Consider the following 204,698-nt stretch of genomic DNA (forward strand, 5'->3'; position numbering starts at 1 on the left):
CGATCCGCCGCCCGCTCGGTCACGGCGACCTGATCGTGATGGGCGGCTCCTGCCAGCGCACCTGGGAACACGCGATCCCCAAGTCCACCCGCGCCGCCTAAATGACAAGCGAAAGCAACAGCACCAGACCGCCCGCGACGACGGAGATGATCGTCTCCATCACGGACCAGGTCTTGATGGTCTGCCCCACGCTCATCCCGAAGTACTCCTTCACCAGCCAGAATCCCGCGTCGTTCACGTGCGAGAAGAAGAGCGATCCCGCTCCGATGGCCAGCACGAGCAGCGCCGTGTGCGTGGTGGACATGTCCGCGGCCAGCGGTGCCACCAGGCCCGCGGCCGAGATGGTGGCCACCGTCGCCGACCCCGTGGCGAGCCGGATCACCACGGCGATCAGCCAGGCGAGCAGCAGCGCCGGAATCGACCAGTCCTTGGAGATGTCGAGGACCATCTCGCCGACACCCGAGGCGATGAGGGTCTGCTTGAAGCCACCACCCGCACCGACGATCATCAGCACACCGGCGATCGGCGCGAGCGACTTCTCGACGGTGGTGGAGAGCCGGTCCTTCGTGAACCCGGCCGCACGGCCCAGGGTGAACATGCCCACGATGACCGCCGCGAGCAGCGCGATGAGCGGCGACCCGATGACGTCGAAGACCCGCTGCACGGTGTGCTCGGGGTTGTCCACGACGATGTCGACCAGGGCCTTGGCCAGCATCATCACGACGGGCAGCAGTACCGTCGCGACCGTCACGCCGAATCCGGGACGCTTCTCCAGGTCCTCCGAGGGACGCTGCGGCATCATCTTCTCGGGAGCGGGGATGTCCACCCACTTCGCCGCGTACTTCGAGAAGACGGGCCCGGCGATGATCACCGTAGGAATGGCGACGAGCACGCCGAGGGCCAGGGTGATGCCCAGGTTCGCGTCCACCGCGTCGATCGCGACCAGCGGACCGGGGTGCGGCGGGATCAGACCGTGCATCACGGAGAGACCCGCGAGGGCCGGGATGCCGATCCGCATCAGGGAGTAGTTGCCGCGCTTGGCGACCATCAGGACGACCGGGATCAGCAGCACGATGCCGACCTCGAAGAAGAGCGGAAGCCCGATCACCGAGGCGATCAGGACCATCGCCCACGGCATCGAACGCCCGCCCGCCTTGGCGAGGATCGTGTCGACGATCTGGTCCGCGCCGCCGGAGTCGGCGAGCAGCTTGCCCAGGATCGCGCCGAGAGCGATCAGCACACCCACGCCCGCGACGGTCGCGCCGAGACCCTCGGTGAAGCTGGCGATCGCCTTGTCGAGCGGGGCGCCCGCGAAGGCGCCGAGGGCGAGCGACCCGATGGTCAGGGCCAGGAACGCGTGCAGCTTGAACTTCGTGATGAGCAGGACGATGACGGCGATGCCCGCGAGGACGGCGATACCCAGCTGGGCATGGCCAGCGGAGGTGATCGGCTCGGCGGCGTCCGCTGCCAGCATCTCAACGCTGAGACTGGTCACGGTGTCTTCCTTGTACGTCAGGGGAGGGGGTGCGGGGTACTGGGGGTTACTGGTCGAGCTCGTTACTGGTCGAGCTCGCCGAGATCACCGAGCGCCTCGAAGGCACGCTCGCTGATCTCCTCCGGACCGCCGGTGACGTCGACCGCGACGCCCGCCTCGTCCGCGCCGAGCGGCTGGAGCGTGGCGAACTGCGAGTCGAGCAGGGCCGTCGGCATGAAGTGGCCCTCGCGGTGGGACATCCGGTCCTCGATGAGGGCCCGGTCGCCGGTGAGGTGGACGAAGACGATGCCGGGAGCCTCGGCCCGCAACCGGTCGCGATAGCTGCGCTTGAGCGCCGAGCTGCTGACCACACCGCCGAGCCCGGCCCTGCCGTGGGCCCAGGCGCCGATGGCGTCGAGCCACGGCCAGCGGTCTTCGTCGGTCAGCGGGGTCCCGGCCGACATCTTGGCGATGTTCGCCGGGGGGTGGAAGTCGTCGCCCTCGGCGTAGGGAACGCCGAGCCGATCCGCGAGCAGGGGACCGATCGTTGTCTTGCCGGTTCCTGCCACGCCCATCACTACGACGACGTGGGGGGTGCTCATCGCTGTCCTGCCTCGCTGTCTTCTTCGACATCGGTCCGGAAACGAGCCACGGGACGGGGGAGACCCGTGGCTCGTTCACGTCACTGAAACCCATTAGGTCTGACAAATTCAAGAGTCTGTGACACAAAAGTCTGACTTTTTGTTCCCGACGGCCGCCGCATACCCTGACGTCATGACCGCACAGGCCCGTGGGCTGCACGCTCGTGTACTGGAAAGCCTCGGGCCCGCCATCACCGGCGGTGAGTACCCGCCGGGCAGCGTGTTGCGCACCGACGAACTGGCCCAGCGGTTCGAGGTCTCACGCTCGGTCGTACGGGAAGCGGTGCGCGTCCTGGAGTCGATGCACCTCGTCGAGTCCCGGCGCCGGGTCGGTGTGACCGTACTGCCCACGGCGGAGTGGAACGTGTACGACCCGCAGGTCATCCGGTGGCGCCTGGCCGGCGCCGACCGGCCGCGCCAGCTGCGCTCCCTCACGGTCCTGCGCTCGGCGATCGAACCCGCGGCCGCGGGGCTCGCCGCCCAGCACGCCACCCCCGAGCAGTGCGCGGCCCTCACCGAGTGCGCGCTCGGCATGGTCGCCACCTCGCGGGGCCAGCAGCTCGAGGGCTACCTCTTCCACGACATCAACTTCCACCGCATCGTCCTGAACGCGTCGGGCAACGAGATGTTCGCCCGCCTCGGAGACGTCGTCGCGGAGGTCCTCGCGGGCCGCACTCACCATCAGGTCATGTTCGAGGACCCGGACCCGGCGGCCGTCACCCTGCACGTCCGCCTCGCGGAAGCGGTGCGCGAGGGGGATGCGGCCGGCGCGGAGGCCATCACGCGGGAGATCGCCGTGGGGGCGCTGCACGAGCTGGACATCCTTGCCCCGTAACCGGGGGACAATGGCCCGCATGTCCCGACGCACCCCCCGCCCCCAGACCACCTCGTGCCCCTGCGGCCACCCCCAGCCGTACGAGAAGTGCTGTGGGCGGCTGCACCGGGGTGAGGCCGTGGCCGCCGTGCCCGAGGAGCTGATGCGCTCCCGCTACTGCGCCTTCGCCGTCCAGGACGAGGCGTACCTCCTGCGCACCTGGCACCCGCGCACCCGGCCGCCGCGCGTGGAGTTCGACCCGGGGCTCCGCTGGGTCGGCCTGGAGATCCTGGACACCGCCGACGGCACCGCGTTCCACACCACCGGCACGGTCGAGTTCCGGGCCCGCTACACCGACGGGGGCCGCAAGGAGTCCCTGCACGAGCGCAGCCGCTTCGAGCGGCTCGACGGGGCCTGGGTGTACGTCGACGGCGCCTTCATCGACTAGCCCGCCCGGCGGGCGTCAGCGGATGTCCCCGTACTCGCTCATGACCCCCGGCGGAGCCAGCGCGTTCACGTAGTGCCCCGGCCCGTGGTCCTCGAAGGAGTACGCGAACGGCACGCCCCGGGTCAGCGCGAGCCGGGCGGCGAAGAACGCGAGCGGCGCCACCACCGCGAGCCCCGCCAGGCTGTCCATCTGCGGATAGCGCGGCGCCGGATCGCGCACCTCCACCCAGCCCGGCTTACGTCCCGGCCCCCGCACCAGATCGGCCAGGGCCCGCCCCACCCCCTTCGCCCGGCGCCCGGCCGTGGCCCGCAGCCGCCCGCCGAGCAGATCGCCCGGCAGTGAAAGCGCCTCGATCAGCGCGTCGGCCGCGAGCGTGAGCGCCCCGTCGACGATGCCCCGGTCCCGCCGGTAGTGGAACTCGCGGCCGAAGGGCGCGTAAGGACCCACCGGGCGCGGCGGCAGCGACGGCACGACGTCACGGTCGTAGATGTAGCGGATGAGCCGGTCGCGCAGCACGTGCACGCCCCGCGCGTCGCAGGCCCGCTGGCAGGCGGCGGCGAACTCCGGACCGCCGAGCATGGGCTGGCCGAAGGTGTAGACGGCCTTCAGGCGTTCCGCGACGGCCGCATAGCGCGGCTCGTGGGTCAGCACGACGCCCATCAGCGCCGCCATCGCACCGCCGAGGCTGTGCCCCGTGATGTAGAGCGCCTCCATCCCCTCGCCCACGGTGCCCTGCTCGTCGGGGTTGACCGACTCGCCGCGCAGCGCACGCTCCAGGGCCTGCATGACGAGGTACCGCGACGCCCGCATGTTCCGGTAGAAGCCCGCGTGCACGTCGTACCGCTCGCCCCCGAGGTCGACACGGAGCGTCTCGGGCCGTACGTCGGCGTCGGTGAGGATGCTGATGATGTCCTCGGGCTGCGTGCCGCGGTAGCAGAGGATCACCACCCGCCGGTCCTTGTCCTGGAGGAGATACGCCGCCGACGCGATGTAGAGCGCGCTCACCCGCTGCTCGAAGACCCGGCAGCGGTTCTCCTCGAGGCCGAGCCGCGCCATGATCATGGCGAGCGTCTGCGGGTCGGCGTTCTCGGGAGTACCGGCGTACGCGTACGCCGCGCAGGTCGCCAGGGCGTGCGGGACGACACCCTCCGGATCGGGCTGGGTCTTGTTCGCGAGCAGCCGCTCCACCAGGTCCGGATAGACGGGGAAGCCCACCGCGGGGCCGGTTGTGGTGACGTCCTTGTAGGGGCGCAGATCGGTGAAGGACGGTGCCTTGGCGTGCAGGTCCCGCATGGCTTCCCCCGGAACGGGCGGTGGCGGCGACGGAGTTGCGAGCACACCACCGGCCCGGCCCGCAGTCAACTCACGCGCGCCGGGTCCCGGCCCACCCGTCACGGACCGGCCACCGGCGCGCTCGGCCCCCCGGGGTTGCTGTGAGAGGAGACCCCGGGAGGGACACCGGAACGATCAGCCGACCGGCGCCGCTCGAACGCCCGGGTACGCCCGACGGGCCCAAATACCCCGCCTTGCCTGCCTGTTCGACGTACGGACCGCCCCCCGCACATAGGCGAGAACCCACGCTGCGGCCACCCCTCACCGCCACTAGCGTCCTAGGGCCTATCCGTCCCGTACGCCTGCGCGCGAAGGAAGAGCCTGATGGCCGACACCGGAGAGTACGAGCAGACCTACGAGCGCTACGCGGGCGGCAGCCCCGAGGCGGAGCACCGCCTCTTCGAGCGCCTGGCCCGCGAGATCATGAAGGTCCAGGAGCGGAACCGGCGCGCGGGAGGCGCCGGTTCCCTCGCGCGCACCCAGCACGCGAAACCCGCGCTCGGCGTGGAGAACGCCCGCCTCACCTTCAACGACGACCTGCCCGAGGCCCTGCGCTGCGGCTTCGCCCAGCCCGGCGCCGAATATCCGGCGACCGTCCGGCTCTCCAACGCGAGCGGCACCCGGCAGCCCGACGCCGCGGCCGACCTGCGCGGCGTCGCCGTGCGCGTGGCGGTGTCGGACGAGGAGAGCCACGACCTGCTCGCCACCAACTTCCCGGTGTCGCACGCCCGTGACGCCCGTGAGTTCGTCGCCTTCGCCAAGGCCATGGCGGGCGCCACGAGCCCGGTGCAGAAGGCGTTCGGCCTGTTCGTGAAGCTCCCGCTGGCCGTCGGCCTCTCCACCGCGACCCGGATGCGGCGCAACATCCAGTCCGCGACCCGGCACACGGTCAACAGCCTCGCCAGGGAGACGTACTGGAGCCGCGGCGCCATCCTCTGGGGCCAGGCAGGCCCGGTGCGCTACCTCCTGCGCCCCGTCGTGGGCAGTGCGCCCGAGCCGAAGCCCGAGCGTCGCGACCCCGGCTTCCTCCACCGCGAACTCGCGCACCGGCTCGTCACCGCGGACGTCGCCTTCGACCTGTGCGTCCAGCGGTACGTCGACGAGAAGCGCACGCCCGTCGAGGACGGCTCCGTGGAGTGGAAGGACAACATCACGCCCGCCGTGCCCGTCGCGCGCCTCACCGTGCCGCGCCAGGACCTGGCGACCGTCGAGGCCATGGCGGCGGCCGGGCGGGTCGAGGAGCTCGCCTTCAACCCCTGGTACACGACCGGGGAGTTCCGCCCCCTCGGCAATCTCAACCGCGCCCGCAAGGCCGCGTACGAAGCGAGCGCCGCCCACCGCAAGGGCCTGCGCTTCACCACCGCGGAGCCGCTGCGCAACACCGTCCTCGGCATCCCGGTCGGCCGGTTCTTCGGCGCCCTCAACCGCTATGTGCCGTGGTACAGGCTGCCGTTGGAGGCGAGCCTGCTGAACCTGGTCTTCCTGCGCAAGGTGCTCAGGCGCCTCAACCTCATCGACACCGATCTGCCCGAGGCACCGCCGAAGGCCGTGCCCGTACCGGCGCCGGTCGACGAGCGGCTGCGCACCTCCCGGTCGTACGACGGGTCGTACAACGACCTCTCCGCGCCTTCCATGGGCGCCGTGGGCGCGGCCTTCGGACGCAACCTCAAGCCGGACTACCGGCCCGACCTCTTCGACACCCCGAACCCGGTCACCGTCAGCCGCACGCTCCTGCAGCGCGAGACCTTCGTGCCCGCGACCTCGCTGAACATCCTGGCCGCGGCCTGGATCCAGTTCCAGGTCCACGACTGGGTCAACCACCGCCGCTATCCCGTCGGCGGCAAGGCCGTCGAGGTTCCGCTGCCGCCCGGCAGCACCTGGTACAACACCCCCGGCGGGCCCGCCGAGAACGTGATGCGCTTCGCCGAGAACAAGGGCATCGAGGTCCCCGGCAACCAGCCGCCGATCCTCTTCGCCAACTCCGCGTCGCACTGGTGGGACGGCTCGGAGGTGTACGGCGCGGACGAGGGCACCGCGAGGTTCCTGCGCGAGGCCGGCGGCAGCGCCGACCTGCGCCTGGAGGACGGGCACCTGCCCGTCGGCCAGAACGGCATCCCGCTCACCGGCTTCAGCGAGAGCTGGTGGCTCGGCCTCAGCGCGATGCACACCCTCTTCGCCCGCGAGCACAACGCGGTCTGCGCGGCGCTGCGGCACGAGTACCCCGCGATGAGCGAGGACAGCATCTACCACACGGCACGTCTGGTCGTCTCCGCCCTCATCGCCAAGATCCACACGGTGGAGTGGACCCCGGCGATCCTCGCCACCAAGGCCATCGACCTCGGTCTGCACACCAACTGGGAGGGCCCGCCGGACAATTGGCTGAACAAGCTCGGCCTGTGGCTCCTGGAGTCCCACGCGCTGACCGGCATCTCCAAGACGCTGCCGGACCACCACGCGGTGCCGTACTCCCTCACCGAGGACTTCGTCACCGTCTACCGGATGCACCCGCTGATCCCCGACGACTACGTGATGCGCGAGCACCACTTCGGGCAGCCCCTGGAGACCCTCGGCTTCCTCGACATCCAGGGCGGCGCCGCCGAGGCCGCCATCCGCAAGACGGGCCTGGCCGACACCCTCTACTCGTTCGGCATCGCCCACCCCGGCGCGATCACCCTGAACAACTTCCCGCGCGCGCTCCAGCGCTTCGAGCGCGACGGCGAGATCATCGACCTGTCGGTGGTCGACCTCGTGCGCACCCGCAGGCGGGGCGTGCCGCGTTACAACGACTTCCGCGCGGGCCTGCACAAGCCGCGCATCAGCCGCTTCGAGGACCTGAGCCAGGACCCCGAGACCGTCGCGCGCCTGAGGGACGTCTACGACTCGGTCGACGAGATCGACACCGTGGTCGGCCTGTTCGCCGAGAACCCGCCGACCGGCTTCGGCTTCAGCGACACGGCCTTCCGCGTCTTCATCCTGATGGCCACGCGGCGCCTGCAGAGCGACCGCTTCCTGACCGTCGACTACCGCCCCGAGATCTACACCCCGCTCGGCATCGACTGGGTGGAGAGGGGCGGCATGAAGTCCGTGATCCAGCGGCACGCCCCGGACCTCGCGGGTCTGCTGCCGCGCGGCGCGAGCGCCTTCGCACCGTGGAGGCAGGTGCAGCCGATGCGGAACGGAGGCACGGATGCCGCGGACTGACGGCGGCGGCCCCGGCGGCCCCGGCGGCCCCGGCGGGCCCGACGACCGGGCGGACGGGCACCACCCCGGCCTCGCCGACCTCTTCGTACGACCGCTCCTGGAGACGGTCTGGCGCCGCCGCACCCACCGGGTGAGCCGCGGCGCCGGCGTCCCCGCCGGATCGATGAGTTACGTGTCCAAGGAGGAGCCGCTGCCGCTCTCGGAGCTGGAGGAGGCGGTCCTGATCGCCCTCACCGGCTGCACGGGGCTCACGATGCCGGACCGCCCCTTCGACGACCCGCGCAACGGCAAACCGATCATGGCGAAGCCGAACCTGACCATGGCCGGACGCACGGCGGGCAGCCCCGACAACGCCCAGGGCACGCACTTCTTCCTGATCAACGACACCGGCACGTACTACCTGAGGAAACTGCCCCCTGCGCCGGAGGAGCCCTTCGACGGCCCGACCCTGACCGCCCGCGCACGGGAGGCCAAGGTCAAGGTCCTGGACCACCGTCTCGACGTGGCGCAGGGGCTGCGGGACTTCCCCGCCTACCTGGACTCGAACCGCTTCCTGTCCAACCTGCCGGGCACGACGGTCCTCTTCCCGGTGGTGGACCTGTCCCACCAGTACATCAACGCCCTGATGTACCTGCTCACGCAGCCGGACGGGGCGCGGCCCACGCTGGTGGACGACCGGAACTTCTACCGTCCGGCGGGCGTGCGCAAGTGGGTCAAGAACGGCTTCCTGAACGGGAAACTGAAGCTGCCGCTGGGTTCGCTCGGCCCGCTGCGCACCCAGATCGAGGCGGACCTGCTGCTCCAGAACCTGATGCTGGTGGCCGAGGCGATGGGCCTGGGCGCCTGGATCCATGCGTCCGTCAACCCGCAGATCGCCCTGGGCGACCCGAAGTTCTCCCGCGTCTACGGCAGGATGCTCGGCTTCACCTTCGTCACCCCGCGCTGGCGCCCGGCCGACATCTGGCGCTGGCACATCCCGCTGCCCAAGTACGCGAATGTGCGCTCGCACCCGGTGGGCCTGCGGGGACCGGACGGCGAACCGCTGATCTCGGCGACCTGTCCGCCCGCGTTCGCGTCGATGTCGGACGCGGTGGACGCGGTGATCCGCGAGAAGTTCGGCCCCGGCGGCGTCTACGGAGACAAGGACGTCTTCAGCCGCATCTACCGCGAGGACTACGGCAGGCGCTACCTGGCCGAGGCGAGCGAGTACGAGGAGCGGGTGGTCGAGTGCGCCCGCGACATCTGCGCGTACATCCTGCGGACGCACCGCCGCTTCCCCGCGCACACGGACGCGATCCACGTCCCCGGAGTCTGGCTCCAGGCGCACCACGTGGAGAACGAGTACTACGACAGGTTCTTCGTCCGCGGTCTGACGCCGGCGCATCGCCGGCACGAGGATCTGTGGGACGGGTAGGGGGGACAGCCAGGGGCACGGGTGGCGGCGCAGGGAAAGGAACCACTGGTTCCGGCCACCTTCCGTGCTCCTGGCTGAAGATCATCCACCGCCCGCCTCCCGTGACCTGCCGGGTTGATCAACAACCCTCCGCACCAGATAAGCTCCGCTGCAGCGCCGCGAGTTGACGCGATCTCAGTCTGTCGCGCACCACGGCGCTGTCGCGCTGTCGTACGGGGGATCACGCAGGTGATCGAGGGGGGTGCCGCCGTCTGAGGCGGTACCGAGATGCGATGGGTGCGGCCCCTTGGTTGGGTTGTCCACTCTTCGATCGCGTTGGTTTGAGGATGCAGATGGAACTTGCCACTCCGCCGTCGGCGGCAGCCCGGGCACCCGCGGCCTGGCACAGCTGGTGGCTGTTGCCGGTCGGTCTCGGCGGCGGCAGCGTCGCCACCCTGGCCGCCGGCTCCGACCCGGCCCGAATACCCACAGCGGTCGCGGGCCTCGCGGCCACGGCGGCCGCCACCGCGTGTGTCCGCTTCCTGCTGCGCGCACGGCAGGAACTGCGCCGCACGGCCGCTGAGGCGCACACCGCACAGCTGAACCACTCCCAGCAGTGGCAGCAGCATGTCGCCGCCCTCGAGCGGCGGTTCGAGGACGAGCGCACCGCCTTCGAGGCCCACCAGATCGACGAGGCCAAGGCCTGGCAGTGGCGCCTCGACCGGCAGCAGGCCCTGGTGGCCCGCCTGGCGGACGAGTTCCTGCCGCAGGCCTTCGAGGGCCTGCGCGGCGGCGAGGCGATCGAGGACCTCCTGCCGCTCGCCCTCGAGGAGGAGACCGAGATCACACCGGAGTTCAGGCTCGAAGTGCGCAGGGCCCTGCGCACCGCCCTGATCGCCGTCGAGGAGGAGTTCAACCGCAGCACGTCGGCCGAGCACGCCGTGATCAGCATCGGCAGCCGCATCCACGTGCTCACCGGAAAGATCCGCGGGCGGCTGCACGAGATGCAGGGCGAGCACGGCAGGACCCCGGCCGTCGCCAGGGGCCTGATGGAGCTCGACCAGGCGATCGGCCCCGCCGACTGTCTGGCCGCGAGCATCGGCGTGCTCGGCGGCACGGACCGTCCGGGACGCCAGTGGCAGGAGCCGCAGCGCCTGCTCAGCGTCGTGCGCGGCGGCATCGGCCGCATCAAGGACTTCGACCGCATCCAGGTGCGCCAGCTGCCCGAACTCGGCGTCGACGGCGGTCTGGTGGACCACCTCACGCTGGTCTTCGCCCACCTCCTGGATAACGCGGCACGCTACTCGCCGCCCACCGAGCCGGTCGTCGTGTCCGGCAAGGAGGTGCCCAACGGCGTCGGCATCGAGATCCAGGACGCCGGCAAGGGCCTGACCGAAGAGAAGAAGCAGCAGGCCTTGCAGTCGCTCGAAGGTGTCGCCGCGGGCCCCGGCCTCGGCGGACTCTCGGAGGACGCACACCTGGGCCTGCGCGTGGTCGGCACCCTCGCCCGCAAGTACGGCATCAGGGTCACCTTCGCCGACTCGCCCTGGCTCGGCACCTCGGTGGTCGTCGTCGTACCGCACAAATACTTCAGCCAGCTGCCCGCCGCCCCCGTGACGGCACCGGACCGAGCGGCACGGACGGAGACCCCCGCGGTGGAAGCGGCCCCTCGCACGGAGCCGCCCGCAGCCCCGGCGGCCCCGGCACCTGCCGACGACGTCACGCCCGGCGGCCTGCCCCGGCGCAGGAGCAAGCGCACCGAGTCCCCGACAGGGGCCGACACCGAGCCGGCGGCCACCACGGGCACGCACGCGGCGCCCGTCGTGCCGCCGGACGCGTCCTTCACCGGCATGGCGGCCTTCGCCACCGCCGGACGAGAGACCGACGAGCCCCGCACCGAAGAGAGCGACTAGCCACATGACGCAACACGAAACCGACGTGAGCTGGGCGCTCCGTGACCTGACCGAGAGCATCAAGGAGATCCGCTTCGCCCTCGTCGCGTCGAGCGACGGCAAGGCCATCACCTCGTACGGAGCCGACGACCCGGACGACGTGGACCGCTTCGCCGCGGTGGTCGCGGGCCTCCAGGCGCTCGCCCAGCCCGTGGCGGCCCAATTCCCCAAGTACGGCGGCCAGTTGCGCCTGGCGATGATCGAGGTCGACGGCGGGCACCTGTTCGTGGTGCGGGCCGGAGTGGAGACGTACCTCGGGGTCCTCGCCAGGGAAGGGCTCGACCAGGGGCTGCTCGGACACCAGATGAGAGATCTGTCCCGCAGGATGGGTGAGCTCCTTGGCACCACTGCGCGGCAGGAGGAGCAGCCTGGATGAGCGGCCCCCACCGGTCCGGCCCCCCACGGCCCACGGACCCGTCCGGTCTCGAGCGCTACTACGTGCTCACCGGCGGTCGCAGTGGTCCCGGCGGGCCGGCCGCCGGCCTCGACGTGGCGACCCTCATCGTCTCCCGCTCGGCCCCCGCTCCCGGCATGCAGCACGAGCACGAGGAAATCGTGCGCCGGTGCCGCGATCCGCTGTCGGTCGCCGAGCTCGGCGCCCATCTCGGACTGCCGTTCAACATCATCGCGGTGCTCCTCGCCGACCTGCTGGAAGCAGGCCAGGTGGACGCCCGCGATCCCATCCCGGCTTCCACACCCGGCCATGGGGCGGACCTCGCGCTCCTTGAGGAGGTACTCAGTGGACTACAAAGGCTTTGACCGTCCGGACCAGCCGACCTCAGCGGGCTCCCTGCCCGCCGAGAGCCGCTCGGTCAAGGTGATGATCGCCGGGGGCTTCGGCACCGGCAAGACCACCATGGTCCGCTCCGTGAGCGACATCAAGCCGCTCACCACCGAGGAGACCCTCACCCAGGCGAGCATCGACGTCGACCACCTCATCGGGGTCGCCGACAAGAACGAGACCACCGTCAGCCTCGACTTCGGGCGGATCGGCCTCAACGAACAGCTCGTGCTCTACCTGTTCGGCACACCGGGCCAGGAGCGCTTCTGGTTCCTGTGGAACGGCCTGTTCAAGGGCGCCCTGGGAGCCGTGGTCCTGGTGGACACGCGGCGTCTGGCGTCCAGCTTCCGGGCGATCGAGGAGATGGAACGCCAGGGCGTGCCCTTCGTCATCGCCCTCAACGTCTTCCCGGACTCGCAGAACCACCCCGTCGAGGAGATACGGGACGCCCTGGACATCCCCGAGCACACCCCGGTCGTCGCCTGCGACGCCAGGGACCGGGAGTCGAGCCGCGACGTGCTCATCGCCCTGATCCGTCATCTGAAGGAACGCTCCACCGCCGCCCTGGAGGCCGCCCGATGACCACTCCCGCGCCGCAGGCCTCCGGAGGCTGCCCGGTCGGGCACGGCGGACCGGACGGGGCCGCACGGCTGTACGGGCAGGACGTGGCCAGGGAGCAGCGGGGCATCTACGACCGGCTGCGCAAGCAGCACGGCACGGTGGCCCCCGTACTCCTCGAAGGCGACGTACCGGCCTGGCTGATCCTCGGCTACCGCGAGAACCGGCGGGTCCTGGAGAACCCGCGTCAGTTCGCCCGCGACTCGCGGATCTGGCGGGACTGGAAGGAGGGCCGCGTCGAGGACGCCTCGCCCCTGATCCCGATGCTCGGCTGGCGCCCCGACTGCGTCTCCCAGGACGGGGAGCCGCACCGGCGGCTGCGCGGCGCGGTCACGGACAACCTCCAGGCCCTGGCGGACCGCGGCGTCAAACGGCACGTCACGCACTTCGCCAACAAGCAGATCGACGCCTTCGCCGAAGAGGGCAGCGCGGACCTCGTCGGGCAGTACGCCGAGTACCTTCCGATGCTGGTCCTGACCCGCCTCTTCGGCCTGCCCGAGCGGGAGGGGCGCCGGCTCGCCGAGTCCTGCGCACAGGTCCTCAAGGGCGGCGCGGACGCCGTGGCGCACAACGACCGCATCATGCAGATCCTCCAGGCGCTCGCCGAGCGCAAGCACACCGAGCCGGGCGCCGACTTCACGACCGGGCTCCTGGGGCACGGGGCCGGTCTCGACGACGACGAGGTCCTGAACCATCTGCGCCTGGTCCTGATCACGGCCCACACCACCACCAGCAACCTGCTGGCCCGGGTCCTGCAGTCCGTGCTCACGCACCCCTCGCACATGGCGGGCCTGGTGAGCGGCCAGCTCAACATGTCCGCCGTGGTGGGCGAGGTCATGTGGAACACCCCGCCGCTCGCCGTCCTGCCGGGACGGTTCGCCACGGCCGACCTGGAGCTCGGCGGGCGGCAGATCAAGGAGGGCGACCTGATCGTCCCCGGTCTCGCCGCGGGCAACCTCGACCCGGAGATCAGGCCGGACGCCTCCACCGACCTGCACGGCAACCAGGCGCACCTCGCCTTCAGCGGCGGCGCGCACGAATGCCCGGGGCAGGGGATCGGCCAGGGCATCATCGAGACGTCCGTCAGCGTCCTGCTGCACCGGCTCTCCGGGCTGCGCCTCGCGGTCGCGCCCGAGGAGCTGACGTCCACCGCGTCCACGTGGGAAGCGCGCCTGGACCGGCTTCCGGTGGAGTTCACGCCGCAGAGCGCGGCGGCCTGACCCGCGGGCCGGAGCGCATCGCGCGCTCCGGCCCGCAGGACCGCCTCAGACGGACAGCAGATCGTCGAGCGAGCCGCGCCCCTGCTCCTCGGCCGCGGCCGCCGGGCTGTCCTTCACCGCCGCGTACCGGCCGGTGACCAGCGCCCACTCGTAGTTCCCGTTGATCCAGTGCCGCGCGGCCTCCACACCCATCCGCACCAGATCGCGCTCCTGCTCCGAGAGGCCGAGCTCGTCGCACATGGCGGGCACCCGGCCCTCGAACTCCAGATAGTCCCGCAGCCGCTCCGTGGTCATCCTGATCGCCTCGGCGGCGGCCTCCTCCCAGGAGCAGCCGCGTTCGTGGCGCAGCACGGTGATGAGGTTGTGCCCGTCCCCGCGGCGCTTCTCGCGCTCGAAGGAGTGGATGTCGTTCATGAAGCCGATGGTGTCCGCCGCGGCGTCCCGCAGCCCGATCATCACCGGATGCGCCTGAACCTGCGCGGGCACCTCGAAGCGGCGGCTGCGCTCACCGGCGTCGATGCTGTGATGGATGCCGACGGTACGGCGCCGGAACTCGGTGTACGCGTCGAGGCCCAGGGCGGTGCCCCGCGCGGCCAGGTCGACCTCCTCGGAGTGCGCGACCAGGAACCGTCCCCAGGACGCGGCGAACCGTGAGCGCCAGGCGAGCGACATGCCGTCGGCCAGCTGCGCCCACACCTGCGCCCAGGCCACGGTGATGGGGCAGATGACGCGGGGCTCGCTCCCGGCGGGACGCAGCGGCGTCGCGATGAGCTCGCGGGCGACCTCCGCGATGCGGTCGGCGCGGTCGGGCCGCCCGGTGTCGAACTGGTCGTCGAAGAGGAAGGCCAGGGAGAACCAGTTCATCAGGACGACCATGTCGTCGGCCGACGCGTGCGGATACGTGCGTATGGCGGCCTGCGGCAGATCCCAACTCTCGTATTCGTCGAACCCGGCCTGACTTCGTACCAGACCCATGTCCTTCACCCAGCGCAGATGCTGCTCGCGGGCGTAGTCGAGATGCTCGCTGACGGGGGTGGTGAAGGGGAGGTCGAACCGGACGTCCTGCGGCATGCGCGTTCTCCTAGAAAGACGCACGGGGTCCCCCCTGCACCCAGCGTGCGAGCGTATGTTCGGTTGATCGATCAACTGCGCTAGCAGGCTGCCCGGGGCCTAAACGATCTACGCTGTGATAGAGATCATTCCGCTTCTCAACAGTGTTCTGTGGCACGGGGGTTGCGCTATCGGGAAGTGGACGCTCCGCATCCGAGGGGTGCCCGTTCGGCGGTAAGCCGGACTGCCTCCGCGTCGATTGCGGGTAGGCGATCCGACATGCCCCAAGGACCCGGTACGCCGCACTCGGTCGTGAGTCTCGCCTGGAGCCGCGGCCGCGAGATGGAACTGATGCACCGCGCCATGGGCTTCGCCGCGCTCAGCTTCCTCACGCTCGTGCCCCTCCTCGTGGTCGTCGCCGCGGCCGACCTCGCGAGGGGAGAGGGCTTCGCCCGCTGGCTGGTGCAGGGGCTCGGCGTCTCCGAGGTTCCCGAGGAGGAGATCGAGCGACTCTTCGGGGAGCCGGGCCAGGCCTTGCGGCAGACGACGGCACTGGGCCTGGCCGCGCTCGCCGCGTTCGGAGTGACCTTCGGCTCCGCCGTGCAGACCGGCTACGAACGCGTGTGGGACCTGCCCGCGGCACGCTGGCACACGATGTGGCGGCACGTGGTCTGGCTGGCGGCCCTCGTCTTCTTCCTGCTGCTCTTCGTCACCGCGCCCTCACCGGAGGAGTCATCGGCCGCGGAGACCGCCCTGGTCACCACCGGCGACACCATCGGCGTCTTCCTCTTCTTCTGGTGGTCGCAACGCTGGCTCCTCTGCGGCCGCCTCCGCTGGCGGGCCCTGGCCCCCGGGGCCGCGGCGACCGCCCTGGGCATGCTCGGCCTGCGGGTCTTCTCCCAGTACGTCTTCTCGCCGCTGATCGCGTCGAACGCGGTGACGTACGGCCCGTTCGGCACCGTACTGATCCTGCAGTCCTGGCTGGTGGGCGTGGGCTTCGTCGTCTACGGCGGCGCACTGGTGGGCCGCCTGGCCCACGAACAACGGCTACGACGCAGACTCCCGGACCCCGAAACCAAGTGACGCCCAAAGCAAAACGCCGGCCGGGATCACTCCCGACCGGCGCTTCGCCGATCAATCTCTGGTGTCCGAGGAGGGTCTGTCCCAGTACGCCAGTGCGCTGACCAGGCATTCTCGGTTCCCAATTGGGTGACCGATCCTATTTCCGTTCTTCCTGCCGTTCCGCATACCCGCTAGAGCGGTACCCCCTGCGCGGGGTCTTGTCGCTGGCGGGAGCGAGGTGGCCCCTTCCTGCGGTTCCTGCAACTCGTACACACGTAGATGTATGTACGAAGTCCCACTGCCCGGCGGGGACGATCCGGGGGCCTCGCTAGCCACGCGAACTGAGCGTGCTCCGTGCGGCGTTGATGATGCTGTGTGCGTCGGCGCCGTACGCCGCGGACTCGCGCAGCGTCTTCCAGATCTTCGTGTACAGGGCGATGTTGCTGGCGTCGTCCAGCCAGAGCTCTGCGTGCCAGTCCTCCGTCATGACGAGGCGGTCGTCCAGGATCCAGAAGCCGTTGGCCGGGACGATCTTGACCGGGGCGGTGAACGGCACGATGCCGAGTTCGCAGGTGTCCATGCCGATGATCCCGGCCAGCCGGTCGAGCTGCGAGGCCAGGACGGAGGGCGGGCAGATCAGGGAGCGCAGGGCTGCTTCCCAGATGAGGACGTGGAAGCGGTGCCCCGCCCGGAACAGCCATTCCTGCCGCTGGGCCCGGGCGCGGACGGCCTCTTCGATGTCGCGAGGGGAGTCGTGCAGGGTCGCGTAGCGGGCGAAGACGTGTCGGGCGTAGTCCGCGTTCTGGATCATGCCGGGGACGACGGACTCTTCCCAGGCGTGGATGATGGTGGTGCGGTCGATCTCCGCGTTGCAGCGTTCCTGGACGGGGCGGTGTCCGCTGCTCAGCTGCCGTCGCCATGAGCGGATCTGGGTCTCGAATCCGGCGAGGCGGGCGGCGAGTTCGTCGAAGGCGTCCGGTTGGCCGATGGCCGCCGTCCATGCCCGCAGATCTTCGCGCGATGCGGTCTGCTTGCCGCCCTCCAGCTTGTAGATCTTGGAGTGCGGCCAGCCGAGCAGGCCGGCGAGTTGGGGACCGGTGAGTTTGCCTCCCGGGCGCATGAGGCGGAGTTCCCGCAGCCGTGCTCCGAGCGATTCACGCGCCTGCTGGTAGTCGGTGCTCACCGGTCGCCTGTGCTGTTACTCGGTCGCGGACAGCTGGGCCGCGAAGGACTCGTACGGAGTTGCGTGGTGCACGGCTGCGTCACGTGCCATGCAGTACCGCACCACCTCGGCGGGCTGTGTGGTGACTTCGATGCCGGTCAGTTCGTCGCTGTCGTCGAAGCGCAGGACCGTGACGAGGCGCGAATCGAAGATCCAGAAGTCCTCTTCGAGCAGGTCGATCCGTTGAGCTTCGGCGCGCCACAGGCAGCCGACGTCTTCGCCCGAAGCCGCGTTGCATGCGGCATAGCCGAGCAGGAAGCGCTGGCCTTCGGTGGGCGGGTCGTCGACGACACGGACCCGTCCCACGCGCTTGCCCGCGTCGGTCTGGCGACGGATGTTCTGGTTCCACTGACTGTCGAGGTCGCAGGTCGCCCGGCCGGTCCTGAGGAACGTCTCGAAGTCGGGGTCTTTGCGGTCCGAGGCGTAACCGCGACGGGTCTCCAGGTGCCATGCCGTGTGTTCGAACGTCTCGAAGAGTCGGCTGAAGTCATCCGGGCTGATCAGCTCGGGCACGCAGTCCATCTCCTTCGGAGCCCAGTGGACGAGCAGTTGGCGTGGCACGACCACGGCGACGTCCTGCGCGCCGAAGTGTTTCAGCTGCGTCAGGTCGGCGGAGTCGGTGAGTGGCCTGCCCTGAATGATGATCTCGCGAGTGTCCAGATCTTCGTGCAGGGCCGGGCATTGTCCGTTCTTGCTGTCGGTGCCGGTGAAGCGTAGTCGCCTCATGATCATGTCCTTCCAGGGACGTTGATCAATCCAGAATGGCTGCGGTGCAGGCCCTCCACCACAGCGTCTCGCCGCCTCTCCGAGAACACCAGAGAACATCTGGGCGGAGCGCGAGAACATCCGAGAACATTCGCTACACCCGCGAACACCCTGTCTCTAGCGTCCCGTTCATGGCTACTACGCATGAGCCCCCTGAACTCGACCCGCACACGGCGGACGAGGAGCGGCGGCCAGGGGTGGTGGGTGACGTGTCCTCGCATCCAGTCGGCACTTTGGTAGTCGACACCGACAGGCGCAGGATCGGCCGCGTGATGGGCCATGAGGGCCCTTATGTTCAGCTGCGTCCCCCGGGCGGCGGTCGCGAGTGGGATGCCAGGCCCGGGAGCGTGCGGCCTGCGGACGCGGACGACCGCCTGCGCGCCAGCATCTTCGAGGTGCGGCTGAAGCCGCGAGGACCCGAAGCATGAGCGCGGACGACACGACACCAGGGCTGCCGGATCCGGCCGCGCTGAGCGGCCTTCAGCTCACCGAGCAGGCCTGCGCCCTGTGCGGCAAACGCCTGTTCCGGGACCGCTTCCTCGGTACGGTGACGTACATCGAGCGCGACCGGCCGGTTACGGCACAGCTGTGGGCCTGCGCCCCTGACTGCGGCGCCCGCGACGGTGCCACCGCGCCGAGGACCCCAACTCGTACCTAAAGGTCTGCTAACGCTGTCGAAAATCCGTCCGAAATCCGGCCTCTTCCAGTGTGGCCCTCCGAAGCCGAGCAACACCCCGCGAGCGCTGTCGGCCACACGGCTTGCGGGGCCGGAGGCTTGCCGTGGACCGGGCGCAGGACGATCCTCGAACCATCCAGCAGCAACTACCCGCCGGACGCACGACCGTGACGGTGATCGTGCCCGGGGAGCCGCCGCAGCTCACCTCGCCAGCGGCCGCAGCGTTATGGCGGTTGATCCGCAACGTTCAGTACGCCGCACTCCCTGAGCGCAAGGATGACAGGAGGGCGCCCTGATGCCCCGCTTCGCCTTCTACGGCCGGGTCTCCACCGAGGACCAGCAGGACCCTGCCGCCTCCCGGACCTGGCAGCTGGCCCGCGCAACGGCGCTCACCGCCGCGCACGGGCCGGTGGTGGCCGAGTACTTCGACATCGGCCAGTCCCGCGCGATCCCCTGGAAACGCCGTCCTCGCGCCGCCGCCTTGCTGGCCGCTCTCGCCGCTCCGGACCGGGTCTTCGACGCGGTGGTCATCGGGGAGCCGCAGCGTGCCTTCTACGGCACCCAGTACGGCCTGACCTTCCCCCTCCTCGTCCACTACGGTGTGCAGCTGTGGGTGCCCGAGGTAGGCGGTCCCATCGATCCCGAATCCGAGGCGCACGACCTGGTGATGTCGGTGTTCGGCGGCATGAGCAAGGCCGAACGCAGCCGCATCAAGATCCGGGTCCGCACCGCCATGGCCGCCCAGGCCCGGCTGGAGGGCCGCTACCTGGGCGGACGCCCGCCCTACGGCTACCGGCTGGCCGACGCGGGCCCCCACCCCCACCCGGCCAAGGCCGCTCAGGGCATCCGCGCCCACCGCCTGGCGGTCGACCCGGCCACCGCCCCTGTCGTGCAGCGGATCTTCACCGACTACCTGGCCGGGTACGGGATCTTCGCGCTCGCCCAGCGCCTGACCGCCGACGACATCCCCTGCCCCTCGGCGGCCGACCCGGCCCGCAATCCGCACCGCTGCGCCACCGCCTGGTCCAAGAGCGCGGTCCGGGCCATCCTCACCAACCCCCGCTACACCGGCCACCAGGTCTGGAACCGCCAGCACAAACAAGAGACGCTGATCGACGTAGACGACGTCGGCCTGGGTCATCAGACCGCCCTGCGGTGGAACCCCAAGGACCAGTGGATCTACTCCGAACGCCCCGCCCACCCCGCGCTGGTCAGCCGCGAGCTCTTCGACGCCGTCCAGGACCGCCTGGCCTCACGCGGCCCGGCATCCACCGGCCGCGAAGTCCGCACCCGCCACCCCTACGCCCTCAAGGGACGCATCTTCCACGCCCAGTGCGAGCGGCGCATGCAGGGCAACTGGACCCACGGCCAGGCCCACTACCGCTGCCGCTTCCCCGCCGAGTACGCCCTCGCCAACTGCCTGGACCACCCGTTGAACGTCCACCTGCGCGAGGATGCCGTCCTGCCGCCCCTCGACAGCTGGCTCGCCCGGGCCTTCGACCCCCAGCACCTGGCCGCCTCGCTGGACGTGCTGGCGCAGACCCAGCCCGCGACCGACCCGCACACCGAGGCGGCACGCCGCGAGATCGCCGCCTGCGACCGCAAGCTCGCCCAGCACCGTGCCGCGCTGGAAGCCGGAGCCGATCCCACCCTGATCGCGAGCTGGACCCGCGACGTCCAGAACCGGCACATGGCGGCCCGGGCCCGTCTCGATCGGCCCAGCACGGCATCGAGGCCGCAGCGGCTGAGCCGCGAAGAGATCAAGAACTTGGTCGACGCACTCGGCGGCCTGCTCGCCGTCCTGGAAAAGGCCGACCCGGCCGACAAGGCCGAGGTCTACCGCCAGCTCGGGCTGCGCCTGACCTACGACCACACAACGCAAACGGTGCTGGCCGAGAGTCGGCCAGCACCGGTTGGTGTACTGATTGTGTCCGAGGGGGGACTTGAACCCCCACGCCCGATAAAGGGCACTAGCACCTCAAGCTAGCGCGTCTGCCATTCCGCCACCCGGACCGGTGGTCTGTCGCGGTTTCCCGCGGCGACGTGGAAAACCATAGCAAACATTCGGGGGCCTTCGTTCACACAGGTCAGGTGCGTGAACGGGGTATGTCGGCGGGTGCCCGGCCTTGGGTGTCGGGGGGTGGGCGCGGGAGGATGAAGGGGACCACCAGCAGCGATAGCGGGAGGAACCATCGTGAGCGAGTCGAGCAGGGCCGACAGGGCGGGCGAGGCGGACCGGTCGCGGCCCGTCACCGGTGAGGACGAGGTCGTCGACCTCTGCCGCGACCTGATCCGCATCGACACCAGCAACTACGGCGATCACTCCGGCCCGGGAGAGCGCAAGGCCGCCGAGTACGTCGCGGAGAAGCTCGCCGAGGTGGGGCTCGAACCGCAGATCTTCGAATCGCACCCCGGCCGGGCCTCCACGGTCGCCCGCATCGAGGGCGAGGACCGCTCCCGGCCCGCGCTGCTCATCCACGGCCACACCGACGTCGTACCGGCCAACGCCCAGGACTGGACGCACCACCCCTTCTCCGGGGAGATCGCGGACGGCTGTGTGTGGGGCCGCGGCGCCGTCGACATGAAGGACATGGACGCGATGACCCTCGCGGTCGTGCGCGAGCGCATGCGCACCGGGCGCAAGCCCCCGCGCGACATCGTGCTGTCCTTCATGGCCGACGAGGAGGCCGGTGGTACGTACGGCGCGCGCTACCTCGTGGACAACCACCCCGAGCTCTTCGAGGGCGTCACGGAGGCCATCAGCGAGGTCGGCGGCTTCTCCTTCCAGGTGAACGAGGACCTGCGGCTCTACCTCATCGAGACGGCCCAGAAGGGCATGCACTGGATGAAGCTGACCGTGGACGGCACCGCGGGCCACGGATCGATGATCCACAAGGACAACGCCATCACCGAACTGTCCGAGGCCGTGGGCCGGTTGGGGCGGCACAAGTTCCCGGTGCGGGTGACCAAGACGCTGCGGCACTTCCTGGACGAGCTCGGCGACGCCCTCGGCACCGAGCTCGACCCCGAGAACATGGACGAGACGCTCGCCAAGCTCGGCGGCATCGCCAAGCTCATCGGCGCCTCGCTGCAGAACACCGCCAACCCGACCCAGCTGGGCGCCGGCTACAAGGTCAACGTCATTCCGGGGCAGGCGACCGCGCACGTCGACGGCCGCTTCCTGCCGGGGTACGAGCAGGAGTTCCTGGCCGACCTGGACCGGCTCCTCGGCCCGCACGTCAAGCGCACGGACGTGCACGCGGACAAGGCCCTGGAGACGTCCTTCGACGGCGCGCTCGTCGACGCCATGCAGACGGCGCTGCAGGCCGAGGACCCGATCGCCAAGGCCGTGCCGTACATGCTCTCCGCGGGCACCGACGCCAAGTCCTTCGACGACCTCGGCATCCGCGGCTTCGGCTTCGCGCCGCTGAAGCTGCCGCCGGAGCTGGACTTCGCGGGCATGTTCCACGGCGTGGACGAGCGCGTGCCCGTGGACGGTCTCAAGTTCGGCGTGCGCGTGCTCGACCGGTTCATCGACGCATCCTGAATGAAACTCCAATAATCGTCAGCGCGTGCGTACTTGACTGAAAAGAGTGAAAGGGACCATAGGCTCGTAGCCCCATTAACTCCTCCTCGTTACAGGTGGTGCGGTCCGCGGCTGGGACCGCATTGCCAACAAGGAGGAATAATGATCAAGAAGATCGTCGCCGCTGTGGCTGCCACTGGTGGCCTCGTACTCGCGGGTGCGGGTATCGCTGCTGCCGACGCCGGTGCTCAGGGTGCCGCCGTGAACTCCCCCGGTGTGCTCTCGGGCAACGTCGTGCAGGCGCCGGTGCACGTGCCGGTGAACGTCTGCGGCAACACGGTCTCCGTGATCGGGCTGCTGAACCCCACCTTCGGCAACACCTGCGTCAACGCCTGACGTTGTCGTGCCTCACCCCATGAGGGTCTGAGTCTGTCGGTCCCGGAGTGCGTTCCATGCATTCCGGGGCCTTCCGGCATTCCGCGTACGTGTCCCAAGGCGCGTGCGCATTCGTGAAGGTCACAAGGCAGGGAAAACCTATGCGACAGGTCACTCGTAAGGGCCTGATCACGGTGGCGGCCGCTACGGGCGTGCTCGCCATCAGTGGTGGATACGCACAAGCGGACTCGGGCGCCGCCGGAAGTGCGTCGAATTCTCCGGGCGTACTGTCCGGCAATTCGGTCCAGCTCCCGGTGCACGTGCCGGTGAATGTCTGCGGCAACAGCGTCAACGTCGTCGGGGTGCTCAACCCCGCGGTGGGCAACAACTGCGCCAACACCTCCGACGACGGTGGCAGCGGCAGCGGTAGTGACGGTAGTAACAAGCCCTCGGGCGGTGGATCCTCCGCGCACGGCCACAGCAGTGACTCGCCCGGCGTCGGCTCGGGCAACGACGTCCAGCTGCCGGTCGACGTGCCGGTGAACGTCTGCGGCAACAGCGTCACCCTCGTCGGTCTCGGCAACGCGACCGCGGGCGACGACTGCGTCAATGACTCGGGTGAAGCACCGCCGCCCGGCAGTGAGAACCCGCCGACGAAGCCCGAGCAGCCGCCGGGCGGCCCGGAGCAGCCCGGACACCCCGAGAAGCCCGACCAGCCGGGGAAGCCCGGCACGCCGGGTGAGAAGCCCTCGGACGACCGGGCGATGCCGCCCGGATCGCCCGAGCAGCCGGGGTCGCCGAACCAGCCGGGTGCGCAGACCGTCGCGCAGCCGAAGGGCTCGGAGACGCTCGCTCACACGGGCAGCGACCTGCCGATGGGCGTCGTGCTGCCGGTGGGCGCGGGCATGCTGCTCGCGGGAACGGTGCTGTACCGCAGGACGCGGTCGGCCGCCTGATCAGGGCGTACACCGCCGCTTGATCCGGTATGCGTGACGGAGGGTGTCCCGACTGGTCGGGGCGCCCTCCGTTCCGCTGTGTCACTCGTTGTCCCATGTCACCAGGTGGCCCGCAGCTGGCGGATGATCCGCCGCTTCAGCCGCACCCTGCGACTGCCGTCCGCGTGCAGGCTCAGGCGGTCCAACTCCCAGTGTCCGTACTCCGCATGGTCCGTCAGCAGGCGCGTCGCTTCCTTGCGGGTGACCCCGCGCGGCACATACACGTCGACAAATTCGTATTCCGGCATCGCATCTATTGTGCAAGTACGGGCCCGCTACGGATAGCGTCTGCACTATGTCTGATGCTGCGCAGCCAACCGCTGCCGAGGTACGCGCCGCCGCCGAGGCGGTCAAGACCGCGCTCGACCGTCACCTTGCCGCGGTCGAACGCAGGTCGGGTGAGGACGACCCGGCCGTCTACGAGGCGTTCAACGAGCTGGCCGCGGCGGCCGAGGAGTACGACGAGCTCCTCTACGACCGCTACGACGAGGTCACCCCCTTCGAGATCCCCGGCTCCGACAGCGACGTGCTGCCGCCGTACCAGGGCCCGGAGGAGGCGAACGCGCTGAGCGTGCTGATCCGCAGGGACTATGCCGTGGCGGAGCCGCAGCGGCTCCTCGCGCAGGCCCAGCGGGTCGCGGACCTCGACGCGGACGCGGCGGGCGGCAGTCCGGCGGCCGAGGCGGCGGGCAGCAGCGTGCATGCCGCGCTCGGAGTCCTCTTCGGGGAGTTCGAACCGGACGAAATCGCCTCCCGGCACAAGGAGTTCGGTCTGGAGGAGGGCGACTCCACGCTCTGGGTCACCGCGGCGGACGAGCCCGCGGAGCCGGGGGAGTGGCTCGACGCCCCCTTCGACGCGGCGGACCCGCACCGGGTCGTGTGCCGCTTCGACGTCAGTGCCGTCTTCGACGACGAACAGGACGACGAAGACCGCGCCGATCGCGCCGACCGGGTGGGTGCCGACGGCCGTGTCCGCGTCGGCCCCGCTTCCGCGGCGGTCCTCGGGGAACTCGATGACGTCGACGATGCCGACGACATCGACGAGACCGACGAGGTGGACGTCGTCGACGTGGACGACGACAGGAGCCCTCTGGACGCGGATCGCTGATCCCTCGGGCGGCGGGCGCGGCCATCCCGGCCGTGCCCGCCGCCTCCGGGCGCCCGCTGAACGCGGCGGGCACCCGGAAGCGCGGGACGGTCCTGTCGGCCCGCGTCAGGCCGTGGTGGGGACCTGGGGGCGCAGGAGGGTCTGGAGGCGCGTCGTGCGGGCCTTCGGGGGGATCTCCGCCACCGCGCGCGGCAGCGCCTGCTCCGCGCCCTGGACCACCGAAAGGTGCCGCTCGCCGCGGCTGAACGCGGTGTAGACCCAGGGCCTGCTCAGGGCCGCGGTCGCGTCGCCCGGCAGCACCACGACCACCGCGGGCCAGCTCAGGCCCGCGGCCTGGTGGGCGGTGAGGGCCCAGGCGTGCCGCACCGTGTGCTCCACCTGCTCCTTCCGTACGACGACGGGGGCGCCGTCGCACTCCAGGTGCAGCCCCTCCGCGTCGGCCCGCAGGATCCGGCCCGGCGTCGTGCGCCCGGGTGCGGGGACGTGGACGACGCGGTCGCCGGGGTCGAAGCCGCCGAACCGGCCGGGGCCGGGGTTCAGCCGCTCCTTGAGCGCGGTGTTCAGGGCGCGTGTGCCCGCTGCGCCGGCGTGTCCGGGCGTGATGACCTGGGTGTCCTGCGGGGGCACTCCGATCGCGCGGGGCACCGAGTCCGCCACGAGCTGCACCGTGCGGTGGACCGCCTCGCCCGCGTCGCGCACGGGGACGATCACGACCTCCTTGCCCGGCGCCTCGACCTGGTTCAGCTCGCCGATGCCGATGCCCGAGACCAGTTCCCCGATGGGGCCGGGGTCGGGGACGCGCGAGACGACCTGCGGGCAGCAGCGCGCCGCGAGGAGGTCCGCGAAGACCCGTCCGGGGCCCGCCGACCACAGCAGCCCCGGATCGCCGCTCAGCACCAGTCGGGCGCCGTCCGGCAGGGACTCGACGAGCATCGCGGCGCTCTCCACGTCCAGCTGCGGCGCGTCCAGGACCACCAGGAGGTCGAGGGCGAGGGCTCCGTCCCTGTCGAGACCGGGGCCCTCGGCGCCGGAGAGCAGCCCCGCCACGGTCGCGGCGCCCGCCTCGTCGGAGCCGGTGAGCCGCGCGACGCGCTCGCGCCCCGCGGAGCTGTGCGTGGCCGCCCACACGCGCAGGCCGAGGCCCGCCGCGGCAGCCGCCAGCGCGGCGGGCTCGGCGCGTGCCGCGTCGCCGCCGGTGTGCAGGACGAGTCCGTGGCCGGCGACCGCGCGGATGAGCTCGGCGGTGGAGCCGGACGCCTCGCCCGCGGCGGACTCCCAGGCGTCGGCCTGCGGGCCGGAACCCTCTTCCTTGGACAGGGAGTTGATCACCCTGGCGAGGCCGTCGGCGAGGCTCTCCTCGGCCAGTGCGTACTGTTCGAGGCCGACCAGGACACGGACCGGCTGCTCGGCCTCCTCGCCCTCTTCGTCGCCCTCTTCCCGTACGGGTGCCGGGGCGCCCGGTGTCTCGACGGCGTCCTGGAAGACGAGGATGTCGCCCTCCGCGATGGCGCTCTGGACCGCCGCGTCCGGATCGGGCACGGCGCGCTGTCCGAGCGCCGCGGTGAGCGCCGCCGCGTCCAGGGCGGTGTGCCCCGCGACGGCGGCCTGTTCGAGGAGCCACGCGGTGATGGCGCGGCCCCTGCGCTCGTCGTCGGGCCCGCACTCCGCGCCGAGCAGTGCCCGCGCGAAGCCGTCGGCCTGTTCCGTGCGCACGCCGGTGACCCGCAGCAACTGCCAGGGGTCCTCCCGCAGCAGGGCGTCGGCGCCTTCGCCGAGCGCCGCCGCCGTCCGCTCGGCGAGGGCGGCGGGCGCCCCGCCTTCGGCGAGCACGGCACGGACCGCGGCCACGGCTTCGTCGCCGGGTCCGGAGGCTGCCGGGGTGACGGGCTGCGGACGCCGCACGGGCTCGGGCGCGGCCTTGCGCGGCGCGGGCCCGGGCTCGCTGAAAGCGCTGACGACCGGCTTCTCGCCGCTCTCCACCGCGCGCACGGCGGCAAGGAGGTCGGCTGCCGTGCCGCTGAGCTTGGCCCCGGCGTCCACCGGCCCCTGCTTGGCGGCCTTCCGCTCGGCGATCCGCTCCTGGAGCTCCCGCTGGGCGGCGATCTCGGCCTCGGTCTCCGAAAGCTCCTCGCTCGCGGCGGCTTCGCTTCCGGCGGCTTCGCTCGTGTCGCCTTCGCTCGCGGCGGCTTCGCTCGTGTCGCCCTCGCTTGCGGCGGCGGCTTCGGTTCCTTCCGCTCCTTCCGCGGCAGCGGTGTCCTCGGCCTCCGGCGCCCCCGCCCCGGTCTCCTGTGCGGCAGCGGCAGCGGCCTCCGCTTCCTGCGCGGCAGCGGTTTCCGGCTCCGTACTCACAGCGTGCTCCAGTCCTGATCGGGGTAGCGGTGCACGGGCGCCGACACATCGTCGAGCGCCTGGCAGATCTCGTCAGGAAGACTAAGGGTCTCCACTGACAATGCGGCCGTGAGCTGCTGCGCGTTGCGCGCGCCGACGATCGGCGCGGTCACTCCGGGGCGGTCGCGCACCCAGGCGAGGGCGACCTGGAGGGGCGTGGCCGCGAGGCCGTCCGCGGCGGTGGCGAGCGCGTCGACGATGCGGCTCGCGGCATCGTCGAGGTAGGGCGCGACGAACGGCGCCATGTGCTCGGAGCCGCCGCGCGAGTCGGCCGGGGTGGAGTGGCGGTACTTCCCGGTGAGCACGCCGCGTCCGAGCGGCGACGAGGGCAGCAGGCCCACGCCCAGGTCCATCGCCGCGGGCAGCAGCTCCCGCTCGACGCCGCGCTGCAGCAGGGAGTACTCCATCTGCGTGCTGGCCAGGCGGGTCCGCGCGCCCGGCGCCGCGAGCTGCCACGTCGCCGCCTTGGCGAGCTGCCAGCCGGAGAAGTTCGAGATGCCCGCATAGCGCGCCCGGCCGCTGCTGACGGCGATGTCCAGGGCCTGGAGCGTCTCGTCCAGGGGCGTGCAGTGATCGAAGGCGTGCAGCTGCCACAGGTCCACGTAATCCGTGCCGAGGCGGGCCAGGGACGCGTCGAGCGCGGAGAGGAGATGGCCCCGCGAGCCGTCGAAGCGGCGGTCGGGGTCGGGCACGCTGCCCGCCTTGGTCGCGATGACCAGGTCGCGGCGCGGCACGAGCCGTTCTATGAGACGGCCGAGCAGATACTCCGCCTCCCCGTCGCCGTACACATCGGCCGTGTCGACGAGGCTGCCACCGGCTTCCCAGAACACCTTCAGCAGATCGGCGGCGTCGCTCTCCTGGGTGTGCCCCCAGGTGAGGGTGCCGAGTCCGATCCGGGACACGCGAAGGCCGGTACGGCCGAGATGCCTCTGCTCCATGGGCGCTGAGATTACTGGCCGTGCTCCAGAGACGTGAGGGGCTGTGGACAAACCCGTGACTGTGGAGAACCCGGGAACCCCCGGGCCATCCGCACGCCCGCCGCTGACGGCGCGCGGAGCCACGCGCTACAGTCCCCGGCACAGGTACGTTACTGCTCAGTAAGGGGATTCGGCCATGCAGCTCGGGATCAACCTCGGCTACTGGGGCGCGGGGATGGACGCGGACAACCTCGCCGTCGCCAAGGAGGCCGACAAGCTCGGCTACGCGGTCTGCTGGGCCGCCGAGGCGTACGGCTCGGACGCCGCGACGGTGCTGTCCTGGGTGGCCGCGCAGACCGAACGCATCGACATCGGATCCGCGATCTTCCAGATCCCGGCCAGGCAGCCCGCGATGACCGCCATGACGGCCGCCACGCTCGACTCGCTCTCCGGCGGCCGCTTCCGCCTGGGCCTCGGCGTCTCCGGACCGCAGGTCTCCGAGGGCTGGTACGGCGTCAAGTTCGACAAGCCGCTCGCCCGCACCCGCGAGTACGTCGAGATCGTGCGCAAGGCGATGACGCGCGAGCGCCTCAGCTACGAGGGCGAGCACTGGACGCTTCCGCTGCCGGACGGACCGGGCAAGCCCATCAAGCTCACCGTCCACCCGCAGCGCGAGCACATCCCGCTGTACGTCGCCGCGATCGGCCCCAAGAACCTGGAGCAGACCGGCGAGATCGCCGACGGCGCCCTGCTGATCTTCCCCGCGGCCGAGCACCTGGAGGAGACCGCGATCCGCCATCTGCGCGCGGGGCGCGAGAAGGCGGGCAAGACGATGGAGGGCTTCGACGTCGTCCCGACGGTGCCGCTCGCGGTCGGCGACGACGTCAGCGCCCTCGCGGACATGTTCCGCCCGTACACCGCCCTCTACGTCGGCGGCATGGGCAGCCGCAAGCAGAACTTCTACAACCAGCTCGCCCAGCGCATGGGGTACGAGAAGGAAGCCGCCGAGATCCAGGACAAGTACCTGTCCGGCGACAAGGACGGTGCGGCGGCCGCCGTGCCGCGCGAGCTGATCGACTCGACCACGCTGCTCGGCTCCGTGGACCGCATCGCCGAGCGGATGCAGGCCTACGCGGCCGCCGGGGTCACCACGCTGACGCTGGCGCCGGCCGGCTTCACGCTCGAGGAGCGGATCACGGCCCTGCGCGCGGGTACGCAGGCGCTGGAGCGCGCCGGACTGGCGTAACCCGGAGGGGAGAAGTTCTGCGGCCGTGGTGGGGGCTCGGGGGTCTTCCCCGCCACGGCCGTCACGGAGCACAACGCGTCGTGCGGCCCCTCGGTTACGGCCTGGTCCGTGGGCGGCCGTCCTTCGTTTGGCGGAGCTGTACCTGACACCTGTTGCCACACGCGCGCCTTTCGCATTTGACTTGTTCTTTGCGGAGTTCGCGCGGAGTTCTCGCGGAGGGCATGGAGGTGCCAGCGATGCTTTCGGCCAGGAGTGTCTTCGAGGAGATCCTCGACAACGACGAGTCGTTCCGGCTCTTCTGTTCCATTGCGGCCAGCGGGGAGTCGCAGGGCGGATGGGAGAACGGGCGCATCGCCGCGCTTCTCCCCGACAGCCAGCGCGCGCTCGGCCCCAAGGTCGCCCGGCACGGCGCCGACGAGGACAAGCACGGACGCATCTTCAACGCCCTTCTCAAGAAGCGGGGCCTCGAACCCGCCCCGGTCCCGCCGGACACGGACTACACGATGCTCCTGGAGCGGCAGGGCATCGGTCTCGCGCACGAGAAGCTGCGCCGCGAGGAGCCGCTGACCGAGCGGGACGTCGTGGTCTACCTCTCGCACAGCCGCGTCACCGAGCAGCGTGCCGCCGACCAGATGGACATGCTCGTCACGTTCTTCGGCGACCACCCCGAGGTCGGCAAGGCCATCCGGATGATCTGCCACGACGAGGACAACCACCTGGCGTACTGCCACGAGGAGTTGCTGCGGCTCGCGGCAGCGGGACACGGGCGGATGATCCTGGACACCCTGCACGAGTGCGCGCGCGCCGAGACGCGTGTGTACCGGGACGTGAGCCTCGCCGTGATGGGCCACATGGGACGCATCCTGAACTGGCCGAAGCCCAAGTCCGCGGCGCTCGCCTCGGGCGTCCGCGCCATCTCCGCCTACGAACGCCTCGGAGGCTGGCGGCGCATGGTCTCCCTGAAGATGCCCGAGCGGCGCGACGCGCTCGGCGGGCCCGCCACCCCGGCACCCGGGTTCGCCTGACCGGGGAGCCCGCCCGCTAGAGCCAGCCGCGGCGCTTGAACAGCCGGTAGAGGAAGACCTCGAGGACGGCCATCAGCAGGATCACGGCGGGGTAGGACCACACCCAGTGCAGCTCGGGCATGTGGTCGAAGTTCATGCCGTAGACCCCCGCGATCATCGTGGGGACCGCCGCCATGGCGGCCCACGCCGAGATCTTCCGCATGTCGTCGTTCTGCCGCACGCTCATCTGCGCCAGATGCGCGGAGAGGATGTCGGACACCAGGCGGTCGAGGCTGTCCACCCAGTCGTTCACGCGCGTCAGATGGTCGCTGACGTCCCGGAAGAACGGCTTGGCCGTTTCCTTCACGAAGGGCACCCGGGGCGCGAACGGGCCCGTTCCGGAGAGGCGCATCATGGGCATCGCCAACGGTCCCGTGGCGCGCCGGAACTCGACGATCTGGCGCTTGAACCGGTAGATCCGCGACGCCGTGTTGCGGCTGCCCCCGTTGTCGGGCGAGAACACCTCCGCCTCGAGCTCCTCCAGGTCGGTCTGCAGCTCGGCCGCGACTTCGAGGTAGTGGTCGACCGTGGCGTCGGCGACCGCGTACAGGACGGACGTCGGGCCGTGCCGCAGCATGCCCGGCTCCGCCTCCAGACGATGGCGCACGGCACCGAGAGGCGAGCCCTCGCCGTGTCTGACCGTCACCACGAAGGCGTCGCCGATGAAGACCATGACCTCGCCCGACGAGACGGAGTCGCTGTCCGGCTCGTACACGACCGGTTTCAGGACCACGAAAAGGGAGTTGTCGAACACTTCGAGCTTGGGCCGCTGGTGGGCCTTCAGGGCGTCCTCCACCGCCAGTGGATGCAGCCCGAACTCCCTGCTGACCTCCTCGAACTCCTCTGCCGTCGGTTCGTGAAGGCCCACCCAGACGAAGGCGTCACCCGCCGTACGTGCCTCGTCGACGGCGTCCGAGAAGTCCTCCCCGCACTCGGTCCGGCGCCCGCTGCGGTACATCGCGCAGTCCACGATCACGGAGCGCATTCTTCCTGAGCTCGGCTCGGGGCGCACCCCGTCGGCGGCTTAGGCTGGCCCGCATGCCCACGCTGATCCTCGTCCGGCACGGACGATCCACCGCCAACACCGCGGGTCTGCTCGCCGGGTGGACCCCCGGCGTGGCCCTGGACGAGCGCGGCGCCGCACAGGCCGCGGCGCTCCCCGGACGCCTCGCGGACCTGCCCCTCGCCGAAGTCGTCGCCAGCCCCCTCCAGCGCTGCCAGGAGACCGTCGCGCCGCTGCTCGCGGCCCGCCCCGGCCTGCGGGCGCACAGCGACGACCGCATCGGGGAGTGCCACTACGGCGACTGGTCGGGCCGCAAGCTGGCCGAGCTGTCCGACGAACCGCTCATGGAGGTCGTACAGCAGCATCCGTCGGCCGCCGCCTTCCCCGGCGGCGAGTCCATGCGGGCCATGCAGACGCGGGCGGCCGAGGCGGTACGCGAGTGGAACGCGCGCGTGGAGCGCGACCACGGCCCCGACGCCGTGTACCTGATGTGTTCGCACGGCGACATCATCAAGTCTCTTGTCGCGGACGCCATCGGGCTGCACCTGGACCTCTTCCAGCGCATCTCCGTGGAGCCCTGTTCCGTCACCGCCATCCGGTTCACGCGGCTGCGGCCCTTCCTCGTACGCCTGGGGGACACCGGAGACTTCGGGTCGCTCGCTCCCCGTGCGGAGCCCTCCGGCAGCGACGCGGCGGTGGGTGGCGATGCGGGAGCACCGTGATCGTCACCCGCAGTAGGGTGCAGTCGTCGCGTCGAACAAGCGCAAACGATCAATCGCAGTCGATCCCAATGGAGACAGGACGTGTCGCGTCAGGTGTTCCTCTACGACCCGCCGGAACGCTTCGTGGCCGGAACGGTCGGGCTCCCCGGCCGGCGTACCTTCTTCCTCCAGGCCTCCGCCGGAGTCCGGGTGACCAGTGTCGCCCTGGAGAAGACCCAGGTGGCCGCGCTCGCCGAACGCATGGAAGAGCTGCTCGACGAGGTGGTGCGCCGCAGTGGCGGCAACGCCCCCGTGCCCGCCGTCGCCTCCTCCGAGGTCACTGACAGCGCGCCTCTCGACTCGCCCGTCGAGGAGGAGTTCCGCGTCGGCACGATGGCCCTTGCCTGGGACGGCGACGAGGAACGGATGATCGTCGAGGCGCAGGCCCTGGTGGAGCTCGACGCCGAGACCGACGAGGACCTCGCGGAAGCCGAGGAAAGGCTTCTGCAGGACGACGAGAACGGGCCGCCGATGCTGCGCGTCCGGCTCACCGGGGCGCAGGCGCGTGCCTTCGCCAAGCGTGCCCTCGACGTCGTGAACGCGGGACGGCCGCCGTGCCCGCTGTGCAGCCTCCCGCTCGACCCGGAAGGACACGTATGCCCGCGGCAGAACGGATACCGGCGGGGCGCGTGAGCGTGGCCTCCGGCACCGACGCCATGGAGTTGCTCGCCCGGGGCGAGCTGACCGTGCTCGGGCGGATCCGCGAGGCCTCGAACGCGGTGCTCTACTGCTCCGTCTCGTACGAGGGCCGGGAAGCCGCCTGTGTCTACAAGCCGGTCGCCGGGGAGCGTCCCCTGTGGGATTTCCCCGACGGGACGCTCGCGCAGCGGGAGGTGGCCGCGTACGAGGTCTCCGAGGCGACGGGGTGGGGCCTCGTGCCGCCGACCGTGCTGCGGGACGGGCCGCACGGCGAGGGCATGTGCCAGCTGTGGATCGAGGGGCCCGACCCTGAAGCCGACTCCGACTCCGAATCCGACTCCGACTCCGAATCCGACACCGCTGAGGGTGGCGGGGACGAGTTGCTTGCCCTGGTCGAGGGCACGGAGCCCGGTGAGGGCTGGAAGGCGATCGGCTTCGCCGAGGTGGGGGAGGGGCGGACGGCGCTGCTCGTGCACGCCGACGACGAGCGGCTGCGGCGGCTCGCCGTGCTCGACGCGGTGATCAACAACGCGGACCGCAAGGGCGGGCATCTGCTGACCGACGCGGGGCGGCTGTACGGGATCGACCACGGGGTCACGTTCAACGCCGAGGACAAGCTCCGGACGCTGCTGTGGGGGTGGGCGGGGGAGCCGCTGACCGCCGAGGCGCTGGGGGTCCTGGAGTCCCTGCGGGACGGACTCACCGGCGATGCGCCGCTCGGCCTGCGGCTGGCGGAGCTGATCACCCCGTCCGAGGTGGAGGCCGTCCGAGCGCGGGTGGCCGCCCTGCTGGCCTCCGGAAAGCACCCCGTACCCGGCGGGGAATGGCCGGCCATCCCGTGGCCCCCGGTGTAGCCAAGGCCTCCGCCGGTCGCTCGTCGCCGCTCGATGCGGGGTGAACGGGTCCATGGAACAGCTGCCCACCACGGCGGGCGGCGGCTGGTCCTTGCCGCTCGATGCGGGGTAAACGGGTGGGCGGGTGGGAGAAATTTGCCGCGCAGCGGCGTAGTAATCCCAGGTCCAAGGCGCCCACGCCCGGATAAACCTTGATCCCCCGCTCGTATGCGGACGCTCCGTCCGGTTAGGCTCATGGCATGCATGCCTGGCCCGCTTCTGAGGTCCCCGCCCTGCCCGGCAAGGGCCGCGACCTCCGGATCCACGACACCGCGACCGGTGGTCTGGTGACCCTTGACCCCGGTCCCGTCGCCCGTATCTACGTCTGCGGCATCACTCCGTACGACGCGACCCACATGGGTCACGCGGCGACCTACAACGCGTTCGACCTCGTGCAGCGCGTGTGGCTCGACACCAAGCGGCAGGTTCATTACGTCCAGAACGTGACCGACGTGGACGACCCGCTCCTTGAACGTGCCATCCGCGACGGAAAGGACTGGGTCGAGCTCGCCGAGGGCGAGACCGCCCTGTTCCGCGAGGACATGACCGCCCTGCGGCTGCTTCCGCCGCAGCACTACATCGGAGCCGTCGAGGCGATACCCGGCATCGTGCCGCTCGTCGAACGCCTCCGGGACATGGGCGCCGCCTATGACCTGGAGGGTGACGTCTACTTCTCCGTCGAGTCCGACCCGCACTTCGGCGAGGTCTCCGGTCTCGACGCCGCGGCCATGAAGCTGCTCTCCGCCGAGCGCGGCGGCGACCCGGAGCGTCCGGGCAAGAAGGACCCGCTCGACCCGATGCTCTGGATGGCCGCCCGCGAGGGCGAGCCGAGCTGGGACGGCGCCTCGCTCGGCCGTGGCCGCCCCGGCTGGCACATCGAGTGCGTGGCCATCGCCCTCGACCACCTGGGCATGGGCTTCGACGTGCAGGGCGGTGGTTCCGACCTCGCGTTCCCGCACCACGAGATGGGCGCGTCGCACGCCCAGGCCCTCACCGGCGAGCACCCGTTCGCCAAGGCGTACGTCCACGCGGGCATGGTCGGCCTTGACGGCGAGAAGATGTCCAAGTCCAAGGGCAACCTCGTCTTCGTGTCGAAGCTGCGGCGGGACGGGACCGACCCGGCCGCCATCCGCCTCGCGCTCCTGGCGAACCACTACCGCGCCGACTGGGAGTGGACCGACTCCGTCCTGACCGAGGCCGAGGAGCGGCTCGCCCGGTGGCGTGCCGCCGTCTCGCGCCCCGACGGGCCCGGCGCCGAGGACATGGTCGAGGAGATGCGCGAAGCCCTCGCGAACGACCTGGACTCGCCGGCCGCGCTCGCCGCGGTGGACCGCTGGGCCGCCCGCCAGGACGCCGAGGGAGGCACGGACGAGGGCGCCCCCGGCGTCGTATCGCGTGCGGTCGACGCGCTGCTGGGCGTGGCCCTGTAGCCACCGGCTCCCCGTAGCTACCGGCTCCCCAGTCACCGGCTCTCCGCAGCCACCGCCACCCTCTGGCCACCACTTCACCGAATGGGCCGCTCCGGAAATCCAGGAGCGGCCCATCAAAGTCCATGGCCCCCGCACCGGTCGGCGCGCTAGACCACCGCCATGAGACCACCCACTCGCTCCAGACGCGCGGCCGTCGCCGCCGCCCTGCTCGGCCTCCTCGCGGTGTTCGCCGGTCCCGGCGGTGCCGCGCAGGCCGCCGACGATCCCGCGACCACCGTCGGGGACGTCACGGACTTCGCCGCCGAAGGCTCCGTCTACCGGCTCACCGCGGGCAAGGCCGAGGCCCGCGTCAGTTTCGTGTCGCAGGAGTCCTTCCGCCTGGAACTCGCCCCCGAGGGGGACTTCACCGACCCCACCGGCAAGGACATAGTCCTTCCGCAGGGCGACCCGCCGCGCACCACGTGGTCCGACAAGGGCGACCGCTACGAACTGCGCACCTCGAAGGTGACGCTGCGCGCCTACAAGTCCCCGCTCCGCTTCGCCCTGTACCGCGCCGACGGCAGCCGGATCTGGGCCGAGTCCAAGGGCCTGAGCTGGACCAAGGACGCCACCACGCAGAGCCTGGCCCGCGGCGCCGACGAGCAGTACTACGGCGCCGGGATGCAGAACGGGCGCGGCAACACCTCGCACCGCGGCAAGAAGGTCGAGGTGAGCGTCGACTACAACTGGGACGACGGCGGCCACCCCAACTCCGTGCCCTTCTACCTGTCCTCGAAGGGCTACGGAGTCTTCCGGAACACCTACGCGCCCAACACCTATGACTTCGCCGAGCCGGTGACGGCCACGGCGAAAGAGCGGCGCTTCGACGCCTACTACTTCGCGGGACGCGCCGACAAGGACGTCAAGGGCGTCATAGGGCAGTACACGAAGCTCACCGGCAAACCCTTCCTGCCGCCCGTCTACGGCATGGAGATCGGGGATGCGGACTGCTATCTCCACAACGCCAACCAGGGCGAACGCCACACCCTCGATGCCCTGAAGATCGCCGACGCGTACAAGAAGCACGACATGCCGAACGGCTGGATGCTCGTCAACGACGGCTACGGCTGCGGCTACGAAGACCTCGCCGAGACGGCCAAGGGACTCCAGGACCGCGACATGCAGCTCGGGCTCTGGACCGAGGACGGCATCGACAAGATCGCCGACCAGGTCAAGGCGGGGCAGCGCGTCGCCAAGCTCGACGTGGCCTGGGTCGGCGACGGCTACAAGAAGGCGCTGGACGGCTGCAAGGACGCGTACAAGGGCATCGAGGACAACAGCGACGCCCGCGGCTTCACCTGGGCCCCCGAGAGCTGGTCGGGCGCCCAGCGCTGCGGGGTGCAGTGGTCGGGGGACCAGAGCGGCAGCTGGGAGTACATCCGCTGGCAGATCCCCACGTACGCGGGCGCGACCATGTCCGGCCTCGCCTACACGACCGGTGACGTGGACGGCATCTTCGGCGGCAGCGCCAAGACGTACGTACGTGATCTGCAGTGGAAGTCCTTCCTGCCGGTCACGATGACGATGGACGGCTGGGCGGCCGAGGACAAGCAGCCCTTCCGGCAGGGCGAGCCCTACACCTCCGTCAACCGCAAGTACCTCAAGCTGCACGAGGCGCTGCTGCCCTACCTCTACTCGTACGGCCATGAGGCGACGGAGACGGGCGTGGGTGCCGTGCGCCCGCTGGCCCTCGAATATCCCGACGACCCGAAGGCGGCCACGGACGCGGCCAAGTACGAGTTCCTGACGGGCGAGGACTTCCTCGTCGCGCCCGTCTACAAGGACACGACGGTCCGCGACGGCATCTATCTGCCCGAGGGCACCTGGACCGACTACTGGAGCGGCCGTACGTACGAGGGACCGACGACCGTCGACGGCTACAGCGCGCCCCTCGACACCCTGCCCCTCTTCGTCAGGGCGGGCGCCACCGTACCGATGTGGCCCGGCGGCATCAGGTCCTACAAGGACCGCACCGCCGACTCGCCCCTCGCCTGGGACATCTACCCGCAGGGCAAGTCCTCCTTCGAGCTGTACGAGGACGACGGCGTCACCCGGCAGCACCGCGACGGCGAGTACGCCACCCAGCGCGCCGACGTCGACGCGCCCCGGTCCGGAGCGGGCGACGTGCGGGTGCGGATCGGCGCGAGCAAGGGGGAGTTCGGCGGCAAGCAGACCAAGCGGCCGTACGCGTTCACGCTGCACACCGGCGACGCGCCGAGCCGTGTGGAGCTCGGCGGCGACAAGCTGCCCCGGCTCGCGTCGAAGGCGGCGTACGAGAAGGCCGCGCGGGGCTGGTTCTACGACCGCGACGACCGGGGCGGTGTCGTGCGGGTGAAGACGGCGGCGCTGCGCACGGACCGGGCGTTCGAGCTCCGACTCGACGACACCAGCGCGGTCGGTGGTGCCGTGCCCGGCGCGAGCGCCACGCTGAGCGCCCCCGCCGGACAGGAACTCGGCGCGGGAGCCGCGGGCAAGGTCGCCGTCGACGTCACGGCGGGGACGCGGGACGCCACCGGCGTCGACGTCACCCTGGACGTCCCGGAAGGCTGGACCGCGGGCACCGTCCACGCGGGCCGCGTCGAGGCGGGCAGCACGCGCCGCGTCGAGGTCGCCGTCACCCCGCCCGGGGACGCCGGCCACGGCGAGAAGACACTGACGGCGCGGGCCCGGCACCGCTCGGCGGGCCAGGACCGCACCGCGACCCAGCGGATCGCGGTCGACGTCATGCCTCCGGCGCCGACGGCGGACACCTGGGCGAGCGACATGGAGTGGCTCACGTCGGCCAACGGCTACGGCCCCGCCGAACGCGACCGCAGCAACGGGGAGTCCGGCGCCGCGGACGGCCACCCGCTGACCCTGGCCGGGAAGACGTACGAGAAGGGGATCGGCACCCACGCCGACTCCGCGATCGAGGTCTACACGGGCGGGCAGTGCTCCAGGCTGACCGCCGACGTGGGCATCGACGACGAGATCAACGGCTACGGAGAGGTGGCCTTCTCGGTCGAGGCCGACGGCAAGGTGCTGTGGACCTCTCCCCGGGTGACGGGCGCGTCGGCGACCGTGCCGGTGGACGTCGACGTGAGCGGGGCCCGGCACGTGGAGCTGAAGGCGACCGACACCAACGGCTCCAAGAGCGGGGACCACGCGGACTGGGCGGCGGCGAGGTTCAGCTGCGCCTAGGCAGGCATCGGCAGGCAGCGGCTGGCAGGCATTGAGGGAGGCAGGCAGGGAGCGGCGCCGGGCGGGAAAGGTCTCCGCCCGGCGCCGCCGTCTCTTCACGCGACGGCGGTGACCGTCACCGGGTGACCACGATGGCCAGGAGGTACGCGGGGTTGTTGGTGTCGTAGTAGCCGATCACCTTCTGCCCGAAGGCGAACGCTTCCTGGACCTCGTCGTGGGCCTGCGGGCTCGGGTTGACGAACACGCGCCAGTCGTTGTCGACGAACAGATAGAGGGGCGATGCCTGGCCGGGGAGGGGCTGAACGACGTCCCAGAACGACGTCGCGACGTTCGAGGCCAGAGCCTGCGTGGAGATCTGGGGTGCCTGGGCCTGCGGGACCTGCTCCTGGCCGAACTGCTGGAGCAGCTGCTGGAACGGCTGCTGCTGGCCGAGCTGCTGAAGCTGCTGTTGCAGGTGCGGCGGGATGTGCTGCGTGCCCTGCTGCCCCTGGATGCCCTGCTGCCCCTGGATGCCCTGCTGCCCTTGGATGCCCTGCATCCCCTGCTGGCCCTGCATACCCGGCCCCTGCATGCCCGGCCCCTGCATCCCCTGCTGGCCCTGCATGCCGGACATGCCCTGGCGGCCGAACTGCCGCTGGCCGAAGGGCTGCTGCTGATACTGCTGCTGGTCGCCGGACTGCTGACCGAACTGCTGCTGCCCCAACTGCTGGGGCGGCGCGGTGCTCGGGCCCTGCTGCTGGCCCTGCTGGGGGCCGAACTGCTGCTGACCCGGCTGCTGCTGGCCGAACTGCTGCTGAGGTCCGTACTGCTGGCCTTGCTGCTGCATGGGACTCATGTACGGGGTGGTGCTCATGCGGGTGCCACCTTCCCTCAATGGTTGTGGTGCTTCAGGGATGCGCCCGGCGCTCCGGCATCGCGCGGATGCCTCAGCCCGTGACGACCAGGCCGACGACCTCGTCGTCCGAGAACCAGACGCGTACGTCGGGATGCCCGCCCGCGAAGGCGGCGTGCACCGCCTGGCGGATGCCGTCGGACGGGTTGTTCAGGTTGCGCCACTCGCCGGCGACGAAGAGCCGCAGGCGCGGCGGGAGTTCGGGGGGATAGGGGATCAGCTCGTCCCAGTAGCGCTCGGCCTGCCCCGAGCCCACCGCCGACGGCAGCAGGTTCGTGACCGCCGACCTGATGTCGGGGCGGTTGCCGATCCGCTGGGACGCCGGGCGGCCCGGCGCGTCCTGCTGCGGTGAGCCCGTCGAGCGCAGCATCGCACGCGCGCGGTCCGGCGACATCAGCTGCTGGCCCGCGGCCTTCAGCATGCCCTGGAGGCAGGCGAGCGCGCCGACGACGATCGGCGAGGCGGACGAGGTGCCGGAGAACGTGTCCGTGTACCAGGCGATCTCCTCGGCGCCGCCCTGCAGATCGCCCGGCTGGTTCCAGGAACCGCCGGTCGTGGTGGTCTCGCGGCCCCAGCCCTGCGCGTCCACGCGGGAGCCGTAGTTGGAGAAGGCCAGGCGGGAGCGGTCGGGGCCGTGATCGCGGCCGTGCGTGCCGGGCGGCGGCGCGCCCGCGCCGACCAGGACGGCGCGCGAGGGCCGGTTGGAGGGGTTGAAGGGGTTGCGCCACGACTCGGGGAACTCGTCGGGCCTGCGTTCGTACACCGCGTCGTCCAGGGACTCCGCGCCGTTGCCCGCCGCGCCGACGACGATGATGCCCTTCGCGGTGGCGTGGCGGATCGCCGCGTAGTCGTCGGGCCACCACTCCAGGGCGATGTAGCCCCGCTGGTCGTCGCGCGGTTCGAAGTCGAAGCGCGGGCCGGGGCGGTGCAGTTCGATCAGGACGATGTCGCCGGGGGCGAGCCGCTCCGCCGCCGCGTGGATCGTGGCCGCGGTGCCCAGGGGCTGGAAGGAGGCCGCCGCGGTCGTGGCCTCGGGGGCGATGCCGTTGACGCCCACGTAGTTGCGGTCGCCGCCGATCACGCCGATCACCGCGGTGCCGTGGTTGCGCCAGGCCAGGTCCTGGATCGGGGTGCCGATGACCACGCCGGAGAGTTTGCCGGTCAGGTCCTCGTGTCCCAGCTGCCAGGCGCCCTCGATGTCGATGACCGTGACGCCCTCGCCCGAGCCGCCGAGCCGCTGCCACGCCCAGAGCGCGTCCACGCCTTCGGGCGCCGGGCGCAGATAGCCCTGGCGGCCGGTGAAGTCGGGGGTGACGGGGGCGCCTTCCTTGCGGCGCCCCGACTCGCCGACGTCGGGCGAATCGATCGTGGCCGGTACCGCGCCCGGTTTGACGTACGCCGTGTCGATCTCCGGCAGCGCCGCGATCCGTGAGCGCAGCTCCTGCGCCCTGCTCTCGCCGCCGCGCACCCGGTAGAAGAGCGACAGGTCCGGCACGTCGTCGCCCTCGTCCGTGCCGGTGCGCTCACGGGCTGCGGCGCGCAGCCGCTCCTCGCTGCCGAACAGCGGCTCCATGGCGAGCTGTTCGTCGCTGAGGAACATGTTCAGGGCCGACACGTCGGAGCCCGCCGCCGAGCGGACGCCCTCGATCCCGGCGCGCAGCCGGGCCTCGGGCCGTGCGACGACGATCAGCTCCTGCTCGGACGCCCGGTAGGTGAATCCCGCACCGTCGGGCCCCGGGCCGCTGGCTCCCGGTCCCCCTGCCGGCTCTGTCTGGTCGGTCATCGCTTCACCGCTCCCTTCGGTCCTGCGGGGTGCCGTGCTGTGCGCTGTGGCCGCGCATCCGGGGCACACCTTGCTACCGCCGGGCGGACTCGTCCACCCCCTTTGCCCCAACTACGTTTGAAATCAAGGTGTTAAGGGAACCTCGCGCAATTCGTCCTGAAGGCGATGTCACGCCTCATTCCGGCCAGACGTCACCGGGCGCAACGCGGTGGCGGGCGCGCAACGCAGTGGGGCGGCATCCTTTCGGATGCCGCCCCACTGGGTGTGCCCGTTCGCGTCAGTCCTCGCGGACTCGCGGCGCTCAGTCCTCGCGGTCCTCGGAGGAATCAGAGGGTCCGGATTCGCCGCCGGTCTTCTCGTCCCGCTCCTGCTCCGGCTCGGGCTCCGGTCCCGGGTCCGTGCGCGGCTGCGGCTTCGGCGGCCGGGTGCGCTCACCGCCGTCCGTGGCGTGCCCGCCGGCCTGCGGCGGACCGCCGCCGTCGCGCCGCCGCAGATAGCGCTCGAACTCGCGGGCGATCGCCTCGCCGCTCGCCTCGGGCAGCTCGGCCGTGTCCCGCGCCTCTTCGAGCGACTGGACGTACTCGGCGACCTCGCTGTCCTCGGCCGCGAGCTGGTCCACGCCCACCTGCCAGGCGCGCGCGTCCTCGGCGAGGTCGCCGAGCGGGATGCGCAGGCCGATGAGGTCTTCGAGGCGGTTCAGGAGGGCGAGCGTGGCCTTCGGGTTCGGCGGCTGCGACACGTAGTGCGGGACGGCCGCCCACAGGCTCACCGCGGGGACGCCCGCGTGCGTGCACGCCTCCTGGAGGATGCCGACGATGCCCGTCGGGCCTTCGTACTTCGTCTCCTCCAAGTCCATGGTGCGGGCCAGGTCCGGGTCGGAGGTGACGCCGCTGACGGGGACGGGACGGGTGTGGGGGGTGTCGCCGAGCAGCGCACCCATGATCACCACCAGCTCCACGCCCAGCTCGTGGGCGAAGCCCAGGATCTCGTTGCAGAACGAACGCCAGCGCATCGACGGCTCGATCCCGCGGACCAGTACGAGGTCGCGCGGCTTGTCGCCGCCCACGCGGACCACCGAGAGCCGGGTCGTCGGCCAGGTGATCTTGCGGACGCCGCCTTCCAGGAAGACCGTGGGGCGGTTGACCTGGAAGTCGTAGTAGTCCTCGGCGTCCAGCGCCGCGAAGACCTCGCCCTTCCACTCCTTGTCGAGATGCGCGACCGCGGTGGAGGCGGCGTCGCCGGCGTCGTTCCAGCCCTCGAACGCGGCCACCATGACCGGGTCGACCAGCTCGGGAACTCCCTCGAGCTCGATCACCCAGGCCTCCTTCCGATGTCCTTTACGTACGCCCCAACCTTACGGCGTCCGGCAGGTCCCTCCGCAGCCCCCTTGCGCGGGCCGCGATGAACGGATCACTGCCCCGCCGGAGGTCCGCGCACTCCCTCCGCGGCCCTGCTTCACAGCGTGGAGCGCAGCCACTGCTCCACGCTCGCGATGTGCACCGTCGCCCATGACCTGGCCGCTTCGGCGTCGCGGTCGCGCAGCGCGGCGAGGATCGCCCGGTGCTCGTGCAGGGTCCGGCTGACGGCATCCTCCTGGGTGAGGCCGCGCCAGACGCGGGCCCGGGTGGTGGGCCCGGAGAGGCCGTCCAGGAGCGAACAGAGCACGGAGTTGCCAGACGACTGCACGATGCCGCGGTGGAACTCCAGGTCGCAGGCGACCAGTTCCTCCACCGAGGGTGCCTCCCCCAGGGCGTCCAGCTGCGCGGTGAGCACGTCGAGTTCGGCCTCGGTGATGCGGACGCTCGCCATGGCCGTGGCCGCCGGTTCCAGGATGCGGCGCACCGCGAGGAACTCGAGGACCGTGTCGTCGCGGTGGAAGTCGACGACGAAGCTCAGGGCTTCGAGCAGCAACTGCGGGTCCAGGCTCGTGACGTACGTACCGTCGCCCTGGCGTACGTCGAGGATGCGGATCAGGGAGAGGGCGCGCACCGCCTCGCGCAGCGAGTTGCGTGAAAGGCCCAGGTCGGCGGCGAGTTCACTCTCTTTGGGCAGCCGGTCGCCGGGGCGCAGGGCACCGGAGACGATCATGCCCTTGATCTTTTCGATGGCCTCGTCGGTGACAGCCATGGGGACCTCGCCTCGCAAGACAGAAGACATCCGATGTATCGGACGAGTATGGCGTGTCCCGGCGCGGTCGTGCAGGCCTATCCTGCGAATACGTACTTCTCTCAGGGCTAAGATTTCCGTACTGCCCGCGGAACGGCACTGATCGCGGGACGCACTGACCGCGGGACGGGCGAGAGGGAGGCTACGGCACATGGCCGGGAAGAAGTCGGCGGGGGCCCAGCGGGACGCGGTCGCATCGATCATCGAGGACTGGGCCAGGGAGCGGCCGGAGCTCGACACCTCGCCCCTGGAGGTACTGGCGCGGCTGCACCGCACCTTCCTGCGCTACAACACCCGGCTGACCACGGCCATCGAGCGGCACGGCCTCGCGGTCGCCGGGTTCGACGTGCTGACCGCGCTGCGCAGGGCTGGGGCGCCCTACCGGCTCACGGCGGGCCAGCTCGCCGACTCCGGACTCGTCTCGTCGGCCGGGGTGACACTGCGCATCGACCGCCTGGAGAAGGACGGCCTGATCGTGCGCGAGCGCGACGCTCAGGACCGCCGCGTCGTCTACTCACGGCTCACCGACGCGGGCCTCGCCAAGATCGACGAGGTGTTCGCCGAGCATCTCGACAACGAACGCCGGATGCTCGACGGACTCTCCCCGGCCGAGTGCCGTCAGCTGGCCCGTCTGATGTCCAAGCTGGAGCGGTCCATCACCGACTCCGACGAACCTCACGAGGCCGAATCCTGAGCCGTTACGGAGCAGAGGCCTGAGCTGTTACGGAGCAGAGGCCTGAGCCGCTACGAGGCGGCCGCCTGGGCCTCGGCCTCCGCGCGGTACATCCGGCGCAGCCTGACCACGCCCAGGTCGTGCTGGTAGAGGTTCTCGCGCTGGTCGGCGTCGGCGGGCATCGCCTCCAGCATCACCCGGTCCTGTTCCAGGACCTGCCAGTGGCGCTCCTCGATGAGGGTCTTGTAGAGGAAGCGCCAGGTGTCGCGCTGCCAGCCCTGGACGCGGCGGTAGCGCCAGAAGAAGACGCCGGTGCGGTTCTCGTCGACCGGGCAGACCATGCCGACGATCCCGAACGGGCCACCGGGGCCTGCGGACGGCGGGTAGGGAATGGTCAGGTCCACCCAGTCCACGCCGGTGCGGCACAGCTCGACCCAGTCGAAGTTGACGCCCCGCTGGTCGGTCTTCTCGAAGAAGTAGCCGCGGTCGGTCTCCCGGATGCGGAACTTGGCGGTGGTGTCGCCGTCGTACATCGTGTGCGACTCATGGTGGAGGAAGGCGCCGTGCATCGGGTCGAGGAGGTTCTCCACCGCGAACCGCCACGGGCCGTTCCACTCCGCGTAGCAGAGGATCGCGTCGACGTCGGGGTCGGTGAGCGGCTCGGGCAGCGTTAGTTCGGCGGGCTCCGGGTGTTTCTCGTCGCCGAAGTACGCCAGGATCGCGCCGCCGATCTCCCGCACCGGCAGGGACGCGACGAGTTTCTTGCCCTCCAGATTGCAGCCGGGCAGGCCCGGTACGGAGGAGACGGTGCCGTCGGTCTCGATCTCCACGCCGTGGTACCAGCAGGCCACCCGGTCGCCGAGGTGTTTGCCCAGGGAGAGCGGTGCGCCGCGGTGCGGACAGCGGTCGGCGAGCATCGACAGGGCGCCGTCGGAGCGGCGGAAGAGCAGCCACTGCTCGCCGAGCGCGGTGACCTTGCGCATGGCGCCGGGCGCGACGAAGTCCGAGGGGACGACGGGGTGCCACTGGTTGCGCAGGCCCGTGGCGTAGATGTGGTCGGCGGCAGCGGTCAGGCCGGTCGGGGCGGTCAGGGGGGTCATCGGGGTCACGCTCCCAGTCGGTTCATCTCGGCGCGGAAGGACTCTTCGGTCCAGGGGGCGCCGTCGGGCGCGTGGACCTGGCGGCTGTTCAAGCCGCGTACGACGTCGGAGAGTTCATGACCCTCCTTGGTGAAGACCTCTTCGAGGGTGGCGGCGAGCTTGTACTCGTAGGGGGTGGGCTCGTGCGTACGGGACTGGTGGACGTCCAGGTACGGCCAGGTGGTGGTCACGGTCGCCTCCGGCGGGAAACACGGATCGGGAAATCAGGGATCGGGGGATCACAGGTCGGGGAATCACAGGTCGAGGACGAGACGGCCGGACGCGCAGCGCGAGACGCAGATCATCATCGAGGTGTTCGCGGCGTGCTCGGCCTCGCTGAGCAGGAAGTCGCGGTGGTCGGGCGTGCCGTCCAGCACGCGGGTCTCGCAGCTGCCGCAGATGCCTTCTTGGCAGGAGCTCGTCACGTTCAGGCCCGCGGCCTCGGCCGCCCGGAGCACCGAGGTGTCCTCGCCGACCGAGAGGGTCACGCCGGAGCGGCGGCACTCCACCTCGAACGCGGACTCGTCCCCGGTCCGCTCCGCGACGGGCGCGGCGAACCGCTCCACGTGCAGCCGGTCCGCCGGGGCGACGGCCTCCACGGCGGCGAGCAGGGGCTCGGGGCCGCAGCAGTACACGAGCGTGTCATCGGGCAGGCCGCCGAGCGCCGCGGCGAGGTCGATGTGGCCGAGCTCGTCCTGCGGTACGAGGGTCACGTCCGCGTCCAGGGCGGCCAGTTCCCCGGTGAACGCCATCGACCCCCGGGTGCGTCCGCCGTAGACCATGCGCCAGCCGGCTCCGCGCCGCGCGGCCTCGCGGGCCATGGCGAGGAGCGGGGTGACGCCGATGCCGCCCGCGACGAAGAGGTAGCCGGGCGCGTCTTCGAGCGCGAAGTGGTTGCGCGGCTCGGAGGCGGTGACCGTCTGGCCGGGCCGCAGCTTGGTGTGCACGTGCCGCGAACCGCCGCGCGAGGAAGCCTCGTTGAGGACTCCGATGCGGTACGTGGCCGTGTCGTGCGGGTCGCCGCAGAGGCTGTACTGGCGTACGTGGCCTCCGGTATGGAGGTCGAGATGCGCGCCCGGCGTCCAGGCGGGCAGCGGCTTGCCCTCCGGGTGGGCGAGTTCGACGGAGAGGACTCCGTCCGCCTCCCAGGTCATACGGCGTACGAGCAGGGTGAGTTCGCGGTCGTTCATGGTGGGGTCCTCCTCACTGGCCAGGGATCTTGACGGGCGGGGTGAACGGCTTCTTCATCGGGCCGAGGCGCGCCAGGTCGACCTCGACGAGGGTCGGTCCGTCGCAGGCGACGGCATGGCTGATCACGGGCTGTGCGTGTTCCTCGGCGGCGATCCGCGCGTAGTCCAGGCCGCAGGCCCGGGCGAGGAGTTCGAAGTCGGGCGTGGCGAGGTCGACTCCGGAGCGGCGCTCGCTGTAGCGGTCCTGCATGTTGCGGAGCACGCCGTAGCCGCCGTCGTTGAAGACGACGAGGGTCAGCCGGGGCCGCTCCTGGGCGAGGGTGAGCAGTTCGCCCAGGTGGACGGCGAGGCCGCCGTCACCCGCGAGGACGACGGTGGGCGCGTCGGGCCGGGCGAGCGCCGCGCCGATGCCCATGCCGAGGCCCTGCCCGATGCCGCCGCCGCGCGGGAAGACGTTGTCGCGGGGGTCGTACATCTCCAGGAGCCGGTTGCCCCAACTGCTGGACGGGATCGTCACGTCGCGGGCCACGACCGCCTCGCGGGGCAGCGCGGCCCGGATGGCGTCGCAGATCGCGGCCTGGGGGCCGATGTTGTCGTGCAGCGTGGCGCGGACGTCCCTGCGGACGGCGGCGACGCGGTGCGTCCAGCTCTCCTCGGCCCGGCGCGTGTGCGGCAGCAGGGCGGCGAGCACGTCGGGGGCGTGACCGTGCAGGGCGTGCCGGGCCGGGTACACACGGCCGAGGGCGTCGGCGTCGATGTCGATCTGGATGTGCGCCTCGGGGAGCGCGAGCCCGTAGTCGGCGGTCTCGTTGGACCGGAAGTGCGTGCCGACGGTGAGCAGCAGGTCGGCGTCCGCGAGGAGGGCGCGGGCCGCCGGGGCGGTGGCGAAGTTGCCGATGACCTGCGGGTGGTCCTCGGGCACGGAACCCCGCCCCGAGTTGGAGCTGAGCAGCCCGGCACCGGTGGCGTGCAGCAGCCCGGCGAGCTCGGCGCGGGCCCGGGTGGCTCCGCCGCCGGCCCAGACGAGGGGGCGCCTGGCGGCGGCGAGGAGGGCCCGGGCCCCGGCGAGTTCGCCTTCGGCGGGAAGCGGGCGGGCGGAGAGAGGTGCCCCGACCGCAGCGCCGGACCCGCTGTCCGCGGACGCCGCGAGGAGCGACCCCTGCGCCCCGGTCGCCGCGACCGAGCCGGTGTGCCCGCAGCCCGCACTCGCCGAGCTCCCCGTATCCCTCTGTTCCGCGTACTGGAGGTCCACCGGCCACTCCACGCTCGCCGGGCCGCCGGGGTCCGTCAGTGCGGCGCGGGCCGCCTCGCGGAGGATGTGGCCCGCGGAGTCAGTGGACGTCACCGTCTCCGCGTACGTGGAGACCGCCCGGAGCATGCCCAGCTGGTCCTTGGTCTCGTGGATGAAGCCGCGGCCGCTGCCCAGGAACTCGGCCTCCACCTGGCCCGTGACGTGCAGGACGGAGGTGCCCGCGCTCAGCGCCTCGACGAGGGAACCGGCCGCGTTGCCCGCGCCCGTCCCCGTCGAGGTGAGCGCGCAGCCGAGGGAGCCGCGGGCCCGGCCGTAGGCGTCGGCTGCGTTCACGGCGGTCGCCTCGTGCCGCACCGGGACGAAGCGCAGCTCCCGGTCGACCGCCTCGACCAGCGGCAGATTGTGCACGCTGACGATTCCGAAGACCGTGTCGACGCCGAGTTCCCGCAGGACGGCGACGAGGAGATCGCCGCCGGTGGCGTACCGCGCGGGCGGCACGGGTGAGGTGGGTGGCATGGGGTGAGCTCCTCAGAGGATGCCGCGGCCGACGCCGCCGCAGACGTCGATGCTGGTACCGGTGGTGTACGAGGCGCGGGGCGAGAGCAGCGTGACGATCGCGTACGCGACCTCCTCCGCCCGGCCGAGCCGCCCGAGCGCGATGCCGCGGTCGGCCGCAAGCTCGGCCTGCCACTCCTCGTAGCCGAGCCCCGATGCGGCGGCCGCGTGACGGCGCGTCCACTGGCCGGTGTCGATCAGGCCCAGGCAGACGGAGTTGACGCGGATGCCGTCCGGTGCGAGCTCCGTGGCCAGGGATTTGGAGAGGTTGAGGATGCCCGCGCGGGCCGCGCTGGTGGTGATGAGGCGGGGCTCGGGCTGCTTGGCGAGCACCGCGTTGACGTTGACGACGCTCGCCGCGTCCGACGCCGCCAGGTGCGGGCGCGCGGCGTGCAGGGGATGGAGGACACCGGCGAACTTCAGCTCCAGCTCGTCGCGCCAGTCGTCGGCGGTCGAGTCGTCGAGGCCCTTCATGCGGGACTGCCCCGCGTTGTTGACGAGCCCGTCGAGCGAGCCGAAAGTGCCTGCCGCGCGCTCGGTGAACTCCCGTACGGCGTCCGCGTCGCGTACGTCGCACACCCCCGTCAGGAGGCGGTCGCCGCCGCCGAGTCCTGCCGCCGCCTTCGCCAGGCGGTCGGCGTCACGCCCGCAGGTCGCGACGCGCGCGCCCTCGTCGAGCAGGGCGCGGACCGTGGCCAGGCCGACACCCGAGCTGCCGCCGGTGACCAGGACGGTCCGGTCGGAGAGGCCCAGATCCATAACTAGAGGCTCCGTTACGTCAGTTCATGGTGAAGCCGCCGTTGACGGCGATCACCTGTCCGGTCAGATAGCGGGACTCCTCGGAGAGGAGGAAGGAGACGAGCCCGACAAGGTCGTCCGGCTGCTGCGGGCGCGAGATCGCCCGGTTGCCCCGGTACAGCGCATGCCGCTCGGCAGGCACCGCCTCGGTGGCCTCGACCTCGGTGAGTCCGGGCGCCACCGCGTTCGCGGTGATCCCCTTGTCGCCGAGCTCCCGCGCCATCGCCCTGGTCAGGGCGATGACCGCGCCCTTGGACGCGATGTAGTGGGCCAGGCGCGGCGACCCGTACAGGGCCGCGTCCGACGCGATGTTCACGATCCGGCCGGGGGAGCCGAAGAGCGGGTGGAGGGCCTTGGCGACCAGCCACGGGCTGCGGGCGTTGACCGCCATCAGGCGGTCCCACACCGCGACGTCGATGTCCTGGAACTCCTTGCCGCCGACGCCGTCGGCGAGCGCGGCATTGTTGACAAGGCCGTAGAGCGGTCCCAAGTCGCGCACGGACAGGGCGAGTTCGTGCACGGACTCCGGGTCCGCGACATCGCACCGTACGAAGTGCGCGTCCAGGCCCTGCGCACGCAGCTCCGCGGCCGCCTCGCCGCCCCGCACCGCGTCCACCTCGGCGACGACGACCCGGAAGCCGTCCTCGCCCGCCCGGCGGGCCATGGACAGTCCCAGGCCACGGCCCGCGCCGGTGACGACGACGGTGCGGCCGTCGGTCACGGGTGAGGTCTCAGTCACGGGTGACGCCGTGCATCGGCGAGTGCTCGGGGTAGGTCGGGACCTGCGGCTTCTGCGTGCCGATGACGACGCAGAACAGCGCGTCGGTGTCGCCCTCGTTCTTCAGGGAGCGCGCCACGCCTGCCGGGACGACGATCATGTCGCGGTAGCCGAGCGTGCGGTACTCCGCCTCGTCGGCGCCCCGGTGGATGCCGACCTTGACCTGCCCCTCCAGGACGAAGAAGGCCTCCTCGACGTCGTGGTGGGTGTGCTCGGGGCCCTCGGCGCCGGGCGGGAGCAGCATGTTGGAGAAGGTGAAGCCGCCGGAGGGCAGGATGCGGCTGTCGTTCTCGTGGTTGCCGGTCGCGCCGGAGCCGACGTAGCGGATCTGGCCGCGGCGGTACTGCGGGCCCGCCTTCTCCTGGAAGGACAGCGTGCTGAAGTCCGCGACACGGGACTCCTTGGTGGCGATCAGCGAGTCGGTGTACGTGCCGAGGTCGCCGCCGTTGTCGTACTCGGTGGTGGTCAGAGGCATGAGGAAGCTCCTGTTCAGGGGTGTTCAGGGGTGTTCGGGGCCGTTGGGGTGTTCGGGGATGCGGGCGGTGATGCGGAGGTGGGAGAGGACCCAGGCGTTGAAGGCCCCGGGCCGCTCCTGGTTGGCCAGGTGACCGGCGTCCTTGACGATCACGTAGGCGGTCTTGTGCAGGGCGCCGGCGATGGCCTGGGAGGCCTCGACGCCGGTGACCCGGTCCTGGTCGCCGCAGAGGACGAGGGCGGGGGCCGTGATGCCGGGGATCTCGGGGCGCAGATCGGCGGCGGCCATGGACTCGGCGGCGTACGCGTATCCGGGCAGGCGCACGGACGCGGCCATGGTGTCGACGACCCGCCGGACGACCTCAGGGGGCGCGTCCGGCGAGACGAGCCGGGGCCCGCGCCGCTCGGCGAACGCCCGCGGCCCCAGTTCCGCGAGCTCGGCGGCCCGCTGCCGCATGGCGTCGGCCTTGGCGGGGTCGGTGCCGGAGCCGGTGCTGGAGTCCGCGACAATCAGCGAGTCGACGAGTCCGGGGTGCCGTGCCGCGAGCCGCAGGGCGATCACCCCGCCCCACGAGACGCCGAGGACGTGGGCGCTCGTGCCGCGCTCGCGGATGAGACCGGCCGCCGCGTCCGCGAAGCCGTCCAGGTCGAGAGGCCCCTCGGGGTCGGCGGACTTGGCGTACCCGGGTGCGTCCCAGGCCACGACCCTTGCGTACGCGGACAGCTCGGCCAGCTGCGGTGCGAAGGCGGCCGACGAGGAGCCGATGCCGTGCAGGCAGAGCAGCAGCGGCCCGGCGGATCCCGCTTCCTCGACGTGGATGGCGGCGCCGGTCACAGGATCTGCCCTGTCCGGCCCGCGAGCGCCGCGAGGCTGCGCAGGACCGCGTACGGCACGACCTGGCTGGTCGCCGGGTTGACCGGGTCCGGCAGATGCGCGACCTCGAAGCGGTACGAGCCGTGCGCGCCGGACGCCTCGACGACGTGCCGCGTGTGACGGGCGCCGGGATCGGCGACGACCCGGACCCGCACGGCGTCCAGGTCGCCGACGGCGAGGGCGACCGAGGCCGCGACGTTCGTCGACTTGGGGAACTTCACGGGAACGTCGCGGGCGGTCCCGGACATCACCTCGACCGGGCCGGTGGCCGTCCGCATCCGGGACAGCAACTCCTCGCCCATCCAAGGCTGTTCGAGCGTGGAGGGCAGTTTCGTGGTGGTGAGCCGCACCTCGTCCAGCGGCCCGAGCGAACGCACCGCCTGGAGCAGATCGAGCCCGCCGACCGCGCCCCCGGTGAAGTACACCCGGCCGGGTCCCGCGGCCAGGAGCCGTTTGGAGAGCTCCTCGTCGGTGAGGGCGCCGGTCGAGGCGATCAGCAGATCGGTCCCGGAGGCGAGGACGCGCTCGCCCCATTCCCGTACGACTCCCTGTCCCGCCGCCTCCACGATGAGATCGCAGCGCTCCATGGCCTCGTCGAAGGAGACCTGCGGGGCGGGGGCGCTCTCGCCGAGCGGACGGTTGTCGACGAGGCAGGTCAACTCGGCGCCGGTGACGCGGTGTTCGGCGAGCGCGGCGCCGACGACGCGCCCGATGGCACCCCAGCCGACGAGGCCGACCTTGCGTACGGCGCTCATGCCTGGACCTCCGGGGTTGTCGGGCGGGGGCGGGACAGCGGGCCGGGGTCGGGCGTCCCCGCCATGTGGCAGCGGATCTCCTTCGACGGCGGCCCGGCCGTCCCCCACAGGTCGGACAGCTCGGGCACCCGCCGCCAGACGCGCGCGATCCACGCGTCCTCGACGATCTGCGCCACCTCGGAGGTGTATTCGCAGACCAGCCCGGAGGGGTCGGTGAAGTAGGAGAAGGTGTTGTTGCCGGGCCCGTGCCGTCCCGGACCCCACTGCGGGTCGACGCCGTGATGCCGCAGCCGGCCGAGGCCCCGCATGAAGTGGTCGATCGAACTCATCTCGTACGCCACGTGGTTGAGCGAGGCCCACTCGGCCTGATTGAAGGCGATGCAGTGGTGGTCGGCGTTGCAGCGCAGGAACGCCATCTGGTGCTCGGACCAGTCGGAGACGCGAAGGCCGAGTACGTCGCGGTAGAAGGCCACGGAGGCGTCGATGTCCGCCGTGTTGAGCACCGCGTGCGTCACGCCGACCGGTATGGCGCCGTCCCTGCCGCGCGGCGCGACCGCGTGGACCTCCGCGCTGATCTCGATCAGGCGGTGCTCGGGGTCGGTGAAGCGCAGCCCGTAGCCGCCCCCGACCTGGTCGAGCGGTCCTGGCCCGGCCACCGGTGTGATGCCGTGCGCGAGGAGCCTGCGGGCGGCCTCGTCGACCTCGGCGGGCGTGCCCACCGCGAAGGAGATCCTGCCGAGGCCGATCCGGTCGGCACGGGTGAGCTGGAGGGCGTGGTGCTCGGCGCCGGTACCGCGCAGCCAGGCGGCGGCGCCGCGCTCGGACTCGACGGTCTCCAGGCCCCAGACCTCCTGGTAGAAGTCGGCGGCCTCGGTGAAGGAGGGGGTCAGGAGTTCGACGGAGCGCAGGGCGCGAAGCCGGGCGATCGGGGGAGAGGAGGTGCGGTTTCGGGCGGCAGAGGGTGGGGACATGACCTGCTCCAGAGGTACGGGGGTTCAGTTGGCCCAGGGGAGAGGCGCGTCGGAGACGCCCCAGTACAGGGACTTCTGGCGCTGATAGGCGCGGATGCCGTCGCGGCCCTTCTCGCGGCCGAGACCGCTCTCCTTCATGCCGCCGAAGGGCGTGGCGATGCTGAACTGCTTGTAGGTGTTGATCCAGACCGTGCCCGCCTCCACGCGCCGCGCGATCCGCCAGGCGGCCCGGTGGTCGCGGGTCCAGATGCCGCAGGCGAGGCCGTAGACACTGTCGTCGGCCTGCCGTACGAGGTCGTCCTCGTCGTCGAAGGGCAGCGCGACCAGGACGGGACCGAAGATCTCCTCCTGGCAGGTCCGCGAGGAGTTGGGGAGCCCGTCGAGGACGGTGGGCAGGTAGTACGCCCCGTCCTCGTACTCCGCGCCCTGCGGCACGCTCCCGCCGCACCGCACCCGCGCGCCTTCCTCGCGGGCGAGATCGACGTACGCGGCGACGGAGTCCCGGTGCTTGTGGTGGACGAGGGGCGCTACGCGGGTGTCCGGCGATGTGCCGGGCCCGACGCGCAACTTCGCTGTCCGGAGCGCCAGTTCGCCGACGAACTCCTCGTACAGCTCGCGGGCGACGAAGAGCCGTGATCCCGCGATGCAGGACTGTCCGCTGGAGGAGAAGACGCCGAACATCACGCCGGCCAGGGCCTGCTCGACATCGGCGTCGGCGAGGACGACCGTCGGGGACTTGCCGCCCAGTTCGAGCGAGAGGGGCATCAGCTTCTCGGCGGCCGCGTGCGCGAGCGTCCGGCCCGTGCTCGTGCCGCCGGTGAAGGTGACCTTCCCGACGCGCGGATCGCGGACGATCGCGTCGCCGACGATGCTGCCGCGCCCGGTGAGCACGGACAACAGCCCGGTGGGCAGGCCGTGTTCGGCCAGGGCGCGGGTGATGAGGCGGCCGAGTGCGAGCGACACGAGCGGGGTCCACTCGGCGGGCTTGAGCAGGACCGCGTTGCCGCCCGCGAGCGCCGGGGCGATCTTCTGGGCGTCGCTGGCCACGGGGGAGTTCCAGGGGTTGATCGCGCCGACGACGCCGATCGGTTCGTACACGCTCATCGTCACGTAGTCGCCGCGCGAGGGCGTGATCGCTTCCTCGGCGGTCTCCAGGGCGGCGGCCGTGTATCGGAAGGTGGCCGCCGCGCTGCCCACCAGGGCGCGGGTCTCGGCGAGCGCCTTGCCCGTGTCGGCTGTCTGCAGGTCCGCGAGGTCGTCCGCGGACTCCTCGATCAGCTCGGCGACGCGGTGCAGGAGCAGGGCGCGCCGGTGGGGCAGGAGGCCGCGCCAGCGCGGGTCGGCGGCCGCTTTCGCCGCTCCCCGTGCCGCTTCGGCGACCTCGTCGGGGGAGACCGCGTGGACGGAGGCGAGGACGCGGCCCGTGGCCGGGTCGACGGTGTCGGCCGGGGCGCCCGCGCCGCGTCGCCACTCACCCGCGATGAGTGCTTCGTCGGCTGGGATGCGGAGCATGGGGGCCTCCTGGCGGAACGGGGCGGGGTCGAACAGAACCTGACCGCACGGGACTTGAAGGGCTTGACGCACGGCGGACGCTGAACGTTCTTCGGTAAGCGCTAGAAATCTAAGGGCTTAAATATCTGGAGCGCAAGACCCACCCGTCGACGGACTTCGAGGATTTCCCCTGTGCAGGCTCTTGACGTGCTCCGGTGTCGGGGCGGTACAACTTAAGCGCTTAGAAACTTTGCGCTTACTCGCTTCTTGGCTTGAGTTTCCCCAGACTCCGTGGCCGTCGCGTTCCCCCGCTCACCCCGCCCCCTCAGCAGCGGAGTTCCCGCATGACGATCGACGCATCCCCGGACCGAGCGGTCCGGGCCGCCATTGCCGCCCGCTTCGAACGGCTCCCCTTGTGCCGCTGGCACGTCACCGTCCGGCTCATCGTGGGCGCGGTCACCTTCTTCGAGGCCTTCGACCAGCTCCTGATCGCCTACGCCCTGCCCGAACTGCGCCACGAATGGGACCTCAGCACCTCCGCCGCGACGCTGCTTTTGACCGTCGGCTCGATCGGCATGCTGATCGGTGCGCTGCTCTCCGGGCGCCTCGCGGACCGGATCGGCCGGGTCAAGGTCATCGCCCTGTGCGTGGCGCTGTCCAGCGTCGCCAACCTCGCCCTGTCCGTCTCCACGTCCCCCGACGCCTTCATGGCCCTGCGGTTCGTCCAGGGCCTCGCGATCGGGGGCGAGGTGCCGGTGGCGGCGACCTTCATCGCCGAGATCACCCGCAGCCACCAGCGCGGCCGGTTCGTCCTCCTGTACGAGCTGGTGTTCCCGGCGGGCCTCACGGTGGGCGCGCTTGTCGCGGCCTGGGTGGTGCCGATCCTGGGCTGGCGCTGGATGTACGCACTCGCCGCGCTGCCCGGGCTGCTCTGCATCCTCGTGCAGCGCAAGGTGCCCGAGTCGCCTCGGTGGCTCGCGGATCACGGCAGGGCCGAGGAGGCGGGCGTGGTGATGGACGGGATCGAGAGGGAGGTCGAGCGGATCACGGGGAAGCCGTTGCCGCCTGTTTCCGCGGTGCCTTCAGAGGCGGTGCCCGTTGTCGCTCCGGGGGAGGCCGCTCTAGGGGAGGCCGTTCCCGAGGAGGCCGCCTCCGGGCTGCGCGGCTTGTTCGCCGGGCGCTATCGGCGTCGGACGCTGGTGATCGGCGTGCTCTGGTTCACCGGCTACTTCGTCAACTACGGCATCACGTCCTGGCTCCCGACGATCTACCAGAACCGCTACGACCTCTCCCTCTCCGACGCCCTTCTCTACTCCACGGTCACGTCCTGCGCGGGGCTCATCGGCTGCCTCGTGGCCGCGCTCACGGTCGACGGGCTCGGGCGGCGGAAGGTCATCGCGGGATGCCTGGGGGGTGCGGCGCTGATGCTGGTGGCGCTTGCGGCCGTCGGCGCGGATACGCCGGTTCAGGTCCTGGTGTGGACCTCGCTGGCTGCGGTCTTCTTCTTCGGCTCCAACATCTGCCTGTACCTCTACACGCCGGAGCTCTTTCCCACGCGGATGCGGGCGCTGGGGAGCAGCCTCGGGGGTGCGATGAACCGGCTCGGGGTGATTCTCGGGCCGATCGTGGTGGGGGTCGTCTATGCGGGCGGGAACGTCTCTACCGTGTTCGTGATGTTGGGGGCGGTTGCGCTGGTGGGGTGTGTGGTGGCCGCGGTGGGCGCGGAGGAGACTGCCGGGCGGCGGCTGGAGGAGGTCTCGCCGTAGGAGCTTTCTCCCCAACCCCGCCCCTTCCCGAAAACCCGCTCGGCGCAGGGGCCTTATACGTGCCGTTATCACCGGCTTCGCCGAGTTCGTCCTCAAACGCCGGACGGGCTGGAAGCATCCGGCCGGGCTGGATACTTCCAGCCCGGCCGGCGTTCGTGGCCTTTTGGCCGGGCTACCCGAACCGCTCGATGCGGATGCGATCCACAGGCTGGCCCCCGGCCACCAGCAGGCGCGACGCGTGCTCGGCGAAGCCGTTCGAGCCGCAGATGTACGCCTCCCAGCCCCCCTCGGGCTGCCCGGCGCCGAGGAACGGCGCCAGGTGCTCGGCGCTGAGCCGGCCCTCCGTGCGGGTGAGGACGACCGTGGTCTCGTCCCCGTACTCACCCGCGTAGATCAGATCCTCCGGCGTCCGCGCCGAGACGAGAAGCCGCAACGGCACCGGCCGCCCCGCCCCCCGCCAGTGCCGGAGCATCGACATCAGCGGAACCACGCCGGAGCCCGCCCCGAGGAGCAGCGCGGGGCGGTCGCCGGGCCACGCGAAGAACCCGGACAGCGGCCCCCGCACCTCCACCACGTCACCGACGCGGGCGACCGTGTGCAGATGCCCGGAGACCTCGCCGCCCGGCACATGGTCCAGGGTCAGCTCGATCTCGCCGCGCTCGGCGGCATCGACCGGGGCGGAGGCGAGCGAGTAGTGGCGCTGGGCCACATACCCGTCCGGCGCCGTGAGGCGCAGCATCACGTGCTGGCCCGGCAGATGTCCCTGCCAGTCGGACACCCTCAGACGGAACGTGGAGACGGTTCCGGCGGCGTTGTCCCGGCGGACCTCCACCACGGTCGCCCGCTGCCAGACGGAAGCCGCGCGATTGCTCACCGCGATCCGCCCCGGCACGGCGAACCGCGTCGGGGGCACAAAGGTGTCCGCGGAGGTGTCTGCGAAGGTGTCGGTCACGGACTCAGTCACCGGAGTAACGCTCCTCACGCCAGGGGTTTCCCCGGTGGTGATAGCCGTTCTGCTCCCAGAAGCCGGGCTCGTCGTGGTCAAGGAGCCGCAGCCCCGCCACCCACTTCGCGCTCTTCCAGAAGTAGAGGTGGGGGACGATCAGGCGGGCCGGGCCGCCGTGCTCGGGGGGAAGCGGCCCGTCCCCGTACTCCCAGACGATCCACGCCTTCCCGTCCGTCACGTCGGACAGCGGGAGGCTCGTGGTGTACCCCGTGTGCGAGTACGCGACGACGTGCGTGGCCTGCGGACGCGGCCCGGCCGCGGCCAGGAACGCGTCCAGGCTCGCCCCGCCGAAGCGCACCCCGAACTTGGACCAGCTGGTCACGCAGTGGATGTCGCCGCGGTACTCCGACGCGGGCAGCGCGTGCGCCTCGTCCCACGTCCAGGTGTGCGGCGACGTGACGAGGCCGTCCACGCGGAACGTCCACTCCGCCGCCGTGAGCTCGGGCGTCACCTCGGCGGACAGGACGGGCCAGCCGTCCGCCGCGTCGTACTGCCCGGGAGGCAGCCGGGGGTCGCGGTCGGCGGCGCGGGCGCGGCCGGTGAAGCCGCGGGTGGGTTCGATGGTCACTTCGTGCTCGGTGGTCATACGGTGCTTGCCACTTCGGAGGTGCTGTCGGTGCTGTCGGTGCTTGAGGTGCTTGCGGTGTCTGGTTCCGCTTCCGCTGCGCGGGCGCTCGGCGCCGCGGAGGCCGCCGCGTCCCGCAGGGCTCGCAGCGCTCGCTGCTCGTCCAGTGTCTCCAGCGTACGGTCCCGCATCAGGACCCGGCCGTCGACGACCGTGTCCCTGACGTCGGACGCCGCCGCCGCGTACGCCAGCATCGACCAGGGGTCGTGCCGCGGCGTGAGGTGGGGGCGCGAGAGGTCGAGGACGATCAGGTCGGCGCGCTTGCCGGGCTCCAGGGAGCCCAGCTGGTCGCCGAGGCCCAGCGCCCGCGCGGATTCGATGGTCGCCATCCGCACGGCCTGCTCGGCGCCGACCGCCGTCGGATCGCCGCCCGCCTTGTGCACGAGGGCGGCGAGCTTCACCGCGCCGAGGAGGTCCAGAGTGTTGGAACTCACCGCGCCGTCCGTGCCCAGACCCACCGTGACGCCCGCCTCCAGGAGGTCGGGGACGCGGGCTATGCCGCAGCCCAGCTTCAGGTTCGACACCGGGCAGTGCGCGATCGCCGTGCCGGTGCGGGCGACGGCCTCGATCTCCGCGTCCGTGAGATCGACCGCGTGCGCGAGCAGCGTGTCCGGGCCGAGCATGCCCAGCGAGTCCAGCAGCTCCACGGGGCGCATGCCGTGCTGCTCGGTGACCATCTCCACCTCGCCCGCGTTCTCGGCGGCGTGGATGTGCAGCAGGGCGCCGTGCTCGCGGGCGAGCGCGCTGATCGCCGTCAGCTGCTCGGGACCCAGGGTGTACGCCGAGTGCGCGAAGATCACCGGGCGGGTGCCCGGCGCCGGGGTGCGGGCGGCCAGATCCGCCGCCGCCCAGCCGAGCCGGTCGGCGTAGGGGCGGCCGTCCGGCGGGCCCGGTACGTCCATGAACGTGGGGCCCGTCAGGAGGCGCCACCCCGCGTCGCGGGCCACCGCCTCGGCCGCCTCGTGGAACCAGTACATGTCGAGCGCCGCCGTGACCCCGCCCCGTACGGACTCGGCGATCGCGCCCTGGATGCCCGCCGTCACCGTCCGGGGCGAGAGCCCCTGCGCCTCCGCCGGGATCACCCTGGCCAGGAAGCCCTGGAGCGTGACGTCGTCGGCGATCCCGCGGAACAGGGTCATCGCCAGGTGCGTGTGCGTGTTGATCAGGCCGGGCAGGACCAGACAGCCGCGCGCGTCCAGCTCGTCGGCGGCGGTGTAGACGGCGCGCAGCCGCTCGGCCGGGCCGACCTCGACGATCCGGCCGTCGCGTACGGCGACGGCACCGCCGGTCACGACCGTGCCCGACGCGTCGACGGTGAGGACGTCGCCGCCGTGGACCAGGAGGTCTATGGAGCCGCCCCGGTCCTGGGCGGGCAGGTCAGTGGGGTGCATCGGTTCGGTTCTCCGTCGGTTCGGGGTGCGGCTCAGTGCTCCGTGGCGGCCAGCAGGCGCAGGGCGTCCAAGGCTATCCGGGCGCCCCGGTCGACTCCCTCGGCGACCACGTCGCGGTGGGGGTTGTAGCCTCCGGTGGCTTCCTCGTCGACGAGTTCGTCCGCGTTGGCGCCGTCGACGACCAGGGCGCCGCCCGCCGTGAGGCCGTGCGTGGACGCGAAGACGTACAGCGCCGACAGCTCCATCTCGATGGCCGCGATCCCGGCGGCCGCGTACGCCTCGCCGGGCAGCGGCAGGAAGCCCGGCTGGAACGCGGCCCGCGTCCACACCACACCGCGGTGGTACGGGGCGTCGGCCGCGCGCGCCGCACGCTGGAGCGCGATGACCGCCTCCGGGGTCGCGAACGCCGGGTACTCGGCGGGGATCAGCTGCTGGGTCACGCCGTCGTCGCGTACCGCCGCGTCCGCGATGACCAGGTCGCCGTCGCGGATGCCGGGGCGGATCGCGCCCGCCGTGCCGAGCCGCACGATGGTCGTGACGCCCGCCTCGGCGAGCTCCTGGAAGAGGAGGATCGCGCCGGGGGCGCCGACGCCGTGCGAGGCGACGACCACGGGGGTGCCCTGCCAGGTGCCGGTGAAGGTGCGGTACTCGCGGTGGTACGACACCTCCTTCGCGTCGTCGAGCAGATCGGCGAGGGCGGTGGCGCGCGCCGGGTCGCCGACGACCACCGCGCGGGTGGGCAGGCCGGTGCGGGGGACGCGGGTGATGGGCAGCGCGTCGGAGAGCGTCTCGATGGTGCTTGGGTCGGTCGTCATGAAGGTGTTCCTACCAGGGGCTGCTTGCGGCGGCGCCTGCGCGCCGTGGACAGGAAGAGGGCGGCCAGGGTCACCACGTACGGGGCGGCGTCGGTCGCCTGCTGCGGCATGCCGAGCCCCTGGAGGCGGAAGCCGACGGCCTCCGCGATGCCGAAGAGCAGCCCGGCGAGCAGGACGCCGAGCGGCAGGGCACGGCCCAGCATCACGGCCACCACGGCGATCCAACCACGCCCGGCGGTCATGTTCTCGGAGAACAACGTGACGTTGCCGAGCGCGAGTTGGGCCCCCGCGAGACCGCACAGGACGCCGGAGGCGAGGACGGCGGCGTACTGGTACTTGGCCGGGCTCACGCCCAACGTCGCCGCCGCGTCGGGTGCTTCGCCCACGCCGCGCAGCCGAAGGCCCCACGGGTGGCGGGCCAGGAACACCGCCGCCACGGCGACCGCGGCCCACGAGAGATAGACGAGAGCAGAGTGCCCGGACAGCGCCGCTCCGACGAACGGCACGTCGATGCCGTCGAGCCCCGCCAACTCCGGGTCGGAGAAGGTCCCCTGCACGCCGAAGACCGTACGGAGAAGGAACCCCGTCAGGCCGACCGCGAGGAGGTTGAGCGCGACGCCGAGCACGACGGCGTCGCCGCGCAGCGAGATCGTCCCGACGGCCAGGATCATCGAGTACGCAGCCGACGCGAGGGCGGCGAAGACCACACCGAGCCAGGCGCTCCCGGTGAACCAGCTGCCCGCGACGCCGCTGAAGCAGCCGATCAGCATCATGCCTTCGAGGCCGATGTTGAAGACGCCCGCACGCTCGCAGATCGCGCCGCCGAGCGCGGCGAGGAGGATCGGGGTGAGGGCGAGGAGCGCGGAGTGGAACAGCGCGGAGTCGATGCTCATCGCACGCTCACTTCCTTCGTGTCGGCGGGCGACTCGGCGGGCGATGCGGCGGCCTTCTTCTTCGCCCGCCGCCATGTCAGGTCGAGCCGGGCCGCGAGGAAGACGATGACCACGGCCTGGAGGACCTGCGTCAGCTCGCGCGGCACCTCGGTGGTCCGCTCCATGGCGAGCCCGCCCACTTCGAGCGCCGCGAAGAACAGGGCGGCCAGGGCCGTCCCGATCGGTGCGGCGGCGGCCAGGAGCGCGGCCGTCAGGCCGGTCCAGGTGTGCCCGGCCGCGGTGAGCGAACCGTCGATGAAGCGGTAGGGGAAGCTGAGGACGCCGATGGCGCCGACCAGGCCCGCGACGGCCCCGGAGAGTGCCATGAGCCGCAGCGTGAGCCGCGGCCTGTCGACACCCGCGTAGGCGGCGAAGCGCGGATTGAGACCCGTCATGCGGATCTCGTAGCCGGTGGCGGTACGGGCGTCGGCGAAGACGAAGATGGCAGCCGCGACGGCCACCAGGAGCAGCCCGACGGTGACGGTCGACGAGCCGAACGCGGGCAGCTCGACGCCGTCCGGCAGCCGCTCGGTCTGCGGCAGGCTCGACCCTTCCTCCTTGAGCGGGAAGCGCGCGAGGTAGGAGGCGAAGGACATCGCCGGATAGCCGAGCAGCAGGCTGCTGACCAGCAGCGGCACACCGAACCGGTTCTGGCAGACGGCGGCGAGCGCGGCATAGGCGGCGCCGGCCGCCATCCCCGCGAGCAGCGCGGCCACGACGGTCAGCGGCGCGGGCAGCGGAGAGTAGAGGCCGGTGGCGGCCGCGGCGATCCCGCCCAGCACCAGCTGCCCGTCCCCGCCGAGGTTGAGCAGCCCCGCCCGCATGGGGATCGCGAGCGCGACGGCGAGGCCGATGATGCCGGTCCCCGTGGTGAGCGTGGACCCGATGCCGTCGGGCCCGAGCGCACCGCTGACCACGGACCCGTACGCCCCGACGGGATCGGCGCCGGTCCCGAGGAGGAAGAGCGCACCGACGAGGACGGCGGCGACAACGGAATGCAGCGCGGGCGCACGCAGCACACGCGCGCCGATCGACCCCGCTGAGCCGGGGATACCAGGAGCCATCAGGGGGCCTCCTTCACGGGGGAGGGCTGATCGCTCACGGCGGCGGGGGCGACGTCGTCGTCGGGCGTGGCGCCCGCCATGGCGAGGCCGAGGGTGCGTTCGTCCGCGGACTCGCGAGTGAGCTCAGCGGCCACGCGGCCCTCGTACATCACGAGGACACGGTCCGAGAGGCCGCGGATCTCGCTCAGTTCGGCGGAGACCATGAGGATCGCGTGGCCCGCGTCGCGGTGGGCGATCAGCTGGTCGTGGATCGTCTGGATGGCGCCGATGTCGACGCCACGGGTGGGCTGCTCGACGATCAGCAGGGGTGATTCATGGGCGAGTTCGCGGCCGATCACCAGCTTCTGGAGGTTGCCGCCCGACAGCGAGCCCGCCGTGTGGCGGGACGAGGCCGCCTTGATCCCGAAGCGTTCGATCAGGCCGCGCGCGTGCTCGCGCAGCCAGGACGGACGCAGCAGTCCGTGCCCCCGGTGATGGCCCATCGCCAGGTTCTCGGCGATCGTCGCCGCCGGGGCCGTACCGACCGCCACGCGGTCCTCGGGGACGTACGCGAGACCCGCCGCGCGGCGCCCCGCGGCTGACGCGTCCGTGATGTCCTGCCCGGTGAGCGTGACCCGCCCGGATGAGATCGGACGCAACCCGGCGATCGCCTCGACGAGTTCGCTCTGGCCGTTGCCCGCCACTCCCGCGATGCCGACGATCTCGCCCGCCCGGACGGAGAGCGAGACCTCGCGCACCGCGTCCGTCGACAGGGAATCGACCGTGAGGACATCGCCGCCCGGCGTGCCCGGCGGATGCACGCGGTCCAGCTCCACCGCACGCCCCGTCATCGCCGCGGCGATCCCGTCCGCGCTGGTCTCCGCCGTCCGCATCCGCGCCGCGACCCGGCCGTCCCGCAGGACCGTCACCGCGTCGCTGCCCTCCATCACCTCACGCAGCTTGTGGGTGACGAGCAGGACCGTACGGCCGTCGTCCGCGAGGGAGCGCAGGACGCCGAACAGGCCGTCGGCCTCCGCCGGGGTCAGGACGGCCGTCGGCTCGTCGAGGATCAGCGTACGAGCGCCGCGGTAGAGGAGCTTGAGGATCTCCACGCGCTGGCGCACGCCCACCGGCAGGTCCCCGACCTTCGCCGCCGGGTCCACGGCGAGCCCGTGCTCCTTTGCGAGCGCGCCCACCCGCCGCAGGGCCTCGCGCCGGTCCGTCAGACCGAAGCGCCGGGGCTCGGCGGCGTACACGACGTTCTCGGCGACCGTGAACGACGGGAAGAGCTTGAAGCTCTGGTGCACCATGCCGAGTCCGGCCGCGATCGCCTCGCTCGGGTTCGCGAACACCACCTCGCGCCCGTCTAGCAGGATCTGCCCGGCGTCGGGCCGCTGGAGCCCGTAGAGCACGGACATCAGGGTCGACTTGCCCGCGCCGTTCTCGCCCATCAGGGCGTGGATCTCACCGCGCGCGACGGTCAGATCGACGCGGTCGTTGGCGAGGGTGCCGGGAAACTCCTTGGTGATGCCGCGCAGTTCGACGGCGGGGGAGCCGGCGCCGGAGCCCGTGCCGGAACCGGAGCCGGTGCCGGGATCAGGCCGCGGGGTCATTGACCTTCAGCTTCCCGGCGACGATGTCGTCCCGCAGCTCCTCGACGCGCTTCAGCACGTCCTTGTGGTCCGCGATCAGGCACTTGGAGTCCGCGACGCCGGGTTCGAGGCCGGTCAGCGACATGCCGCCCTCCTTGAGGCCGTACGACACCGTGGTGCCGCCCTTGCCCTTCAGGATCTGCGCGATGCCCTTCTCCACGGCGACATCGGTCTTCTTCAGCACGTTGTCGACGACGACGCCCGGGCTGCCGACGCACTGGTTCGCGTCGACGCCGTACGCCTGGAAGCCCTTGGCCTTCGCGGCCTGGAAGACACCGGTGTTGCCGCCCGCGGCGGCCGCCATCACCTGGTCGGCCCCGCCGGAACCGAGCGTCGCCGCCTGGTCCTTGGCGCGGGCCGCGTCATTGAACGGGGACTGCCCGCCGACGAAGAGCGTGCGGGACTTGACCCCCGCCTCCACCTTCCTCGCACCGGCCGCGAACGGCTCGCTGTAGCGGCGGAACTGCGGGGTGTCGAGGACGTCGACGGCGCCCACCTTCTTGCTCTTGGTGAGCAGCCCGGCCTCCGCGCCCGCGAGGTACACCGCCTCGTGCTCGCGGAAGACCGCACAGGTCACGTTCTCGTACGTCTTCTTCGTGCACGCGTCGACGAGCAGGAACTGCTGCTCGGGGTGCGCCTCGGCCTGCTGGGCCGCGATGTCGGCGAACTCGAAACCGACGAGCGCGATGACATCGGGCGCGGAGTCCACGGCCGACTGCACGTTCTGCTGCCGCGACGACGTGTCGCTGCTCTGGAAGACCTTCGGGGCCCCGGCGCCCTGCGCCTTCGCGGCCGACTTCACCCCGCTGACGGCCAGCTTGAGGAACTCGTTCTGGGCGACCGGATCGGGCGTGACGAGCGTGAACGCCTTGTCGCCCCCGCCCCCGGCGCCGTCCGAACCGTCCTTCTTCGCGGCGGCGTTGCAGCCGGTGGCGAGAAGCGCGGCGCCGACGGCGAGCGAGGACAGCCGAAGGGACGTACGACGGGACACACGAAGAGACCTGTACGGGGACATGGACATACGGGAGCGCCTTCTCGAAGGAGCCTGGGAGCCCAGGCGGTGGCAGGGAGATCGGTCGGACGTGCGGAGCAAAACCGCTCAGCGACAACAGCGACAGCTACGGAGACAGCGGCAGCTACGCAGACAGCGGCACATTCGGCGGCCGTCGGTCACGGCGCGGGTCACGGCGTCGGTCCCGCTGTCGGTCACGGCGGGGCAGCTCATGGAGCCAGCGGTCCGCTGGGATTTCATGGCCGTCCTCCTCGTCCCGTGGGTCGATCCGTCCCGGGTGGCGGTGAGGGTAACACCGGATTTCGGACAGCCGCACGAACGTCTCGAAATATGGTTCGAGCACGTCAGGTACGGTGTCGACACCCCTCCCCGCATGGCCACAAACGCCCTATTTCCCCGGAGTTGAGCACATGAGCAGCCAGGACCTGCGCGCGGTCACCTGGACGGCGGCCACGGAGGGCGACGGCACGCCGTCCCTCTCCCTCATCGACCAGACCGCGCTCCCGCACGCTCTGGAGCGCCTCGACGTCACCACCGTCGACCAGCTGATCGACGCGATCGTGCGTCTGGTGGTCCGCGGCGCACCGGCCATCGGCGCGGCGGGCGGTTACGGCGTCGCGCTCGCCATGTCGCAGGGCGCGCGCGAGGGCTGGGGCCGGGCACGCCTCGACGCGGAGGTCGCCAGGGTGCGTGCGGCGCGGCCCACCGCCGTGAACCTGATGGTGTGCGTGGACCGGGTCGCCCTGCTCATCGACGCGGGTCCCGCCGCGGTGCTCGCGGAGGCGGACGCGATCGTGCGCGAGGACCTGGAGGCGAACCACGCGATGGGCGCGTTCGGTGCCGACTGGCTCCAGAAGCGGATCGCCGTCTCCGGCTCCGGGGACCGCCCGCTGCGGATCCTCACCCACTGCAACACGGGTGCGCTCGCCACGGCGGGGTGGGGGACGGCGCTCGGCGTCATCCGTGAACTGCACGGCCGGGGCCGTCTGGAGACGGTCTACGCCGACGAGACCCGCCCGCTGCTCCAGGGCGCGCGGCTCACGGCGTGGGAGCTGGCGCAGGAGGGGATACCGCACTTCGTCCAGGCGGACGGGGCGGCAGCGGGCACGATCCTGCGGGGCGAGGTGGACGCGGCGATCGTCGGGGCCGACCGGATCGCGGCGAACGGCGACACGGCGAACAAGGTGGGGACGGTGGGGATAGCGCTGGCGTGCGCGTACGCGGGCATCCCGTTCATGGTCGCCGCCCCCACGACGACGGTCGACCTCGCCACGGCGACGGGCGCCGACATCCACATCGAACTGCGGGGCGAGGCGGAGATCCTGGAATGGGCAGGCGTCCGCACCGCTCCGGCGGCCTCGCGGGGCCACAACCCCGCCTTCGACGTAACACCGGCTTCCCTGGTGACGGCACTGGTGACGGAGCGGGGCGTGCTTGAGGTGGGGGCGGGGGAGACGCCGGCGGACGGGCTGAGCTGAGGGCGGGGCTCCGCCCGCTTAAGGGATTCAGCCCGTCCGGCGTTTGAGGACGAACTCGGCGGAGCCGGTGATTGCGGCACGCACCAGGCCCTCGCGCCGAGCGAGTTTTCGGGAAGGGGCGGGGTTGGGGACAAGCCCCGCAGAGTCAGATCAACCCCGCGTCAGCTCAAGCTCCAGCAACCACTCCACCACCTCGGTGCGATGCCGCGCCTCGCGAGGATCCGCACCCCACACATAAAGCCCGTGCCCCGCAACGACAACCGCCGGCATCCCCGGCGAAAGCGCAGCCTCAAGACGATCCCCCAGGACAGCCATGTCCTGGCTGTTGGCAATCACCGGCAGCGTCACGGCAACCTCATGCGTCCCGTGCCCAAGCCCCTTCAGCATCTCCAGATCCCGGAAGGAAATCCCGCCGGGCTTCCGATGCCCCATGGCCACCGACGCCACGGTGTGCACGTGCACCACGGCCCCGGCCCCGGTAAGCGCAGCGACCCGCGCATGCAGCGCCGCCTCCGCCGAGGGCCGCCCCGCGCCGAGCGCGGCGCCCGACGCATCCGTCAACACCACGTCCGCAGCGGTCAGTTCACCCTTGTCCCGCCCACTCGCCGTCACGGCGAGCTGAAGCGGCGTACGCGAAAGGACCACGGACAGGTTCCCGGACGTACCCCGCATCCACCCGAACGACGCGAACCGCGCGGCCTCGGCGGCGAGGACAGCCCCTGCCTCCTCCAGATCCACAACAACATTGGTCTCGGCAGTGGTCTCAGCCGCACTCATCGAACGCTCCTCACAACACTGATCTCATCGAAGGCCGAAACCTCCGCATGCCCGCCGACCCCGGCGGCGAAGTAGGGCTCCCCGGCCCGGCGCACGCCCACGACGTGCCACCCCGCCTCCCGCGCCGCGTCCAGCTCCCCGAGCCGGTCGGAGAGGAAGAGCGTGCGGCCGGGGTCCGCCCCGACGGCCGCCGAGATCGCGCGGTAGGACCCGGCCTCCTGCTTGGGGCCCGCGTTCTCGGTGTCGTAGAAGCCGCTCACGAGATCCATCAGGGACCCCTCGGGCGAGTACGTGAACCACGCCCGCTGCGCCGCGACGGACCCGGACGAGTAGACGTAGAGCCGCACCCCGTCCGCCGCCCAGGCCCGCAGCACGTCGATCACCTCGGGGTAGAAGTGCGAGACGAGCTCGCCCCGCGCGAAGCCTTCCGCCCAGAGGATGCCCTGGAGCGTCTTCAGGGGCGTCGCCTTGCGGTCGGCGTCGACCCACTCGCCCAGGATCTTCTCCACCCGCGCGGCATCCGCGTCGGGCTCACCGGCAAGCTCCCGCACCTGCGCGAGGGCCCGCGCCACCTCCGGCTCGTCGCCCCGCGCGGCGAGAAGCGCACCGAAGCGCTCGCGCGCGTAGGGATACAGCACGTCCACCACGAACCCCGTGGCGCTCGTGGTGCCCTCGATGTCGAGCACCACGGCGTCCACGGAACCCGCGTCGAAAGAGACACTCACGCGGCGTATCCGGCGTGGATCGCGTCGAAGTCCGGGAAGCGGTCCGCGATCGGGCTGCCCGTGAACGTGCCGATCCAGCCGTCCTCCTCGTGGAAGAAGCGGATGGCCGTGAACGCGGGGGACGTGCCCATGTCGAACCAGTGCGTCGTGCCGCGCGGCACCCCGAGCAGATCGCCCTTCTCGCAGTAGACCGCGTGCACTTCGCCGCCCACGTGCAGATAGAAGATCCCGGCGCCCGCGACGAAGAACCGCACCTCGTCATCGTCGTCGTGCGTGTGCTCGGCGAGGAACTTCTGCCGGGCGGCCTTCGCCTTCTCGGGCCAGCCGGGGTCGTCGCTGGGGTGCAGCGCGACCACGTCGACCGTCTGGAAGCCCTCTTCGGCGTTGAGCTTGTCGATCTCCGTGCGGTACGCGGCGAAGACGGTGTCGCTGTCCGCGTCGGCCGGCACGTCCTCGCGCACCGGCCACTGCTCGTAGCGCACGCCGACCGGGGCGAGCGCGGCGGCGATCTCGACCGGGTCCGCGGTGCGGCGTATGACGGTCTCGGGGCCGGACTCCGGCCAGGTCGTCAGGAGGGTCATGGCTCGCTCCAGAAGGGGACACAGTGGGTACGGGGGATGGTAACTCGCAGGTCAGCCGACGTCAGCCGTGCTCACGCGGTGTCCCACAGCGTGGACGGCGCGGCCCTGCGGACCACCGGCGCGACCTCCTCGGCGAACCGCTGGAGCGTCTCGATCTGCTCGCCGCGCTCCAGGCCGAAGCCGTCCACGGTGATGGACTGGAGGTCGTGCCCGTACACCTCGTGGTAGCCGAGGATCTTGTCGATGATCTGCTGCGGGGAGCCGATGAGCTGCGGCCCGTCCGCGATCGCGTCCTCGATGGTGCGAAACGGCGTGTTGTAGCCCGCCTTGCCCTCCAGGTGCGGCTTGAAGGTCTGGCGCACCTTCGCCTCGTACAGCTCGCGGTAGCGCGAGACCGCCTGCTCCGCCGAGTCCGCGATGAGCAGCCCGCCCGAGCCCGCCGCAACGCGGGCGTTCGCCGGGTCGTGCCCGTACTCCTCGAACCGTTCGCGGTAGTGCGCGATGAGCTTCGCGTACGCGGCGCGCGGCTGGATGGCGTTGGCGGTGAAGAGCGGATCGCCGTGCTTGGCCGCGAGGTCGGGGGAGTTGAGGGAGGTGGCCGAGCCGTGCCAGATGCGCGGCACACCCGCGTAGGGGCGCGGCACCGTCGTCACGTCCTTCAGCGCGGGCCTGAACTCGCCCTCCCAGTCGACGTTCTCCTCGCTCCACAGGCGGCGGAGGAGTTCGTACTTCTCCTTCTGCAGGTCCCACTGCCGTTCCTCGTCGAGGCCGAAGAGGTCGAAGTGGCCTGCCTCCGCGCCCTTGCCGATCACCAACTCGATGCGTCCGCGCGAGATCTGATCGAGCGTCGCGTAGTCCTCGGCGACCCGCACCGGGTCGAGGATCGCCACGACGGTGACGCCGGTGAGCAGTTTGATCCGGGTGGTCCGCGCGGCGAGCGCGCCGAGCACCACGGTGGGGCTCGACGAGAGGAAGGCGCCCGCGTGCCGCTCGCCCACGGCGTACGCGTCGTAGCCGAGCCGCTCGGCGGCCACCCCGACCTCGATCACGTCCGCCAACCGGTCCGCTGAGGTCGGGAGTTGGCCGGTCAGGGGGTGCGGGGCATGGCCGATGATCGACAGGACCTGGAATCTCATGGTGGCCTCTCCGTGGTACGACCTTCCACTCTCCCCGCGCCGTATTGCACGCGTATGTACGCGCTGTGGCGGCCCGCCCGGATACGCCGAAGGCCGGGTACGGCGAAGGGGCGGCCCCCGGTGGGAGCCGCCCCTCGTACAGCCGGTGCCTACTTGTTGTCGAGCACGTCCTGGACCTTGGCGCGGACGTCGTCCGTGGCCAGGCCGCGGATCGTCAGCGTCGTACGGCGGCGCAGGACGTCGTCCGCCGTCTCGGCCCACTCGTGGTCACGGGCGTAGACGACCTGGGCCCAGATCTCCGGGGCGTCCGGCGAGACGCGCTCGGCGAGCTCCGGGTTCTCGTTCGCCAGGCGGGCGATGTCGAAGGAGAGCGAGCCGTAGTGCGTCGCCAGGTGCTTGGCCGTGTCGGCGGCCATGCGCGGGCCGGGTGCCGGGCCGTCGACCAGGAGACGGTGCGCGACCGCGCGCGGGTTGGCGATGCCGGGCAGCGGCAGACGCTTCTGGAGCTGCGAGATCGGCTCGTAGTCGTCGCCGAGCGGGTGGCCGGGCAGCGACTCCAGCTTCTTCATGACCGTACGGCCGATGTGGCGGAAGGTCGTCCACTTGCCGCCCGCGACGGAGAGCATGCCGGCCGCGCCCTCGGTGACGACCGTCTCGCGCTTGGCCTTCGAGGTGTCGCCGGGCCCGCCGGGCAGCACGCGCAGACCCGCGAAGGAGTACGTGATCAGGTCACGGGACAGCTGCTGGTCGCGGATGGAGAACGCGGCCTCGTCCAGGATCTGCGCGGTGTCGGCCTCGGTGACGCTCACGTCCGCAGGGTCGCCCTCGAACTCCTCGTCCGTCGTGCCGAGAAGCAGCATGTCCTCCCACGGCAGGGCGAACGTGATGCGGTACTTGTCGATCGGCGTGGCAAGCGCGGCCTTCCAGGGGGCGGTGCGCTTGAGGACCAGGTGCGCGCCCTTGGAGAGGCGGATGGAGGGGGCCGCGTCGGGGTTCTCCATCTTGCGCAGGTGGTCGACCCACGGGCCCGTCGCGTTCAGCACGAGGCGGGCGTTGACGCCGAACTCGGTGCCGTCCATGCGGTCCTTGAGCTCTGCGCCCGTGACCCGGCCCTTGGTGAAGCGCAGGCCGGTGACCTCGGCGTGGTTGAGGACGGCGGCGCCGGCCTCGACGGCCGCGCGGACCGTCATCAGGGCCATGCGGGAGTCGTTCATCTGGTCGTCGCCGTAGACGGCGACGGCCTTGAGGTTGTCCGTGCGCAGTTCCGGCACGTCCTGCGCGGCCTTCGAGGGCGAGAGCAGGTGGCCGACGCCGTCGCCGAAGGCGGAAAGCGCGCTGTACGCGAAGACGCCCGCGCCCAGCTTGGCGGCGCCGTGCGGGCCGCCCTTGTAGACGGGCAGGTAGAAGGTGAGCGGGTTCGCCAGGTGGGGGGCCACCTGACGGGACACCGCGCGACGCTCGAAGTGGTTCTCCGCGACCAGCTTCACCGCGCCGGTCTGCAGGTAGCGCAGACCGCCGTGGAGAAGCTTGGAGGAGGCGGAGGAGGTGGCGCCGGCGAAGTCACCGGCGTCCACCAGGGCCACCCGCAGGCCCGACTGCGCGGCATGCCAGGCGGTGGAGATGCCCAGAATTCCGCCACCGATCACCAGGAGGTCGTACGTCGCCTTGGAAAGCTGCTCCCGGGTCTCGGCGCGGCTCGGGTTGGAACCGGCAGCCGGATGCGTCCCGAGGGCAGGGACGCTCTGCAGGGTGGTCATGTTGATTTACTCCTCGCCACTTTCGTCGAGCCAGCCCATGGAACGCTCTACGGCCTTGAGCCAGCTCTTGTACTCACGGGCGCGGGTGTCCGCGTCCATGCGGGGTGTCCACTCCGCCGCCCGGCGCCAGTTGGCGCGCAGCTCGTCGGTGCCGGACCAGAAGCCGACGGCGAGACCGGCGGCGTAGGCGGCGCCGAGGCAGGTCGTCTCGGCCACCATCGGGCGCACCACCGGCGCGTCGAGGAAGTTCGAGAGCGTCTGCATCAGCAGGTTGTTGGAGGTCATGCCGCCGTCGACCTTGAGGGCCGTGAGCTCGACGCCGGAGTCCTTCGTCATGGCGTCGGTGATCTCACGGGTCTGCCAGGCCGTGGCCTCCAGGACGGCGCGCGCGATGTGCGCCTTGGTGACGTACCGGGTGAGACCGGCGATCACACCGCGGGCGTCGGAACGCCAGTACGGGGCGAAGAGGCCGGAGAAGGCCGGTACGAAGTAGGCGCCGCCGTTGTCCTCGACCGACGACGCGAGCGTCTCGATCTCGGCGGCGGAGTTGATCAGGCCCATCTGGTCGCGCATCCACTGCACGAGCGAACCGGTGACGGCGATGGAACCCTCGAGGGCGTAGACCGGCTTCTGGTCGCCGATCTGGTAGCCGACGGTGGTCAGCAGGCCCGAGTAGGAGTTGATGGCCGACTCACCGGTGTTCATCAGCATGAAGGTGCCGGTGCCGTACGTCGACTTGGCCTCGCCCTTGGCGAAACAGGTCTGGCCGAAGAGCGCCGCCTGCTGGTCGCCGAGCGCGGAGGCGACGGGGATGCCGGGCAGGATGTCGCCGAGCTTGCCGCCGCTGACCTCGCCGTAGACCTCGGCGGAGGAGCGGATCTCGGGGAGCATCGCCATCGGGACGCCGATGGACTCGGCGATCTTCTCGTCCCAGCGCATGGTGTGCAGGTTCATCAGCATGGTGCGCGAGGCGTTGGTGACGTCGGTGACGTGGTGGCCGCCGTTGACACCGCCCGTCAGGTTCCAGATGACCCAGGAGTCCATGGTGCCGAAGAGGATGTCGCCCGCCTCGGCGCGCTCGCGCAGGCCGTCGACGTTGTCGAGCAGCCAGCGGGCCTTGGGCCCGGCGAAGTAGCTGGCGAGCGGCAGGCCCGTCTCCCGGCGGAAGCGGTCCTGGCCGACGTTGCGGCCGAGCTCCTTGCACAGGGCGTCGGTACGGGTGTCCTGCCAGACGATGGCGTTGTGCACCGGCTCGCCGGTGTTCTTGTCCCAGAGCAGCGTGGTCTCACGCTGGTTGGTGATGCCGATCGCCTTGATGTCCTCGTGGGTGATGCCGGCCTTGGAGATGGCGCCGGCGACGACCTCCTGGACGTTCGTCCAGATCTCGCTCGCGTCGTGCTCGACCCAGCCCGGCTTCGGGAAGATCTGCTCGTGCTCCTTCTGGTCGACCGAGACGATCCGGCCGTCCTTGTCGAAGACGATGCAGCGGCTCGAAGTGGTGCCCTGGTCGATGGCCGCGATGAAGGGGCCTGCGGTGTGTGCGTCGGTGCTCACGGTGTACTCCTGCTCTTCTTTGCTCTCGGCGGTCTGTCTCGGGCGGTCGTCGGCAGCGCTCGCGGTCCTACTTGAACGCGAGGTTGTAGAGGCCACCGGCGATGGCACCGCCGATCAGCGGGCCGGCGATCGGCACCCATGCGTACGCCCAGTCGGAGCTGCCCTTGTTCGGCAGCGGGAGCAGGGAGTGCACGATGCGCGGACCCAGGTCACGGACCGGGTTGATCGCGTAGCCCGTGGGGCCACCGAGGGAGAGGCCGATGCCCACCACGACGAGGGCGGTGATCAGCGCGCCGAGCGTGCCGATGCCGTTGCCGCCGTCGTTCAGGCCCTGGGTGAGGATCGCGAGGACGAGGACGGCCGTCGCGATGATCTCGGTGAGCACGTTCTGCGCGTAGTTGCGGATCTCGGGGCCGGTGGAGAACACGCCGAGCACCGGACCGGCCTTGGGGGCGGCCTTCTGGTCGACGAGGCCCTCCTCCATCGGCTGCGCCGCGAGTATCGCCGGGTCGGTCAGGTGGGCCTTGAACTGGCCCAGGTAGGCGAGCCAGACCAGGACGGCGCCGATGATCGCGCCGAGCAGCTGCGAGGCGAGGTAGAGCGGAACATCGCTCCACTTCGTGCCGCCCTCGATGGCGAGGCCGATGGTGACCGCCGGGTTGAGGTGGGCGCCGGAGACGCCACCCGCCAGGTACGCGCCGGTCAGTACCGCAAAGCCCCACCCGAAGGTGATCGCCAGCCAGCCGGCGTCCTTGGCCTTGGAGGCCTTGAGCGTGACGGCGGCGCAGACACCGCCGCCGAGCAGAATGAGAATGGCGGTACCGATGGTCTCGCCGATGAAGATGTCGGAGCTGGACACCCGCGACTCCTTTGTCCTTCGTCCAGGGGAAGGCGAACCCCGGGTCCCTCCGGTGGTCCGCGACCTCAGGTGAGGTCGTTGCCGGCCCTGGCCTTGTCACACTCTAACGCGTAATGCCGGTAGGTGTTCGACAATGCCGACCGATGGACGCGAGTCTCACCCCGTGGTTACTTGCCCGTCAAGACTTCTGTTATTGAAAACACGATCGTTATTGATCGTTCCGGCTTATCGGTCGAGGCGGGGGTCCCGCCGGGTGAAACGCGGTCCAATGATCGTCGCGCAGAAGAGTGCCCCCTGCATGTTGAGCAGGGGGCAGCAGGCGGGGCGGCCGGGGGGTGAGCGGGGTCAGAAGCGCCCGGCGCCCAGGTCCCGCGACACGGCGCGGGCGCAGTCCCGTACGGCTGCGATCAGGTCGGGGCGCAGCTCCCCTTCCTTGCGGACGCGCTCCACCGCACCGGTGATGCCGACCGCGCCGACCGGCATGCGGCGCCGGTCGTGGATGGGCGCGGCCACGGAGGCGATGCCCTCCCAGGTCTCCTCGACGTCGGAGGCGTACCCGCGCGCGCGGGTGAGGTCCAGGACGCCCTCGAAGGCCCCGGGGTCCACGACGGTGCGCGAGGTGAAGGCCTGCCAGTCGGACTCGGCGGCCTCGCTGTGCGCCACCGGGTCGTAGGCGGCGAGCACCTTGCCCAGGGCCGTGGAGTGCAGCGGCTGCATCGCGCCCACCTCCAGGACTTGGCGGCTGTCGTCGGGCCGGAAGACGTGGTGCACGATCAAAACGCCCTGCTGGTGCAGGACGCCGAGGTAGACGCTCTCGCCGCTGGACCGGGCCAGGTCGTCGGTCCACACCAGGGCGCGGGCCCGCAGCTCGTGCACGTCCAGGTAGCTGTTGCCCAGGCGCAGCAGTTCGGCGCCGAGCTGATAGCGGCCCGACGCGGAGTCCTGCTCGACGAAGCCCTCCGCCTGCAGGGTGCGCAGAATGCCGTGGGCCGTGCCCTTGGCCAGGCCAAGGGCGGACGCGATCTCCGAGAGGCCGAGCCTTCGCTCTCCTCCCGCGAGCAGCCGCAGCATCGCGGCGGCCCGCTCGAGCGACTGGATGTTCCGTGCCATCGCAGCCCCTTCCTCCGTCCCCTCTGACTCCAACGTTCGACAATGCTGAACACTATCGGTCGTTGTCGACCTCCCGCGACAGAGCGGGCAGCGGTGTTTCTCGCCGTTTCCCGCCCTGCACCGAACCACACCCCCGAGGAGGGGGGCGCGGACAGGGCGCGGTGTCCGCCCCGTGAACACTCACGCGCTGTGGACCTTCGTCCCGCTACCCTGACCGAGTGCGCCTTCCACCGAAGCGCAAAGCCGACAGCCGTCGCACCTCTGGGAGCTCTTTCATGGCCTCGTTGCCGACCCCCTCGTCCGGTTCCGCGAACACCCCGGATTCCTCGGGCACCTCGAACGGAACCCGAGCCGATGCCCTCCGCGAAGCCCTCGCCACCCGCGTGGTGGTGGCCGACGGCGCGATGGGCACCATGCTCCAGGCCCAGGACCCCACCCTCGAGGACTTCCAGAACCTCGAGGGCTGTAACGAGATCCTGAACGTGACACGCCCGGACATCGTCCGCTCGGTCCACTCGGAATACTTCGCTGTCGGCGTCGACTGCGTCGAGACGAACACGTTCGGCACGAACTTCGCCGCCCTGAGCGAGTACGACATCCCCGAACGCAACTTCGAGCTCTCCGAGGCGGGCGCCCGCATCGCCCGCGAGGTCGCCGACGAGTTCACCGCCTCGACCGGACAGCAGCGCTGGGTCCTCGGCTCCATGGGCCCCGGCACCAAGCTGCCGACCCTGGGCCACGCCCCGTACACCGTCCTGCGCGACGCTTATCAGACCAACGCCGAAGGCATGATCGCGGGCGGCGCGGACGCCCTCCTGGTGGAGACCACCCAGGACCTCCTGCAGACCAAGTCCGCGATCCTCGGCGCCCGCCGCGCCCTGGACGCCACCGGCGTCAACCTCCCGCTGATCTGCTCGGTCACCGTCGAGACCACCGGCACGATGCTGCTCGGCTCCGAGATCGGCGCCGCGCTCACCGCCCTGGAGCCGCTCGGCATCGACATGATCGGCCTGAACTGCGCCACGGGCCCGGCCGAGATGAGCGAGCACCTGCGCTACCTCGCCCGCCACTCGCGCGTGCCGATCTCCTGCATGCCCAACGCGGGCCTGCCGGTCCTGGGCAAGGACGGCGCCCACTACCCCCTGACGGAGGCCGAGCTGGCCGACGCCCAGGAGACCTTCGTACGCGAGTACGGCCTCTCCCTGGTCGGCGGCTGCTGCGGAACCACCCCCGAGCACCTGCGCCAGGTCGTCGAGCGCGTCCGCGGCGTGGAGACGACCCGCCGCGAGCCGCGCCCCGAGCCCGGCGCCGCCTCGCTCTACCAGACCGTGCCCTTCCGCCAGGACACCTCGTACCTGGCCATCGGCGAGCGCACGAACGCCAACGGCTCGAAGAAGTTCCGCGAGGCCATGCTGGAGGGCCGCTGGGACGACTGCGTGGAGATGGCCCGCGACCAGATCCGCGAGGGCGCCCACATGCTCGACCTCTGCGTCGACTACGTCGGCCGGGACGGCGTCAAGGACATGGAGGAGCTCGCGGGCCGCTTCGCCACCGCCTCCACCCTGCCCATCGTCCTGGACTCCACCGAGCTGCCCGTCATCCAGGCCGGTCTGGAGAAGCTGGGCGGCCGCGCCGTCATCAACTCCGTCAACTACGAGGACGGCGACGGCCCCGAGTCCCGCTTCGCGAAGGTCACCGCGCTCGCCAAGGAGCACGGCGCCGCGCTGATCGCGCTGACCATCGACGAGGAGGGCCAGGCCCGCACCGCCGAGCACAAGGTCGCCATCGCCGAGCGCCTCATCGACGACCTGACAGGCAACTGGGGCATCCACGAGTCGGACATCCTCATCGACTGCCTGACCTTCACCATCTGCACCGGTCAGGAGGAGTCCCGCGGCGACGGCATCGCCACCATCGAGGCGATCCGCGAGCTCAAGCGCCGCCACCCGGACGTGCAGACCACGCTGGGTCTGTCGAACATCTCCTTCGGCCTCAACCCGGCCGCCCGCGTCGTCCTGAACTCCGTCTTCCTCGACGAGTGCGTCAAGGCGGGCCTGGACTCGGCGATCGTGCACGCCTCCAAGATCCTGCCCATCGCGCGCCTGGACGAGGAGCAGGTCAAGGTCGCCCACGACCTGATCTACGACCGCCGCGCGGAGGGCTACGACCCCCTCCAGAAGCTCATGGAGCTCTTCGAGGGCGTCAACATGAAGTCGATGAAGGCGGGCAAGGCCGAGGAACTCCTTGCCCTGCCGCTGGACGAGCGCCTCCAGCGCCGCATCATCGACGGCGAGAAGAATGGCCTGGACGCCGACCTCGACGAGGCCCTGCTGACCCGCCCGGCGCTCGACATCGTCAACGACACCCTCCTGGAGGGCATGAAGGTCGTCGGCGAGCTCTTCGGGTCCGGCCAGATGCAGCTGCCCTTCGTGCTCCAGTCCGCCGAGGTCATGAAGACCGCGGTCGCCCACCTCGAACCGCACATGGAGAAGTCGGACTCCGAGGGCAAGGGCACCATCGTCCTGGCCACCGTCCGCGGCGACGTCCACGACATCGGCAAGAACCTCGTCGACATCATCCTGTCCAACAACGGCTACAACGTCGTCAACCTCGGCATCAAGCAGCCGGTCGCCGCGATCCTGGACGCCGCGGCAGAGCACCGCGCCGACGTGATCGGCATGTCCGGCCTCCTGGTGAAGTCGACCGTGATCATGAAGGAGAACCTGGAGGAGCTCAACCAGCGCAACATGGCCGCCGACTTCCCGGTGATCCTCGGCGGCGCCGCGCTGACCCGTGCCTACGTCGAGCAGGACCTCCACGAGATCTACGAGGGCGAGGTCCGCTACGCCCGCGACGCCTTCGAGGGCCTGCGCCTGATGGACGCCCTCATCGCGGTCAAGCGCGGCGTCCCCGGCGCCACGCTGCCCGAGCTGAAGCAGCGCCGCGTGGCCAAGCGGGACACCCCCGTCGCGGAGGTCTCCGAGGACGAGGGGCCCGCCCGCTCGGACGTCTCCACCGACAACCCCGTCCCCACCCCGCCGTTCTGGGGCACCCGCGTCGTCAAGGGCATCCAGCTCAAGGAGTACGCGTCCTGGCTGGACGAGGGCGCCCTGTTCAAGGGCCAGTGGGGCCTCAAGCAGGCCCGAACGGGTGACGGGCCCTCGTACGAGGAGCTGGTGGAGAGCGAGGGCCGCCCGCGGCTGCGCGGCTGGCTGGACGAGCTGCACACCAAGAACATGCTGGAGGCGGCCGTCGTGCACGGCTACTTCCCCTGTGTCTCCAAGGGCGACGACCTGATCATCCTGGACGACGAGGGCAACGAGCGCACCCGCTTCTCCTTCCCGCGCCAGCGCCGCGGCCGGCGCCTGTGCCTGGCGGACTACTTCCGCCCGGAGGAGTCCGGCGAGACCGATGTGGTCGGCCTCCAGGTCGTCACCGTCGGCTCGAAGATCGGCGAGGCCACCGCCGAGCTGTTCGCCGCCGACTCCTACCGCGACTACCTCGAACTGCACGGCCTGTCCGTGCAGTTGGCCGAGGCGCTCGCCGAGTACTGGCACGCGCGCGTGCGCGCCGAGCTCGGCTTCGGCGGCGAGGACCCCGCCGACGTCGAGGACATGTTCGCCCTGAAGTACCGCGGCGCGCGCTTCTCGCTGGGCTACGGCGCCTGCCCCGACCTGGAGGACCGAGCCAAGATCGCCGAGCTCCTGGAGCCGGAGCGGATCGGCGTGCAGCTCTCCGAGGAGTTCCAGCTGCACCCGGAGCAGTCCACGGACGCGATCGTCATCCATCACCCGGAGGCGAAATACTTCAACGCGCGCTGAGCGGGCAAGTCGTACACTTGTCGGTCCAGTGCAGGCCGGTTGCCCACCCGTCAGAAGGGGGCAACCGGCCTTTCCGTCCCTCATGGAGGTGTGCCCGGATGACCAGTACGGTTCCCGCGCTCGATACCCGAACGGCCGAAGGCAGCGACCTGCAGGCGGTACTCCTCGACATGGACGGAACCCTCGTGGACACCGAGGGCTTCTGGTGGGACGCGGAGGTCGCGGTGTTCGCGGCACTCGGACACACGCTCGACGAGGCCTGGCGTGACGTGGTGGTCGGCGGACCCATGACGCGCAGCGCCGGGTTCCTGATCGAGTCCACCGGCGCCGACATCACGGTCCCCGAGCTGACGGTGCTGCTCAACGAAGGCTTCGAGGACCGCATCGGCCGCGCCCTGCCGCTGATGCCGGGGGCCGCGAGGCTCCTCGCCGAGCTCGCCGCGCACGAGGTGCCCATGGCCCTGGTCTCCGCGTCGCACCGGCGCATCATCGACCGGGTGCTCGAATCGATCGGCTCCCACCACTTCGCGCTGACCATCGCGGGCGACGAGGTGTCCCGGACCAAGCCGCACCCCGACCCGTACCTCCTCGCGGCGGCCGGCGTTGGCGCGGAACCGGCCAGATGTGCCGTCATCGAGGACACCGCGACCGGCGTCGCGGCGGCCGAGGCCGCGGGCTGCCGCGTGGTGGCGGTGCCGTCCGTGGCGCCCATCGCCCCGGCATCGGGCAGGACCATCGTGCCGACCCTCGAACACGTCAACCTGCCTTTCCTGCAAGGCTTGATGGCCGGAAAGTGCTGAACGGTTGAAGATGTGACCTTTCCCACTCCGTGGGGGGTCGACAGCTGATCGGGGCTGTGCCGGGGCGTCGATTTGCGCGTCTTGTTCAGTGGCGTTGTGTCCCGATTAAGGGGAACCTCACGAAACCTTCCCGTGTCGGGGTATCGGTGTGTCCGCGCCCGGTTTCGCTGTGTGATTGAGGGTCAACTCCGGTGCCTTCCGGCCCGCGTGGCGGTGCGGACTAATGTCTTCGCGAGAACATCGCCACACCCTGCGGACCGAACTGACCCCACCCCTCGTTGTCGGTCCGGACGGGATCAACAGCTCTGGAGAACGTCGAGCATGAACCGTAAGACTTTGGTGCTGCCGGCCGTCGTAGGTCTGCTCGCTTCCGCGCTCGCGGCCTGCGGAGGGGCGGGCGACGGCGGGGACGACGACGCGATCACCGTCGGCACCACGGACCGGTTCGCCACCTCACCCGAGATACCGGCGCCCTTCGACCCCGCGTACGCCTATGACGCGGGCTCCTGGAACGTCGTGCGCCAGACGGTCCAGACGCTGATGGCCGCTCCGCGCGGCGGCGGAGAGCCGGAGCCCGACGCCGCCGAGAAGTGCGGCTTCACCGACACCGGCAACGAGCGCTACGAGTGCACGCTGCGCAAGGACCTCAAGTTCGCCGACGGCGAGCCGCTGACCGCCGCCGACGTGAAGTTCTCCATCGAGCGGGTGCGGGACATCAAGATCAAGGACCCCAGCGGTTCCGCGGGCATGGTGTCCAACGTCGACGCGATCGAGACCGAGGGCGACCGCAGCGTCGTCTTCCACCTCAAGAGCCCCGACGCGACGTTCCCGTACAAGCTGGCCACGCCCATCGCGGGCATCGTCAGCTCCGAGCACTACGCCAAGAACAAGCTGCGCGACGGCTTCGACCTGGACGGCTCGGGCCCCTACACCGCCAAGCAGGAGGTGAAGGGCAACACGCTCGTCAAGACCACGTTCTCCAAGAACCCCAACTACAAGGGCGTTCTCAAGCCCAAGAACGACAAAGTCGAGATGCGCACCTACGAGTCCGCCGACGCCATGGGCAAGGCACTCAAGAGCGGCGACCTCGACATGATGACGCGCACCATGTCGCCCGAGCAGATCAAGCAGCTCGACGAGGACCCGGGCAGCAACATCGAGCTGGTCGAGACGCCCGGCCTGGAGATCCGCTACCTCGGCTTCAACACGGACGCCACCACCGTCAAGTCCAAGGCGGTCCGCCAGGCCGTCGCGCAGATCGTCGACCGCGGCGCCATCGCCGCCGGCGTCTACGGCAACGCGGCCGAGCCGCTCTACTCCACGGTGCCGGCCACCATCACGGGCCACACCAACTCGTTCTTCAACAAGTACGGCAACCCGAGCCCGGCCAAGGCCCGCAGCCTGCTGCAGAAGGCCGACATCAGCACGCCGGTGAAGGTCACCCTGCACTACACGACGGACCACTACGGCCCGGGCACCAAGAAGGAGTTCCAGCTCCTGCAGAAGCAGCTCAACGCGAGCGGCCTGTTCGACGTGTCAATCAAGGGCACGGAGTGGAACACCTTCCGCCCCGCCGAGCAGAAGGGCGCGTACGACATCTACGGGATGGGCTGGTTCCCCGACTTCCCGGACGCCGACAACTTCCTGACGCCGTTCCTCGACAAGGACAACATCCTCGGCTCGCCGTACGTGAACCCCACCATCAACGACGAACTGCTCCCGCACTCGCGCCGCGAGGCGGACCGGCTCACCGCCTCCAAGAGCATCAAGAAGGTCCAGGACATCGTCGCCGAGGACGTGCCGGTGCTTCCCCTCTGGCAGGGCAAGCAGTACATCGCCGCCCGGGACGACATCACGGGCGTCGAGTGGGCGCTCAACTCCTCCTCGAACCTCCAGCTGTGGGAGCTCGGCCGAGGTGTGAGCGGCTGACCTCCGCGCACACCCGTACAAGCCTGGCCGGGCTTCGCTCCACCGATACACACCAACGACAAGGCACTTCGTGAATTTGCGTAACCAGTGGCTGGCCCTCCCCCTCACGGGAGGGCTGGCCGCCGTTCTGCTCACCGGCTGCGGCACGGAAACGGGCGGTGCGGGGGAGAACGAGGACGCGGTGGTGATGGGGATGTCGGACGACGTCCTGGCCACCGACCCGGCATCCGGCTACGACCCCGGATCATGGCTCCTGTTCAACAACGTCTTCCAGTCCCTGATGAGCTTCCCGAACGGGGCCACGGAGCCGCAGCCCGAGGCCGCCAAGGAGTGCGGCTTCACCGACTCCAAGACCAGGGTCTTCGAGTGCACGCTGCGCGACGGCCTGAAGTTCAGCAACGGCAACGCGCTGACCTCGAAGGACGTCAAGTACTCCTTCGACCGCATGATGAAGATCAACGACGACGCCGGCCCGGCGATCATGTTCCCGATGCTCGACCGCGTCGAGACGCCGAGCGCCAAGAAGGTCGTCTTCAGGCTCAAGTACGCCGACGCCACCTTCCCCAGCAAGATCGCGTCCGGCGCGGGATCCATCGTCGACCAGGCGTCGTACGACATGGACGGGCTGCGCGAGGACGGCCAGGCCACCGGCTCGGGGCCGTACAAGCTCGACTCCTTCGACGACGGGCAGGCCGTGTTCTCGGTCAACCCCGACTACAAGGGCACCGCCAAGGTGAAGAACAAGGGCGTCACGCTCAAGTTCTTCCACGACGACCAGAAGGGCCTGAAGAAGGCGCTCCTGGACGACAAGATCGACATCGCGTACCGCGGGCTCGCCGCCGACGACATCGCGGACATCGAGCAGGACACCTCCGACGCCAGCCAGAACATCGACGTCGTCGAGGGCACGAGCGCTGAGGTCCAGCACCTGGTCTTCAACATGAAGGACCCCGTCGCGGGCAAGCTCGGTGTCCGCAAGGCCATGGCGTACCTCCTCGACCGCGACGCCCTGGTCCAGGACGTCTACCGGGACACGGCCACGCCGCTGTACTCGATCGTCCCGGCCGGGATCGGCGGCCACAGCACCGCCTTCTTCGACACCTACGGCGCCCGCCCGCAGCGCTCCAAGGCCGCTGCCGCCCTGCGCGCGGAGGGCCTGACCGGCAAGGTCAAGCTCACGCTCTGGTCCACGCCCTCGCGCTACGGCCCCGCGACCGATCAGGAGATGAAGACGATCGCCAAGCAGCTCAACGCGAGCGGTCTCTTCGACGCCGAGGTGAAGTCGGTCGCGTTCGGCCAGTACGAGCAGGACATCAAGTCCGGCAAGTACGGCGTGTACGTCAAGGGCTGGGTGCCGGACTACCCGGACCCGGACAACTTCACGCAGCCCTTCTTCGGCAAGGGCAACGTCCTGGACAACGGCTACCGGAACAGCGACATCACCGGGAAGATCATCCCCGGCACCGCCGCCGAGACGGACCGCACCAGGACCGACCAGGACTACTCGAAGCTCCAGGACATCGTCGCCGACGAGCTGCCGATCCTGCCGGTCTGGCAGGCCAAGCAGTACGCGGTCATCAGCGACGACGTCTACGGCGTGGAGTCCTGCCTCGACGCGTCGACGGTGTTCCGCTTCTGGGAGCTCAGCAAGGCCTGACCCCGCGGACACACATGAAGGCGGCCCCCTCCCGGAGGGGGCCGCCTTCACGCGTTCTGCTTCATGCCTTCTGCTGCACGCGTCCTGCCGTGCGGGCCGTCACTGGGCGCCGGGGCGCACCAGACCGCTCTCGTACGCGTACACCGCGGCCTGCACCCGGTCGCGAAGCCCGAGTTTCGTCAGGACATGGCCCACATGCGTCTTGACGGTCGTCTCGCTCACGAACAGGTCCGCCGCGATCTCCGCGTTCGACAGGCCGCGCGCCACCAGCTTGAGGACCTCGACCTCCCGCTCGGTGAGCGTGTGCAGTGTGTCCGGCACCGGCTCGTCGCCCGAGGGGAGATGCCCGGCGTACTTGTCCAGGAGCCTGCGCGTGATGCTCGGCGCGAGCATCGCCTCGCCCGACGCGACCACGCGGATCGCCTGCACCAGTTCGTTCGCGGGCGCGTCCTTGAGCAGGAAGCCGCTGGCCCCCGCGCGCAGCGCCTCCACCACGTACTCGTCGAGGTCGAAGGTGGTCAGGACCAGGACCTTCGCCGGTCCGTCCCGGCCCGGCCCGGTGATCTGCCGGGTCGCCTCGACACCGTCCATCCTCGGCATACGGATGTCCATCAGGACCACGTCCGGCTGCAGTGCCCGCACCTGGTCGAGAGCCTGCAGGCCGTCTCCGGCCTCCCCGACGACCGCGACGTCCTGCTCGGCCTCCAGGATCATCCGGAATCCCGTGCGCAGCAGTGGCTGGTCGTCGACCAGTAGGACACGGATCGCCACGTAACTCTCCTTCGCTAGCCCGGGCCCATTCTGCCCTGCGCGCCCTCTTCGGACTCGGGCACCCTCACCGCAAGGGGGTACGGCGGGGGAGTCCCGCCGAATTCCGGACATACGGCCTGGTGATCGCACCAGCCGCAGAGTTTCGTCGGCCGCGGCCGCCAGTCGCCCGTCTCGGTGGCGAGCGTGATCGCCTCCCACAGCGCGTGCAGCTTGCGCTCGACCTGCTCCAGATCCTCGGTCCTGGGGTCGTACGTGATGACGTCGCCGCTGCCCAGATAGACGAGCTGGAGACGGCGCGGGACCACGCCCTTCAGCCGCCAGACCACCAGGGCGTAGAACTTCATCTGGAAGAGGGCGCCCTCGGAGTACTCGGGGCGGGGGGCCTTGCCCGTCTTGTAGTCGACGATGCGCACCTCGCCGGTGGGCGCCACGTCCACGCGGTCGATGATGCCGCGCAGCTTCAGGCCCGACTCCAGCTCCGCCTGCACGAACAGCTCACGCTCGGCGGGCTCCAGGCGGGTGGGGTCCTCCAGGGTGAACCAGCGCTCGACGAGCTTCTCCGCGTCCGCCAGCCAGCGCGCGAGCCGCTCACCCTGTTCGTCGCCCGCGAACAGCTCCGTCAGCTCCGGCCTCGCCTCGCGCAGGCGGTCCCACTGGCCGGGGATCAGGCCCTTGGCGCGCGGCGCGGTCCGCTCGACCGCGGGCGCGTCGAAAAGCCGCTCCAGGACGGCGTGCACCAGCGTGCCGCGGGTCGCCGCCTCGCTCGGCTTCTCGGGCAGCTTGTCGATCACCCGGAACCGGTAGAGCAGCGGACACTGCATGAAGTCGCTGGCGCGCGAGGGCGACAGGGACGCCGGACGCACGGCCGTCACGGCACCGTCGGTGCTGGTTTCCATGAGGTAAGACCCTACGACCCGCCACCGACAACGGCCGCATACCATCGACGACAGACCCTCTCGCCCTGCATGATCGTGCGTGTACCGCGCCGGACAGGGGCGAGGGACGCTTCGAACAAGGGGACATCGTGGACGAGAGCGCCGGGAGCGGCAGGCCGCAGCCCGACGGGACGGACGGTCGGCGGCCGGATGCCGCGGACGGCTCCGGCCATTCCGAAACGCCACGTCCGGTGGACACGGACGGCTCCGGGAGCGGCGCGGCCACCGGCGGCACCACCGGCGCCGACAGCGCCGAGCCCCAGGCCCCCGCGCGGGAGACGCGCGCCGCGGACGAACCGGCGCGGAACGCGGACCCCCTGGCGAAGACCCCGCAGGCTCCGCAGGACACGCAGGACACGCAGGACACGCAGGCTCCGCAGACCCCGCAGGGCGCGTCCGGAGAGACCACGCGCGACACCCACCCCGAGTACGCGCACGCCACCGGAGGCCCCGCCCACAAGACGCCCCCGCCGGGCGGCAAGAAGGGCCCCGGGGGAGGGCTGCTCATGGGGCGGCCCTTCGGCGTGCCCGTGTACGTGGCGCCCAGCTGGTTCCTCGTCGCCGCCCTGATCACCTGGGTCTTCGGCGGCCAGCTCGACCGCGTCCTGCCCGAACTCGGCGCCGCCCGCTATCTCGTCTCCCTCTTCTTCGCCGTCGCCTTCTACGCCTCCGTGCTCGTCCACGAACTGGCGCACACCGTCGTCGCCCTGCGCTACAAGCTGCCGGTGCGCCGGATCCAGCTGCAGTTCTTCGGCGGGGTCTCGGAGATCGAGAAGGAGTCCGAGACGCCGGGCCGCGAGTTCGTCCTCGCCTTCGTGGGCCCGCTGCTCTCCCTCGTGCTCTCGGGTGTCTTCTACGGGGCCATGCGCCTCGTCGAGCCCGGCACCGTGCCCGGCGTCCTGCTCGCGGGCCTGATGATCTCGAACCTCATCGTCGCCGTCTTCAACCTTCTGCCCGGCCTGCCCCTGGACGGCGGCCGCATGCTGCGCGCCGTCGTCTGGAAGATCACCGGCAAGCCCATGAGCGGTACCGTCGCCGCCGCCTGGGTCGGCCGCGCGCTCGCCATCTCCGTCCTGATCGGCCTGCCCCTGCTCAACCAGTCCGGCGCGCTGGGCGGCGAGACGCAGGAGATCGGGGGCATGGACACCGTCACGGACGCCCTGCTCGCCGCGATCCTCGCCGCGATCATCTGGACCGGCGCCGGCAACAGCCTCCGCATGGCCCGCCTGCGCGAACACCTGCCCGAGCTGCGCGCCAGGGCCCTGACCCGGCGCGCCGTGCCCGTCGAGTCCGCGACCCCGCTCTCCGAAGCGCTGCGCCGCGCCAACGACGCGGGGGCCCGCGCCCTCGTCGTGGTCGACGCCGACGGCGACCCGATGTCCGTGGTCCGCGAGGCGGCCATCGTCGGCGTGCCCGAGCACCGCCGCCCCTGGGTCACCGTCAGCGGCCTGGCCCAGGACATCACCGAGGGCATGCGGATCTCCGCCGAGCTCGCGGGCGAGGAGCTCCTGGACACCCTCCGGGCGACGCCCGCCACGGAGTACCTCGTCGTCGAGGCCTCCGGCGAGATCTACGGCGTGCTCTCCGCCACCGACGTGGAGCGCGCCTTCGTCAAGGCGATGGCCCGCCCCAGCTGACGCCGCCACCGTGGTCCGCGGCCCCCGGACGGGCCGGTAGGCTGGTCACATGTCCGAACCGACCGGTGCCGCCCGCCGACGCGGGCCCTTCAAGGTCGGGGACCAGGTTCAGCTGACCGACCCCAAGGGCCGCCACTACACGTTCACGCTCGAGGACGGGAAGAACTTCCACACCCACAAGGGTTCCTTCCCCCACGACGAGCTGATCGGTGCTCCCGAGGGCAGCGTTGTCCGCACCACGGGAAACGTCGCCTACCTCGCGCTGCGCCCCCTGCTCCCCGACTATGTCCTGTCCATGCCCCGCGGCGCCGCCGTGGTCTACCCCAAGGACGCGGGGCAGATCCTGGCCTTCGCCGACATCTTCCCCGGCGCCCGCGTCGTCGAGGCGGGGGTGGGCTCCGGCTCGCTGAGCAGCTTCCTCCTGCGCGCCATCGGCGACGAGGGAATGCTGCACTCGTACGAGCGCCGCGAGGACTTCGCCGACATCGCCCGGCAGAACGTGGAGCGCTACTTCGGCGCCCCGCACCCCGCCTGGCAGCTCACTGTCGGTGACCTCCAGGACAACCTCAGCGACAGCGACGTCGACCGCGTCATCCTCGACATGCTGGCCCCCTGGGAGTGCCTGGACGTCGTCTCCAAGGCGCTCGTGCCCGGCGGCATCCTCTGCTGCTACGTCGCGACCACCACCCAGCTCGCGAGGACCGTCGAGTCCATCCGCGAGCTCGGCGGCTTCAACGAGCCGACCGCCTGGGAATCGATGATCCGCAACTGGCACGTCGAGGGCCTCGCCGTCCGCCCCGATCACCGCATGATCGGCCACACCGGCTTCCTGCTCACCGCCCGCCGCCTCGCGGACGGCGTCGAGCCGCCCATGCGCCGCCGCCGCCCCTCCAAGGGCGCCTACGGCGACGACTACACGGGCCCGAACGCCGACGGCGGCACCCCCCGCGCGGAGCGCTGACGGCGCCGCGGACGCCGGCATCCGCGTACAACCGCTGAACGTACGGGCGCCGCCGCCGAGTTCCCCCCTTCGACCGGGGAACTCGGCGGCGGCGCCTTTTCGTTCACCGCCCTCCCCGGGGCGTCCACGGGCCCGGTCCGATCAACGCCCCCGGTGTTCCGCCCCACTGTGAGGTATGGCACGATGCTGGCCACCTCCCCCACCGGCACAGCCCTCACAGGAGACACTCCTAGTGCAGCACCCCGCCGTCCCGGAACTGGCACACAACACCACCCGCCCCATCCACTGGCTGGCCACAGCGGCCGCGCTCGCCGCCGTCATCGCGGGCTCGTCCTTCCTGCAGCCCGACCCGGCGAACGCCGCTCAGCCGGGCTCCAGACCCTCCGGCAAGACCGCCGCGGCGGCCCCTGCTCCGGCTCCGGACGCGGCCGCCGTCACGTACCCCATCGTCTGCGGCAGCGTGGAACCGGTGGTCAAGAAGAAGGCCTCCGGGGACCTCGACGGGGACGGCGCCCCCGAGACCGTCGCCGTGGTGCACTGCGCCGCCGGATCCGGCACACCGCCCGACGGCGTGTACGTCGTCACGCGTGCCACCGGAGGCAAGCCCCGGGTCGTCGCCACCCTCGTCGACCCCAAGGACCGCCAGAACGTCAGCGACTTCGCCGTGCGGGCCGGCGTGATCACCGCCACACTCCACGGCTACTCGTCACCGGACGTGCCCAGCTGCTGCCCGGACCTCAAGGACGAGGCCAAGTGGCAATGGAAGGACGGCACGTTCGCGCGGTCCACGCCGGCCGGGGCGCACAGCGTGTGACACACGGAGCATGAACAAGGGCCTGTATCCGCCGGTCGACCGGCGGATACAGGCCCTTGTTCATGGTGTGCGCGGCCGGGCCGGCGGCCTCATGCCGCGTCGGGGCCGTAGACCTCCACGCTGTCCGAAATGCGGCGCACATGGATGCAGTCCCCGGGGCACTCCTTGGCCGAGTCCGCCACGTCACGCAGAAGCGTCGGCGGTACGGGCGTTGTGGCGCCGGGCGCCTGCAGGAGCTCGTCGTCGCCGCTCTTCACATAGGCCAGACCGTCGATGTCGAGCTCGAAGACCTCGGGCGCGTACTGCGCGCAGATGCCGTCGCCGGTACAGAGGTCCTGGTCGATCCAGACCTCCAGGAGTTCGCGGCCCTCAGGGCCGGTCCCAGCCTCGTTCTGCACGGTCATCTCTCCTGCCGATCGCTGCGTCGAGCGAGCCGACTCGGGGGCAAGTCGGGCCAACCCTGACGGGTGTTGAACGCTTCGACGATACAACCGCCCGCTTTCCGATGTTGTTGGGTGGGTATCCACCTGGTGTGAGGGAGAGCGCAAGGGTGAAGATCGGACACACCTCGACCGTCTTTGTGATCTAGGGGTTTCAATCGACACCCACCCAGGTAGGGTCTGGAAGCGTCCAGCTCCCCTTGGAGGAGGTGAGGACCGTGGCAGCCCACGACGACGACATCAACCGCGGCATCCGGCCGGGACGAGGGTCTGAAGACCCCGCCGGTCAGGTTGCCTATCTCGAGCAGGAAATCGCCGTCCTGCGACGCAAGCTCGCCGACTCTCCGCGGCATACGAGAATTCTCGAAGAGCGGATCGTCGAGCTGCAGACAAATCTGGCCGGCGTATCCGCACAGAACGAGCGGCTCGCCAACACGCTCCGTGAGGCCCGCGACCAGATCGTGGCCCTCAAGGAGGAAGTCGACCGGCTCGCGCAGCCGCCGGCCGGCTTCGGTGTCTTCCTCGTGGCGAACGAGGACGGCACGGCTGACATCTTCACCGGGGGCCGCAAGCTCCGGGTGAACGTCAGTCCCAGCGTGGAGCTCGAAGAGCTCAGGCGCGGCCAGGAAGTAATGCTCAACGAAGCGCTCAACGTGGTCGAGGCCATGGAGTACGAGAGCGTGGGCGACATCGTCACCCTCAAGGAGATCCTCGAGGACGGCGAGCGCGCCCTGGTGGTCGGGCACACCGACGAGGAGCGGGTGGTGCGGCTCGCCGAACCACTCCTCGACGTCACCATCCGTCCCGGCGACGCACTCCTGCTCGAACCCCGCTCCGGCTACGTCTACGAAGTGGTTCCCAAGAGCGAGGTCGAAGAGCTCGTCCTCGAAGAGGTCCCGGACATCGGCTACGAGCAGATCGGCGGTCTGGGCAACCAGATCGAGCTGATCCGCGACGCGGTCGAACTGCCCTACCTCTACCCGGACCTCTTCAGGGAGCACGAACTGCGGCCGCCCAAGGGCGTCCTGCTGTACGGGCCTCCCGGCTGCGGCAAGACACTCATCGCCAAGGCCGTCGCCAACTCCCTTGCCAAGAAGGTCGCCGAGGTGACCGGGGCGGCCCAGGGGAAGAGCTTCTTCCTCAACATCAAGGGCCCCGAGCTCCTCAACAAGTACGTCGGCGAGACCGAGCGTCACATCCGCCTGGTCTTCCAGCGTGCGAGGGAGAAGGCGAGCGAGGGCACCCCCGTCATCGTCTTCTTCGACGAGATGGAATCCCTCTTCCGCACCCGCGGATCCGGAGTCAGCTCGGACGTGGAGAACACCATCGTCCCCCAGCTGCTCGCCGAGATCGACGGCGTGGAAGGCCTGGAGAACGTCATCGTCATCGGCGCCTCCAACCGCGAGGACATGATCGACCCGGCGATCCTGCGGCCGGGACGTCTCGACGTCAAGATCAAGATCGAGCGCCCCGACGCGCAGGCGGCGAAGGACATCTTCGCCAAGTACCTCACCGAGCGGCTCCCGCTGCACGCGGACGACCTCGCCGAACACAGCGCCGACCGGCGCACCACCGTGGACGGCATGATCCAGTCCGTCGTGGAGCAGATGTACGCGGAATCCGAGGAGAACCGCTTCCTCGAGGTGACGTACGCCAACGGCGACAAGGAAGTCCTGTACTTCAAGGACTTCAACTCCGGCGCCATGATCGAGAACATCGTCGGACGCGCCAAGAAGATGGCCATCAAGGCCTTCCTCGACGCCGACCAGAAGGGCATCAGGGTCTCTCACCTCCTCCAGGCTTGCATCGACGAGTTCAAGGAGAACGAGGACCTGCCCAACACCACCAACCCGGACGACTGGGCCCGCATCTCCGGCAAGAAGGGCGAACGGATCGTCTACATCCGTACGCTCGTCACCGGAAAGCAGGGCGCGGACACCGGACGCTCCATCGACACGGTGGCCAACACCGGTCAGTACCTGTAGAAGACAGGGCGGCTGCGGGTGTCCTTCACGGGTACCCGCAGCTGTCTGTTTTTCAATGAAGGCAATGATCTCCCCACCAGCGCAAAGGCGCTCTAGGCTCTTCGGTACCGCCGAGTCGCGCAGTGCGGGGACGGGCACCGCACACGCACCGGAGAACCAGCGGTACTTGAGCGCCGCACCCGAACGGGAGCGCCGCCGGGCAAGGAGGGCCGCATGACCGTACGGCGAGTAATGGGCATCGAGACGGAGTACGGCATCTCCGTCCCCGGCCACCCGAACGCCAATGCCATGCTCACCTCGTCCCAGATCGTCAACGCCTACGCCGCGGCGATGCACCGGGCGCGACGCGCCCGCTGGGACTTCGAGGAGGAGAATCCCCTGCGGGACGCACGGGGCTTCGACCTCGCACGTGAGACCGCCGATGCCAGTCAGCTCACGGACGAGGACATCGGTCTCGCCAATGTGATCCTCACCAATGGGGCGCGCCTCTACGTGGACCACGCGCACCCCGAGTACAGCTCACCCGAGGTCACCAATCCCTGGGACGCCGTCCTGTGGGACAAGGCCGGCGAACGCATCATGGCGGAGGCGGCCGAGCGGGCCGCGCAGCTGCCGGGCGCCCAGCCGATCCACCTCTACAAAAACAACACCGACAACAAGGGCGCGTCGTACGGCACGCACGAGAACTATCTGATGAAGAGGGAAACCCCCTTTTCGGACATCGTGCGCCACCTGACGCCGTTCTTCGTCTCCCGGCAGGTCGTCACGGGCGCGGGCCGGGTCGGCATCGGCCAGGACGGCCACGAGCACGGCTTCCAGCTCAGCCAGCGCTCCGACTACTTCGAGGTCGAGGTGGGCCTGGAGACCACACTCAAGCGGCCCATCATCAACACCCGGGACGAGCCGCACTCCGACGCGGAGAAGTACCGCCGCCTGCACGTCATCATCGGCGACGCGAACCTCTCCGAGATCTCGACCTATCTCAAGCTCGGCACCACGTCCCTGGTCCTCGCCATGATCGAGGACGGCTTCATCGCGGTGGACCTGGCCGTCGACCAGCCCGTGCGCACCCTGCACCAGGTCTCCCACGACCCGACGCTGCAGCGCCTCATCACGCTCCGCAGCGGCCGCACGCTCACCGCCGTACAGCTCCAGATGGAGTACTTCGAGCTGGCCCGCAAATATGTCGAGGAGCGGTACGGCTCCGACGCCGACGAGCAGACCAAGGACATTCTCAGCCGCTGGGAGGACGTCCTCGGCCGTCTGGAGAGCGACCCGATGAGCCTCTCCGGAGAGCTCGACTGGGTGGCGAAGCGGGAGCTCATGGAGGGCTACCGCCGCCGTGACAGCCTCGACTGGGACGCGGCCCGGCTGCACCTGGTCGACCTGCAGTACGCGGACGTACGGCCCGACAAGGGCCTGTACAACCGTCTGGTGGCCCGCGGCAAGATGAAGCGGCTCCTGGAGGAGCCTCAGGTCGAGCGCGCCCAGACGAAGCCTCCTGAGGACACCCGCGCCTATTTCCGCGGCCGCTGCCTGGAGCAGTACGCGGACGACGTGGCCGCGGCCTCCTGGGATTCGGTCATCTTCGACCTGCCGGGACGCGACTCGCTCCAGCGTGTGCCCACACTGGAGCCGCTGCGCGGGACGCGGAACCACGTCAAGGAGCTCCTGGACCGCTGCCGCACGGCAGAGGATCTGGTACGGGTGCTCTCCGGAGGCTGAAAGACCCGGCGTGTGGGAATCATCGAGGTGGTCCCCGGACGTTGCAGTAACTACGGGGCCGATGTCAGACCTGGCTTATAGGGTCTGATCAAGTGCATCGAACCGAACGAGCGGGGTGAGGTAGATGGCGACCAAGGACACCGGCGGCGGACAGCAGAAGGCGACGCGTTCCACCGAGGAGGCCGAGGAGCAGACTGCGGAAGCGCAGGGCTCCGAGGACCTCAAGGAACGCCAGGAGAAGCTGAGCGACGACGTGGACTCCGTCCTCGACGAAATCGACGACGTCCTCGAGGAGAACGCGGAGGACTTCGTGCGGTCCTTCGTGCAAAAGGGCGGGCAATAACGACCATGTCGGTCGAGGGCGCGTGCGGTACCGGCAATGCATGGCGGATTGCCGGGCCGCGCATCACCGGAGGCGCCGACGCGAGTCGACGTGATCCCTCCGGACGCCCTGGCCGCACATGTGGATCACCGCCGATCGGCGGGTAGGGTCCCTGACGTACTGTGCTTCAACTGCAATCCGGCCATCGGCAAGTTGGGGGACCATCCCGACACCGTCCGCCGTGCGGCCGCATATCTGGAAGGAAACGCGTGGAAGCCAACACTCGTAGCACCGGGCGTCTACCGGCTGCCTTCCTGACGCCCGGGTCCTCGTCCTTCATGGACTTCCTGTCCGAGCACCAGCCCGAGATCCTGCCCGGCAACCGGCAGTTGCCGCCCACGCAGGGCGTGATCGAGGCGCCGCACGGCACGACGATCGTCGCGGTGACGTTCCCCGGTGGCGTGGTGCTCGCCGGTGACCGGCGGGCGACCATGGGCAATGTCATCGCGCAGCGCGACATCGAGAAGGTCTTCCCGGCCGACGAGTACTCCGCGGTCGGCATCGCCGGCACCGCCGGTCTCGCCGTGGAGATGGTCAAGCTCTTCCAGCTGGAGCTCGAGCACTTCGAGAAGGTCGAGGGTGCCACGCTCTCCCTGGAGGGCAAGGCCAACCGGCTCTCCACGATGATCCGGTCGAATCTGGCAATGGCCATGCAGGGCCTGGCCGTTGTCCCGCTCTTCGCCGGGTATGACGTGGACCGCGAGAAGGGACGCATCTTCTCGTACGACGTCACGGGCGGCCGTTCCGAGGAGCACGGCTTCGCGGCCACCGGCTCCGGTTCGGTCTTCGCGCGTGGTGCGATGAAGAAGCTCTATCGCACCGATCTGACGGAGGAGCAGGCGACGACGCTCGTCGTCCAGGCGTTGTACGACGCCGCGGACGACGACTCGGCGACGGGTGGTCCGGATGTGGCTCGCCGGATCTATCCGATCGTGACCGTGATCTCCGACGAGGGATTCCGCAGGCTCACGGACGACGAGTCCTCCGAGATCGCCCGCTCGATCCTCGAGCGGCGCTTGGAGCAGCCCGACGGCCCGCGGGCCTCGCTGCTCTGATCGATCCGTATTCGCCACTGACTGAGTCACTGACAGAAAGGGACGGATAGCCGGTGTCGACGCCGTTCTATGTCTCACCCCAGCAGGCCATGGCCGACCGGGCGGAATACGCCCGCAAGGGCATCGCCCGTGGTCGCAGCCTTGTTGTGCTGCAGTTCGCCGATGGCATCGTGTTCGTCGGCGAGAACCCGTCCCGTGCGCTGCACAAGTTCAGCGAGATCTATGACCGGATCGGCTTCGCGGCCGCCGGCAAGTACAACGAGTACGAGAACCTGCGCATCGGCGGCGTGCGCTACGCCGACCTGCGGGGATACACCTACGACCGTGACGATGTGACGGCCCGCGGTCTCGCGAACGTCTATGCGCAGACGCTTGGCACGATCTTCTCCAGCCAGGCCGAGAAGCCGTACGAGGTCGAGCTCGTCGTCGCCGAGGTGGGTGCCACGGCGGACGCCGATCAGATCTACCGCCTGCCGCACGACGGTTCGATCGTGGACGAGCACGGCTCGGTCGCGGTCGGCGGCAATGCCGAGCAGATCAGTACCTATCTCGACCAGCGGCACCGTGACGGGATGTCGCTGGCCGAGGCGCTGAAGCTTGCCGTGCAGTCGCTGTCGCGCGACAACAACGGCACCGAGCGGGAGATCCCCGCGGAGCGGCTCGAGGTGGCGGTCCTGGACCGTACGCGTCCGCAGCAGCGCAAGTTCAAGCGGATCGTCGGACGTCAGCTCGCGCGGCTGCTCGAAGGGGGCGCTTCGGCGCCCACGGACGCCGCGTCCGACGACGAAGACCCGGACACCGGCTCCGAGTCCGGTTCTGCCGAGGAGTAGTCCGTTTCGTCGTACGCCCCGTGTCCCGGCCCTGTGGCCGGGGCGCGGGGCGTACGCATGCGTGGCGGGCTAGCGGGCGGCGGGGGCCGTGGAGTCGCGGATCACCAGTTCGACGGGCAGGGTGTCGGTCCGGGGCGTGCGTCCGTCCAGGACCGCGAGCAGGGACGTCATGCCGCGTTCGCCGAACTGTTCGGCCGGCAGCCGCACCGTGGTGAGTTCGGGCTCCACGGCGGTCGCGAGGGTGAGGTCGTCGAAGCCGGTCACCGAGAGGTCCTCGGGCACGCGCAGGCCGAGGCGGCGGGCCGCTTTGCAGGCGCCCGCGGCGAGGATGTCGTCGTCGCAGACGAGCGCGGTGGGGCGGGGCCCCGGAGCGCGGAGGGCGGCCTCAGCGGCCGTGCGGGCATCGTCGACGGTGAGGAGTGCCCGGACGGTGCGTACGGTCGCGTCGGTGCCCCTCAGCGCCGTTGCGAGGGCCTCGGAGCGCACGTCGAAGGTCCAGGAGTCGACGCCCGCGGCGAAGTGCAGGAAGTCGCGGTGGCCCAGGGCGAGCAGATGCTCGGCCACCCGGCGCATGCCGTCGCCGATGTCGAGGTTGACGGTGGCCGCGCCGAGGCTGTCGGCGGGGTCGCTGTCGAGCATGACCAGGGGGAGTTCGTCGCCCTGGATGGTGGCGAGGGCGTCGGACGCGATGGAGGAGGCGAGGATGCCGTCGAGGGCGGCGCGGCTGGAGTCGAAGGGGTCGCGGGCGGGGCCGACGCCGTCGGGGGAGGGGTAGAGGACGACGCCGAAGCCGTGCTCGGCGGCCACGCGGGCGGCCCCCGTGTAGACGCGGGCGAAGAACTCGTTGGTGAGGGCGGGGACGACCAGGAGCGCCGTCCTGGTGCGCCCGAGCCGGAGGTTGCGGGCCGCGAGGTTGGGGCGGTAGCCCAGTTCGCGGGCGGTGTCCCGGACGCGCTCGGCGGTGCGCTCGGCGACCCGGCCGCGCCACTTCCCGCCGAACACGAGGGAGACGGTGGCCTGGGACACCCCGGCGGCGCGTGCGACGTCGCGGCTCGTGGGGCGTGGCCCCGCGGCCTCCTGCTGTGGCCCGGCCACTCCTGGTACCTCCCTGATCACTCCCGCGGGACGCTTTCCGGATGGACCCGCGGTGAGCGCTCATGGTACGTATGACCCTCGACGTTATACGTAAAACCTCGGCGCGTCGGTGCACGGGGAAGGGGCGGGAAGCATGGCTGCCGGATACGCGGAGATCCTCCGGACGAGATATGCGGGACGGCTGCTCGCGGGCACGCTGGTGGGCCGCCTGCCGAACGCGACCGCCCCGATCGCCATCGTGCTGTTCATCCGCGCCGAGGGCGGGACGTACAGCCTGGCCGGCGCGCTCGCCGCGGTGTACGGAGTGGCCAACGCGGTGGGCCAGCCGCTGCTCGGCCGCCTGGTGGACCTCTACGGCCAGCCCCGCATCCAGCTCCCGGCCGCGCTCGTCTCCGCCCTCGCCATGGCCGCCTTCGCCTTCACCGGGCCGGACGCGCTGGCCCTCGCGTACGTGTCGGTGGGCGTGGCGGGCCTCTTCACGCCGCCCCTCGAAGGCGGTCTGCGCGCCCTGTGGCCCAGCGTCCTGGGCAAGGAGGAGCAGGTGCACACGGCGTACGCCATGGACGCCATCGCCCAGGAGGTCATGTTCACCGTCGGACCGCTGCTCGTCACGGGCTGCGTCGCGCTCTGGTCGGAGCAGGCCGCGCTGCTCGTCGTGAACGCCGTCGGCGTGCTCGGCGCCCTCTCCGTAGTGGTGTCGCAGCCCTCGCGCGCGTGGCGCTCGGCTCCCCGTGAGGCGCACTGGCTCGGCGCGCTGCGCTCACCGGGCCTCATCGCGCTGCTCGGCGCGTTCCTTTTCATCGGCATGGCCCTCGGCTCCATCACCGTCGCCGGTGTGTCGTACGCCGACGAGCACGGCGGCGACGCGGTGTACGGCTGGATGATGGCGGCGCTCGGCCTTGGCGCCCTCGTCGGCGGATCGGTGTACGGGGCGCGGCAGTGGGCCGGCGTTCCGGAGAAGCGCCTGACGGTCCTGGTGGCCCTGCTGGCGCTCTGCTACTGGCCGTTGACGCTGACGCCGGGCGCGGTCGCCATGACGGCGCTCGCCGCCGTCGCCGGGGTCTTCCTCGCGCCGGCGATCGCGTGCGCGTTCATCATCGTCGACCGGCACGCCCCGCGGGGCACCGTGACCGAGGCGTTCTCCTGGCTCGTGACCACGTTCACGGTCGGCGCCTCGCTCGGCACGGCCGCGGCGGGCCCCGTCGTCGAGTGGGGCGGGACCGTATGGGGCTTCGCCGTCCCGGGGCTCGCCGGCATCGCCGCTCTGCTTGTCCTGCTGGCCACGGCGCGGGTGCTCGCACTCCCCGCTGATTCGGCGGTTGTTGCGGGTTCATCGGAAAATGATCGAAACGGTGCCGTCGAACCCGGTTTCAGCGCAGGGCATCAGGCGTAATGTTCAGTCATGGACCGCCGCATTTTCGGGCTGGAGAATGAGTACGGCGTCACGTGCACGTTTAGGGGACAGCGCCGTCTGTCGCCTGACGAGGTGGCGCGCTACCTCTTCCGCCGTGTTGTCTCATGGGGCCGCAGCAGCAACGTCTTTCTGCGGAACGGCGCCCGCCTCTATCTTGACGTCGGGTCACATCCGGAATACGCAACACCGGAATGTGACAACGTGACCGAGCTGGTCACGCACGACAAAGCGGGCGAGCGCATTCTGGAAGGCCTGCTCGTCGACGCCGAACGCCGCCTGCACGAGGAGGGAATCGCGGGCGACGTCTATCTCTTCAAGAACAACACCGACTCGGCGGGAAACTCCTACGGCTGCCACGAGAACTATCTGGTGGCCCGGCACGGGGAGTTCTCGCGGCTCGCGGACATCCTCATTCCCTTCCTCGTCACGCGACAGCTGCTGTGCGGCGCGGGCAAGGTGCTGCAGACTCCGCGCGGCGCCGTGTACTGCGTCAGTCAGCGTGCCGAGCACATCTGGGAAGGGGTCTCCTCCGCGACCACCCGCTCCCGGCCGATCATCAACACCCGCGACGAACCGCACGCGGACGCCGAGCGCTACCGCCGGCTGCACGTCATCGTCGGCGACTCGAACATGTCCGAGACGACCATGCTCCTGAAGGTCGGAGCCACCGACCTCGTCCTGCGCATGATCGAAGCGGGCACGGTGATGCGTGACCTGACCCTGGAGAACCCGATCCGGGCCATCCGCGAGGTCAGCCACGACATCACGGGCCGCCGCAAGGTGCGCCTGGCCAGCGGCCGCGAGGCGTCCGCCCTCGAAGTGCAGCGCGAGTACTACGAGAAGGCCGTGGACTTCGTGGACCGCCGCGGCATCCGCACGGGCACGGTCGAGCAGGTCCTCGAACTGTGGGGCCGCACGCTCGACGCGATCGAGGCCGAGGACCTCGACCGCATCGGCACCGAGATCGACTGGGTCATGAAGTACAAGCTCATCGAGCGGTACCGAGCGAAGAACAACATGACCATGTCGCATCCCCGGGTCGCGCAGATAGACCTCGCGTATCACGACATCCACCGACGTCGCGGGCTGTACTACCTCCTGGAGAAGAAGGGCCAAGCCGCCCGCATCTGCAACGACTTGAAGATCTTCGAAGGCAAGTCGGTGCCTCCGCAGACCACCCGCGCGCGGCTGCGCGGCGACTTCATCCGCAGGGCCCAGGAGCAGCGCCGTGACTTCACGGTCGACTGGGTGCACCTCAAGCTCAACGACCAGGCACAGCGCACCGTGTTGTGCAAGGACCCCTTCCGGTCGGTCGACGACCGGGTGGAGAAACTGATCGCCGGTATGTAACCCCTGATACAGGAGAGGCGTTGCGGGAACGCAACGCGGGGCGCCGTACGTTCCTCGTACGGCGCCCTTCTCCATGCGTAGAGTTGCGCGCACGCCAACCGACAAGATCGATCGATACGAGGCCCCCACCGTGCGCCGACGCTCACTTCTCCTTGCTGTTCCGGCCGGACTGCTCACGCTGGCCGGCTGTGGCGACGACAAAAAGGCCGACAAGGCCAAGCCCAGTGACAGCCCAGCCCCCTCCAACTCGTCCTCGGCCGCGCCGACGGCGAAGATCGTGGACGGGCCGCTGCCCGAGATCACGAAGGGGGCGAAGTTCGGGCAGAAGCCGACCGTCGCCAAGGGGCCCGGCAAGCCGTCCTCCGACCTCGCCGTCAAGACCCTGGTCGAGGGCAAGGGCGACGTCGTCAAGAAGGGCGACTACCTCCAGGCGAACTACCTCGGCCAGATCTGGGCCACGGCCAAGGTCTTCGACAACTCGTACGACCGCGGCAACCCCACGGTCTTCCCGATCGGCGTCGGTCAGGTCATCCCCGGCTGGGACCAGGCCCTGGTCGGCAAGAAGCTCGACAGCCGCGTGCAGCTCGCGATCCCGCCGAAGATGGGTTACGGCACCGAGGGCAACAAGCAGGCGGGCATCAAGGGCGACGACACGCTGGTCTTCGTCGTGGACCTCGTGGGCACCTTCAGCAACAAGAGCTCGGCCAAGGGCAAGGAGGTCGCGCAGTCCAACATCGACCTCCCCAAGGTCGGCACGAACACCGACGGCAAGGCCCCCTCGATCGACGTCCCCAAGAAGGACGCCCCCAAGAAGCTCGTCGCGAACTACATCCTCGAGGGCGACGGCGAAGAGATCAAGGAGACCGACAGCCTCCTGTGCCAGTACAAGGGCGTGCTGTGGGCCGACGGCAAGGAGTTCGACTCCTCGTACAAGAGCGGCCAGCTCGCCTCGTTCCAGCTGGCGCAGGTCGTCAAGGGCTGGGCGCAGGGTCTGACCGGCAAGAAGGTCGGCAGCCGCGTCCTGGTGATCGTCCCGCCGAAGCTCGGGTACGGCGACCAGCCGCCGCAGGGCAGCACCATCAAGAAGGACTCCACGCTGGTCTTCACCGTGGACATCCTCGCGAAGATGTAAGACTGTCCCGGCCGGTCATCCGTATCAAGCAGGAGCATTAAACGTGAGCATCGAGAAGCCCGAGATCGACTTCCCCGACGGTCCGGTCCCCACCGACCTCGAGATCGTGGACATCTGGGAGGGCGACGGCCCGGAGGCCAAGGCCGGCGACACCGTCCAGGTCCACTACGTGGGAGTTTCCTTCTCCAGCGGTGAAGAGTTCGACGCCTCCTGGAACCGCGGCAACCCGCTCGCCTTCCAGCTGGGCGCCGGTCAGGTCATCGCCGGCTGGGACCAGGGCGTCCAGGGCATGAAGGTCGGCGGCCGCCGCAAGCTGACCATCCCCTCCCACCTCGCGTACGGCGAGCGCGGCGCCGGTGGCGGCCGCATCGCGCCGGGCGAGACGCTGATCTTCGTCTGCGACCTCGTCGCCGTCTGAGAGACGACCGGGGCCAGGGTCTGACCAGACCTGTCCGCCGAGGGTCCATGCCTGTTCCGGCATGGGCCCTCGGCTTTTGCGACGACACCCCGGGGCGGTACGGTCGGCGGTCGGAAGTCATGTTGAGAAAGGGCGTCGATGGCCATTGCCAAGGCCGAGCGGCTGATGAACCTGGCGCTGTGTCTGCTCGGGACGCGGCGGCCGCTCAGCAAGCGCGAGCTGCGCGAGTCCATCGAGGCCTATCTGGAGGCGGGGTCCGACGACTCCTTCAACCGGATGTTCGAGCGCGACAAGGACGATCTGCGCGAACTCGGCCTGGTCATCGAGACGGTGGAGAATCTCGACGGCGAGGTGGGCTATCTCGCGCGCCGCGACAGCAACCGCCTGCCGCCCATCACCATCGACGCCGAGGAAGCCGCCGCGCTCGGCCTCGCGGCCAAGGTCTGGCAGCAGGCCCGGCTCGCCGGAGCCGCCAGCGGCGCCCTGCAGAAGCTGCGCGCCGCGGGACTGCCGGAGGACGTCGACCCGTACGAGGCGCACAGCGCCCTCGAACCGCGCATCCCCGTACATGAGGCGTCCTTCGAGCCGCTGATGCTGGCCTGCCGCGACCGCCGCCCGGTCGTCTTCGACTACCGCAAGGCCACCGCGGCCCGCCCCGAGCAGCGCCACGTCGAGCCGTGGGCTCTCGAGTGCTGGCGCGGCCACTGGTACCTCGCGGGCTGGGACCGCGACCGCGGTGCCGAGCGGGTCTTCAGGCTCTCCCGCATCACCGGGAAGGTCCGCGCCCGCGCCGGCAAGTTCACCGCCCCCGTCCCCGACGTGGTCACGGTGCGCGAGACCGTCGCGAGCTGGGCGGGGGAGAGCGCCGACCGCTCCGCCCTGATCAGACTGCGTTCGGGCGCGGGCTACCCGCTGCGCGCCAAGGCCGCCCGCATACGTGCGGCGGGCGAGGGGTGGGACGAGTTGGAGATTCCGTACGGGCACGGGCTCGACGCCTGGCTGGTGGAGTTCGGGCCCGACGTGGTGGTGCTTGAGCCCGCCGAGCTGCGGGCCGACGTCGTGGACCGGCTGCGCGCCGTGGCCAAGGGCTGAGGGGGACACACCATGGCCACGAACGCCATCGACCAGACCCGGCGGATGCTCTCCCTGGTGACCTATCTGCGCGAGCGCCCCGGCGCCCACGTCAGTGACGTGGCCCGCGCCTTCGGGATCACCGAGGACGAGCTGATCTCGGACCTGGACGTGCTTCCGCTGTGCGGGACCAGCTTCCGCGGCGGCGACCTGCTCGACATCGACACCGACGGCGACCGCATCTGGTGGCACAACCCCGACGACGTGGCGGCCCCGCTGCGCCTGGCCGCCGACGAGGCCACCGCGCTCCTGGTGGCAGCCCGCGCGGTCTCCACCCTGCCGGGCCTTCGCGAGAGCGACCGGCAGGCGCTCCTGCGCGCCACCGCGAAGCTGGAGGCCGCGGCCGGCGAGAACGCGAGCGCCAGTGCGCGGCTCTCGGTGACCTTCGAGTCCGAGGGCGGCGTCTTCGCCGACGTCGACCGCGCCATCTCCGAGCGGCGCAGGCTCTGGCTGCGCTACTACTCGCCCGCGCGCGACGAGCTCACCGAGCGCGAAGTGGACCCGATCCGGCTCTTCGCCGTCGGGCACACGTACATGGAGGCGTGGTGCTACCACTCCGAGGCGCGCCGCACCTTCCGCCTCGACCGGGTGGCCGAGATCAAGATCCTGGACGAGCCGTCGTCGCCGCCCGAGGTCGAGCTGCGTGACCTCTCCGAAGGGCTCGTGCAGCCCGCCGCCGAGGACCCCGAGGTGGTCGTCGAGGTCGGACCCGGCGGCCGCTGGGTCGCCGAGTACTACCCCCACGACAGCGCCGATGAGCTGCCCGACGGCGGTCTGCGGATCACCCTGCGCACCCCGGACCCCGCCTCGCTGCGCAGGCTCGCGCTGCGGCTCGGCGGAGACGGCCACATCGTCTCCCCGGCGGATCTCGCGGACAGCGCCCGGCAGGCGGCACGCGAGGCGCTCGCGGCCTATGACGAGCACGACAAGCACCCCGGCGCGTCGTACGACAGGCAGGAGCAAGGGCGTTGAACACCAGCATCATGTCCGAGATTCCCGGAATGTCGAGAATCGCCCCTGTACTCTTCAAGGCCGCCTGCCCCGACTGCCGCGCCCGGTTCGAACTCTCCGCGGGCGCCCTGCGGTTGGCCATCGGCGCATCGGCCCGCACCACCTTCTACTCGTTCACGTGCCCCGAGTGCGGCACCGCGGTCCGCAAGCCCGCGGGCGAGCGCATCGTCGAACTGCTCACCGGTGGCGGGGTGCGGACGCTGCGTCTGCACTCGACCGTCTAGGCTCGGCGCATGTTCTGGGCGATGGTGGCGATTGCCGCGGGGTTCTGTGGCCTCGCCGTGCTCGGCGTACTGGCGATCCGGGTCTTCGTCGAGGCGCAGCGCCTCAGCAATCAAGTGACGCAGACCACACAGCGGATCAACCGCGCGGCGGAGGATCTTGAGGCGGCGGCGACCGGAGTGGCCCGTGCGGGCCGGGACGTCGTCTAGTTCCTGTGAATCCCGCTGGTGCCGCCGGGGCCCGTAACGATGCCGCGGCCTGTCAACTTCCCATGTCCGGCAGGTACGCTGCTGGAGTGGCCCGGAGTGCGAGGCGCGGGCCGCAACTGGGAGTACGCACAGGGATTGCCCTGCGTTCACCCCTGAGCGTTACGATCGCTGCCAGCACGGTGGCCGGACAGCCAAGTCCGGCCTGTCCGGCAGCCCCGCCCCTGCCGCCTCGGTGAGAAGGTAAAGACCTATGTTCGGAAAGATCGGCGCCCCCGAGATCATTCTCATTCTCGTCGTCATCGTTCTGCTGTTCGGCGCGAAGAAGCTTCCCGACATGGCCCGGTCGCTCGGCAAGTCCGCGCGCATCCTCAAGAGCGAGGCCAAGGCGATGAAGTCGGACGGCAAGAAGGACGAAGCCGCCCCGGCCGACCCGCCCAGCGACCCTTCCGCCGCCCAGCCCCGCACCATCCAGGCCGCGCCCGGCGACGTGACCAGCTCGCGCCCGGTCACCGAGCCCACCGACAGCACGACGAAGCGCTGATCCAAGGCCGGCGACGGCCGGCCTGCCGCACGAGATGAGGACGTGGGTTGCTCAAGTCTGCCCGCAAGAAGGAACAGGATCCCGAGGGGCGGATGCCGCTTGCGGAGCACCTGCGCGAGCTCCGCAACCGGCTCGCGAAGGCCGTGCTGGCCATCATCGTCGTCGCGATCGTCGCTGCCTTCTTCTACAAGGACATCATCGAGTTCTTCACGAACCCGATCCTGAACTCCGTGGGGTGCGAGAAGTCCTTCGCCGAGCTGGCGAAGGAGGAAGACGGCACATGCGCACGCATCGTGCTGAACGGTCTGCTCACGCCGTTCACGCTCGCGCTGAAGATCTCCCTGATGGCCGGCGTGGTGCTCGCGTCGCCGATCTGGCTCTACCAGCTGTGGGCCTTCGTCGCCCCCGGACTGCACAAGAGCGAGAAGAAGTACGCCTACGGCTTCGTGGCCGCCGGATTCCCCCTCTTCCTGGGCGGCGGGTTCTTCGCGTACAAGACGCTGCCGACGATGGCGCGGGTGCTGCTCGAATTCTCGCCGGGCGGGATCGACAACTTCCTTCCGCTGGACGAGCTGATCGACCTGGTCACCCGCATGGTGATCGTCTTCGGGCTCTCCTTCGAGCTGCCGCTGCTCCTGGTGATGCTGAACCTCACCGGGGTGCTCACCGGCAAGCGGATGCTCGGCTGGTGGCGCGGCATGATCATGGGCATCACGGTCTTCGCGGCCGTGGCGACGCCCAGCACGGACCCGCTGACGATGATGGCCCTCGCCGGACCGATCTGGGTGCTGTACTTCGCGGCCACCGGCTTCTCGCTCATGAACGACCGGCGCAAGGCCAGGATCGATGCGGCCGGACCCGATGACGACGAGGCGTCCGAACTCGATCTGACCCCCGAGGACGTCGGCGAGATCGAACCCGTGTCCGCGAACCGGGCGCTGCCGGAGCAGGCGGGCTCCGACAGCGCGAACCGAGATCGGGTAAACGGTTTCGACGACGTGACCTGATCTTGTAGGGTCCTCCCGCAGACGACGTACGGGGGCCCCGGTGACCAGCGAGATCACTCTCTTCGTCAATCCCGTCGCGGGACGCGGCCGGGGCGCTCACGCGGCGCAGCCGGCCGCTTCCGCGTTGCGGGCCGCGGGACACTCCGTGCGCACGGTCATCGGCGAGGACTCCGCCGACGCGCTGCGCCGGGCACGGGATGCCGTCGCTTCCGGTACGCGCGCGCTGATAGCCGTCGGCGGCGACGGCATGGCGAGCCTCGCGCTGCAGGCCGTCGCCGGGACGTCGACGCCCCTGGGAGTGATCGCCGTGGGCACCGGCAACGACTTCGCGCGGGCGCTCGGGGTGCCGGTGCGTGATCCGGCCGCCGCGGGGGCGGTCGTCGCCGATGCGCTCGACGCGGGACGCACCCGCGCCGTCGACCTGGGGCGGGTCGGCAAGACGTGGTTCGGCACCGTGCTCGCCTCCGGCTTCGACTCGCGCGTGAACGACCGGGGCAACCGGATGCGCTGGCCCGCCGGGCGCTTCAAGTACGACCTGGCGATGGTCGCCGAGCTGGCCGCCTTCCGGCCCGTCCCGTACCGCATCAGGCTGGACGACGGCCCGGTCCGCGAGATCGACGCGACACTCGTCGCCGTGGGGAACGGACCGTCGTACGGCGGGGGCATGAAGATCTGCGCGCGGGCCGACATGGGCGACGGCCTCTTCGACGTCACGGTCGTCGGCGACTGCAGCCGTACGACACTCCTGAAGGTCTTCCCGAGGGTCTACAAAGGCACGCACCTGGACCACCCCAAGGTCACCGTGTTCCGGGCCGCGAAGGTGGAACTCGCCGCCCCGGACGTCACCGGCTACGCGGACGGGGAGCAGCTCGGCGGGCTTCCGCTGACGGCGGAGTGCGTGCCGGGTGCCGTGCGGGTCCTCGGGCCCGGCGGACCGCAAGCCGGATAATGATCGTCCGTTGTCAGTGGTGGCCGGTAGTCTCGAAAGCACGATGACAGAGGACCTCTCACCGGCCGAGCGGTATGCGGCGGCGCGCGAGCGCGCTGTCGAGCAGGCCACCGCACTCGCTGGCTTCCGCGAGATGTACGAATTCGGCCTCGACCCCTTCCAGATCGACGCCTGCCGGGCGCTCGAGGCGGGCAAGGGTGTTCTGGTGGCCGCCCCCACGGGATCGGGAAAGACGATCGTCGGCGAGTTCGCCGTGCACCTGGCCCTGCTGCAGGGCAAGAAATGCTTCTACACCACGCCCATCAAGGCGCTCTCCAACCAGAAGTACGCCGACCTCTCCAAGAGATACGGCGCGGACAAGGTCGGTCTGCTGACCGGCGACAACAGCGTCAACTCCGATGCCCCGGTGGTCGTGATGACCACCGAGGTGCTGCGGAACATGCTGTATTCGGGCTCGCAGTCGCTGCTCAACCTCGGCTATGTGGTGATGGACGAGGTGCACTACCTCTCCGACCGCTTCCGGGGCGCCGTCTGGGAAGAGGTGATCATCCACCTCCAGGAGTCGGTGACGCTGGTCTCCCTGTCGGCGACCGTCTCGAACGCGGAGGAGTTCGGCGACTGGCTGGACACCGTGCGCGGCGACACGCAGGTGATCGTCTCGGAGCACCGGCCCGTGCCGCTGTTCCAGCACGTCCTCGCCGGGCGCAGGATGTACGACCTCTTCGAGGAGGGGGAGGGTCAGCGCAAGACCGTCAACCCCGACCTCACGCGCATGGCGCGGATGGAGGCCAGCCGCTCGTACAACCCGCGTGATCGCCGCAAGGGCAAGATGGTCCGCGAGGCCGACCGCGAGCGGGAGCGCAGACAGCGGTCGCGGATCTGGACGCCGGGCAGGCCCGAGGTCATCGACCGGCTCGACGCCGAAGGTCTCCTGCCCGCGATCACGTTCATCTTCAGCCGCGCGGCCTGCGAGGCCGCCGTCCAGCAGTGCCTGCACGCGGGGCTGCGGCTGAACGACGAGGACGCGCGGGCCCAGGTCCGCGAGATCGTCGAGGAGCGCACGGCCGCCATCCCGGACGAGGATCTGCACGTCCTCGGCTATTACGAATGGCTGGAAGGCCTGGAGCGCGGCATCGCCGCGCACCACGCGGGCATGCTGCCGACCTTCAAGGAGGTCGTCGAGGAGCTCTTCGTACGCGGTCTGGTGCGCGCGGTCTTCGCCACCGAGACCCTCGCGCTCGGCATCAACATGCCCGCGCGGAGCGTGGTCCTCGAAAAGCTCGTGAAGTGGAACGGCGAGCAGCACGCGGACATCACGCCCGGCGAGTACACCCAGCTGACCGGCCGTGCCGGGCGGCGCGGCATCGACGTCGAGGGCCATGCGGTGGTCCTGTGGCAGCGCGCCATGAGCCCGGAGCACCTCGCGGGGCTCGCCGGTACGCGCACGTACCCGCTGCGGTCCAGCTTCAAGCCGTCGTACAACATGGCGGTGAACCTGGTCGAGCAGTTCGGGCGGCACCGCTCGCGCGAGCTCCTGGAGACGTCCTTCGCGCAGTTCCAGGCCGACAAGTCGGTCGTCGGCATCTCCCGCCAGGTGCAGAAGAACGAAGAGGGTCTCGAGGGCTACAAAGCCTCGATGACCTGTCACCTGGGTGACTTCGACGAGTATGCGCGGCTGCGCCGTGAGTTGAAGGACCGGGAGACCGAGCTCGCCAAGCAGGGGGCCAACCAGCGCAGGGCGGCGGCCGCTGCCGCACTGGAGAAGCTCAAGCCCGGCGACGTCATCCACGTGCCGACGGGCAAGTACGCCGGCCTGGCGCTCGTCCTCGATCCGGGGATCCCCGCGGGGCGGGTTAACGGCCATCGTGGCTTCGAGCACCAGGACGGGCCGCGCCCGCTTGTCCTCACCGCCGAGCGGCAGGTCAAGCGGCTCGCCTCGATGGACTTCCCGGTGCCGGTCGAGGCCCTTGAGCGGATGCGCATCCCGAAGTCGTTCAACGCGCGCTCGCCGCAGTCGCGCCGTGACCTGGCGTCCGCGCTGCGCACGAAGGCCGGGCACATCGTGCCCGAGCGCCATCGCAAGGGCCGTGCGGCCGCCGCGGACGACCGCGAGATCGCCCGCCTCCGTACGGAACTGCGCGCCCACCCCTGCCACGGGTGCGACGAGCGGGAGGACCACGCCCGGTGGGCCGAGCGCTACTACCGCCTGCGGCGGGACACCGCGCAGCTGGAGCGGCGGATCGAGGGGCGCACGAACACCATCGCGCGGACCTTCGACCGGATCGTCGCGCTGCTGACCGAGATGGACTATCTGCGGGGCGACGAGGTCACCGAGAACGGCAAGCGGCTCGCCCGGCTCTACGGGGAGCTTGACCTCCTTGCGAGTGAATGTCTGCGGGAAGGCGTGTGGGAGGGACTCAGCCCCGCCGAACTGGCCGCGTGCGTATCGGCGTTGGTGTTCGAGGCCCGGATGGCGGACGACGCCCTCGCCCCCAAGCTGCCCTCCGGCAAGGTGAAGGCCTCGCTCGGCGAGATGGTGCGGATCTGGGGGCGGCTCGACGCCCTGGAGGAAGAGTTCAAGATCAACCAGGCGGAAGGGGTCGGGCAGCGGGAGCCTGACCTCGGGTTCGCCTGGGCGGCGTACATGTGGGCGTCCGACAAGGGGCTCGACGAGGTCCTGCGGGAGATCGAGATGCCCGCCGGGGACTTCGTGCGGTGGTGCAAGCAGGTGATCGATGTCCTCGGACAGATCTCGGCTGCCGCTCCGCGTGAGGGCTCGACCGTCGCCAAGAACGCACGGAAGGCAGTGGACCAGCTGCTGCGAGGGGTCGTGGCGTACAGCTCGGTCGGCTGACGGCTGACGGCTGACGGCTGACGGCTGACGGCCGGAGAGGGCGGGCCCGGGGTTTTTACCCCCGGGCCCGCCCTCTTTCGTATCCAGTTACGCCTGTTCGATGTCATCACTCCGCGTGTTCGATTGATCGCCAGGCGTGCAAATGCAGCCGAGTGTATGCCCGTCGGTACGGCCGGTGCAGAGGGTTGCTGAATATGACTCGGCGATGAAATCGGCCCACTAGGCTCGCCCGGAGCGCGGCGAGTTGAAACGAGTTGCCATAAATTCGCGCGCTTGTTCCCAGATCTTTCGAATAGTTCGGATACGTCTACCAGGCTCAACAACCCATAAAATCCCCCGATTTCGCAGAATCAATCCCCCTTTCCTTCCCCTAGACGAGTGTTCAGAGGGCATACATGGTGAGTGTTCAATCGCCTCCCGGTGGCCGAGAAGTCCCTTACGCACGTGCGCTGTTGCTGCCCGCCATGCTGATGGCCGCAGCGACCGGAGCCGCCGTCGCGGCGGTATCGGAACCCGCCCGCACGGCGGTGGGCTTGTGCGGCGCGATCGCGACCCTCGTGGTCGTCGCGGTCGGCGCCGAAGCGGTGCGCCGCGGCCGGCACACGCGGGCGCTGCACGCGCAGTACGCACAGCGGCTCGCCTACCTGGACCGCCGCATCGCGTCCCACGACGACGAGACCGTCCGCCTGGGCAGGGAGATCATCCCCGAGGCCGTCTTCCGGCTCCGGCAGGGCGAAGCCCCCTCGGAAGTCATCCGCCACCTCGTCGACAGTGACGAGTCCTTCTCCGAACTCCCCGAATCCCAGCGCCAGATGCTCCGGAACGTCCTGGACACCCTGGACACCGGAGAGGCGATGCGCGAGTCGTCGCAGCGCGCCTTCGTCAACATCGCCCGGCGCGTCCAGTCCATCGTCCACCAGCAGGCCGCGGAACTGCGCGAGATGGAGGAGTTCCACGGCCGCAACCCCGAGGTCTTCGACGACCTGCTCCGCATCGACCACGGCACCGCACTCATCGGCCGCCTCGCCGACTCGATCACCGTGCTCGGCGGCGCCCGGCCGGGACGCCAATGGCCCAAGCCCGTACCGCTGTTCAGCGTGCTGCGCGGCGCCATGTCCCGCATCCTTGAGTACCAGCGCGTCGACCTGCACTCGATCGCCAAGGTCGCCATCCGCGGCACGTCCGTGGAACCGCTCATCCACGCCTGCGCCGAACTGCTCGACAACGCCACGCGCTACTCGCCCCCGCAGACCCGCGTGCACGTCACCGCCGTCGAGGTGCAGACGGGCATCGCCGTCGAGATCGAGGACGGCGGCGTCAGCCTCAGCGAGGAGGCGCGGGCACGGGCCGAGCGGATGCTCGCCCAGGCGCAGGCCGGCATCGACCTGAACGACCTCGGCGAGAGCCCCCGCCTCGGCATGGCCGTCGTGGGCCGCCTCTCGCAGATGTACAACCTCCAGGTCTCGCTGCGGCAGTCCGCGTACGGAGGCGTCCGCGCGGTGCTCATCGTCCCGCACGAGATGATCACCACCGGGCCCGCGCCCGGCCTCGCGCACGGCATCGGCGCGTCCGCGGTGCCCCGGGTGAACGCCGAGGGCCGCCCCATCGAGGAGCCCCACGGCATCCGCCGCAAGAAGCCCCGCGTGATGACGGCCGGTCCGCCCATCCCCAAGCCGCTCACCCCGGCCATGGAGGACGACATCCCCGAAGTCACCGAATGGACGGCGAACGGCCTGCCGCAGCGCCGCAGCCGGGTCCGCACCCCGCTGGCCGAGCGCCTCGCCCAGGAAGCGGCGGACGAGAAGTACGCCAAGCAGCGCGCCCCGTACTCACCGCAGGCGAGCGCTCCGGCCGCTCCCGAGCCGGTGAAGAAGGAGGAGAAGGAGCCCGGCCTCTGGATCGAGGCCTTCATGAAGGGCGTCAACGGCGACGACTCCGCGGCCGATGACCCGTTGTTCCCCAAGGGACACAGCGAGAACGACCACGGCAATGCCGACAACGCCGACGAGGGAGGCTGGAAGTGATCCAGCAACGGGCCAATTTCGACTGGATGCTCAAGGAACTCGCCGACGGGGTGCCGCAGACCCGGCAGATCGTCGTGCTCTCCGCGGACGGCCTGCGCATCGCGCGCTACGGCGGAGACCCCGACGGCGCCGACCGGCTCGCCGCCGCCTGTGCGGGACTTCAGTCCCTGGCCGCCGCGGTCGCCACCGAGATCCCGCGCAGCGGCGGCGGGATGCGCATGGTGATCATCGAGGTCGACGGCGGCTACTTCTATCTGATGGCCGCGGGAGCCGGCGCCTACCTCGCCGTCCTCGCCGACGAAACCGTCGACGCGGGCCTCATCGGAAACCGCATGCGGGACCTGGTCGTCCGGATCGGCGCCCATCTGACGAGCCCGCCGCGGCGCGACGGGCAGGCCGTATGAATCCTCCGCAAGGCGAGCACCCCTCCCACCGGGACGACCCTCCCCAACGGGAACGGCGCAGCCCGGACAATCCCGAGCGGCTCTACATCCTGACCGGCGAGGACACGGAGAGGGCGCCCCTGGACCTCGTCACGCTGATCGTCGCGCACGGCGAGGCACCGCCGACGGCAGAGCCGGAACACTCCGCCGTCCTGCGCTTATGCAGGACACCGCTGTCCGTCGCCGAGATCTCGGCCTATCTCGCGCTGCCGGTCAGCGTGGTGACCGTCCTGCTGACGAAGATGCTCGGGGTCGAACTGGTACAGGCGCGGGCGCCGATCGTCCGCTCCACCCTCCCCGACCGTTCCCTTCTCGAAGCGGTGATGCATGGACTTCAAAAGCTCTGACACGATCACCGGGCCCAGCAGCGAAGAGGTCCTGCCGCACACGGCCACCGCGGCCGTGAAGGTCGTGATCGTGGGCGGGTTCGGCGTCGGCAAGACGACGATGGTCGGCTCGGTCAGCGAGATCCGTCCGCTGACCACCGAAGAGACCATGACCCAGGCCGGTATCGGCGTCGACGACAACTACGGCTCGGACACCAAGACGGCCACCACCGTCGCCATGGACTTCGGCCGGATCAGCCTCTCCGAAGAGCTGGTGCTCTATCTGTTCGGCACCCCCGGCCAGGAGCGGTTCTGGTTCCTGTGGAACGGCCTCTTCGAAGGCGCCCTCGGCGCGGTCGTCCTGATCGACACACGCCGTCTCGAAGTCAGCTTCGACGTGATCGGCCGCCTCGAGGAGCGCGGTGTGCCCTTCGTCGTGGCCGTGAACGACTTCCCCGACGCGCCCCGCCATCCGATGGACACGCTGCGCCGCGCACTCGACCTCGACGAGGCCGTGCCGATGGTCACGTGCGACGCCCGGCAGCGCGCATCGAGCCGGGACACCCTGCTGACCCTCATGCGTTACCTGCACTCCCTGACCGTGGCCCGCGTCTGACGCCTCACCTCATCCGCGACCCCGGAAACTCCCCGGAATCTCTTCCGCAACCCCGGAATCTCTTCCGCAACCCCGGAGCGACGAACGTGACGACCCCTTCCCACTCCCACCCCGGCACGGACGACCCGGCCGTGCCGCCCCCCGGCTGCCCCGCGCACGGCCTCGGGACCGGCCCCGGCGGCGCCCGCCGGCTCTATGGGCCCGAGGCGGACACCGACCTCGCGGGCGTGTACGAGAAAATGCGCGCCGACCACGGCGCGGTGGCCCCGGCCCTCCTGCACAACGACGTACCCATCTGGGCCGTCCTCGGCCACAGCGAGAACCTCCACATGGTGCGCACCCCCTCGCAGTTCACCCGCGACGCGCGCCAGTGGCGGGCCGTCCAGGACGGCAGCATGGGCGCCGACCACCCGCTCGCCCCCGTCGTCACCTGGCAGCCCATGGCCAGTTTCGTGGAGGGCGACGAGCACAAGCGGCTGCGCGGCGCGGTCACCGGCGCCATGGCGGGCCTCGACCACCGCGGCATCCGGCGCTACATCAACCGCTACAGCAACCTCCTGCTCAACGACCTCTGCCAGGGTGGCAAGGCCGACCTGGTGAGCGAGTTCGCCGAGCATCTGCCGATGATGGTGATGTGCCATGTCCTGGGCATGCCCGAGGAGTACAACGAGCGGATCGTGCAGGCCGCCCGCGACATGCTCCGGGGCACCGAGACCGCCATCGCCAGCAACGCGTACATCATGGACGCGCTGATGCGCCTGGTGGCGCGGCGCAGGGCGAAGGCCGAGGAGGACTTCACCAGCAACCTCATCGCGCAGCCCCAGCAGCTCACCGACGAGGAGGTCGGCACGCACCTGCGGCTCGTGCTCATCGCCTCGTACGAGGCGACGGCCAACCTCATCGCGAACGCCCTGCGCATGGTCCTCACCGACCCGCGTTTCCGCGCCCAGCTCAGCGGCGGCCAGATGACGGTCCCGGAGGCGATCGAGCAGTCCCTGTGGGACGAGCCGCCGTTCAGCGCCATGGTCGGGTACTTCGCCAAGCAGGACACACAGCTCGGCGGCCAGGAGATCAAGGCGGGCGACGGGCTGATCTTCGGTATCGCGCCGGGCAACGTGGACCCCGTCGTACGCCCGGATCTCGCCGCGAACATGCAGGGCAACCGCTCCCATCTGGCGTTCGGCGGCGGACCGCACGAGTGTCCGGGGCAGGACATCGGCCGTGCCATCGCCGAAACCGGCGTGGACGCGCTCCTCATGCGCTTCCCGGACGTGGAACTCGCCGTCGAGGAGAACGAGTTGAGGTGGACCTCGTCGATCCTCTCCCGGCACCTGGTGGAGCTTCCGGTGCACTTCGCGCCGCGGCCCCCGCAGGACGTGATGGCGCGCCCGATGGCGCGGGTGCCCAGCGCGCGGGGCGACTGGCAGGTGTCCTCGCCGGCGCCGCGGCCCGCGACGCCGCAGCCGGCGGCGCCCGCCGACGTGCCGCCCGTGCCCGGGTCCGCGCCGGTGACGGCGCCCGTACCGCGGCAGGGGGCGTGGCGGCGCCTCGTCACCTGGTGGCGGGGCTACTGACCGCCCGCCGCGTCCGGTTTTGGTGACGGGCCCGTCCAGGAGTCGTACGAGGTCCAGGCGCCCAGCTCGCGCGTGCTGACGAAACGGTGGTCGGCGCCCGTGACGGGGTCCGTGAACTCCATGACACGGGAGAGGAGTTGCAGGGGCCGCCGGAAGTCGTCCGGCGGCACCGGGCCCGTCACCAACGGGTAGATGGGATCGCCGAGGATCGGCAGGCCCAGGGCGTTCATGTGCACCCGCAGCTGATGGGTGCGGCCGGTGTGCGGGGTGAGCCGGTAGCGCGCCAAGTCACCCTGCTGTCCGATGAGTTCGACGCGGCTCTCGCTGTTGGGTTCGGCGCAGGGGACTTCGTAGGCGGCGATGATGCCGCGCTCCTTGACGATGTGGCTGCGTACGGTGCGGGGGAGTTCGACGGCGGGGTCGTGGGCGGCCACGGCCTCGTACTCCTTGCGCACCCGCCGCTCGCCGAACAGCATCTGGTACGCGCCGCGTTCCGCAGGCCGCACGGTGAAGAGGATCAGCCCCGCGGTGAGCCGGTCCAGGCGGTGCGCCGCGCCGAGTTCGGGGAGGTCCAAGTCCCTGCGGAGGCGGGCGAGCGCGGTCTCGGTGACATGGCTGCCGCGGGGCGTGGTCGCCAGGAAGTGCGGCTTGTCGGCGACGACGATGTGCTCGTCGCGGTACACCACGTCGATGTCGTACGGCACCGGAACCTCGTCCGGCAGCTCCCGGTGGAACCACACGAACGCACCGGGCACATAGGGAGCGTCCGGCGCCACGGGAAGCCCGTCCGCGCCGACGAAGAGGCCGTCCCGCAGCATCCCGTCGATGACCCCCGGCTCCGGCTTGAGCCGTGCGACGAGATGGTCCCGTACGGTCGCCCACGCCCCGTCGGCCGGCAGCTTGACCCGTACGGGGTCGACGCCGCGGCGCTGCGGCAGGGGAGAGGGCGGGATGCGGGGCTTACGGGTCACAACCGGCAAGAGTACGGGGCGGGGTCTGGCGGGGGCGCCTTGCCGATCATTCTTCGGCGCCCCGGATGCGGGCGTGCAGATGCATGTCGTGCCAGCCGTCCGCGTGCAGTACCGCGCTTCGTTTGGTGCCCTCCGGTGCGAAGCCCGTCTTGAGCGCGACGCGGCAGGAGGCTTCGTTGGCCACGGCGTGGGTGAGTTCCAGGCGGTGCAGGCCGACTTCGTCGAAGGCCCACTCGCTCAGGGCCGTGAGGGCGCGCGGGGCGATGCCCTGGCCGCGGGCGGACGGCATGGTCCAGTAGGCGACCTCGGCCTGGCCGTCGGCGAGCACGATGAGGCGCAGCGCGATCCGGCCCACCAGCGCGTCCGTCGCGGCGTCGGCGATGGCCCAGTACGCGTCGCGCTCCTCGGGCCAGGCCTTGACCCAGCCCTCGATCCAGCCGCTGGCCTCGTGGACCGAGTCGGCCTCGCGGGCGTGCCAGCGCTGGATCACCGGGTCCTGGAACGCCTCGTACACGGCGGGGGCGTCGGCCGCCTGCCAGGGGCGGATGAGGAGCCCTCCGGGTACGGGGATGGTGGGCTGTTCCTGGCGGGCGAACGTGCCCGCCGGGACGACATCAGAGATCTTGAAGGGCATGCGCGCATGCTGCCAGCGGGCGGCAGTTCGTGAAACGGGTTTTGGTCTCACTCCGTCCGCGGGCCGGTGGGGGCTTGTCGCGCAGTTCCCCGCGCCCCTGAAGGGGCTCTCGGCGATTACGCGCTGGGCGCAGCCGACTCCTGCTCCGCCTCCACCTGTGCGTTCCACTCGCGCTTGGACGCCTGCCAGCCGTCCTCGTTGTGGCCAAGGCGCCAGTAGCCGGAGATGGAGAGGCGGTCGCGGGGGATCTGGCGGTCCATGCGGAGGTAGCGGCGCAGCTCCTTCACGAAGCCTGCCTCGCCGTGCACGAACGCCTGCACGTCGCCCGCGGGGAAGTCCAGGGAGCGCACGGCCTCGACGAGTGCCTCGCCGACGGGGCGCTGCCCGCGGTGCAGCCATACGATCTGTGCGGCCGAGTCGATCTTCTGCTCCTCGTCCGCGTCGGCGACCTCCACGAAGGCGTACGCCTGCGCGCCCTCGGGCAGCGCTTCGAGGGATGCGGCGATCGCGGGCAGCGCGCTCTCGTCACCGGCGATCAGGTGCCAGTCGGCCGCGGCGTCCGGGGCGTACCCGCCGCCGGGGCCGAGGAAGTGGATCGTGGTGCCCGGCGTGACGTTCTTGGCCCAGGGGCCCGCCAGGCCCTCGTCGCCGTGGACGACGAAGTCGATGGCGAGCTCGCGGGACGTCGGGTCCCAGGAGCGCACGGTGTACGTACGCGTCACGGGCCACTGCTCGCGGGGGAACTCCTCGCGGATCCGCTGGATGTCGAAGGGCTCCGGGTAGGTCACGCCCTCGGCGCCGAAGAGCAGTTTCACGTAGTGGTCGGTGGAGTCGCCCGCGGTGAACTCGGCGAGACCCTCGCCGCCCAGGACCACGCGCTGCATGTGCGGGGTGAGGCGCTCGGTGCGCACCACCTGTGCGACGTGGGCCTTCGGTGCCTTGCGTGCCGGACGTTCTGCCATGGCGGCGTCCTCCCCTGATCAAATGTTGCTTAGGCTTACCTAAGCTAACACCTCAGCCCTGGAGAGTCGTGAGCAGTCGCTTGAGCGCTCCACCGAGGTTCCAGCGCGCGGCAAGCTCGTCCAGGGTCGCGGGATCGCGGGGTTCGGCCGGCAGCGCGAGGTCCACCTCGGGCAGCGGTACGTCGCCCGCGACGCGGACCACGGTCGGCGCGACGGCCACATAGGCGCGGGACTCGTCGAGCCGCTTGCGCTGGGAGGGCGTCAGCTTGCTCTTCGGGTCGTCCACGGCGGCCATGATTCCGGCCAGGTTTCCGTACGCGTCGAGGAGCTTGGCCGCTGTCTTCTCGCCGATGCCGGGCACGCCGGGCAGGCCGTCGCTCGGGTCGCCGCGCAGTAGGGCCAGGTCGACATAGCCGGAGCCGTCCACCCCGTACTTCTCGCGGAGCCAGGACTCGTCGGTGAGCTGGAGGGAGCCGACGCCCTTGAGGGGGTAGAGGACGCGGATGCCGCGCTCGTCGTCGACCAGTTGATAGAGGTCGCGGTCGCCGGTGACGATGTCGACGGGGCCGGTGGCACGGCCGGCGTACGTACCGATGACGTCGTCCGCCTCGTACGACGGCACGCCGACGCGGGCGATGCCGAGGGCGTCCAGGACGTCCTCGATGACGGGGACCTGCGGCGCGAGCGTGTCCGGGGTCTCCTCGGCGTCCGGGCCCTGCTCGACCTCCTCGGCGACGCGATGCGCTTTGTACGACGGGATCAGCTCGACCCGCCAGTGCGGGCGCCAGTCCGCGTCCATGCAGGCGACCAGGTCGTCCGGGCGGTGGTCCTGGACGAGCCGGGCGATGAAGTCGAGCAGCCCGCGCACCGCGTTGACCGGTGTGCCGTCCGGGGCCTTCACCGAATCGGGGACCCCGAAATAGGCCCGGTAGTACAGGGACGCCGTGTCGAGCAGCATGAGCCGTCGCGTTCGCTGAGTCACCTTCGCATCATGCCGCACGGCACTGACACTGCCGAGAGCCGATAGTCGACAGAAGTGAATGAAATGTGAACTGGAACACTCTTGCGTTTGTTCTGTGTAAGTCAGGGCAGGCGCCGAGCCGGAGCGCCTCCGGTCGAGGATTCAACTATTTCGCCGGGCAAGTAGCGGGCAGAACCCGCGTCGCTCCACGGCCCGCCGGCGGGGGAGGCGGGCCGTCTTGGTTCAACCCGAGAGGTGTATGTGTCCAGGCTGCAAGCCGAACACCTGTACAAGGTATTCGGCAGACGACCCGCTGACGCGGTGGAGAAACTCCGCCACGGAACAGACCGAGAGGAGCTGCGCGCCGAAGGCACCACTGCCGCGGTGATCGACGCCTCCTTCACGGTCGAGCCGGGCCAGATCTTCGTCGTCATGGGTCTCTCCGGATCCGGCAAGTCAACGTTGCTGCGCATGCTCAACGGTCTGTCGGAACCGACGGCCGGACAGGTGCTCTTCGAAGGTCAGGACCTGACCACGCTGAGCCCCCGTGAGCTGCGCGAGGTGCGCTCCAAGAAGATCAGCATGGTTTTCCAGCACTTCGCGCTCTTCCCCCACCGCAGCGTCCTCGAGAACGCCGGTTACGGCCTCGAGGTGCAGGGCGTGCCGCGCGCCGAGCGCGAGGAGCGCGCCACGGTCGCGCTCGAACTCGCCGGTCTCAAGGGCTGGGAGAAGTCCTGGCCCGACGAGCTGTCCGGCGGTATGCAGCAGCGTGTGGGCCTGGCCCGCGCGCTCGCCACCGACGCCGACCTGCTCCTGATGGACGAGTCGTTCAGCGCGCTCGACCCGCTGATCCGCCGCGACATGCAGGACCAGCTCCTCGAGCTCCAGAAGCGGCTGAAGAAGACCATCGTCTTCATCACCCACGACCTGAACGAGGCCATGCGCCTGGGCGACCAGATCGCCGTCATGCGCGACGGCGAGATCGTCCAGATCGGCAACGCCGAAGACATCCTTGTCACCCCGGCCAACGACTACGTCGCCGCGTTCACGCAGGACGTCGACCGCTCCCGCGTCCTCACGGCGGGCGCGATCATGGCCGAGCCCGAGACCGCGTTCGGCACGAAGACGGCCGAGGGCAAGGAGCTGACGACCGCACAGGACGTGCTGGACGCGGCCCCCGCCACGGTCAAGGCGGAAACGCCGATCATCGAGCTGTTCACGCCGTGCTCCACCAGCGGTGCGGCTGTCGCGGTGACCGACGACGACGGCAAGCTCGTCGGCGTCGTGCCGCGGGCGCGACTGCTCGCGGTGCTCGGCGAGCCGATGTCCTCCGAGGACGAGCCGCAGGACGCCGTCCCGGTGGAGAAGGCGCAGCAGGCGCAGGAGAACGGCGGCAAGGCCGCGGGCAAGGTGGTCAGCGGTGCCTAGGATTCCCTTCGGCGAGTGGGTCAACGACGGCGTCGACTGGCTGCTCAGCCACATGGCCTGGTTGTTCGACTTCTTCCAGACCGTCTTCCAGGGCGCGTACGACGGCATATCCGACCTGCTCCAGGCGCCCGAGCCGCTGCTCCTCGCGGGCATCTTCGCGGTCATCGCGTTCTGGCTGCGCGGTGTGGTCGCCGGTGTGCTGACCTTCGCGGGCTTCGCCTTCATCATCTCGATGGAGCTGTGGGACCACGCGATGATGACGCTGTCCCTGGTGCTCGTCTCGACGATCATCGCGCTGATCATCTCGGTGCCCGTGGGCATCTGGGCGGCGCGGTCGAGCACGGTCAGCGGCATCGTCCGCCCGGTGCTCGACTTCATGCAGACGCTGCCGGCGATGATCTACCTCATCCCCGCCATCCTGTTCTTCGGGATGGGCGCCCCCGCGGGCATCGTCGCCACCCTGATCTTCGCCCTGGCCCCCGGCGTCCGTATGACGGAGCTGGGCATCCGCCAGGTCGACAAGGAACTGGTCGAGGCCGCCGACGCGTTCGGCACCACGCCGCGCAACATTCTGCTGCGCGTCCAGCTGCCCCTCGCGCTTCCCACGATCATGGCCGGTGTCAACCAGGTCATCATGCTGGGCCTGTCCATGGCCGCCATCGCGGGCATGGTCGGCACCGAGGGCCTGGGCGCCGACGTCAACGAGGCCATCGGCCAGCTGAACGTGGGTCTCGGCTCCGAGGCGGGCGTCGCGATCGTCATCCTGGCGATCTACCTGGACCGGATGACCAGCTCGCTGGGCTCCCAGGTCTCCCCGCTCGGCCGTCGTGCCGCGGCGAAGGTGCGTGCCGCGCAGGGACTGAACATCTTCACCTACCGTCCGCAGGCCGCCGTCGCGGTCATCGGTGTGGTCGTCCTCGCGCTCGTCGCGGGCGGCATGGGCGTCTTCGGCGGCTCGGCCTCCAAGGAGGCCGCCGCGGACTCGAAGAACGTCGGCCAGGGCAAGGAAATCAACATCGGCTACATCCCCTGGGACGAGGGCGTGGCCTCCACCTTCCTCTGGAAGGAAATCCTGGAGCAGCGCGGCTTCAAGGCGCAGACCAAGCAGCTCGAGGCAGGACCGCTGTACACCTCGCTCTCGCAGGGCAGCATCGACTTCCAGACCGACTCGTGGCTGCCGACGACGCACGCCGCGTACTGGAAGAAGTACGGCAAGGAGCTCGAGGACATGGGCTCGTGGTTCGGCCCGACCTCGCTCGAGCTCTCCGTGCCCTCGTACGTGAAGGGCATCGACTCGCTCGAAGACCTCAAGGGCAAGAGCGGCAAGTTCAAGGGCAAGATCGTCGGCATCGAGCCGAGCGCCGGCATGATGGGCCTGCTCAAGGACAAGGTCCTCAAGGAGTACGGCCTCGACAAGGAGTACAAGGTCGTCGACGGCTCCACGCCGGCGATGCTGGCCGAGCTCAAGCGCGCGTACGCCAAGAAGGAACCGATCGTCACCACGCTCTGGTCGCCGCACTGGGCCTACAGCGACTTCAAGCTGAAGAAGCTCGATGACCCGAAGGGCTCCTGGGGCAAGGGCGACGGCGTGCACTCGCTCGCTCGCAAGGGCTTCTCCAAGGAGAACCCGCAGGTCGCCAAGTGGCTCAAGGACTTCAAGATGACTGAGAAGCAACTCACGAGTCTTGAGGCGGAGATCAACAAGGCGGGCAAGGGCAAGCAGCAGGAAGCCGTCCGTGCCTGGCTGAAGAAGAACCCGAAGGTCGTCGACGAGCTGGCGCCGCTCCCGAAGAACACCACCCCCGCCGAGGCGAAGCGTCCGCTGAACGCCGCGTACTTCGCGTGGGACGAGAACATCGCCGTCACGAATCTCTGGAAGCGTGTCCTGGAGAAGCGCGGCTACAAGATGAAGCTGACGCCCTCGGACGTCGGCCCGGTCTACACCGCTCTCGCACAGGGTGACCTCGACCTGGATCTCGACGCCTGGCTGCCGACGGCTCAGAAGCAGTACTGGGACAAGAACAAGGCGAACCTCAAGGACCTGGGCTCCTGGTACAGCCCGACGTCGCTGGAGATCGCCGTCCCGTCCTACGTCAAGGGCGTGAAGTCGCTCGAGGACCTCAAGGGCAAGGGCGACAAGTTCAAGGGCAAGATCATCGGCATCGAGCCCGGCACGGGCGTGATGACGGCCCTGAAGAACAAGGTCCTGCCGGGGTACGGCCTGGACAAGGAGTACAAGATCGTCTCCGGTTCGACGCCGGCGATGCTGTCCGAGCTGAAGTCGGCGTACGCCAAGAAGGAGCCGGTCGCGGTCCTGCTCTGGTCGCCGCACTGGGCGTACAACGAGTACAAGCTCACCAAGCTGAAGGACCCCAAGCTGGGCTTCGGCAAGGGCGACACGATCCGCACGATCTCCAGCAAGGAGTTCCCGAAGCAGTACCCGCAGCTCACGAAGTGGCTCAAGAACTTCAAGATGAGCGAGCAGGAACTGGCCAGCCTGGAGAACGAGATCAACAAGGCGGGCAAGGGCAATGAGCCCAAGGCCGTCGACGAGTGGCTGAAGAAGAACCCGGGCTTTGAGCAGAAGATGACCCCGCAGTCATAGCTCTGTAGTTCCGGCTCTGCGCCGCTGGATCACCCCGAGGGGTGGGCCTCGCCCTTGTGGCGAAGCCCACCCCTCGCGGCGTTCCCCGGCGTGGCCCCGCTCCCTAGGCTGGGCAGCCTCCCCGCCGCTCGAACGTAAGTGCCCCTCCGTGACCGTCCACGCGACGCCCCGCCTCTTCTTCACCGTGGCCCTCGCCCTCGCCGCCGCCCTGTTCCTCGCGCACCTGGCCGACGCGAGCCCCGCACCGGCCTCCGCGGGCACCGCACGCCTCGCCGGGCTCGCGGGCGACGTACGCGCCGCCGACGGCCACCGCTACGACGCGCGGGACGACACCGGGCGCACCATGGACGCCGCGCAGATCACGCAGCGGCCCGACGGCACATACCTGGCCGTCTACCACACCCTCCTGGACGACGGCCGCTTCCATGCCGCCGTCGCCACCTCCGCCGATCTGCGGCACTGGCACCGCCGCCACGACTTCGGGCCCGGCACCCACCAGGCCTCGCTCGCCGCCGACGGGCGCGGCGGATACGTCCTCGCCTATGAGAGGGACCCGCGGAACCACATCGCCGTGCGCGCGTACGCCGACGGGGCGGCGCTGCTCGACGGGCGCCCCGCGCACGCCTTCGACGCGCCGCGCACCCTCTCGCGGTGCGCCGAGGGCACGCCGAGTATCTCCGCCGTACGCGGCGACACCATCGAACTGACCGGGCACTACCGCGCCGACTGCGACACCGACCGCCAGCTGCGCGCCACCCTCACCCGGTTCCGCGACTGGCACGCGGAGCCGGACCGGCGGCTCGACCGGGCGCTGCGGGCGTGGGGCAACAGCGGCAACCTCGGGGATCGCGCGCCCGTCGAGCTCGACGGGCAGCGGATGCTCTTCGTGGAGGGGCAGCGCAGGCGCGGCGACTTCGGCAGCTGGCGGTCGTACGCGTACGACCCGGTGAGCGGACGGGCCGACCGGATCGACATCTCGACGCACGGCGGGAGCCATGCCTTCGCCAATCCGTCGGCGACCCTCGTCACCGACCCGCAGGGCAGGCCTTCCTTGCTGGTCAGCGTGTTCATACCGGGGGAGGGTGCGGCTCCCGGAGAGGCCGGGCAGCTTGTCTACTGGCGCAAGCTGTAGACGGCGGTCCGCGCAACGGGGCGAAACCGTTTGGCGAACATGCGTAGGGTGCAGAAAACCCCTCAGGGTTGAGAGTGGACCGACGCGCAGAAGGGAGCCGAGGCGATGGACGAGCAGAAGGAAACCCTCCGGGTGGGCTCGGCCGTGCGGCGCCGCCGCCGGCAGCTGGAGCTCACCCTCGCCGTGGTGGCCGAGCGCAGCGGTCTCTCGGTGCCCTTTCTGAGCCAGGTGGAGAACGAGCGGGCGCGGCCCAGCAGCCGTTCCCTGCAGCGAGTTGCCGACGCCCTGCGGACGACCGACGTCGAACTGCTCGCCGCGGCGGACCCCGCGTGCACGGTCGATCTGACGCGCGCCGAGGAGGGCGACGCCGCGACCCCCTCCCCGTCCTCCCCCGACGCCGCCCGCATACGCAATCTGGTGCGGGGTCACCACCAGCTGCACGCCATCGAGTTCACCGGCGACCATGACGAGGGACGCGAGTTCCAGCACCGTAACGACGAATTGATGTACGTGGTGGGCGGCGCCGTCGAGGTCGAGGCCGAGGGCAGGGCGTACCGGCTCGGGCGCGGTGACAGCCTCTATCTGACGGGCGGGGTGCGGCACCGGTGGCGGGCGACCGTGCCGGACAGCCAGGTGCTCGTGGTCGCCGTGGGCGATCACATCGACGCCGTGGACGACTCGCGGCGCTGAGGGGATTTCACGGTGGCGGGGGCGGCGGAGGCGGGAGTGCGGGTCGTCTCTCTGGTGCCCTCGCTGACCGAGGCGGTCGCCGTCGGCGTGCCGGGAGCGCTGGCCGGGGCCACGGACTGGTGCAGCCATCCGGTGGACCTGGACGTGGTCCGCGTCGGCGGCACGAAGAACCCCGACGTGCCCCGGATCATCGGCCTCGCCCCGGACCTGGTGATCGCCAACGAAGAGGAGAACCGCGAGCCCGACCTCGCCGCGCTGCGGGCGGCGGGGATCGAGGTGCTCGTGACGGAGGTACGGGACCTGCCGGACGCCTTCCGTGAGCTGGCCCGGGTGCTCGCCGCCTGCGGGGCGGGGCGGCCGGGCTGGCTGGACGATGCGGAGACGGCGTGGGGGCAACTTCCGCCGCCGGACGCCCGGTTGACGGCCGTGATCCCCGTCTGGCGGCGGCCCTGGATGGTCCTGGGCCGCGACACGTTCGCCGGGGACCTGCTGCGCCGCCTCGGCGTCGACAACGCCTACGCGACGCATGCCGAGCGCTATCCGCGCGTACCGGTCGAGGAGCTGCGGGCGGTGGCCCCGGACTTGATGGTCCTGCCCGACGAGCCGTACCGCTTCACCGCCGACGACGGCCCCGAGGAGTTCACCGTCCCCTCGGCGCTCGTCAGCGGCCGTCACCTCACCTGGTACGGCCCGTCACTGGCGGAGGCACCGGCCGTGCTCAGCGCGGCGCTGCGAGCAGCTTGCCGTTGAGCAGGCCGCGCAGGGTGTGGGCGAGGGCCACTGCCCAGGCGGTCACCAGGAGGGCGTACAGCGCGACCGCCAGCCCGTCGTAGAACGCGAGGCCGGTGTGCTTGCCCAGGCCCTCGGCGCCCGTGACGCAGGTGCCGACGGGGAACGTGAACGCCCACCAGGTCATCGCGAAGCCCATGCCCCGGCGCCGGGCCCGCACCACCATCGCGCCCGCGAGCGCCAGCCACAGCAGGGCGAAGCCCGTCACCGGGACGCCGTAGAGCACGGCGAAGACGGCGAAGCCCTGGTCGTACGGGGCGGGGACGACGCCTGCCGCCGCGGAGTCGGCGAACTTGTTCGCGGCGGTCGTGGACTGGCCGAGCGGGCCGAGCACCAGGAACAGCGTCGGTGTGAGCGCGAGCGGGAAGGGGCCGCCGGTCAGCAGGCGGGCGAAGATCATCGGCAGCATCACCAGGGTGGCGAGCAGGCTCAGGCCGAACATCGCGAAGCAGGCGAAGAGGAGGGTCTGTTGGGCCTGGCCTGTGGGGAGGTGGGGTATGAGAAGCGGGCCGAGGGCAGCCGACACCATGGGCGCCACCAGCGGCAGCAGCCAGACCGGCGATGCCTGGCCCGGCTGCAAGCCGTGCTTCACCACCATCAGGTACGGGATCGCGACGGCCGCCGCGAGGCCGATGACCGTACCGGCGGTGAACAGCACGGCGTCGAGCGCGACCGCCGCGCCCGTGCCGATCCAGTCCTCGCCCACGAGGAGCGCGCCGCCGCCGACCGCGAGCAGGGCCATGGAGAGGCAGCCGTAGAAGGGGGCGACGGCCGGGTCGAGGAGATGGGCGCGGGCCTGGTCGCGGTGGTGGACCCAGTGCAGGGTGCGGGCGGTGACGAGCGCGGCCAGCATGAGCAGGGACAGCGCCCAGACCGCGGTGCAGGCGGTGCGCAGTCCGGGGACGCGGACCGGCAGGGTCGCGCCCGCGCTCGCGATGATCGCTGTGCCCATGACGGTGGCGTACCAGTTCGGGCCCAGGTGGCGGGTGGCGGCGGTGGTGGATGCGGCGATGGTGGATGCGGTGGTGTGCGGTGGTGCCTGTGGGTGGGCGACGGTGACCATGGATCCACGGTCTCTGCCGGGCGGGTCCCCCACCAGGAGTCATCTTCGTATGAGGACATAACCTGGGCTTATGAGTACGTCTTCTGGTTCCGCCGGTCTGCCCGATACGTCACCGGGGGCGGCGCCGCTCGCGCATCGGGTGCCGGATCTCGGGGCCCTCGAACTGCTGCTCGCCGTGGCGCGGCTCGGAAGTCTGGGGCGGGCCGCGAAGGAGCTCGGCATCACGCAGCCCGCCGCGAGCAGCCGCATCCGCTCGATGGAGCGGCAGCTCGGGGTCGCCCTCGTCGACCGGTCGCCGCGCGGCTCGCGGCTCACCGACGCGGGGGCGCTCGTCACGGACTGGGCGCGGCGGATCGTGGAGGCGGCGGAGGCGTTCGACGCGGGGGCGCAGGCGTTGCGGGACCGGCGGGACTCGCGCCTCCGGGTCGCGGCGAGCATGACGATCGCCGAGTATCTGCTGCCGGGCTGGCTGATCGCGCTGCGGTCGCAGCGGCCGGACACGGCGGTGTCGCTGACGGCGGGCAATTCGACCGCGGTCGCGGAGCGGCTGCTCGCGGGGGACGCGGACCTCGGCTTCGTGGAGGGGCTCACGGTGCCGACCGGCCTCGACTCGGCGGTCATCGCGCACGACAGCCTGATCGTCGTCACGGCGCCGGGCCATGCGTGGGCGCGGCGCGGGAAGCCGCTGGGGGCGGGGGAGCTGGCGGCCACGCCGCTGATCCTGCGGGAGGAGGGTTCGGGGACGCGGCAGGTTCTGGACTCGGCTCTTGGCGGTCTCGCCCGCCCGCTGATCGAGCTGTCGTCCACCACGGCGGTGAAGGCGTCCGCGGTGAGTGGGGCGGGGCCTGCGGTGCTCAGTGAGCTTGCCGTGGGGGAGGAGTTGTCGGCTCGGCGCCTGGTGGGGATCCCCCTGGAGGGGGTTCGGCTGCGTCGTGCCCTCCGGGCGGTGTGGCCCACGGGGCATCGGCCTACCGGGCCGGCGCGGGACTTGCTCTCGCTGACGCGGGCGGGGTCTCTTTAGGCGGGGGGCTGTGCGTGTCCGGGGTGTGATCTGCCTGGCCCGCTTGCGGCGAACTGCTTTTGCTGACGCGGTGGCCGGCGGGGGGCGCATCCAGCGGTGGGGGTTGCCTGGTCTGCCTGGCCCGCCTGCGGCGAACTGCTCTCCCGCCCACCCGCCCGATTGCCGTCCCTGTTGAGGGCGGGGGCCTGGCTGTCCTGCCTGTTGGGTTTCGTCTGCCGGCTCGGCGTGGGCTTTCCCGCCTCCGGCGGGGTCTCCCACCCGCCCACCCGTTACCCCGCGGGGCAAACTGGAGGGTTGGCGGGAGAGGTCCTGCCGGGTGTCGGCGTTGCCGTGCGAGGCCGCGGGACTGCTGCGCTCCCCGCCGGAGGCGGATCGCCGATGCGGGGTAATCGGGCGGGCGGGTGGGAGAGGCCCTGCGGAGGGGATAACCGGCGGTGCGGGGGCCCGCGGGGTGGCGCGTGTCCTGGCCCGGAGGGCCAAGCCCTGGGCGCTCGGGATCTGTGGGGTGGCGCGTGTCCCGGCCCGGAGGGCCAAGCCCCGGGCGCCTGGGACCCGCGGCGAGACGCGTGCCCCGGCCCGGAGGGCCAAGCCCTGGGCGCTCGGGATCTGTGGGGTGGCGCGTGTCCCGGCCCGGAGGGCCACGCCCGGGGCGTCCGGGACCTAGGGTGGCGCGTGTCCCGGCCCGGAGGGCCACGCCCCGGGCGCTCGGGATCTGCGGGGTGACGCACATGCCCGGCCCGGAGGGTCAAGCCCTGGGCGCCCGGCACTTGCGGGGTGACGCACATGCCCCGGCCCGGAGGGCTACCGCCCCGACGCGTCGACCAGTGCCGACATGACCCGTAGATCGTCCCCCATCTCCGGGTGCCACTGGACCCCGAGGGCCCAGGAGCCGGAGGGGAGTTCTACCGCCTCCGGGGTGCCGTCCTCCGCGTGGGCCGAGACGACGAGGCCGTGGCCGAGGACGTCCACCGCCTGGTGGTGGTAGGTGGGGACGGCGCAAGCGGCCGGGGCGATGGACTCGTACAGGGTGCCCGGCACCGGCTTCACCTCGTGCGTGCCGAAGACGCCCACCGCCTCCACGTGCCCCTCCAGGTGCTGCACCAGCGTCCCCCCGAGCGCCACGTTCAGGAGCTGCATCCCCCGGCAGATGCCCAGCAGCGGCGTCCCGGACGCCAGCGCCGCCTCGATGAGCGCCAGTTCCCACGCGTCCCGCTCCCGCGCCGGAGGGCCCGTGCGGTCACCACGCTCCGCGCCGTAGCGGACCGGCTCGACGTCCGGCCCACCCGCGATGACCACGCCGTCGAGACGGGCGACGACCTCATCGGCGTACGAGGGATCGTCCGGCGGGAGCATCGCCGCCAGGCCGCCCGCCGCCTGCACAAGGAGCGGGTAGCCGGCGGGGAGGAGCGCGGCCGGCAGCTCCCACACGCCCCAGCTCGCCTTCGGCTCCAGGTACGTGCTGACGCCGATCAGCGGTCGGCCGGTGGTCTCGCTCACCCTCGTCTCCCTCATGTTCAGCCGCGACATGCTCAGTCGCGTTCCAGTTCCGCCTCCGCGGCGGCCAGCGCCGCGAACTCCTCCTCCGGCGCCCGCGCCACCAGATGCTTGCGGCTGTAGATGCCGAAGTAGGCGATCGCCACCACGTATACCGCGAGCGCGATCAGCGCCGCCGTCACGTCCACCAGGAATGTCGCGACCAGCGCCGCGCAGGCCAGGACGAGCGCCACGGACGAGGTCAGCATGCCGCCGGGCGTGCGGTAGGGGCGTTCGAGGCCCGGCTCCCTGCGGCGCAGCACGATGTGCGAGAGCGACATCAACGCGTACGAGATCGTCGCGCCGAACACCGCCACGTTCAGCATCCGCGCGCCGTCCCCGGTCGCCGCCGCCAGGCCGAAGCCGATCGCCCCGGGGACCAGAAGGCCCAGGTAGGGGGCCTTGCGGCTGCTCGTGAGGGACAGGAAGCGCGGCAGGTAGCCCGCCCGCGACAGGGCGAACAGCTGGCGCGAGCCCGCATAGATGAGGGAGAAGAACGACGCCACCAGGCCGGCAAGGCCCGCGTAGTTGACGATGCGGCTCAGGGCCGTCGCCTCACCGCCCGGCTGCAACGCCTCCACCAGTGGGTTGCCCGCGTCCTGGATCGCGTTCGCACCGCGCGCCCCGGCCGACGCGAAGAACGTGAGCAGCGCCAGTACGACGAGGATGGCCATCGACCAGCGGATCGCGCGCGGCAGCGTGCGCGCCGGGTCCTTCGTCTCCTCGGCGGCGAGCGGGACGCCCTCGACCCCGAGGAAGAACCACATGCCGAACGGGAACGCCGCCCAGATGCCCAACAGGCCCATCGGCAGCCAGGAGTTGGAGCCGAACGCGTCGGTGTCCACCGCGATGTCGTTCAGCTTCGACGCGTCGAAGTCCATGAACGCGCCGACCGCGAAGACGAGCAGCGCCGCCACCGCGATGCCCGTGACGACGAAGCTGAAGCGCAGCGCCTCGCCCACGCCCCACAGATGGATGCCGATGAACACGACGAAGCACGCGAGATACACCGGCCAGCCGGAGGTGAGGCCGAAGAGGCCGAGCGACTCGACGTAGTCACCGATGAAGATGGAGATCGCGGCGGGCGCCAGGATGTACTCGATGAGGATCGCCGTGCCGGTGAGGAAGCCGCCCCACGGGCCGAGCGCCCGGCGCGCGAATCCGTAGCCGCCGCCCGCGGTGGGCAGCACCGACGACAGTTCCGCCAGCGAGAACACCATGCACGCGTACATCACGCCCATGAGCGCCATGGCGATCCCGAGGCCGCCGAACCCGCCCTCCGCGAGGCCGAAGTTCCAGCCCGAGTAGTCGCCGGAGACGACATACGCGACGCCGAGCCCGGTCAGCAGCAGCCAGCCCGCGCTGCCGCGGCGCAGCGTTCTGCGTTCCAGGTAGTCGTCCGCCGGTTCGGCGGCGGTGCTCGTACTCGTCTTGGGGGACTCCACGGTCATGGCACGGCTCCTGGGCGGGCTCGACGGAACGGGTGACTCAATGGAACGGATCCATACCTTTGTCGTGCCCGGGGCGAGAAAGCAAGACCCCTGCGTTACGCCGCCGTAAATCCCCCCGGCAATCCCCCGGCGGCCCGCCTCTTATGTCGGGAACTTACGTCAGGAACCCCCGCAGCAGCGCCGCCGTACCCGCGCAGTGCTCGCGCATCATCTCCCGCGCCCCGTCCGCGTCGCCGTCGAGCACCGCCTCGACGAGGGCGGTGTGCTGGCGCTGCGAATGCTCCAGGTTCCGCACCAGGAGCGGGATGCAGTCCAGGAGGTCGTTGACGCTCGCGCGCACCGCCGCGTACTGCGCGGTCAGCGAGGGTGAACCGCACAGCTCGGCAAGGGTCAGGTGCAGCAGGGTGTCCAGGCGGCGGTACTCGGAGAGGGGCGCCTCGTGGGTGCGGGCGAGCGCCGTGCGAAGCCGCTCGCGCTGCTCCCCGGTCAGGCCGTGCGCCGCGCAGAGCCCGGCCGCGCCGACTTCGAGGACCTCGCGGAAGCGCAGCGCGTCCTCGACGTCCACGTCCGCCACGCGCCGCCGCAACTCGTCCTCCCCGGCCGCCTCGGGGCGCGGGCGCACGAACGTGCCGCCGTACCTGCCCCGCCGGGACTCGACGAGGCCCTGGTCCTGGAGCACCTTGAGGACCTCGCGCAGCGTGACCCTGCTGATGCCGAGGCGGTCGGCCAACTCCCGCTCCGAGGGCAGGCGTTCGCCGCCGGGCACCAGGCCGAGACGTACGACCTGGAGGATCTGCTCCAGGGCCTCCTCGAAGCCGTTGCCCGCCCGTACGGGACGAAGCACCGGCGTGAGCCGGTCGTCGCCGGTCGCCCCGGCGGCAGCCGCAGCCGCCTCGGCCGCCTCGGCCGCCTCGGCCGCCTCGCCGTCGGTCCCGCCGACCGCGCCGGCATCCGTGTGCGACATCTGGCCGTACCCCCTTCCCAATCAAAGGTTCTCGGCAATACCTTATGGCTCCCGGCTGACCCAAGGAGGACTTTCCCGTGGCAGACCGCACACCCCCGCTCGGGATCGAGGAGCTGCGCGCCCTCGTCGCGAGCGGCGAGATCGACACTGTCGTCCTGGCCTTCCCCGACATGCAAGGGCGTCTCCAGGGCAAGCGGTTCGCCGCCCGGTTCTTCCTCGACGACGTCCTGGAGCACGGCACGGAGGGCTGTAACTACCTCCTCGCGGTCGACGCGGAGATGAACACCGTCGAGGGCTACGCGATGTCCTCCTGGGACCGCGGCTACGGCGACTTCGCCATGCACCCCGATCTGAGCACCCTGCGCCGCGTCCCGTGGAACGAAGGCACCGCGATGCTCGTCGCGGACCTCGCCTGGAACGACTCCTCGCCCGTCGTGGCCGCGCCCCGCCAGATCCTGCGCCGCCAGCTCGACCGGCTCGCCGAACTCGGCTACACCGCCAACGTCGGCACGGAGCTGGAGTTCATCGTCTTCAAGGACACCTACGAACAGGCCTGGGACGCGGGCTACAAGGCCCTGACCCCGGCCAACCAGTACAACATCGACTACTCCGTGCTCGGCACGGGCCGCATCGAGCCGCTCCTGCGCCGTATCCGCAACGAGATGGCGGCCGCCGGGCTCGTCGTCGAGTCGGCCAAGGGCGAGTGCAATCCGGGCCAGCACGAGATCGTCTTCCGCTACGACGACGCCCTGGTCACCTGCGACCAGCACGCCATCTACAAGACCGGCGCCAAGGAGATCGCGTCCCAGGAGGGTGTCTCGCTCACCTTCATGGCCAAGTACAACGAGGCCGAGGGCAACTCCTGTCACATCCACCTCTCGCTCGCGGACGCGGACGGCACCAACGCCATGGCCGGTGACGGGCCCGGCGGCATGTCCGCCGTCATGCGGCACTTCCTGGCCGGGCAGCTCGCGGCGCTGCGGGAGTTCTCGCTGCTGTACGCGCCCAACATCAACTCGTACAAGCGGTTCAGGCCGGGCTCGTTCGCGCCGACCGCCGCCGCCTGGGGCTACGACAACCGCACCTGCGCCCTGCGCGTGGTCGGCCACGGCCGCTCGATGCGCTTCGAGAACCGGCTGCCGGGCGGCGACGTGAACCCGCACCTCGCGGTCGCCGGACTCGTGGCCGCCGGTCTGCACGGCATAGAGCAGAAGCTCGAACTGCCCGATGAGTGCACGGGCAACGCCTACACCGGTGAGTACGCCCACGTCCCCACCACCCTGCGCGAGGCCGCCGAGCTCTGGGAGAACAGCGCCATCGCCAAGGCGGCCTTCGGCGACGAGGTGGTCGCGCACTACAGCAACATGGCCCGGGTCGAGCTGGACGCCTTCGACTCCGCGGTGACCGACTGGGAGCTCCGCCGCTCCTTCGAACGCATGTGAGGCACCCTTGCTCGACGTACAGAACCTCGACGTACAGAACCTCGACGTACTGAATCCGGCGACCGAAGAAGTCGTCGCGACCGTCCCCGCCGCCACCCCGCAGGACGTCGACGCCGCCGTCGTACGGGCGAGAGCGGCGCAGGCCACGTGGGCCGCCGCGGCCCCCGCCGACCGGGCCCGGCTGCTGCGCCGGTTCGCGGTGGCCGTGGACGAGAACCTGGAAGAACTCGCGCAGCTGGAGGTCCGCGAAGCCGGTCACGTCATCGGCAACGCGCGCTGGGAGGCCGGCAACGTCCGCGATCTCCTCGACTTCGCGGCCGGGGGAGTGGAGCGGCTCAGCGGCCGGCAGATCCCCGTACCCGGCGGCCTGAACGTCACGATCCTCGAACCCCTCGGGGTCGTCGGCGTCATCGCCCCCTGGAACTTCCCGATGCCGATCGCCGCCTGGGGCACCGCACCGGCGCTCGCGGCGGGCAACGCCGTCATCCTCAAGCCCGCCGAGACGACCCCGCTCACCGCCCTGCGTCTTGCCGAACTCGCCCTGGAGGCGGGCCTTCCCGACGGCCTCTTCCAGGTCCTGCCCGGCGCGGGCGACGTCGCGGGCAACGCCCTGGTCGAACACCCCGGCGTCGCCAAGATCGTGTTCACCGGCTCCACCCGCGTCGGCAAGCAGATCATGACCAAGTGCGCCGACCGTGTGAAGCGCCTGACGCTCGAACTCGGCGGCAAGAGCCCGAACATCGTCTTCGCCGACGCCGACGTGGAGGCCGCCGCCCTCGCCGCCCCCATGGCGTACCTCGACAACTCAGGCCAGGACTGCTGCGCCCGTACCCGCATCCTCGTCCAGCGCTCGGTCTACGACCGCTTCCTGGAGATCGTGCGGCCCGCGATCGAGTCGGTCGTCGTCGGCGACCCGTCCGACGAGAAGACCCAGATGGGCCCGCTGATCTCCAGGGCCCAACTGGAGCGGGTGCGCTCGTACGTGCCGTCCGGCGCCGGAATCCACGGCACGGCGCCCGAAGGCCCCGGCTTCTGGTTCCCGCCGACGCTGCTCACCGAAGCCGACGCGGGCCCCGAGTCCCCGGTGGCGACCGAGGAGGTCTTCGGCCCGGTCGCCGTCCTCCTGCCCTTCGACGACGAGGCCGACGCGATCCGCCTCGCCAACGCCACCGAGTACGGCCTGTCCGGCTCCATCTGGACGCGGGACGTCAGCAGAGCGCTGCGGGTCTCCGGGGCCGTCCAGGCCGGGAACCTCTCCGTCAACTCGCACTCCAGCGTGCGCTATTGGACCCCGTTCGGGGGTTACAAGCAGTCCGGGCTCGGCCGTGAGCTCGGCCCGGACGCACTCGCCGCGTTCACGGAAACCAAGAACGTCTTCATCAGTACGGAAAGTGCGGAAAGCACGGAAAGCACGGAGGCCTGAAGCCCTATGTCAGAAACCATCTGCCGCCGTCTGGTCGGCCGCACCGCCGTCATCACCGGCGCGGGCAGCGGCATCGGCCTCGCCACCGCGCGCCGCCTCGCCTCCGAGGGCGCGCACGTCGTCTGCGGTGACATCGACGAGAGTGCGGGCAAGGCCGCCGCCGACGAGGTGGGCGGACTCTTCGTCAAGGTCGACGTGACCGACGCCGAGCAGGTCGAAGCGCTCTTCAAGGCCGCGTACGACACCTATGGCTCGGTCGACATCGCCTTCAACAACGCGGGCATCTCGCCGCCCGACGACGACTCCATCCTCGACACGGGCCTGGAGGCCTGGAAGCGCGTCCAGGAGGTCAACCTCACCTCCGTCTACCTCTGCTGCAAGGCCGCCATCCCCTACATGCGGCGCCAGGGCAAGGGTTCGATCATCAACACCGCGTCGTTCGTGGCCCGGATGGGCGCCGCGACCTCGCAGATCTCGTACACCGCGTCCAAGGGCGGCGTCCTCGCGATGTCCCGCGAGCTGGGCGTCCAGTTCGCCCGCGAGGGCATCCGGGTGAACGCGCTCTGCCCGGGTCCTGTCAACACCCCGCTCCTCCAGGAGCTCTTCGCCAAGGACCCCGAGCGGGCCGCCCGCCGCCTCGTCCACATCCCCGTGGGCCGCTTCGCCGAGGCCGACGAGCTCGCCGCCGCCGTGGCGTTCCTCGCCAGCGACGACTCCTCGTTCGTGAACGCCACGGACTTCCTGGTCGACGGCGGCATCTCGGGCGCGTACGTCACGCCCGTGTAGTTCGTCCGCCCTGTAGGCCATCCGCCCCGTAGTTCATCCTCCGGCAACTACCCCGTCAGCCGGGCGTCGCACGACGCCCGGCTGACCTGCGTAAACACGGGAGTGTGTTCGTGAACTTCAAGCGCCGCGCCGTCGCGGCAGCAGCAGTGATCGCCGTCGCCGGAGCCGGTCTCGTCACCGTCCAGGCCACCGCGGAAGCCACCCAGCCGGTGCGGTCCCGGCCGAAGGACTGCCCCACGCTGACCGTCACCAAGGGCTGGTACGGCGACAACAAGGCCGGGCTCCAGAAAATGATCGACGCGTACGGCCGCTGCGGCGACGGCGGGCACAAGGGCACGGCCAGGCCCGTCGCCGTCTTCGACTGGGACAACACGGTCATCAAGAACGACGTCGGCGACGCCACCATGTTCTGGCTCCTGCGCAACGGCAAGATACGTACGCCGCGCGACGGCGACTGGCACACCACCAGCCGCTACCTCACCGACCCGGCGGCCAAGGCGCTCACCAAGGCCTGCCCCGCCACCGGCGCCACCCTCCCCACCCGCCGCGACACGGACTGCGCCGACGAGATCGCCTCCGTCTACGGCGAGGGCACCACCACCGGCGGCGCCACGGCCTTCGCCGGCTTCGACCACCGCCGCATGGAGCCCCAGTACGCCTGGCTCGCCCAGCTCACCCGCGGCTGGTCGACGCGCCAGATCAAGGACTTCGCCGCCGCGGCCCGCAAGGAGAACCTCGCCGCCCCTGTCGGCACCGAGCAGCGCGTCGGCACCGGCATGTTCACCGGCTGGGTCCGCTACTACGACCAGCAGCGCGACCTGATCCGTACGCTCAAGAAGGCCGGATTCGACGTCTACGTGGTCTCCGCGTCGCCCGAACCGGTCGCCGAGGTGTGGGCGAAGAGCGCCGGGGTCGACGCCCGGCACACCATCGGCATCCGCAACACCACCGCCCACGGGAAGCTGACGGCCCATCTGAAGGGCTGCGGCACCGTCAAGGACGGCGACGACTCGATGATCACGTACATCGACGGCAAGCGCTGCTGGATCAACCAGAAGATCTACGGAGTCCGGGGCGCGGCGGCCGAGAAGGTCCAACCGGCCTCCAGGCGCCAGGTGTTCGCGGCGGGCGACTCCGACACCGACATCTCCTTCCTGCGCGACGCCACGGCCCTGCGCCTCGTCCTGAACCGCAACAAGAACGAGATCATGTGCCGCGCCTACGACAACGGCGACCGGCGCTGGCTGGTGAACCCCATGTTCATCGAGCCCAAGGGCAAGCTCGCCAAGCCGTACCCGTGCGCCACCACCGGCTACACCGAACGGGACGGCGACCAGGGCCCGGTGCGCCGCGCCGACGGGTCCGTGATCCCCGATCAGAAGGACACGGTGCACGGACCCTGACCGGGCCGACAGGATTGATGTACGGTCCATGCGCATGCGTAACAGACATGCCTTGGCGTTGACGCTGGCCTCGGCCGCCGCTCTGGCGGCCGTGCCGGCGTCGCTCCCCGCGGCCGCCGCCACGCCCGCGAAATCCTCCGCTGCGAAGGCCCACTGCCCGCAGCTGTCCAAGAAGCTGACCTGGTACGGAGACAACCGGGCCAAGCTCCAGCAGATGATCGACGAGCGCGGACGCTGCGGCTCCCACCGGGGGCACGACCAGAAGCGTCCCGTCGCCGCCTTCGACTGGGACAACACGGTCGTCAAGAACGACATCACCGACGCGACGATCGCCTGGTCCCTGCACCACGACAAGATCCTGCGCCCCGCGAGCTGGAAATCGACCAGCAAGTGGATGACGGACGCGGCCGACAAGGCGCTCACCAAGGCCTGCGGCACGAAGGTGCCGGTCGGCAAGCCGCTGCCGACGTCGAAGAACACGGCCTGCGCCGACGAGATCTTCGAGGTGCGCGAGGACGGCAAGACGATGAGCGGCGCCGCCGCCTTCGAGGGCGAGTGGGACCACCGGCACACCGTCCCGCAGTACGCCTGGGTGCCCCAGCTCTTCGCCGGACACACCGTGCCCGAACTGAGGTCGTACGCGGCGAAGGCCCGCAAGCAGGTCCTCGCGGCCCCCGTCGGTGCCACCCAGAAGGTCGGCACGCACGAGATCCCCGGCTACGCCCGCTACTACGAGCAGCAGCGCGACCTCATCCGCACGCTCAAGAAGGCCGGGTTCGACGTCTACATCGTCTCGGCGGGCTCGGAGCCGGTGACGGAGGTGTGGTCCAAGGGCGTCGGCATCGACCGCAAGCACACCATCGCCATCCGCTCGGTCCTCGACCGCAAGGGCCGGATCACCATCTGGAACCAGGGCTGCGGCGACGTACCGGTGAACAAGGGCGAGGCCATCCCCTACATCGACGGCAAGCGCTGCTGGATCAACCAGGAGATCTACGGCGTCAAGGGCAAGTCGGCCTGGGACAAGCAGGACGAGTCCCACCGCATCGCCCTCGGCGGCGGAGACGCCGACACGGACGTGACGTTCGTCGGCGACGCCACGGGCGCGCACCTCGTCCTGAACCGCAACAAGAACGAGATCATGTGCCGCGCGTACGACGACGCGGACGGCCGCTGGGTCGTGAACCCCATGTTCATCGAGCCCCTGAAGCAGAAGCCGGACCTCTACCCCTGCTCGACATCCGCGAACAACGAACCGGACGGCAGCAAGGGCCCGGTCCTGCGCGAGGACGGTTCGGTGGTGCCGGATCAGGCGGACACCGTCTTCTGACCGTTCCCGCTGTTCCGACTGTTCCGACTGTTCTGATCTTCACGGCACGTCCTAGAGTGCCGGGATGAGCATGTCGCCGCCTCCCGGCTGGTACACGGACCCGTCCGCGCCGCATCTCCAGCGCTGGTGGGACGGGTCCGCGTGGACCGAGCACCGGCGTGCGCCCGAAGCCCATCAGCCGGGCCAGGCGCAGCCGGGGTTCGGCCCGCCGCAGGCACAGCCCGGCGCGCAGCCCCTGGCCCAGACCCGGGTGCAGCCGCTGCCGGGGGCCTCCGGAGGCGGCGGCCGGGCCAAGGTGGTGGCGCTGACCACTGCCGGGGTCGTCCTGGTCGCCTCGATCGTCACCGGCGTGGTGCTCTTGGGCAAGGACGACGGGGACCCGCACAGCGGCCCGGTCGTACCGACCACCGCGGAGCCGGAGGACTCTCCCACGCCGACCTCGCCGACGCCCACGACGTCGGCGCCCGACCCCGACCCCTCCACCCTCGTCGATCAGCTCAACGGCATCACCATCCCCGTCCCCGACGGCTGGGAGAAGGCCGACAGCACGGTCGGCGGCGATCCGACCGTCCGTACCCCGGACGTCTACGACTGTCCCGGCGAGGGCAGCCTCTGCCGCCACGGCACGGTCTACTCGCGCACGTCGACGGCGACCGACGAACGCTCGGCCAAGGCCCTCGCCAAGAGCGACATCGAGGACGCGGCGGACCGCGCGTACGAAGAGGACCGGGTCGGCCAGCAGCCCTTCGGCGGCATCAAGCGCCACGAGACGGTCGCGGAGGGGACCGTGGCGGTCGCCGGCCGCTCGGGCTACTTCGTGCGCTGGCGCGTCCACACGGAGAAGGGCGAGGGCGGATACGTCCAGTCCCTCGCCTTCCCCTCCAGCGTCGGGTCCGAGACTCCGGTCATCATCCGCTTCGCCATCGACGCCGCCGACGGGGCGCCGCCGCTCTCCGACATGGAGAAGATCACCAAGGGGATCCGCGCCGTCGGGGACAGCGAGACGGGCGGCGGCGTGGGCAGCAGCGTGGGCGCGAAGCCCTGAACGACGGCCTGAGCGACTGCCGCTCAGGGCCGACGGAACGACTGACGGGCCCTCAGAGGAACGTGTGGCCCTCGCCCCTGTACGTCGGGACGGTGGCCGTCACGCGGTCGCCCTCGACGAGGTGGAGCGCGTCGAACCGCTCGCACAGCTCACCCGCCTTGGCATGCCGGAACCACACCTTGTCGCCGATCAGCAGATCGTCGGCGGGCGAACCGAGCAGCGGGGTCTGCACCTCGCCCGCGCCCTCCTGCGCGTCGTAGCGCAGCCCCTCCGGGAGGTACGGCACCGGGGAGCGGTCGGGGCCCGCGGCGCCCGACGCGGGGTAGCCGCCGCCGAGGACGGTCACCGTGCCCACGCCGGGGCGGCGCACGACGGGCTGGGCGAACAGCGCGGCCGGGCGCCCGCTGAACGACGTGTAGTTGTCGAAGAGGCGCGGCACGTACAGACCGGACCCGGCGGCGATCTCCGTCACCGCTTGCTCGGCCGCGGTGTGCTGCACGCTGCCCGTGCCGCCGCCGTTGACGAACTCCAGGTCCGGCGCGACCGCCCGCACCGCGCGGATGGTCTCGGCCCTGCGCGCGGCCAGCTCCTTGCGGGCCGCGGCCTGCATCAGCCGGATCGCCCGCGAGCGCGCGGGACGCCCGGCCACCGCGTCACCGACGCCCGCCACATGACCTTCGTACGCCATCACGCCCACGAGCCGGAATCCCGGCCGCCGGGCCACGGCGCGGGCCAGCGCGGCGACTTGGGCGGGGGAGTGCAGGGGCGAACGCAGCGCCCCGATCCGCACCCTTCCCCCGAGCATCCTGAAGGCGGTGTCCAGCTCCAGGCAGACCCGCACCTCTTCGCGGCCGCCGTCCCTCGCCTCGTCGACGAGACGCAGCTGCGCGGGGTCGTCGATCATCACGGTCACCGAGGACGCGAGCTTCGGGTCGGCGGTCAGCTCGGCGAAGGCGGCGCGGTCGGCCGAGGGATAGGCGAGCAGGACGTCCTCGAACCCGGAGCGCGCGAGCCACAGGGACTCGGCGAGCGTGAAGGACATGATCCCGGCGAAGCCGTCGCGGGCCAGGACGCGTTCGAGCAGCGCCCGGCAGCGCACGGACTTGCTCGCGACCCGGATCGGCTTGCCCGCGGCCCGCCGCACGAGGTCGTCGGCATTGGCGTCGAATGCCTCCAGATCGACGATCGCGAGAGGGGCGTCGAGGTGTGCGGTGGCCCGGTCGTAGCGGGCCCGGTCTGCTGCACGGGAGGTCATGGCCGAAGCCTGCCAGACGGGATTACCCGAGGGTAGGGGGATGATCCGGGCAGATCGCCCGAGGCCGCGCACTGGTTCCCTCGGCACCGGAATCTGCCTTTAGAGTTACGCGCAGAAACGCGAGGAAACGGGGGGTGCATGAGCACGGAAGCGCGACGGCCGCCCGTACCGCCACGCCCCACGACTCCGCCCCCGCCGCCGGGCCCGCCCGAGCCCCTGGCCCCTCCCGCCGCCTCCGCACGCTTCCCGGACACGCGCCCCTCGACGCCAGCGGACGCCGGGAACGCCGACCGGCCGAACCCTGCCCCCGCCCCCGTCGAGACCCCCGTCGAGCCCCCCGTCGAGGAAGACCGGGACTCCCTCCTCGGCGACCTCCTGGCCCCCTTCGACCGGGTCCGCATGCCGGGGCCTTCGGCGCCGGGGGACGCGGTGGCCGCCACGAACGACGCGGACGCGGCGGACACAGCGGGCAACGCGGATGCCGAGCGCGACGCGGGTGCAGGTGCCGGCACCGCGGACGCCCGGGGCTCCGCCGGAACCACCGACTCCGCGAGCATCACGGGCGCCGCTTCCGTCACCAGCGGCACGGACGAGGCCGGAGAAGCGGAGGAGTCGCCGCCTCCGCCGCCCGCGTCGGCGCGCTTTCCCGATGCCCCGCCGTCCGCGCGCACCCGGATCTCCGACCCCGAACCGGAGCCCGTCCTGCCGCCACCACGCCCCGCGGACCCACCACGCCCCGGTGTCCCGGACGCGGGGGACGAACAGCGCCCCGCGGACTATCCCCTCCGCCCCCCGATGCCTCCGAAGACGGCAGGCATACCCACGCTCCCGCCCGAGCCCGCACCCGCCCCCACACACCCACCCGAGTCGATACCCATGCCGTCACGCCGGACAACCGCCGCCCGGCGCGCGGTCGGTGCCGTCGATCTGACGCCGGGGCCCGGTGCGGGGCGGCCCTTCGTGAAGTTCGCCCGGCCCGCGATGTACGACGACAGCACCACGCGGCTGCGTCCCGTCCGCACCTGGGCGCAGCCCCGCGTGACCGCGGCCGCCGCCTGTGTCGTGCTCGGCCTCGGCCTCATCGGGGGCGCGGCCACCGGGAGTTGGCTGACCGGCGGCGACGAAGGGCCGGGCGTCACGCGCAACGCGTACGCCGTGGCGGGCGAACTCTGGCACAGCGTGCCCGTCGACCAGCTCTTCCCCGCCACCCTCAAGGGAGAGGGCGCGGGCCCCGGCGGAGCCGACCGCACCTGGACCCGCGTCGCCGTCGCCCCCGACAGCACCTGCAAGAACGCCTTCGACCCGCTGCTGCGCAAGGCACTCGCCTCCGCGGGCTGCCTCCGGCTGCTGCGCGCCACGTACACGGACGCGACCCACAGCCATGTCACCACCGTGGGCCTGCTGTTCACCAAGGCCGACGCCGACGCGATGAGCTCCCTGCGCAACCGTTTCACGGAGGAGGGCCTGGACCGGCGCCCCGACCTGATGCCGCGGCCGTACGCGGCCAAGGGCACCCCGGCCGCGGACTTCGACGACGCCCAGCGGGCCTCCTGGACGGTCTCCGTGCTCCCTGACGCCCCCGTCGTCGCCTTCTCCGTCTCGGGCTTCGCCGACGGTCGTACGGTCACCGAACCCGAGCCCGCCGAAGAGGCCATGGAGACGTCCGCCACCTCGGCCCCCGCCCAGGCGGGCCTGGGCCACGAGGCGAAAGGCATCGCCGACCGCGTCGAGCGGCGGCTGCGCAAGACCATCGCGGCGACGGAGAAGTCCTCATGAGAATCCGCAGAGCCGCGGTCGCCGCCCTCGCCGCGACGATCGCCCTCCTGCCCACCGCCGCCCACGCCGACGACGGCATACGCGCACAGCAGTGGGCCCTGGACGCCATGCACACCAGTCGGGCCTGGCAGACCACCAAGGGCAAGGGCATCACCGTCGCCGTCCTGGACACCGGCATAGACCGTGACCACCCCGACCTGACCGGCAGCATCCTCGAAGGCAAGGACATGGTCGGCTTCGGGGCGAAGAAGGGCGACCGCCCCTGGGCCCGGCACGGCACCGCCATGGCCGGCATCATCGCGGGCCACGGACACGGCGCGGGCAACGCCGACGGCGTGATCGGCATCGCCCCGGAGGCGAAGATCCTGCCGGTCCGCGTGATCCTGGAGGACGGCGACCCGGACCGCTCCAAGGCCCGCAACACCCGCGGCAACGCGCTGGCCGACGGCATCCGCTGGGCCGCCGACCACGACGCCGACGTCATCAACCTCTCCCTGGGCGACGACTCCAAGTCCGCCCACCCCGAACCCGCCGAGGACGCCGCGGTCCAGTACGCCCTGAAGAAGGGCTCCGTCGTCGTCGCGTCGGCGGGCAACGGCGGCGAGCGCGGCGACCACATCTCGTACCCCGCGGCCTACCCCGGAGTCATCGCGGCCACCGCCGTCGACAAGGACGGCGACCGCGCCTCCTTCTCCACCCGCCGCTGGTACGCCACCGTCAGCGCCCCCGGCAAGGACATCGTCATCGCCGACCCCGACCGCGAGTACTACGAGGGCTGGGGCACCAGCGCCGCCTCGGCGTTCGTCTCCGGCGCCGTCGCCCTGATCCGCGCCGCCCACCCCGGCCTGACCCCGGCCCAGATCAAGCAGCTCCTCGAGGACACCGCCCGCGAGGTCCCCGGCGGCGGTCGCGACGACTCGTACGGCTTCGGCTTCATCGATCCGGCGGCCGCGATCGCCGCGGGCGGCAAGAAGAAGCCGCAGGGGCTGAGCTCGGCGGCGTACGGGAAGAAGTACTTCGGCCGGGGCCCGGACGCGGACCGGGGCGACGGCGGCCCCGCGGGCTGGGTGGGCCCGGTGGCGGGCGGCCTGGGCGTGGCGCTCCTGGCGGCGGCGGTCTACCTCTGGCGCGGCCGCACAAGACCCCGCACCGGCACCGCCCGCTAGGGACCCGACCGCGCCCGGCAGCGGAGTGGCCCCGGTCGATAGGGTCGGCACCGTGGCGAACAAGAACATCCCGGACCCCGGCTTCTCCGACGACGACGGGTCGGCCGACCCCCGGCTCACCGCGGCCCTGACCGCGTGGGCCGCCGACCGCACGGCCCACGGCCCCGTCCTGGAGGCGCTCACCGGCGCCCGGCTGCTCGTCCCCGTGGTCGCCGTGCTCGGCGAGGTCGAGGAGGACGAGAACGGGCTGCGCCGCGAGAAGTCCAGCGACATGGCGGTGCCCACCCTCAAGGCGGGCGACCGCAAGGCACTGCCCGCGTTCACCTCGACCGAGGCCCTGGCCCTGTGGGACCCGCAGGCCCGGCCCGTCGCCGTCCCCCTGCACCAGGCGCTCCAGGCCGCGGCGCACGAGCGGGCCGACACGATCGTGCTCGACCTCGCGGGACCCGTCCCGTACGAGATCAACCGGCCCGCCCTGATCGCGCTCTCCGAAGGCCGCCACACAAGGGACCCGCTCGCCGACCCGGCCGTCACGGCCGCCGTGCGCACCGCCGTCGCCGCCGACCCGGCCGTCCTGCGCGCCTACCTCGGCGCGGGCACCGCCGACGGCACCCTCGCGCTCGTCATCGACCCCGCGGCGGACCCCGCCGAAGCCGCCCGGCGCGTCGCCGGGCTCATCGCGGCCGACGAAACACTGAGGGCCCGCCTGGTGAGCGGCCTCGACCTGGCACTGCTGCCGGCCGGGGCGACGCCACCGGGCGAGCCCTTCTACGTACGTCCGTGAATCCGCGTACGTCCCTGCGCCGCGTATCCGCGTCGGATCCTCAGCCGAAGACCGGGCCCGTGTACTTCTCGCCCGGACCCTGACCCGGCTCGTCCGGCACGTCGGACGCCTCGCGGAAGGCCAGCTGCAGCGACTTCAGGCCGTCGCGCAGCGGGGCCGCGTGGAACGAGGAGATCTCCGTGGCGCTCGCGTCCATCAGGCCGGCGAGCGAGTGGATCAGCTTGCGGGCCTCGTCCAGGTCCTTGTGGGTCTCGCCGCCCTCGGCGAGGCCGAGGTTCACGGCCGCGGCGCTCATCAGGTGGACGGCGACCGTGGTGATCACCTCGACCGCGGGGACGTCCGCGATGTCACGGGTCAGGGTGTCGAAGTCGGGGGAGTCACTGGTGCCGGACTCGGGGGCGGGGGTCGCGTCGCTCATGTCCCACACGATAAGCGGAGCGCCGTACGGCGTGCGCCGGGGGAGTCCGCGAGCACGCCGGTTAGCCCCACCCCCGCGGAGCTGCTAACCTTGTGTAACGACCGGCCGGATACTCGCGTGCCAACGCAGGAACCCGGCCCACAAGTGGAGGCTCCGCTTCCCACCTAGTCGCTCTCCGAGCGGCGGGTCACCGGTCAGGCGGCCGCAGTCCCCGAGACTACGGCAGGCCCGATTTTGCGCCCCGCGATCACCGCGGAGGTGCTCCGGTAGTAATGGAGCCCCTACCTGTGATCGGTAGGGGCATTTTTTATGCGCCCGCTCGGTTGGTCTCTACAACAGACGTAACGCGGCTGTCCGCCAGACCGCCGCGTGGTGCTACCGAGGAGGATCCATCAGCGCCGAGCCCCGCATCAACGACCGGATTCGCGTTCCCGAGGTGCGACTTGTCGGTCCCAGCGGCGAGCAGGTCGGGATTGTTCCGCTTGCCAAGGCCCTGGAGCTCGCACAGGAGTACGACCTCGACCTGGTCGAGGTGGCGGCGACCGCCCGTCCGCCCGTGTGCAAGCTCATGGATTACGGGAAGTTCAAGTACGAGTCGGCCATGAAGGCCCGTGAAGCGCGCAAGAACCAGGCGCACACGGTCATCAAGGAGATGAAGCTCCGGCCGAAGATCGACCCGCACGACTATGACACCAAGAAGGGTCACGTCGTCCGGTTCCTCAAGCAGGGCGACAAGGTCAAGATCACGATCATGTTCCGTGGTCGCGAGCAGTCCAGGCCGGAGCTCGGCTACCGACTGCTGCAGCGCCTCGCGAACGACGTCGAAGAGCTTGGGTTCATCGAGTCGAACCCGAAGCAGGACGGCCGAAACATGATCATGGTCCTCGGTCCGCACAAGAAGAAGACCGAAGCCATGGCCGAGGCCCGCGAGGCCCAGGCCGCCCGTAAGGCCGAGCGACAGGGTCGCGGGGACGAGTCCGCCGAGGAGGCGCCCGCCGAGGCCGCCGCTCCGGTCGATGCGCCCGCCGAGGAGCCTGCAGAGGCCTGATCCCGGACGCGCCTCCCACGCGCGCCCAGGATGACAACCGATAGATCTGACGCTCCCTGCCCACGGTTCGCAGGAACCGGAAACGGCAGGGAGTGCCAATGACGAGGAGAGAACGGCGCTATGCCGAAGAACAAGACGCACAGCGGTGCCAGCAAGCGCTTCAAGATCACCGGCTCCGGCAAGGTGCTCCGTGAGCGCGCCGGCAAGCGCCACCTGCTCGAGCACAAGTCGTCCCGTCTGACGCGTCGCCTCACCGGCAACGCCGAGATGGCCCCGGGCGACGCCAAGAAGATCAAGAAGCTTCTCGGCAAGTGAGTCCGGGCGCACACCGCGCCTGAACTCTGACCGGGACCCAATCGATATCGGGTCGTGTGAGTCCAACCACGGCCCCGCTACAAGGAGTTAACAAGTGGCACGCGTCAAGCGCGCAGTCAACGCGCACAAGAAGCGTCGGGCGATCCTCGAGCAGGCCAGCGGTTACCGCGGCCAGCGGTCGCGCCTGTACCGCAAGGCCAAGGAGCAGGTCACCCACTCCCTGGTCTACAACTACAACGACCGCAAGAAGCGCAAGGGCGACTTCCGTCAGCTGTGGATCCAGCGCATCAACGCCGCTGCCCGCGCCAACGGCATCACCTACAACCGCTTCATCCAGGGTCTGAAGGCCGCCAACATCGAGGTGGACCGCAAGATCCTCGCGGAGCTCGCCGTCAACGACGCGAACGCGTTCGCCGCGCTCGTCGAGGTCGCGCAGAAGGCTCTGCCCTCTGACGTCAACGCCCCGAAGGCCGCCTGAGCCTTGCGTTGAGCTGCACCTGATCGGACCCGCAAGCCTGTGGCTTGCGGGTCCGATTCTGTTCGGGCTCTCGTCTGCCCTCTTCTGTCTTCTGCCGTCCGCGGGTCTTTTGTGGCTGGTCGCGCAGTTCCCCGCGCCCCTTTCAGGGGCGCTGCACCCAAGGTGAGTATTGATGGTTGCCGCCCCTGAGCTGATCTCCCCCAAGTCGTCCCGTGTCAGTGCCGCGCGGCGGCTCGCCAAGCGGAACTTCCGGGGGAAGGAGCGGCTGTTTCTCGCCGAGGGGCCGCAGGCCGTGCGGGAGGCCGCCGCGTACGCCGGCACGGGGGACACGCTCGTCGAGCTGTTCGCCACCGTCGAAGCCGCCGAGCGCTACGCGGACATCGTCGGCGAGGCCAGGGCCGCCGGTGCCCGGGTGCATCTGGCGGACGAGGACGTCATCGCCGACATCTCGACGACCGTGACGCCGCAGGGGCTCGTCGGCGTCTGCCGGTTCCTCGACACCCCCTTCGACGACATCCTCGCCGCGAAGCCCAAGCTGGTCGCCGTCCTCGCGCACGTCCGCGACCCCGGCAACGCCGGGACCGTGCTGCGGTGCGCCGACGCGGCCGGGGCCGACGCCGTCGTCCTGACGGACGCCTCCGTGGATCTCTACAACCCCAAGTGCGTGCGCGCGTCGGTCGGCTCGCTGTTCCATCTGCCCGTCGCCGTCGGCGTCCCCGTCGAGCGGGCCGTCCAAGGGCTCAAGGACGCAGGCGTACGCATCCTGGCGGCCGACGGATCGGGCGAGGACGACCTCGACGACGAGCTGGACAAGGGCACCATGGGCACCCCCTCGGCCTGGGTCTTCGGCAACGAGGCCTGGGGGCTCCCGGAGGAGACCCGCGCACTCGCCGACGCGGTGGTGCGCGTTCCGATCCACGGCAGAGCCGAAAGCCTCAACCTCGCGACGGCGGCGGCCGTGTGCCTCTATGCCTCCGCCCGTGCACAGCGTGCGGCTGGAGGGTGCCGTTCCGTCACGCCCAGCTAGTAGTGTGACGGGCTCGGAGGCCTCCTGTGCCGGTCCGAGAGGTGGGGTAAGGGGAATGAGCATCGGCACGAGCAGATCACCGGGAGTACGGGGTGTCCCGTCCACTCGCGCGGACCATGGCGCCCTCGGTGACCTCGGCGGGCTCGGCCTCGACCCGGACGACCTGCCCGACGGCCTCGTCGTCGCGGACGAGACCGGGTACGTGATCTGCTTCAACGCCGCGGCCGAGCGCATCACCGCGGTCCCCGCCGCCGAAGCCATCGGCACCCCGCTGGACCACGCGCTCCCCTTGGAAGACCTCGAAGGGCGCCGCTGGTGGCGCCTCACCGACCCGTACGGCGGCCTGGCCACCCGCTTTGCCCAGCCCGAGCGCAATCTGCTGCTCCCCGGCGGGCGTGAGGTCCTCGTCTCCGCGCGCTATGTGCGCACCGTGCCCACGGGCCCCGTGCGCCGTGTCGTCGTCTCGATCCGCGACACCGAGGCCCGCCGCCGCACCGAGCGCAGCCACGCGGAGCTGATCGCCACCGTCGCCCACGAGCTCCGCTCTCCCCTCACCTCCGTGAAGGGCTTCACGGCGACGCTGCTCGCCAAGTGGGAGCGCTTCACCGACGACCAGAAAAAGCTGATGCTGGAGACGGTGGACGCCGACGCCGACCGCGTCACACGGCTCATCGCCGAGCTCCTGGACATCTCCCGTATCGATTCCGGACGCCTGGAACTGCGCCGTCAGCCCGTCGACATCGGTGCCGCCGTCGGCCGCCACATCCAGGCCCATGTGGCCTCCGGCCAGGACGCGGACCGCTTCCTGGTGCGGGTGCAGCAGCCGATGCCGGACCTCTGGGCCGACCCCGACAAGATCGACCAGGTGCTCAGCAACCTGCTGGAAAATGCCGTGCGGCACGGCGAGGGAACCGTCACCATTGACGTGGCGCCCTCGGCGTCCCCGCGCGAGCGGGGCGGGGCCGAGACGGCTGTGACCGTGAGCGACGAGGGAGCCGGCATTCCGGAGGAATCGATGGGCCGTGTCTTCACCCGCTTCTGGCGGGGCAGCAAGCGCGGCGGGACGGGACTCGGCTTGTACATCGTGAAGGGCATCGTGGAAGCGCACGGCGGGACGATCGTCGTCGGCCGCGCGCCCGGTGGCGGCGCCCAGTTCCGATTTACGTTGCCCGTGGGCACTCCGGCGTATCTCCTCTGATCTTCCTGGTCCTCTCCGATCAGCTCTGATCACTCCTGATCCGCCCGGGCGCGGCCCGCGGGCTCATTCACCTGCGCCACCCCCGTTAGACTCGATCCTTGGCACGTTTGCGTCCCTGATCTGTGGACGATTCGTCTCCGAGTCGTAGACGGGGACCATCACCAGCCAACCGGAAGCACGGGAAGAGATGTCGGCACCGAACAAGTCGTACGACCCTGTTGAGGTCGAGGCACTGAAACCTGAAGAGATCGAGCGCATGCGGGACGAGGCGCTCGCCGCCTTCGCCGCCGCGGGCGACCTCGAACAGCTCCAGGAGGCCAAGGTCGCGCACACCGGCGGCACCTCGCCGCTGGCCCTCGCCAACCGCGAGATCGGCGCGCTGCCCCCGCAGGCCAAGGCCGAGGCGGGCAAGCGCGTCGGCATGGCGCGCGGCGCCGTGAGCAAGGCGCTCGCCGCCCGCCAGGCCGAGCTCGAGGCCGAGCGCGACGCCCGGGTGCTCGTCGAGGAGGCAGTGGACGTCACGCTGCCGTACGACCGCGTCCCGGCCGGTGCCCGGCACCCGCTGACCACGTTCATGGAGCGTGTCGCGGACGTCTTCGTCGCCATGGGCTACGAGATCGCCGAGGGCCCCGAGGTCGAGGCGGAGTGGTTCAACTTCGACGCCCTGAACTTCACCCCGGACCACCCGGCCCGGCAGATGCAGGACACCTTCTTCGTCCAGGGCCCCAAGGGCGCCGTGGGCGACGAGTCCGGTGTCGTGCTGCGCACCCACACCTCCCCGGTGCAGGCCCGCGCGATGCTCGACCGCGAGCCGCCCGTCTACATCGTCTGCCCCGGCCGTGTGTACCGCACGGACGAGCTGGACGCGACGCACACCCCGGTCTTCCACCAGATCGAGCTGCTCGCCGTGGACGAGGGCCTGACCATGGCCGACCTCAAGGGCACCCTGGACCACATGGTCCAGTCGCTCTTCGGCGCCGACATGAAGACGCGCCTGCGCCCGAATTACTTCCCGTTCACCGAGCCGTCCGCCGAGATGGACATGGTCTGCTATGTCTGCCGCGGCGAGTCCGTGGGCAACCCCGACCGCCCCTGCCGCACCTGCGGCAGCGAGGGCTGGATCGAGCTGGGCGGCTGCGGCATGGTCAACCCGAAGGTGCTCACCGCCTGCGGCGTCGACCCCCAGAAGTACAGCGGATTCGCTTTCGGGTTCGGCATCGAACGGATGCTGATGTTCCGCCACAACGTCGAAGACATGCGAGACATGGTCGAGGGTGACGTCCGGTTCACCCGGCCCTTCGGGATGGAGATCTGATGCGGGTCCCGCTTTCCTGGCTGCGGGAGTACGTCGATCTCCCCGCCTCCGAGACCGGCCGTGACGTGCAGGCCAAGCTGATCGAGGTCGGCCTCGAGGTCGAGACCGTCGAGCGGACGGGTGCCGGTCTCACCGGCCCCCTCGTCGTCGGCAAGGTCCTCACCATCGAGGAGCTGGAGGGCTTCAAGAAGCCCATCCGCTTCTGCACCGTCGACGTCGGCTCCGCCAACGGCACCGGCGAGCCGCAGGAGATCGTCTGCGGCGCCCGGAACTTCGCCGTCGGCGACAAGGTCGTCGTCGTCCTTCCCGGCGCCGTCCTGCCCGGCGACTTCAAGATCGCCGCGCGCAAGACGTACGGCAAGACCTCGCACGGCATGATCTGCTCCGGCGACGAGCTCGGCATGGGCGACGACGGCAGCGGCGGCATCATCGTCCTCCCGCCCGAGCACGAGGCCGGCACCGACGCCATCAAGCTGCTCGAACTGGTCGACGAGGTCCTGGACATCGCCGTCACGCCCGACCGCGGTTACGCCCTCTCGATGCGCGGCGTCGCCCGCGAGACCGCCATCGCGTACGGCCTGCCGCTGCGCGACCCGGCGCTCCTGGACGTGCCGGCGCCGAACTCCCTCGGCTACCCGGTCAAGATCGCCGACCCGATGGGCTGCGACCGCTTCACCGCGCGCACCGTCACCGGCCTGCGGCCCGAGGCCCGCTCGCCGATCTGGCTCCAGCGCCGGCTGCAGAAGGCGGGCATGCGCCCGATCTCGCTCGCCGTCGACATCACGAACTACGTGATGCTGGAGCTCGGCCAGCCCCTGCACGCCTACGACCGCTCCCGCATCCAGGGCACGATCGGCGTGCGCCGTGCCGAGCAGGGCGAGAAGTTCACGACGCTCGACGGCACCAAGCGCGTCCTGGACGCCGAGGACCTGGTCATCACCGACGACCGTGGCCCGATCGGCCTCGCGGGCGTCATGGGCGGCGCGAACACCGAGATCGCCGACCACGAAGAGGCGGCCGGGACCACCGACGTCGTCATCGAGGCCGCGCACTTCGACGCGATCTCCATCGCCCGCACGGCCCGGCGCCACAAGCTGCCCTCCGAGGCGGCCAAGCGCTTCGAGCGTGGCGTCGACCCGCTGGCCGCGTCCGCCGCCGCGCAGCGCACGGTCGATCTCCTCGTCCTGCTCGCGGGCGGCACGGCCGAGTCCGGGGTCACCGAGGTCATCGCGCCCTCCGCGCCGCACACGATCAGCATGCCCGCCGATCACCCGGACAAGGTCGCCGGCGTGACCTACGGCCGCGAGACCGTCGTCCGCCGCCTCCAGGAGGTCGGCTGCGACGTCTACGGCCAGGACGCCCTGACCGTCACCGTGCCGTCCTGGCGTCCCGACCTCGCCGAGCCGAACGACCTCGCCGAAGAGGTCATCCGTCTCGAGGGGTACGAGAACCTCCCGTCGACGCTGCCCAAGCCCCCCGCGGGCCGCGGCCTGACCGACCGGCAGCGCCTGCACCGCCGCATCGGCCGCGCCCTCGCCGGCAGCGGATTCGTCGAGGCGCCGAACTACCCGTTCATCGGCGAGCAGGTCTTCGACCAGCTGGGCCTGGAGCCCGGCGACCCCAAGCGCAGGGTCGTCACGCTGGTCAACCCGCTCTCCGACGAGGAGCCCGCTCTCCGTACGACGCTGCTGCCGGGCCTGCTCGGCGCGCTGCGCCGCAACGAAGGCCGCGGCAGCCACGACCTGGCGCTCTTCGAGACGGGTCTGGTCTTCCAGCCCCGCGAGGAGGCCCGGGTCGCGGTCCGTCTTCCCGTCGACCGCCGTCCCACGGCCGAGGAGATCGCCTCCCTGACCGAGGCGCTTCCCGTCCAGCCGCGGCACGCCGCCGTCGTCCTCGCGGGCGCCCGCGAGCAGGCCGGCTGGTGGGGCAAGGGTGTTCCGGCCCAGTGGGCCGACGCGGTCCAGGCCGCGCGCACCCTGGCCGCCGAGTCGGGCACCGAACTGCTCGTGCGCCAGGGCCAGTACGGCCCGTGGCACCCGGGCCGGTGCGCCGAGCTCGCCGTCGTGATCGACGGCGCCGAGCAGGTCATCGGGCACGCGGGCGAGCTGCACCCGCGCGTCGTCAAGGCGCTCGGTCTGCCCGCGCGCACCTGCGCGATGGAGCTCGACCTGGACCGTCTGGAGGAGGCGAGCGCCGGAGTCCCGCAGGGGCCGAAGATCTCCACCTTCCCGGTCGCCACGCAGGACGTCGCGCTCGTCGTCGACGGGGGCGTCCCCGCCGCCGACGTCGAGAAGGTGCTGCGCGAGGGCGCGGGTGAACTCCTCGAGTCCATCCGCCTGTTCGACGTCTTCACCGGCGAGCAGATCGGTGCGGGCAAGAAGTCCCTCGCGTACGCGCTGCGCTTCCGCGCGGCCGACCGCACGCTGACCGTCGACGAGGCATCCGCGGCGCGTGACGCGGCCGTCGCCCTGGCGGCGGAGCGGATGGGCGCGGTGCTGCGCGGAGCTTAGTCACCGCCAGTAGTCGTCACCAGGCGCACAAGAGGCGCAAAGAAGGGCGTATCCGGGTCACCGGGTGCGCCCTTCACTCATTTGAGTGGCGAGTGGGCTCTCTCCTGCCCGAGCGGGTCAGCCGGTCGACAGAATCGACCCGGCCGCAGGGGCCGTGATCTGCGCGGTCTGCGCGGCCGGCACGCTGTACCGGGCCTTAGGGGGGCCGTCGGCATGATCGGTATCAGGACTGGGGCTGCGGACCCGCCGCGGCTGCGGCGCGTCGTCTCGCTGGGCCTTCCGACGATGTGGGGTGCGGCCGCCGTCACGTACAAGTTCGTCTGTCCGCTCGCCCGGCAGGACACCCTCGAAGCGCGGATCATCACCAGCGCGGTCTTCTTCGCGGTCGGCTCCGGTCTGGTGCTGCACGTGAGGAGCACGCTGCTGCGGGAGTTGCGTCAGCTCCGTGAGGTCGCGGGCGCCGCGCAGAACGCCCTGCTGCGGCCGCTGCCGCCGCGCGTCGACGGCCTCGCGGTGGCGGCCGGGCGGCTCTCCGCGTCGCGCGGCGCATCCGTCGGCGGTGATCTGTACGAGGTGGCGGCCACCGAGCACGGAGTGCGCGTCGTCATGGGCGATGTGCGCGGGCACGGCCTGACCGCGCTCGCCACGGCCGCCGCCGTGCTCGGCAGCTTCCGCGACGCGGCGCACGAAGAGGCCGAACTGTCGCACGTACTGCGGAAGTTGGAGCGCGCCCTGGACCGGCACCTGCGGGAGCGGTCACGGGCCGAGCATCCGGCGTACGGCGGCGTGGTGCCGGACAGTCCGCCGGCCGAGGAGTTCGTGACCGTACTCCTGATGGAGATCGGCCCGGACGGCGGGATGACCGCGCTCAACTGCGGTCATCCCTGGCCGCACCGCCTGAGCGGGCGCGCCGAGCCGGTCAGCGCACGGGAGCCGCTGCCGCCGCTTGGCTCCTTCCCGCTCCCCGCCGAACTGCCCCTGACGCAGCTCGGGCCGCTCCTGCCGGGCGAGGCGCTCGTGCTGCACACGGACGGCATGGAGGACGCGCGGGACGCGGCCGGACGGTTCTTTCCGCTCCAGGCGGCGCTCACCGAAGCGGTGCGGGTCACGCCGGTCGCGCCCCGGGTCGTGATCCACTCGGTGTACGACCGGCTCAGGCGGCACACCGGGCGGCTGCCCTCCGACGACGCGGCGCTGCTCGTCCTGCGCAACGACCGCCGCCGGGTGCCCCCGCAGCAGGGGGAGACGGTGCGCCGGGAGAACACCATGACATGACGCACCGTCAACTTCCGCCGGCCGTGCGCCGCCCGTCCCCGCCCTGGAGCTGTCGGGCAGACGGCGGGCGGACGGCGCAAGTGTGGACCGCCGCACTTTTCGAGGGGGAGCCGGCGGCCCGGCCGGCCTCCTTGTGAGGAACCTCAGTCAAGCGTGACGCGAGTGGCGACGGCAGAGCGCACACCCCCCGGATTCGCGCACTCCGTTCACACCCCGTGTGAAGTCACCTCTACTACGCTGGCCACACCGAGTCACCGGAGGGCCTCCATGCAGCCCAATACCCTGCTCGACGCGATCCTCGACGAGGCGGGAATCTCCCACGCGGGCCTGGCTGCCCACGTCAATCAGGCGGGGAAGAGGCGCGGCCTCGCCCTGCGATACGAACACACCGCCGTATCACGGTGGTTGAAGGGCCAGCGCCCGCGCGGCCAGGTGCCCGACCTGATCTGCGAGGTCCTCGCGGGGCGGCTCCAGCGCACGGTCACCCTGGACGACATCGGGCTCGGCGTGCCGGGCCTGCCGTCCGTGGCGACCGGCTCCATGTCCTCGACGCTGTCCGGGTTCGTGGAGAGGGCCACGGCCCTGTGGCGCTCGGACGAACAGCAGCGCCCGCACCTCCTCGGCGCACCCGCGGTCACGGGAACACCCGCCGTGATGCCCGTCTGGGAGTGGGAGAACCCGCCCGAGGACGTGGACGTCTCGCGCGGCGGCAGGCACCAGGTGAGCACGGCCGACATCGACATGATGCGCGCCGCCCGCGCCCACTACGAGCAGATGTACCGCAAGACCGGCGGCATCGCGACCCGCACCCGCATCGTCGGCTTCCTCAACGCCGAGGCCGCGCCCCTGCTGCGCGGCAGCTACACGGACGAGACGGGCCGCCAACTGCACAGATCCACCGGCGGGTTGGTGGCCATCGCGGGCATCTGCGCCTATGACTCGGACGCGCACGGCCTGGCCCAGCGCTACTTCCACCAGGCGCTGCGGCTCGCCAAGGCGAGCGGTGACCGGGGACTTGGCGCCTATGTCATCGCGCTGCTCGTCAACCAGTCCCTGTTCATGCGCGAGTACCGGCAGGCGGTGGCCTTCGCGGAGGCCGCGCTGCGCGCCGCGGGGCGCGATCTGACCCCGGCCCTCGCCTCCGACCTCTACGCGATGCAGGCGAAGTCGTACGCGCATCTGGGCGACGGCAGCAGCGCGCTGTCCTGCATCCGGCGTGCGGAGGTCGCCGCGGAACGCATCAGGCGGGGCCGTGAGCCGGACGAAACCGGCTATGTCCAGCCCGGACTCGTCAACGTGCAGGTGGCGGAGGCCCTGCTCAGTCTGGGGGACCTCTCGGGGGCGTACGAGCACGCGGCGGCGGCGGTCGACACTCCGGCTCACGACCGGGGCAGGGTCCACCGGCTCGCCATGCTCAGCCAGATCGAACTGCGCCAGGGCAACACCGACGAGGCGGTGGCCACGGCCGTGGAAATGGCGGAGCAGGCGCGGGGAATGGAGTCCCAGCGGCTGCGCGACCGGCTGCGGGCCGTGCGGGAACACCTGGTGCGCAGCGACTGCGCGGGCACGGCCGAGGCGGCCGAACTCATCGACGGAGCGCTGCGCGTACCCCTGTGATGCGCACCCTGCGTACGCCGGTGACGACCCCGGGCGAGCGCTGAACCAGCGCGCCGTCCTCCCGCTGCTCTGAACACCCTCCTGCTGCGATATTGCCATCTACTCGGCGGAAGGTGGCAGAACCGTGCAGTGGACGAAACAAAGCGAACAAACTGTGTATGGAAACCGATGGTTCTCGGTCAACCTGGCAGATGTCGAACTGCCCGACGGCCGGCACCTCGATCACTTCCTGATACGGCTGCGGCCCGTCGCCGTGGCCACCGTCGTCAACGAGGCCAACGAGGTGCTGCTGCTGTGGCGGCACCGATTCATCACCGACAGCTGGGGCTGGGAACTCGCCGCCGGCGTCGTCGAGGACGGGGAGGACATCGCGTACGCGGCCGCCCGGGAAATGGAGGAGGAGACCGGCTGGCGGCCGGGCCCGTTACGACACCTGATGAGTGTCGAGCCGTCCAATGGGCTCACCGACGCCAGGCACCACATCTACTGGTCCGATGAGTGCACCTACATCGGTCATCCCGAAGACGACTTCGAGTCCGACCGCCGTGAGTGGGTCCCCTTGAAGCTCGTCCCTGACATGGTGGCGCGCGGCGAAGTGCCGGCCGCCAACATGGCGGCCGCGCTCCTGCTCCTGCATCATCTGCGCCTCGGTCAGGACGCGCGCTAATGCCCGATGGCCTGCCAGACCGCGACGGCGAGCGCACCGACCGCCGTGAGGGCGAGAAGGGCGGGCAGCGGCCAGCGCGTGTGCTCGAGTGCGGCGATCCGTACGGTCAGTTCGTCCTGATTCTTGACGCTCTGTTCGTCGTGTTGGGTGAGCAACGCCAGCTGTCCGTCGACGCGGGCGAGGCCCACGTCCAAGCTTCGGCGTAACTCTGCGAGTTCTTCGGGGACCACGCGAGGTTCGGGGTCGGCGGTCACAAGTCCGTTCCTTTCTGTAGCTGTCCATCCCCCTGATGCGCACAGAAAGTCAACTCCCCTGGTGGCCAGGGCGGGAGAGTGTGCGACAGGCATATGCGAGCCCGAAGTGCACACGGTGTGTGAACGGCGCGGGCCCGGCACTCGAAAGAGTGCCGGGCCCGCGTGCGGTGCGAACGGTGAGTACCGGTGTGCGTGGTATCAGGCGTATATCAGGCGTAGGGGTAGAAGCCCGAGCCGGACTTGCGGCCGAGCCGGCCCGCGTCCACCATCCGCTGAAGGAGCGGGGGAGCGGCGTACAGCGGCTCCTTGTACTCGGCGTACATGCTGTCCGCCACCGAGGCGACGGTGTCGAGACCGATCAGGTCGGCGAGCTTGAGCGGGCCCATCGGGTGGGCGCAGCCGAGCTCCATGCCGTTGTCGATGTCCTCGCGGCTCGCGATGCCCGACTCGAACATCCGGATCGCGGAGAGCAGATACGGGATGAGCAGGGCGTTGACCACGAAGCCCGAGCGGTCCTGGGCGCGGATCGCGTGCTTGCCGAGCACCTTCTCGACCATGGTCTGCGCGCGGCTGATCGTCCCCTCGGACGTCGTGAGCGCGGGGATCAGCTCCACGAGCTGCTGGACCGGGGCCGGGTTGAAGAAGTGGATGCCGATGACGGCGTCGGGGCGGGACGTCGCCACGGCCAGCTTCACCAGCGGGATCGACGAGGTGTTGGAGGCCAGGATCGCGTCCTGCCGGGTCACCACCTGGTCGAGCACCTGGAAGATCTCGGTCTTGACCGCCTCGTTCTCGACGACCGCCTCGATCACGAGGTCGCGGTCGGAGAACTCCCCGAGGTCGGTCGTGAAGCTGAGGCGGCCCAGCGTCTCGTCGCGCTCCTCCTCCGAGATCTTGCCGCGCTCGGCGGCCTTGGAGAGAGAGTTGTAGAGCCGGGTGCGGCCGATCTCCAGGGCCTCGCCGGTCGTCTCCGCGACCTTCACGTCGAGTCCGGAGCGGGCGCAGACCTCCGCGATCCCGGCGCCCATCTGGCCACAGCCCACTACTCCGACGCGTGCGATGTCGGGCATAGAGTCGGTCACCTCGTGCCTTTCGCTGATCTACGGGCGGGCGGCCTCCGTACGGTTTCGGCGGCTGCCCCGGCGGTGAACGTTACTCCCGAACCTCCCGTGCTCGAGGGGCCGGGTCGGGCATGCTGTCTCCTACACACTGCGGTTCAGGCGGATGTAGCGGCCCAGGGGGCGAGCGGATGAGGCGTATGTCACGCCGAGGGTTCACGATTGCGGCGGCAGCGATGGTGGCCGGGCTCACAGCGGCGGGGGACGCGGCGGCTGTCCCCGAGCGGGCGCGTTCGCCCCGTGAGCTGCGGGGTATGTGGCTGGCGACCGTCGCCAACCGCGACTGGCCCTCGAAGCCCGGCCTGACGCCGGCCCAGCAGCGGGCCGAGCTGATCGGCCATCTCGACACGGCCGTGCGGCGCCGGCTGAACGCCGTGATCTTCCAAGTGCGCCCCACCGCCGACGCGTTGTGGCCCTCGCCCTTCGAGCCGTGGGCGGAGTGCCTCACCGGAGTGCAGGGCAAGCACCCCGGCTGGGATCCCCTCGGCACCGCCGTGGCCGAGGCGCACCGCAGGGGGCTCGAACTGCACGCCTGGTTCAACCCCTTCCGTATCGCCAACCACACGGACCCCTCGCGCCTGGTTCCGACGCACCCGGCGCGGCTGCACCCCGAGTGGGTCGTGCCGTACGGCGGGAAGCTCTACTACAACCCCGGCCTACCCGAGGTGCGGCGCTTCGTCCAGGACGCGATGCTCGACGCCGTGCGGCACTACCCCATCGACGCCGTGCACTGGGACGACTACTTCTACCCGTATCCGGTCGCCGGGCAGGTCTTCGACGACGACGACGCCTTCGCGCGGTACGGCGGCGGATTCACGGACCGGGCCGCCTGGCGGCGCGACAACATCGACCGCCTGGTGCGCGAGATGGCGGGGCGGATCAAGAAGGTCCGCAAACACGTGCAGTTCGGGATCAGCCCGTTCGGTGTCTGGCGCAACGCCTCGACCGACCCGCTCGGCTCCGACACGCAGGCGGGCGTGCAGACCTACGACAATCTGCACGCCGACACCCGCGGCTGGGTCAAGAAGGGCTGGCTGGACTACATCTGTCCGCAGTTGTACTGGAATATCGGCTTCACCGTCGCGGACTACGGCAAGCTGCTGCCCTGGTGGGCGGACACGGTCGAGGGCACGGGCGTGCGGCTCTACGTGGGCGAGGCCCTGTACAAGGCGGGCGATCCCGCGCAGCCCGCGGCCTGGCAGGACCCGGCCGAACTGTCCCGCCACCTCACGTACGCCAAGGGATTCCCGCAGGCGCGCGGGCACGTGTACTTCTCGGCGAAGGAAGTGGGCGTCGACAAGATCGGCGCCATGGCGCGGGTGGTCGCCGACCACTACCAGAAGCCGGCCAAACCGCCGCGCTGATCCGGTCCTGCTTCTGCCGGCGGGAGCCGCGAGGCTCCCGCCGGGAGCTACGAAGCCGGGTCCTGGTGCCGTACGACGGTGTCGGGGCCCGGTGACATGAGCGTCTCGTGGCCGTCCTCGAAGCGGACGCGGAACGGCGGGCCGCCGTCCGCGCCGAGCACCTCCACGATCTCCGCGATCCGGTCGTGCTGTCCGACGATCCTGCCGTGCAGCACCAGCTCGTCGCCTACGGTTGCACGCATCTGGAGCGACCTCCTCGTCCCACCCTGCGGTTGCTGTCCGTGGCGGCAAGTCTACGACCGGTGGCCGCAGCTGGGGCCGGGTTGTCGGCGCCGGAAGGGACCTAGCTACGTGCCCGCTGGGTGACCGCGATGCACACGAGGACGGCGGCGGCGGTCAGCGGCGCGGCGATCGTGAGGTGCTCGCCGAGCAGGAACACCGACCAGACCAGGGTGAGCAGCGGCTGGGCGAGCTGGAGCTGGCTGGCCTTGGGGACGCCGATCATCGCCATGCCGCGGTACCAGACGACCAGGCCGAGGAACTGCGAGCCGATGGCGGAGTAGAGCAGTCCCGTGGTGCTGTGGCCCGTGAGCTGGAAGGGCTCGTGCCGAAGGGCGACGGCGGCCCCGGCCACGGCGAGCGGCAGGCACAGGACAAGCGCCCAGCCGATGACCTGCCAGCCCGGCATCTCGCGGGCGAGACGTCCGCCCTCGGTGTAACCGGCGGCGCAGATGAGGAGCGCGGCGAAGAGGTAGAGGTCGGCGGTCGACAGGGCGCCGCCGCTCTGCTGGACGGTGAACGCGATCACCGCTGCCGCGCCCGCGAGGGCCGCCACCCAGAAGGTCCGCGAGGGCCGCGCCCCGGTGCGAAGCACCGAGAACACGGCGGTCGTCAGCGGGAGCAGGCCGACGACCACGGCCGCGTGGGCGGTGGTGGAGGTCTGCAGGGCGAGCGTGGTGAGCAGCGGGAAGCCGATGACGACTCCGGCGCCGACGACCGCGAGCCCGGCCCAGTGGCGGCGCGCGGGCAGCGGGACGCGCAGGGCGAGTAGCGCGCCGCCCGCGATGAGCGCGCTCAGGACGCCGCGCAGGGCCACGAAGGACCAGGGGCCGATGCCTTCGAGGCCCCAGGCCGTGGAGGGGAAGGTGAGCGAGAAGGCGATGACGCCGAGCGCGGCCATGACGGTGCCGGTGCGGCGCGAGCTGTGCTGCGGGCCCGCGGGTGTGGCCGTGGGGACTGCTATCCGGCTGGGGAGAGTAGCGCTATCCTGTGCTGTCATGCATGAGAGTAGCAGTGTCGCTGATCTGGCAAACAGGCTGCGGAGTGAGCTGGACCGCTACTCTCCAGGTGGAAAGCTGCCGTCCAGTCGGGCGCTGGTCGACCGGTTCCGGGTCAGCCCGGTGACCGTGTCGCGCGCCCTGGGGCAGCTGGCCGCGGAGGGCCTGGTCGTCACACGGCCCGGCGCGGGCGTCTTCCGTGCCGAGCCGCGGACCGCCGCCGCGCCGGCGGGGGACACCTCGTGGCAGGAGGTGTCGCTGAGCGCGGACACGGCGACGGAGCTGGTGCCGCGCGCGGTCGACGCCTCGGGGGTGCTCGCCACGCTCGCGGCGCCGTCACCCGGCGTCATCGAGTTCAACGGCGGCTACCTGCATCCCTCGCTGCAGCCCGAGCGGGCGATGTCGGCGGCTCTCGCGCGGGCGGGGCGGCGGCCCGGCGCGTGGGGGAGGCCGCCGATGGACGGGCTTCCCGAGCTGCGGGAGTGGTTCGCGCGGGGCATCGGCGGCGCGATCACGGCCGCCGAGGTGCTGATCACGGCGGGCGGCCAGAGCGCGCTCACCACGGCACTGCGCGCGCTCGCCCCGCCCGGTACGCCGGTCCTGGTCGAGTCGCCGACCTACCCCGGCATGCTGGCGATCGCCCGCGCGGCGGGGCTGCGGCCGGTTCCGGTGCCGGTGGACGTGGACGGCGTACGTCCCCAGCTCCTCGCCGCGGCGTTCAAGGCCACGGGGGCGCGGGTGTTCGTCTGCCAGCCGCTGTTCCAGAACCCCACGGGGGCCGTGCTGTCCGCGGCCCGCCGCCCGGAGGTGCTGCGCATCGCCCGTGAGGCCGGGGCCTTCGTCGTCGAGGACGATTTCGTGCGCCGCCTGGTCCACGAGGACGCGGGGCCGCTGCCGAGGCCGCTGCAGTCCGACGACCCCGACGGCGTCGTCGTGCACGTCTGCTCGCTCACCAAGGCCACGTCGCCGAGCTTCAGGGTGAGCGCCCTCGCCGCGCGCGGCCCGGTCCTCGAGCGGCTGCGCGCGATCCAGGTCGTCGACCATTTCTTCGTGCCGAGGCCGCTCCAGGAGGCGGCGCTCGAACTGGTCGGCTCCCCGGCCTGGCCCCGCCATCTGCGTCAGGTGGCGGGCGAGTTGAAGGGGCGCAGGGACGCGATGGCGGCGGCCCTGCGCCTGCGGATCCCCGAACTCGCCCTGCCGCACGTCCCCGCGGGCGGCTACCTCCTGTGGCTGCGCCTGCCCGACGGCGCGAACGAGACGGACCTGGTGGGCGCGGCCCAGCGCGCGGGCGTCGCGGTGGCCCCCGGCCGCCCGTACTTCGCGGCCGAACCCACGGCGGCATACGTACGCCTGAGCTTCGCGGCGGTCGCGGGAGCGGGGGAGATCGGGGAGGGCGTCCGCAGACTCCGCGCGGCGTGCGACGAGGTGTGGGGGGCGGTCTGACCCCGGCCGGGGAAATGCGGTCGACGGTTCCTCGGGGTGGCTGCGAGGCTGCGGGCATGTCCGATGCGAAGTGCACCCTCCCCGCGGGGTACGAGATCTCCGTCGACGCCGCTCGGCTCGACGCCGCCCGCGTTCATCACTGGCTCTCCACCGACGCGTACTGGGCGATGGGGCGCACCCGCGAGAAGCAGGACCGGGCGATCGCCGGGTCGCTCAACTTCGGGGTCTACGAAGAGACTTCGGGGGAGCAGGTCGCGTACGCCCGTGTGGTGACCGACCATGCGACCTTCGCCTGGATCTGTGACGTGTACGTCGACCGTGCGGTACGCGGCAAGGGGTTCGGGAGCGCGCTCGTGACCGCGGTCAGGGACCACCTGGAGCCGAGCGGTCTGCGCCGGATTCTGCTGGGTACGGCCGATGCGCACGGGGTGTACGAGAAGGTCGGATTCCGCCCCCTCGAAGACCCGTCGAAGTGGATGGCGCTGGGCCGGCAGTAGGCCGAATCCCGGGCGCGAGGGCCGCATACGTACTCCCGGCGAAGCCTTGACCATTGCTGCCCCGCGCCCCACGATCGCCGCATGCACCCCCGCGTCTCGCTCATCGCCGCCGCGCGCAGCGGCTCGCTGCTCGCCGAGCGCTTCGACGACGACCGGCCGCTCGACCAGACAGGCTGGCGCGAGGTGCAGCTCGCGGCGCCCGCCCTGCTCCCGCTCGGCGTGGCCGAGCTGCGCTACTGCTCGCCCACCCCGCGCAGCCGCGAGACCGGCGACGCCCTCGGCTTCGCTCCCCTCGCCCAACCGGCCCTGCGGGACTGCGACATGGGGCGCTGGCGGGGTCTGACCCTCGGCGAAGTGACGGCGAGCGAGCCCGCCGCCGTCGACGCCTGGCTGCGGGACCCGCGCTCGGCGCCGCACGGCGGCGAATCGCTCCTGGCGTTCATCTCGCGGATCGGCGGCTGGCTCGACACGCGTCCCGTGGACGACGGATCGCGGATCCTCGCGGTGGCCGAGCCCGCGGTGGTCCGAGCGGCCCTCGTCTACGCCCTGAAGGCGCCCCCGTCGACGTACTGGAACATCGACGTCCGCCCTCTGTCGACGATCACCCTGACCGGCCACGGCGGCCGCTGGAACCTGCGGGTCAGCGCCGCGTGTACGCCGTCGTGAGGATCAGGTCCTTGGCGGGTCCCGCCACCCGCCACCGCATCCGCCAGCGCCCTTCGTCGTACACCTCGAACTCGCCCCGGTAGAGGTCGAGCGCGCACGGATGGTCGGCGGTGTGCCTGCCGGTGCGCAGGTCCAGGTCGTGGAAGGGGCGCCCGTCGGCGAAGGTGACGCGGGCGACGCCGGCCCCTTCGCCGGGCAGGAAGCGCAGGGTGCGTTCGGCGGGGCGCGCGGTGCCCCGCCAGACGAAGGTGCCGGACTCGTGGTGCAGGAGGCCGCCGGTCCCGTCGTCCAGCCACGCGAACGTCGTCGTCCCCGTGAAGCGGCCCTCCGCGTTCCCGGCCAGGTCCTGCGCCGTGCGGTCGACGGCCCACTCCCCGGCCAGGTACGCCAGCACGTCGGGCACCCGGTGGTGCGTCACCGCTGACGCGTCAGCGGGCTCATCCGGAAAAGACATGCCCGCAGGCTACGTCCCCGCCGGGAACTACTTCCGGTCCGCAGCCGCGTACAGCGCCGCCACGTCGAGCTTCTTCATGCCGAGCATGGCCGCCATCGCGCGCTGTGCCCGCCCCTGGTCGGGGTCGGACATGAGGGTGCCCAGGGCGGCGGGAACGACCTGCCAGGACAGCCCGAACTTGTCCTTGAGCCAGCCGCACGGGCCTTCCTCGCCGCCCTCGGAGAGCTTCGTCCAGTAGTGGTCGACCTCGGCCTGGTCGGCGCAGTCGATCGAGAGGGAGACCGCCTCGTTGAAGGTGAACTCGGGTCCGCCGTTGAGCGCGAGGTACGGCTGGCCGTCGAGCTCGAACTCGACGGTCATCACCGTTCCGGCCGGTCGCGGCCCGGCTTCGCCGTAATGGGCGACGCTTGTGATCTTCGAGTTCGGGAAGACCGATACATAGAACTTCGCTGCGTCCTCGCCCTGCGTGTCGAACCAGAGGTTGGGCGTGATGCGGGGCATGGCTCTCTCCTGTCGATTCGGCCGAGCTGTCGTGTCGGCTGAGCGGCGCGTGCCTGTCTGCCAGTACTGACCCTTGCTCCCGGGGGAACTCATCGCTGCCGGACCCACCTCTTCGTCGTTGCATAAAACTGCGTCTATACGTATAGTCATGCTCTCTAGGAGGAGGGTTCCATGGCGGTACGTGCAGCAGTGGCAGGAGCGAGCGGGTACGCGGGCGGTGAATTGCTGCGTCTGCTGCTCGCCCACCCCGAGGTGGAGATCGGCGCCCTGACCGGCAACTCGAACGCGGGCCAGCGCCTGGGCGCGCTGCAGCCGCACCTGATGCCGCTCGCCGACCGCGTCCTGGAGCCGACCACCGCCGAGGCCCTCGCCGGTCACGATGTCGTCTTCCTCGCCCTGCCGCACGGCCAGTCCGCCGCCGTCGCCGAACAGCTCGGCCCGGACGTCCTCGTCGTCGACATGGGCGCCGACTTCCGTCTGACCGACGCGGCCGACTGGGAGAAGTTCTACGGCAGCGAGCACGCCGGAACCTGGCCCTACGGCCTGCCGGAGCTGCCGAACGCCCGCGCGGCACTCGAAGGGTCCAAGCGCATCGCGGTGCCCGGCTGCTATCCCACGGCCGTCTCGCTCGCGCTCGTCCCCGCGTACGCCGCCGGGCTCGCCGAGGCCGAAGCGGTGATCGTCGCCGCGTCCGGGACCTCCGGCGCGGGCAAGGCGGCCAAGCCGCACCTGCTGGGCTCCGAGGTCATGGGCTCCATGTCGCCCTACGGCGTGGGCGGCGTGCACCGGCACACCCCGGAGATGATCCAGAACCTGTCCGCAGCCGCGGGCACCCCCGTCACCGTCTCCTTCACGCCCACCCTGGCCCCGATGCCGCGCGGCATCCTCGCCACGTGCAGCGCGAAGGCGACCAAGGGCGTCACCGCCGAGTCCGTACGGGCCGCGTACGAGAAGGCCTACGCGGACGAGCCGTTCGTGCATCTGCTCCCCGAGGGGCAGTGGCCCGCGACGGCCGCCGTCTACGGCTCGAACGCCGTACAGATCCAGGTCGCGTACGACGAGACGGCGGGGCGCGTCATCGTGATCAGCGCCATCGACAACCTCGCCAAGGGCACCGCCGGCGGCGCGGTGCAGAGCATGAACATCGCACTCGGGCTCCCCGAAGAGCTCGGTCTCACCACGATCGGAGTGGCACCGTGAGCGTCACGGCAGCGCAGGGATTCACGGCGGCGGGCATCGCCGCCGGAATCAAGGAGAACGGCAACCCGGACCTGGCCCTCGTGGTCAACACCGGGCCCCGCCTGGCCGCCGCGGGCGTCTTCACCTCCAACCGCGTCAAGGCCGCCCCGGTCCTCTGGACGGAGCAGGTCGTCAAGGGCGGCCTCGTGTCGGCCGTCGTCCTCAACTCCGGCGGCGCCAACGCCTGTACGGGTCCGCAGGGCTTCCAGGACACGCACGCCACCGCGGAGAAGGTCGCCGAGACGCTCGACCTGAACGCGGGCGAGGTTGCCGTCGCGTCGACGGGCCTCATCGGCGTCACCCTCCCCATGGACAAGCTCCTGCCGGGTGTCGAGAGCGCGGCCGGTGAACTCTCCGCGCACGGCGGCGAGAAGGCCGCCATCGCCATCAAGACCACCGACAGCGTGCACAAGACCGCCGTGGTCTCCAAGGACGGCTGGACGGTCGGCGGCATGGCGAAGGGCGCGGGCATGCTCGCCCCCGGCCTCGCCACGATGCTCGTCGTCCTCACCACGGACGCCGACCTGGAGGCCGAGGTCCTGGACAAGGCGCTGCGGGACGCCACGAAGGTCACCTTCGACCGGGTCGACTCCGACGGCTGCATGTCGACGAACGACACGGTGCTCCTCCTCGCCTCCGGTGCCGCCCAAGTCGCCCCGGAGTACGCCGAGTTCGCCGAGGTCGTACGCACCGTCTGCGACGACCTCGCCCGCCAGCTCATCGGCGACGCCGAGGGCGCGAGCAAGGACATCCGCATCGAGGTGGTCAATGCCGCCTCCGAGGACGACGCCGTCGAGGTGGGCCGTTCCATCGCCCGCAACAACCTCCTCAAGTGCGCCATCCACGGCGAGGACCCCAACTGGGGCCGGGTGCTCTCCGCCATCGGCACGACGAAGGCCGCCTTCGAGCCCGACCAGCTGAACGTCGCCATCAACGGCGTCTGGGTCTGCAAGAACGGCAGCGTGGGCGAGGACCGCGACCTCGTCGACATGCGCTACCGCGAGGTCAGGATCACCGCGGACCTGGCGGCAGGCACCACCGAGCCCGTCGTGATCTGGGCCAACGACCTCACCGCCGACTACGTCCACGAGAACAGCGCGTACTCCTCATGAGCGGTAATCCGACAGCACGCAAGCACACCGCGCTCCCCAAGGCGCAGACCCTCATCGAGGCGCTGCCCTGGCTGACCCGGCACCGCGGCAAGACCGTCGTCATCAAGTTCGGCGGCAACGCCATGGTCGACGAGGAGCTGAAGGCGGCCTTCGCGCAGGACGTCGTCTTCCTGCACCACGCGGGCCTCAAGCCCGTCGTCGTGCACGGCGGCGGCCCGCAGATCAGCGCGGCCCTCGACCGGCACGGCATCGTCAGCGAGTTCAAGGCGGGCCTGCGGGTCACCACCGAGGACGCCATGGACGTCGTACGGATGGTGCTCGCGGGGCAGGTCCAGCGCGAGCTGGTCGGGCTGCTCAACCAGCACGGCGCGCTCGCCGTCGGCCTCACCGGCGAGGACGCGCACACCATCACCGCCACCAAGCACCAGCCCCGTATCGAGGGCGAGTTGGTCGACATCGGCCGCGTCGGCGAGATCACCGAGATCGACACCGGCGCCATCGAGGCCCTGCTCGCCGACGGCCGCATCCCGGTCGTCTCCTCGATCGCCCGCTCCCAGGACGACCACCATGTCTACAACGTCAATGCTGATACGGCGGCTGCGGCACTTGCGGCTGCGCTGGACGCCGAAACCCTGATGGTCCTCACGGACGTCGAGGGACTCTACGAGGACTGGCCGAACAGCGACGAGGTGATCAGCCGCCTGACCGCGAAGGAGCTGGAGAAGCTCCTTCCCGAGCTGGCCAGCGGCATGGTCCCGAAGATGGAGGGCTGCCTGCACGCCGTGCGCAACGGCGTCGAGACGGCCCGCGTGATCGACGGACGGGTCCAGCACTCGATCCTGCTGGAGATCTTCACCGACGAGGGCATCGGCACGATGGTCGTGCCGGACGCGCCCGCAGACGAGACAGAGGGGGCAGCGGCATGACCGGCAACGAGGAGCTGACCCAGCGCTGGCAGGACGCGCTGATGGACAACTACGGCACCCCGAAGCTGCCCCTCGTGCGCGGCGCGGGCAGCACGCTGTGGGACGCCGACGGCAAGGAGTACGTCGACTTCGTCGGCGGCATCGCGGTCAACGCGCTCGGCCACGCCCACCCGGCGGTCGTCGACGCGGTCAGCACCCAGATCGCGTCCCTCGGCCATGTCTCGAACCTCTTCATCGCCGAGCCGCCCGTCGCGCTCGCCGAACGGCTGCTCCAGCTCTTCGGGCGGCCGGGCCGGGTGTACTTCTGCAACTCCGGCGCCGAGGCCAACGAAGGCGCCTTCAAGATCGGCCGGCTGACCGGGCGTTCGCACATGGTCGCCACGGACGGCGGCTTCCACGGCCGGACCATGGGCGCGCTCGCACTGACCGGCCAGCCCGGCAAGCAGGAGCCGTTCCTGCCGCTGCCCGGCGACGTCACGCACGTCCCGTACGGCGACGTCGACGCCCTGCGCGCGGCGGTCACCGAGGAGACGGCCCTCGTCATCATCGAACCCATCCAGGGCGAGAACGGCGTCATCGTGCCGCCCGCGGGCTATCTGAAGGCGGCCAGGGACATCACCGCGGCCACCGGAACCCTCCTCGTCCTCGACGAGGTGCAGACCGGAATCGGCCGTACCGGCCACTGGTTCGAGTACCTCGCACACGAGGGCGTACAGCCCGACGTGGTCACGCTCGCAAAGGGGCTTGGCGGCGGACTGCCGCTGGGCGCGACGGTGGCGTTCGGGGCGGCGGCCGAGCTGCTCAAGCCCGGTCACCACGGAACGACGTTCGGCGGCAACCCGGTGGCGTGTGCCGCGGGGCTCGCCGTGCTCGACACGATCGAGGCCGACGGACTCCTGGACAACGTGAAGCGGGCGAGCGGGAAGCTGCGCGACGGAATCGAGTCACTGGGACACCCGCTTGTGGGCCATGTCCGGGGTGCGGGGCTGCTGCTGGGTATCGTGCTCACCGAGCCGCTGGCGCCCCTGGCGCAGCAGGCGGCTCAGGACGCCGGCTTCCTGGTGAACACGCCCGCTCCCGATGTCGTACGGCTGATGCCGCCGCTGAACGTGCGCGACGACGAGGTGGACGCGTTCCTCCGGGCCCTGCCCGGCGTGCTTGACCAGGCCACCGCGGCCGACGGGGACGGACGATCCGGAGAATGAGACGACGATGAGCCAGGCGCAAGGCAATGAGCACATGGAGCACCCGGATCACGCCGGGCCCGCCGTGCCGCAGACCCGCACCGCACGCCACCGCCGGATCGTGGACATCCTCAACCGGCAGCCGGTCCGCTCCCAGAGCCAGCTGGCGAAGCTGCTCGCCGACGACGGTCTGACGGTCACTCAGGCCACGCTTTCGCGGGACCTGGACGAGCTGAACGCGGTGAAGATCCGCAATGCCGAGGGTGACTTGATCTACGCGGTGCCGAGCGAGGGCGGGTTCCGCACTCCGCGTGCGCCGCTCGGGGAGTCCGCCAAGGAGGAGCGGATGCGGCGGCTCTCGGCGGAGCTCCTTATCTCCGCGGAGGCGTCGGCGAACTTGGTCGTCCTGCGTACTCCGCCGGGTGCGGCGCAATTCCTTGCCTCGGCGATCGACCAGGCGGAGCTGCACGACATTCTGGGGACTATCGCGGGGGACGACACCTTGATGCTGATCAGCAGGGAGGCTACTGGGGGCCAGGCTCTGGCGGACCACTTGCTGCGGTTGGCATCGAACGAGCACTGATTGGTCCCCTAACCGCCCCTTCCCGGAAACCCGCTGGCGCAGGGGCCTTGGTTGCCGCAATCACCGGCTTCGCCGAGTTCGTCCTCAAACGCCGGACGGGCTGGTAAAGCCAGCCCGGCCGGCGTTTGAGGCCATCTTGTCGGGGGTCTAGGGGCGGGGTTGGGGCAAGCCCCGCAGGGGCCGCCCCTACCCCAGCAACTCACCCAGGGGATCATCCCCCAGGAACGCCACCAGCTCCGCCGCCCCCGGCGCAGTGGCCGGCCCCCGCCGCGTCACCGCGTACGCCGCCGCAGCGTTCGCGCCACGCGCAGCCGTAAGGGGATCGAGCCCCCGACCCAACAGGGCGAGGAACGCCCCGACATGGGCATCCCCGGCACCATTGCTGTCCACGGCGTCGACGGGGAAGCCCGGCACATGCACCACATCCCCGTCCGAGCCCGGCGCAGCCAACCAGCAGCCGTCCTTGTCGGCCCGCACAAGTACCCCCGCCCCCGGCGCCAGCCGCCCGACGAGCGCGGCAGCGGCAGCCCGCGGCTCGGAGTGACCGCTCATCAGGCGGGCCTCACGGGCGTTGCAGCTCAGCCAGTCCGTCCGGGCGAGGACGGGGTCGAGGACGCCCGCGGGGATGTCGGCGACCAGCGGCCCCGGGTCGAAACAGACCCGCACATCACCCGGAAGCCCTGCCGCGAAGGCGGAGAGCAGCGGACCGTTCACCTCCATCACGAGGCTGTACCCGGACAACTGCACGGTGTCGCCCGCCCGCAGCGCCCCCGCGACAGCATCCGTCTCCGCCGCCGTCATCCGCGCGTCCACCCCGAAGCTGGTGACGAACGTCCGCTCGCCCCCGGCATCGACCAGGGCCACACAGAACCCCGTGTCCCCGTCCGTCCGCACCGGATGCAGGGTCGAGATGCCCTCCTCGGCGAGGGAGCGGCGGACGAGATCCCCGTACGGCCCCGTCCCGTGCAGCCCCGCGTACACCGCGTCGGCCCCCAGGCGCCGCGCCGCCGTCAGCGCGTTGAAGCCGCCGCCCGCGTACAGCCGGGTACGGGAGCCGATGACGTCGCCGCCGCGCTCGGGAAGGGCGGGCACCTCGATGACGAGGTCGGCGATGACGTTCCCCGCGAGGACGAGACGCGGGGCGGACGAAGTCGTGCTCATCGGACGGACTCCTCGAATGCGGGGGACGAAGCGGGGTCGGCGGAGGGGCGGCCGCGCCCGCCGAAGGCCGCGTACACCGCGCCGCCCACCACGATGGCCACCGCCCAGCCCAGGCCGTTGACGCCGGGCCAGGTGTCGGCGAGCGGCCCGGAGAACCACACGTCGTCCGAGCCCGTACCGGCGGTCGTGAACAGGAGCCCCGCCACGATCGACGCCACCCAGGCGAGCACGGCGGGCAGCCGGAAGCCGCCGGTGTACCAGTAGCGGCTGGTCCGCGAGGTGTCCATCAGGGCCTCGGGGTCGTAGTCGCGGCCCCGCATCATGTCGACCGCGATCACGCCGATCCAGGCGGAGATCGGTACGGCGAGCAGCGTCAGGAAGGCGGAGAACGGGCCGTAGAAGTCGTCGGCGATCAGCATGAAGTAGATGCCGCCGAGGAACATCAGCACGATGTCGATGAGCACGGCCCAGGCCCGCGGCACCCGAAGACCCAGCGTGATCATGGTGAGGCCCGCGGAGTACGTCGACAGGTGGTTCGACATCAGCAGGCCGCCGAAGGCCGCGATCAGATACGGGATCGCCATCCAGGACGGCAGCATCGCGTTGATCGCGGAGACCGGGTCGGAGGACGTGGCAAGCGACGGATCGCCCGCCGTCAGGAGTGAGCCGAGCGAGATGAGCAGCACGAGCGGGATGCCCGCGCCGAAGGCCGACGCGGTGATCAGACGGCGCCCGGGGATCGTGCGCGGGAGGTAACGGGCGTAGTCCGCACCGGCGTTGGCCCAGCCGATGCCCGTGCCCGCGGCGATGAAGCCGATGCCCGCGACGACACCGCTGGTCGGTCCCGCCGGGGTCTCCAGGACCTTCGACCAGTCGACGGTGGCGACCAGGAAGCCCATCACGACCAGGTTGAGCACGCCGAACAGGACCGTCGCCCACTTGTTGATCCACATGATCGTGGCGTGTCCGAGGCCGCTGATCAGCAGCGTGCAGGCGATGAAGACGAGCAGGCAGAGCACGGTCAGGAAGGTGTTCTGGTCGACGTCGAAGGCCACGCCGAGGAGGGCGAGCAGCGCGTACGCCGCCGTGGTCGTCGTGATCGTCTCCCAGCCGACCCGGCTCAGCCAGGAGACCAGGGTCGGGCCCGCGTTGCCCCGCTGTCCGAACACCGCGCGGGAGAGCGTGAGCGCGGGCGCGCCGCCCTTCTTGCCCGCCAGGCTCAACGCCCCCACCAGCGCGAACGAACCGAACGCGCCGACGATCGCGACCAGCGCGGCCTGCCAGATGTTCAGTCCGCGAAAGGCGACGAGCGTCGCGCCGAGCGGCAGGCCCAGGATCGAGATGTTGGCGGCGAACCAGGTCCAGAACATCTGGCCCGCGTGGCCATGACGCTCGCTGTCGGGGACCGGTTCGATCCCTCGGGTCTCTACGGTGCCGACCGAAACGTTCTTCGTCGAAGCGTCCATGACGGAACCTCCTTGCGCGGTACGTGGGGAACGGGGGCAGGAACGGGGGAGTGGAACAGCGGTGGGTCGGACCAGCGGTGGGTCGGACCAGCGGTGGGTCGGACTAGCGGTGGGTGAGCAACTGGGCCGTCAGCGGCGCGAGTTCGAGGCTGTTGACCGTGCGCAGGGTGCGTACGGCGTCGGCGGGCAGGCCCGCGAGGCCGTGCACCGATCCGGCGATCGCGCCCGCGATCGCGGCGATCGTGTCGCTGTCGCCGCCGAGGTTCGCGGCCAGGAGCGCGCTGCGCCACGGGTCGCCGCCGGTCAGCGCGAGCACCGCGAACGCCGCGGGCACCGACTCCTGGCTGGCGACGCTGGTGCCGATGAGGGCGACGACGCGGTCCAGGGCCGTGGCCTCGTCCAGGCCGGCCACCAGTTCGCGGGCCCAGGCGATACGGGCGGAGATGTCGGCTCCGGCGATCCAGTTCCCGCGCCGGGCGCCCGCCTCGGCGGCGGTGATCGCCGCGTCGAAGGCCTCGTCGAGGGTGCCGCCCGCGACACCGGTGCTCACCGCGGCGGCGACGGCCGCCGCGCCCGCGATGCCGACGTTCGTGTCGTGGGTGACCTGGCAGGACTCCACGACCCGGTCGAGGAAGTCCGGCAGCGGATCGGCGGCGAAGGCGATGCCGACCGGCGTGACGCGCATCGCGGCGCCGTTGGTGGTGCCGTACTTGCCCGCCTCCTTGGGGTCGGTGCCGCCCGCGACGGCGTCCAGGGCGGCCTTGGTGGACGGGCCGAGCAGGTCGAAGGAGCCCTTGTCCTTCATCTCCCGCTCCCAGGAGAGGAGTTCGTCTGCGAACCGCAGCGGTTCGATGTGCCCGCCGCCCTCGACGAGCAGCCGCGCCACGATGACCGCCTGGTCGGTGTCGTCGGTGACGGAACCGGCGGGCATGCCCGCGCTCACGGGGTTGTCGGACCGGGAGGCCTCGAATCCGGTGACGGTGCCGTAGACCCGTACGACGTCGGCGCGGGACATGATCTGGGTCGGCATGCCCAGGGCGTCGCCGAGCGCGAGTCCGTAGAACGCGCCGAGCGCGCGGTCGAGAAGGTCGGGCGGTGCGGTGGTCATCAGTGGCCTCCTCGGCCGGTGCGGACGTGCAGTTGGAACCGGGACGGGTCGAGCAGGCTGGACACCTGCTCCACCACCTCACCGTCGGCATCGCGGAAGACCTGGGAGAGCCGGATGAACGGCTCGCCCGGCGCGCGGTGCAGGAGCCCCGCGTCCTCGTCGCCGAGGCCGGACACCGTGATGTGGGCGTCGCTCGACGCGGCGACGTGTCCCGCGGCGAGCAGGGTCCGGTTCAGGGAGCCGCCTTCGAGGCCGCGCTCGGGCAGGTCGGCGAGGGCGGGCACGGCGGGGACGCGGCTGCGCTCCAGGGAGATGCCGGCGCCGTCGGGCAGGCGCCTGACGCGGTCGAGGGCGATGAAGCAGTCGTCCGCGAGGCCGAGTTCGGCGGCGAGCCCGGAGTCGGTGATCCGCTCGAAGCGCAGGGTGTCCGTGGAGAGCTCGGTGCCCTGGTCGGCGAGGGCGCGGGTCCAGCCGAGCTTTTGGTCGAGCGGGGTGCCGTCGAAGGTGACGAGCGAGCCGATGCCCGCGTGCGTCTCGATGAGGCCCTGTTCGCCGAGGACGCTCAGCGCCTGCCGGACGGTGGTGCGACTGACCCCGAACCGCTCCCGCAGGGCGTGCTCGCCGGGCAGCCGGCTGCCGTCGGCGTGCACCCCGGCGCGGATCTCGTCGGCGAGTACGTGCGCGACGCGATGATGTTTATGAACCTGTCCAGGCATGTCTAGAAGGTAAGCGGAGGTGATCCGTCCTGTCTATGGCCGCCAGAAGATCCTTTGTGCGGGGTGCGCCGTCAGGCCTGCTCGGCGAGCTTCTCGCTCCGCCGCGCCCGGTAGGACATCCAGGCGGCGACCAGGGCCCCCGAGACGTTGTGCCACACGGAGAACACGGCGGCGGGCAGCGCGGCGAGCGGGCTGAAGTGGGCCGTGGCGAGCGACGCCGCGAGCCCCGAGTTCTGCATGCCGACCTCGAAGGCCATGGCGCGCGAGGCCGGCGGGCCCAGGCGGGCCAGCTTGCCCGCGCCGTAGCCGAGCGCGAGGCCGAGGCCGTTGTGCAGCACGACGGCGAGGAACACGAGAAGGGCGGCCGACTTGATGGCCGCCGCGCTGCCCGCGACCACGACGGCCACGATCACGGCGATGGTCAGCGCGGACAACCACGGCAGGGCGCTGAGGACGCGCTTGATGTAGCGCCCGAACAGCAGGCGCACGACAAGACCGGCGAACACCGGGAGCAGCACGGTCTTGAGGATGTCCGTGACCATCGAGCCCGCGTCCACGGGCAGGTACTCGCCGGCGAGCAGCAGCGTCAGGGGCGGCGTGATGAGCGGCGCGAGCACGGTGGAGACGGTGGCCACGGAGACGGAGAGGGCCACGTCGCCGCGCGCCAGATAGGTAACGACGTTGGAGGCGGTGCCGCTCGGCGCGCAGCCGACGAGGATCACGCCGGCCGCGAGTTGCGGCGAGAGCCCGAGCGCGTGAGCGATCAGCCAGCCGAGCCCCGGCATGATCACGTAGTGGGCGACCAGGCCGAGCGCGACGGCCCAGGGCCGCTTGACGACGCCCTGGAAGTCGAGCGGCGTCATCGTGAGCCCCATGCAGAACATGACGAGACCCAGGAGGTACGGGACGTTCGTGCCCCAGCTCTTGAAGGTGTCCGGCGTCAGCAGGCCGAGCGCGCCCGCGACGAGTACGAGGACGGGGAAGACCGTGACGGCGAGGCGGGCCGCCTTGTCGCCGGCCTGCGTGGAGCTGGGGATCGTCTGTTCGGTCTGCACCCGGCGATGCAACGCCGCCGCGCCGCGCGGACGCAAACCCGTCTCGATATGTGGTCGCTACACGAAGATGCCGACGCCCGTCTGGCCGGCCGGTCGCCGACCGCGTCAGTAGCGCCCGATCGCCGTCGCCCCGGAGTCCGTGCCGATCGCCATGTGCGGCCGTCGCTTCTCGTCGGCCCACGCGAGGATCCGCCGCATCGCGTCCACGGGCACCGACACGCAGCCCGCCGTCGCCCCGCGCCCGTTGACGTGCAGGAAGATCCCGGCGCCGCGCCCGCGCACCGGGCGGTCGTAGTTGAAGCCGATCACCAGGGCGTGGGTGTACTGGGGGTCGTACGTGACGAGGTGCTCGGACTCGGCGGCGCGGCAGTCGCCGGGGCGGGGCTGGGTCCAGCGGTTGTAGGAGCGCGACGCGTTGTCCTGGCACCACCAGGAGTTCTTCGCGATACGGCGGTAGGTGTAGTCCGTGCCGTGCGGCGCGGGCTTGATCCCGAAGGCGTACGGGAGGCGGAAGAGCCCGGTGGGCGTCGTGTTCGTCCCCTGCTTGCGGGAGCCGCCCTCCACGAGGCCCTTGGCCCCGAAGCGCGCCGCCGCTGACCCGGCCCGCGTCCACCGCCCGCCGCTGCGGTCCCACCACGTGACCGTGCCGGTGGTGGAGCCGGTGTGTGCGGCCCGGGCGGTGATGAGCTGGGTGCCGCCGCCCGTGTCGGCCATGCGGTCCGGCAGCGGGAGGCTCACGCGGGGCGGCGCGGCGCCGAGCGTGCCGGTGACGGCCAGGAGGAGAGCGGCTGCGGACGCGAGGGCGGCGGCACGGGGGCGCATGGCTCAGACCGTACTGGGAGGCAGGGGCAGCGGCAGCCCGGGCAGGCCGTCGATGCTCCGTGCGATGTGCTCCTTCTTGGTGAAGTACTCGCTCAGCGACGCGTCGTCCTCGCGCGCGAAGCGCCTGGCGTGCAGGTCGCGGTCCTCGTCGTACGACATGAAGGGCACCCCGTATCCGCAGGTGTCGCGGACGAGTTCGGCCGTCACGACGATGATCGCGCGCAGCCCGTGCGGGGTCGGGTCGATGCCGGGGAAGTGTCCGAGCAGTTCGGCCCAGCGGGGGTCGTCGCGGAAGACGGGCTCGCCGCGGCCGTGCACCCGGACGATGTTCGGCGGGCCCTGGAAGGCGCACCACATGAGGGTGATGCGGCCGTTCTCGCGCAGATGCGCGACCGTCTCGGCGTTGCTGCCCGCGAAGTCCAGATAGGCCACGGTGTGTTCGTCGACGACGGCGAACGAGCCGGTGAGACCTTTGGGCGAGAGGTTGATCGTGCCGTCGTCGGAGAGGGGCGCGGTCGCGGTGAAGAAGACGGGCTGGGCCTCGATGAACGAGCGGAGTCTGCCGTCTATGCGTTCGTAGGTCTTTCCCATGTCCGGGGATTATTCGCCCCGGTCGTTCGCTTGTCTAACGACTTCTCGCGCCGCGACTCCGACCGCTTCGTGACGTCGTGACTGGATTGACGAAACATACGGAGCACTGCATACTCATGCATGACGGCGAATGCGGTTATGCGGGTTAAGGGAGTACGTGAAGTGAGCAGCAACAACGGCGGTGACGTGCGGCTCTGGGGCGGCCGGTTCGCGGACGGCCCGGCAGAGGCGCTGGCCAAGCTGTCGGCATCGGTCCACTTCGACTGGTGCCTCGCGCCGTACGACATCGCCGGTTCCCGCGCCCACGCGCGCGTGCTCCACAAGGCGGGGCTCCTCACCGAGGACGAGCTGACCCGCATGCTGGCCGGGCTCGACCTCCTGGAGGCCGACGTGGCCTCGGGGGAGTTCGTCGGCACCATCGCGGACGAGGACGTGCACACCGCCCTGGAGCGCGGCCTCCTGGAGCGGCTCGGCGCGGACCTCGGCGGCAAGCTGCGCGCGGGCCGCTCGCGCAACGACCAGGTGGCGACGCTCTTCCGGATGTACCTGCGGGACCACGCCCGGATCATCGGCGGCCTGATCGCCGACCTCCAGGGCGCGCTCGTCGGCCTCGCCGAGGCGCACCCGGACGTCGCCATGCCGGGGCGCACGCACCTCCAGCACGCCCAGCCGGTGCTCTTCGCGCACCACGTCCTCGCGCACGTCCAGTCCCTCTCCCGGGACGCCGAGCGCCTGCGGCAGTGGGACGAGCGCACGGCCGTGTCGCCGTACGGTTCGGGCGCGCTCGCGGGGTCTTCTCTCGGCCTCGACCCCGAGGCCGTCGCCGCGGACCTCGGCTTCGAGCGCGGCTCGGCGGCCAACTCCATCGACGGGACGGCGTCGCGCGACTTCGCGGCGGAGTTCGCCTTCGTCACCGCGATGATCGGCGTGAACCTCTCCCGGATCGCCGAGGAGATCATCCTGTGGAACACGAAGGAGTTCTCCTTCGTCACGCTCCACGACGCCTTCTCGACCGGCTCGTCGATCATGCCGCAGAAGAAGAACCCGGACATCGCCGAGTTGGCGCGCGGCAAGTCGGGCCGCCTCATCGGCAACCTCACGGGCCTGATGGCGACCCTGAAGGCGCTCCCGCTCGCGTACAACCGCGACTTGCAGGAGGACAAGGAGCCGGTCATCGACTCCTGCGACCAGCTGGAGGTCCTGCTCCCCGCCTTCACCGGCATGATGGCGACGCTCACGGTGCACCGCGAGCGCATGGAGGAGCTGGCCCCCGCCGGGTTCTCGCTCGCCACGGACATCGCCGAGTGGCTGGTCAAGCAGGGTGTGCCGTTCCGGGTGGCGCACGAGGTCGCGGGCGAGTGCGTCAAGGAGTGCGAGGCGCACGGCATCGAGCTCGACGAGCTGACCGACGAGCAGTTCGCCAAGATCTCCGAGCACCTCACCCCCGAGGTCCGGACCGTTCTGAACGTCCCCGGCGCCCTGGCCTCCCGCAACGGCCGCGGCGGCACCGCCCCTTCGGCCGTCGCCGTCCAGCTCGCCGAGGTCAAGGCCGATCTGACGGTGCAGCAGGAGTGGGCCGCGGCGCGCAAGTGACGCCGGGGCAGCGCGTGCCGCGTTGACGTGGGCATCGCGGGTTACGTTGGTCGTTCTTCCGCAAGGATCCAAAGGAGCCGACCGAACGGAGCCCGCGATGCCTTTCTCGCGTCTGGCCGCAGCGACCACCCCCACCGCCCACATCGGGTTCGGCCTTGCCGCCGTGGGAAGGCCCGGCTACATCACGCTGGGCCGCGACACCGACCTGCCGTCCTCACGCAGCGTGGAGGCCCTGCGCGAGCGGACGGGCGAACTCCTCGACGCCGCCTACGCGTCGGGCGTCCGGTACATCGACGCGGCGCGCTCCTACGGCCGCTCCGAGGAGTTCCTCGCCGACTGGCTGCGCGCGAGGCCCGACATCACCGACGTCGTCATCGGCAGCAAGTGGGGCTATACGTACACGGCCGCCTGGGACGCCGACGCCGCGCCGCCGCACGAGGTCAAGGACCACAGCCTGGCCGCGTACGTCCGTCAGCGCGCGGAGAGCGCCGAACTGCTCGGCGAGCGGCTCGACCTCTATCAGATCCACTCGGTGACGCCGGACAGTCCCGCGCTCGGCGACAAGGAACTGCACGCCGAACTCGCCGCCCTTGCCGCGAGCGGCGTGACCGTCGGGCTCTCGGTGAGCGGCCCGGAGCAGGCCGCCGCGATCCGCGCCGCCCTGGAGGTGACCGTGGACGGCGAGCCGCTCTTCCGCACCGTCCAAGCCACCTACAACGCCCTGGAGACCTCCGCGGGACCCGCCCTCGCCGAGGCCCATGACGCGGGGCTCACCGTCCTGGTCAAGGAGGGCATGGCCAACGGCCGGCTCGCGGACCCGCACGCCCCCGCGCCCCTGCGCGAGATCGCGGAGGCGACCGGGCTCGGCAGCGACGCGGTGGCCCTCGCCCTCGTGCTGCGTCAGCCGTGGGCGGGCGTGGTCCTCTCCGGCGCCGCCACCTCGGTCCAGCTCGTCTCGAACCTGCACGCGGCGGCCGTCGACCTCGACGAGGAGCAGGTCGAGCGCCTCGGGTCGCTCGCCGAGGAGCCGGGCGCGTACTGGGAGCGGCGCGGGCAGCTGCCCTGGCACTGAGAATCCTCCGCAACGACTTCCGGGTGATCGTCACACGTATCTCGTGAGACATTTTTGTCTCACCTGGTCTATGGTTGTCTCATGTCAGTCGATCGAGACCAGGTGCTGCGCAGCGCCGCGGCGCTCCTCACCCGCAAAGGCTCCTCCACGATGGACGAGGTGGCGCGTGCGGCGGGGATCAGCCGGGCCACCCTGCACCGCCACTTCGCCGGGCGCGACGCCCTCGTACGCGCCCTGGAGGAGCTCGGCATCCAGGAGTGCGAGGCCGCCCTGGAAGCGGCCCGCCTGGGCGAGGACAGCGCCGAGGAGGCCCTGCGCCGCCTGGTGAAGGAGATCCAGCCGGCCGCGGGGCTGCTCGCGTTCCTCGTCACCGAGAACCAGCTCTTCGAGGACGAACCGCAGAACGCGGGCTGGTCCCGGCTCGACGACAGCATCGGCGCGCTCTTCAGGCGCGGCCAGGAGAGCGGCGAGTTCCGCATCGACCTGAGCTCCGTCTGGCTCACCGAGGCGCTGTACGGACTCATCGGCGCGGGCGCCTGGGCCGTACTGGACGGCCGCGTGGCCGCCAAGGACTTCACACACATGATCGCCGAGCTGCTGATCGGCGGCGCACAACGGAGAGTGGAACCATGACCAGCATCGAACAGCGGACCGCGTCGGCGGAGGTCGAGCGCAGCCCCGGCCGCTGGCTCGCGCTCGCCGTGCTGGTCCTCGCCGTGCTGCTCGTCGCCGTGGACGCGACGGTGCTGGGCCTCGCGACGCCGTACATCAGCGAGGATCTCAAGCCGACCGGCACGCAGCTGCTGTGGATCGGCGACGTGTACTCGTTCGTCATCGCCGGTCTGCTCGTCTCCATGGGCAGCCTCGGTGACCGTATCGGCCGCAAGAAGCTCCTGCTGATAGGCGCGGTCGCCTTCGGCGGCGTCTCGGTGCTCAACGCCTATGCGACCAGCCCCGAACTCCTCATGCTGGCCCGCGCGCTGCTCGGTGTCGCGGGCGCGACGCTGATGCCGTCGACCCTGGCGCTGATCCGCAACATCTTCCACGACCCGCGCGAGCGCAGCCTCGCGGTCGGCATCTGGGGCGCGATGGCGTCGGCCGGCGCCGCCGTCGGTCCGGTCGTCGGCGGTTTCCTGCTCGAACACTTCTGGTGGGGCTCGGTCTTCCTGATCAACCTGCCCGTGATGGCGGTCCTGGTCCTCGTCGGCATCAAGTTCCTGCCCGAGTCGAAGAACCCGGCGCCGGGCCCGTGGGATTTGATCAGCGTCGTGCTCTCGCTCATCGGCATGATCGCCGTCGTGTACGCCATCAAGGAGGCCGCGGCGCACGGCATCCGCTGGGACGTCGCGGTGGCGGCCGTGCTCGGCGTGGCGGCGCTCACCTGGTTCGTACGGCGCCAGCTCACGCTGACGGCGCCGCTCCTGGACATGCGGCTCTTCCGCAACCGGGGGTTCTCCGGTGCGGTGCTCGCCGATCTCCTGACGGTGCTCGGACTCTCGGGTCTGGTCTTCTTCCTCTCCCAGTTCCTGCAACTGGTCCAGGGAAGGCGGCCGTTCGAGGCGGGCCTCGCCGAGCTGCCCGCGGCGGTGGGCGCGGTGGCCGCCGGTCTGATCGCGGGCGTGGTCGCACGGCGGTTCTCCGTCCGTGCGGTGGTCGCCGGCGGGCTCGCGGCGGTGGGCATCGCGCTGGCAGCGCTGACCACGCTGGAGCAGAGCACCGGCTATCCGCTGCTCGGGGCCTCGCTCCTGGTCGTCGGCATCGGCGCGGGCTTCTCGTTCACCGTGACCGCCGACGTGATCCTCTCCAGCGTGCCCAAGGAGCAGGCGGGCGCCGCGTCCGCGGTCTCCGAGACGGCGTACGAACTGGGCGCGGCGCTCGGCATCGCCCTGCTCGGCTCCATCGTGACCGGCGTCTACCGAAGCTTCACCGCCCCGGCGGGCACCCCGCCGGACGTGGCGTCGGCCGCGCACGAATCCCTCGGCGGCGCGGTGGAGTCATCGGCGGGGCTCCCGGCCCACGAGGCCCACGCCCTCCTCGCCTCGGCCCAGGACGCCTTCGTGGACGGCCTGCGGGTGGCGGCGGGCGTGGGGGCGGCGGTGCTGCTCGCCACTGCGGTCGCTGCGTGGTTCCTGCTCCGGGGCTCGAAGCTGGAGGACGGCGTCGAGCACTGAGGGCCCCGTAGGGGCGCGGGGCTGTGACACATGCGGCTGGGCCGCGCGGGCGCGACCGGCCACAGCCGGCCCGCAGGAAGAACGAAACGCCCGCACTGGTGCCGAGGGGAACCCCCGGCGCCGGTGCGGGCGCAGCTTTATGCCAACGAGCCTCGCAGGCCTACGCCGCCTTCGCCTTCGTGGCGTACATGTCCACGTACTCCTGGCCGGAGAGCTGCATGACCTCCGTCATGACGGAGTCCGTCACCGCCCGCAGGACATAGCGGTCACGGTCCATGCCCTCGTACCGCGAGAACTCCATCGGCTCGCCGAAGCGCACCGTGACGCGGCCCGGGCGCGGGAGGCCCTTGCCGCCGGGCTGGAGCTTGTCGGTGCCGATCATCGCGAAGGGGACGACGGGCGCGCCGGTCATCAGGGTGAGCCGGGCGATACCGGTGCGGCCGCGGTACAGGCGGCCGTCGGGGGAGCGGGTGCCCTCGGGGTAGATGCCGAAGAGCTTGCCCTCCTCCAGGATGCGCCGGCCCGTCATCAGGGCAGCGACACCGCCGTGGCCGCCGTCGCGGTCCACGGGGATCATGCCGGAGCCGGTGAAGAACCAGGCCATCATGCGGCCCTTGAGTCCCTTGCCCGTGACGTACTCGTCCTTGCCGATGAAGTACACGGGACGCGGGCAGACGAGGGGCATGATCATCGAGTCGATGAACGTGAGGTGGTTTCCGGCCATGATGACCGGACCGGTGCCCGGAATGTTCTCGGCGCCTTCCACCCGAGGGCGGAACATCAGACGCAAGATCGGTCCGAGCACAGCCTTGATGAGCGCGAGACGGGACAACGGGCCCTCCGGTGTCAACGGGTCGACGACGGGTATGTGCAGGTGAGGACGATACTCGCGGCCCACCGCTCACCGCACATCGGGTTCACGCACTCGATACGCAGAGTTGACGTGCGAGCGCGGGATGCAGCCCTCGAAACACCCTCCCTGTGACGACGTTATCCCTGTGTGAGGCATGTGGCGCGCCCTAGTGGTCCTTGTCACGCTTTGCGGTCACACGCTGCCACGGAGTTCGAGGGCCGTCCGCCCGGCCCGGGACCCGGCCGGATCCCGCCACGCACACCAGTCGCCATCCGGCGTCACCCTTCCGTTCGGTCCAGGGTCTCCCTTCCGTCACGTGCGGCCACCTACGATCGTGCCGCTTTGTCAGGTTCAAGGCGGCACATCGGGAGGAGCGCTCAATGGCTACGCAGAAGTCGGGTCGGTCGGGGTCGGGGGATCGGCGGCCGGGGCGGCGCGCGCTCCTGGGAGCGGCCGTCCTGGGGGCGGGCACCGTCGCCGCAGGACTGCCCGGCGTGGCGAGAGCCGACGCGAAGCACGGGCACGGGGGCTACAAGGACCTGCCGGTGCCCACGGTCGTCGCGCACCGCGGCACCAGCGGCTACCGGCCCGAGCACACGCTCGGTTCGTACCAGCTCGCCCTCGACATGGGCGCGCACGTCATCGAGCAGGACGTCGTACCCACCAAGGACGGCCATCTCGTATGCCGTCACGAGAACGACATCACCGCGACCACGGACGTCTCCGCGCACCCCGAGTTCGCGGACCGCAAGACCACCAAGTCCGTGGACGGCGCCTCGCTCACCGGCTGGTTCACCGAGGACTTCACGCTCGCCGAGCTGAAGACGCTGCGCGCCAAGGAGCGCATCCCCGGCACCCGCCAGCGCAACACCCTCTACGACGGCCGCTGGGACGTGCCCACCCTGGAGGAGGTCTTCCGGTGGGCGGAGAAGCAGGAGCGCACCCACGGCAAGCGGATCTGGCTGCACATCGAGACCAAGCACCCCACGTACTTCCGCAAGCTGGGCCTCGGCCTGGAGGAGCCGCTGGCCAAGCTCCTGCGCAAGTACGGGCGGCACAAGAAGAACTCGCCGAACTTCCTGCAGTCCTTCGAGCCCAGCAGCATCCAGCGCCTGAACAAGCTGGTCGACCCGCCGCTCGTGGTGCTCCTCTCGACCGCGGGCTCGCGCCCCTGGGACTTCGTCGAGGCGGGCGATCCGCGCACCGTCGCCGACCTCATCAAGCCCGAGGGCCTGCGGTGGATGGCGTCGTTCGCGCAGGGCATCGGCCCCACGCTCGATCTGGTCATCCCGAAGAAGGCGGACGGCAGCCTCGGCACCCCGTCCACCCTGGTCAAGGACGCGCACAAGGCGGGCCTGATCCTGCACCCGTACACGATGCGCAACGAGAACACCTTCCTGCCCGCCAACTTCAAGAAGGGCACGGACCCGAACGCCTACGGGGACGCCTTCGGCGCCTTCAAGGCGTACTTCGAGACGGGCATCGACGGGATCTTCTCCGACAACTGCGACACCGCGCTCCTCGCCCGCGAGGACTTCGTCAACGGCTGACCTGCACGTCCCGGTTGGGGTGACAGACGGCCGCTCCGGCAACCTCCTGCCGGGGCGGCCGCGTCACGTCTTGCATGACTCAGCCCTGCATGACTCATCCGCTGATCCCCGCCCTGCGCCCGCTGCTCGCCGCCGAGGCCTCCGCCGCGGCGCACGGCTCCGGGGCCGACCCCGGCGACCTCGAACAGGCCGTCTGGCTGCGCCTCCTCGAACGCATGGACGCCGCCGACCCACCCGCCGACCCGGCCACCTGGCTGCGCGCCGCCGTCGCCTCCGAGGCGCGGCTGACCCGGCATACGGCCGAGCGCGAAGTGGCGTACGCGACCGAGCCCGCCGACGACACCGAGGGCGACCCGGAGCAGCGCGCGTTGCGGGCCGACCGCGACCGCACCCTGTACGCGGCGGTGCGCAGACTGCCCGGCCGCTGCCCCGGCCTCATGGCGGCGCTGCTCTCCCCCAAGGACCTCACCTACCGGGAGATCGCAGGCGAGTTGGGAATGTCACAGGGCAGCCTGGGGCCTGAACGTTCCCGTTGCCTGGGATGCCTGCGCAGAATGCTCGCGGCGGAGGTTGCAGCTCCTGCACCGCGGGGAAGGGAGCGATAGACAACCGGCGGAGCAGGTGAGCGGGAGGCATGCACACATGGGCATGAGCGTGACCATCTCGGAGGCGGGCGGACAGGACGCCGAGAAGATCCTCAAACTGCAGTACCTGTGCTACCAGAGCGAGGCCGAGCTGTACGGCGACTACTCCATCGAGCCGCTCACACAGTCCCTCGACTCCATCAAGGCCGAACTGACCGGCGGCAACGTGCTGGTGGCCCGCCTCGGCGACGAAGTCGTCGCCTCGGTGCGCGGCACGGTCGACCCCGACGGCACGGCGCGGATCGACAAACTCATCGTCCACCCCAGGATGCAGCGCCACGGCCTGGGCGGCAGGCTCCTGGACGCGATAGAGCGGCGGCTCGGAGCGGGCGGCACCGCCAAGTGCTTCCAGCTCTCCAGCGGCCACCGCAGCGAACAGAACCTCCAGCTCTACCGCAAGCATGGTTATGCGGCGGTGAAGACCCAACACGTGAACGACCGGCTCACGCTGGTCACGCTCTCGAAGGAGACGACCGCGGGGGCGTATGCGGCCAGCGTCTAGCGCCCCGCGCGGCGCGCTTTGTTCAGCCAGAAGATCGCGGTGACCGGCAGGATCACCGGGATGAACAGATAGCCCATTCCGAAGTCCGACCACACCGTGGCGTCGGGGAAGGCGGATGGCTCCACCAGCGTCCAGGTCCCCACCGCGAGGACGCCCACCAGCTCGGCGGCGCAGCACACCAGCGCCGCCTTGCGGGCCTTCTCGCCGCCGCGCACGAGCGAGTACGTGATGAATCCGTAGACGAGGCCCGCGAGCGCGGACAGCGTGTACGCGAGCGGGGCCTTGTGGAAGTCCGTCGAGATCTGCACGGCGGAGCGCGACACGGCGCCGACCACCATCACCCCGTACAGCCACACCAGAAGAATGCCGGGCCCGCCGATCAGCCTCTTGCGGGCGGCGCCGGCCTCGCGCTCGTCGGGCTCTGTCACCGTCACCTCAGCCTCCCCAGATGTCGTAGAGCCGCACCTGGAGCACGGCAAGGACCACGCCGCCCGCGGCGACGGTGATGGAGCCCCAGCGGGTGCGCTCGGCCAGGGACATGAAGCCCGCGGCCGGGATGCAGGCGAAGGAGCCGACGAGATACGAAACGAAGATCGTCGTGCCCTGCTCCGGCTTCTCGCCCCGCGCCAGCTGGACGATGCCGACGATCAGCTGGACGGTGGCCAGGAACGTCACCACGGCCATGCCGATGAAGTGCCAGTCCTTGGTCGGCTGGTCCCGGTAGGCGGCGAAACCGCACCACGCGGCGAGTACGAGCGCGGCCACGGCGGTCGCGATCGTCAGGGCAACAAGCATGCGGTGACTTTATTACGGGCCCTATGACCCGATGCGCGCACCCCGGGGGTGCCCCGTACGCTCGGACACCATGAAGATCCACGCTGAAGCGCTCCTGTTCGACAACGACGGCACCCTCATCTCCTCCATGGAGTCGGTGTACCGCTGCTGGAGGCGCTTGGCGCAGGAGTACGGGATCACCGCCGAGGAATTCGAGCGGGTCGAACTGCACGGCCGCCCCGCCGCCGAGATCATCGCCGACATGCTGGCCGCCGAGCGCGTGGCCGAGGCCGTCGCCCGCATCGAGGAGCTCGAGGTCTCCGACGTCGCGGGCGGTGTCGTGCTCCTTCCCGGCACCCGTGAGCTGCTCGAATCCCTGCCGCCCGAGCGCTGGGCCGTCGTCACCTCCGCCGGGCGGCGCCTGGCGGAGGCCCGGCTCGCCGAGGTCGGCATCGAGGCCGGGACGGTGGTCGCCGCCGACGACATCACGCGCGGCAAGCCCGACCCGGAGCCCTTCCTGCTCGCGGCCGCGAAGCTGGGCGTCGATCCGGCGCGCTGCGTCGTCTTCGAGGACGCCCCCGCGGGCCTGACGGCGGGCCGCGCGGCTGGCATGACCACCGTGGCGTTGGCCACAACGCACACCGCGGGCGAACTCTCTGCCGATGTGGTCGTGAAGGACCTCTCGGCCGTGTCCGCACAGGCCACCGAGGGTGGCGTGGAGATCACCGCCGAGGTCTGAGCACACACCGTGAAGCGTCCGCGCCTGTCCACGGGCTGTCCGTATAGCGGACGACCGTGGCAGGTCGCGGACGCACGCGTGTTTTACTGGTCCACATGACCACGACGAGCAGCCGCACCCCTGCGACCGAGGCGATCACGACGCCCGGTGCTCGTTGTATGTGTCGAATGTGCGCCTTCTGAGGGCCCCCGCACCACCCCTGAGCATCGCGCCCCGAAGCGAAGCCGCTGTGCCGCCCTGTGCCACGTACTGCATGTACATGACGTAGGAAGCGAGCCTGCCCCGCGCACACGTCCTCCGGTTCTTTTCGCCACCGCGAGAAACCGTGCCGCGTTCCCCACGAATGCCCCGTGCCCGGCGAGAACCGCGCCGCGCACTCGACAGTGACGGAAACCCCTGTGATCACCACTTCCGGCCTCACCAAGGTCTACCGCTCACGCGGTCGTGAAGTAACTGCCCTCGACGGCGTCGATCTGCATGTCCGCGAAGGCGAGGTGTACGGCGTCATCGGCCAGTCCGGCGCCGGCAAATCCTCCCTGATCCGCTGCGTGAACCTCCTGGAGCGCCCCACCGCCGGCACCGTGTCCGTCGCCGGTCAGGACCTCACCGCCCTCGCCGGGCGCGGCAGCCGCGCGAGCAAGGACCTGCGCCGGGCGCGCAGCCGCATCGGCATGGTCTTCCAGCACTTCAACCTGCTGTCCTCGCGCACCGTCAAGGACAACGTCGAGCTGCCCCTGGAGATCCTCGGTCTCAGCGGCGTCGAGCGCTCCCGCAAGGCGCTCGAACTGCTCGACCTGGTCGGCCTCGCCGACAAGGCGAAGTCCTACCCCGCGCAGCTCTCCGGCGGCCAGAAGCAGCGCGTGGGCATCGCCCGCGCGCTCGCCGGCGACCCGAAGGTGCTGCTCTCCGACGAGGCGACCAGCGCCCTCGACCCGGAGACCACCCGCTCCATCCTCCAGCTCCTGCGCGACCTCAACCAGCAGCTCGGCCTGACCGTCCTGCTGATCACGCACGAGATGGACGTCGTCAAGAGCGTCTGCGACTCCGCGGCCCTCATGGAGAACGGACAGATCGTCGAGTCCGGCACCGTCACCGAACTGCTCGCGACGCCCGGCTCCGAGCTGGCCGCCGCGCTCTTCCCGGTCAGCGGCGACGCCACGGGCGAGAACCGCACCGTCGTCGACGTGACCTTCCACGGCGAGGCCGCGACCCAGCCGGTCATCTCCCAGCTGTCGCGCACGTACAACATCGACATCTCGATCCTCGGCGCCGCGATGGACACCGTCGCGGGCAAGCAGGTCGGCCGCATGCGCATCGAACTGCCCGGACGCTTCGAGGAGAACGTCGTGCCGATCGGCTTCCTGCGCGAGCAGGGACTGCAGGTGGACATCGCGGGACAGGACCCCGCGACCACGCCCAAGGACGCCACGCTGCTGGTCAAGGAAGGTGCCAAGTGACCTGGTCGGAGATGCAGCCCCTGCTGGAGCAGGCCTGTTGGGACACCCTCTACATGGTGGGCTGGTCGACGCTGATAGCCGTCGTCGCCGGACTTCCGCTCGGCATCCTGCTGGTCCTCACCGACCGCGGCGGGCTGCTGCAGAACACCGTGGTGAACAAGCTCATCGGGCAGATCGTGAACATCGCGCGCTCGATGCCCTTCATCATCCTGATGGTGGCCCTGATGGGCTTCACGCGCTGGATCACCGGCACGACGATCGGCCGCGAGGCCGCCATCGTGCCGCTCGCGATCGGCGCCACGCCGTTCTTCGCACGGCTCGTGGAGACCGCGGTGCGCGAGGTCGACGGCGGTCTCGTCGAGGCCGTGCAGTCGATGGGCGGCAACACCTGGACCGTCGTACGCAAGGTCCTCGTGCCGGAGTCGCTGCCCTCGCTGATCTCCAGCACCACCACGACGATCGTCACGATCATCGGCTACTCGGCCATCACCGGCGCCGTCGGCGCGGGCGGACTCGGCGACATCGCCATCCGCTACGGCTACCAGCGCTTCGAGACCGAACTGATGTGGATCACCGTCGGCGTCCTCGCCGTCGTCATCTCGATCATCCAGTTCGCGGGCGACTACGCGGCCCGCAGGCTCCACCGGCGCGGCGGCCACTCGGGCGCGGCACCGCGTCTGCGCTTCCTCAAGCTCGCGCCGTCGAAGGCCTCCTGACCGTCACCGTCGACGGATTCCCGAAACTCACCCCGCACACCCCATCGCGGGGCGTACCACCCATGGAGAAAGGCACTTTTCGTGCGTAACACCGCCAAGATCACCACCGCTGTCCTCGCTGCCGGAGCCCTCACCCTCGGTCTCTCCGCCTGCGGCTCCGACAAGGACTCCGCCGCGGACAAGGACGGCAAGCTCATCGTCGCCGCCACCCCGACGCCGCAGGGCGAGATCCTCGAATACGTCAAGAAGAACCTGGCCAAGAAGGCCGGTCTCGACATCGAGATCCGCGAGTTCACCGACTACGTCACGCCGAACACCGCCGTCCAGCAGGGCGAGGTCTTCGCGAACTACTTCCAGCACAAGCCGTACCTGGACGACTTCAACAAGAAGAACGGCACGGACATCGTGCCCGTCCCGAACGCGACGGTGCACCTGGAGCCGCTCGGCGTCTACTCCAAGAGCGTCAAGAAGCTCGACGACCTGAAGAAGGGCGCCACGGTCGCCCTGCCGAACGACACCACCAACGAGGCCCGCGCGCTCAAGCTCCTGGCCGAGAACGGCCTGATCGAGCTCAAGAAGGGCGTCGGCTACTCGGCCACCCCCAAGGACGTCTCGAAGAACCCGAAGAACCTCAAGTTCAAGGAGCTCGAAGCGGCCCAGGTGCCCCGCTCCCTCGGTGACGTCGACGCCGCGGTGATCAACGGCAACTACGCCCTGGAGGCCAAGCTCAGCCCGGCCAAGGACGCCCTCGTCGCCGAGCCCGCCAAGGGCAACCCCTACGGCAACTTCCTCGCCGTGAAGAAGGGCGACGAGAGCGACCCGCGCGTCAAGAAGCTCGCCAAGCTGCTCACCTCGCCCGAGGTCAAGAAGTTCATCGACGACAAGTACGACGGTGCCGTCGTCGCGGCGTTCTGATCATGCGCGGGCACGTCACGGCCGCCGTCACCGGAACCCTCGCGCTCACGCTCGGCCTGAGCGCGTGCGGTTCCGGATCGGGGTCGGGCTCCGACGGTGAGACGCTCACCGTCGGCGCCACCCCGACCCCGGCCGGCGAAGTCCTCACGTACATCAAGGAGAACCTCGCGCAGAAGGAAGGGCTCGACCTCAGGATCACGGAGTTCACGGACTACGTCACGCCGAACACCGCGCTCCAGGAAGGCTCCCTCGACGCCAACCTCTACCAGCACGCCCCGTACCTGGAGGACTTCAACAAGTCCAAGAAGACGGAGCTGACGCCGGTGACCGAGGTCTATCTGCCGCCGATGGGGGTGTACGCGAAGAAGACGAAGGACGTCACCGAGCTGCCCGCCGGTGCGACCGTCGCCGTCCCGAACGACACCACCAACGAGGGCAGGGCGCTCGAACTCCTCGCCTCCAAGGGCGTCATCGGGCTCAAGAAGGGGGCCGGTGCGAACGCCACCCCCGAGGACATCACGTCCAACCCGAAGAAGCTCACCATCAAGCCGCTGGAACCCGCCCAGCTGCCCCGCTCCCTGGAAGACGTCGAAGCCGCGGTCATCAACAACAACTACGCGCTCGACGCCGGACTCAGCCCCAAGAAGGACGCCATCCTTCTCGAGTCGCCCAAGGACAATCCGTACAACAACGTCCTCGCCGTCAAGAAGGGCGACCAGGACGATCCACGGGTGAAAAAGCTGGCCGAGCTGCTGACTTCACCACGGGTGAAGCAGTTCATCGAGGACAAGTACAAGGGCTCTGTCCTGCCCGTGGAAACGAGCTGACGCACAGTCCGTTCCCGCCCTCGACACGGGGTCCACTCCTGATACGGGAGTGGACCCCGTGGTGGGTTTGCGCGCCGACATGCTGCATGCTGGGCTCTTCAGCAGGCCCGAGGGTTCCAGGTTACGGAGCAGCGCATGACTTCCTTCCCCGACATCTCCATCAGCACGGAGCGGTTGGTGCTGCGCCCGTTCGAGGAAGCCGACGTCTCCGCGTACGCGGAGATGATGAACGACGAGATGGTCACCGCCTGGACCTCCGCGCCCCAGCCCTACACCGAGGACGACGCCCGCGACTGGATCACCCGGCTCGCCCCCGCCGAGCGCACCGAGGGCCGCGGAATCTCCCTCGCCGTCGCGGAGTTCCTCACCCAGCGCCTGGTCGGCACGGTGCAACTGCGCGACACCAGCTGGCGCGTGCGCTCCACCGAACTCAACTACGTCGTCGCCCCCTGGGCCCGCGGCGAGGGCTACGCGTCGGAGGCGGCGCTCGCCACCGCCCAGTGGCTCTTCAACGACCAGCGCTTCGAGCGCATCGAGCTGCGCACCGCCGCCGACAACACCGCCGCCCAGCAGGTCGCACAGAAGATCGGCTGCATCAGCGAGGGAGTCCTGCGGGGCGCCTGGATAGCGCGTACGAGGAACGGCGGCGACCCGTTCGGCGGCTGGATCGACGTCCGCACCGACCTCATCGTGTGGAGCCTGCTCCCCGAGGACCTGGAAGGAGTCGGCGAGCAGCTCGCCGAAAGCGGCTTCAGCGCGTACTCCGACTGGAACTGATCCCTCCGTCCCCAACCGCCCCTCCACCACCTCCGGGCCCCACCAGGTACGCTCGCCCCTGGCCATACGCGGTTGCCCCCTACACGCGACACCGGCCCCTCACACGCCCAGCGAGAACGACCCCGGGAGACAGACGAAGATGGCCGACCGCGTCACGGTGATCGGCTGGGACGGTTCGCCGCTGACCGCCGCCGCGCGTTCGGCGCTCGGCGCCGCCACCCTCGTCGCGGGCGCCGCCCACCACCTGGCGCTCGCCGAAGTACCACCGGCCGCCGAGCGGATCCGCCTGGGCAGCGTGAGCCTGGCCGCCCGCCGCATCGCCGCCCACCGCGGCACCGCCGTCGTCCTCGCCGACGGCGACCCCGGATTCTTCGGCGTCGTCCGCACCCTGCGCGCCCCCGAATTCGGCCTCGAGGTCGAAGTGGTGCCCGGCGTCTCCTCCGTCGCCCAGGCCTTCGCCCGCGCCGGAATGCCCTGGGACGACGCCCAGGTCGTGGTCGCCCACCCCCGCACGCTGCGCCGGGCGGTGAACGTCTGCCGCGCGCACACCAAGGTCGCCGTCCTCACCTCACCGGGCGCGGGGCCCGCCGAGCTCGGACTGCTCCTCCAGGGCGTCCACCGGACCTTCGTGATCTGCGAGGAGCTGGGCACCGAGCGCGAACAGGTCACCGTCCTCACCTCGGACAAGGCCGCCGACCACACCTGGCGCGACCCGAACGTCGTCATCGTCATCGGCGGCCCGGTCGCCGCGTCGGACACCGGCTGGATCGCGGGACGCGACCCCGGCACCCCGCGCGGATGGGCGCTGCCCGCCCCCGCCTACGGAGGCGAGGCCCACCTCGGCGAGGGCGAGAGCGACCGTCTGCGGGCCGCCCAACTGGCCCGCATCGGCCCTCGCGTGGGCGACCTGGTCTGGGACATCGGTTGCGGCAGCGGCGCCTTCACCGCCGAGGCCGCCCGCTTCGGCGCCGCCGTCATCGCCGTCGACGCCGACCCCGACGCCTGCGCCCGCACCCAGTCGGTCGCCCGCCACTTCGGCGTGCAGCCGCAGATCGTGCACGGCACCGCGCCGCACGCCCTCGAAGACCTTCCCGAGCCGGATGTCGTACGGGTCGGGGGCGGGGGAGCCGCCGTGGTCTCCGCCGTCGCCGACCGCCGCCCGGCACGCATCGTGACGCACGCGTCGACCCGCGACGCCGCCGAACTCATCGGCAGGGACCTCACGGAGCACGGATACACGGTGGAATGCGCGCTGCTCCAGTCCGTCGAGCTCGACACGCGCGCGTGGACGGAGCGGGAGCGCACCGTGGTCTTCCTGCTCTCCGGACAGTTGCCCGATCGCGCCCCGTGACCCTGTTGCCGCACGGTGCGGGGTAGGCTGGCCGATCGTTGTACCGCACCGAGTGCCCGGCGAATAGTTGTCCAATGTCCGGAAAGCTCGCCCGTTTTGGGGGGTGTGTGGTACGGCAGGACCGGAGGGCGCGCAACGTGGCGCAGCCCACAGCGGGCCGTTGCGGATCAAGCCGCCGCAGAGGTCGGCAGACCGGGACAATGCCTGTTGTCCGTACGCGGTTCGTGCCGCGCGGCGCGCACGCTCGTTGAGACTGACGGGCGGTTGGTGCGCCGCTCCGGGCAATGGGGCTTCCCCGGCCTAAGGCTGAGGGGCGGTCGAAGAAGCACTAACCGATGGGCGAGGGGTTACGCATGACCGACACCGGCCAGGTCCCGGGCGAGGGACTGCCGGAGAACGCAGGCATGGTGGAGCAGCCGGGCGTCCCCGCCCCGGACGCGTACACCTACCTCGACCCCTCCGAGAACCCCGCCGCGAGTGTCGCCCCCGCCGACGATGACGACCTCCTTCTGATGCCGGGTGCCCAGGGCGCCTGGAGCGAGCCGCAGTCGGCCGCGCCGCAGCCGGTGGCCGACCAGTACGGCGTCGCCCAGCCGGTGGGCGCGCAGTCCATGGGGGCCCAGCAGGCGGCTTTCGCGCCGGGGGCCGGTCAGCCGGTGTCCGACTCGGCCATGGGGGAGCAGTCCGTGGGGTCTGCGGGTTCCGTGGGTTCCGTGGGTTCCGTGGGTTCAGTGGGCTCCGCGGGTTCCGTGGGTGATGACTCCGTCAACGGTCATGCGGTCAACGGCCAGTCCGGCGGCGGTCGGCATTCGGCCGGTCATTCGGCGGGCGGCCAGCACTCCGCCGAGCAGCACCTCGTCGGCCAGTACGCGGCCGGCCCGCAGTCCGTCGCCCAGCAGTCCGCGGCCCAGCAACCCGCCGCTCAGCCGCACGCCGCGCATCAGCCGGGCCCGCACGAAATGGCAGGCCGGGACAGCGGTTCGGTCGATCTGAACGGCGTCCGGCTGCCCGGCGCGCCCACGCCCGCGCCCGCCTCGCACCCCGGCCCCTCCCGCCGTCCGCTGCACCGGGGGCCTTCGGGTCCCGCCGTGCCCGACGGCGCGGGAAGCCCCGTACGTTCGCTCGCCGACCGCGGTCCGGCCGGTGCTCCGCAGCACTCCGTGCCCGTGCGGCACGCGGGGCCGCCCACGGTCGGACCCGAGTACCTCGACATCCCGCGTGACGCGGAAGGCATGCTGCCGGGCCCGCAGCTCGGTGAGATCACGCCGCAGGGCGCGACGCCGTGGACGCCTCAGCCCACGCAGCCCGCACAGCACGCCCAGCCCGCGCAGTCTGCCGCCCCAGCAGAAACGGTCGTCCCCGACGCCACACCTGTCACAGAAGGTGCACCGGACGCACAGGTTGCACAGGGCACACAGAACCCGCAGGACCCGCAGAACGCACAGGACTCGCTTGCCGCCGGGTCCTCCTTCCCGCAGGCCGCGGACGCCGCCGACGCCGCGGTCGCGCAAGGCGTCGCGGCGGACGACCAGTTCGCGCACGCCGTCGCCGAAGCCGGGCAGCCCGCGGCCGCGGACCTGTCGGCCGCGGAGGCGTCCGAGCCCGCGCCCGTCGCGGAAGCGGGCCAGGAGCTCCCGCTCACCGCCGATGCCGAGCAGTTCGTTGTCGGTCAGTCCGTGCACGTGCCGGGTTCCGGCCAGCCGCAGTTCGCCGTGGCGGGGGCGCAGCCCTGGTCGGACGCGCCGCTCGCGGCCGCCGGGCACACGGCCCAGGGCCCGCACATCCCGCAGCCCGCGCAGCAGACGGAGGCTCCGGGCCAGCCCTTCGAAGCTCCCGAGACCCCCGCGCCGCTCGGCCAGTTCGTGCCGGTCGAGGGCTCGGTGCCGACCACGCCCCACCTGGCCCCGACGCCCCCGCACGCCCTGTCCGTGCCCCCGGAGCACTTCGAGGCCCCGCAGCCCGACGCCCCCGACGCCCAGCCGGAGCCCGCCGCCGAGGCCGTGTCCCCCGCACCGGACGCCGTACCGGCAGCCGCTGCTCCGGAAACGCCGGAAACGCCGGAGACGTCAGAGACACCGCAGGCCCCGCAGACCCCCGGTGTCCCGGAGGCCCAGGAGCCCTCAGCCCTCCTCGAAGTCGCCGAAGCCCCCGAAGCCCCCGAGGCCGCGGCGGTCGCCGAGATCCCCGAGCCCGTGTCGCCGCAGCCCGCGGCCACCGTGCCCGCCCCCCGCGACGGCGGGACCGCCGAGGCGGCTGACGCACCCGCCCCGGCGGAAGAGCCCGCGCACGGCATGCCGGAACCGGTGGCCGAAGCCCTGCCCCTCGACGTGGACGACGCACCCGCAGAAGCGGAGGCAACGGCAGTGACCGAAGCCCCCCAGCCGACGGAAGCCCCCGAGCAGGCAGAAGCCCCCGAGCAGGCAGCGGCCCCCGAGCAGGCAGCGGCCCCCGAGCAGGCAGCGGCCCCCGAGCCGGTGGCCGCCGCCGGAGCCGATCCCGCCGAGGCGACCGAAGCCGCCGACCCGGCGCCGGAAGCCCCGGACGCCGCGAGCCTCCCGGAGCAGGCCACGGAACCGGAAGCGATGCTGCCGCCCGAGCCGGTCGCGGAGCCGGCCCCCGAACAGGTCACGGAGTCGGACGCGCCCGCCGCCCCCGCCTACGACGACGCCGAGCGCGAAGCCGTGCTCCGCGTCATGCGCGAACGCCGCGACATCCGCAACGGCTTCCGCAGCGACGCCATCCCGCACGAGGTGCTGCTCCGCGTCCTGGAGGCGGCCCACACGGCGCCCTCCGTGGGCCACTCCCAGCCCTGGGACTTCGTCGTCATCCGCTCGGCGGAGACCCGGCGCACCATGCACGAACTGGCCATGCGCCAGAAGGACGCGTACGCCAAGTCGCTCCCCAAGGGCCGCGCGAAGCAGTTCAAGGAACTGAAGATCGAGGCGATCCTCGACACCCCGGTGAACATCGTCGTCACCGCCGACCCCACCCGCGGCGGCCGCCACACCCTGGGCCGTCACACGCAGCCGCAGATGGCGCCGTACTCCTCGGCCCTCGCCGTCGAGAACCTCTGGCTCGCGGCGCGCGCCGAGGGCCTCGGCGTCGGCTGGGTCAGCTTCTTCGACGAGCGCGAGATGGTCAGGACCCTCGGCCTGCCCGAGCACCTCGAAGTGGTGGCCTATCTCTGCGTCGGGTACGTCGACGAGTTCCCCGAGGAGCCCGAGCTGATGCAGGCGGGCTGGTCCAAGCGCCGCCCGCTCTCCTGGGTGGTCCACGAGGAGACGTACGGCCGTCGTGCCCTGCCCGGCGAGGACCCGCACGACCTGCTCGCCGAGACCGTCTCCAACATCCGCCCGCTGGACGCGAAGGCGCTCGGCGAGGCGTGGGAGCGGCAGAAGCGGATGACGAAGCCGCCGGGCGCGCTCGGCATGCTGGAGATCATCTCCGCGCAGCTCTCCGGTCTTTCCCGGCAGTGCCCGCCGCCGATCCCGGAGCCCGCGGCCGTCGCGATCTTCGCGGGCGACCACGGCGTGCACGCCCAGGGCGTCACCGCCTGGCCCCAGGAGGTGACCGCGCAGATGGTCGCCAACTTCCTCGGCGGCGGCGCGGTCTGCAACGCCTTCGCCAACCAGGTCGGCGCCGAGGTCTGCGTCATCGACGTGGGCGTGGCGAGCGAACTCCCGGCCACCCCCGGCCTGCTGCCCCGCAAGATCCGCGCGGGCACGGCCGACATGACCACGGGTCCCGCCCTGAGCCGCGAAGAGGTCAAGGCGGCCGTCGAGGTGGGCATCGAGACCGCCCGCGACCTGGTGGCGGCGGGGAACAAGGCCCTGCTCACGGGCGAGATGGGCATCGCGAACACCACGGCGTCCGCGGCCCTCATCTCCGTCTACACCGACACGGACCCGGGCGAGGTCACCGGCCGCGGCACCGGCATCAACGACGAGATGCACGGCCGCAAGGTCGACGTCGTCCGCCGCGCCCTCGATCTGCACCAGCCCGACCCGGCCGACCCGATCGGCGTCCTCGCGGCGATCGGCGGCCTGGAGCACGCCGCGATGGTGGGCCTGCTCCTGGGCGGCGCCTCCCTCCGTACGCCGGTGATCCTGGACGGCGTGAGCGCAGGCGCCGCGGCCCTGGTCGCCCGTGCCATCGCCCCCGAGGTCCTCGCCGCCTGCATCGCGGGCCACCGCAGCGCGGAGCCGGGCCACGTGGCGGCCCTCAACAAGCTGGGCCTGCGCCCCTTGGTCGACCTCGATCTCCGCCTGGGCGAGGGCACGGGCGCCCTCCTGGCCCTGCCGGTGGTCCAGAGCGCGGCCCGCGCGATGCACGAGGTGGCCACGTTCGACTCGGCAGGCGTGACGGAGAAGTAGCGCATACGGAGAAGTAGCGCACGACGAGGCTCCGGGGCGAAGCCCGCATTTCGGCAAGGGGCGGGGCTGGGGGAGAGCCCCCGCCCCGCCCCAGCCATACTGAACCTGCACGTCAAAGCATCATCACAGCCGCCTCACCGTCGCAGCGGCACCGCAAAGCCCCGCGCCCCGCACGAGGAGCCACCCGCCATGGCCGAAAGCCCCGCCTACCCCGTAGGCCTCCGCCTCACCGCCCGCCGCACGGTCGTGCTCGGCGGCGGCCAGGTGGCCCAGCGCCGTCTGCCCGCCCTGATAGCGGCGGGCGCCGACATCACGCTCGTGTCGCCGTCGGCGACGCCGTCCGTGGAGGCGATGGCGGACGCGGGCGAGATCACCTGGGAGCGCCGCCGCTACGCCCACGGTGACCTCAAGGACACCTGGTACGCCCTCATCGCGACCAGCGACCCGGAGGCCAACAGGGCGGCGTCCGCGGAGGGGGAGGCGCACCGCGTCTGGTGCGTCCGCTCCGACGACGCCGACGCCGCCACCGCCCTGACCCCGGCGACCGGCCGCTCCGAGGGCGTCACGGTCGCCATCCTCACCACGGACATCGACGACCGCGACCCCCGCCGCACGGCGGCCATCCGCGACGCGGTGGTCGAGGGCCTGCGCGACGGCACCCTCGTGGCGCCCCAGCAGCGCACCCGTACCCCTGGCGTCGCCCTGGTCGGCGGCGGCCCCGGTGACCCGGACCTCATCACGGTCCGCGGCCGGCGTCTCCTGGCCGAGGCGGACGTGGTCATCGCGGACCGGCTCGGCCCCCGCGACCTGCTCGACGAGCTCCCGCCGCACGTCGAGGTGATCGACGCCGCGAAGATCCCGTACGGGCGTTTCATGGCCCAGGAAGCCATCAACAACGCCCTCATCGAGCACGCCAAGCAGGGCAAGTCGGTCGTCCGTCTCAAGGGCGGCGACCCCTTCGTCTTCGGGCGCGGCATGGAAGAGGCGCAGGCGCTCGCCGAGGCCGGCATCGCCTGCACGGTGGTGCCCGGCATCTCCAGCTCGATCTCCGTGCCCGGCGCCGCCGGCATCCCCGTCACGCACCGCGGGGTCGCCCACGAGTTCACGGTCGTCAGCGGGCACGTGGCCCCCGACGACGAGCGCTCCCTGGTGGACTGGCCGTCCCTCGCCAAGCTGCGCGGCACCCTCGTGATCCTGATGGGCGTGGACAAGATCGGCAAGATCGCCGAGGCGCTCACCGCGCACGGCCGGTCGCCCGAAACCCCCGTCGCCCTGATCCAGGAGGGCACCACGGCGGCCCAGCGCCGCGTGGACGCCACCCTCGCCACGGTCTCCGCCGAGGTCGCCGCCCACGAGGTGAAGCCCCCGGCCGTGATCGTCGTCGGCGAGGTGGTGAACGTGGGCCCCGGAGGCACCGCGTGACCCCTGACCACCTCGGGGCGGGCGCGTGACCCGCAGCTTTCCCGAGCCCCCGCGTAACCACCGGTAACCCAACCCGCCCCAAGGCGTTGGCACCACACCCAGGACAAGGCAGTATCACCCTGTGGCTGATCTCATCACCGTTGACGACCCCACCGACCCGCGCCTGAGCGACTACACGGGCCTGACCGACGTCGAACTGCGCCGCAAGCGGGAGCCCGCCGAGGGTCTCTTCATCGCCGAGGGCGAGAAGGTGATCAGACGCGCCAAGCAGGCGGGCTACGAGATGCGCTCGATGCTGCTCTCCGCCAAGTGGGTCGACGTCATGCGGGACGTCATCGACGAGGTCCCGGCTCCCGTGTACGCGGTCAACCCCGACCTGGCCGAACAGGTCACCGGCTACCACGTGCACCGCGGCGCCCTCGCCTCGATGCAGCGCAAGCCCCTGCCGACGTCGGACGAACTCCTCACCACGGCGCGCCGCGTCGTCGTCATGGAGTCGGTCAACGACCACACCAACATCGGTGCGATCTTCCGCAGCGCCGCGGCGCTCGGCATGGACGCGGTCCTGCTCTCACCGGACTGCGCCGACCCCCTCTACCGCCGCTCGGTGAAGGTCTCCATGGGCGCGGTCTTCTCCGTCCCCTACGCCCGCCTCGAATCCTGGCCCAAGGGCCTGGAAGGCGTACGGGAAGCGGGCTTCAACCTTCTGGCGCTCACCCCGGACGAGAAGGCGAAGACCCTGGACGAGGCGGCGCCCCACCGCATGGACCGGGTCGCGCTGATGCTCGGCGCCGAGGGCGACGGCCTCACCACGAAGGCCCTGATGGCGGCCGACGAGTGGGTGCGCATCCCGATGGCTCACGGCGTCGACTCCCTGAACGTGGGAGCGGCGGCCGCGGTCGCGTTCTACGCGGTGGCGACGGGCCGCCCTCAGCTCTGAGGGCCCGGCCCCGGGTCGAGCCGACCGCTCTGCCGTACGTCGTGCACGTCGGGCGCGCCGCTGCCGCCGAGCCCGCGGGCGGGACCCTGGCACCCCTGGGCCGCCGCGATCGCCAGGGCCACGAGCAGGGTCACGACCACGAACACGAAGAGCCGCTGGCGCAGCAGACGCGGATTGGCGGGACGCCGAGCGCCGGAGCGTGTCGTGTTCCGCGCCTGCGAGGGTCGTGAGCCGGACCGCGACGCGCTGGATCCGGACCGCGACGAGCTGGATCCGGGGCGCGAGGAATTCGGCCGCGAGGAACCGGTGCGCGACGATCCGGTCCGCGAGGAGCCGCCCCGCGAAGACCCGGTCCGCGAGGAACCCGGCCGTGACGAACCGGGCCGCGGCGGGGGAGTGCCCTGCGTCTGGCGCCGCTGGGTCTGCTGATCCGCGTACTCCTCGGCCATCCGTCCCGTCGGCCGGTCCTGGCTCTGGCGGGGCGCGGGCGGCCGCGGGTCGTTCAGGCCCTGTGCCTCGCGGGCCGCGATCTCCTTGAGCCTGAGGGACAGTTGAAGCGTGCTGGGACGCTCCTCCGGGTCCTTGGCGAGGCAGGCCCGGATCAGCGGGGCGAGCGCGTCGGGCACCCCGCCGAGCTGCGCCTCCTCATGGACGACGCGGTAGAGCATGACCTCTGAACTGCCGTGCCCGAAGGGCGAGTCCGCCATGCCCGCGTACGCGAGCGTCGCGCCGAGGGCGAACACGTCCGTGGCAGGGGTGACGGCGGCGCCGCGCACCTGCTCGGGCGCGAGGAAGCCGGGCGATCCGACGGCGGTGCCCACATGGGTCAGGGTCGAGGCGCCGGTGGCCCAGGCGATGCCGAAGTCGATGATCCGCGGCCCCTTCGGGGACAGTAGGATGTTCGACGGCTTCAGGTCGCGGTGCACGACACCGGCTTCATGTACGGCCACGAGGCCTTCGGCGAGCGCCGAACCGACGACCGCCACATCGGCCGCGGAGAGCGGCCCCTCGGCGGCGACCTTGTCGTGCAGGGAGGGGCCGGGGACGTACTGCGTGGCGAACCACGGCCGGTCGGCGTCGAGATCGGCGGCGACGAGCCGCGCGGTGCAGCCGCCGCGGATGCGCCGGGCCGCGGAGACCTCGCGCGCGAAACGCGAGCGGAACTCCTCGTCCTCCGCCAGATCGGGCCGGATCACCTTGAGGGCGACGCGCTGCCCCCGCCGGTCCGACCCCAGGTAGACGACCCCCATGCCGCCGGCGCCCAGCCGCCTGTGCAGTCTGAACGAGCCGACGACACGCGGGTCCTCGCGCCGGAGCCGCATCATCGCCATGTCCATCCCCGCTGCCCGGTTCGTTGTCGTGCCACAGCTTACGTTTCCGTGGCCGGGCAGGTGCAGAGGCCGCGCCCTCGCGGCCCGACCGATTGTCAGTGCCGGGTGGGAAACTTGAAGAGTGGTCAGGGGCACTGGAGCGCGCGGCTGTTGTGCGGGCCGCCGTTCCCAACCATCCGTCGCCGAAGGGGGATTGATCGCGTGAAAGGTGATCGTGTGGAGATAGTCGTGGACGCCGGGGACACGACACGGACGTACGAGGTGGTGGCGAGCCGGGCGGGCCGCCGGGTGGAGACGGCGGTGCGCAGAGGGGTGGTCGAAGTGAGCGAAGTCACCCGAAGCGGCTCCGTCGTACGGACGGCGCGGTTCATGTCGACCCGCGTGCTGGCTCTGGTCGAGCAACCCGTGCCCAGAGAGGACACGTCCGAGCAGGCAGTCAAGCAGGCAGGCCGTCCCCTCCGGGAAGACCCCGAGACCTAGGACCCCGTCTCCACCCACGGGAGTACACGAGCGGCGATCGGTCATCCTCCGGGAGGCCCGGCAATCGGTACGAGGGCATGACGCCCCGGACCTCCGGCGCACCTAGATTTGAGGTCAAGCGGCGGGTGGCAGCACTCGTCCCCCGAGGTCAGGCACCCGCCGCTGCCAAGTTCATACAGATTCGGTCAGGAGAGGAACCATGGCGGACACGGCACCGCGGACAATGATCCGCACGCAGGGACGTAAGGCCTTCGCCACGTTCGGCGTCCGCCCGTCCGGCACGCGCCACCCCTTGGTGGCGACGGCCATGGTTCTTCCCCTGGCGGCCCTGCTGGTGGTCGTCTTCGGCGGCTGGGAAGCAGTGGTCACACAGGCGTCGTCCGTGGGCGTGATGCTGGGGCGCTGAGCGGCGCCCCGGGCCCGGATGAGCGGTCCGGGCGGGGACATCCGGCCAGGAAACCCCGTGGGGACGGGGGTGCGGCGGACGGCACGAGAAATGCCCGCGCAGCTGGGGAGCTGCGCGGGCATTTCTCTTGCGCGGGGCTCCGCCGGGGTCCTCGCGCCGTCGATCACCGGCTCCGCCGAGTTCGTCCTCAATCGCCGGACGGGCTGAAAGATTGGGTCCAGGGGGGGGCGGAGCCCCATGGTTCCGGGAAGGGGCGGGGTGGGGGAGAAACCCCCTCCGCGTCCTGCCCCGCGCTGCGTACGCTCGCTTAAGCACAGATCGACGCACCCCGGGGGACCCGTGACCGCCCTGCTCACCGCGCTGACCGCCAAGGTCCGGCAAACAGCCCACCGCACCCCGCGGACCTGCGCCTGCGCTCACGACGCCGTCCTCGCCGACCGCGACGACGCAACCGTCGTCCGGCACGGCGACACCGTCGCCAAGGCCCACGCCCCCGGCACGGACCCCGCCGAGCTCGCCGTACGTCTGAAGGTCGCCGCCGCTTTGGACGGCACCCTCCTGTCGCCGCTCGACGAGACGGCGATCCCCCTCCACGGCCGCCTGGTCACCCTCTGGCAGGCCGGCACCCCGGTGGACCGCGACGACCCCGACGCCGCCCCCTGGGAAGCCGCCGCCACCCTCCTGGCCCGCCTGCACGCCACACCCCCGGCCGCACTCCCGCACCCCCTGCCGGACATGCGCGGCCCCGCGAAGGCCGCCCGCGCGCTGCGGCGGATGCGTGACGCGGGTCCGCACCCCGCCGCCGCCCCCGTCGAGCGCGCCTGGGCCACCCTCCCCGGCTGGGCCCGCGCCGAGGCCCCCGCCCCGCTCCCCGCGCTCCTGTGCCACGGCGACCTGCACCTGGGCCAGCTGGTCCGCACCCCCGAGGGGCGCTGGCTGCTCATCGACGTCGACGACCTCGGCCTCGGCGACCCGGCCTGGGACCTGGCCCGCCCCGCCGCCTGGTACGCCTGCGGTCTCCTCCCCGCGGACGAGTGGACCCGCTTCCTCACCGCCTACCGCGCGGCCGGCGGCCCCGCGCTCCCGCCCGACGGCACCGACCCCTGGCCCGCCCTCGACGTACCGGCCCGCGCCCTCACCGCCCAGACCGCCGCCCTGGCCGTCGCCAAGTCCGTCAGGGAGAACCGGCCCCTCGACGAGATCGAGCAGGCAGTGGTCGACGCCTGTGATCGAATGGCCGCCCTCCCGCCCGAGTTGGCGCCCACTCGCACGAAGTAGGGTGCAACGCACCGAAGCCGGGCAGAGATCCGGCGAAGCAGTCACGACCGGCGAGGAGTTGAGCCGACCATGCAGTGTCCCAAGTGCCATGCACCGATGCACACGTACAACCGCAACGGCGTCCAGATCGAGCAGTGCAGCGGTTGCCGCGGGATATTCCTCGACTACGGCGAGCTCGAGGCCCTGAGCCGCGTCGAGAGTCAGTGGGGCGCCCAGCAGGCCCCGCCCCCACCGCCCGCCCCGCAGGCCTATCCCGCCGCTCCCGCCCCGGCGTGGGGCGCTCCCCAGCACGGCGGCCACCACGGCCACGGCGGGCACTACGGCCACAACAAGCGCCACAAGAGCTTCGGGCACATGCTCTTCTCCTCCTGATCCGACCGGAGGAACGACGAAGCCCCCGGCCGTGGAGACGGCCGGGGGCTTCGTACGGATGGTGCGCGATACTGGGATTGAACCAGTGACCTCTTCCGTGTCAGGGAAGCGCTCTCCCGCTGAGCTAATCGCGCGGGTCAACCTGCGTGTGGTGCGTACTGCGTGCGCGATACTGGGATTGAACCAGTGACCTCTTCCGTGTCAGGGAAGCGCTCTCCCGCTGAGCTAATCGCGCGGGAATGATCCTTGCGGACCGGACCTTCGGTTGTGCTGTGCTGCTTCAGTCGTGCTGTGCTGCGTGCGCGATACTGGGATTGAACCAGTGACCTCTTCCGTGTCAGGGAAGCGCTCTCCCGCTGAGCTAATCGCGCTTGGAGGTGGAGACGGGATTTGAACCCGTGTAGACGGCTTTGCAGGCCGTTGCCTCGCCTCTCGGCCACTCCACCAGGAGTGCGGGGGTTCGGGAAGATCCCCCACTTCCTGCGAGCGGACGACCAGGTTCGAACTGGCGACCTCAACCTTGGCAAGGTTGCGCTCTACCAACTGAGCTACGTCCGCTTGTCTTTCCCGGTCCGCTTGCGCGTCCCGGCGACGTGTTGAACTCTAGCGGATTCCTGGGCCAGTACAAAAACGCGTTTGCGCAGCGTGCTGCGCTGTCGCCGGGCCGGGGCACCACCAGGACACCGGTCATAGACTCGCAGACGTGCACAGCGCCCCTCAGATGTCCTCCCGGCCGCCCTTGGGGGCGCCCCTGCCCATGGCGCGCTTCGGCGGCCTGCTCGCGACCGGCCTCAGGGACGTGACCAGCGATCCCTCGGCGCTCGACTCCCGCGGCTTCTGGGCGGTCGCCGCCGGTTTCGAGGGCGATCTGGTCTGCGCCCGCTTCGACGACGTACGCGAGGAGCCGGTGCCCGCTCCGGTGCCGGGGACGTGGCGCGGGCCGGCCGCCGGTGACTGGACGTCGTCGCTCGATCGCGCCGCGTACGTGGCCGGCGTGCGAAGCGTGCGCGAACACATCGCGGCGGGCGACGTCTATCAGGCGAACCTCTGCCGGGTGCTCTCCGCGCCGGTCGCCCGGGACGCGGACGTGGACGCCCTGACCGCGCTCCTGGCGCGCGGGAACCCCGCTCCGTATGCCGGAACGATCCGCCTGCCCGGGCACGGCGTAGAGATAGCCACCGCGTCACCCGAGCTGTTCCTGCGCCGCGAGGGGCGCGTCGTGGAGTCGGGGCCGATCAAGGGCACCGGCCGGACCGAGGCCGATCTCCTGGAGAAGGACTACGCCGAGAACGTCATGATCGTGGACCTCGTCCGCAACGACCTCGGCCGGATCTGCGTGACCGGCTCCGTGACCGTCCCCGACCTCTGCGTGGTCGAGAAGCACCCCGGTCTCGTCCATCTCGTCTCCACCGTCCGGGGCGAGCTGCGACCCGACGCGGGCTGGCCCGACGTCCTCGCCGCCGCCTTCCCGCCCGGCTCCGTCACCGGCGCCCCCAAGTCCAGCGCCCTGCGCATCATCGACGCCCTGGAGACCGCGCCCCGCGGCCCGTACTGCGGCGGCATCGGCTGGGTCGACGCGGACCGGGGCACCGGCGAACTGGCCGTCGGCATCCGCACCTTCTGGATCGACCGTGCCGCCGGCCTGCTGCGGTTCGGCACCGGCGCGGGCATCACCTGGGGCTCGGACCCCGAGGGGGAGTGGCGGGAGACCGAGCTGAAGGCGGAACGGCTGCTGGCGGTAGCGTCGGGGGCGTACGAAGTGAGTGGAGGGACCTCATGGTGAAGATCTGGCTCAATGGCGGCCTGCAGGACGTCGAGACCGCCCGCGTCTCGGTGCTCGACCACGGTCTGACCGTCGGCGACGGCATCTTCGAGACGGTGAAGTCGGTCGAGGGCAGGCCCTTCGCGCTGACCCGGCACCTGGACCGGCTCGCCCGCTCGGCACGCGGCCTCGGCCTGCCCGAGCCCGACCTCGACGAGGTGCGCGCGGCCTGCGCCGCGGTGCTCGATGCCGACCCGATGCCGCTGGGGCGGCTGCGCATCACGTACACCGGGGGCCTCTCGCCGCTCGGCTCGGACCGCGGTGACCAGGGGCAGACGCTGGTCGTGGCCCACGGCGAGGCCGAAAGGCGCCCCGACTCGACCGCCGTGATCACGGTGCCGTGGACCCGCAACGAACGCGGCGCCCTGACCGGCCTGAAGACCACGTCGTACGCGGAGAACGTGGTCGCCCTCGCGCGCGCCCACGAGCAGGGTGCTTCGGAGGCGCTGTTCGCGAACACGGTGGGGCAGCTGTGCGAGGGCACGGGGTCGAACGTCTTCGTGGTCATCGACGGCGAGATCCACACCCCGCCGGTGGCCTCCGGGTGCCTGGCGGGCATCACGCGCGCGTTGACCGTCGACTGGACGAACGCGCGCGAGACGGATCTGCCGCTCGACGTGCTCGACCGTGCCGACGAGGTGTTCCTGACCTCGACGCTCCGTGACGTCCAGGCCGTGCACCGGGTCGACGGCCGTGAGCTGCCCGGCGCGCCGGGTCCGGTGACCGCCAAGGCGATGCGGATCTTCGCGGAGCGGGCGGCGGACGACCTCGACCCGTGATGCGGCCGGGGCGAGAGGCGGCACGGGGCCGCAAGTGCGCGCAATCCGGATGACGCTCGGGCCGCAGGGCGGGTAGAACACCACTGATGACCACGACCCTGCGGCCGACCGGGCCGCTTCAGCAGAGCGCTGACGGCGCCAAGTCCCGCACGTACGAAGTGCGCGTGAACAGCCGTCCCGTGGGCGGGATAGAACTCGCCACGCACCCCGTGTTCGGGCCCGGCGTCGCCGAGATGCGGGACCTGAGCATCGAGGAACCCGACCGCAGGCGCGGCCGTGCCACCGTCGCCGTGCTCGCCGCCGAAGAAGTGGTGCGCGGCTGGGGCTGCAACCGGATCGAAGTGGCCGTGCCCGCCGCAGCGGCGGCGGCTCACCGCCTCGCCGTCTCCCTCGGCTATGTCGAGCGCAACCGCAACATGGTCAAGTCCCTGACCGCCGAGCCGCCCGCGCTGCCCGCGGGTGTCGAGGGGCGGGAGATGACCGAGGACGAGTACGAGGTGTGGCTGGCCCACCAGAAGGAGGACTACGCCCGCACCTGGATGGAGCGCGGTGTCCCGGAGGCCCAGGCGCGGGCCAAGTCGGATGCCGACCACCGCGACCATCTGCCCCGTGGTCTCGCCACCCCCGGCACCAGCCTCAGCGTCCTCACCCACGAGGGCACGAAGGTCGGCACCCTCTGGCTGGCGCTGCGCGACGGGGACGGGTTCGTCTTCGACGTCCAGGTCGACGAGGAGCACCGCGGACACGGCCATGGCCGCTCGCTGATGCTCCTGGCGGAGACGCAGGCCCGCGCGGTGGGCCTGAACCGCATCGGCCTCAACGTCTTCGCGGGCAACGCCCCGGCCCTGGGCCTCTACGAGTCGCTGGGCTACGAACCGGTCACGTACTACGTCTACAAGCAGCTGCTCTAGTTCTGCCCGGAGGCCGCGAGCAGGAGGTCGGTGATCTCCTCGACGCGTTCGAGCAGGCCGTCCTGGCTCTTGCCGCCGTCGAGGCGCTCGCCCCCGATGACGTACGTCGGTGTCCCGGTGACGCCGATCGCCTTGCCCTCGGCCTGGTCGGCGTCGACCATCAGGATGTGCCGGCCGTCGACGAGGGCGGTGTCGAACTCCTCGGCGTCCAGGCCCAGTTCGCGTGCCACCTCGACCAGGAAGGGTTCGCCCTTGCGGGTCAGGTCCTCGACCCTGCCGAGCACGGCCTCGACGTACGGCCAGCCCTGCCCCTGCTCGAAGGCCTCCTCCGCGGCCTGGGCGGCGGCGAAGGCGTGCTTGTGCTTTTCGAGGGGGAAGTGCCGCAGGCGCAGGTCGACGGTGTCGCCGTAGCGGGCACGGAGCGCGCGTACGTCGTCGAGGGCGGTCCGGCAGTCCGGGCACTGCAGCTCGCACCAGATGTCGATGACGAGGGGGCTGGTGGGGGCGTCGGGGGCAGAGTCACTCATGGCCCCAGTCTTCCAGCCCCGGGGGCGCCCTCCCAACCGGGAGCGTGCGGTGACCGGCACCCGGGGAGGAGACGTGACCCTGATATGTCCCTGAAGTCCGCTCGGGGCGTGGCCCGCGGGCGCCCACCCGGTGCAGGATGGAGGGAAGACGGCGCCACCGTCTGCGCCCGCACGCCGCACGCCTGGAGGACCGGATGATTGCCGAGACCGTCTGTTCCGCCGTATCCGCGGCCGGCCTCGGCATTGCCGCGATCACGGCCTACCGCAAACGTTTCCTCGCGGCGACGCGCCTCGCCGCCTACTCCCTGGTCCCGGTCGGCCTGGTGATGACCGGCGTCGTCGGATGGCTGGCCGACACCGCCTTCAGCATGAAGGCGTGGGTGGGCTTCGGCGTCCTCGGTGTCGCCTGGCTGCTCTTCATGACCACCCGGGCCGTCGAGCGCAGGTCCGGCGGCACCCGCAAGGAGCGCAAGGCCGCGAAGGCGGCCCAGCGCGAGGCGGTGGCCCCCGCGGCCTCCGCGCCCTCCCTGGGCCAGGGCGCCGGCCCGGCCGCACGTCCTGCGGAGCGGCCGCAGGCTGCCGCGCCCAAGGAGGACTTCAGCGACATCGAGGCCATCCTGAAGAAGCACGGCATCTGACGGGACGGGACGGGCACCCGCGCATCCGCGTCAACAACCGCCGGTGTTCGACGGCCGCGCGGCTCCCTCGTTCGTGTGGACGACAGTGCCGCCGGGGCCGCCGAAGCGCGTCGCTGGTGAGCCGGGCGCGGCGCGTGCCGGACGCCGGACTCGCGCAGGTCACGGGATGCGGCTAACTCCCGCGGAATTCTGGCGTGTTGGTCATCGCCACCCCGCGGACTGCGTCATCATCGCGGCGAGATGCTGGACACCGCACCGGGCGATGCCGCCCCGCCGACCGATGAGCGAGCCGCGACCGAAGAGCCCAAGGGCTGTCTGTTCGCGCTCTCCCAACCACCCCTGATGATCTTCCTGGCGGTGATCGGCGTGCTGCTCCTGCTGGGGTCCTTGCACGATCTCCTGGGGCTGTAACGGGCCCCCGGCCGCAGGCTCAGCCCGCGGCTTCCTTGCGCCGGGCCCGGTAGGCGGCGACATGGAGCCGGTTGCCGCAGGTGCGGCTGTCGCAGTAGCGGCGCGAGCGGTTGCGGGAGAGGTCGACGAAGGCGCGCCGGCAGTCCGGCGCCTCGCAGCGCCGCAGCCGCTCCTGCTCGCCGGCGACCACGAAGAAGGCGAGCGCCATCCCGCAGTCCGCCGCGAGGTGGTCGGCGATGGAGGCGCCGGGCGCGAAGTAGTGCACGTGCCAGTCGTAGCCGTCGTGGTCGGTGAGGCGGGGCGTGGTGCCCGCCGCCGCGATCAGTTCGTTGATCACCGCCGCCGCGGCCTGTGGTTCGGGCGCCGCGAAGACCTCGTGGAAGCGGCTCCGGATGTGCCGGACGCCCGCCAGGTCACGCTCCGAGAGCACTCCGACGTCACTTATGTCATGGCTTCGTACGAACTCGCCCAGAGCTGCGACGTCCGGGAGCCCCTCCGTCTCGGCACTCTCCGTGTCCGGTGCGGTGTTCACCAGATCGACCACGGCGTCGAGTGCGCACCGGGTGTCGTGGGTGATCAGCACGATTTGCTCCCTGGCCTGGGGGTAGTGGGGCTTCCCCCGCTCGTCGAGAGCCGGGGAAGGGTGCCCGCCGATGCTAGCGGCTTCACGACATGACACCGGCGCCGTCGCCGCGGCGTTCACACCGCTGCCCAGCGGGGACTGCGGCGAATACGTCTCGATATCGGCGCTCGCGTACTCGCGGGAG

General features: G+C 71.0%; 190 protein-coding genes, 6 tRNA genes and 3 pseudogenes. 118 read left to right on the forward strand and 81 right to left on the reverse strand.

All coding sequences use genetic code 11. The annotated features are described in order from the left end of the window. Positions 1 to 101 (forward strand): annotated as a pseudogene (locus tag ABZ906_RS39845) (alpha-ketoglutarate-dependent dioxygenase AlkB); the annotation flags it as partial. Here the strand turns inward: ABZ906_RS39845 and ABZ906_RS39850 are convergent. Both ABZ906_RS39850 and ABZ906_RS39855 read right to left on the reverse strand, forming a co-directional pair. After that, positions 98 to 1,495 carry a gluconate:H+ symporter gene (locus ABZ906_RS39850; protein WP_361200962.1) on the reverse strand — a complete coding sequence of 466 codons (1,398 nt, stop codon included), beginning with the start codon at positions 1,493 to 1,495 and terminating at the stop codon, positions 98 to 100. The pseudogene ABZ906_RS39845 and the gene ABZ906_RS39850 overlap by 4 nt on opposite strands. Before the next feature lie 62 nt (positions 1,496 to 1,557). After that, positions 1,558 to 2,076 carry a gluconokinase gene (locus tag ABZ906_RS39855; RefSeq protein WP_361200964.1) on the reverse strand — a complete coding sequence of 173 codons (519 nt, stop codon included), beginning with the start codon at positions 2,074 to 2,076 and terminating at the stop codon, positions 1,558 to 1,560. A 172-nt stretch (positions 2,077 to 2,248) separates the two neighbouring features. Here ABZ906_RS39855 and ABZ906_RS39860 point away from each other — a divergent pair, with 172 nt between their 5' ends. Both ABZ906_RS39860 and ABZ906_RS39865 read left to right on the forward strand, forming a co-directional pair. Then, positions 2,249 to 2,950, forward strand: coding sequence for an FCD domain-containing protein (locus tag ABZ906_RS39860; RefSeq protein WP_361200966.1), 702 nt, complete (start codon positions 2,249 to 2,251; stop codon positions 2,948 to 2,950). 19 nt (positions 2,951 to 2,969) lie between these two features. Continuing rightward, positions 2,970 to 3,377, forward strand: coding sequence for a YchJ family protein (locus tag ABZ906_RS39865; protein WP_361391181.1), 408 nt, complete (start codon positions 2,970 to 2,972; stop codon positions 3,375 to 3,377). Between the two features lie 15 nt (positions 3,378 to 3,392). Here the strand turns inward: ABZ906_RS39865 and ABZ906_RS39870 are convergent, their stop codons facing one another. Then, complete coding sequence (locus ABZ906_RS39870; RefSeq protein ID WP_361391184.1) at positions 3,393 to 4,670, reverse strand: lipase family protein; 1,278 nt, start codon at positions 4,668 to 4,670, stop codon at positions 3,393 to 3,395. Between the two features lie 363 nt (positions 4,671 to 5,033). Here ABZ906_RS39870 and ABZ906_RS39875 point away from each other — a divergent pair, with 363 nt between their 5' ends. The 7 genes from ABZ906_RS39875 (at position 5,034) to ABZ906_RS39905 (ending at position 13,874) form a co-directional block, all read left to right on the forward strand. Continuing rightward, complete coding sequence (locus ABZ906_RS39875) at positions 5,034 to 7,910, forward strand: peroxidase family protein (RefSeq protein ID WP_361391187.1); 2,877 nt, start codon at positions 5,034 to 5,036, stop codon at positions 7,908 to 7,910. After that, positions 7,897 to 9,324: a hypothetical protein gene (locus ABZ906_RS39880; protein ID WP_361391190.1), complete on the forward strand. Its 1,428-nt coding sequence runs from the start codon at positions 7,897 to 7,899 to the stop codon at positions 9,322 to 9,324. Before ABZ906_RS39875 ends, ABZ906_RS39880 begins: the two co-directional genes overlap by 14 nt. A gap of 332 nt (positions 9,325 to 9,656) precedes the next feature. Further along, positions 9,657 to 11,216, forward strand: a complete 1,560-nt coding sequence (locus tag ABZ906_RS39885) for an ATP-binding protein (RefSeq protein WP_361391193.1) — start codon at positions 9,657 to 9,659, stop codon at positions 11,214 to 11,216. 4 nt (positions 11,217 to 11,220) lie between these two features. Next, positions 11,221 to 11,631, forward strand: coding sequence for a roadblock/LC7 domain-containing protein (locus ABZ906_RS39890; RefSeq protein WP_361200978.1), 411 nt, complete (start codon positions 11,221 to 11,223; stop codon positions 11,629 to 11,631). After that, the gene (locus tag ABZ906_RS39895; RefSeq protein WP_361200980.1) at positions 11,628 to 12,014 is read left to right on the forward strand and encodes a DUF742 domain-containing protein; all 387 of its coding nucleotides are present in this window, start codon (positions 11,628 to 11,630) and stop codon (positions 12,012 to 12,014) included. Before ABZ906_RS39890 ends, ABZ906_RS39895 begins: the two co-directional genes overlap by 4 nt. Continuing rightward, positions 11,995 to 12,618 (forward strand): ATP/GTP-binding protein, encoded by a 624-nt coding sequence (locus ABZ906_RS39900; RefSeq protein WP_361200982.1) that lies wholly within the window; start codon positions 11,995 to 11,997, stop codon positions 12,616 to 12,618. The genes ABZ906_RS39895 and ABZ906_RS39900 overlap by 20 nt, the downstream gene beginning before the upstream one ends. Next, complete coding sequence (locus ABZ906_RS39905) at positions 12,615 to 13,874, forward strand: cytochrome P450 (protein WP_361391196.1); 1,260 nt, start codon at positions 12,615 to 12,617, stop codon at positions 13,872 to 13,874. Before ABZ906_RS39900 ends, ABZ906_RS39905 begins: the two co-directional genes overlap by 4 nt. A gap of 45 nt (positions 13,875 to 13,919) precedes the next feature. Here ABZ906_RS39905 and ABZ906_RS39910 read toward each other — a convergent pair whose 3' ends face one another. Then, positions 13,920 to 14,945, reverse strand: coding sequence for a 7-epi-alpha-eudesmol synthase (locus ABZ906_RS39910; protein ID WP_361200986.1), 1,026 nt, complete (start codon positions 14,943 to 14,945; stop codon positions 13,920 to 13,922). A gap of 258 nt (positions 14,946 to 15,203) precedes the next feature. On the opposite strand from ABZ906_RS39910, the gene ABZ906_RS39915 reads away from it, so the two are divergent. Further along, a complete protein-coding gene (locus tag ABZ906_RS39915; RefSeq protein ID WP_361200988.1) occupies positions 15,204 to 16,007 on the forward strand; it encodes a YhjD/YihY/BrkB family envelope integrity protein in 804 nt (267 codons plus the stop codon). Between the two features lie 307 nt (positions 16,008 to 16,314). Here ABZ906_RS39915 and ABZ906_RS39920 read toward each other — a convergent pair whose 3' ends face one another. Continuing rightward, positions 16,315 to 17,169, reverse strand: a complete 855-nt coding sequence (locus ABZ906_RS39920) for a helix-turn-helix transcriptional regulator (protein WP_361391199.1) — start codon at positions 17,167 to 17,169, stop codon at positions 16,315 to 16,317. Positions 17,170 to 17,184: 15 nt separating this feature from the next. Further along, entirely contained in the window at positions 17,185 to 17,937 is a 753-nt protein-coding gene (locus ABZ906_RS39925) for a DUF6879 family protein (RefSeq protein ID WP_361391488.1), read from the reverse strand. Positions 17,938 to 18,104: 167 nt separating this feature from the next. Here ABZ906_RS39925 and ABZ906_RS39930 point away from each other — a divergent pair, with 167 nt between their 5' ends. From ABZ906_RS39930 to ABZ906_RS39940, 3 genes and pseudogenes are all read left to right on the forward strand, one after another. After that, a complete protein-coding gene (locus ABZ906_RS39930) occupies positions 18,105 to 18,401 on the forward strand; it encodes a hypothetical protein (RefSeq protein ID WP_361391500.1) in 297 nt (98 codons plus the stop codon). Beyond that, a complete protein-coding gene (locus ABZ906_RS39935; protein ID WP_361391202.1) occupies positions 18,398 to 18,631 on the forward strand; it encodes a hypothetical protein in 234 nt (77 codons plus the stop codon). The genes ABZ906_RS39930 and ABZ906_RS39935 overlap by 4 nt, the downstream gene beginning before the upstream one ends. Positions 18,632 to 18,944: 313 nt before the next feature. Next, positions 18,945 to 19,847: pseudogene (locus ABZ906_RS39940) on the forward strand (recombinase family protein); the annotation flags it as partial. Between the two features lie 54 nt (positions 19,848 to 19,901). Here ABZ906_RS39940 and ABZ906_RS39945 read toward each other — a convergent pair. Together ABZ906_RS39945 and ABZ906_RS39950 are read right to left on the reverse strand one after the other, a co-directional pair. After that, positions 19,902 to 20,522 (reverse strand): hypothetical protein, encoded by a 621-nt coding sequence (locus tag ABZ906_RS39945; RefSeq protein ID WP_361391205.1) that lies wholly within the window; start codon positions 20,520 to 20,522, stop codon positions 19,902 to 19,904. Positions 20,523 to 20,577: 55 nt separating this feature from the next. Beyond that, positions 20,578 to 20,662 (reverse strand) — tRNA-Leu (locus tag ABZ906_RS39950). 181 nt (positions 20,663 to 20,843) lie between these two features. On the opposite strand from ABZ906_RS39950, the gene ABZ906_RS39955 reads away from it, so the two are divergent. From ABZ906_RS39955 to ABZ906_RS39965, 3 genes are all read left to right on the forward strand, one after another. Then, positions 20,844 to 22,196, forward strand: coding sequence for a M20/M25/M40 family metallo-hydrolase (locus ABZ906_RS39955; protein WP_361200990.1), 1,353 nt, complete (start codon positions 20,844 to 20,846; stop codon positions 22,194 to 22,196). A gap of 141 nt (positions 22,197 to 22,337) precedes the next feature. Then, positions 22,338 to 22,571: a chaplin gene (locus tag ABZ906_RS39960; protein ID WP_361200992.1), complete on the forward strand. Its 234-nt coding sequence runs from the start codon at positions 22,338 to 22,340 to the stop codon at positions 22,569 to 22,571. 140 nt (positions 22,572 to 22,711) lie between these two features. Next, on the forward strand, positions 22,712 to 23,506 hold the full coding sequence (locus ABZ906_RS39965) for a chaplin family protein (RefSeq protein WP_361200994.1): 795 nt from the start codon (positions 22,712 to 22,714) through the stop codon (positions 23,504 to 23,506). 98 nt (positions 23,507 to 23,604) lie between these two features. On the opposite strand, the gene ABZ906_RS39970 is transcribed toward ABZ906_RS39965, so the two are convergent. Beyond that, on the reverse strand, positions 23,605 to 23,793 hold the full coding sequence (locus tag ABZ906_RS39970; RefSeq protein ID WP_190082655.1) for a DUF5703 family protein: 189 nt from the start codon (positions 23,791 to 23,793) through the stop codon (positions 23,605 to 23,607). 47 nt (positions 23,794 to 23,840) lie between these two features. Between ABZ906_RS39970 and ABZ906_RS39975 the strand changes: the two genes are divergently transcribed. Then, a complete protein-coding gene (locus tag ABZ906_RS39975; RefSeq protein WP_361200996.1) occupies positions 23,841 to 24,653 on the forward strand; it encodes a hypothetical protein in 813 nt (270 codons plus the stop codon). Between the two features lie 105 nt (positions 24,654 to 24,758). Here the strand turns inward: ABZ906_RS39975 and ABZ906_RS39980 are convergent, their stop codons facing one another. Together ABZ906_RS39980 and ABZ906_RS39985 are read right to left on the reverse strand one after the other, a co-directional pair. Further along, a complete protein-coding gene (locus ABZ906_RS39980) occupies positions 24,759 to 27,002 on the reverse strand; it encodes a helix-hairpin-helix domain-containing protein (RefSeq protein WP_361391208.1) in 2,244 nt (747 codons plus the stop codon). After that, entirely contained in the window at positions 26,999 to 27,979 is a 981-nt protein-coding gene (locus tag ABZ906_RS39985) for an aldo/keto reductase (protein WP_361201000.1), read from the reverse strand. The genes ABZ906_RS39980 and ABZ906_RS39985 overlap by 4 nt, the downstream gene beginning before the upstream one ends. Positions 27,980 to 28,154: 175 nt before the next feature. On the opposite strand from ABZ906_RS39985, the gene ABZ906_RS39990 reads away from it, so the two are divergent. Then, complete coding sequence (locus ABZ906_RS39990) at positions 28,155 to 29,204, forward strand: LLM class F420-dependent oxidoreductase (RefSeq protein ID WP_361391211.1); 1,050 nt, start codon at positions 28,155 to 28,157, stop codon at positions 29,202 to 29,204. A gap of 236 nt (positions 29,205 to 29,440) precedes the next feature. After that, complete coding sequence (locus tag ABZ906_RS39995; protein WP_361201004.1) at positions 29,441 to 30,229, forward strand: ferritin-like domain-containing protein; 789 nt, start codon at positions 29,441 to 29,443, stop codon at positions 30,227 to 30,229. 16 nt (positions 30,230 to 30,245) lie between these two features. On the opposite strand, the gene corA is transcribed toward ABZ906_RS39995, so the two are convergent. Then, positions 30,246 to 31,244, reverse strand: a complete 999-nt coding sequence (corA, locus tag ABZ906_RS40000) for a magnesium/cobalt transporter CorA (protein WP_361391214.1) — start codon at positions 31,242 to 31,244, stop codon at positions 30,246 to 30,248. 62 nt (positions 31,245 to 31,306) lie between these two features. On the opposite strand from corA, the gene ABZ906_RS40005 reads away from it, so the two are divergent. The 5 genes from ABZ906_RS40005 to ABZ906_RS40025 all read left to right on the forward strand — a co-directional run bounded on the left by ABZ906_RS40005 (position 31,307) and on the right by ABZ906_RS40025 (position 38,213). Next, complete coding sequence (locus tag ABZ906_RS40005) at positions 31,307 to 31,993, forward strand: histidine phosphatase family protein (protein WP_361201006.1); 687 nt, start codon at positions 31,307 to 31,309, stop codon at positions 31,991 to 31,993. Positions 31,994 to 32,074: 81 nt separating this feature from the next. Next, positions 32,075 to 32,665, forward strand: a complete 591-nt coding sequence (locus ABZ906_RS40010; RefSeq protein ID WP_361201008.1) for a DUF3090 domain-containing protein — start codon at positions 32,075 to 32,077, stop codon at positions 32,663 to 32,665. Beyond that, complete coding sequence (locus tag ABZ906_RS40015) at positions 32,629 to 33,525, forward strand: SCO1664 family protein (protein ID WP_361391217.1); 897 nt, start codon at positions 32,629 to 32,631, stop codon at positions 33,523 to 33,525. The genes ABZ906_RS40010 and ABZ906_RS40015 overlap by 37 nt, the downstream gene beginning before the upstream one ends. 239 nt (positions 33,526 to 33,764) lie before the next feature. After that, positions 33,765 to 34,994: a cysteine--1-D-myo-inosityl 2-amino-2-deoxy-alpha-D-glucopyranoside ligase gene (gene mshC / locus ABZ906_RS40020; protein ID WP_361201012.1), complete on the forward strand. Its 1,230-nt coding sequence runs from the start codon at positions 33,765 to 33,767 to the stop codon at positions 34,992 to 34,994. A gap of 159 nt (positions 34,995 to 35,153) precedes the next feature. After that, positions 35,154 to 38,213, forward strand: a complete 3,060-nt coding sequence (locus ABZ906_RS40025; RefSeq protein ID WP_361391220.1) for an NPCBM/NEW2 domain-containing protein — start codon at positions 35,154 to 35,156, stop codon at positions 38,211 to 38,213. A gap of 115 nt (positions 38,214 to 38,328) precedes the next feature. On the opposite strand, the gene ABZ906_RS40030 is transcribed toward ABZ906_RS40025, so the two are convergent. From ABZ906_RS40030 to ABZ906_RS40045, 4 genes are all read right to left on the reverse strand, one after another. After that, the gene (locus ABZ906_RS40030) at positions 38,329 to 39,066 is read right to left on the reverse strand and encodes a hypothetical protein (RefSeq protein ID WP_361391223.1); all 738 of its coding nucleotides are present in this window, start codon (positions 39,064 to 39,066) and stop codon (positions 38,329 to 38,331) included. Positions 39,067 to 39,139: 73 nt separating this feature from the next. Continuing rightward, complete coding sequence (locus ABZ906_RS40035; protein ID WP_361391226.1) at positions 39,140 to 40,888, reverse strand: S8 family peptidase; 1,749 nt, start codon at positions 40,886 to 40,888, stop codon at positions 39,140 to 39,142. 301 nt (positions 40,889 to 41,189) lie between these two features. Continuing rightward, on the reverse strand, positions 41,190 to 42,203 hold the full coding sequence (locus ABZ906_RS40040; protein ID WP_361391229.1) for a PAC2 family protein: 1,014 nt from the start codon (positions 42,201 to 42,203) through the stop codon (positions 41,190 to 41,192). Between the two features lie 140 nt (positions 42,204 to 42,343). Then, a complete protein-coding gene (locus ABZ906_RS40045) occupies positions 42,344 to 43,015 on the reverse strand; it encodes a FadR/GntR family transcriptional regulator (protein WP_361201289.1) in 672 nt (223 codons plus the stop codon). Positions 43,016 to 43,205: 190 nt separating this feature from the next. Here ABZ906_RS40045 and ABZ906_RS40050 point away from each other — a divergent pair, with 190 nt between their 5' ends. After that, positions 43,206 to 43,748 carry a MarR family transcriptional regulator gene (locus ABZ906_RS40050; protein WP_361391232.1) on the forward strand — a complete coding sequence of 181 codons (543 nt, stop codon included), beginning with the start codon at positions 43,206 to 43,208 and terminating at the stop codon, positions 43,746 to 43,748. A gap of 50 nt (positions 43,749 to 43,798) precedes the next feature. Here the strand turns inward: ABZ906_RS40050 and ABZ906_RS40055 are convergent, their stop codons facing one another. The 11 genes from ABZ906_RS40055 to ABZ906_RS40105 all read right to left on the reverse strand — a co-directional run bounded on the left by ABZ906_RS40055 (position 43,799) and on the right by ABZ906_RS40105 (position 54,025). Continuing rightward, the gene (locus tag ABZ906_RS40055; protein WP_361391235.1) at positions 43,799 to 44,827 is read right to left on the reverse strand and encodes an aromatic ring-hydroxylating dioxygenase subunit alpha; all 1,029 of its coding nucleotides are present in this window, start codon (positions 44,825 to 44,827) and stop codon (positions 43,799 to 43,801) included. A 5-nt stretch (positions 44,828 to 44,832) separates the two neighbouring features. Next, entirely contained in the window at positions 44,833 to 45,057 is a 225-nt protein-coding gene (locus tag ABZ906_RS40060) for a recombinase-like helix-turn-helix domain-containing protein (protein ID WP_361201295.1), read from the reverse strand. 63 nt (positions 45,058 to 45,120) lie between these two features. Next, the gene (locus ABZ906_RS40065) at positions 45,121 to 46,056 is read right to left on the reverse strand and encodes a PDR/VanB family oxidoreductase (protein WP_361391238.1); all 936 of its coding nucleotides are present in this window, start codon (positions 46,054 to 46,056) and stop codon (positions 45,121 to 45,123) included. Between the two features lie 13 nt (positions 46,057 to 46,069). Then, complete coding sequence (locus tag ABZ906_RS40070; RefSeq protein WP_361391241.1) at positions 46,070 to 47,824, reverse strand: thiamine pyrophosphate-binding protein; 1,755 nt, start codon at positions 47,822 to 47,824, stop codon at positions 46,070 to 46,072. 12 nt (positions 47,825 to 47,836) lie between these two features. Further along, complete coding sequence (locus ABZ906_RS40075; RefSeq protein ID WP_361391244.1) at positions 47,837 to 48,622, reverse strand: SDR family oxidoreductase; 786 nt, start codon at positions 48,620 to 48,622, stop codon at positions 47,837 to 47,839. Positions 48,623 to 48,641: 19 nt separating this feature from the next. After that, complete coding sequence (locus ABZ906_RS40080) at positions 48,642 to 49,400, reverse strand: SDR family oxidoreductase (protein WP_361391247.1); 759 nt, start codon at positions 49,398 to 49,400, stop codon at positions 48,642 to 48,644. Further along, positions 49,393 to 49,914 (reverse strand): cupin domain-containing protein, encoded by a 522-nt coding sequence (locus ABZ906_RS40085; protein ID WP_361201304.1) that lies wholly within the window; start codon positions 49,912 to 49,914, stop codon positions 49,393 to 49,395. Before ABZ906_RS40085 ends, ABZ906_RS40080 begins: the two co-directional genes overlap by 8 nt. Positions 49,915 to 49,938: 24 nt before the next feature. Beyond that, entirely contained in the window at positions 49,939 to 50,748 is an 810-nt protein-coding gene (locus ABZ906_RS40090; protein WP_361391250.1) for an alpha/beta hydrolase, read from the reverse strand. Beyond that, positions 50,745 to 51,542 carry an aspartate dehydrogenase domain-containing protein gene (locus ABZ906_RS40095; protein WP_361391253.1) on the reverse strand — a complete coding sequence of 266 codons (798 nt, stop codon included), beginning with the start codon at positions 51,540 to 51,542 and terminating at the stop codon, positions 50,745 to 50,747. The genes ABZ906_RS40090 and ABZ906_RS40095 overlap by 4 nt, the downstream gene beginning before the upstream one ends. Further along, positions 51,539 to 52,513: a VOC family protein gene (locus ABZ906_RS40100; protein ID WP_361391256.1), complete on the reverse strand. Its 975-nt coding sequence runs from the start codon at positions 52,511 to 52,513 to the stop codon at positions 51,539 to 51,541. The genes ABZ906_RS40095 and ABZ906_RS40100 overlap by 4 nt, the downstream gene beginning before the upstream one ends. A 24-nt stretch (positions 52,514 to 52,537) precedes the next feature. Continuing rightward, the gene (locus ABZ906_RS40105; RefSeq protein ID WP_361391259.1) at positions 52,538 to 54,025 is read right to left on the reverse strand and encodes an aldehyde dehydrogenase family protein; all 1,488 of its coding nucleotides are present in this window, start codon (positions 54,023 to 54,025) and stop codon (positions 52,538 to 52,540) included. Positions 54,026 to 54,348: 323 nt separating this feature from the next. Between ABZ906_RS40105 and ABZ906_RS40110 the strand changes: the two genes are divergently transcribed. Further along, complete coding sequence (locus ABZ906_RS40110) at positions 54,349 to 55,770, forward strand: MFS transporter (RefSeq protein ID WP_361391262.1); 1,422 nt, start codon at positions 54,349 to 54,351, stop codon at positions 55,768 to 55,770. Between the two features lie 172 nt (positions 55,771 to 55,942). Here the strand turns inward: ABZ906_RS40110 and ABZ906_RS40115 are convergent, their stop codons facing one another. The 8 genes from ABZ906_RS40115 to ABZ906_RS40150 are packed head-to-tail and all read right to left on the reverse strand — an operon-like array spanning position 55,943 to position 64,249. Beyond that, positions 55,943 to 56,734: a ferredoxin reductase gene (locus ABZ906_RS40115; RefSeq protein WP_361391265.1), complete on the reverse strand. Its 792-nt coding sequence runs from the start codon at positions 56,732 to 56,734 to the stop codon at positions 55,943 to 55,945. After that, a complete protein-coding gene (locus ABZ906_RS40120; RefSeq protein ID WP_361196934.1) occupies positions 56,727 to 57,338 on the reverse strand; it encodes a sulfite oxidase-like oxidoreductase in 612 nt (203 codons plus the stop codon). The genes ABZ906_RS40115 and ABZ906_RS40120 overlap by 8 nt, the downstream gene beginning before the upstream one ends. A 20-nt stretch (positions 57,339 to 57,358) precedes the next feature. Further along, the gene (locus tag ABZ906_RS40125) at positions 57,359 to 58,792 is read right to left on the reverse strand and encodes an amidohydrolase (RefSeq protein WP_361391268.1); all 1,434 of its coding nucleotides are present in this window, start codon (positions 58,790 to 58,792) and stop codon (positions 57,359 to 57,361) included. Positions 58,793 to 58,824: 32 nt separating this feature from the next. After that, positions 58,825 to 59,607, reverse strand: coding sequence for a nucleoside phosphorylase (locus ABZ906_RS40130; protein WP_361391271.1), 783 nt, complete (start codon positions 59,605 to 59,607; stop codon positions 58,825 to 58,827). After that, positions 59,604 to 60,500: an ABC transporter permease gene (locus tag ABZ906_RS40135; protein WP_361391274.1), complete on the reverse strand. Its 897-nt coding sequence runs from the start codon at positions 60,498 to 60,500 to the stop codon at positions 59,604 to 59,606. Before ABZ906_RS40135 ends, ABZ906_RS40130 begins: the two co-directional genes overlap by 4 nt. Further along, a complete protein-coding gene (locus ABZ906_RS40140) occupies positions 60,497 to 61,603 on the reverse strand; it encodes an ABC transporter permease (RefSeq protein WP_361391277.1) in 1,107 nt (368 codons plus the stop codon). The genes ABZ906_RS40135 and ABZ906_RS40140 overlap by 4 nt, the downstream gene beginning before the upstream one ends. Further along, a complete protein-coding gene (locus ABZ906_RS40145) occupies positions 61,603 to 63,195 on the reverse strand; it encodes an ABC transporter ATP-binding protein (protein WP_361391280.1) in 1,593 nt (530 codons plus the stop codon). The genes ABZ906_RS40140 and ABZ906_RS40145 overlap by 1 nt, the downstream gene beginning before the upstream one ends. Beyond that, positions 63,179 to 64,249 (reverse strand): BMP family ABC transporter substrate-binding protein, encoded by a 1,071-nt coding sequence (locus ABZ906_RS40150; protein WP_361391283.1) that lies wholly within the window; start codon positions 64,247 to 64,249, stop codon positions 63,179 to 63,181. Before ABZ906_RS40150 ends, ABZ906_RS40145 begins: the two co-directional genes overlap by 17 nt. A 407-nt stretch (positions 64,250 to 64,656) precedes the next feature. Between ABZ906_RS40150 and mtnA the strand changes: the two genes are divergently transcribed. Next, positions 64,657 to 65,724: an S-methyl-5-thioribose-1-phosphate isomerase gene (mtnA, locus tag ABZ906_RS40155; RefSeq protein WP_361391286.1), complete on the forward strand. Its 1,068-nt coding sequence runs from the start codon at positions 64,657 to 64,659 to the stop codon at positions 65,722 to 65,724. 150 nt (positions 65,725 to 65,874) lie between these two features. Here mtnA and mtnB read toward each other — a convergent pair whose 3' ends face one another. The 8 genes from mtnB to ABZ906_RS40195 all read right to left on the reverse strand — a co-directional run bounded on the left by mtnB (position 65,875) and on the right by ABZ906_RS40195 (position 74,223). Further along, entirely contained in the window at positions 65,875 to 66,501 is a 627-nt protein-coding gene (gene mtnB, locus ABZ906_RS40160) for a methylthioribulose 1-phosphate dehydratase (protein WP_361196675.1), read from the reverse strand. Next, positions 66,498 to 67,226: an acireductone synthase gene (mtnC, locus tag ABZ906_RS40165; protein ID WP_361391289.1), complete on the reverse strand. Its 729-nt coding sequence runs from the start codon at positions 67,224 to 67,226 to the stop codon at positions 66,498 to 66,500. Before mtnC ends, mtnB begins: the two co-directional genes overlap by 4 nt. Beyond that, positions 67,223 to 67,807: a cupin gene (locus ABZ906_RS40170; RefSeq protein WP_361196681.1), complete on the reverse strand. Its 585-nt coding sequence runs from the start codon at positions 67,805 to 67,807 to the stop codon at positions 67,223 to 67,225. Before ABZ906_RS40170 ends, mtnC begins: the two co-directional genes overlap by 4 nt. A 71-nt stretch (positions 67,808 to 67,878) precedes the next feature. Beyond that, positions 67,879 to 68,943, reverse strand: a complete 1,065-nt coding sequence (locus ABZ906_RS40175) for an LLM class flavin-dependent oxidoreductase (protein WP_361391292.1) — start codon at positions 68,941 to 68,943, stop codon at positions 67,879 to 67,881. A gap of 149 nt (positions 68,944 to 69,092) precedes the next feature. Continuing rightward, positions 69,093 to 70,700 (reverse strand): glycerol-3-phosphate dehydrogenase/oxidase, encoded by a 1,608-nt coding sequence (locus tag ABZ906_RS40180; RefSeq protein ID WP_361196687.1) that lies wholly within the window; start codon positions 70,698 to 70,700, stop codon positions 69,093 to 69,095. Positions 70,701 to 70,706: 6 nt separating this feature from the next. Then, positions 70,707 to 72,254, reverse strand: a complete 1,548-nt coding sequence (gene glpK / locus ABZ906_RS40185) for a glycerol kinase GlpK (RefSeq protein ID WP_361196690.1) — start codon at positions 72,252 to 72,254, stop codon at positions 70,707 to 70,709. 67 nt (positions 72,255 to 72,321) lie between these two features. Further along, positions 72,322 to 73,113, reverse strand: a complete 792-nt coding sequence (locus ABZ906_RS40190; protein ID WP_361196693.1) for an MIP/aquaporin family protein — start codon at positions 73,111 to 73,113, stop codon at positions 72,322 to 72,324. Between the two features lie 345 nt (positions 73,114 to 73,458). Beyond that, positions 73,459 to 74,223, reverse strand: a complete 765-nt coding sequence (locus tag ABZ906_RS40195) for an IclR family transcriptional regulator (protein ID WP_361391295.1) — start codon at positions 74,221 to 74,223, stop codon at positions 73,459 to 73,461. A 275-nt stretch (positions 74,224 to 74,498) separates the two neighbouring features. On the opposite strand from ABZ906_RS40195, the gene metH reads away from it, so the two are divergent. From metH to ABZ906_RS40215, 4 genes are all read left to right on the forward strand, one after another. Beyond that, positions 74,499 to 78,044: a methionine synthase gene (gene metH, locus ABZ906_RS40200; protein ID WP_361196699.1), complete on the forward strand. Its 3,546-nt coding sequence runs from the start codon at positions 74,499 to 74,501 to the stop codon at positions 78,042 to 78,044. Positions 78,045 to 78,142: 98 nt separating this feature from the next. Beyond that, positions 78,143 to 78,844 (forward strand): HAD family phosphatase, encoded by a 702-nt coding sequence (locus ABZ906_RS40205; protein WP_361196702.1) that lies wholly within the window; start codon positions 78,143 to 78,145, stop codon positions 78,842 to 78,844. A gap of 321 nt (positions 78,845 to 79,165) precedes the next feature. Next, positions 79,166 to 80,773 carry an ABC transporter substrate-binding protein gene (locus tag ABZ906_RS40210; RefSeq protein WP_361196705.1) on the forward strand — a complete coding sequence of 536 codons (1,608 nt, stop codon included), beginning with the start codon at positions 79,166 to 79,168 and terminating at the stop codon, positions 80,771 to 80,773. Between the two features lie 70 nt (positions 80,774 to 80,843). Then, positions 80,844 to 82,430, forward strand: a complete 1,587-nt coding sequence (locus tag ABZ906_RS40215; protein WP_361391298.1) for an ABC transporter substrate-binding protein — start codon at positions 80,844 to 80,846, stop codon at positions 82,428 to 82,430. A gap of 99 nt (positions 82,431 to 82,529) precedes the next feature. Here the strand turns inward: ABZ906_RS40215 and ABZ906_RS40220 are convergent, their stop codons facing one another. Together ABZ906_RS40220 and ABZ906_RS40225 are read right to left on the reverse strand one after the other, a co-directional pair. Further along, positions 82,530 to 83,201 (reverse strand): response regulator transcription factor, encoded by a 672-nt coding sequence (locus tag ABZ906_RS40220; RefSeq protein ID WP_135332738.1) that lies wholly within the window; start codon positions 83,199 to 83,201, stop codon positions 82,530 to 82,532. Positions 83,202 to 83,215: 14 nt separating this feature from the next. After that, positions 83,216 to 84,097 carry a PD-(D/E)XK nuclease family protein gene (locus tag ABZ906_RS40225; protein ID WP_361391301.1) on the reverse strand — a complete coding sequence of 294 codons (882 nt, stop codon included), beginning with the start codon at positions 84,095 to 84,097 and terminating at the stop codon, positions 83,216 to 83,218. Between the two features lie 128 nt (positions 84,098 to 84,225). Here ABZ906_RS40225 and ABZ906_RS40230 point away from each other — a divergent pair, with 128 nt between their 5' ends. From ABZ906_RS40230 to ABZ906_RS40240, 3 genes are all read left to right on the forward strand, one after another. Then, positions 84,226 to 85,773, forward strand: a complete 1,548-nt coding sequence (locus tag ABZ906_RS40230; RefSeq protein ID WP_361391304.1) for a site-2 protease family protein — start codon at positions 84,226 to 84,228, stop codon at positions 85,771 to 85,773. A 49-nt stretch (positions 85,774 to 85,822) separates the two neighbouring features. Continuing rightward, the gene (locus tag ABZ906_RS40235) at positions 85,823 to 86,734 is read left to right on the forward strand and encodes a tRNA (adenine-N1)-methyltransferase (RefSeq protein WP_361196717.1); all 912 of its coding nucleotides are present in this window, start codon (positions 85,823 to 85,825) and stop codon (positions 86,732 to 86,734) included. Positions 86,735 to 86,966: 232 nt separating this feature from the next. Beyond that, positions 86,967 to 87,548 (forward strand): hypothetical protein, encoded by a 582-nt coding sequence (locus ABZ906_RS40240; protein ID WP_361196720.1) that lies wholly within the window; start codon positions 86,967 to 86,969, stop codon positions 87,546 to 87,548. A gap of 89 nt (positions 87,549 to 87,637) precedes the next feature. On the opposite strand, the gene ABZ906_RS40245 is transcribed toward ABZ906_RS40240, so the two are convergent. Next, positions 87,638 to 87,952 carry a ferredoxin gene (locus tag ABZ906_RS40245; RefSeq protein ID WP_361391306.1) on the reverse strand — a complete coding sequence of 105 codons (315 nt, stop codon included), beginning with the start codon at positions 87,950 to 87,952 and terminating at the stop codon, positions 87,638 to 87,640. A gap of 254 nt (positions 87,953 to 88,206) precedes the next feature. Between ABZ906_RS40245 and arc the strand changes: the two genes are divergently transcribed. From arc to prcA, 6 genes and pseudogenes are all read left to right on the forward strand, one after another. After that, positions 88,207 to 89,973 (forward strand): proteasome ATPase, encoded by a 1,767-nt coding sequence (gene arc / locus ABZ906_RS40250; RefSeq protein ID WP_361196726.1) that lies wholly within the window; start codon positions 88,207 to 88,209, stop codon positions 89,971 to 89,973. 213 nt (positions 89,974 to 90,186) lie between these two features. Continuing rightward, positions 90,187 to 91,698, forward strand: a complete 1,512-nt coding sequence (gene dop, locus ABZ906_RS40255) for a depupylase/deamidase Dop (protein ID WP_361196729.1) — start codon at positions 90,187 to 90,189, stop codon at positions 91,696 to 91,698. Positions 91,699 to 91,822: 124 nt separating this feature from the next. Next, on the forward strand, positions 91,823 to 92,041 hold the full coding sequence (locus tag ABZ906_RS40260) for a ubiquitin-like protein Pup (RefSeq protein WP_361196732.1): 219 nt from the start codon (positions 91,823 to 91,825) through the stop codon (positions 92,039 to 92,041). A 105-nt stretch (positions 92,042 to 92,146) separates the two neighbouring features. Beyond that, positions 92,147 to 92,338: pseudogene (locus ABZ906_RS40265) on the forward strand (endonuclease domain-containing protein); the annotation flags it as partial. Further along, positions 92,290 to 93,135: a proteasome subunit beta gene (gene prcB / locus ABZ906_RS40270; RefSeq protein ID WP_361196735.1), complete on the forward strand. Its 846-nt coding sequence runs from the start codon at positions 92,290 to 92,292 to the stop codon at positions 93,133 to 93,135. The pseudogene ABZ906_RS40265 and the gene prcB, both read left to right, overlap by 49 nt. 53 nt (positions 93,136 to 93,188) lie before the next feature. Next, on the forward strand, positions 93,189 to 93,965 hold the full coding sequence (gene prcA, locus ABZ906_RS40275) for a proteasome subunit alpha (RefSeq protein ID WP_361391309.1): 777 nt from the start codon (positions 93,189 to 93,191) through the stop codon (positions 93,963 to 93,965). Positions 93,966 to 94,034: 69 nt separating this feature from the next. Here prcA and ABZ906_RS40280 read toward each other — a convergent pair whose 3' ends face one another. Then, the gene (locus ABZ906_RS40280; RefSeq protein ID WP_361391312.1) at positions 94,035 to 95,060 is read right to left on the reverse strand and encodes a LacI family DNA-binding transcriptional regulator; all 1,026 of its coding nucleotides are present in this window, start codon (positions 95,058 to 95,060) and stop codon (positions 94,035 to 94,037) included. Between the two features lie 133 nt (positions 95,061 to 95,193). Here ABZ906_RS40280 and ABZ906_RS40285 point away from each other — a divergent pair, with 133 nt between their 5' ends. From ABZ906_RS40285 to ABZ906_RS40365, 17 genes are all read left to right on the forward strand, one after another. Next, positions 95,194 to 96,453 (forward strand): MFS transporter, encoded by a 1,260-nt coding sequence (locus ABZ906_RS40285; RefSeq protein WP_361196744.1) that lies wholly within the window; start codon positions 95,194 to 95,196, stop codon positions 96,451 to 96,453. 9 nt (positions 96,454 to 96,462) lie between these two features. Continuing rightward, entirely contained in the window at positions 96,463 to 97,824 is a 1,362-nt protein-coding gene (pafA, locus tag ABZ906_RS40290; RefSeq protein WP_150165878.1) for a Pup--protein ligase, read from the forward strand. A 130-nt stretch (positions 97,825 to 97,954) separates the two neighbouring features. Continuing rightward, complete coding sequence (locus tag ABZ906_RS40295) at positions 97,955 to 98,956, forward strand: FKBP-type peptidyl-prolyl cis-trans isomerase (protein ID WP_361391315.1); 1,002 nt, start codon at positions 97,955 to 97,957, stop codon at positions 98,954 to 98,956. Positions 98,957 to 98,999: 43 nt separating this feature from the next. Then, positions 99,000 to 99,374, forward strand: coding sequence for an FKBP-type peptidyl-prolyl cis-trans isomerase (locus ABZ906_RS40300; RefSeq protein ID WP_361196752.1), 375 nt, complete (start codon positions 99,000 to 99,002; stop codon positions 99,372 to 99,374). 138 nt (positions 99,375 to 99,512) lie between these two features. Then, positions 99,513 to 100,466, forward strand: coding sequence for a WYL domain-containing protein (locus ABZ906_RS40305; protein ID WP_361196755.1), 954 nt, complete (start codon positions 99,513 to 99,515; stop codon positions 100,464 to 100,466). A gap of 12 nt (positions 100,467 to 100,478) precedes the next feature. Beyond that, a complete protein-coding gene (locus tag ABZ906_RS40310) occupies positions 100,479 to 101,477 on the forward strand; it encodes a WYL domain-containing protein (RefSeq protein WP_361391318.1) in 999 nt (332 codons plus the stop codon). An 11-nt stretch (positions 101,478 to 101,488) separates the two neighbouring features. Then, positions 101,489 to 101,740 carry a hypothetical protein gene (locus ABZ906_RS40315; protein ID WP_361196937.1) on the forward strand — a complete coding sequence of 84 codons (252 nt, stop codon included), beginning with the start codon at positions 101,489 to 101,491 and terminating at the stop codon, positions 101,738 to 101,740. Positions 101,741 to 101,749: 9 nt separating this feature from the next. Beyond that, entirely contained in the window at positions 101,750 to 101,947 is a 198-nt protein-coding gene (locus ABZ906_RS40320; RefSeq protein ID WP_361196761.1) for a hypothetical protein, read from the forward strand. 250 nt (positions 101,948 to 102,197) lie between these two features. Then, on the forward strand, positions 102,198 to 102,488 hold the full coding sequence (tatA, locus tag ABZ906_RS40325) for a Sec-independent protein translocase subunit TatA (protein WP_361196764.1): 291 nt from the start codon (positions 102,198 to 102,200) through the stop codon (positions 102,486 to 102,488). Between the two features lie 47 nt (positions 102,489 to 102,535). Then, positions 102,536 to 103,495, forward strand: a complete 960-nt coding sequence (gene tatC / locus ABZ906_RS40330; protein ID WP_361196767.1) for a twin-arginine translocase subunit TatC — start codon at positions 102,536 to 102,538, stop codon at positions 103,493 to 103,495. Positions 103,496 to 103,535: 40 nt separating this feature from the next. After that, positions 103,536 to 104,444 carry a diacylglycerol kinase gene (locus ABZ906_RS40335; protein ID WP_361391321.1) on the forward strand — a complete coding sequence of 303 codons (909 nt, stop codon included), beginning with the start codon at positions 103,536 to 103,538 and terminating at the stop codon, positions 104,442 to 104,444. Positions 104,445 to 104,487: 43 nt separating this feature from the next. Further along, positions 104,488 to 107,298: a DEAD/DEAH box helicase gene (locus ABZ906_RS40340; RefSeq protein ID WP_361196773.1), complete on the forward strand. Its 2,811-nt coding sequence runs from the start codon at positions 104,488 to 104,490 to the stop codon at positions 107,296 to 107,298. A gap of 395 nt (positions 107,299 to 107,693) precedes the next feature. After that, entirely contained in the window at positions 107,694 to 109,322 is a 1,629-nt protein-coding gene (locus ABZ906_RS40345) for an ATP-binding protein (RefSeq protein WP_361196776.1), read from the forward strand. After that, entirely contained in the window at positions 109,319 to 109,726 is a 408-nt protein-coding gene (locus tag ABZ906_RS40350; RefSeq protein WP_361196779.1) for a roadblock/LC7 domain-containing protein, read from the forward strand. The genes ABZ906_RS40345 and ABZ906_RS40350 overlap by 4 nt, the downstream gene beginning before the upstream one ends. Continuing rightward, positions 109,723 to 110,112, forward strand: a complete 390-nt coding sequence (locus ABZ906_RS40355; RefSeq protein WP_361196782.1) for a DUF742 domain-containing protein — start codon at positions 109,723 to 109,725, stop codon at positions 110,110 to 110,112. Before ABZ906_RS40350 ends, ABZ906_RS40355 begins: the two co-directional genes overlap by 4 nt. Continuing rightward, complete coding sequence (locus tag ABZ906_RS40360; RefSeq protein ID WP_361196785.1) at positions 110,093 to 110,707, forward strand: ATP/GTP-binding protein; 615 nt, start codon at positions 110,093 to 110,095, stop codon at positions 110,705 to 110,707. Before ABZ906_RS40355 ends, ABZ906_RS40360 begins: the two co-directional genes overlap by 20 nt. A gap of 86 nt (positions 110,708 to 110,793) precedes the next feature. Further along, positions 110,794 to 112,281: a cytochrome P450 gene (locus ABZ906_RS40365; protein WP_361391324.1), complete on the forward strand. Its 1,488-nt coding sequence runs from the start codon at positions 110,794 to 110,796 to the stop codon at positions 112,279 to 112,281. Here ABZ906_RS40365 and ABZ906_RS40370 read toward each other — a convergent pair. The 4 genes from ABZ906_RS40370 to ABZ906_RS40385 form a co-directional block, all read right to left on the reverse strand. Further along, a complete protein-coding gene (locus tag ABZ906_RS40370; protein WP_361391327.1) occupies positions 112,275 to 113,252 on the reverse strand; it encodes an RluA family pseudouridine synthase in 978 nt (325 codons plus the stop codon). The two genes, ABZ906_RS40365 and ABZ906_RS40370, sit on opposite strands and share 7 nt — an antisense overlap. 46 nt (positions 113,253 to 113,298) lie before the next feature. Then, entirely contained in the window at positions 113,299 to 113,886 is a 588-nt protein-coding gene (locus ABZ906_RS40375; RefSeq protein ID WP_361391330.1) for a GNAT family N-acetyltransferase, read from the reverse strand. Between the two features lie 116 nt (positions 113,887 to 114,002). Then, a complete protein-coding gene (locus ABZ906_RS40380; RefSeq protein WP_361391333.1) occupies positions 114,003 to 114,848 on the reverse strand; it encodes a siderophore-interacting protein in 846 nt (281 codons plus the stop codon). A gap of 52 nt (positions 114,849 to 114,900) precedes the next feature. Further along, complete coding sequence (locus ABZ906_RS40385; RefSeq protein ID WP_361391491.1) at positions 114,901 to 115,806, reverse strand: 5'-3' exonuclease; 906 nt, start codon at positions 115,804 to 115,806, stop codon at positions 114,901 to 114,903. 264 nt (positions 115,807 to 116,070) lie between these two features. Here ABZ906_RS40385 and ABZ906_RS40390 point away from each other — a divergent pair, with 264 nt between their 5' ends. The 5 genes from ABZ906_RS40390 to ABZ906_RS40410 all read left to right on the forward strand — a co-directional run bounded on the left by ABZ906_RS40390 (position 116,071) and on the right by ABZ906_RS40410 (position 122,414). Beyond that, entirely contained in the window at positions 116,071 to 117,237 is a 1,167-nt protein-coding gene (locus tag ABZ906_RS40390; RefSeq protein ID WP_361391336.1) for a glycine betaine/L-proline ABC transporter ATP-binding protein, read from the forward strand. Continuing rightward, positions 117,230 to 119,842, forward strand: coding sequence for an ABC transporter permease/substrate binding protein (locus tag ABZ906_RS40395; RefSeq protein ID WP_361391339.1), 2,613 nt, complete (start codon positions 117,230 to 117,232; stop codon positions 119,840 to 119,842). The genes ABZ906_RS40390 and ABZ906_RS40395 overlap by 8 nt, the downstream gene beginning before the upstream one ends. 148 nt (positions 119,843 to 119,990) lie before the next feature. Next, positions 119,991 to 120,974: a hypothetical protein gene (locus ABZ906_RS40400; protein ID WP_361391342.1), complete on the forward strand. Its 984-nt coding sequence runs from the start codon at positions 119,991 to 119,993 to the stop codon at positions 120,972 to 120,974. 105 nt (positions 120,975 to 121,079) lie between these two features. Further along, entirely contained in the window at positions 121,080 to 121,664 is a 585-nt protein-coding gene (locus ABZ906_RS40405) for an XRE family transcriptional regulator (RefSeq protein WP_361391344.1), read from the forward strand. 36 nt (positions 121,665 to 121,700) lie between these two features. Continuing rightward, entirely contained in the window at positions 121,701 to 122,414 is a 714-nt protein-coding gene (locus ABZ906_RS40410; protein ID WP_361391347.1) for a helical backbone metal receptor, read from the forward strand. Here ABZ906_RS40410 and ABZ906_RS40415 read toward each other — a convergent pair. Beyond that, positions 122,383 to 123,516 (reverse strand): TDT family transporter, encoded by a 1,134-nt coding sequence (locus ABZ906_RS40415; RefSeq protein WP_361391350.1) that lies wholly within the window; start codon positions 123,514 to 123,516, stop codon positions 122,383 to 122,385. The two genes, ABZ906_RS40410 and ABZ906_RS40415, sit on opposite strands and share 32 nt — an antisense overlap. Before the next feature lie 70 nt (positions 123,517 to 123,586). On the opposite strand from ABZ906_RS40415, the gene ABZ906_RS40420 reads away from it, so the two are divergent. After that, on the forward strand, positions 123,587 to 124,537 hold the full coding sequence (locus ABZ906_RS40420) for a LysR family transcriptional regulator (RefSeq protein WP_361391353.1): 951 nt from the start codon (positions 123,587 to 123,589) through the stop codon (positions 124,535 to 124,537). Positions 124,538 to 125,338: 801 nt separating this feature from the next. Here ABZ906_RS40420 and ABZ906_RS40425 read toward each other — a convergent pair. The 3 genes from ABZ906_RS40425 to ABZ906_RS40435 all read right to left on the reverse strand — a co-directional run bounded on the left by ABZ906_RS40425 (position 125,339) and on the right by ABZ906_RS40435 (position 128,485). Further along, positions 125,339 to 126,034: a gamma-glutamyl-gamma-aminobutyrate hydrolase family protein gene (locus tag ABZ906_RS40425; RefSeq protein ID WP_361391356.1), complete on the reverse strand. Its 696-nt coding sequence runs from the start codon at positions 126,032 to 126,034 to the stop codon at positions 125,339 to 125,341. Positions 126,035 to 126,066: 32 nt separating this feature from the next. Continuing rightward, complete coding sequence (gene eat, locus ABZ906_RS40430) at positions 126,067 to 127,521, reverse strand: ethanolamine permease (RefSeq protein ID WP_361196819.1); 1,455 nt, start codon at positions 127,519 to 127,521, stop codon at positions 126,067 to 126,069. A 154-nt stretch (positions 127,522 to 127,675) separates the two neighbouring features. After that, the gene (locus tag ABZ906_RS40435) at positions 127,676 to 128,485 is read right to left on the reverse strand and encodes an FCD domain-containing protein (protein ID WP_361391359.1); all 810 of its coding nucleotides are present in this window, start codon (positions 128,483 to 128,485) and stop codon (positions 127,676 to 127,678) included. Positions 128,486 to 128,562: 77 nt separating this feature from the next. Between ABZ906_RS40435 and ABZ906_RS40440 the strand changes: the two genes are divergently transcribed. The 6 genes from ABZ906_RS40440 to ABZ906_RS40465 all read left to right on the forward strand — a co-directional run bounded on the left by ABZ906_RS40440 (position 128,563) and on the right by ABZ906_RS40465 (position 135,914). After that, positions 128,563 to 129,927 carry a glutamine synthetase family protein gene (locus ABZ906_RS40440; RefSeq protein WP_361196825.1) on the forward strand — a complete coding sequence of 455 codons (1,365 nt, stop codon included), beginning with the start codon at positions 128,563 to 128,565 and terminating at the stop codon, positions 129,925 to 129,927. Positions 129,928 to 129,934: 7 nt separating this feature from the next. Beyond that, positions 129,935 to 131,350, forward strand: coding sequence for an aldehyde dehydrogenase family protein (locus ABZ906_RS40445; protein WP_361391362.1), 1,416 nt, complete (start codon positions 129,935 to 129,937; stop codon positions 131,348 to 131,350). A gap of 6 nt (positions 131,351 to 131,356) precedes the next feature. Then, a complete protein-coding gene (locus ABZ906_RS40450; RefSeq protein ID WP_361391365.1) occupies positions 131,357 to 132,136 on the forward strand; it encodes a 3-oxoacyl-ACP reductase in 780 nt (259 codons plus the stop codon). 110 nt (positions 132,137 to 132,246) lie between these two features. Beyond that, positions 132,247 to 133,539, forward strand: a complete 1,293-nt coding sequence (locus ABZ906_RS40455; RefSeq protein WP_361391368.1) for an HAD family hydrolase — start codon at positions 132,247 to 132,249, stop codon at positions 133,537 to 133,539. A gap of 34 nt (positions 133,540 to 133,573) precedes the next feature. After that, on the forward strand, positions 133,574 to 134,869 hold the full coding sequence (locus ABZ906_RS40460; protein WP_361391371.1) for a haloacid dehalogenase-like hydrolase: 1,296 nt from the start codon (positions 133,574 to 133,576) through the stop codon (positions 134,867 to 134,869). A 64-nt stretch (positions 134,870 to 134,933) separates the two neighbouring features. Then, positions 134,934 to 135,914, forward strand: a complete 981-nt coding sequence (locus ABZ906_RS40465) for a DUF2510 domain-containing protein (protein ID WP_361391374.1) — start codon at positions 134,934 to 134,936, stop codon at positions 135,912 to 135,914. 52 nt (positions 135,915 to 135,966) lie between these two features. Here ABZ906_RS40465 and ABZ906_RS40470 read toward each other — a convergent pair whose 3' ends face one another. After that, positions 135,967 to 137,169, reverse strand: coding sequence for an amino acid deaminase/aldolase (locus ABZ906_RS40470; protein ID WP_361391377.1), 1,203 nt, complete (start codon positions 137,167 to 137,169; stop codon positions 135,967 to 135,969). Positions 137,170 to 137,307: 138 nt separating this feature from the next. Between ABZ906_RS40470 and ABZ906_RS40475 the strand changes: the two genes are divergently transcribed. From ABZ906_RS40475 to ABZ906_RS40485, 3 genes are read left to right on the forward strand one after another with little or no spacing between them, the layout of a single operon-like run. After that, positions 137,308 to 138,945 (forward strand): hypothetical protein, encoded by a 1,638-nt coding sequence (locus ABZ906_RS40475; RefSeq protein WP_361391380.1) that lies wholly within the window; start codon positions 137,308 to 137,310, stop codon positions 138,943 to 138,945. Further along, positions 138,942 to 140,111 carry a type VII secretion-associated serine protease mycosin gene (gene mycP / locus ABZ906_RS40480; protein WP_361391383.1) on the forward strand — a complete coding sequence of 390 codons (1,170 nt, stop codon included), beginning with the start codon at positions 138,942 to 138,944 and terminating at the stop codon, positions 140,109 to 140,111. Before ABZ906_RS40475 ends, mycP begins: the two co-directional genes overlap by 4 nt. A 52-nt stretch (positions 140,112 to 140,163) precedes the next feature. Next, a complete protein-coding gene (locus tag ABZ906_RS40485) occupies positions 140,164 to 140,895 on the forward strand; it encodes an SseB family protein (RefSeq protein ID WP_361391386.1) in 732 nt (243 codons plus the stop codon). 40 nt (positions 140,896 to 140,935) lie between these two features. Here the strand turns inward: ABZ906_RS40485 and ABZ906_RS40490 are convergent, their stop codons facing one another. Further along, positions 140,936 to 141,313 carry a DUF1844 domain-containing protein gene (locus ABZ906_RS40490; RefSeq protein ID WP_361196854.1) on the reverse strand — a complete coding sequence of 126 codons (378 nt, stop codon included), beginning with the start codon at positions 141,311 to 141,313 and terminating at the stop codon, positions 140,936 to 140,938. 391 nt (positions 141,314 to 141,704) lie between these two features. On the opposite strand from ABZ906_RS40490, the gene infC reads away from it, so the two are divergent. The 10 genes from infC to ABZ906_RS40540 all read left to right on the forward strand — a co-directional run bounded on the left by infC (position 141,705) and on the right by ABZ906_RS40540 (position 152,763). After that, positions 141,705 to 142,361: a translation initiation factor IF-3 gene (infC, locus tag ABZ906_RS40495; RefSeq protein WP_361196945.1), complete on the forward strand. Its 657-nt coding sequence runs from the start codon at positions 141,705 to 141,707 to the stop codon at positions 142,359 to 142,361. Between the two features lie 120 nt (positions 142,362 to 142,481). Further along, the gene (gene rpmI / locus ABZ906_RS40500) at positions 142,482 to 142,676 is read left to right on the forward strand and encodes a 50S ribosomal protein L35 (RefSeq protein ID WP_030560333.1); all 195 of its coding nucleotides are present in this window, start codon (positions 142,482 to 142,484) and stop codon (positions 142,674 to 142,676) included. 94 nt (positions 142,677 to 142,770) lie between these two features. After that, on the forward strand, positions 142,771 to 143,154 hold the full coding sequence (gene rplT, locus ABZ906_RS40505) for a 50S ribosomal protein L20 (RefSeq protein WP_016642495.1): 384 nt from the start codon (positions 142,771 to 142,773) through the stop codon (positions 143,152 to 143,154). Between the two features lie 172 nt (positions 143,155 to 143,326). Beyond that, entirely contained in the window at positions 143,327 to 144,181 is an 855-nt protein-coding gene (locus ABZ906_RS40510) for an RNA methyltransferase (RefSeq protein WP_361391389.1), read from the forward strand. Between the two features lie 55 nt (positions 144,182 to 144,236). Further along, complete coding sequence (locus tag ABZ906_RS40515; protein ID WP_361196862.1) at positions 144,237 to 145,379, forward strand: ATP-binding protein; 1,143 nt, start codon at positions 144,237 to 144,239, stop codon at positions 145,377 to 145,379. Positions 145,380 to 145,566: 187 nt separating this feature from the next. Further along, positions 145,567 to 146,694, forward strand: a complete 1,128-nt coding sequence (gene pheS / locus ABZ906_RS40520) for a phenylalanine--tRNA ligase subunit alpha (protein WP_361196865.1) — start codon at positions 145,567 to 145,569, stop codon at positions 146,692 to 146,694. After that, positions 146,694 to 149,204 (forward strand): phenylalanine--tRNA ligase subunit beta, encoded by a 2,511-nt coding sequence (gene pheT, locus ABZ906_RS40525; RefSeq protein WP_361196868.1) that lies wholly within the window; start codon positions 146,694 to 146,696, stop codon positions 149,202 to 149,204. The genes pheS and pheT overlap by 1 nt, the downstream gene beginning before the upstream one ends. Positions 149,205 to 149,489: 285 nt before the next feature. Next, entirely contained in the window at positions 149,490 to 150,479 is a 990-nt protein-coding gene (locus tag ABZ906_RS40530; protein WP_361391494.1) for a PP2C family protein-serine/threonine phosphatase, read from the forward strand. A gap of 267 nt (positions 150,480 to 150,746) precedes the next feature. Then, positions 150,747 to 152,096, forward strand: a complete 1,350-nt coding sequence (locus tag ABZ906_RS40535; RefSeq protein WP_361196874.1) for a transcriptional regulator — start codon at positions 150,747 to 150,749, stop codon at positions 152,094 to 152,096. A 124-nt stretch (positions 152,097 to 152,220) separates the two neighbouring features. After that, positions 152,221 to 152,763, forward strand: coding sequence for an NUDIX hydrolase (locus ABZ906_RS40540; protein WP_361196877.1), 543 nt, complete (start codon positions 152,221 to 152,223; stop codon positions 152,761 to 152,763). On the opposite strand, the gene ABZ906_RS40545 is transcribed toward ABZ906_RS40540, so the two are convergent. Both ABZ906_RS40545 and ABZ906_RS40550 read right to left on the reverse strand, forming a co-directional pair. After that, entirely contained in the window at positions 152,760 to 153,017 is a 258-nt protein-coding gene (locus tag ABZ906_RS40545; RefSeq protein ID WP_361196879.1) for a hypothetical protein, read from the reverse strand. The two genes, ABZ906_RS40540 and ABZ906_RS40545, sit on opposite strands and share 4 nt — an antisense overlap. Before the next feature lie 209 nt (positions 153,018 to 153,226). Further along, on the reverse strand, positions 153,227 to 154,087 hold the full coding sequence (locus ABZ906_RS40550) for a 3-hydroxybutyryl-CoA dehydrogenase (RefSeq protein ID WP_361196882.1): 861 nt from the start codon (positions 154,085 to 154,087) through the stop codon (positions 153,227 to 153,229). A gap of 179 nt (positions 154,088 to 154,266) precedes the next feature. Here ABZ906_RS40550 and ABZ906_RS40555 point away from each other — a divergent pair, with 179 nt between their 5' ends. After that, complete coding sequence (locus tag ABZ906_RS40555) at positions 154,267 to 155,499, forward strand: family 10 glycosylhydrolase (RefSeq protein ID WP_361196885.1); 1,233 nt, start codon at positions 154,267 to 154,269, stop codon at positions 155,497 to 155,499. Between the two features lie 47 nt (positions 155,500 to 155,546). Here ABZ906_RS40555 and ABZ906_RS40560 read toward each other — a convergent pair whose 3' ends face one another. Next, on the reverse strand, positions 155,547 to 155,741 hold the full coding sequence (locus tag ABZ906_RS40560) for a DUF1918 domain-containing protein (protein ID WP_361196888.1): 195 nt from the start codon (positions 155,739 to 155,741) through the stop codon (positions 155,547 to 155,549). Positions 155,742 to 155,842: 101 nt separating this feature from the next. Next, on the reverse strand, positions 155,843 to 156,778 hold the full coding sequence (locus ABZ906_RS40565) for a DMT family transporter (RefSeq protein WP_361391392.1): 936 nt from the start codon (positions 156,776 to 156,778) through the stop codon (positions 155,843 to 155,845). Here ABZ906_RS40565 and ABZ906_RS40570 point away from each other — a divergent pair. The 3 genes from ABZ906_RS40570 to ABZ906_RS40580 all read left to right on the forward strand — a co-directional run bounded on the left by ABZ906_RS40570 (position 156,777) and on the right by ABZ906_RS40580 (position 159,382). Next, positions 156,777 to 158,219 carry a PLP-dependent aminotransferase family protein gene (locus ABZ906_RS40570; RefSeq protein WP_361391395.1) on the forward strand — a complete coding sequence of 481 codons (1,443 nt, stop codon included), beginning with the start codon at positions 156,777 to 156,779 and terminating at the stop codon, positions 158,217 to 158,219. The genes ABZ906_RS40565 and ABZ906_RS40570 overlap by 2 nt on opposite strands. Before the next feature lie 56 nt (positions 158,220 to 158,275). Then, a complete protein-coding gene (locus ABZ906_RS40575) occupies positions 158,276 to 158,716 on the forward strand; it encodes a GNAT family N-acetyltransferase (protein ID WP_361196897.1) in 441 nt (146 codons plus the stop codon). Between the two features lie 81 nt (positions 158,717 to 158,797). Continuing rightward, positions 158,798 to 159,382, forward strand: a complete 585-nt coding sequence (locus tag ABZ906_RS40580; RefSeq protein WP_361391397.1) for a histidine phosphatase family protein — start codon at positions 158,798 to 158,800, stop codon at positions 159,380 to 159,382. Here ABZ906_RS40580 and ABZ906_RS40585 read toward each other — a convergent pair. Beyond that, positions 159,357 to 159,836 carry a DUF6314 family protein gene (locus ABZ906_RS40585; protein WP_361391400.1) on the reverse strand — a complete coding sequence of 160 codons (480 nt, stop codon included), beginning with the start codon at positions 159,834 to 159,836 and terminating at the stop codon, positions 159,357 to 159,359. The two genes, ABZ906_RS40580 and ABZ906_RS40585, sit on opposite strands and share 26 nt — an antisense overlap. Positions 159,837 to 159,863: 27 nt before the next feature. Then, on the reverse strand, positions 159,864 to 160,337 hold the full coding sequence (locus tag ABZ906_RS40590; RefSeq protein ID WP_361391403.1) for a VOC family protein: 474 nt from the start codon (positions 160,335 to 160,337) through the stop codon (positions 159,864 to 159,866). A 171-nt stretch (positions 160,338 to 160,508) separates the two neighbouring features. Between ABZ906_RS40590 and argC the strand changes: the two genes are divergently transcribed. From argC to ABZ906_RS40615, 5 genes are read left to right on the forward strand one after another with little or no spacing between them, the layout of a single operon-like run. After that, positions 160,509 to 161,537: an N-acetyl-gamma-glutamyl-phosphate reductase gene (gene argC / locus ABZ906_RS40595; RefSeq protein WP_361391406.1), complete on the forward strand. Its 1,029-nt coding sequence runs from the start codon at positions 160,509 to 160,511 to the stop codon at positions 161,535 to 161,537. After that, complete coding sequence (argJ, locus tag ABZ906_RS40600; protein ID WP_361391409.1) at positions 161,534 to 162,688, forward strand: bifunctional glutamate N-acetyltransferase/amino-acid acetyltransferase ArgJ; 1,155 nt, start codon at positions 161,534 to 161,536, stop codon at positions 162,686 to 162,688. Before argC ends, argJ begins: the two co-directional genes overlap by 4 nt. After that, positions 162,685 to 163,614 (forward strand): acetylglutamate kinase, encoded by a 930-nt coding sequence (gene argB, locus ABZ906_RS40605; protein ID WP_361391412.1) that lies wholly within the window; start codon positions 162,685 to 162,687, stop codon positions 163,612 to 163,614. The genes argJ and argB overlap by 4 nt, the downstream gene beginning before the upstream one ends. Continuing rightward, complete coding sequence (locus ABZ906_RS40610) at positions 163,611 to 164,819, forward strand: acetylornithine transaminase (RefSeq protein ID WP_361391415.1); 1,209 nt, start codon at positions 163,611 to 163,613, stop codon at positions 164,817 to 164,819. Before argB ends, ABZ906_RS40610 begins: the two co-directional genes overlap by 4 nt. Positions 164,820 to 164,826: 7 nt before the next feature. Then, complete coding sequence (locus ABZ906_RS40615) at positions 164,827 to 165,381, forward strand: arginine repressor (protein WP_361196920.1); 555 nt, start codon at positions 164,827 to 164,829, stop codon at positions 165,379 to 165,381. Between the two features lie 186 nt (positions 165,382 to 165,567). Here ABZ906_RS40615 and ABZ906_RS40620 read toward each other — a convergent pair whose 3' ends face one another. The 7 genes from ABZ906_RS40620 to ABZ906_RS40650 all read right to left on the reverse strand — a co-directional run bounded on the left by ABZ906_RS40620 (position 165,568) and on the right by ABZ906_RS40650 (position 172,300). Beyond that, positions 165,568 to 166,542, reverse strand: a complete 975-nt coding sequence (locus ABZ906_RS40620; protein ID WP_361391419.1) for a PfkB family carbohydrate kinase — start codon at positions 166,540 to 166,542, stop codon at positions 165,568 to 165,570. Continuing rightward, positions 166,539 to 168,008 carry a cytosine permease gene (locus tag ABZ906_RS40625; RefSeq protein WP_361391422.1) on the reverse strand — a complete coding sequence of 490 codons (1,470 nt, stop codon included), beginning with the start codon at positions 168,006 to 168,008 and terminating at the stop codon, positions 166,539 to 166,541. The genes ABZ906_RS40620 and ABZ906_RS40625 overlap by 4 nt, the downstream gene beginning before the upstream one ends. 103 nt (positions 168,009 to 168,111) lie before the next feature. Continuing rightward, a complete protein-coding gene (locus ABZ906_RS40630; protein WP_361391425.1) occupies positions 168,112 to 169,116 on the reverse strand; it encodes an ADP-ribosylglycohydrolase family protein in 1,005 nt (334 codons plus the stop codon). Continuing rightward, complete coding sequence (locus tag ABZ906_RS40635; protein ID WP_361391428.1) at positions 169,116 to 169,832, reverse strand: GntR family transcriptional regulator; 717 nt, start codon at positions 169,830 to 169,832, stop codon at positions 169,116 to 169,118. The genes ABZ906_RS40630 and ABZ906_RS40635 overlap by 1 nt, the downstream gene beginning before the upstream one ends. A gap of 71 nt (positions 169,833 to 169,903) precedes the next feature. After that, positions 169,904 to 170,887, reverse strand: a complete 984-nt coding sequence (locus tag ABZ906_RS40640) for a bile acid:sodium symporter family protein (RefSeq protein WP_361391431.1) — start codon at positions 170,885 to 170,887, stop codon at positions 169,904 to 169,906. Between the two features lie 105 nt (positions 170,888 to 170,992). Next, positions 170,993 to 171,709, reverse strand: a complete 717-nt coding sequence (locus ABZ906_RS40645) for a L,D-transpeptidase family protein (RefSeq protein ID WP_361391434.1) — start codon at positions 171,707 to 171,709, stop codon at positions 170,993 to 170,995. A 3-nt stretch (positions 171,710 to 171,712) separates the two neighbouring features. Continuing rightward, positions 171,713 to 172,300 carry a pyridoxamine 5'-phosphate oxidase family protein gene (locus tag ABZ906_RS40650; protein ID WP_361391437.1) on the reverse strand — a complete coding sequence of 196 codons (588 nt, stop codon included), beginning with the start codon at positions 172,298 to 172,300 and terminating at the stop codon, positions 171,713 to 171,715. 162 nt (positions 172,301 to 172,462) lie between these two features. Between ABZ906_RS40650 and argH the strand changes: the two genes are divergently transcribed. The 4 genes from argH to ABZ906_RS40670 all read left to right on the forward strand — a co-directional run bounded on the left by argH (position 172,463) and on the right by ABZ906_RS40670 (position 177,136). Then, entirely contained in the window at positions 172,463 to 173,893 is a 1,431-nt protein-coding gene (gene argH / locus ABZ906_RS40655) for an argininosuccinate lyase (RefSeq protein WP_361391440.1), read from the forward strand. Positions 173,894 to 173,990: 97 nt separating this feature from the next. After that, positions 173,991 to 174,965: an aldo/keto reductase gene (locus tag ABZ906_RS40660; RefSeq protein WP_361391443.1), complete on the forward strand. Its 975-nt coding sequence runs from the start codon at positions 173,991 to 173,993 to the stop codon at positions 174,963 to 174,965. Between the two features lie 81 nt (positions 174,966 to 175,046). Next, positions 175,047 to 175,598, forward strand: a complete 552-nt coding sequence (locus ABZ906_RS40665; protein ID WP_361192711.1) for a TetR/AcrR family transcriptional regulator — start codon at positions 175,047 to 175,049, stop codon at positions 175,596 to 175,598. Beyond that, entirely contained in the window at positions 175,595 to 177,136 is a 1,542-nt protein-coding gene (locus ABZ906_RS40670) for an MFS transporter (protein ID WP_361391446.1), read from the forward strand. The genes ABZ906_RS40665 and ABZ906_RS40670 overlap by 4 nt, the downstream gene beginning before the upstream one ends. A 160-nt stretch (positions 177,137 to 177,296) precedes the next feature. On the opposite strand, the gene ABZ906_RS40675 is transcribed toward ABZ906_RS40670, so the two are convergent. After that, on the reverse strand, positions 177,297 to 177,917 hold the full coding sequence (locus ABZ906_RS40675) for a lysophospholipid acyltransferase family protein (protein ID WP_361192707.1): 621 nt from the start codon (positions 177,915 to 177,917) through the stop codon (positions 177,297 to 177,299). A gap of 452 nt (positions 177,918 to 178,369) precedes the next feature. Between ABZ906_RS40675 and ABZ906_RS40680 the strand changes: the two genes are divergently transcribed. The 3 genes from ABZ906_RS40680 to ABZ906_RS40690 all read left to right on the forward strand — a co-directional run bounded on the left by ABZ906_RS40680 (position 178,370) and on the right by ABZ906_RS40690 (position 180,685). Then, positions 178,370 to 179,539, forward strand: a complete 1,170-nt coding sequence (locus ABZ906_RS40680; RefSeq protein ID WP_361391449.1) for a glycerophosphodiester phosphodiesterase — start codon at positions 178,370 to 178,372, stop codon at positions 179,537 to 179,539. 89 nt (positions 179,540 to 179,628) lie between these two features. Then, positions 179,629 to 180,144, forward strand: a complete 516-nt coding sequence (locus ABZ906_RS40685; protein WP_361192702.1) for a sigma-70 family RNA polymerase sigma factor — start codon at positions 179,629 to 179,631, stop codon at positions 180,142 to 180,144. A gap of 37 nt (positions 180,145 to 180,181) precedes the next feature. Then, complete coding sequence (locus ABZ906_RS40690) at positions 180,182 to 180,685, forward strand: GNAT family N-acetyltransferase (protein WP_361391452.1); 504 nt, start codon at positions 180,182 to 180,184, stop codon at positions 180,683 to 180,685. On the opposite strand, the gene ABZ906_RS40695 is transcribed toward ABZ906_RS40690, so the two are convergent. Together ABZ906_RS40695 and ABZ906_RS40700 are read right to left on the reverse strand one after the other, a co-directional pair. Further along, positions 180,682 to 181,113, reverse strand: a complete 432-nt coding sequence (locus tag ABZ906_RS40695; protein ID WP_361192777.1) for a hypothetical protein — start codon at positions 181,111 to 181,113, stop codon at positions 180,682 to 180,684. The genes ABZ906_RS40690 and ABZ906_RS40695 overlap by 4 nt on opposite strands. Before the next feature lie 7 nt (positions 181,114 to 181,120). Then, positions 181,121 to 181,480 carry a hypothetical protein gene (locus ABZ906_RS40700; protein WP_361192696.1) on the reverse strand — a complete coding sequence of 120 codons (360 nt, stop codon included), beginning with the start codon at positions 181,478 to 181,480 and terminating at the stop codon, positions 181,121 to 181,123. A 70-nt stretch (positions 181,481 to 181,550) separates the two neighbouring features. Here ABZ906_RS40700 and ABZ906_RS40705 point away from each other — a divergent pair, with 70 nt between their 5' ends. The 10 genes from ABZ906_RS40705 to ABZ906_RS40750 all read left to right on the forward strand — a co-directional run bounded on the left by ABZ906_RS40705 (position 181,551) and on the right by ABZ906_RS40750 (position 194,976). Beyond that, positions 181,551 to 182,198 (forward strand): HAD-IA family hydrolase, encoded by a 648-nt coding sequence (locus tag ABZ906_RS40705; RefSeq protein WP_361391455.1) that lies wholly within the window; start codon positions 181,551 to 181,553, stop codon positions 182,196 to 182,198. A gap of 398 nt (positions 182,199 to 182,596) precedes the next feature. After that, positions 182,597 to 183,655, forward strand: a complete 1,059-nt coding sequence (locus tag ABZ906_RS40710) for an ATP-binding cassette domain-containing protein (protein WP_361391458.1) — start codon at positions 182,597 to 182,599, stop codon at positions 183,653 to 183,655. Further along, positions 183,652 to 184,371: a methionine ABC transporter permease gene (locus ABZ906_RS40715; protein ID WP_361192690.1), complete on the forward strand. Its 720-nt coding sequence runs from the start codon at positions 183,652 to 183,654 to the stop codon at positions 184,369 to 184,371. Before ABZ906_RS40710 ends, ABZ906_RS40715 begins: the two co-directional genes overlap by 4 nt. A gap of 81 nt (positions 184,372 to 184,452) precedes the next feature. Beyond that, a complete protein-coding gene (locus ABZ906_RS40720) occupies positions 184,453 to 185,286 on the forward strand; it encodes a MetQ/NlpA family ABC transporter substrate-binding protein (RefSeq protein WP_361391461.1) in 834 nt (277 codons plus the stop codon). Between the two features lie 2 nt (positions 185,287 to 185,288). Beyond that, entirely contained in the window at positions 185,289 to 186,113 is an 825-nt protein-coding gene (locus tag ABZ906_RS40725) for a MetQ/NlpA family ABC transporter substrate-binding protein (RefSeq protein ID WP_361391464.1), read from the forward strand. 135 nt (positions 186,114 to 186,248) lie between these two features. Next, positions 186,249 to 186,890, forward strand: coding sequence for a GNAT family N-acetyltransferase (locus ABZ906_RS40730; RefSeq protein ID WP_361192686.1), 642 nt, complete (start codon positions 186,249 to 186,251; stop codon positions 186,888 to 186,890). A 139-nt stretch (positions 186,891 to 187,029) separates the two neighbouring features. Next, the gene (gene cbiE, locus ABZ906_RS40735; RefSeq protein ID WP_361391467.1) at positions 187,030 to 188,241 is read left to right on the forward strand and encodes a precorrin-6y C5,15-methyltransferase (decarboxylating) subunit CbiE; all 1,212 of its coding nucleotides are present in this window, start codon (positions 187,030 to 187,032) and stop codon (positions 188,239 to 188,241) included. A 353-nt stretch (positions 188,242 to 188,594) separates the two neighbouring features. Continuing rightward, entirely contained in the window at positions 188,595 to 192,614 is a 4,020-nt protein-coding gene (cobT, locus tag ABZ906_RS40740; protein WP_361391470.1) for a nicotinate-nucleotide--dimethylbenzimidazole phosphoribosyltransferase, read from the forward strand. Between the two features lie 189 nt (positions 192,615 to 192,803). Beyond that, the gene (gene cobA, locus ABZ906_RS40745) at positions 192,804 to 194,036 is read left to right on the forward strand and encodes a uroporphyrinogen-III C-methyltransferase (protein ID WP_361391473.1); all 1,233 of its coding nucleotides are present in this window, start codon (positions 192,804 to 192,806) and stop codon (positions 194,034 to 194,036) included. A 121-nt stretch (positions 194,037 to 194,157) separates the two neighbouring features. Then, positions 194,158 to 194,976: an RNA methyltransferase gene (locus tag ABZ906_RS40750; protein WP_361192675.1), complete on the forward strand. Its 819-nt coding sequence runs from the start codon at positions 194,158 to 194,160 to the stop codon at positions 194,974 to 194,976. Here the strand turns inward: ABZ906_RS40750 and ABZ906_RS40755 are convergent. Further along, positions 194,967 to 196,313: a serine/threonine-protein kinase gene (locus tag ABZ906_RS40755; RefSeq protein WP_361192673.1), complete on the reverse strand. Its 1,347-nt coding sequence runs from the start codon at positions 196,311 to 196,313 to the stop codon at positions 194,967 to 194,969. The genes ABZ906_RS40750 and ABZ906_RS40755 overlap by 10 nt on opposite strands. A 195-nt stretch (positions 196,314 to 196,508) precedes the next feature. On the opposite strand from ABZ906_RS40755, the gene ABZ906_RS40760 reads away from it, so the two are divergent. The 4 genes from ABZ906_RS40760 to ABZ906_RS40775 all read left to right on the forward strand — a co-directional run bounded on the left by ABZ906_RS40760 (position 196,509) and on the right by ABZ906_RS40775 (position 198,843). Next, positions 196,509 to 196,787 (forward strand): hypothetical protein, encoded by a 279-nt coding sequence (locus ABZ906_RS40760; protein ID WP_361192670.1) that lies wholly within the window; start codon positions 196,509 to 196,511, stop codon positions 196,785 to 196,787. Between the two features lie 199 nt (positions 196,788 to 196,986). After that, complete coding sequence (locus tag ABZ906_RS40765) at positions 196,987 to 197,193, forward strand: hypothetical protein (RefSeq protein ID WP_351164871.1); 207 nt, start codon at positions 196,987 to 196,989, stop codon at positions 197,191 to 197,193. Positions 197,194 to 197,532: 339 nt separating this feature from the next. Then, positions 197,533 to 198,471, forward strand: coding sequence for an aminoglycoside phosphotransferase family protein (locus ABZ906_RS40770; RefSeq protein ID WP_361391476.1), 939 nt, complete (start codon positions 197,533 to 197,535; stop codon positions 198,469 to 198,471). A gap of 69 nt (positions 198,472 to 198,540) precedes the next feature. Next, positions 198,541 to 198,843, forward strand: coding sequence for a zf-TFIIB domain-containing protein (locus tag ABZ906_RS40775; protein WP_361192664.1), 303 nt, complete (start codon positions 198,541 to 198,543; stop codon positions 198,841 to 198,843). A 59-nt stretch (positions 198,844 to 198,902) separates the two neighbouring features. On the opposite strand, the gene ABZ906_RS40780 is transcribed toward ABZ906_RS40775, so the two are convergent. From ABZ906_RS40780 to ABZ906_RS40800, 5 genes are all read right to left on the reverse strand, one after another. After that, positions 198,903 to 198,977, reverse strand: a tRNA-Val gene (locus ABZ906_RS40780). 29 nt (positions 198,978 to 199,006) lie between these two features. Further along, positions 199,007 to 199,078: transfer RNA gene (locus ABZ906_RS40785), tRNA-Val, on the reverse strand. Positions 199,079 to 199,142: 64 nt separating this feature from the next. After that, positions 199,143 to 199,214 (reverse strand) — tRNA-Val (locus ABZ906_RS40790). A 1-nt stretch (position 199,215) separates the two neighbouring features. Further along, a tRNA-Cys gene (locus ABZ906_RS40795) sits at positions 199,216 to 199,289 on the reverse strand. Positions 199,290 to 199,328: 39 nt separating this feature from the next. Further along, positions 199,329 to 199,401, reverse strand: a tRNA-Gly gene (locus ABZ906_RS40800). A gap of 163 nt (positions 199,402 to 199,564) precedes the next feature. Here ABZ906_RS40800 and ABZ906_RS40805 point away from each other — a divergent pair. The 3 genes from ABZ906_RS40805 to ABZ906_RS40815 all read left to right on the forward strand — a co-directional run bounded on the left by ABZ906_RS40805 (position 199,565) and on the right by ABZ906_RS40815 (position 202,355). After that, complete coding sequence (locus tag ABZ906_RS40805; RefSeq protein ID WP_361391497.1) at positions 199,565 to 200,626, forward strand: chorismate-binding protein; 1,062 nt, start codon at positions 199,565 to 199,567, stop codon at positions 200,624 to 200,626. Continuing rightward, a complete protein-coding gene (locus tag ABZ906_RS40810; protein ID WP_361192771.1) occupies positions 200,623 to 201,444 on the forward strand; it encodes an aminodeoxychorismate lyase in 822 nt (273 codons plus the stop codon). The genes ABZ906_RS40805 and ABZ906_RS40810 overlap by 4 nt, the downstream gene beginning before the upstream one ends. 86 nt (positions 201,445 to 201,530) lie before the next feature. Next, positions 201,531 to 202,355, forward strand: coding sequence for a GNAT family N-acetyltransferase (locus ABZ906_RS40815; protein ID WP_361391479.1), 825 nt, complete (start codon positions 201,531 to 201,533; stop codon positions 202,353 to 202,355). Here ABZ906_RS40815 and ABZ906_RS40820 read toward each other — a convergent pair. After that, the gene (locus ABZ906_RS40820; protein ID WP_361192659.1) at positions 202,352 to 202,882 is read right to left on the reverse strand and encodes a DsbA family protein; all 531 of its coding nucleotides are present in this window, start codon (positions 202,880 to 202,882) and stop codon (positions 202,352 to 202,354) included. The genes ABZ906_RS40815 and ABZ906_RS40820 overlap by 4 nt on opposite strands. Positions 202,883 to 203,076: 194 nt before the next feature. Here ABZ906_RS40820 and ABZ906_RS40825 point away from each other — a divergent pair, with 194 nt between their 5' ends. Together ABZ906_RS40825 and ABZ906_RS40830 are read left to right on the forward strand one after the other, a co-directional pair. Continuing rightward, positions 203,077 to 203,520 carry a hypothetical protein gene (locus ABZ906_RS40825; RefSeq protein ID WP_361192656.1) on the forward strand — a complete coding sequence of 148 codons (444 nt, stop codon included), beginning with the start codon at positions 203,077 to 203,079 and terminating at the stop codon, positions 203,518 to 203,520. Positions 203,521 to 203,760: 240 nt separating this feature from the next. Then, on the forward strand, positions 203,761 to 203,931 hold the full coding sequence (locus ABZ906_RS40830) for a hypothetical protein (protein WP_361391482.1): 171 nt from the start codon (positions 203,761 to 203,763) through the stop codon (positions 203,929 to 203,931). A 19-nt stretch (positions 203,932 to 203,950) separates the two neighbouring features. Here ABZ906_RS40830 and ABZ906_RS40835 read toward each other — a convergent pair whose 3' ends face one another. Further along, positions 203,951 to 204,514 (reverse strand): CGNR zinc finger domain-containing protein, encoded by a 564-nt coding sequence (locus ABZ906_RS40835; RefSeq protein WP_361391485.1) that lies wholly within the window; start codon positions 204,512 to 204,514, stop codon positions 203,951 to 203,953. Positions 204,515 to 204,698: the final 184 nt, after the last annotated feature.

It is taken from the genome of Streptomyces sp. NPDC046925, assembly GCF_040644915.1.
Classification (GTDB): Bacteria; Actinomycetota; Actinomycetes; order Streptomycetales; family Streptomycetaceae; genus Streptomyces.

Coding starts and splice junctions, on each gene's coding strand:
- ABZ906_RS39855 (WP_361200964.1), bottom strand. CDS start 2,076: ATGAGCACCCCCCACGTCGTCGTAGTGATGGGCGTGGCAGGAACCGGC.
- ABZ906_RS39860 (WP_361200966.1), top strand. CDS start 2,249: ATGACCGCACAGGCCCGTGGGCTGCACGCTCGTGTACTGGAAAGCCTC.
- ABZ906_RS39865 (WP_361391181.1), top strand. CDS start 2,970: ATGTCCCGACGCACCCCCCGCCCCCAGACCACCTCGTGCCCCTGCGGC.
- ABZ906_RS39870 (WP_361391184.1), bottom strand. CDS start 4,670: ATGCGGGACCTGCACGCCAAGGCACCGTCCTTCACCGATCTGCGCCCC.
- ABZ906_RS39875 (WP_361391187.1), top strand. CDS start 5,034: ATGGCCGACACCGGAGAGTACGAGCAGACCTACGAGCGCTACGCGGGC.
- ABZ906_RS39880 (WP_361391190.1), top strand. CDS start 7,897: ATGCCGCGGACTGACGGCGGCGGCCCCGGCGGCCCCGGCGGCCCCGGC.
- ABZ906_RS39885 (WP_361391193.1), top strand. CDS start 9,657: ATGGAACTTGCCACTCCGCCGTCGGCGGCAGCCCGGGCACCCGCGGCC.
- ABZ906_RS39890 (WP_361200978.1), top strand. CDS start 11,221: ATGACGCAACACGAAACCGACGTGAGCTGGGCGCTCCGTGACCTGACC.
- ABZ906_RS39895 (WP_361200980.1), top strand. CDS start 11,628: ATGAGCGGCCCCCACCGGTCCGGCCCCCCACGGCCCACGGACCCGTCC.
- ABZ906_RS39905 (WP_361391196.1), top strand. CDS start 12,615: ATGACCACTCCCGCGCCGCAGGCCTCCGGAGGCTGCCCGGTCGGGCAC.
- ABZ906_RS39910 (WP_361200986.1), bottom strand. CDS start 14,945: ATGCCGCAGGACGTCCGGTTCGACCTCCCCTTCACCACCCCCGTCAGC.
- ABZ906_RS39915 (WP_361200988.1), top strand. CDS start 15,204: ATGCCCCAAGGACCCGGTACGCCGCACTCGGTCGTGAGTCTCGCCTGG.
- ABZ906_RS39930 (WP_361391500.1), top strand. CDS start 18,105: ATGGCTACTACGCATGAGCCCCCTGAACTCGACCCGCACACGGCGGAC.
- ABZ906_RS39935 (WP_361391202.1), top strand. CDS start 18,398: ATGAGCGCGGACGACACGACACCAGGGCTGCCGGATCCGGCCGCGCTG.
- ABZ906_RS39960 (WP_361200992.1), top strand. CDS start 22,338: ATGATCAAGAAGATCGTCGCCGCTGTGGCTGCCACTGGTGGCCTCGTA.
- ABZ906_RS39965 (WP_361200994.1), top strand. CDS start 22,712: ATGCGACAGGTCACTCGTAAGGGCCTGATCACGGTGGCGGCCGCTACG.
- ABZ906_RS39970 (WP_190082655.1), bottom strand. CDS start 23,793: ATGCCGGAATACGAATTTGTCGACGTGTATGTGCCGCGCGGGGTCACC.
- ABZ906_RS39975 (WP_361200996.1), top strand. CDS start 23,841: ATGTCTGATGCTGCGCAGCCAACCGCTGCCGAGGTACGCGCCGCCGCC.
- ABZ906_RS39985 (WP_361201000.1), bottom strand. CDS start 27,979: ATGGAGCAGAGGCATCTCGGCCGTACCGGCCTTCGCGTGTCCCGGATC.
- ABZ906_RS39990 (WP_361391211.1), top strand. CDS start 28,155: ATGCAGCTCGGGATCAACCTCGGCTACTGGGGCGCGGGGATGGACGCG.
- ABZ906_RS39995 (WP_361201004.1), top strand. CDS start 29,441: ATGCTTTCGGCCAGGAGTGTCTTCGAGGAGATCCTCGACAACGACGAG.
- ABZ906_RS40005 (WP_361201006.1), top strand. CDS start 31,307: ATGCCCACGCTGATCCTCGTCCGGCACGGACGATCCACCGCCAACACC.
- ABZ906_RS40015 (WP_361391217.1), top strand. CDS start 32,629: ATGCCCGCGGCAGAACGGATACCGGCGGGGCGCGTGAGCGTGGCCTCC.
- mshC (WP_361201012.1), top strand. CDS start 33,765: ATGCATGCCTGGCCCGCTTCTGAGGTCCCCGCCCTGCCCGGCAAGGGC.
- ABZ906_RS40025 (WP_361391220.1), top strand. CDS start 35,154: ATGAGACCACCCACTCGCTCCAGACGCGCGGCCGTCGCCGCCGCCCTG.
- ABZ906_RS40030 (WP_361391223.1), bottom strand. CDS start 39,066: ATGAGCACCACCCCGTACATGAGTCCCATGCAGCAGCAAGGCCAGCAG.
- ABZ906_RS40035 (WP_361391226.1), bottom strand. CDS start 40,888: ATGACCGACCAGACAGAGCCGGCAGGGGGACCGGGAGCCAGCGGCCCG.
- ABZ906_RS40045 (WP_361201289.1), bottom strand. CDS start 43,015: ATGGCTGTCACCGACGAGGCCATCGAAAAGATCAAGGGCATGATCGTC.
- ABZ906_RS40050 (WP_361391232.1), top strand. CDS start 43,206: ATGGCCGGGAAGAAGTCGGCGGGGGCCCAGCGGGACGCGGTCGCATCG.
- ABZ906_RS40055 (WP_361391235.1), bottom strand. CDS start 44,827: ATGACCCCCCTGACCGCCCCGACCGGCCTGACCGCTGCCGCCGACCAC.
- ABZ906_RS40065 (WP_361391238.1), bottom strand. CDS start 46,056: ATGAACGACCGCGAACTCACCCTGCTCGTACGCCGTATGACCTGGGAG.
- ABZ906_RS40070 (WP_361391241.1), bottom strand. CDS start 47,824: ATGCCACCCACCTCACCCGTGCCGCCCGCGCGGTACGCCACCGGCGGC.
- ABZ906_RS40075 (WP_361391244.1), bottom strand. CDS start 48,622: ATGGATCTGGGCCTCTCCGACCGGACCGTCCTGGTCACCGGCGGCAGC.
- ABZ906_RS40085 (WP_361201304.1), bottom strand. CDS start 49,914: ATGCCTCTGACCACCACCGAGTACGACAACGGCGGCGACCTCGGCACG.
- ABZ906_RS40095 (WP_361391253.1), bottom strand. CDS start 51,542: ATGAGCGCCGTACGCAAGGTCGGCCTCGTCGGCTGGGGTGCCATCGGG.
- ABZ906_RS40100 (WP_361391256.1), bottom strand. CDS start 52,513: ATGTCCCCACCCTCTGCCGCCCGAAACCGCACCTCCTCTCCCCCGATC.
- ABZ906_RS40105 (WP_361391259.1), bottom strand. CDS start 54,025: ATGCTCCGCATCCCAGCCGACGAAGCACTCATCGCGGGTGAGTGGCGA.
- ABZ906_RS40110 (WP_361391262.1), top strand. CDS start 54,349: ATGACGATCGACGCATCCCCGGACCGAGCGGTCCGGGCCGCCATTGCC.
- ABZ906_RS40125 (WP_361391268.1), bottom strand. CDS start 58,792: ATGCACCCCACTGACCTGCCCGCCCAGGACCGGGGCGGCTCCATAGAC.
- ABZ906_RS40130 (WP_361391271.1), bottom strand. CDS start 59,607: ATGACGACCGACCCAAGCACCATCGAGACGCTCTCCGACGCGCTGCCC.
- ABZ906_RS40135 (WP_361391274.1), bottom strand. CDS start 60,500: ATGAGCATCGACTCCGCGCTGTTCCACTCCGCGCTCCTCGCCCTCACC.
- ABZ906_RS40140 (WP_361391277.1), bottom strand. CDS start 61,603: ATGGCTCCTGGTATCCCCGGCTCAGCGGGGTCGATCGGCGCGCGTGTG.
- ABZ906_RS40145 (WP_361391280.1), bottom strand. CDS start 63,195: ATGACCCCGCGGCCTGATCCCGGCACCGGCTCCGGTTCCGGCACGGGC.
- ABZ906_RS40150 (WP_361391283.1), bottom strand. CDS start 64,249: ATGTCCCCGTACAGGTCTCTTCGTGTGTCCCGTCGTACGTCCCTTCGG.
- mtnA (WP_361391286.1), top strand. CDS start 64,657: ATGAGCAGCCAGGACCTGCGCGCGGTCACCTGGACGGCGGCCACGGAG.
- mtnB (WP_361196675.1), bottom strand. CDS start 66,501: ATGAGTGCGGCTGAGACCACTGCCGAGACCAATGTTGTTGTGGATCTG.
- ABZ906_RS40170 (WP_361196681.1), bottom strand. CDS start 67,807: ATGACCCTCCTGACGACCTGGCCGGAGTCCGGCCCCGAGACCGTCATA.
- ABZ906_RS40175 (WP_361391292.1), bottom strand. CDS start 68,943: ATGAGATTCCAGGTCCTGTCGATCATCGGCCATGCCCCGCACCCCCTG.
- ABZ906_RS40180 (WP_361196687.1), bottom strand. CDS start 70,700: ATGACCACCCTGCAGAGCGTCCCTGCCCTCGGGACGCATCCGGCTGCC.
- ABZ906_RS40195 (WP_361391295.1), bottom strand. CDS start 74,223: ATGGCACGGAACATCCAGTCGCTCGAGCGGGCCGCCGCGATGCTGCGG.
- metH (WP_361196699.1), top strand. CDS start 74,499: ATGGCCTCGTTGCCGACCCCCTCGTCCGGTTCCGCGAACACCCCGGAT.
- ABZ906_RS40205 (WP_361196702.1), top strand. CDS start 78,143: ATGACCAGTACGGTTCCCGCGCTCGATACCCGAACGGCCGAAGGCAGC.
- ABZ906_RS40210 (WP_361196705.1), top strand. CDS start 79,166: ATGAACCGTAAGACTTTGGTGCTGCCGGCCGTCGTAGGTCTGCTCGCT.
- ABZ906_RS40225 (WP_361391301.1), bottom strand. CDS start 84,097: ATGGAAACCAGCACCGACGGTGCCGTGACGGCCGTGCGTCCGGCGTCC.
- ABZ906_RS40235 (WP_361196717.1), top strand. CDS start 85,823: ATGTCCGAACCGACCGGTGCCGCCCGCCGACGCGGGCCCTTCAAGGTC.
- ABZ906_RS40245 (WP_361391306.1), bottom strand. CDS start 87,952: ATGACCGTGCAGAACGAGGCTGGGACCGGCCCTGAGGGCCGCGAACTC.
- dop (WP_361196729.1), top strand. CDS start 90,187: ATGACCGTACGGCGAGTAATGGGCATCGAGACGGAGTACGGCATCTCC.
- ABZ906_RS40260 (WP_361196732.1), top strand. CDS start 91,823: ATGGCGACCAAGGACACCGGCGGCGGACAGCAGAAGGCGACGCGTTCC.
- ABZ906_RS40285 (WP_361196744.1), top strand. CDS start 95,194: ATGGCTGCCGGATACGCGGAGATCCTCCGGACGAGATATGCGGGACGG.
- pafA (WP_150165878.1), top strand. CDS start 96,463: ATGGACCGCCGCATTTTCGGGCTGGAGAATGAGTACGGCGTCACGTGC.
- ABZ906_RS40305 (WP_361196755.1), top strand. CDS start 99,513: ATGGCCATTGCCAAGGCCGAGCGGCTGATGAACCTGGCGCTGTGTCTG.
- ABZ906_RS40310 (WP_361391318.1), top strand. CDS start 100,479: ATGGCCACGAACGCCATCGACCAGACCCGGCGGATGCTCTCCCTGGTG.
- ABZ906_RS40315 (WP_361196937.1), top strand. CDS start 101,489: ATGTCCGAGATTCCCGGAATGTCGAGAATCGCCCCTGTACTCTTCAAG.
- ABZ906_RS40320 (WP_361196761.1), top strand. CDS start 101,750: ATGTTCTGGGCGATGGTGGCGATTGCCGCGGGGTTCTGTGGCCTCGCC.
- tatA (WP_361196764.1), top strand. CDS start 102,198: ATGTTCGGAAAGATCGGCGCCCCCGAGATCATTCTCATTCTCGTCGTC.
- ABZ906_RS40340 (WP_361196773.1), top strand. CDS start 104,488: ATGACAGAGGACCTCTCACCGGCCGAGCGGTATGCGGCGGCGCGCGAG.
- ABZ906_RS40345 (WP_361196776.1), top strand. CDS start 107,694: ATGGTGAGTGTTCAATCGCCTCCCGGTGGCCGAGAAGTCCCTTACGCA.
- ABZ906_RS40355 (WP_361196782.1), top strand. CDS start 109,723: ATGAATCCTCCGCAAGGCGAGCACCCCTCCCACCGGGACGACCCTCCC.
- ABZ906_RS40360 (WP_361196785.1), top strand. CDS start 110,093: ATGGACTTCAAAAGCTCTGACACGATCACCGGGCCCAGCAGCGAAGAG.
- ABZ906_RS40375 (WP_361391330.1), bottom strand. CDS start 113,886: ATGCCCTTCAAGATCTCTGATGTCGTCCCGGCGGGCACGTTCGCCCGC.
- ABZ906_RS40380 (WP_361391333.1), bottom strand. CDS start 114,848: ATGGCAGAACGTCCGGCACGCAAGGCACCGAAGGCCCACGTCGCACAG.
- ABZ906_RS40385 (WP_361391491.1), bottom strand. CDS start 115,806: ATGCTGCTCGACACGGCGTCCCTGTACTACCGGGCCTATTTCGGGGTC.
- ABZ906_RS40405 (WP_361391344.1), top strand. CDS start 121,080: ATGGACGAGCAGAAGGAAACCCTCCGGGTGGGCTCGGCCGTGCGGCGC.
- ABZ906_RS40415 (WP_361391350.1), bottom strand. CDS start 123,516: ATGGTCACCGTCGCCCACCCACAGGCACCACCGCACACCACCGCATCC.
- ABZ906_RS40420 (WP_361391353.1), top strand. CDS start 123,587: ATGAGTACGTCTTCTGGTTCCGCCGGTCTGCCCGATACGTCACCGGGG.
- eat (WP_361196819.1), bottom strand. CDS start 127,521: ATGACCGTGGAGTCCCCCAAGACGAGTACGAGCACCGCCGCCGAACCG.
- ABZ906_RS40435 (WP_361391359.1), bottom strand. CDS start 128,485: ATGTCGCACACGGATGCCGGCGCGGTCGGCGGGACCGACGGCGAGGCG.
- ABZ906_RS40450 (WP_361391365.1), top strand. CDS start 131,357: ATGTCAGAAACCATCTGCCGCCGTCTGGTCGGCCGCACCGCCGTCATC.
- ABZ906_RS40460 (WP_361391371.1), top strand. CDS start 133,574: ATGCGTAACAGACATGCCTTGGCGTTGACGCTGGCCTCGGCCGCCGCT.
- ABZ906_RS40465 (WP_361391374.1), top strand. CDS start 134,934: ATGAGCATGTCGCCGCCTCCCGGCTGGTACACGGACCCGTCCGCGCCG.
- ABZ906_RS40470 (WP_361391377.1), bottom strand. CDS start 137,169: ATGACCTCCCGTGCAGCAGACCGGGCCCGCTACGACCGGGCCACCGCA.
- ABZ906_RS40475 (WP_361391380.1), top strand. CDS start 137,308: ATGAGCACGGAAGCGCGACGGCCGCCCGTACCGCCACGCCCCACGACT.
- mycP (WP_361391383.1), top strand. CDS start 138,942: ATGAGAATCCGCAGAGCCGCGGTCGCCGCCCTCGCCGCGACGATCGCC.
- ABZ906_RS40490 (WP_361196854.1), bottom strand. CDS start 141,313: ATGAGCGACGCGACCCCCGCCCCCGAGTCCGGCACCAGTGACTCCCCC.
- rpmI (WP_030560333.1), top strand. CDS start 142,482: ATGCCGAAGAACAAGACGCACAGCGGTGCCAGCAAGCGCTTCAAGATC.
- ABZ906_RS40510 (WP_361391389.1), top strand. CDS start 143,327: ATGGTTGCCGCCCCTGAGCTGATCTCCCCCAAGTCGTCCCGTGTCAGT.
- ABZ906_RS40515 (WP_361196862.1), top strand. CDS start 144,237: ATGAGCATCGGCACGAGCAGATCACCGGGAGTACGGGGTGTCCCGTCC.
- pheS (WP_361196865.1), top strand. CDS start 145,567: ATGTCGGCACCGAACAAGTCGTACGACCCTGTTGAGGTCGAGGCACTG.
- pheT (WP_361196868.1), top strand. CDS start 146,694: ATGCGGGTCCCGCTTTCCTGGCTGCGGGAGTACGTCGATCTCCCCGCC.
- ABZ906_RS40530 (WP_361391494.1), top strand. CDS start 149,490: ATGTGGGGTGCGGCCGCCGTCACGTACAAGTTCGTCTGTCCGCTCGCC.
- ABZ906_RS40535 (WP_361196874.1), top strand. CDS start 150,747: ATGCAGCCCAATACCCTGCTCGACGCGATCCTCGACGAGGCGGGAATC.
- ABZ906_RS40550 (WP_361196882.1), bottom strand. CDS start 154,087: ATGCCCGACATCGCACGCGTCGGAGTAGTGGGCTGTGGCCAGATGGGC.
- ABZ906_RS40555 (WP_361196885.1), top strand. CDS start 154,267: ATGAGGCGTATGTCACGCCGAGGGTTCACGATTGCGGCGGCAGCGATG.
- ABZ906_RS40560 (WP_361196888.1), bottom strand. CDS start 155,741: ATGCGTGCAACCGTAGGCGACGAGCTGGTGCTGCACGGCAGGATCGTC.
- ABZ906_RS40570 (WP_361391395.1), top strand. CDS start 156,777: ATGCATGAGAGTAGCAGTGTCGCTGATCTGGCAAACAGGCTGCGGAGT.
- ABZ906_RS40565 (WP_361391392.1), bottom strand. CDS start 156,778: ATGACAGCACAGGATAGCGCTACTCTCCCCAGCCGGATAGCAGTCCCC.
- ABZ906_RS40575 (WP_361196897.1), top strand. CDS start 158,276: ATGTCCGATGCGAAGTGCACCCTCCCCGCGGGGTACGAGATCTCCGTC.
- ABZ906_RS40580 (WP_361391397.1), top strand. CDS start 158,798: ATGCACCCCCGCGTCTCGCTCATCGCCGCCGCGCGCAGCGGCTCGCTG.
- ABZ906_RS40585 (WP_361391400.1), bottom strand. CDS start 159,836: ATGTCTTTTCCGGATGAGCCCGCTGACGCGTCAGCGGTGACGCACCAC.
- ABZ906_RS40590 (WP_361391403.1), bottom strand. CDS start 160,337: ATGCCCCGCATCACGCCCAACCTCTGGTTCGACACGCAGGGCGAGGAC.
- argC (WP_361391406.1), top strand. CDS start 160,509: ATGGCGGTACGTGCAGCAGTGGCAGGAGCGAGCGGGTACGCGGGCGGT.
- argB (WP_361391412.1), top strand. CDS start 162,685: ATGAGCGGTAATCCGACAGCACGCAAGCACACCGCGCTCCCCAAGGCG.
- ABZ906_RS40610 (WP_361391415.1), top strand. CDS start 163,611: ATGACCGGCAACGAGGAGCTGACCCAGCGCTGGCAGGACGCGCTGATG.
- ABZ906_RS40615 (WP_361196920.1), top strand. CDS start 164,827: ATGAGCCAGGCGCAAGGCAATGAGCACATGGAGCACCCGGATCACGCC.
- ABZ906_RS40620 (WP_361391419.1), bottom strand. CDS start 166,542: ATGAGCACGACTTCGTCCGCCCCGCGTCTCGTCCTCGCGGGGAACGTC.
- ABZ906_RS40625 (WP_361391422.1), bottom strand. CDS start 168,008: ATGGACGCTTCGACGAAGAACGTTTCGGTCGGCACCGTAGAGACCCGA.
- ABZ906_RS40630 (WP_361391425.1), bottom strand. CDS start 169,116: ATGACCACCGCACCGCCCGACCTTCTCGACCGCGCGCTCGGCGCGTTC.
- ABZ906_RS40635 (WP_361391428.1), bottom strand. CDS start 169,832: ATGCCTGGACAGGTTCATAAACATCATCGCGTCGCGCACGTACTCGCC.
- ABZ906_RS40645 (WP_361391434.1), bottom strand. CDS start 171,709: ATGCGCCCCCGTGCCGCCGCCCTCGCGTCCGCAGCCGCTCTCCTCCTG.
- ABZ906_RS40650 (WP_361391437.1), bottom strand. CDS start 172,300: ATGGGAAAGACCTACGAACGCATAGACGGCAGACTCCGCTCGTTCATC.
- ABZ906_RS40660 (WP_361391443.1), top strand. CDS start 173,991: ATGCCTTTCTCGCGTCTGGCCGCAGCGACCACCCCCACCGCCCACATC.
- ABZ906_RS40665 (WP_361192711.1), top strand. CDS start 175,047: ATGTCAGTCGATCGAGACCAGGTGCTGCGCAGCGCCGCGGCGCTCCTC.
- ABZ906_RS40670 (WP_361391446.1), top strand. CDS start 175,595: ATGACCAGCATCGAACAGCGGACCGCGTCGGCGGAGGTCGAGCGCAGC.
- ABZ906_RS40675 (WP_361192707.1), bottom strand. CDS start 177,917: ATGTTCCGCCCTCGGGTGGAAGGCGCCGAGAACATTCCGGGCACCGGT.
- ABZ906_RS40680 (WP_361391449.1), top strand. CDS start 178,370: ATGGCTACGCAGAAGTCGGGTCGGTCGGGGTCGGGGGATCGGCGGCCG.
- ABZ906_RS40685 (WP_361192702.1), top strand. CDS start 179,629: ATGACTCATCCGCTGATCCCCGCCCTGCGCCCGCTGCTCGCCGCCGAG.
- ABZ906_RS40690 (WP_361391452.1), top strand. CDS start 180,182: ATGGGCATGAGCGTGACCATCTCGGAGGCGGGCGGACAGGACGCCGAG.
- ABZ906_RS40700 (WP_361192696.1), bottom strand. CDS start 181,480: ATGCTTGTTGCCCTGACGATCGCGACCGCCGTGGCCGCGCTCGTACTC.
- ABZ906_RS40705 (WP_361391455.1), top strand. CDS start 181,551: ATGAAGATCCACGCTGAAGCGCTCCTGTTCGACAACGACGGCACCCTC.
- ABZ906_RS40725 (WP_361391464.1), top strand. CDS start 185,289: ATGCGCGGGCACGTCACGGCCGCCGTCACCGGAACCCTCGCGCTCACG.
- ABZ906_RS40730 (WP_361192686.1), top strand. CDS start 186,249: ATGACTTCCTTCCCCGACATCTCCATCAGCACGGAGCGGTTGGTGCTG.
- cbiE (WP_361391467.1), top strand. CDS start 187,030: ATGGCCGACCGCGTCACGGTGATCGGCTGGGACGGTTCGCCGCTGACC.
- cobT (WP_361391470.1), top strand. CDS start 188,595: ATGACCGACACCGGCCAGGTCCCGGGCGAGGGACTGCCGGAGAACGCA.
- cobA (WP_361391473.1), top strand. CDS start 192,804: ATGGCCGAAAGCCCCGCCTACCCCGTAGGCCTCCGCCTCACCGCCCGC.
- ABZ906_RS40755 (WP_361192673.1), bottom strand. CDS start 196,313: ATGGACATGGCGATGATGCGGCTCCGGCGCGAGGACCCGCGTGTCGTC.
- ABZ906_RS40765 (WP_351164871.1), top strand. CDS start 196,987: ATGGCGGACACGGCACCGCGGACAATGATCCGCACGCAGGGACGTAAG.
- ABZ906_RS40775 (WP_361192664.1), top strand. CDS start 198,541: ATGCAGTGTCCCAAGTGCCATGCACCGATGCACACGTACAACCGCAAC.
- ABZ906_RS40805 (WP_361391497.1), top strand. CDS start 199,565: ATGTCCTCCCGGCCGCCCTTGGGGGCGCCCCTGCCCATGGCGCGCTTC.
- ABZ906_RS40815 (WP_361391479.1), top strand. CDS start 201,531: ATGACCACGACCCTGCGGCCGACCGGGCCGCTTCAGCAGAGCGCTGAC.
- ABZ906_RS40820 (WP_361192659.1), bottom strand. CDS start 202,882: ATGAGTGACTCTGCCCCCGACGCCCCCACCAGCCCCCTCGTCATCGAC.
- ABZ906_RS40825 (WP_361192656.1), top strand. CDS start 203,077: ATGATTGCCGAGACCGTCTGTTCCGCCGTATCCGCGGCCGGCCTCGGC.
- ABZ906_RS40830 (WP_361391482.1), top strand. CDS start 203,761: ATGCTGGACACCGCACCGGGCGATGCCGCCCCGCCGACCGATGAGCGA.